General features: G+C 73.1%; 161 protein-coding genes, 2 tRNA genes and 1 riboswitch (1 of these 164 cut by a window edge). Of the genes, 90 read left to right on the top strand and 73 right to left on the bottom strand.

Annotated elements, in window-relative coordinates; translation table 11 throughout:
* Positions 1-197: 197 nt before the first annotated feature.
* Both ACFXGN_RS11985 and ACFXGN_RS11980 read right to left on the bottom strand, forming a co-directional pair.
* Complete coding sequence (locus tag ACFXGN_RS11985) at positions 198-656, bottom strand: ATP-binding protein (RefSeq protein ID WP_384856815.1); 459 nt, start codon at positions 654-656, stop codon at positions 198-200.
* A 301-nt stretch (positions 657-957) separates the two neighbouring features.
* On the bottom strand, positions 958-1,905 hold the full coding sequence (locus tag ACFXGN_RS11980) for a hypothetical protein (protein WP_384856811.1): 948 nt from the start codon (positions 1,903-1,905) through the stop codon (positions 958-960).
* Between the two features lie 29 nt (positions 1,906-1,934).
* On the opposite strand from ACFXGN_RS11980, the gene dapE reads away from it, so the two are divergent.
* A complete protein-coding gene (gene dapE, locus ACFXGN_RS11975; RefSeq protein ID WP_384856808.1) occupies positions 1,935-3,029 on the top strand; it encodes a succinyl-diaminopimelate desuccinylase in 1,095 nt (364 codons plus the stop codon).
* Positions 3,030-3,134: 105 nt separating this feature from the next.
* Entirely contained in the window at positions 3,135-3,884 is a 750-nt protein-coding gene (locus tag ACFXGN_RS11970; RefSeq protein WP_384856805.1) for a TIGR00730 family Rossman fold protein, read from the top strand.
* Positions 3,885-3,993: 109 nt separating this feature from the next.
* Here ACFXGN_RS11970 and ACFXGN_RS11965 read toward each other — a convergent pair whose 3' ends face one another.
* Both ACFXGN_RS11965 and folP read right to left on the bottom strand, forming a co-directional pair.
* A complete protein-coding gene (locus ACFXGN_RS11965; RefSeq protein ID WP_384856802.1) occupies positions 3,994-6,297 on the bottom strand; it encodes a M9 family metallopeptidase in 2,304 nt (767 codons plus the stop codon).
* Positions 6,298-7,962: 1,665 nt separating this feature from the next.
* Entirely contained in the window at positions 7,963-8,823 is an 861-nt protein-coding gene (folP, locus tag ACFXGN_RS11960; RefSeq protein ID WP_384856800.1) for a dihydropteroate synthase, read from the bottom strand.
* A gap of 102 nt (positions 8,824-8,925) precedes the next feature.
* On the opposite strand from folP, the gene ACFXGN_RS11955 reads away from it, so the two are divergent.
* Together ACFXGN_RS11955 and ACFXGN_RS11950 are read left to right on the top strand one after the other, a co-directional pair.
* The gene (locus tag ACFXGN_RS11955; RefSeq protein WP_384856797.1) at positions 8,926-9,270 is read left to right on the top strand and encodes a hypothetical protein; all 345 of its coding nucleotides are present in this window, start codon (positions 8,926-8,928) and stop codon (positions 9,268-9,270) included.
* Positions 9,267-9,854 carry a DNA-3-methyladenine glycosylase I gene (locus tag ACFXGN_RS11950; RefSeq protein WP_384856795.1) on the top strand — a complete coding sequence of 196 codons (588 nt, stop codon included), beginning with the start codon at positions 9,267-9,269 and terminating at the stop codon, positions 9,852-9,854. The genes ACFXGN_RS11955 and ACFXGN_RS11950 overlap by 4 nt, the downstream gene beginning before the upstream one ends.
* A 104-nt stretch (positions 9,855-9,958) precedes the next feature.
* Here the strand turns inward: ACFXGN_RS11950 and ACFXGN_RS11945 are convergent, their stop codons facing one another.
* A complete protein-coding gene (locus ACFXGN_RS11945; protein ID WP_384856792.1) occupies positions 9,959-10,762 on the bottom strand; it encodes an enoyl-CoA hydratase/isomerase family protein in 804 nt (267 codons plus the stop codon).
* A gap of 319 nt (positions 10,763-11,081) precedes the next feature.
* Here ACFXGN_RS11945 and ACFXGN_RS11940 point away from each other — a divergent pair, with 319 nt between their 5' ends.
* Positions 11,082-11,249 (top strand): DUF3117 domain-containing protein, encoded by a 168-nt coding sequence (locus ACFXGN_RS11940; RefSeq protein ID WP_069086806.1) that lies wholly within the window; start codon positions 11,082-11,084, stop codon positions 11,247-11,249.
* A 120-nt stretch (positions 11,250-11,369) separates the two neighbouring features.
* Here ACFXGN_RS11940 and ACFXGN_RS11935 read toward each other — a convergent pair whose 3' ends face one another.
* A complete protein-coding gene (locus ACFXGN_RS11935) occupies positions 11,370-12,035 on the bottom strand; it encodes an O-methyltransferase (protein ID WP_384856789.1) in 666 nt (221 codons plus the stop codon).
* 142 nt (positions 12,036-12,177) lie between these two features.
* Between ACFXGN_RS11935 and sigE the strand changes: the two genes are divergently transcribed.
* From sigE to ACFXGN_RS11910, 5 genes are all read left to right on the top strand, one after another.
* Positions 12,178-12,936, top strand: coding sequence for an RNA polymerase sigma factor SigE (sigE, locus tag ACFXGN_RS11930; protein WP_351795674.1), 759 nt, complete (start codon positions 12,178-12,180; stop codon positions 12,934-12,936).
* A complete protein-coding gene (locus tag ACFXGN_RS11925) occupies positions 12,933-13,874 on the top strand; it encodes a zf-HC2 domain-containing protein (protein ID WP_384856786.1) in 942 nt (313 codons plus the stop codon). Before sigE ends, ACFXGN_RS11925 begins: the two co-directional genes overlap by 4 nt.
* Before the next feature lie 76 nt (positions 13,875-13,950).
* Positions 13,951-15,795: a trypsin-like peptidase domain-containing protein gene (locus ACFXGN_RS11920; protein ID WP_384856783.1), complete on the top strand. Its 1,845-nt coding sequence runs from the start codon at positions 13,951-13,953 to the stop codon at positions 15,793-15,795.
* 91 nt (positions 15,796-15,886) lie between these two features.
* The gene (locus tag ACFXGN_RS11915) at positions 15,887-16,360 is read left to right on the top strand and encodes a sec-independent translocase (RefSeq protein ID WP_384856781.1); all 474 of its coding nucleotides are present in this window, start codon (positions 15,887-15,889) and stop codon (positions 16,358-16,360) included.
* Positions 16,361-16,434: 74 nt separating this feature from the next.
* Positions 16,435-17,061: a hypothetical protein gene (locus ACFXGN_RS11910; protein WP_384856779.1), complete on the top strand. Its 627-nt coding sequence runs from the start codon at positions 16,435-16,437 to the stop codon at positions 17,059-17,061.
* 140 nt (positions 17,062-17,201) lie between these two features.
* Here the strand turns inward: ACFXGN_RS11910 and ACFXGN_RS11905 are convergent, their stop codons facing one another.
* From ACFXGN_RS11905 to ACFXGN_RS11895, 3 genes are read right to left on the bottom strand one after another with little or no spacing between them, the layout of a single operon-like run.
* Positions 17,202-18,335 (bottom strand): Mrp/NBP35 family ATP-binding protein, encoded by a 1,134-nt coding sequence (locus ACFXGN_RS11905; RefSeq protein WP_384856777.1) that lies wholly within the window; start codon positions 18,333-18,335, stop codon positions 17,202-17,204.
* Between the two features lie 44 nt (positions 18,336-18,379).
* Positions 18,380-18,937, bottom strand: a complete 558-nt coding sequence (locus tag ACFXGN_RS11900) for a DUF1003 domain-containing protein (protein WP_384856775.1) — start codon at positions 18,935-18,937, stop codon at positions 18,380-18,382.
* Positions 18,927-20,210 (bottom strand): magnesium transporter MgtE N-terminal domain-containing protein, encoded by a 1,284-nt coding sequence (locus ACFXGN_RS11895; RefSeq protein ID WP_384856773.1) that lies wholly within the window; start codon positions 20,208-20,210, stop codon positions 18,927-18,929. The genes ACFXGN_RS11900 and ACFXGN_RS11895 overlap by 11 nt, the downstream gene beginning before the upstream one ends.
* A gap of 273 nt (positions 20,211-20,483) precedes the next feature.
* On the opposite strand from ACFXGN_RS11895, the gene ACFXGN_RS11890 reads away from it, so the two are divergent.
* Positions 20,484-21,242, top strand: coding sequence for a hypothetical protein (locus ACFXGN_RS11890; protein ID WP_384856771.1), 759 nt, complete (start codon positions 20,484-20,486; stop codon positions 21,240-21,242).
* A gap of 22 nt (positions 21,243-21,264) precedes the next feature.
* Here the strand turns inward: ACFXGN_RS11890 and ACFXGN_RS11885 are convergent, their stop codons facing one another.
* On the bottom strand, positions 21,265-21,771 hold the full coding sequence (locus ACFXGN_RS11885) for a hypothetical protein (RefSeq protein WP_384856769.1): 507 nt from the start codon (positions 21,769-21,771) through the stop codon (positions 21,265-21,267).
* Positions 21,772-21,902: 131 nt separating this feature from the next.
* The gene (locus ACFXGN_RS11880) at positions 21,903-23,030 is read right to left on the bottom strand and encodes a magnesium and cobalt transport protein CorA (RefSeq protein WP_384856766.1); all 1,128 of its coding nucleotides are present in this window, start codon (positions 23,028-23,030) and stop codon (positions 21,903-21,905) included.
* A gap of 423 nt (positions 23,031-23,453) precedes the next feature.
* Here ACFXGN_RS11880 and ACFXGN_RS11875 point away from each other — a divergent pair, with 423 nt between their 5' ends.
* On the top strand, positions 23,454-24,038 hold the full coding sequence (locus tag ACFXGN_RS11875) for a suppressor of fused domain protein (protein ID WP_384856764.1): 585 nt from the start codon (positions 23,454-23,456) through the stop codon (positions 24,036-24,038).
* Between the two features lie 174 nt (positions 24,039-24,212).
* Here ACFXGN_RS11875 and ACFXGN_RS11870 read toward each other — a convergent pair whose 3' ends face one another.
* Complete coding sequence (locus tag ACFXGN_RS11870) at positions 24,213-25,454, bottom strand: MFS transporter (protein WP_384856761.1); 1,242 nt, start codon at positions 25,452-25,454, stop codon at positions 24,213-24,215.
* A gap of 198 nt (positions 25,455-25,652) precedes the next feature.
* On the opposite strand from ACFXGN_RS11870, the gene ACFXGN_RS11865 reads away from it, so the two are divergent.
* The 3 genes from ACFXGN_RS11865 to ACFXGN_RS11855 all read left to right on the top strand — a co-directional run bounded on the left by ACFXGN_RS11865 (position 25,653) and on the right by ACFXGN_RS11855 (position 28,738).
* On the top strand, positions 25,653-26,291 hold the full coding sequence (locus ACFXGN_RS11865) for a DUF6758 family protein (protein ID WP_384856758.1): 639 nt from the start codon (positions 25,653-25,655) through the stop codon (positions 26,289-26,291).
* 189 nt (positions 26,292-26,480) lie between these two features.
* The gene (locus ACFXGN_RS11860) at positions 26,481-27,344 is read left to right on the top strand and encodes a PHP domain-containing protein (protein ID WP_384856755.1); all 864 of its coding nucleotides are present in this window, start codon (positions 26,481-26,483) and stop codon (positions 27,342-27,344) included.
* A gap of 788 nt (positions 27,345-28,132) precedes the next feature.
* The gene (locus tag ACFXGN_RS11855; protein ID WP_366440164.1) at positions 28,133-28,738 is read left to right on the top strand and encodes a MarC family protein; all 606 of its coding nucleotides are present in this window, start codon (positions 28,133-28,135) and stop codon (positions 28,736-28,738) included.
* A 212-nt stretch (positions 28,739-28,950) separates the two neighbouring features.
* On the opposite strand, the gene ACFXGN_RS11850 is transcribed toward ACFXGN_RS11855, so the two are convergent.
* Positions 28,951-29,103, bottom strand: coding sequence for a hypothetical protein (locus ACFXGN_RS11850; protein ID WP_086823662.1), 153 nt, complete (start codon positions 29,101-29,103; stop codon positions 28,951-28,953).
* A gap of 350 nt (positions 29,104-29,453) precedes the next feature.
* Here ACFXGN_RS11850 and ACFXGN_RS11845 point away from each other — a divergent pair, with 350 nt between their 5' ends.
* Positions 29,454-30,287 carry an NYN domain-containing protein gene (locus tag ACFXGN_RS11845; protein WP_384856859.1) on the top strand — a complete coding sequence of 278 codons (834 nt, stop codon included), beginning with the start codon at positions 29,454-29,456 and terminating at the stop codon, positions 30,285-30,287.
* Positions 30,288-30,318: 31 nt separating this feature from the next.
* On the opposite strand, the gene ACFXGN_RS11840 is transcribed toward ACFXGN_RS11845, so the two are convergent.
* Positions 30,319-31,206: an alpha/beta fold hydrolase gene (locus tag ACFXGN_RS11840; RefSeq protein ID WP_384856751.1), complete on the bottom strand. Its 888-nt coding sequence runs from the start codon at positions 31,204-31,206 to the stop codon at positions 30,319-30,321.
* A gap of 813 nt (positions 31,207-32,019) precedes the next feature.
* Positions 32,020-34,659 carry a DEAD/DEAH box helicase gene (locus ACFXGN_RS11835; RefSeq protein WP_384856749.1) on the bottom strand — a complete coding sequence of 880 codons (2,640 nt, stop codon included), beginning with the start codon at positions 34,657-34,659 and terminating at the stop codon, positions 32,020-32,022.
* Positions 34,660-35,143: 484 nt separating this feature from the next.
* Between ACFXGN_RS11835 and ACFXGN_RS11830 the strand changes: the two genes are divergently transcribed.
* Entirely contained in the window at positions 35,144-35,866 is a 723-nt protein-coding gene (locus ACFXGN_RS11830; protein WP_366440167.1) for a ferritin-like fold-containing protein, read from the top strand.
* A 34-nt stretch (positions 35,867-35,900) separates the two neighbouring features.
* Here ACFXGN_RS11830 and ACFXGN_RS11825 read toward each other — a convergent pair whose 3' ends face one another.
* The 4 genes from ACFXGN_RS11825 to ACFXGN_RS11810 all read right to left on the bottom strand — a co-directional run bounded on the left by ACFXGN_RS11825 (position 35,901) and on the right by ACFXGN_RS11810 (position 37,925).
* Positions 35,901-36,170, bottom strand: coding sequence for a hypothetical protein (locus ACFXGN_RS11825; protein WP_384856746.1), 270 nt, complete (start codon positions 36,168-36,170; stop codon positions 35,901-35,903).
* Positions 36,171-36,522: 352 nt separating this feature from the next.
* Positions 36,523-36,750 carry a DUF3107 domain-containing protein gene (locus ACFXGN_RS11820; protein WP_351795725.1) on the bottom strand — a complete coding sequence of 76 codons (228 nt, stop codon included), beginning with the start codon at positions 36,748-36,750 and terminating at the stop codon, positions 36,523-36,525.
* Between the two features lie 127 nt (positions 36,751-36,877).
* Positions 36,878-37,537 (bottom strand): TetR/AcrR family transcriptional regulator, encoded by a 660-nt coding sequence (locus tag ACFXGN_RS11815; protein WP_366440169.1) that lies wholly within the window; start codon positions 37,535-37,537, stop codon positions 36,878-36,880.
* 145 nt (positions 37,538-37,682) lie between these two features.
* Complete coding sequence (locus ACFXGN_RS11810) at positions 37,683-37,925, bottom strand: hypothetical protein (protein WP_384856742.1); 243 nt, start codon at positions 37,923-37,925, stop codon at positions 37,683-37,685.
* A 162-nt stretch (positions 37,926-38,087) separates the two neighbouring features.
* Between ACFXGN_RS11810 and ACFXGN_RS11805 the strand changes: the two genes are divergently transcribed.
* From ACFXGN_RS11805 to moeZ, 12 genes are all read left to right on the top strand, one after another.
* Positions 38,088-39,056: an alpha/beta fold hydrolase gene (locus ACFXGN_RS11805; RefSeq protein ID WP_384856739.1), complete on the top strand. Its 969-nt coding sequence runs from the start codon at positions 38,088-38,090 to the stop codon at positions 39,054-39,056.
* Between the two features lie 8 nt (positions 39,057-39,064).
* A complete protein-coding gene (locus ACFXGN_RS11800) occupies positions 39,065-40,432 on the top strand; it encodes a DUF3152 domain-containing protein (protein ID WP_384856736.1) in 1,368 nt (455 codons plus the stop codon).
* 101 nt (positions 40,433-40,533) lie between these two features.
* On the top strand, positions 40,534-40,629 hold the full coding sequence (locus ACFXGN_RS11795; protein WP_351795738.1) for an Ms4533A family Cys-rich leader peptide: 96 nt from the start codon (positions 40,534-40,536) through the stop codon (positions 40,627-40,629).
* Between the two features lie 189 nt (positions 40,630-40,818).
* Entirely contained in the window at positions 40,819-42,549 is a 1,731-nt protein-coding gene (locus ACFXGN_RS11790) for an ABC transporter substrate-binding protein (RefSeq protein WP_384856733.1), read from the top strand.
* A gap of 26 nt (positions 42,550-42,575) precedes the next feature.
* Complete coding sequence (locus ACFXGN_RS11785) at positions 42,576-43,523, top strand: ABC transporter permease (protein WP_384856730.1); 948 nt, start codon at positions 42,576-42,578, stop codon at positions 43,521-43,523.
* Positions 43,520-44,509: an ABC transporter permease gene (locus ACFXGN_RS11780; protein ID WP_384856728.1), complete on the top strand. Its 990-nt coding sequence runs from the start codon at positions 43,520-43,522 to the stop codon at positions 44,507-44,509. Before ACFXGN_RS11785 ends, ACFXGN_RS11780 begins: the two co-directional genes overlap by 4 nt.
* Positions 44,506-46,236: a dipeptide ABC transporter ATP-binding protein gene (locus ACFXGN_RS11775; protein ID WP_384856726.1), complete on the top strand. Its 1,731-nt coding sequence runs from the start codon at positions 44,506-44,508 to the stop codon at positions 46,234-46,236. Before ACFXGN_RS11780 ends, ACFXGN_RS11775 begins: the two co-directional genes overlap by 4 nt.
* Before the next feature lie 190 nt (positions 46,237-46,426).
* Positions 46,427-48,235, top strand: coding sequence for a glycosyltransferase (locus ACFXGN_RS11770; RefSeq protein ID WP_384856723.1), 1,809 nt, complete (start codon positions 46,427-46,429; stop codon positions 48,233-48,235).
* A gap of 937 nt (positions 48,236-49,172) precedes the next feature.
* Positions 49,173-50,354 carry a hypothetical protein gene (locus ACFXGN_RS11765; RefSeq protein WP_384856721.1) on the top strand — a complete coding sequence of 394 codons (1,182 nt, stop codon included), beginning with the start codon at positions 49,173-49,175 and terminating at the stop codon, positions 50,352-50,354.
* Between the two features lie 178 nt (positions 50,355-50,532).
* The gene (locus ACFXGN_RS11760) at positions 50,533-51,504 is read left to right on the top strand and encodes an NAD-dependent epimerase/dehydratase family protein (RefSeq protein WP_384856718.1); all 972 of its coding nucleotides are present in this window, start codon (positions 50,533-50,535) and stop codon (positions 51,502-51,504) included.
* Positions 51,492-52,229, top strand: a complete 738-nt coding sequence (locus tag ACFXGN_RS11755) for a spherulation-specific family 4 protein (RefSeq protein WP_384856715.1) — start codon at positions 51,492-51,494, stop codon at positions 52,227-52,229. The genes ACFXGN_RS11760 and ACFXGN_RS11755 overlap by 13 nt, the downstream gene beginning before the upstream one ends.
* A 63-nt stretch (positions 52,230-52,292) precedes the next feature.
* The gene (gene moeZ, locus ACFXGN_RS11750) at positions 52,293-53,471 is read left to right on the top strand and encodes an adenylyltransferase/sulfurtransferase MoeZ (RefSeq protein ID WP_384856713.1); all 1,179 of its coding nucleotides are present in this window, start codon (positions 52,293-52,295) and stop codon (positions 53,469-53,471) included.
* A gap of 178 nt (positions 53,472-53,649) precedes the next feature.
* Here the strand turns inward: moeZ and ACFXGN_RS11745 are convergent, their stop codons facing one another.
* Positions 53,650-55,227, bottom strand: a complete 1,578-nt coding sequence (locus ACFXGN_RS11745; RefSeq protein WP_384856710.1) for an alpha/beta hydrolase — start codon at positions 55,225-55,227, stop codon at positions 53,650-53,652.
* Positions 55,228-55,577: 350 nt separating this feature from the next.
* On the bottom strand, positions 55,578-58,223 hold the full coding sequence (locus ACFXGN_RS11740; protein ID WP_384856707.1) for a YbhN family protein: 2,646 nt from the start codon (positions 58,221-58,223) through the stop codon (positions 55,578-55,580).
* Between the two features lie 180 nt (positions 58,224-58,403).
* Here ACFXGN_RS11740 and ACFXGN_RS11735 point away from each other — a divergent pair, with 180 nt between their 5' ends.
* The 6 genes from ACFXGN_RS11735 (at position 58,404) to nudC (ending at position 71,265) form a co-directional block, all read left to right on the top strand.
* The gene (locus ACFXGN_RS11735) at positions 58,404-58,769 is read left to right on the top strand and encodes an MGMT family protein (RefSeq protein WP_366440184.1); all 366 of its coding nucleotides are present in this window, start codon (positions 58,404-58,406) and stop codon (positions 58,767-58,769) included.
* Between the two features lie 473 nt (positions 58,770-59,242).
* Positions 59,243-63,184, top strand: coding sequence for a UvrD-helicase domain-containing protein (locus ACFXGN_RS11730; protein ID WP_384856703.1), 3,942 nt, complete (start codon positions 59,243-59,245; stop codon positions 63,182-63,184).
* A gap of 219 nt (positions 63,185-63,403) precedes the next feature.
* Complete coding sequence (locus ACFXGN_RS11725) at positions 63,404-64,216, top strand: hypothetical protein (protein ID WP_384856701.1); 813 nt, start codon at positions 63,404-63,406, stop codon at positions 64,214-64,216.
* 833 nt (positions 64,217-65,049) lie between these two features.
* Positions 65,050-68,853, top strand: a complete 3,804-nt coding sequence (locus ACFXGN_RS11720; protein WP_384856698.1) for a UvrD-helicase domain-containing protein — start codon at positions 65,050-65,052, stop codon at positions 68,851-68,853.
* A 10-nt stretch (positions 68,854-68,863) separates the two neighbouring features.
* Positions 68,864-70,282: a dipeptidase gene (locus ACFXGN_RS11715; protein WP_384856695.1), complete on the top strand. Its 1,419-nt coding sequence runs from the start codon at positions 68,864-68,866 to the stop codon at positions 70,280-70,282.
* A 35-nt stretch (positions 70,283-70,317) separates the two neighbouring features.
* Positions 70,318-71,265 carry an NAD(+) diphosphatase gene (gene nudC, locus ACFXGN_RS11710; RefSeq protein ID WP_384856692.1) on the top strand — a complete coding sequence of 316 codons (948 nt, stop codon included), beginning with the start codon at positions 70,318-70,320 and terminating at the stop codon, positions 71,263-71,265.
* A 279-nt stretch (positions 71,266-71,544) separates the two neighbouring features.
* On the opposite strand, the gene ACFXGN_RS11705 is transcribed toward nudC, so the two are convergent.
* Positions 71,545-71,799 carry a glutaredoxin domain-containing protein gene (locus ACFXGN_RS11705; RefSeq protein ID WP_384856689.1) on the bottom strand — a complete coding sequence of 85 codons (255 nt, stop codon included), beginning with the start codon at positions 71,797-71,799 and terminating at the stop codon, positions 71,545-71,547.
* Between the two features lie 147 nt (positions 71,800-71,946).
* Between ACFXGN_RS11705 and ACFXGN_RS11700 the strand changes: the two genes are divergently transcribed.
* From ACFXGN_RS11700 to ACFXGN_RS11680, 5 genes are all read left to right on the top strand, one after another.
* The gene (locus tag ACFXGN_RS11700) at positions 71,947-74,121 is read left to right on the top strand and encodes an ATP-dependent DNA helicase UvrD2 (RefSeq protein WP_384856686.1); all 2,175 of its coding nucleotides are present in this window, start codon (positions 71,947-71,949) and stop codon (positions 74,119-74,121) included.
* 173 nt (positions 74,122-74,294) lie between these two features.
* Positions 74,295-74,639, top strand: coding sequence for a hypothetical protein (locus ACFXGN_RS11695; RefSeq protein WP_384856683.1), 345 nt, complete (start codon positions 74,295-74,297; stop codon positions 74,637-74,639).
* Between the two features lie 172 nt (positions 74,640-74,811).
* Positions 74,812-75,180, top strand: coding sequence for a WhiB family transcriptional regulator (locus ACFXGN_RS11690; protein WP_384856680.1), 369 nt, complete (start codon positions 74,812-74,814; stop codon positions 75,178-75,180).
* Positions 75,177-75,500 (top strand): hypothetical protein, encoded by a 324-nt coding sequence (locus ACFXGN_RS11685; protein ID WP_384856678.1) that lies wholly within the window; start codon positions 75,177-75,179, stop codon positions 75,498-75,500. The genes ACFXGN_RS11690 and ACFXGN_RS11685 overlap by 4 nt, the downstream gene beginning before the upstream one ends.
* A 156-nt stretch (positions 75,501-75,656) precedes the next feature.
* Positions 75,657-75,839 (top strand): hypothetical protein, encoded by a 183-nt coding sequence (locus tag ACFXGN_RS11680; RefSeq protein ID WP_384856676.1) that lies wholly within the window; start codon positions 75,657-75,659, stop codon positions 75,837-75,839.
* A 182-nt stretch (positions 75,840-76,021) separates the two neighbouring features.
* On the opposite strand, the gene ACFXGN_RS11675 is transcribed toward ACFXGN_RS11680, so the two are convergent.
* Positions 76,022-77,386: an ABC1 kinase family protein gene (locus tag ACFXGN_RS11675; RefSeq protein ID WP_384856673.1), complete on the bottom strand. Its 1,365-nt coding sequence runs from the start codon at positions 77,384-77,386 to the stop codon at positions 76,022-76,024.
* Between the two features lie 41 nt (positions 77,387-77,427).
* Positions 77,428-78,855 carry a ThiF family adenylyltransferase gene (locus ACFXGN_RS11670; RefSeq protein ID WP_384856670.1) on the bottom strand — a complete coding sequence of 476 codons (1,428 nt, stop codon included), beginning with the start codon at positions 78,853-78,855 and terminating at the stop codon, positions 77,428-77,430.
* 266 nt (positions 78,856-79,121) lie between these two features.
* Here ACFXGN_RS11670 and ACFXGN_RS11665 point away from each other — a divergent pair, with 266 nt between their 5' ends.
* The 4 genes from ACFXGN_RS11665 (at position 79,122) to ACFXGN_RS11650 (ending at position 82,952) form a co-directional block, all read left to right on the top strand.
* The gene (locus ACFXGN_RS11665; protein ID WP_384856667.1) at positions 79,122-79,697 is read left to right on the top strand and encodes a M48 family metallopeptidase; all 576 of its coding nucleotides are present in this window, start codon (positions 79,122-79,124) and stop codon (positions 79,695-79,697) included.
* Between the two features lie 129 nt (positions 79,698-79,826).
* Positions 79,827-81,485, top strand: a complete 1,659-nt coding sequence (locus ACFXGN_RS11660; RefSeq protein WP_384856665.1) for a TerD family protein — start codon at positions 79,827-79,829, stop codon at positions 81,483-81,485.
* A gap of 14 nt (positions 81,486-81,499) precedes the next feature.
* Positions 81,500-82,180 (top strand): AIM24 family protein, encoded by a 681-nt coding sequence (locus ACFXGN_RS11655; protein ID WP_384856662.1) that lies wholly within the window; start codon positions 81,500-81,502, stop codon positions 82,178-82,180.
* A 16-nt stretch (positions 82,181-82,196) separates the two neighbouring features.
* Positions 82,197-82,952: an AIM24 family protein gene (locus ACFXGN_RS11650; protein WP_384856659.1), complete on the top strand. Its 756-nt coding sequence runs from the start codon at positions 82,197-82,199 to the stop codon at positions 82,950-82,952.
* Positions 82,953-83,025: 73 nt separating this feature from the next.
* Here the strand turns inward: ACFXGN_RS11650 and ACFXGN_RS11645 are convergent, their stop codons facing one another.
* Positions 83,026-83,550 (bottom strand): NUDIX hydrolase, encoded by a 525-nt coding sequence (locus ACFXGN_RS11645; protein WP_384856656.1) that lies wholly within the window; start codon positions 83,548-83,550, stop codon positions 83,026-83,028.
* On the bottom strand, positions 83,547-85,031 hold the full coding sequence (locus ACFXGN_RS11640) for a zinc-dependent metalloprotease (RefSeq protein ID WP_384856653.1): 1,485 nt from the start codon (positions 85,029-85,031) through the stop codon (positions 83,547-83,549). The genes ACFXGN_RS11645 and ACFXGN_RS11640 overlap by 4 nt, the downstream gene beginning before the upstream one ends.
* 213 nt (positions 85,032-85,244) lie before the next feature.
* On the opposite strand from ACFXGN_RS11640, the gene ACFXGN_RS11635 reads away from it, so the two are divergent.
* From ACFXGN_RS11635 to ACFXGN_RS11620, 4 genes are all read left to right on the top strand, one after another.
* Complete coding sequence (locus ACFXGN_RS11635; protein ID WP_351781685.1) at positions 85,245-86,354, top strand: SDR family oxidoreductase; 1,110 nt, start codon at positions 85,245-85,247, stop codon at positions 86,352-86,354.
* A gap of 483 nt (positions 86,355-86,837) precedes the next feature.
* Positions 86,838-87,299: a molybdenum cofactor biosynthesis protein MoaE gene (locus ACFXGN_RS11630; RefSeq protein WP_384856651.1), complete on the top strand. Its 462-nt coding sequence runs from the start codon at positions 86,838-86,840 to the stop codon at positions 87,297-87,299.
* Positions 87,300-87,556: 257 nt separating this feature from the next.
* Entirely contained in the window at positions 87,557-87,691 is a 135-nt protein-coding gene (locus tag ACFXGN_RS11625; protein WP_384856862.1) for a hypothetical protein, read from the top strand.
* A gap of 65 nt (positions 87,692-87,756) precedes the next feature.
* Complete coding sequence (locus tag ACFXGN_RS11620; RefSeq protein ID WP_384856648.1) at positions 87,757-88,845, top strand: PDZ domain-containing protein; 1,089 nt, start codon at positions 87,757-87,759, stop codon at positions 88,843-88,845.
* 224 nt (positions 88,846-89,069) lie between these two features.
* On the opposite strand, the gene ACFXGN_RS11615 is transcribed toward ACFXGN_RS11620, so the two are convergent.
* Positions 89,070-89,621 (bottom strand): PPA1309 family protein, encoded by a 552-nt coding sequence (locus ACFXGN_RS11615; RefSeq protein WP_366440205.1) that lies wholly within the window; start codon positions 89,619-89,621, stop codon positions 89,070-89,072.
* Between the two features lie 136 nt (positions 89,622-89,757).
* Here ACFXGN_RS11615 and ACFXGN_RS11610 point away from each other — a divergent pair, with 136 nt between their 5' ends.
* From ACFXGN_RS11610 to ACFXGN_RS11595, 4 genes are all read left to right on the top strand, one after another.
* Positions 89,758-92,658 (top strand): UPF0182 family protein, encoded by a 2,901-nt coding sequence (locus ACFXGN_RS11610; protein WP_384856856.1) that lies wholly within the window; start codon positions 89,758-89,760, stop codon positions 92,656-92,658.
* 45 nt (positions 92,659-92,703) lie between these two features.
* A tRNA-Met gene (locus ACFXGN_RS11605) sits at positions 92,704-92,777 on the top strand.
* Between the two features lie 201 nt (positions 92,778-92,978).
* On the top strand, positions 92,979-94,934 hold the full coding sequence (locus ACFXGN_RS11600) for a sel1 repeat family protein (protein WP_384856645.1): 1,956 nt from the start codon (positions 92,979-92,981) through the stop codon (positions 94,932-94,934).
* A gap of 68 nt (positions 94,935-95,002) precedes the next feature.
* Positions 95,003-95,076, top strand: a tRNA-Met gene (locus ACFXGN_RS11595).
* 162 nt (positions 95,077-95,238) lie between these two features.
* On the opposite strand, the gene ACFXGN_RS11590 is transcribed toward ACFXGN_RS11595, so the two are convergent.
* On the bottom strand, positions 95,239-95,658 hold the full coding sequence (locus tag ACFXGN_RS11590) for a Fur family transcriptional regulator (protein ID WP_351781696.1): 420 nt from the start codon (positions 95,656-95,658) through the stop codon (positions 95,239-95,241).
* Between the two features lie 151 nt (positions 95,659-95,809).
* Here ACFXGN_RS11590 and ACFXGN_RS11585 point away from each other — a divergent pair, with 151 nt between their 5' ends.
* On the top strand, positions 95,810-97,279 hold the full coding sequence (locus ACFXGN_RS11585) for a catalase (protein ID WP_384856642.1): 1,470 nt from the start codon (positions 95,810-95,812) through the stop codon (positions 97,277-97,279).
* A 166-nt stretch (positions 97,280-97,445) separates the two neighbouring features.
* Here ACFXGN_RS11585 and ACFXGN_RS11580 read toward each other — a convergent pair whose 3' ends face one another.
* Both ACFXGN_RS11580 and hisN read right to left on the bottom strand, forming a co-directional pair.
* A complete protein-coding gene (locus ACFXGN_RS11580; RefSeq protein WP_384856639.1) occupies positions 97,446-97,835 on the bottom strand; it encodes a cyclic nucleotide-binding/CBS domain-containing protein in 390 nt (129 codons plus the stop codon).
* 480 nt (positions 97,836-98,315) lie between these two features.
* Positions 98,316-99,125, bottom strand: a complete 810-nt coding sequence (hisN, locus tag ACFXGN_RS11575) for a histidinol-phosphatase (protein WP_384856637.1) — start codon at positions 99,123-99,125, stop codon at positions 98,316-98,318.
* Positions 99,126-99,273: 148 nt separating this feature from the next.
* Here hisN and ACFXGN_RS11570 point away from each other — a divergent pair, with 148 nt between their 5' ends.
* Positions 99,274-99,912, top strand: coding sequence for a TetR/AcrR family transcriptional regulator (locus ACFXGN_RS11570; protein ID WP_384856634.1), 639 nt, complete (start codon positions 99,274-99,276; stop codon positions 99,910-99,912).
* Here the strand turns inward: ACFXGN_RS11570 and ACFXGN_RS11565 are convergent.
* The 4 genes from ACFXGN_RS11565 to ACFXGN_RS11550 form a co-directional block, all read right to left on the bottom strand.
* Positions 99,804-100,127 (bottom strand): multidrug efflux SMR transporter, encoded by a 324-nt coding sequence (locus tag ACFXGN_RS11565; RefSeq protein WP_351781706.1) that lies wholly within the window; start codon positions 100,125-100,127, stop codon positions 99,804-99,806. The genes ACFXGN_RS11570 and ACFXGN_RS11565 overlap by 109 nt on opposite strands.
* Before the next feature lie 92 nt (positions 100,128-100,219).
* Positions 100,220-101,233 (bottom strand): ribosome small subunit-dependent GTPase A, encoded by a 1,014-nt coding sequence (gene rsgA / locus ACFXGN_RS11560; RefSeq protein ID WP_384856630.1) that lies wholly within the window; start codon positions 101,231-101,233, stop codon positions 100,220-100,222.
* 3 nt (positions 101,234-101,236) lie between these two features.
* A complete protein-coding gene (aroA, locus tag ACFXGN_RS11555; RefSeq protein ID WP_384856628.1) occupies positions 101,237-102,568 on the bottom strand; it encodes a 3-phosphoshikimate 1-carboxyvinyltransferase in 1,332 nt (443 codons plus the stop codon).
* Between the two features lie 20 nt (positions 102,569-102,588).
* Positions 102,589-103,272: a M50 family metallopeptidase gene (locus ACFXGN_RS11550; RefSeq protein WP_384856626.1), complete on the bottom strand. Its 684-nt coding sequence runs from the start codon at positions 103,270-103,272 to the stop codon at positions 102,589-102,591.
* Positions 103,273-103,320: 48 nt separating this feature from the next.
* On the opposite strand from ACFXGN_RS11550, the gene ACFXGN_RS11545 reads away from it, so the two are divergent.
* From ACFXGN_RS11545 to def, 8 genes are all read left to right on the top strand, one after another.
* Complete coding sequence (locus ACFXGN_RS11545; RefSeq protein ID WP_384856623.1) at positions 103,321-104,175, top strand: SOS response-associated peptidase; 855 nt, start codon at positions 103,321-103,323, stop codon at positions 104,173-104,175.
* A gap of 448 nt (positions 104,176-104,623) precedes the next feature.
* Entirely contained in the window at positions 104,624-105,256 is a 633-nt protein-coding gene (locus ACFXGN_RS11540) for an alpha/beta family hydrolase (RefSeq protein WP_384856853.1), read from the top strand.
* A gap of 244 nt (positions 105,257-105,500) precedes the next feature.
* On the top strand, positions 105,501-106,157 hold the full coding sequence (locus ACFXGN_RS11535; protein WP_351782287.1) for a sigma-70 family RNA polymerase sigma factor: 657 nt from the start codon (positions 105,501-105,503) through the stop codon (positions 106,155-106,157).
* Positions 106,154-106,471: a mycothiol system anti-sigma-R factor gene (gene rsrA, locus ACFXGN_RS11530; RefSeq protein WP_384856620.1), complete on the top strand. Its 318-nt coding sequence runs from the start codon at positions 106,154-106,156 to the stop codon at positions 106,469-106,471. Before ACFXGN_RS11535 ends, rsrA begins: the two co-directional genes overlap by 4 nt.
* A 255-nt stretch (positions 106,472-106,726) precedes the next feature.
* Positions 106,727-108,097, top strand: coding sequence for an HD-GYP domain-containing protein (locus ACFXGN_RS11525; protein WP_384856850.1), 1,371 nt, complete (start codon positions 106,727-106,729; stop codon positions 108,095-108,097).
* The gene (locus tag ACFXGN_RS11520) at positions 108,094-109,389 is read left to right on the top strand and encodes an HD-GYP domain-containing protein (RefSeq protein ID WP_384856618.1); all 1,296 of its coding nucleotides are present in this window, start codon (positions 108,094-108,096) and stop codon (positions 109,387-109,389) included. The genes ACFXGN_RS11525 and ACFXGN_RS11520 overlap by 4 nt, the downstream gene beginning before the upstream one ends.
* A 79-nt stretch (positions 109,390-109,468) precedes the next feature.
* Entirely contained in the window at positions 109,469-110,449 is a 981-nt protein-coding gene (locus ACFXGN_RS11515; protein WP_384856616.1) for a tetratricopeptide repeat protein, read from the top strand.
* A 67-nt stretch (positions 110,450-110,516) separates the two neighbouring features.
* The gene (gene def / locus ACFXGN_RS11510; protein ID WP_384856615.1) at positions 110,517-111,152 is read left to right on the top strand and encodes a peptide deformylase; all 636 of its coding nucleotides are present in this window, start codon (positions 110,517-110,519) and stop codon (positions 111,150-111,152) included.
* A gap of 78 nt (positions 111,153-111,230) precedes the next feature.
* Here def and ACFXGN_RS11505 read toward each other — a convergent pair whose 3' ends face one another.
* Positions 111,231-111,737 (bottom strand): ATP-binding protein, encoded by a 507-nt coding sequence (locus ACFXGN_RS11505; RefSeq protein WP_384856847.1) that lies wholly within the window; start codon positions 111,735-111,737, stop codon positions 111,231-111,233.
* Positions 111,738-111,888: 151 nt separating this feature from the next.
* On the opposite strand from ACFXGN_RS11505, the gene ACFXGN_RS11500 reads away from it, so the two are divergent.
* On the top strand, positions 111,889-112,434 hold the full coding sequence (locus ACFXGN_RS11500; RefSeq protein ID WP_384856612.1) for a GntR family transcriptional regulator: 546 nt from the start codon (positions 111,889-111,891) through the stop codon (positions 112,432-112,434).
* On the top strand, positions 112,431-113,198 hold the full coding sequence (locus ACFXGN_RS11495; RefSeq protein ID WP_384856611.1) for a GntR family transcriptional regulator: 768 nt from the start codon (positions 112,431-112,433) through the stop codon (positions 113,196-113,198). The genes ACFXGN_RS11500 and ACFXGN_RS11495 overlap by 4 nt, the downstream gene beginning before the upstream one ends.
* Positions 113,199-113,267: 69 nt before the next feature.
* Here the strand turns inward: ACFXGN_RS11495 and ACFXGN_RS11490 are convergent, their stop codons facing one another.
* The 19 genes from ACFXGN_RS11490 to ACFXGN_RS11400 all read right to left on the bottom strand — a co-directional run bounded on the left by ACFXGN_RS11490 (position 113,268) and on the right by ACFXGN_RS11400 (position 134,411).
* The gene (locus tag ACFXGN_RS11490; protein ID WP_384856609.1) at positions 113,268-114,284 is read right to left on the bottom strand and encodes a ribonucleotide-diphosphate reductase subunit beta; all 1,017 of its coding nucleotides are present in this window, start codon (positions 114,282-114,284) and stop codon (positions 113,268-113,270) included.
* Positions 114,284-116,659 (bottom strand): ribonucleoside-diphosphate reductase subunit alpha, encoded by a 2,376-nt coding sequence (locus ACFXGN_RS11485; RefSeq protein ID WP_384856606.1) that lies wholly within the window; start codon positions 116,657-116,659, stop codon positions 114,284-114,286. Before ACFXGN_RS11485 ends, ACFXGN_RS11490 begins: the two co-directional genes overlap by 1 nt.
* 131 nt (positions 116,660-116,790) lie before the next feature.
* Positions 116,791-116,928, bottom strand: a riboswitch (cobalamin riboswitch).
* Between the two features lie 48 nt (positions 116,929-116,976).
* On the bottom strand, positions 116,977-117,477 hold the full coding sequence (locus ACFXGN_RS11480) for a GNAT family N-acetyltransferase (protein ID WP_384856604.1): 501 nt from the start codon (positions 117,475-117,477) through the stop codon (positions 116,977-116,979).
* 155 nt (positions 117,478-117,632) lie between these two features.
* A complete protein-coding gene (mctP, locus tag ACFXGN_RS11475; RefSeq protein ID WP_384856601.1) occupies positions 117,633-119,255 on the bottom strand; it encodes a monocarboxylate uptake permease MctP in 1,623 nt (540 codons plus the stop codon).
* Complete coding sequence (locus ACFXGN_RS11470) at positions 119,252-119,506, bottom strand: DUF3311 domain-containing protein (RefSeq protein ID WP_384856598.1); 255 nt, start codon at positions 119,504-119,506, stop codon at positions 119,252-119,254. The genes mctP and ACFXGN_RS11470 overlap by 4 nt, the downstream gene beginning before the upstream one ends.
* Before the next feature lie 160 nt (positions 119,507-119,666).
* The gene (locus ACFXGN_RS11465; protein WP_384856595.1) at positions 119,667-120,650 is read right to left on the bottom strand and encodes a LuxR C-terminal-related transcriptional regulator; all 984 of its coding nucleotides are present in this window, start codon (positions 120,648-120,650) and stop codon (positions 119,667-119,669) included.
* 89 nt (positions 120,651-120,739) lie between these two features.
* On the bottom strand, positions 120,740-122,734 hold the full coding sequence (locus ACFXGN_RS11460) for a hypothetical protein (RefSeq protein WP_384856593.1): 1,995 nt from the start codon (positions 122,732-122,734) through the stop codon (positions 120,740-120,742).
* Complete coding sequence (locus ACFXGN_RS11455; RefSeq protein ID WP_384856590.1) at positions 122,724-123,689, bottom strand: aldo/keto reductase; 966 nt, start codon at positions 123,687-123,689, stop codon at positions 122,724-122,726. Before ACFXGN_RS11455 ends, ACFXGN_RS11460 begins: the two co-directional genes overlap by 11 nt.
* A 17-nt stretch (positions 123,690-123,706) precedes the next feature.
* Positions 123,707-124,687, bottom strand: coding sequence for an endonuclease/exonuclease/phosphatase family protein (locus tag ACFXGN_RS11450; protein ID WP_384856587.1), 981 nt, complete (start codon positions 124,685-124,687; stop codon positions 123,707-123,709).
* Positions 124,684-125,817 carry an endonuclease/exonuclease/phosphatase family protein gene (locus ACFXGN_RS11445; RefSeq protein WP_384856584.1) on the bottom strand — a complete coding sequence of 378 codons (1,134 nt, stop codon included), beginning with the start codon at positions 125,815-125,817 and terminating at the stop codon, positions 124,684-124,686. Before ACFXGN_RS11445 ends, ACFXGN_RS11450 begins: the two co-directional genes overlap by 4 nt.
* Complete coding sequence (locus ACFXGN_RS11440) at positions 125,810-126,853, bottom strand: glycosyltransferase family 2 protein (protein ID WP_384856582.1); 1,044 nt, start codon at positions 126,851-126,853, stop codon at positions 125,810-125,812. Before ACFXGN_RS11440 ends, ACFXGN_RS11445 begins: the two co-directional genes overlap by 8 nt.
* 10 nt (positions 126,854-126,863) lie before the next feature.
* Entirely contained in the window at positions 126,864-127,910 is a 1,047-nt protein-coding gene (locus tag ACFXGN_RS11435; RefSeq protein WP_384856580.1) for an NAD-dependent epimerase/dehydratase family protein, read from the bottom strand.
* On the bottom strand, positions 127,904-129,334 hold the full coding sequence (locus ACFXGN_RS11430; protein WP_384856577.1) for an aspartate aminotransferase family protein: 1,431 nt from the start codon (positions 129,332-129,334) through the stop codon (positions 127,904-127,906). The genes ACFXGN_RS11435 and ACFXGN_RS11430 overlap by 7 nt, the downstream gene beginning before the upstream one ends.
* Before the next feature lie 17 nt (positions 129,335-129,351).
* Positions 129,352-130,344 carry a lysylphosphatidylglycerol synthase domain-containing protein gene (locus ACFXGN_RS11425; protein WP_384856574.1) on the bottom strand — a complete coding sequence of 331 codons (993 nt, stop codon included), beginning with the start codon at positions 130,342-130,344 and terminating at the stop codon, positions 129,352-129,354.
* Positions 130,341-131,303, bottom strand: a complete 963-nt coding sequence (locus tag ACFXGN_RS11420) for a UbiA prenyltransferase family protein (RefSeq protein ID WP_384856572.1) — start codon at positions 131,301-131,303, stop codon at positions 130,341-130,343. The genes ACFXGN_RS11425 and ACFXGN_RS11420 overlap by 4 nt, the downstream gene beginning before the upstream one ends.
* Before the next feature lie 43 nt (positions 131,304-131,346).
* Positions 131,347-132,384, bottom strand: coding sequence for a glycosyltransferase family 2 protein (locus tag ACFXGN_RS11415; protein ID WP_384856569.1), 1,038 nt, complete (start codon positions 132,382-132,384; stop codon positions 131,347-131,349).
* A 166-nt stretch (positions 132,385-132,550) separates the two neighbouring features.
* Entirely contained in the window at positions 132,551-132,829 is a 279-nt protein-coding gene (locus ACFXGN_RS11410) for a hypothetical protein (protein ID WP_384856566.1), read from the bottom strand.
* A gap of 26 nt (positions 132,830-132,855) precedes the next feature.
* A complete protein-coding gene (locus ACFXGN_RS11405; RefSeq protein WP_384856564.1) occupies positions 132,856-133,059 on the bottom strand; it encodes a hypothetical protein in 204 nt (67 codons plus the stop codon).
* 587 nt (positions 133,060-133,646) lie between these two features.
* The gene (locus ACFXGN_RS11400) at positions 133,647-134,411 is read right to left on the bottom strand and encodes a GntR family transcriptional regulator (RefSeq protein ID WP_384856844.1); all 765 of its coding nucleotides are present in this window, start codon (positions 134,409-134,411) and stop codon (positions 133,647-133,649) included.
* A gap of 285 nt (positions 134,412-134,696) precedes the next feature.
* On the opposite strand from ACFXGN_RS11400, the gene ACFXGN_RS11395 reads away from it, so the two are divergent.
* The 4 genes from ACFXGN_RS11395 (at position 134,697) to ACFXGN_RS11380 (ending at position 139,549) form a co-directional block, all read left to right on the top strand.
* A complete protein-coding gene (locus ACFXGN_RS11395) occupies positions 134,697-135,992 on the top strand; it encodes an extracellular solute-binding protein (RefSeq protein ID WP_384856561.1) in 1,296 nt (431 codons plus the stop codon).
* A gap of 137 nt (positions 135,993-136,129) precedes the next feature.
* A complete protein-coding gene (locus ACFXGN_RS11390; RefSeq protein ID WP_384856559.1) occupies positions 136,130-137,152 on the top strand; it encodes a carbohydrate ABC transporter permease in 1,023 nt (340 codons plus the stop codon).
* Complete coding sequence (locus ACFXGN_RS11385) at positions 137,149-138,015, top strand: carbohydrate ABC transporter permease (protein ID WP_384856558.1); 867 nt, start codon at positions 137,149-137,151, stop codon at positions 138,013-138,015. Before ACFXGN_RS11390 ends, ACFXGN_RS11385 begins: the two co-directional genes overlap by 4 nt.
* Before the next feature lie 7 nt (positions 138,016-138,022).
* Entirely contained in the window at positions 138,023-139,549 is a 1,527-nt protein-coding gene (locus ACFXGN_RS11380; RefSeq protein ID WP_384856555.1) for a glycoside hydrolase family 3 protein, read from the top strand.
* Between the two features lie 96 nt (positions 139,550-139,645).
* On the opposite strand, the gene nagB is transcribed toward ACFXGN_RS11380, so the two are convergent.
* The gene (gene nagB, locus ACFXGN_RS11375) at positions 139,646-140,431 is read right to left on the bottom strand and encodes a glucosamine-6-phosphate deaminase (RefSeq protein WP_384856553.1); all 786 of its coding nucleotides are present in this window, start codon (positions 140,429-140,431) and stop codon (positions 139,646-139,648) included.
* A 655-nt stretch (positions 140,432-141,086) separates the two neighbouring features.
* Between nagB and ACFXGN_RS11370 the strand changes: the two genes are divergently transcribed.
* The gene (locus ACFXGN_RS11370) at positions 141,087-142,553 is read left to right on the top strand and encodes a sensor histidine kinase (protein WP_384856550.1); all 1,467 of its coding nucleotides are present in this window, start codon (positions 141,087-141,089) and stop codon (positions 142,551-142,553) included.
* A gap of 218 nt (positions 142,554-142,771) precedes the next feature.
* Here ACFXGN_RS11370 and ACFXGN_RS11365 read toward each other — a convergent pair whose 3' ends face one another.
* Both ACFXGN_RS11365 and ACFXGN_RS11360 read right to left on the bottom strand, forming a co-directional pair.
* Positions 142,772-143,029 carry a WhiB family transcriptional regulator gene (locus tag ACFXGN_RS11365; RefSeq protein WP_003953983.1) on the bottom strand — a complete coding sequence of 86 codons (258 nt, stop codon included), beginning with the start codon at positions 143,027-143,029 and terminating at the stop codon, positions 142,772-142,774.
* Between the two features lie 318 nt (positions 143,030-143,347).
* Positions 143,348-144,316, bottom strand: a complete 969-nt coding sequence (locus ACFXGN_RS11360) for a diacylglycerol/lipid kinase family protein (RefSeq protein ID WP_384856547.1) — start codon at positions 144,314-144,316, stop codon at positions 143,348-143,350.
* A 107-nt stretch (positions 144,317-144,423) separates the two neighbouring features.
* Here ACFXGN_RS11360 and ACFXGN_RS11355 point away from each other — a divergent pair, with 107 nt between their 5' ends.
* A complete protein-coding gene (locus ACFXGN_RS11355; RefSeq protein WP_384856544.1) occupies positions 144,424-144,840 on the top strand; it encodes a hypothetical protein in 417 nt (138 codons plus the stop codon).
* 161 nt (positions 144,841-145,001) lie between these two features.
* On the opposite strand, the gene ACFXGN_RS11350 is transcribed toward ACFXGN_RS11355, so the two are convergent.
* The 3 genes from ACFXGN_RS11350 to ACFXGN_RS11340 all read right to left on the bottom strand — a co-directional run bounded on the left by ACFXGN_RS11350 (position 145,002) and on the right by ACFXGN_RS11340 (position 147,208).
* The gene (locus tag ACFXGN_RS11350) at positions 145,002-146,021 is read right to left on the bottom strand and encodes an RNA polymerase sigma factor SigF (protein WP_384856541.1); all 1,020 of its coding nucleotides are present in this window, start codon (positions 146,019-146,021) and stop codon (positions 145,002-145,004) included.
* Positions 146,018-146,431, bottom strand: coding sequence for an anti-sigma regulatory factor (locus ACFXGN_RS11345; protein ID WP_384856538.1), 414 nt, complete (start codon positions 146,429-146,431; stop codon positions 146,018-146,020). The genes ACFXGN_RS11350 and ACFXGN_RS11345 overlap by 4 nt, the downstream gene beginning before the upstream one ends.
* Before the next feature lie 516 nt (positions 146,432-146,947).
* Positions 146,948-147,208 carry a UBP-type zinc finger domain-containing protein gene (locus ACFXGN_RS11340; RefSeq protein ID WP_351781774.1) on the bottom strand — a complete coding sequence of 87 codons (261 nt, stop codon included), beginning with the start codon at positions 147,206-147,208 and terminating at the stop codon, positions 146,948-146,950.
* Positions 147,209-147,247: 39 nt separating this feature from the next.
* On the opposite strand from ACFXGN_RS11340, the gene ACFXGN_RS11335 reads away from it, so the two are divergent.
* Positions 147,248-148,843 carry a Na+/H+ antiporter gene (locus ACFXGN_RS11335; protein ID WP_384856535.1) on the top strand — a complete coding sequence of 532 codons (1,596 nt, stop codon included), beginning with the start codon at positions 147,248-147,250 and terminating at the stop codon, positions 148,841-148,843.
* A gap of 9 nt (positions 148,844-148,852) precedes the next feature.
* Here ACFXGN_RS11335 and ACFXGN_RS11330 read toward each other — a convergent pair whose 3' ends face one another.
* Together ACFXGN_RS11330 and ACFXGN_RS11325 are read right to left on the bottom strand one after the other, a co-directional pair.
* Positions 148,853-149,782 (bottom strand): 1-aminocyclopropane-1-carboxylate deaminase/D-cysteine desulfhydrase, encoded by a 930-nt coding sequence (locus ACFXGN_RS11330; RefSeq protein WP_384856533.1) that lies wholly within the window; start codon positions 149,780-149,782, stop codon positions 148,853-148,855.
* A gap of 166 nt (positions 149,783-149,948) precedes the next feature.
* Positions 149,949-150,539, bottom strand: a complete 591-nt coding sequence (locus ACFXGN_RS11325) for an N-acetylmuramoyl-L-alanine amidase (protein ID WP_384856530.1) — start codon at positions 150,537-150,539, stop codon at positions 149,949-149,951.
* A gap of 271 nt (positions 150,540-150,810) precedes the next feature.
* Between ACFXGN_RS11325 and ACFXGN_RS11320 the strand changes: the two genes are divergently transcribed.
* Both ACFXGN_RS11320 and ACFXGN_RS11315 read left to right on the top strand, forming a co-directional pair.
* Positions 150,811-152,223: a family 2B encapsulin nanocompartment shell protein gene (locus tag ACFXGN_RS11320; protein ID WP_384856528.1), complete on the top strand. Its 1,413-nt coding sequence runs from the start codon at positions 150,811-150,813 to the stop codon at positions 152,221-152,223.
* Positions 152,224-152,326: 103 nt separating this feature from the next.
* Positions 152,327-153,370: a family 2 encapsulin nanocompartment cargo protein polyprenyl transferase gene (locus ACFXGN_RS11315; protein ID WP_384856525.1), complete on the top strand. Its 1,044-nt coding sequence runs from the start codon at positions 152,327-152,329 to the stop codon at positions 153,368-153,370.
* A 42-nt stretch (positions 153,371-153,412) separates the two neighbouring features.
* Here the strand turns inward: ACFXGN_RS11315 and ACFXGN_RS11310 are convergent, their stop codons facing one another.
* Complete coding sequence (locus tag ACFXGN_RS11310; protein ID WP_384856524.1) at positions 153,413-153,988, bottom strand: TetR/AcrR family transcriptional regulator; 576 nt, start codon at positions 153,986-153,988, stop codon at positions 153,413-153,415.
* Between the two features lie 166 nt (positions 153,989-154,154).
* Between ACFXGN_RS11310 and ACFXGN_RS11305 the strand changes: the two genes are divergently transcribed.
* A complete protein-coding gene (locus tag ACFXGN_RS11305; protein ID WP_384856521.1) occupies positions 154,155-154,736 on the top strand; it encodes a dihydrofolate reductase family protein in 582 nt (193 codons plus the stop codon).
* 131 nt (positions 154,737-154,867) lie between these two features.
* Positions 154,868-155,296: a DUF6304 family protein gene (locus ACFXGN_RS11300; RefSeq protein ID WP_384856518.1), complete on the top strand. Its 429-nt coding sequence runs from the start codon at positions 154,868-154,870 to the stop codon at positions 155,294-155,296.
* A gap of 244 nt (positions 155,297-155,540) precedes the next feature.
* Here ACFXGN_RS11300 and snpA read toward each other — a convergent pair whose 3' ends face one another.
* Positions 155,541-156,185 carry a snapalysin gene (gene snpA / locus ACFXGN_RS11295; protein WP_384856516.1) on the bottom strand — a complete coding sequence of 215 codons (645 nt, stop codon included), beginning with the start codon at positions 156,183-156,185 and terminating at the stop codon, positions 155,541-155,543.
* A gap of 186 nt (positions 156,186-156,371) precedes the next feature.
* On the opposite strand from snpA, the gene ACFXGN_RS11290 reads away from it, so the two are divergent.
* The gene (locus ACFXGN_RS11290; RefSeq protein ID WP_384856514.1) at positions 156,372-157,340 is read left to right on the top strand and encodes a LysR family transcriptional regulator; all 969 of its coding nucleotides are present in this window, start codon (positions 156,372-156,374) and stop codon (positions 157,338-157,340) included.
* A complete protein-coding gene (locus ACFXGN_RS11285; protein ID WP_384856511.1) occupies positions 157,337-157,807 on the top strand; it encodes a GNAT family N-acetyltransferase in 471 nt (156 codons plus the stop codon). Before ACFXGN_RS11290 ends, ACFXGN_RS11285 begins: the two co-directional genes overlap by 4 nt.
* Positions 157,808-158,053: 246 nt before the next feature.
* Here ACFXGN_RS11285 and sodN read toward each other — a convergent pair whose 3' ends face one another.
* Positions 158,054-158,449 carry a superoxide dismutase, Ni gene (gene sodN, locus ACFXGN_RS11280; protein WP_384856509.1) on the bottom strand — a complete coding sequence of 132 codons (396 nt, stop codon included), beginning with the start codon at positions 158,447-158,449 and terminating at the stop codon, positions 158,054-158,056.
* Positions 158,450-158,611: 162 nt separating this feature from the next.
* Here sodN and sodX point away from each other — a divergent pair, with 162 nt between their 5' ends.
* On the top strand, positions 158,612-159,046 hold the full coding sequence (gene sodX, locus ACFXGN_RS11275) for a nickel-type superoxide dismutase maturation protease (RefSeq protein WP_384856506.1): 435 nt from the start codon (positions 158,612-158,614) through the stop codon (positions 159,044-159,046).
* Here the strand turns inward: sodX and ACFXGN_RS11270 are convergent.
* Positions 158,950-159,579 (bottom strand): CGNR zinc finger domain-containing protein, encoded by a 630-nt coding sequence (locus tag ACFXGN_RS11270; RefSeq protein ID WP_384856503.1) that lies wholly within the window; start codon positions 159,577-159,579, stop codon positions 158,950-158,952. The two genes, sodX and ACFXGN_RS11270, sit on opposite strands and share 97 nt — an antisense overlap.
* A 94-nt stretch (positions 159,580-159,673) precedes the next feature.
* On the opposite strand from ACFXGN_RS11270, the gene ACFXGN_RS11265 reads away from it, so the two are divergent.
* Entirely contained in the window at positions 159,674-160,423 is a 750-nt protein-coding gene (locus ACFXGN_RS11265) for a class I SAM-dependent methyltransferase (RefSeq protein WP_384856500.1), read from the top strand.
* 165 nt (positions 160,424-160,588) lie between these two features.
* On the opposite strand, the gene ACFXGN_RS11260 is transcribed toward ACFXGN_RS11265, so the two are convergent.
* Genes ACFXGN_RS11260 through ACFXGN_RS11250 form a run of 3 tightly spaced genes read right to left on the bottom strand, consistent with a single transcriptional unit; the run spans position 160,589 to position 163,301 of the window.
* Positions 160,589-161,356 (bottom strand): amino acid ABC transporter ATP-binding protein, encoded by a 768-nt coding sequence (locus tag ACFXGN_RS11260; RefSeq protein ID WP_384856497.1) that lies wholly within the window; start codon positions 161,354-161,356, stop codon positions 160,589-160,591.
* Positions 161,353-162,300 carry an amino acid ABC transporter permease gene (locus ACFXGN_RS11255; RefSeq protein WP_384856494.1) on the bottom strand — a complete coding sequence of 316 codons (948 nt, stop codon included), beginning with the start codon at positions 162,298-162,300 and terminating at the stop codon, positions 161,353-161,355. Before ACFXGN_RS11255 ends, ACFXGN_RS11260 begins: the two co-directional genes overlap by 4 nt.
* Before the next feature lie 29 nt (positions 162,301-162,329).
* The gene (locus tag ACFXGN_RS11250; protein ID WP_384856492.1) at positions 162,330-163,301 is read right to left on the bottom strand and encodes an ABC transporter substrate-binding protein; all 972 of its coding nucleotides are present in this window, start codon (positions 163,299-163,301) and stop codon (positions 162,330-162,332) included.
* 538 nt (positions 163,302-163,839) lie between these two features.
* On the opposite strand from ACFXGN_RS11250, the gene ACFXGN_RS11245 reads away from it, so the two are divergent.
* From ACFXGN_RS11245 to ACFXGN_RS11235, 3 genes are all read left to right on the top strand, one after another.
* The gene (locus ACFXGN_RS11245; protein WP_384856489.1) at positions 163,840-165,051 is read left to right on the top strand and encodes an NADP-dependent malic enzyme; all 1,212 of its coding nucleotides are present in this window, start codon (positions 163,840-163,842) and stop codon (positions 165,049-165,051) included.
* A gap of 556 nt (positions 165,052-165,607) precedes the next feature.
* Positions 165,608-166,573, top strand: coding sequence for a zinc-binding dehydrogenase (locus ACFXGN_RS11240; RefSeq protein WP_384856486.1), 966 nt, complete (start codon positions 165,608-165,610; stop codon positions 166,571-166,573).
* A 79-nt stretch (positions 166,574-166,652) separates the two neighbouring features.
* Positions 166,653-168,104 (top strand): cellulase family glycosylhydrolase, encoded by a 1,452-nt coding sequence (locus ACFXGN_RS11235; protein WP_384856483.1) that lies wholly within the window; start codon positions 166,653-166,655, stop codon positions 168,102-168,104.
* 10 nt (positions 168,105-168,114) lie between these two features.
* Here the strand turns inward: ACFXGN_RS11235 and ACFXGN_RS11230 are convergent, their stop codons facing one another.
* Entirely contained in the window at positions 168,115-169,014 is a 900-nt protein-coding gene (locus tag ACFXGN_RS11230; protein ID WP_384856480.1) for a helix-turn-helix transcriptional regulator, read from the bottom strand.
* A 1-nt stretch (position 169,015) separates the two neighbouring features.
* The gene (locus ACFXGN_RS11225; protein ID WP_384856477.1) at positions 169,016-169,891 is read right to left on the bottom strand and encodes a DUF4097 domain-containing protein; all 876 of its coding nucleotides are present in this window, start codon (positions 169,889-169,891) and stop codon (positions 169,016-169,018) included.
* 149 nt (positions 169,892-170,040) lie between these two features.
* Between ACFXGN_RS11225 and ACFXGN_RS11220 the strand changes: the two genes are divergently transcribed.
* The gene (locus ACFXGN_RS11220; protein WP_384856475.1) at positions 170,041-170,856 is read left to right on the top strand and encodes a hypothetical protein; all 816 of its coding nucleotides are present in this window, start codon (positions 170,041-170,043) and stop codon (positions 170,854-170,856) included.
* Between the two features lie 330 nt (positions 170,857-171,186).
* Here the strand turns inward: ACFXGN_RS11220 and ACFXGN_RS11215 are convergent, their stop codons facing one another.
* Positions 171,187-171,372: a DUF6104 family protein gene (locus ACFXGN_RS11215; RefSeq protein ID WP_030207192.1), complete on the bottom strand. Its 186-nt coding sequence runs from the start codon at positions 171,370-171,372 to the stop codon at positions 171,187-171,189.
* 94 nt (positions 171,373-171,466) lie between these two features.
* Between ACFXGN_RS11215 and ACFXGN_RS11210 the strand changes: the two genes are divergently transcribed.
* The 7 genes from ACFXGN_RS11210 (at position 171,467) to fxsT (ending at position 183,736) form a co-directional block, all read left to right on the top strand.
* Positions 171,467-172,114, top strand: coding sequence for a CU044_2847 family protein (locus tag ACFXGN_RS11210; RefSeq protein WP_384856472.1), 648 nt, complete (start codon positions 171,467-171,469; stop codon positions 172,112-172,114).
* Entirely contained in the window at positions 172,111-174,156 is a 2,046-nt protein-coding gene (locus tag ACFXGN_RS11205; protein ID WP_384856469.1) for a trypsin-like peptidase domain-containing protein, read from the top strand. Before ACFXGN_RS11210 ends, ACFXGN_RS11205 begins: the two co-directional genes overlap by 4 nt.
* Positions 174,157-174,277: 121 nt before the next feature.
* On the top strand, positions 174,278-175,294 hold the full coding sequence (locus ACFXGN_RS11200; RefSeq protein ID WP_384856467.1) for an AAA family ATPase: 1,017 nt from the start codon (positions 174,278-174,280) through the stop codon (positions 175,292-175,294).
* Positions 175,295-175,301: 7 nt separating this feature from the next.
* Positions 175,302-178,478, top strand: a complete 3,177-nt coding sequence (locus ACFXGN_RS11195; RefSeq protein WP_384856464.1) for an SAV_2336 N-terminal domain-related protein — start codon at positions 175,302-175,304, stop codon at positions 178,476-178,478.
* Positions 178,479-178,592: 114 nt separating this feature from the next.
* Positions 178,593-178,802, top strand: a complete 210-nt coding sequence (locus tag ACFXGN_RS11190; RefSeq protein WP_384856461.1) for a hypothetical protein — start codon at positions 178,593-178,595, stop codon at positions 178,800-178,802.
* A gap of 576 nt (positions 178,803-179,378) precedes the next feature.
* The gene (locus ACFXGN_RS11185; protein ID WP_384856458.1) at positions 179,379-180,659 is read left to right on the top strand and encodes an HEXXH motif domain-containing protein; all 1,281 of its coding nucleotides are present in this window, start codon (positions 179,379-179,381) and stop codon (positions 180,657-180,659) included.
* A gap of 59 nt (positions 180,660-180,718) precedes the next feature.
* Positions 180,719-183,736 carry an FxSxx-COOH system tetratricopeptide repeat protein gene (fxsT, locus tag ACFXGN_RS11180; protein WP_384856455.1) on the top strand — a complete coding sequence of 1,006 codons (3,018 nt, stop codon included), beginning with the start codon at positions 180,719-180,721 and terminating at the stop codon, positions 183,734-183,736.
* Between the two features lie 90 nt (positions 183,737-183,826).
* On the opposite strand, the gene ACFXGN_RS11175 is transcribed toward fxsT, so the two are convergent.
* A protein-coding gene (locus ACFXGN_RS11175) for a multifunctional oxoglutarate decarboxylase/oxoglutarate dehydrogenase thiamine pyrophosphate-binding subunit/dihydrolipoyllysine-residue succinyltransferase subunit (RefSeq protein WP_384856453.1) crosses the window boundary here: on the bottom strand, positions 183,827-185,439 show its 3' portion. 2,185 nt of this gene lie beyond the right edge of the window; the window shows 1,613 of its 3,798 coding nt (coding positions 2,186-3,798); the start codon falls outside the window, past its right edge — the gene reads right to left on this strand; its stop codon occupies positions 183,827-183,829.

Below are 185,439 nucleotides of genomic sequence, written 5' to 3'. Positions count from 1 at the left end.
GCGGCGCCGGTCCCCCCTTCCGCCCGCGCCCGGGGCCCCCGGCCTCCCCCCGGCCCCGGCCCGGGGGGGGGGCGGGGCCCCCCCCCCCCCCCCCGCCCCCCCCCCCCTGTCCGGGTGCGGTCCGCGCCGTCGTCGGCCGCGGCGCGGGCGCCCCCGGTGGTCCGGCCGGTGGTTCAGCCGGTCGTGGGGCCGGTGGTTCAGCCGATCGGGAGGCCGCCGAGGGTCTGGCCGGTGGGCAGGTTGCCGAGGCCGCCGCCCAGCGCGCCGCCGGTCGGGCCCTCGGCGCTCTCCGCCGCGGCGCCCGCCGTCTTGCCGATGACCTCGCCCGCGCTGCCCGCGGTGTCGCCCGCGACCTTCTGGGCGACCGGGGTGGCGGTGCGGCCCGCCGTGCCGACGGCCTTGCCCGCGGCGGGGACGGCGGTGCCGACGGCCTGGGAACCGGCGGCGCCGACGACGCCGGTCGCGGTCTGCGCGGCGGTGTCCACGGCGGTACCGGCCCCGGCGGTGTCCAGGGCGGTGAGGCCGCCGAGCGCGCCGGTCGGCGAGAGGTTCTGGTCCAGGGCGCTCGCGGAGCCGGCCGCACCGACCACGGGGGCCGCTCCGGCCGCGATCAGGAGGGCGACGCGGGCGATCCGGCGGGTCATGGGGAGGGACATGGTGCTCCTTCGACGAAGTGCGAGGTGGTGTTCGGTCGCACTGACAACCGGCTCTGGGGCGGGTGAGGTTGCGGAGGTCGAAGGTAAAGAATTGGCAATGCGTCGTATTGTCGGGTGGGGAGGAAAACGGACGAACACGTCATTGCGCAGCCAGTTGGCGAACCGTCACTTCCCTTGTGCCCCAAGGGAATCGGACGGCCGGGGCGCACGCTGTGAAAAGCGGCTCGGAGACGTGGTGAATTTCTTCCGGCCCACCCCGCGTCCATGCCGCGCCCGAGTGAACCACCGTACGGATGACCGGTTAGGGAGCGAGCCGTACGCGGACCGATTCCCCGTCCGTGGCAAGCGCCCCGGACACCTTCGACCAGCCGCCGCGGGCCTCGCCCGCGCGCCACGAACGGTCCCCGAAGGTCACCTCGGTGATGCGCAGCGTCTCCGCCCGCGCCACCGCCCACTGCGCCAGCTCCCAGCCGCGCCGCTCGTCCTCCCCGGCACCCGGCGCCGCCCCCGCGCCCCGCGCCGCGCGCACCGGCACCAGCAGGACCGGCGGCCCGGCCGCCGACCGGCCCGCGCCGGGACCGCCCGTCACCGCCTCCGGCGCCGCGCCCTTCCCGAACGCCCGCACCAGCTCCGCCCGCACCCGCTCCGGATCGCCCGGCACCCCGTCCGGGTCGCCCGTCGTACAGGACAGGGCGGCGGGGGAGCGGCCGGTCAGCGCCGCCGCGAGCAGCGCCGCGTCCGGCTCGTGCTTCGCGTACGCCTGCGGGAACCCGCTCTTCTGCACCTTCTGCGCCGCCACCGTCAGCGGCAGCCGCGAATACCCCGGGACCTTCTCCAGGCCCGCGTAGAACCTCTCCGACGCGTACACCGGGTCCAGGACCTGCGCGGGCGTCCCCCAGCCCATCGAAGGCCGCTGCTGGAAGAGCCCGAGCGAGTCCCGGTCGCCGTGCTCGATGTTCCGCAGCGCCGACTCCTGGAGCGCCGTCGCCAGCGCGATCGTCACCGCCCGCTCCGGCAGCCCCCGGCCGGTGCCGACGGCCGCGATCGTCGCCGCGTTCGACGCCTGGTCCGGGGTGAACGTGTAGCGGTTGTCCCCGCTGCCGACGCTGCACCGGGGCGTCCCTCTGCTCCCCGTCACCTGGTGGAAGGCCACGTAGGAGGCGAGGCCGAGGAGCGCGGCGAGGGCAGCCGCCGAGCGGGCGAGACGGCTGCGACGGGCGGGGCGGATGGGGTCGGACACGGGGCCCACCGTACTGGAGGCCGCGTTAGGGTCGGCACATGGCAGACATCACCGCGCACGGCGGCATCCTCGACCTGTCCCAGGACGGAGCCGCGCTCACCGCGGCCCTCGTCGACTTCCCGTCCGTCAGCGGGACCGAGCAGCCGCTCGCGGACGCGATCGAGCGGGCCCTGCGCACCCTGCCGCACCTCACGGTGGACCGGTACGGCAACAACGTCGTCGCCCGTACGCGCCTCGGCCGCTCCGAGCGCGTCGTCCTCGCCGGTCACATCGACACCGTGCCGATCGCGGACAACGTGCCCTCGCGCCTCGACGGGGACGGCGTCCTGTGGGGCTGCGGCACCACCGACATGAAGTCCGGGGTCGCCGTCCAGCTGCGGATCGCCGCCACCGTCCCCGCGCCCAACCGCGACCTCACGTTCGTCTTCTACGACAACGAGGAGGTCGCCGCCGACCTCAACGGCCTCGGGAAGATCGCCGCCGCCCACCCCGAGTGGCTGGAGGGCGACTTCGCGGTCCTCCTCGAACCCTCCGACGCCCAGGTCGAGGGCGGCTGCCAGGGGACCCTGCGGGTGATCCTGCACACGGCGGGCGAGCGCGCCCACTCCGCCCGCTCCTGGATGGGCTCCAACGCCATCCACACCGCCGCCCCGATCCTCGCCCGCCTCGCCTCGTACGAGCCGCGCAAGCCCGTCATCGACGGTCTGGAGTACCACGAGGGCCTCAACGCGGTGGCGATCGAGGGCGGTGTCGCCACCAACGTCATCCCCGACGCCTGCACGGTGACGGTCAACTACCGGTACGCCCCGGACCGCTCCCCGGCCGAGGCCCTGGCGCACGTCCGGGAGGTCTTCGCCGACTGCGACATCGCCGACCTGGTCGTGGACGACGAGAGCCCCGGCGCGCTGCCGGGCCTCTCCCACCCGGCGGCCGAGGCGTTCATGAAGGCCGTCGGCGGCAGCGCGCAGCCCAAGTTCGGCTGGACCGACGTGTCCCGTTTCAGCGCCCTGGGCGTGCCCGCGGTCAACTACGGCCCCGGCGATCCCATCTACGCGCACAAGCGGGACGAGCACGTCGTCGTGGACCGGATCCACCACTGCGAGGCACGGCTCCGCGACTGGCTGACCGCCTGACTTCCGTAATTTCGCGTTTCGTCACCTCTGTGGTCCTACGCTGACCGGACCAGAAGATCAGCCGGCGGCCGGAAGCGGGCCGCCGATCGGCGGAGGGAGCAGGCCATGGGCATTCCCGAGGGAATGGCGAAGCCCGAGGAGCAGCGACTCGGACCGGTGCTGAGGCGGCGGGAGCAGGTCCAGCCGGGCACCACGGACCAGCGGCTGCTCGACACCGAGGGCGACTCCGAGTGGGTGCACACCGACCCCTGGCGGGTCATGCGCATCCAGTCGGAGTTCGTCGAGGGCTTCGGGGCACTGGCCGAACTGCCGAGCGCCATCAGCGTCTTCGGCTCGGCCCGTACGAAGCAGGACTCGCCGGAGTACGAGTCGGGCGTCCGGATCGGCCGGGCGCTCGTCGAGGCCGGTTTCGCGGTCATCACCGGCGGCGGTCCGGGCGCCATGGAGGCGGCCAACAAGGGGGCCAGGGAGGCCAAGGGCGTCTCGGTCGGCCTCGGCATCGAGCTGCCCTTCGAGCAGGGGCTCAACCAGCACGTCGACATCGGCGTGAACTTCCGCTACTTCTTCGTCCGCAAGACGATGTTCGTGAAGTACGCGCAGGGCTTCGTGGTCCTGCCCGGCGGCCTCGGCACCCTCGACGAGCTGTTCGAGGCGCTGACCCTGGTCCAGACCCGCAAGGTCACCCGCTTCCCGATCGTCCTCTTCGGCACGGAGTACTGGAAGGGGCTCGTCGACTGGCTGCGCGACACGGTCGTCGCGGGCGGCAAGGCGTCCGAGCGGGACCTGCTCCTCTTCCACGTCACGGACGACGTGGACGAGGCGGTCAGGCTGGTGACGAAGGAGGTCGGCCGCTAGCCGGGCCGCCCCGGGGCGAGGAACGCGGGCCGCCCCGCCCCCGTGTCGTACGGGGGCGGGGCGGCCTTTCCACGGGCAGGGTCGGGCCGGACGGCGGCCCGGTGCCGGGTCAGTACTGGACGGAGACGCTCGCCCCCGCGAAGTTCTGCTTGGCGTGCAGGCTGATGTAGACGTAGCCGGTGGGCGGGTTGTTCACCGTCAGGGTCTCGGTGTTGCCGGTCTGCACCGAGCGGCTGGTGTACGAGCCGGTGGTGGCCCAGCTCGACGCGTTGTAGTAGAGGTCGGCGTCACCGGTGCCACCGGCGGTGGTGATCGTCAGCTGCCGGGTCCCGGCCGGGACGTACAGGTAGTGGTAGGAGTAGTTGGCGATCGTCGCGGACAGGTTGCCGCGCGAGCAGTTCTGGTCCAGCTGGCGCGGGTCGGCGCCGGTGCACTCGGGCAGCGACGGGCCGGGGCCCGGGTCCGGGACGGTGGCGCAGGCACCGGCGGCGCAGCTCGTCAGCCAGGCGTCGAAGTCGGCGTCGTAGCGGGTGCCGATGGTGGTCTTCAGGAGGGTGCGGGCACCGTTCCAGTCGCCGGTGCGGTACTTGGCGAGCACGGCGTCCACGTCGGCGCGGTGCTTCTCCATCATGTAGCGGACGGCGAGGTAGCCCCAGCGGTAGGTGCGCTCGGTGTTGGTGTTCTCGTAGGTGGTGTCGAAGAGGGTGCTCAGGGAGTAGGTGTGGCGCCCGGCGGCGGCGGTGGCCGCGTCGTAGGGGAGCTTGCGGTAGGAGTAGGAGACGTACTCGGCGAAGCCCTCGATCCACCAGATGGTCGGGGTGGACACGCCCGCGGTGAAGTCGCCGTACATGTTGAAGCGGCCGTCGAGGTAGTGCGTGTACTCGTGGTTCAGGTTCCACACCTGGAAGTCGGGCCGCACGCGGGTGTCCTCGTAGGCGAGGAACCGGGGCTGGTTGCCCGGGGTGGCCGGGTTGCCCTCCAAATACATGCCGCCGTTGTCGGTGTCGATGCCGTAGATGGCGGCGGCGAACACCTGGTAGTCGAAGCTGGTGTCGAAGACCACGACCTCGATGGTGGTGTTGAGGTCGTCGGCGACGGGACCCCGGTCACGGGCCACGGCGTGGAAGAACGCGTCCTGCTTCTGGAGGCTGTCGCAGGCCGACGCGAGGTTGTCGGCGGTCACCTGCTGGGCCAGCACCTTGATGGAGGGGCTACAGGTGTGACTGACCGTCAGGATGCCCGCGCGCAGCCGGGCGACGGAGTCGGCGGTGCCGTAGTCGGCGGCGTGCGTGGGGTCGTACGCCTCGACCATCTCGGCGACGGCGGCCCACAGGTAGGCGGCGGTGCCGCTCGGGGCGCTCTGGTCCGCGAGCTGGCGCATCAGCGGCTTGAGCTTGGGCAGGAGGGCCGGGTACTGGAGGAAACGGCCCAGCTCCCGGGCGCCGTTGTACGGCAGGTAGCCGTAACCGCCGGTGAAGAGCGCCTTGTTGCGCGAGACGAAGGAGTACAGGTCGTCGAGCAGGCTCGGGTCGGCCTGGACGGCGGCGAGGAAGCCGTTGGTCTGGTGGCCGCGGAAGAGCACGGTGAAGACGTTGTTGACGGCGCCGGGCATTCCCGCCACGGAGTTGTAGGTGCCCGCGTCGTAGGCGTTCAGGAGCCGCTTCACGACCGGCAGGTAGCGGACGTTCTCCTGGGCGCTGTCGATCAGGATGACGGTCTCGCCGAGGGTTCCCGCGTTGGCGGTGGTGACGTCCTTGGAGCGGGCGTTGCCGAAGAAGCCGTCGAGACCGCCTCGGATCGCGGTCTGCAGGGTCGTGCCGTAGGAGCCGACGTCCGCCGAGTGGTACCACTGGACGTAGTAACCGGCGCGCAGGAACAGCACCAGCTGGTAGGTGGAGGTGCTGTTGTCGCCGGGGTAGGCGACGGCGTTGTCGCGGAGCGCGTTGGCGACGGTCGTCATCTGCGCCTCGCGGAAGGCGCCGTAGGCGTCGCCGCCGGTGAGGTTGAACAGCTCGTTGACGCAGCCGGGTTCGGCGGACTTGATCTGCTGCACCAGGGCGCTGCCGGTGCGGCTGGTGAAGTCGCTGACGTTGCAGGCGGCGGCGGTCAGGGACCGGGAGGCGGAGAGCCGGGCGGTGGCGGCGGGGCTGGCCGGCGGGAGGTACGGGGTCCTCTCGGCGGCGTCGACGGACCCGGTCGTCCGGTCGGCCTCACGGGTCTCCGGGGCGAGGTCGGGCGCGGGCCGCGGGGCGGACCGCTCCGCGTTCTGCGCCGTGGGGGCGGGAGTGGGGGCGGGGCTCGGGGTGGCGGCCTGGCTGAGCGGCGCGAGCAGTCCGAGCGCCAGACAGGACGTGACGGTGGCGGTCAGGAGCCGTACGCGGTACGGCAGTCCCGATATCCGGGCGGATTTCACCTAGGCCTCCAGGCCTTGTGCCGGCCGCGTGGGTGGCGCGGCCGGAACACAGTGGGGGATTGATTGATGATGCTCCGTCAAAGTGGGGCGGAACGTGGGTACAATTTCACACGTCACATGGCTGTGGGAAGGGTGCGGACAGAACCCACGGCGCCGCCCGCGCCCCGACGGGGGTGGCGAGAAAGCACCGCCCGGGCCCCCTCCCTGATGGGGCCGGGTGAGAGCCCCCGGCGCGACCCGAAGGAAAAGATGAGCAAAGAACCCCCGAACACCGAAAGACCTTTGGGTGATGGAGCCTTGACGGAGCTTCAGGTCACGAGGCGGGGGTGCGATGGGGCTGCGGGCCGGGGCCCGGGCTGAGCCCGACACGGCGCCCGGTCGCGCCCGTCGGCGTCCGGGCCGTGGCCGGGGGCGCGCTCATGGGGCAGGGCCGGGGCCTTGCCCGCCGGGCGTACGGGCACGGCGGGGCCCGGGGCGTACGGGCGTGGGCGGGAGATGCCGGAACCGGTTGCGGCGCCCCGCCGGGGGAGCCGCACCTCCTCAAGGGTCGGGTGTGCCTGGCCGCGTGGGCTGCGGCCGTCCCCGGCCAGCACTACTTCGTGCCTCCCCAGGGGGTGTGTCCGATCGCGTGGATCGCCGACTTCCCTGGCAGGTGCTGCCCGGACCTCCTCAGAGACTGTGTGCCGACCATGTGGACCACCGACGCCCCCGATAGGCGCTCCCCGCGCCTCCTCAGGGGCTGTGCGTCCGATCGTGTGGGCCGCCGACGCCCCTGGCTGGCGTCGCCCGGACCTCCTCAGGGGTCGTGCGCCCGACCAGGTGGGGAGTCGACGTCCCCGGCTGGCGCTGCCCGCGTCCCTTCAGGGATCGCGTGTCCGGCCGCGTGGGCCGTCGCCGCCACCGCCCGGACCTCCTCAGGGATTGTGTGCCCGACCACGCGGACTGCCGACGCCCCTGGCTGGCACTGCCCGCTCCCCTCGGGGGACCGCGTACCCGGCCGTGTGGAACACCGACGTCCCCGTCGGGCGCCGCCTGGACTTGCTCAGGGGGCGCGTGCCTGGCCGCGTGGGCTGCCGACGTCCACGGCTTGTACTGCCCGCGCCTCTTGAGGGGTCGTGCGCCCTGCCTCGTGGGCTGCCGCCGCCCTGGCGGGTGCTGCCCGGACTCCCTCAGTGGTCGTGCGCCGACCAAGTGGGCCGCCGACGTCCTGGCAGGCGCTGCCCGTACCTTCTCGGGGTCCGTGCCGCCTGGGCGCGTGGGCCTTCAGCGGGCCCAGTAGGCGCCGCCCGTACCCCTTGAGGGGGCTGTGTGCCCGACCAAGTGGGCCGCCGACGTCCCCGGTGGGCGCTGCACGCGCCTCCTGAGGGGCGTGTGTCCGACCACGTGGGCCGCCGACGCCCCTGGCAGGCGCTGCCCGCGCGCCCTCAGGGACCGCGCGCCCTCAGGGACCGCGCGCCCTCAGGGACCGCGCGCCCTCAGGGACCGCGCGCCCTCAGGGACCGCGCGCCTGACCACGTGGGCCTGCCGACGCCCCGGCAGGCGCCGCCCGGACCCGCGCCACGGGCCGCCCGGATCCCGCCGGGTGCCAGCCGTGCGCCCTGTCACGGATCGCCCGTACCCGTCAGGCGGCGCGCGTTCCGCCGGGTCGGGCGGTGTCCGTCCTCGCTACGCCAGGCCCCGGCGGGCCACCGACGGGGGGCGGTGGCCCGCGATCGAGGCCACCATGTCGAGGACCTGCCTCGTCTCCGCCACCTCGTGGACCCGGTACACCTGGGCGCCCAGCCACGCCGAGACGGCGGTGGTCGCCAGGGTCCCCAGGAGCCGTTCCTTCACCGGCCGGTCCAGCGTCTCCCCGACGAAGTCCTTGTTCGACAGGGACACCAGCACCGGCCACCCCGTCGCCGTCATCTCCCCCAGCCGCCGGGTCGCCTCCAGACTGTGCCGGGTGTTCTTCCCGAAGTCGTGACCCGGATCGATCATGATCGCGTCCCGGCGCACGCCCAGCGCTGCCGCGCGCTCCGCCAGGCCCACCGTGACGCGCAGGACGTCGGCCATCACGTCCTCGTACGCCACCCGGTGCGGTCGCGTCCTCGGCTCCGCGCCCCCCGCGTGCGTGCACACCAGGCCCGCGCCGTACTTCGCGGCGACCTCGGCGAGGCCCGGGTCCACCCCGCCCCACGCGTCGTTCAGGACGTCCGCCCCCGCCTCGCAGACCGCCTCGCCGACCTCCGCCCGCCAGGTGTCCACGCTGATGACCACATCGGGATGGCGGCGCCGGACCTCGGCGACGAAACCGACCGTGCGCCGCGCCTCCTCCTCGGCCGTCACCTCCTCGCCGGGGCCCGCCTTCACCCCGCCGATGTCGACGATCGCCGCGCCCTCGGCCACGGCCCGCTCGACCCGCGCGAGCGCGGGCTCGTCCCGGAAGGTCGCGCCCTGGTCGTAGAAGGAGTCCGGGGTCCGGTTCACGATCGCCATGATCACCGGCTCGTGCGGCCCGAATTCACGCCGTCCCAAGCGCAGCATCCCTTTTGTCCTCCCTCGTGTCCGTTCGCCTGCGACCCTAGCCGTCGGTGGCACGTGGCACGATCGGCACGGGACGTTTTCCACTCCGGGGAGAGGCGCGCAGTGTTCTGGTTTCTGCTCATCACGATGGTCGTGGTCGTGGCCGCGGTGACCCTCGCCGTGATCGGCGGCGGCGACAGCGAGGTGCTGCCCGAGGTGGCGCCCGAGCAGCTCGTCGACCCGCTCCCGGTCAGCCGCCCGGTCGACCGCGCCGACGTCGAGGCGCTCCGCCTCCCCGTCGGGCTGCGGGGCTATCGCATGGCGGACGTGGACGACATCCTCGTCCGTCTCGGCGCCGAGCTGGCCGAGCGGGACGCCCGGATCGCCGAGCTGGAGGAGTCGCTCACCGGCGCCTCCGCCGAGCGCCCCGGTGGCGCCGAGGGCGCCGGGGAAGAGGGGCCCGCGTGAGCGCCTCCGGGGCGGTGCCCGGTCCCGACGGGCGGCTCCGCTGCCCCTGGGGCCTGTCGGCCGAGGACTACCTGGCGTACCACGACGAGGAATGGGGCCGCCCGGTCCACGGCGACGACGCGCTCTTCGAGCGGCTCTGCCTGGAGGCGTTCCAGTCGGGTCTCTCGTGGATCACGATCCTGCGCCGCCGGGAGGGCTTCCGCACCGCCTTCGAGGGCTTCCGGATCGCCTCCGTCGCGGCCTTCGGGGACGCGGACCGCGAGCGGCTGCTCCAGGACGAGGGCATCATCCGCAACCGCGCCAAGATCGACGCGACCCTCGCCAACGCCCGGCTGCTCGCGGGCTGGTCCCCGGGCGAGCTGGACGGTCTGATCTGGTCGTACGCCCCCGATCCCGCGGACCGCCCGGCCCCGCGCACGGTCGCCGACGTCCCGGCGGTCACGGACGAGTCGACGGCCCTGTCGAAGGCGCTCAAGAAGCGCGGCGTGCGGTTCGTCGGCCCCACGACGGCCTACGCGCTGATGCAGGCGTGCGGGCTCGTCGACGACCATGTGACGGACTGCGTGGCCCGCGGCGGGAAGTGACCCCCTGGAGGAAGTGACCCCGGGGCGGAACGGACCCCGGGGCGGAACGGACCCCGGGCCACCCGAGTCCGCCCGGTCGCGGTGGCCCGGTGGCCCGGTCGCGGTCAGCGGCCCAGGTACGTCGGCTTCTCCTTGGCCACGAAGGCGCGGACCGCGATCGTGTGGTCGGCCGAGGCCCCGGCCAGGCTCTGCAGTTCCTCCTCCTTCTCCAGCGTCTCGGCGAGCGAGTGGGCCGCGCCGAAGGCCAGGGACTCCTTCAGGGCCGCGTACGCCACCGTCGGGCCCTGTGCCAGTCGCCGGGCCACCTTCCCCGCCTCGGCGGCGAGGTCGGCGGCCGGGACGAGCCGGTTCGCGATGCCCAGCTCGTACGCCTCGGAGGCGCTGATCGAGCGGGGGAAGAACAGCAGGTCGGCCGCCCGGCTCGGGCCGATCAGCCGGGGCAGCGTCCAGGAGACGCCCGAGTCGGCGGTGAGCGCGACCCCGGCGAACGCGGTGTTGAACGAGGCGGTCTCCGCGACCACCCGGAAGTCCGCCGCGAGGGCGAAGCCGAAACCGGCCCCGGCCGCGACCCCGTTCACCGCCGCCACCACCGGCTTCCGCATCCCCGCGAGGGCCCGGGTGATCGGGTTGTAGTGCTCGCGGACCGTGCTCATGGTCTCCCGCGTGCCGTTCTCCGCGTCCGCCGCGAGCAGGCCCACGTGCTCCTTCAGGTCCTGGCCCACACAGAACGCCCGGTCACCGGCCGCGGTCAGCAGCACCGCCCGTACGGCGGTGTCGGCGGCGGCCGTCTCCACCGCCTCCCGGAGGGCGGTCTTCGCCGCCACGTTCATGGCGTTCATGGCCTCGGGACGGTTGAGCGTGATGGTGGCGAGTCCGTCGCCCACCTCGTACAGCACCGTGTCGCCCATCGGTATCCCTTCGCCTCATCGCGTCGTCGACCCGCCCAGCATGGCGGACATCACCCGCACCGCCCATGTGAGCTGCGTCAATCCGACGGGCTTCCGGAGGCCCGCAGCCGGAAGCCGAGCGGCGGAGTATCGCAGGCCGAGCGCCGAATTATGGGGTTTTGCGAGCGCGCGTTGCGCAAGCGATGCCGATGGATGTTGGTCATCGGGTGCTGCCATGCGGGATAATGACCTGGAAGCAATGTGTTCGAAGCCGGAGACGTGCTCCAGGTCATGGAGCTGCCCGGCCGACGATGAGCTGGTTTCAGGAAGGGGAACGAGCATGGCGGCCATGAAGCCGCGGACGGGTGACGGCCCGCTCGAGGTGACCAAGGAGGGGCGGGGCATTGTCATGCGCGTTCCGCTCGAAGGCGGCGGCCGGCTCGTCGTCGAGCTGACCCCGGACGAGGCAGGGGCGCTGGGCGACGCCCTGAAGAAGGTCGTCGGCTGACCCGGTTCTCCACGATCCTCACCGCTGCCCCGGTACGGCCCCGCCGTCCCGGGGCAGCGGCGTACCGGCACCCCGGAGCGCCGTGCGCGGGCACCGCCGCCGCACCCCGCGCGGGCGGGGTCAGCCCCGGCGGACCGCGCAGAGCAGACCGTCGCCCACCGGCAGCAGCGAGGGGATGAGCTCCGGGCTCTCCCGGACCGCGCGCAGCAGCTCCCGCACCCGCTGGACCTCCGGCGGCTGCGCCGACGAGTCGACCGTGCGGCCCTCCGCGAAGACGCCCTCGAAGCAGACGAGGCCGCCGGGCCGCAGCAGGCGCAACGATTCAGCGAGGTAGTCCAGGTACTCCAGCCGGTCCCCGTCGCAGAACACGAGGTCGTACCCGCCGTCCGCGAGCCGGGGCAGGACGTCCAGGGCCCGGCCGGGGATGAACCGGGCCCGGTTCCCCGCGAAGCCCGCCGCCCGGAACGCCGTCTTGGCCAGCTGCTGCCGCTCCGGCTGGAGGTCCACCGTCGTCAGGACCCCGTCGGGACGCATCCCGAGGAGCAGATAGATCCCGGACACGCCCGTGCCCGTGCCGATCTCCGCCACCGCCTTCGCGTCCGCCGTCGCGGCCAGCAGGCGCAGCGCGCCGCCGGTACCGGGGGACACCGAGGGCAGCCCTGCCTCCCTGGCCCGCTCCCGGGCCCAGCGCAGAGCGTCGTTCTCGGCGACAAAGGCGTCGGCGAACGACCAGCTCGTCTGCCGGTTGGCGGTAATGGCCCTCTCCTGTCCCCGTAGTTGACGCAACGGTGACTGTATCCGCTGTCAGCGGGAACCCGCAGATGGGACCGGGCGTTCACCAGGGGAAGGACGCGACAGGAGACAGCCGGGCGACCCGGCTCCAAATTCGCGTAAAGATTCTTATCCGGAGCTAACGGGCGAGGTGGCTATGGTAGGGGCTCCACTGGACACCACCAGAGCCGACAGGGGAGGTGCGGCTGCGCCTGTGGATCGGGGAGGAGTGCTTCGGCGTCTTCTCAGGTCGGCGGGTGAGCCGAAATCCGTGACCGACACCGCTGACCGTTTCCGCACGACCGACTCCGCTCCCACCACCGCGACCTTCGCATCGGATGCGGAATCGCCGGCGTGGACCCCTCCCACCTGGGAGGAGATCGTCAGCACGCACAGCGGCCGGGTCTACCGGCTGGCCTACCGCCTGACCGGCAACCAGCACGACGCCGAGGACCTCACCCAGGAGGTCTTCGTCCGCGTCTTCCGCTCGCTGTCGACCTACACCCCGGGCACCTTCGAGGGCTGGCTGCACCGCATCACCACCAACCTCTTCCTCGACATGGTCCGCCGCAAGCAGCGCATCCGCTTCGACGCGCTCGCCGACGACGCCGCCGAGCGGCTCCCCAGCCGCGAGCCCTCCCCGCAGCAGGTGTTCAACGACACGCACTTCGACGCCGACGTGCAGCAGGCCCTCGACACCCTGGCGCCCGAGTTCCGCGCCGCGGTGGTCCTCTGCGACATCGAGGGACTGTCGTACGAGGAGATCGCCGCCACCCTCGGTGTGAAGCTCGGCACCGTCCGCAGCCGGATCCACCGCGGCCGCTCCCACCTGCGCAAGGCCCTCAAGCACCGTTCGCCCGAGGCGCGGGCGGAGCGTGCCCTGGCCTCCGTCGGATGGGAGGCGGGGACAGCGTGAGCGGTAGCCCTTCCTCGTCTCCGACCCCTGCCGAACACCACCTCGGAGACCGGCTGGCCGCGCTCGTCGACGGCGAGCTCGGCCACGACGCCCGCGAGCGGGTCCTCGCCCACCTGGCGACCTGCGCCCGCTGCAAGGCCGAGGCCGACGCGCAGCGCACCCTCAAGAACGTCTTCGCCTCCGCCGCGCCCCCACCGCTCTCCGAAGGCTTCCTCGCCCGCCTCCAGGGGTTGCCCGGGGGTCCTGGCGGCTCCGGAGGACCCCGGGGACCCCTCGAAGAACTCCTCGACGCCGGGGGAGTGAGGTCCGACGGCTTCGCCACCGCCGCGGTCGTCACCCCCGCCACCCCGCACGCCCCGCACCCCGGCTTCCGCATCCACGCGGTCGCCGACCGCGCGCCCGGTCCCGCCGGGCGCGGTCGCAGGTTCGCCTTCGTGGCGGCCAGCGCGGTCTCCTTCGCGGCCATCGCCCTCGGCGGGACCCTGCCCCTGGACGCCTCGGTGAGCGCGAGCGCGCGCGGCGGCCAGGGCACCGGCAGCTCGGTCACCCCGCTGCGCACCGGCACCGCGGCACCCGGCACGGGCACGCCCGCCACCCGGGGCACCCGCTCCGGGGAGCGGTCCGGCGCCCAGTCCGTCCTGGCGGGACAGACCACCACGGGTGTCCCGTCCGCCCCGGTGACGCCCCTCTCGGCGGTGCGGGGGCCGGTCGCGGCGACCGGTCAGGGCACGGTCCCGGCGGGCGCCGTCCCGCCGGACGCGGTCCGTTCCCCCGCCACCCCGCTGCTCTCCGTCCGCCTCCAGAACCAGTCCCCGCAGTCCTTCCTGGCCCTGTCGCCGTTCATACGCCCGACGGGTCCGGCCCTCCAACTGGCCTTCGCTCCCGGGCCCAGTCCGGTGGCGAGCCCGACGACCGGGCCGCTCGGCTCCCACCGCTGACCCGCGACCTGGTTGAATCCAGGGACACGGGCGCCCGACCCAGGGGCGCGGACGGGCCAGCGGTTGCGGGGAGAGCATGAACGACGGGAAACCGAACTGGTGGAGCCGGCCTTCGGAGGCGCCGGAGGCGGCGCGGATACCCACGCCGCCGCCGGCCGAGGACGGCGACGGTGACTTTCCGCTGCCCGCACCCCGGCCGCACAACGGCCCGGACGTGACGGACCCGGTGGACCGGAAGGACCCGGCGGCCGTCGTGGAGACCGCCTCCGTGACGGGCCCCCCGGACCCCTCACCGGCCCCCACCACCGGACCGTACGAGCCCGAGGCCGTCGCCGGACCGTACGAGCCCGAGCCCGTCACCGAGCCGTACGGGACCGAGCCCGTCACCGGGGCGTCCGAGGCCGAGCCCGGAGCGCTCGCCGGGTCCTACGGGACCGAGGCCCTCGCCGGGCCGTCCGGCGGACCCGCGCCCGCGCCCGTCCTCCTGACCAAGGGCGAGCCCGTCGGTCCGGCCGCCCCCGTGGACACGGCTCCCGTGGACGCGGCTCCCGGCGGCGCCCCCGCCCCCCTGCACGCCCCCGACGAGTACCGGACGCCCCCCTACGGGGAGCCGGGGCCGTGGGCGCCCGCGCCGCCCGTGCAGCACCCGGCGGCGCCCGTACCGCCCCAGCAGGCCCCCGTACCGCCCCTCGTACCGCCGCACCCCCACGCCCAGCCGCACCCGCCGGGTGCGGGGGCGCCCTGGGTGCAGTACGACCCCTGGGGGGCCGGTGGGGCCGGACTCCCGCCCGCGCCCGCGAAGAAGTCGCGCAAGGGCCTCGCCCTCGCCGGGGCGCTCGCCTTCGCGCTCGTCACCGGGATCATCGGCGGCGGCATCGGCGCCTACGTCGAGCGCAACGGCGGACTCACCACCGTCGAACTGCCGCAGGCGGAGGCCGGAGAGACCGGCCGGGCCCCCGAGAGCGTCGCCGGGATCGCCGCCAGCGCCCTGCCCGGCGTGGTCACCCTGCACGTCAAGGGCGGCGGGTCGTCCGGCACCGGCACCGGCTTCGTCCTCGACACCAAGGGCCACATCCTCACCAACAACCACGTCGTCGACGCCGCCGAGTCCTCGAAGGACATCACGGTGACGTTCTCCAGCGGCGAGACCGCCCGCGCCCGGCTCATCGGCAAGGACACCGGCTACGACCTGGCCGTCGTCCAGGTCACCGGCGTCTCGGGGCTCAAGCCGCTGCCGCTCGGCAACTCCGACGACGTCCGGGTCGGCGACCCCGTCGTCGCCATCGGCGCGCCCTTCGACCTGTCCAACACGGTCACCTCCGGCATCATCAGCGCCAAGGAACGGCCGATCACCGCGGGCGGCGAGAAGGGCGACGGCAGCGACATCAGCTACGTCGACGCCCTCCAGACCGACGCCCCCATCAACCCCGGCAACTCCGGCGGCCCGCTCCTCGACTCCAAGGCACGGGTCGTCGGCATCAACAGCGCCATCCGGGCCGCGGGCGGCTCCGGGGAGGGCGAGGGCGCCGGGGCCAGCCAGCCCGGCTCCATCGGCCTCGGCTTCGCCATACCGATCAACCAGGGCAAGCGGGTCGCCGAGGAACTGATCAACACCGGCAAGGCCACCCACCCCGTCATCGGCGTCAGCCTCGACATGCAGTTCAACGGCGACGGCGCCCGCGTCGGCGAGAAGGGCAAGGACGGCACCGCGTCCGTCACGCCCGACGGCCCGGCGGCCAGGGCCGGACTCCGGCCCGGGGACGTCATCACCAAGGTCGACGGCCAGCGCGTGCACAACGGCGAGGAGCTGATCGTGAAGATCCGCGCCCACCGCCCGGGCGACCGGCTGGCGCTCACCCTGAACCGCGACGGCAAAGAGCTGACAAAGACGTTGACCCTCGGATCCTCGCAGGGCGGCTGAGCGCCATCCGGCGGACACCGGGAGGTACCCGTCCGGCAGTTTCGGCGGGTACCGTGGACCGGGCCCCGGACCGGCGTGAAGGAGCTACTAGGTGTTCAGCGACATAGGCGCACTCGAACTGGTGACGCTCGTGGTCCTCGCCGTGCTCGTCTTCGGGCCGGACAAGCTCCCGAAGATGATCCAGGACGTCTCGCGCTTCGTCCGGAAGATCCGTGAGTTCTCGGACGGTGCGAAGGAGGACATCCGCAGCGAGCTGGGGCCGGACTTCAAGGACTTCGAGTTCGAGGACCTCAACCCCAAGACGTTCCTCCGCAAGCAGATGGAGCAGAACGAGGACCTGAGGGAGCTCAAGGAACTCCGCGGCAGCTTCGACCTCCGCAAGGAGATGAACGAGGTCGCCGACGCGGTCCACGGCCGCGAGCCGCAGCCGACCGCCGTGAACGGCGCTCCGGTGAACGGCTCCGGCGGCGCGGGGACCGCCCCCGGCGGCACCCCGGACCTCCTCAAGAAGCGGGACGAGCCGGACACCCGCGAGCGCCCTCCGTACGACTCCGACGCGACCTGACGACGGGCCGTCACCGGTCCGGCGCCTCCCGGTGGCTATCCTCCCTCTGTCGATCGAACGAGGAGGCGGCCGAGATGGAGACCACGAGTCGGGTGGAGGGCGTGCCCACGGCCCGGCGGACCGCCGAGGGCTATCTGCGCGCGCCCTTCGCCTGGTACGGGCTGGACGAGGCCTTCACCGGGCCCCGCTGGCTGATGCAGGTGGGCACGGCGGCGGACGGCAGCGTGCAGCACGGTTCGACCGGCCACGGTGACGCGCCGTCGATAAAGTCCGACGCGAGCGGCACGGAGAAGGAGCGGTTCGCGGTCGTCGTCACCGTCGCCGCCAGCCCGGTCCGCCGCACCGGGGACGGCACCGGCGTCCTCGACGCCACCACGGTCTCCTCGGCCGCCTGGCTGGCGGGCAGCGGGCTGCTCGTCCACACCTGGCCCGCCTCGCTCGACCACATGACCCGGGACAACTGGCTGGACCAGCAGACCGAGACCGCGTTCGAACTGGCCGACGACCTCGAAGGACCGGACTGGTCGTCGCTCTCGCTGCCGGTGGACGGGGTGCCGGTGACCTTCCACTACCGCGAGACCGAGTCCGGCTGGGTCCTCGCCGGGTCCGCCGACGGCGTCCACATCGGGGCGTACGGGCGGGGCATGAGCGCGTACGGGCTCGGCTTCTCGCAGATCGAGGACCTCGACGCGTACGCCTGACCGGGCGCGGCCGGGAGCACGGGCGAGCGGATCCGCCCACCCCGGCCCGCCCACCCCGGCCCGTCCGCTCCGGTCCGGCCGCGCGCATCCGGTACGACGAAGGGCGCCCCCCACCGGGGGGCGCCCTTCCGGGTGACGCGTCAGAACTTGTTGCGCGGGGTGATGCCCAGGCTCATGCCGGAGAGCCCGCGCTGGCGCCCGCCGAGCTTGCCCGCGATGGCGCGCAGGGCCGCGCCCGCCGGGGATTCCGGGGCGGACAGGACGACCGGCCGGCCGTCGTCGCCGCCCTCCCGGAGCCGTACGTCGATCGGGATCGAGCCCAGCAGCGGGACCGTCGCGCCGGTGGTCTTCGTCAGCCCGTCCGCGACCCGCTGGCCGCCGCCGGTGCCGAACACGTCGACCATCTCGTCGCAGTGCGGACACGGCAGACCCGCCATGTTCTCGACCACGCCGACGATCTTCTGGTGGGTCTGGACGGCGATCGAACCGGCGCGCTCGGCGACCTCCGCCGCCGCCTGCTGCGGGGTGGTGACGACGAGGATCTCCGCGTTCGGCACGAGCTGCGCGACCGAGATCGCGATGTCGCCGGTGCCCGGGGGCAGGTCGAGCAGGAGGACGTCCAGGTCACCCCAGTACACGTCCGCGAGGAACTGCTGGAGCGCCCGGTGCAGCATCGGCCCGCGCCACACCACGGGCGCGTTGCCCGGGGTGAACATGCCGATGGAGATGACCTTCACGCCGTTCGCCGACGGAGGCATGATCATGTTCTCGACCTGGGTCGGACGGCCGTCCGCGCCCAGCATCCGGGGCACGCTGTGGCCGTAGATGTCGGCGTCGACGACACCGACCTTCAGTCCGTCGGCGGCCATCGCCGCGGCCAGGTTCACGGTGACCGACGACTTGCCGACACCGCCCTTGCCGGAGGCCACCGCGTACACCCGGGTCAGCGAACCCGGTTTCGCGAAGGGCACCTCGCGCTCGGCGCTCGTGCCGCGCAGCGCCGCCGCCAGCTCCTTGCGCTGTTCGTCGCTCATCACGTCCAGCGAGACCTCGACGGCGGTGACACCCTCGACCCGGGAGACGGCATCCGTCACGCGCTGCGTGATGGTGTCGCGCATCGGGCAGCCGGAGACCGTCAGATAGACCGTCACGGCGACCTTGCCGTCCGGGCCGATCTCCACCGACTTGACCATGCCGAGCTCGGTGATCGGCTTGTTGATCTCAGGGTCGTTCACTGTCGCCAGCGCTTCGAGGACCGTGTCTTCCGTAGCCATACCGACGATGGTACGGCGCGGAACACCGGCCCATGAAAGCCCTGTCAACGGTCGGGTACGTCACTTCCCCGGTCCTCGCCGTACGGGAAGAGGTCCCGGCGCTCCTCCAGCTCCCGGACCAGGTCCTGGAGCTCCGAGCGGATCCAGTCGCGGGTCGCCACCTCGCCGAGGCCCATCCGCAGCGCCGCGATCTCCCGCGTCAGGTATTCGGTGTCCGCGATCGACCGCTCGTTCTGCTTCCGGTCCTGTTCGAGGTTGACCCGGTCCCGGTCGTCCTGCCGGTTCTGCGCGAGCAGGATCAGCGGCGCCGCGTACGAGGCCTGGAGGGACAGCGCGAGCGTCAGGAAGATGAACGGGTACTCGTCGAACTTGAGCGAGCTCGGCGCGAAGATGTTCCAGGCGACCCACACGATGATCGTGAGCGTCATCCAGACCAGGAACCTGCCCGTCCCCAGGAACCGGGCGATCCGCTCCGAGATCCGTCCGAAGGCCTCGGGGTCGTACTCCGGGAGCAGCCTGGCCCGCCGCTCGCGCGGCTGGTCGAGCCGGACGCGGGAGACCGGCCGGTCCCGGTCCCGGTCCTGGGTGCGCTCAGCGGCCATGCCCGGCCCCCTCCCCGTGGAACTCGGTCTCCCGCCAGTCCTCCGGCAGCAGATGGTCGAGGACGTCGTCGACGGTGACCGCGCCGAGCAGCGAACCGCTCTCGTCCACCACCGGCGCCGCGACCATGTTGTACGCGGCGAGATAGCTGGTGACGGCGGGCAGCGGGGTGTCCGGGCCGAGCGGCGGCAGATCGCTCTCCACGATCGAGCTGACGAGGGTGAACGGCGGGTCGCGCAGCAGCCGCTGGAAGTGGACCGTGCCCAGGTACTTGCCGGTCGGCGTCTCGTCCGGCGGCCGGCACACGTACACCTGGGCGGCGAGCGCGGGCGACAGGTCCTGCTGGCGGACCCGGGCCAGCGCGTCGGCGACCGTGGCGTCCGGCCGCAGCACGATCGGCTCCGTCGTCATCAGACCGCCCGCCGTGCGCTCCTCGTACGACATCAGGCGCCGTACGTCGGCCGCGTCGTCCGGCCGCATCAGGGTCAGCAGCCGCTCCTTGTCCTCCTCGGGCAGCTCCGACAGCAGGTCGGCCGCGTCGTCCGGGTCCATCGCCTCCAGGACGTCGGCCGCCCGCTCCTCCTTCAGCTTGCCGATGATCTCGACCTGGTCGTCCTCCGGCAGCTCCTCCAGGACGTCGGCGAGCCGGTCGTCGTCGAGCGCCGCCGCCACCTCCACCCGCCGCTTCGGGGACAGGTGGTGCAGCGCGTTGGCGACGTCGGCGGGCCGCAGCCGCTCGAAGGTGGCGACCAGGCTCTCGGCGCCCTGCCCGTTCTCCTCCAGGGAGAAGCCGGTGACGCCCGACCAGTCCACGGTCAGGGTCTCGGCCTTCCGGCGTAGTGCCCCGCCCTTGCCGCGCCGGACGAAGACCTTGTCGATCTCCCATTCGCGGCGGGCGGGCAGCTGCTGGACGGCGACGTCGAGGACGGTGACCTCCTCGCCCTCCTCTCCGCCGGGCCCCACGAGCCGCACCCGCCGGTCGAGGAGTTCACCGAGGACGAGCCGCTCGGTCGGCCGCTGTTCGAAGCGGCGCATGTTGACCACGCCGGTGGTGATGACCTGGCCGGACGCCACCCCGATGATCCGGGTCATCGGCACGAACACCCGGCGGCGGCTGAGCACCTCCACCACCATGCCGAGCAGCCGGGGCGGTCTGCGGCCGACCCGCAGCATGGCCACCAGGTCGCCGACCCGGCCGACCTGGTCGCCGACGGGGTCGAAGACGGGGACTCCCGCGAGGTGGGAGACGAAGATCCGGGGGGCGCCTGCCGCCATGCCACGCGCCTCCTCGGTGCCGCACGATTCGAGTCATTGCCGAGCTTTGCCTGATTCAGGCTAGCCCGTGCCGATCCACCCCGCCCCGGCAGCGCCTCCGGACGGCCCCCGCAGGGGCCGCCGTCCGGTCCGGGTACGCTGCGGACTGCCGTCCCCCACCGGCACGCCGACGTCCCCCCCGTCCGGTGTCCCCGAGCAGCACGGACGGCCGCCGCCCCGGTTCTCCCCGTACGGCCGCGGCCTGTGTCCCCCATGCCAGGAGAGGTAGCGCAGATGCCCTTTCGCGCCCCGTCGTCGCGTCTCCGCAGGGCCGTCGTGCCCCTGACGCTCTGCGCCGGTCTGACCGTGGGGATGACGGCCTGTGCCGCCGACCCCGACGAGGGGACCAACGGGGTCGGGAGGCTCTCCGCGACCGAGATCGAGGACAAGGCGCGGGACGCGGCGGACACCGCGAAGGCGGTCCGGCTGTCGGGCACCCTGGTCAGCAAGGGCGGCACGTTCAAGCTGAACATGCGGCTGCGGCAGGACGGCGCCGCCGGTTCCGTGACCACGAAGAACAGCACCTTCGAGCTGCTGCGGGTGGGCGACGCCCTCTTCCTGAAGGCGGCGGCGGACTTCTGGTCCCACGACGCCTCGGCCGACGGCTCCCCCTCGGATTCGGACTCCGAGGCGGCCGACAAGCTCGACGACAAGTTCGTGAAGGTGCCGCAGGGCGACCCCTCGTACAAGCAGCTGCGCGGCTTCACCGACATGGGGCCGCTCCTCGCCGGACTGACCGGGCTGCACGGCGAGAAGGTCAAGGGCGACCGGGACCAGATCGGCGGAATCCGTACGATCAAGGTGAAGGGCGGCGGGGACGGCGAGGGCGGCATCCTCGACGTGGCCCTGGACGGCGTCCCGTACCCGCTCAGGTTCGCCCGGGGCGGCGGAGCGGGCGTGGTGGTGCTCAGCGAGTGGGACAAGAGCTTCCCGCTGGCCGAGCCGTCCAAGGAGGAGACCCTCGACTACGGCAAGCAACTGCCCCGCACCTGAGGGGCCCTCCCGGCCGTGCGGGTCAGCGCTTGCGGCGCCGGAACAGCAGCTTCGGCAGGGCGGCGGGCGCGGGCTCGCGGGTGGTGGCGGGCGAGGGCAGGGGTACGGCGGCGAGGGAGCCGTCCGGCAGGTCCTCGTCCACCGCGTGCGGGTCGAGCCGCAGCACCCGGCACTCGCGCGCCCAGCGGGCGGTCATCGCCTCGCCGTCCGGCGCGTTGAGCCGCTTGCCCTTCAGCTCGGCCACGGCCGCGTCCCACTCGTCCGTACCGGGGGTGAGTTCGCGTACGGCGGCCGTCCAGGCGACGATCCGGCCGCCCTTGTCCTTGCTGCGGACCGTGACCACGGCCGTACCGCCGTCCGCCAGGTCAGGCAGGGGCTGCTCGCCGGGGCCGTCGCCGACGACGAGGGCGGCCCCGTCGTGCCAGACGTGCCAGAGCGCGCGGGCCGGGCCGGTGCCGCGCACCCACACCAGGCCGGACTTCTTGGTGGCCTCCTCGACGAGGGCGGACCCGAGCAGCTCTTCAGTCATGGCCCGAAGCCTAGGGGATGTCCGGCGGGCCGGGCCGGGCCCGATCGCCGGACACCTTCCGGGGGAGGAGCGGAGGGAGGAACGAAGGGAGGAGCGGAGGGACCGGCGGGGGAGGCGCGGGGCGGGGCGCCCTACAGCCAGCCGTTCCGCTTGAGGGTGCGGTGGATGGTGAAGCAGATCAGGACGATGCCGGTCAGCACCATCGGGTAGCCGTACTTCCAGTGCAGCTCGGGCATGTGGTCGAAGTTCATGCCGTACACGCCGCAGACCGCTGTGGGGACGGCGACGATCGCCGCCCACGAGGTGATCTTGCGCATGTCCTCGTTCTGCGCGACGGTCGCCTGCGCCAGGTTGGCCTGGAGGATCGAGTTGAGCAGTTCGTCGAAGCCGACGACCTGCTCCTGGACCCGGGCGAGGTGGTCGGCGACGTCCCGGAAGTACTTCTGGATGTCGGGGTCCACCAGCCGCATGGGCCGCTCGCTGAGCAGCTGCATGGGCCGCATGAGCGGGGTGACGGCCCGCTTGAACTCCAGGACCTCGCGCTTCAGCTGGTAGATCCGGCCGGTGTCCGTGCCGCGCGTGGAGCCCTTCGCGGCGGGCGAGAAGACATCGATCTCCAGCTGGTCGATGTCGAGTTCGACGGCGTCGGCGACCGCGATGTAACCGTCGACGACGTGGTCGGAGAGGGCGTGCAGGACGGCCGAGGGGCCCTTGACGAGCAGCTCCGGCTCGCCCTGGAGGCGGTGCCGCAGATTGCGCAGCGAGCCCTGGCCGCCGTGCCGGACGGTGATGACGAAGTCGGGGCCGGTGAAGCACATGACCTCGCCGGTCTCGACGACCTCGCTGGTCGCGGTCAGCTCGGCGTGCTCGACGTAGTGGATGGTCTTGAAGACGGTGAAGAGGGTGTCGTCGTACCGCTCCAGCTTGGGCCGCTGATGGGCGTGGACGGCGTCCTCGACGGCGAGCGGGTGCAGTCCGAACTCGGCGGCGATCCCGGCGAATTCGGCCTCCGTCGGCTCGTGGAGGCCGATCCAGGCGAAGCCGCCGCTCTCCCGCACCTGCTGCATCGCGCCGCGCGGGGTGAGGCACTCGCGGTCGTCGATCCGGCGTCCGTCGCGGTAGACGGCGCAGTCGACCACGGCACTGGAGGCGGAGTGGTCGCGGGTGGGGTCGTACGCGGTGTACGCGGTCGGGGTCTTGCGCAGCGGGTGCAGCAGGCTGGGACGGACGGCGGCGCGCAGGTCACGGATCATCGACATGGGCATACTCCTTCACGGAGGGCCGTCGGCGAGCACGGCACAGCCCGGAATGAGGACGTGGAGCTGTTGCGTCGTCCACAAAGCGGGCGGCACCGAAGGGACGCGGTGACGGCGTTCGCTACTGACAGGCAAAGGCGAAATGCTCTTCCGTCATGCGAGAAGCCGGAGAAGGAGATCCGTGCGGACCCGTGATCACCGGAGAGACGTGGGCACCTGGCTGGGGTGCGGGCCGGAAGAGCGGCTGGTACTACCCGATCGACTTCGGTCCATCGCAGCCCCACCTCCTCCGGCCGGTCCCTCGTGAGGGATGACGTGTGACGAGTAGCCGGGAGTTCGGGACTCCCGACCAGCGGCCAAGACTATCAGCCGACTGATGGTCAATCCCTTATTTTGCCCGTTCCATACGCGCTTTATGCTCAACCCATGGGAGAAGTTCTTGCTCTGGTCGAGGCCCGGTTGCGTACGGCCTTCGGGGAACCGGACGCGCGGGCCGCGGTGACGTTCCTCGGCACGGACCGGATCGAGGTGCTCCGCTTCATCGACGGCGATCTCGTGCGGTACGCGACCCTCGGCATGTCCGCCCAGCCGATGGCCGACCCCACCGCCACCCTCGCCGATCCGGTCGCGGGACCGCGCGCCGAACTGGTCCTCACCGTCCGGGGCGGGCTCGCCGACACCGACAAGGTGCTGCGCCCGCTGGCCGTGCTCGCCTCCACCCCGCAGGTGGAGGGGGTGGTCGCGGCCCCGGGCGCCTCGCTCGACGTGGGCGAGCCGCTCTGGCCGGGCGCCGCCTTCGGCTCGGTCCTCGTCGCGGAGTCCGGCGGCCTGGTGGCGGACCTGGAGCTCGACGGGCCGATGGACCCGGTGCGCTTCCTGCCCCTCCTCCCGATGACCGCGAACGAGGCCGCCTGGAAGCGGGTGCACGGGGCACAGGCCCTGGAGGAGCGCTGGCTGGCCCGGGGGACGGACCTGCGCGACCCGCTGCGGAGGTCCGTGGACCTGGACTGAGGGGCGGGGCGGTGGCGGGGCGGGGGGCTCCGTGGACCCGGCGGCCTGGCTGGTTCTCGCGGGGCCGAGTGGGCCCGCTGGTCGGAGCGGCCCTGTCAGCCCCGTCAGCCCCGTCAGTCCTGCGGGCCGCAGTGGTGCTATCCAGTCCCATCGATCCCGCCGGTCACGCCCGGCTCAGTTGGCGAAGACGCCCACGCCGTCCTCCGTGGCGTGCTTCGGCGCCTGCTCCGCCGCCTCGTGGGTGAGGGAGGCGCGCCGGACTCCGACGATCACGGCTCCGACGACCGCCGCCGCGCCCGCCACCAGGAACGGCACATGGATGTCGGTCCACTCCTCGATCTTCGGGGCGAAGTAGGGGGCCGCCGCCGCGGCGAACCAGCGGACGAAGTTGTAGCCCGCGCTCGCCACCGGGCGCGGGGCGTCCGAGACGCCGAGTGCCAGCTCGGTGAACACGGTGTTGTTGACGCCGATGAACGCGCCCGACAGGACCGTGCAGACGATCGCGGTGGTGTGGTCGCCGTATCCGAGCACCACCACGTCGGCGGCGAGCAGGACGAGCGAGCCGCCGAGCACCGTGAGCGAGCCGAGGCGCCGCTGGAGCCGGGGCGCGACCAGGACGGAGAAGACGGCGAGCAGCAGACCCCACGCGAAGAACACCGCGCCGGACTTGTACGGCGTCATGTCCAGGACGAACGGGGTGAAGGCGAGCACGGTGAAGAACGCGTAGTTGTAGAAGAAGGCCGCGGCAGCCACCGAGGCGAGCCCGCCGTGGCCGAGCGCCCGGACCGGGTCCAGCAGGGAGGTCCTGCGGGCGGGCTTCGGCTGTTCCCGGAGGAACACCGCGATGCACAGGAAGCCGATCGCCATCAGCGCCGCCGTGCCGAAGAACGGGTAGCGCCAGCTCGCGTCGCCGAGGACGGCGCCGAGGAGCGGGCCGCACGCCATGCCGAGGCCGAGCGCCGACTCGTAGAGCAGGATCGCCGTCGCGCTGCCGCCGGCCGCCGCGCCGACGATCACGGCGAGCGAGGTGGAGACGAAGAGCGCGTTGCCGAGGCCCCATCCCGCGCGGAAGCCGACCAGCTGGCCGACGGAGTCGGAGGTGCCCGCGAGGGCCGCGAAGACGACGACGAGCGCGAGCCCGGCGAGCAGGGTCCGGCGTCCCCCGATGCGGCTGGAGACGAAGCCGGTCACCAGCATCGCCACGGCGGTGATGAGGAAGTACGAGGTGAAGAGCAGCGACACCTGGCTGGGGCTCGCGTCGAGGCCCTTGGCGATCGACGGGAGGATCGGGTCGACGAGCCCGATCCCCATGAAGGCCACCACGGAGGCGCCCGCGGTGGCCCAGACGGCGGGTGGCTGGCGGAGTGTGCCGCCCGTCGTCGTGCCGGTGTCCGCCGTGTCGTCTTCTCCCCGCATGGCGGGACTCCTTCGCGTCGAGACGGTTGCGATGAACGCAGAATAAGTTAGAGAGTCTAATAAATGCAACCTACATCTACATAGGGAAGGGGCGGGGGAAGCCCCGGCGGAGACGCGGAGTGAACGCCACAGGCCGGACGGGTGATCGTCCGTGATCGTCCTTGACGCCGGGCCCCGGGGGTAGGACCGTTGGGCCCTATGAGGGGCGAACCCAGTTGTCCGAAGTGCGGTGGCCGGGTCAGGGCGCCCGGACTCTTCGCCGACTCCTGGCAGTGTGACGCGCACGGCTCGGTGCACCCGCTCCAGCCCGTCGTCCCGCCCAGCGTCGAGGCCCTCGGTGTCGTCGTGCACCGGTCCCACGTGCCGGTCTGGATGCCGTGGCCCCTGCCCGTCGGCTGGCTCTTCACCGGTGTCGCGTACGCGGGCGACGACCGCAGCGGCGGACGCGCGACCGCCGTCGCCTGCTCGGGCCCCGGCCCCCTCGGCGGCCTCGGCGAACTCCTCCTGATCGCCGAGGAGCTGGGCGTCGGCCTCGGCGCGCGGTACGCGGGCATCGACGGCCCCGATCCCGGCGCGGGCATGGCCATCGACAAGCCCCCGCAGACCAAGGTCCTCGCCGCGGGGCGCCCCACCCCGCTCTGGCACGTCACCGGCACCCCGCAGGACCGCGCGGTCTTCGCGGGGGAGGCCCGTGGGCTCTGGCTCTGGGCGATCGTCTGGCCCGAGCAGTCGGGACTCCTCATGTACGACGAACTGGTCCTGACCGACCTGCGCGACGCGGGCGCCGAGGTCGAACTGGTCCCCTGCGGCGCGCTCACCCCGAGACTGCTGGGCTGAGGCGCGGGGCCGAGCCCCGTCCGCCGGGGGCGGTACGTCCGCCGGAGACGGTACGTCCGGTGGGGGCGGTCCGTCCGGTGGGGTGACGGGCGCGGCGGAGACGGCCGTCACGTTCCGTACCCGGGTGTTCGAACGGGCCGTTATGCTGGAGCGTCCCTCGTCCGTGCCGAGTTCCGGGAGTTCCGCGTCGTGCGCATCGATCTGCACACCCACTCCACGGCCTCCGACGGTACGGACTCCCCGGCCGAACTGGTCCGGAACGCCGCCGCGGCGGGGCTCGACGTCGTCGCCCTCACCGACCACGACACCACCCGGGGCCACGCGGAGGCCATCGCCGCGCTGCCCGAGGGCCTCACCCTCGTCACCGGCGCCGAACTGTCCTGCCGGATCGACGGGATCAGCCTCCACCTGCTCGCGTACCTCTTCGACCCCGAGGAGCCCGCGCTGCTCGCGGAGCGCGAACTCGTCCGTGACGACCGCGTCCCGCGCGCCCGTGCCATGGTCGGCAGGCTCCAGGACCTCGGCGTCCCCGTGACCTGGGAGCAGGTCGCCCGGATCGCCGGGGACGGCTCGGTCGGCCGTCCGCACGTCGCCGAGGCCCTCGTCGAGCTCGGGGTCGTCCCCGACGTCTCCGGGGCCTTCACCTCTGACTGGCTCGCCGACGGCGGCCGGGCCCACGTCGGAAAGCACGAATTGGACCCGATCGACGCGATCCGCCTGGTCAAGGCGGCCGGCGGCGTCACCGTCTTCGCGCACCCGCTCGCCGTCAAGCGCGGTCAGGTGCTGCCCGAGTCCTCGATAGCGCGGCTCGCCGAGGCCGGTCTCGACGGCATCGAGGTCGACCACATGGACCACGACGAGGCGACCCGGGCGCGGCTGCGCGGCCTCGCCAAGGAGCTGGGGCTGCTGGCCACGGGCTCCAGCGACTACCACGGCAGCCGCAAGACCTGCCGTCTCGGCGAGTACACGACCGACCCCGAGATCTACGGGGAGATCACCCGCCGTGCCGCGGGCGCCTTCCCGGTCCCCGGCGCGGGGGGACCCGCCGCCTGACGGCTGCCGCCGTGCGGGACGGGGCCGGAGCGCCACGAACCCGACGCGATCGCCGGACGCCCTTTCGACGGGCGTCCTCGCGGAGCGCGCCGGACCCGTGGCGCGAGCGCCGGTCGCCCGTGCCCGTCGGACACCCCGGGCCATCGCGGGTCCTCACCCGAGGAGCTGCCCCCATACGAAGCCGGTCCCTGTCAGGGAAACCGGACCTTGTCAGGGGGCGACCCTCTCAGGGCGTCGGATCCCGTAGGGGGGTATCGGATCCCGTAAGGGGGTCAGGTCCCCGTAGGGGGGACGGAACCCGTAGGGGGATCAGATCCCGTAGGGGAAGTCGGAACCCGTAAGGGGACGTGAACCCCCTAGGGGAACGCGAGCCCGTAGGGGACCCGCCGTCCGCCGGGGCGATCGACCGGGAGCGACCGTGTGCCGCACTCGGCCCGACGATCCACCCGGTCCGAACGGTCCTGTCGGTCCACCCGGTCCGAAACGGTCCATCCGGTGCGAACGGCTCCGCCGGTCCTAGCGGTCCGAATGGTCCGAGCGGTCCGTCCGGTCCGTCCGGTCCGAGCGGTCCTGCCGGTCCGGTCCGCCCGGCTGATCCGACAGGCCCACCGGCCGCCCCGCCCGCCCGCGCAGCCCTTTCCCCCCCGCACTCTCTTCGTCCTGGTCCGCCCCCGTACGGCTCCGTGCCGTGCGCGGGGCGGCGCTCCACCTGCCCCGCCTCCGGAATTCTTTGTTCCGGTCCGCGGGGGTCAGACCCCACCGTTCGTCTCTCGCGCAAGGCAACCCACGTGTTCGACGTCGCCGTCTTCGGCTCGCTGTTCCTGACCCTCTTCGTGATCATGGATCCCCCCGGGATCACCCCGATCTTCCTCGCGCTCACCTCCGGCCGCCCGGCCAAGGTGCAGCGCCGGATGGCCTGGCAGGCCGTCGCCGTGGCCTTCGGCGTCATCACCGTCTTCGGCATCCTCGGCCAGCAGATCCTCGCCTATCTGCACGTCTCCGTCCCCGCCCTGATGATCGCGGGAGGCCTGCTGCTGCTCCTCATCGCCCTCGACCTGCTCACCGGCAAGACCGACGAGCCCAAGCAGACCAAGGACGTCAACGTCGCCCTGGTCCCGCTCGGGATGCCGCTGCTCGCCGGTCCCGGTGCGATCGTCTCGGTGATCCTCGCCGTGCAGAACGCCGACGGCGTGGCCTCGCAGGTCGCCGTCTGGACCGCCATCGCCGCCATGCACCTCGTGCTCTGGCTGGCCATGCGCTACTCGCTGCTGATCATCCGGGTCATCAAGGACGGCGGTGTGGTCCTGGTGACCCGGCTCGCGGGCATGATGCTCTCCGCCATCGCGGTCCAGCAGATCATCAACGGTGTCACCCAGGTCGTCCAGAGCTCCTGACCGCCCGGTGCGCGCCCGGTGCGCCCGTGCGCCGGATCGTCCGCGCGCCCGCGCATCCGGACACCGGCGCATCCGTACGTCAGGTGTGCCCGGTGTGCCCGCTCCGGCGGGCACCGGCCCCGGGCGGTCCGGACGCCACTGCGCCCCCGTGCGGATTCCGCTGTAGCGGAGTCCGCGCGGGGGCGCGGTGCGTGATGGTGGAACCCGGCCTGTTACGAGGCCGAGGTCTCGGCGGGGCGGATCCAGATGCGCTGGCCGATCGCTGCGGCCTGCTGCACGATCCGGTTGACGGAGGCGGCGTCCACGACGGTCCTGTCGACGGGCGTGCCGTCGATGTCGTCGAGTCGCAGGATTTCGAAGCGCACAGGCTTCTCCCTTCGTCCGAGTTGATCCTCCGTGCGGAGAACTGTCTTACATCCGTGTCCAACGAGATGCATCCTGCAAACATTCCCTACGCTAAGGAAAATTTTCGGATGCCTAACTACTACCTGAGGGGAGTGTGGCGGGAGGGACCGCCGGGGCGGAGAATGAGCCGCGTATGAACGACGCAGACACTGCCCGGACACCCGGCGCCACCGAAGCCCCCGGTACCACCCAGATCACCGGTACCACCGAGACCCCCGGCACCGCCGCAGTGGTCCCGGTCACCGGGACCGACGCCCGCCTGCAAGCCCTCGACGCCCGCCTGGACCACACCAACGACCTCCTCCGGCGGATGCTGGCCGAGGTCGCCAAGACCCCCTCCACCCACGCCATCTTCGTCGACGCCGGTTACGTCCATGCTGCGGCCGGATTGCTGGTGGCGGGCACCGAGGACCGCCGCTCCTTCGACCTCGACGCCGAGGGCCTCATCGACGCCTTCATCGACACGGCCCGCACGATCTTCGCCGACAGCCGACTGCTCCGCGTCTACTGGTACGACGGGGCCCGTCGCCGCATCCACACCCCCGGACAGCAGGCCATCGCGGAACTCCCCGACGTCAAGGTCCGCCTCGGCAACCTCAACGCCAACAACCAGCAGAAGGGCGTCGACTCCCTCATCCGCTCCGACCTGGAGTCCCTCGCCCGCCACCGGGCCATCAGCGACGCCGCTCTGGTCGGCGGCGACGAGGACCTCGTCTCCGCGGTCGAGGCCGCCCAGGGCTACGGCGCCCGCGTCCACCTCTGGGGCATCGAGGCGGCGGAGGGCCGCAACCAGGCCGAGGCCCTGCTCTGGGAGGTCGACAGCCAGCGCACCTTCGAGCTCGACTTCTGCGCCCCGTACGTCACCCGCCGTCCCGTCACCACGTACGAGAACGAGGGCGAGCCGCCGCCCTCCCGCGACGAGGTGCGTTTCATCGGCGCCCGGATCGCGGCCATCTGGCTCGGCGAACGCGGCCGTGACCAGCTCGCCGAGCTGGTGCCCGGTGCCCCCTATCTGCCGGGACCCGTCGACCAGGACCTGCTCGTCGAGGCGGAACGCCTGCTCAGCCGCTCCCTGCGCGGCCACGCCGCCCTCCGGCGCGCCCTGCGCGACGGCTTCTGGCAGCACCTCAAGACGCAGTTCTGACCCCCGGCCCCGGTTCTCCGGGGAGCGGGCCTCAGCGGGCGGTCCCGGCCGTCCGGGGCACCGCCGTCCGCTCCCAGAAGCCGGTGAGCCGGTCGGTCAGCTCGCGCGGGTGCGACACGTTGGGGGAGTGGCCCGCGCCCGCGACCACGGTGTGGTGCGCGCCGGTGCGGGCCGCCGCCACGGCGAGGTCCGCCGTCGGCCAGACCGTCTCGTCCGCGCCGTACGCCATGTGGAGCGGCAGCGGCAGTGCGGCGAGTTCCGCCGTGCCGTCCGTACGGCTGAGCAGCAGCCGTCCCGCACCGGAGAGCTGGGCGATCCGGGTGCGCGTCCAGCGGCGCCGCAGGAAGTCCGCGAGCTGCGGGGCGTCGTCGGTGTCCGGCTCCTCGCCCCGGCTGTCCAGCCAGCACATCGCCTGCCACACCCGCTCCTTCGGCAGCAGCGCGAGGGCGGCGCGCAGCACCCTGACCCGGACGCGCTGCGGCCGGGACACCCGGCCGGGGCCGGAGGAGAGCAGGGTCAGGGAACGGAAGGCGCCCGGCGCGAGCGAGGCCGCCGCACGGGCCACCAGACCCCCGAAGGAGTGCCCGAGCAGATGGACGGGGCCGTCGCCGAGCGCGACGGCCTGCGCCACCGCGTCCAGCGCCAGCGCCTTGCGCCGGTACGCGGCCCGGCCCCGGGGGCCCGGAGTCTCGTACTGGCCCCGCCCGTCCACGGCCACGGCCCGGTACCCTGCCTCGCCCAGCGGCCCCAGCAGGGCGAGGAAGTCCTCCTTGCTGCCGGTGTAGCCGGGCAGCAGCAGCACCGTGCCGCGCCGCTCACCGGCCGGCCCGGCGTCGAGGACGGCGAAGTCGCCGCGCGCGGTCACCAGGCGACGGACGCGGGTACGGGTCGGCAGCGCGAGGGACCGGGGCTTGCTCATGTCTGGACTGTAACCGGAGGAACGCGCACCGGGGCGGCCCGGACGGCCGGGGCGAACCCCGGGGCGGCCCATGCCGTCCGGGACCGGAGCGGCCCCCGTGGGCGGGCCTCTTGAGCGGCCCGTGCGCGTTGGGGCGTGGGATGGCCGACGTGGGCGGGTCGCGGGGTGGTCCGTGGCCGACCGGGCGGTGATGTACGCGGGGTCGGGGGAGGCCGCTGTCTGCCGGGTCCGTGTCCGGGACGGTTCACGCACCCACGCCCGAACGGGCCGCGCGTCAGCCGGGGCAGGGAGTGGCCGACGTACACGGGACCTGGGGGAGGCCCGCGCCTGCCGGATGTGCCGGATGTGCCGGATGCGTGGGGTCGGCGTGCGGCCCGGGGCTCGGGCGGCCCCCGAGGGGCCTGAGCGGCGCGGGTCGGCGAGGCCGGGGGTCTGGGTACGCGGGTCCCGGAAGGCCGCTCGGGCCGTGGCCCGGAGCGGTGGGTCTGGGCAGGGGGCCGGGACGGTCCACCCGAGTGGGCGGCGAGCGGTCCGTGTCGACCGGGGCACCCGGCGACGGTCCCTGTCCGCCGGACCCGGATGGTCCACCCGCCCGCGCGGGGGCCCGGGGCGGGTCGTGTCCCTCGGGGGAACCCGGAGGGGTTCCCGTGAGGGGGCCCTGACTCCGTTCGTGTGAGACGGGGGCTCGGGGGAGGCCGACCCTTGGGGCCCGTAGGGGCCGCGCGCACCTCAGGACCCGGAGGGGTTCCCCGTACGCGCCGAGGCCCGGCCCCCGGGAAAGGGGCCGGGCCTCGGCGACGGGATCGGGCGGGATCAGCTCTCGGTCGGAGCCGCCGCCGCCTTCTTCGTGGTGCGGCGACGCGGAGCCTTGGGGGCCTCCTCGGCGGCCGGGACCTCGACGGCCGTGTCCGCCGGAGCGGCGGCGGCCTTCTTCGTCGTACGGCGCCGGGCCGGGGTCTTCGGCTCGGAGGCGTCGGGCGCCTCGGCGGCCACCGCCGCCTTCTTCGTCGTACGGCGCCGGGGAGCCTTGGGGGCCTCCTCGGCGGCCTCGGCGGCCGGGACCTCGACGGCCGTGTCCGCCGGAGCAGCGACGGCCTTCTTCGTCGTACGGCGGCGGGGGGCCTTCTTCGGCTCCTCGACCGGGGCGGCCTCGACGGCAGGCGCCGGGGCGGCCTCCGCGACGGGTGCCGGAGCGGCCTCCGCGACGGGGGCGGCCGGAGCCGCCTTGACGGCCGGGACCGTCACGACGACCGCCTCGGCGGGCGCGGAACCGGCCGGCGAACCGGCGGCCTTGCGCACCACCCGGCGGCGGGCGGGCTTCTGCGGCTCCTCCGCCACGACCGGCGCGGGCTCCGGCTCGACGACCGGCTCCACGACGGGAGCGGCGGTCACCGGCGAACCGGCGGCCTTGCGGACGACCCGGCGGCGGCGCGGCGCGGGAACCTCCGCCGTGGCCGGAGCCTCGGCGACGGGCTCCGCCACCACGGGGGCGGCGGCGACCGGCTCGGCGACCGCGACGGCCGAAACGGCGGCCTCGGCCACCGGGGCGGCGGTCTTCTTCGTCGTACGGCGGCGGGGGGCCTTCTTCGGCTCCTCGGCCGCGGCGACGGGCGCCGGAGCGGCCTCGACGGCGGTGGCCACCGGGGCGGCCGGGGCCGCCTTCGCCGCGTGCAGCGCGGCGGCGGCGGACTCCACGGTCTGGAACGAACCGGTGTCCTCGGCCGGACGGACCACCCGGGGGCGGCGACGGCGGGGCGCCGGAGCCTGTCCCTGGGCCACCGGGGCCTGGGCGGCCGGAGCGGTCCTGACGGCCTCCGGACGGGCGGCGGTCTTCTTCACCGAACGGCGACGCGGGGCCTTCGGCTCCTCCGCCGGGGCCTTCGGCTCCTCGGCCGGGGTGGCGGCGACGGGCGCCGGAGCGGCCTCGACGGCGGTCGCCACCGGGGCGGCCTCCGTACGGGCGGCGGCCACCGGGGCGGCCGGGGCCGTCTCGGTCTGCCGGGCCACCGGCTGCGACGGCGTCACCGACAGGGAGTCGGGGGCGCCGACACGGGTGCGGCGGCGACGGCGCGGGGTGCGCGGACCGGCCTCGGTCTTCACCTCGTCCGCGACCGGAGCCGTCTCGGTGGTAGTGGCCACCGGGGCGTCGTCCAGCTCGCCGCCCCGGGTGCGCCGACGCTGGCGCGGGGTCCGGGTGCGCTCGGGACGCTCCTCGGTCCGCTCGGTGCGCTCGGTCTTCGGGCCGCGCCCACGGCGTCCGCCGGGCTCGCCCAGGTCCTCCAGCTCCTCCGCGCCCAGACCCGCGCGGGTCCGCTCGCCTCGGGGCAGGACGCCCTTGGTGCCCGCCGGGATGTCCAGCTCCTCGAACAGGTGCGGGGAGCTGGAGTACGTCTCGGCCGGCTCGTGGAAGTCGAGGCCGAGCGCCTTGTTGATGAGCTGCCAGCGCGGGATGTCGTCCCAGTCGACCAGCGTGACGGCGGTGCCCTTCGCCCCGGCGCGGCCGGTGCGGCCGACCCGGTGCAGGAAGGTCTTCTCGTCCTCGGGGGACTGGTAGTTGATGACGTGGGTGACGCCCTCGACGTCGATGCCGCGCGCGGCGACGTCGGTGCAGACGAGGACGTCCACCTTGCCGTTGCGGAAGGCGCGCAGCGCCTGCTCGCGGGCGCCCTGGCCGAGGTCGCCGTGGACCGCGCCGGAGGCGAAGCCGCGCCGCTCCAGCTGCTCGGCGATGTCGGCGGCCGTCCGCTTGGTGCGGCAGAAGATCATCGCGAGCCCGCGGCCGTTGGCCTGGAGGATGCGGGAGACCAGCTCCGGCTTGTCCATCGAGTGGGCGCGGTAGACGCGCTGCTTGATGTTGGCGACGGTCACGCCCTCGCCGTCGGTCGAGGTGGCGCGGATGTGCGTCGGCTGCGACATGTAGCGGCGGGCGAGACCGATGACCGCGCCCGGCATGGTGGCAGAGAACAGCATGGTCTGACGCTTCGGCGGAAGCATGTTCATGATCTTCTCGACGTCGGGCAGGAAGCCCAGGTCGAGCATCTCGTCGGCCTCGTCGAGGACGAGGACCTTGACGGCGGACAGGTCGAGCTTGCGCTGTCCCGCCAGGTCGAGGAGACGGCCCGGGGTGCCGACGACGACGTCGACGCCCTTCTGGAGCGCCTCGACCTGGGGCTCGTACGCCCGGCCGCCGTAGATGGCGAGCACGCGCACGTTCCGCACCTTGCCCGCGGTCAGGAGGTCGTTGGTGACCTGCTGGCACAGCTCGCGGGTGGGCACGACGACGAGCGCCTGCGGGGCGTCGGTGAGCTGCTCGGGCTGGGCCCGGCCCGCCTCGACGTCCATCGGGACGGTGACGCGCTCCAGGATGGGGAGGCCGAAACCGAGGGTCTTGCCCGTGCCGGTCTTGGCCTGGCCGATGACGTCGGTGCCGGTGAGGGCGACCGGGAGGGTCATCTCCTGGATGGGGAAGGGAGTGACGATACCGACGGCCTCCAGGGCCTCGGCCGTCTCGGGGAGGATTCCGAGTTCTCGGAAAGTCGTAGTCAGGGTGCTGCCTCTTCTGTGAGACGCGGCGCGAGGCGAACGAAGGGGGTCGTACCGTGCCGGGAACCGCCGACGCGATCCTGGGATCGCTGCCGGGTGGCACGGGACCACTGCCGTCGCTCGAGCGTCGTACCGCTGAGGGTGACCCTTCCGCGGGTCCGCCGGAAGGGCTGTCGGGCCGGAGCCGATCGGGCCACCGACCGGGCATCCTCATTCATGAGTCGGCCCACCGGATACGTCCGAACGTGCGAAAGCATGTCCGCATACTCAGCAGGCGCATTACCACTGTACCCCGGAATCGCGCATGTGTGTTGGGAGAAATGGCGATGAGGGCACGGTCACACTGAATGACCAGCGCCTTCCCCCGGTGCGCGAGCGGGTTATTGTGCGCTCCATGGAGACGCCTGACAACGCCACACCGACCGGGATCGCCGCCGAGAACTGGGCGACGGCCGCCGAGGAGCCGCAGTACCGCGCGGCCGTGATCGACCTCCTCGGTGCCCTCGCCTACGGAGAGCTCGCGGCCTTCGAGCGGCTCGCCGAGGACGCCAAGCTGGCGCCGACCCTCGCGGACAAGGCGGAGCTGGCGAAGATGGCCTCGGCCGAGTTCCACCACTTCGAGCGGTTGCGGGACCGGCTCGCCGCCGTCGACGCGGAGCCGACCTCGGCCATGGAGCCCTTCGCCAAGGCGCTGGACGACTTCCACCGTCAGACCGCTCCCTCGGACTGGCTGGAGGGTCTGGTCAAGGCCTATGTGGGCGACTCGATCGCCAGCGACTTCTACCGGGAGGTCGCCGCCCGGCTCGACTCCGACACGCGCGGGCTCGTCCTCGCCGTCCTCGACGACACCGGCCACGGCAACTTCGCCGTGGAGAAGGTCCGCGCCGCGATCGACGCCGACCCGCGCGTCGGCGGCAGGCTCGCGCTCTGGGCGCGCCGGTTGATGGGCGAGGCACTCTCGCAGGCCCAGCGGGTGGTGGCCGAGCGGGACGCGCTCTCCACGATGCTGGTCGGCGGGGTCGCGGACGGCTTCGACCTCGCGGAGGTGGGCCGGATGTTCTCCCGGATCACCGAGGCGCACACCAAGCGGATGGCCGCGCTGGGTCTGGCGGCCTGAGACCGCCGCTCCTCCGTGCGGTCGGCGGCGGCCGTCACACCGCCGCTGATCGCCGCAGCCGCCGTGAGGCGGGCCTGACGAGCAGTGAGATGAGCACCGCCGACACGGCCACGGCCCCGACGAGGGTGGCGAGGAAGTGGCCCGGCCCCAGGGCCCCGTGGGTGACGAGCGCCCCGAAGACACCGCCCAGCGTGCCGGTGAGAAGGACGGTCGCCCGGACGGGGAGACGGTCGGGCAGCCGGTGCGCGGCGGCCCAGGCCAGGGCGAAACCGAGCAGGGCGGAGCCGAGGGCTTCCAGGAACACGGCGGATCACCTCGCGGAGCGTGCGGGGCGGGTGGTGCGGTCGAAGGCCCTCCTACCCAGGGCGCGCGGAAAACAATCCTTCCGTACGTCCTGACGTGGACATACAGGCATACGAGAGACCGCCCGGCGGATCCTCAGCGGATCTCCGGTGGGTCTTCGATGGATCTCCGGCGGATCTTCGGTGGATCTTCGGCGGGCGCCGGTCCGGAGCCGTTCCCCAGCCCCCAGCCCCCAGCCCCCAGCCCCCAGCCCTTCGGCCGACGCCCCGCCCCTTCCCGGTCCGGACGCACGGAAGGCCCGGTGGACCAGGACGGTCCACCGGGCCTTCCGCGGAATTCCGGGCCCGAAGGGCTCAGAGCGTGCCGAAGCCCACGCGGCGCACGGCGGGCTCGCCGAGCTCCACGTACGCGATCTTCTCGGCCGGGACGAGGACCTTGCGGCCCTTCTCGTCCGAGAGGCTGAGCAGCTGCGCCTTGCCGGCCAGCGCGTCGGCGACGGCGCGCTCCACCTCCTCGGCGGACTGCCCGCTCTCCAGAACGATCTCCCGGGGTGCGTGCTGCACGCCGATCTTGACCTCCACGGCTATGTCCCTCCGAACGGTCAGCGTTGCGCGATTCTCCGCGCCGTACGCTGCACACATTAGCCCGGTGAGGGGACGTGCACGGTTCAGCCGCCGCACGCCAGGAGCGAACAGCGCGCGGGAACGCTCAGTGGCCCTCGGCGCTCAGCTGTCCGTCGACCGGGTGCAGCGGGAACCCGGCGATGCCGCGCCACGCCAGCGAGGTCAGCAGGCCGACCGCCTTGTCGCGGGGGATGGCGGACCCGCTCGACAGCCAGTAGCGGGCCACGACCTGGGAGACCCCGCCGAGGCCCACGGCGAGCAGCATCGACTCGTCCTTGGCGAGACCGGTGTCCTCGGCGATGACCTCGGAGATCGCCTCGGCGCACTGGAGGCTCACCCGGTCCACGCGCTCGCGCACGGCCGGTTCGTTCGTCAGATCGGACTCGAAGACCAGCCGGAAGGCGCCGCCCTCGTCCTCGACGTACGCGAAGTAGGCGTCCATCGTGGCGGCGACGCGCAGCTTGTTGTCGGTGGTGGAGGCGAGCGCGGTCCGCACCGCGAGGAGCAGCGACTCGCAGTGCTGGTCGAGCAGGGCGAGGTACAGCTCCAGCTTCCCCGGGAAGTGCTGGTAGAGCACCGGCTTGCTGACGCCCGCCCGCTCGGCGATGTCGTCCATGGCGGCCGAGTGGTATCCCTGGGCGACGAAGACCTCCTGGGCCGCGCCGAGGAGCTGGTTCCGTCGGGCACGTCGCGGCAGGCGCGTGCCCCGAGGGCGTGCTGCCTCTGTCTGCTCGATGGCGCTCACGCGGCCTCCCAAGAATCGATCCATGCGCGCTGTCGCCCGCGTGGCCATCGTACTTTTGGGTAACCCGGCTGTGCGCGGTGCGAACGCAGAATTTCACGGACCGGACGCCCAGGTCGACAGGCGATTCAAGTTTAAACCGAACAAATCAGCGGTAGTCGTCCTCGTCCAGGGCGACGACCCGGGCCTGTTCGGAGGAATCGGCCTCGTTCGCCGAATCCCGTTCGAGGTGGGTGACCGGCTCGTCCTCGCGCTGCCGCAGTTCCGCGTGCTGTTCGGCCGCGTCCGCCTCCGGGATCTCGTCGTCCAGCACGCTGCTCCCTTCCCGGGCCTCTTCGGCTTCTTCGGCTTCCTCGGCGAAAGTGTCGGGATCGCTCGGATCGACGGTCATGGGGTTCCTTCCGGCGGCGGGTCGCGGTCCTCTCCGAAGGCCCTCTCCTCCGAGCCTAGGAGCAGCCGCCTCCCACCGCACACGCACGGGTGACCGCACGGTTCCGTACGTGTGACCGCATCCACACACGCCCGCGCGTGATCGTCTCGTAATATTGCGGCCATGTCGTCGACCGAGCTGCCGGAAACCCGGACCGCCGCCGTGTCCTCCGCGTCGCGCGCGCCCCGTGCCGTACGGGTCGCCGACGGCGAGGAACTCCGCTCCGTACCGCTGCCCGGACTCACCCTCTCGGTGCGCGCCAGGCCCGGCGACGGGCCGGGGCGGGCGCCCGCGCTGTTCGTGCACGGTCTCGGCGGTTCCTCGCAGAACTGGTCCGCGCTGATGCCGCTGCTCTCGGACCTCCTCGACTCCGAGGCGGTCGACCTGCCCGGCTTCGGCGACTCCCCGCCGCCCGACAACGGCGACTACTCGGTCACCGGGCACGCCCGTGCCGTCGTCCGGCTCCTCGACTCCTCGGGCCGGGGCCCGGTCCACCTCGTCGGCAACTCGCTGGGCGGCGCGGTCGCCACCCGGGTCGCCGCCGCCCGGCCCGACCTGGTCCGCACCCTGACCCTCGTCTCGCCCGCCCTGCCCGAGCTGCGCGCCCAGCGGACCGCCTGGCCTACGGCCCTGCTCGCGGTGCCCGGCGTCGCCGGGTTCTTCGCGAGGCTCAGCCGGGACTGGACGCCGGAGCAGCGCGTCCGGGGCGTCCTCTCGCTCTGTTACGGGGACCCCGGCCGGGTCACCGACGAAGGCTTCCTGCACGCCGTGGAGGAGATGGAGCGGCGCCTCGAACTCCCTTATTTCTGGGACGCGATGGCCCGCTCCGCGCGCGGCATCGTGGACGCGTACACGCTCGGCGGGCAGCACGGACTGTGGCGGCAGGCCGAACGGGTCCTCGCGCCGACGCTGCTCGTCTACGGTGGACGCGACCAGCTCGTCTCGTACCGGACGGCCCGCCGGGCAGCCGCCGCCTTCAGCGGCTCGCGCCTGCTGACCCTTCCCGAGGCGGGTCACGTGGCGATGATGGAGTACCCCGAGACGGTCGCGCAGGCCGTCCGGGACCTGATCGCCGACAACGGCGGGAGCTGATCCGGGGCGTGGGACGACACAGCCGCAAGGGTGCCGCGCCGTCGGTGGCCGACACCGGGCAGCAGCCCGTGGCGGAACCGGCGCCGCCACGGCCCGGCACCCCGCAGGGCACCGGCCGCCGCCGCAGGCAGCCGGGCGAGCCCGGCACCCCCGCCCACGGGACTCCGCTGTACGGGTCGCCCGCGTACGGGTCCCCGGAGCACGGCACCCCCGCGCACGGCACCCCCGCGTACGGGTCCGCCGGGCCGGGCGCCCCCGCGCACGGCGCCCCTCCGCGCGGTCCCGCCGGGCCCGGTACTCCCGCCCACGGCACCCCCGTCCACCGCGTCCCCGCGTCGGCCGGTGCTCCCGGTCCCGGCGCTCCCGGTCCCGGGGCGTCCGCGCGCGGGGGCCATCCGCAGCACGACGAGGGCGGTCCGCGCCCCGGGGCGTACGGCCCGGGACCCGGGTCCGGCCGGGCCCGACGGGGCTCCGAGCAGGTCCCGTTCGTCCCCGGCCCGCGCCGCGAGAGCCTTCCCGAGGAGGAGCCGGAGGCGGAGCTCCCGGCCGCCCGGGGCGGACTCGGCCGCACCCTCACCGGAGTCGCCGCCGCCGCCGTCGCCACCGTCCTGGCCGTCGTCGTCGCCGGGCAGGTCACGGACCGGGAGACGACCGGGGCGGCCCCCCGCGCCGCCGAGGAGCCGGACGGGCGCGCCTCGGCCGACGGCCCGGCCTCCCGCTCCGACGACCGGGCCGCCCCGACGAGCCCCGCGCCGGTCGCCACCCCGCCGCCGCCCACCTACGAACAGCTGATGACCCGGCAGTACCCGATCGACCCCAAGCTGAAGGGCTCCGGCACCTTCAAGGCCGTGCCCGGCTTCCAGAAGGCCCCCGGCCCCGGACGGCTGATCCGCTACCGGATCGACGTCGAGGAGGGGCTCGGACTCGACACGGAACTCTTCGCCTCGGCCGTGCAGAAGACCCTCAACGACCCGCGCAGCTGGGCCGGACAGGGCGCCATGTCCTTCGAGCGGATCTCCAGCGGGGACCCCCGCTTCGTCATCACGCTCGCCAGCCCCGGCACCACCGGAGCCTGGTGCGCCAAGTCCGGTCTCGACACGACGGTCGACAACGTGTCCTGCGACTCGGCCTCCACCGACCGCGTGATGATCAACGCGTTCCGCTGGGCCCAGGGGTCGGCGACCTTCGGCCCCAAGGCGATGTACGCCTACCGGCAGATGCTCATCAACCACGAGGTCGGACACCGGCTCGGGCACGGCCACAAGGACTGTGCCACGCCCGGCGCCCTCGCCCCGGTGATGCAGCAGCAGACGAAGTCCCTGAACATCGGCGGAATCAAGTGCCTCCCCAACCCCTGGGTCCATCCCGGGAGTTGACATTCCGGCCGATGGATTCCGGCCCGTGGACGGGGGCGCGGAATCCCGGGATTTCCGATGCCGCATTGACATCGCTCGCGTGTTCGTTCATATTTCTCGGCATGTCGCACCGTCACGTCGTCTCCGAGCGCGCCGCCATTGAGCTGGCGCTCATCGGCGTGACCGGACACTCCGTCGCCGACGTTCTCTGTAGCTGACGCCCGCCCGAGCGCTCGTCGGCCCTTCTTTCCGTAATTTCCTACGCGAATGTGCCGCGCCCGGGTTCTTCCTTCCCGCAGGCGCGGCTTTCTCCTTTTCCCGGCGCATTTCCCGGGACGACTCCGCTCGCCGCTGCCCGCGTGGAATTCCCTTTTCCCGTTCGCAGTTCCCCGAGAGGTTCTCTTCCGATGCGTCGATCGTCCGTCATCTCGCGCCGCGTGGCAGCCGCCGCCGTCAGTCTCGTCCTGGCCTCGGGCGCCGTCGCCTGCGCGGGACCCGAGGGCACCGGCGCCAAGGACGGCACCCCCGGCAAGGACTCCGGAGCCCCGCGGAAGGGCGGCACGCTGACCGTCCTCAACAGCGAGCCCCAGACCGACTTCGACCCCGCCCGGCTCTACACCTCCGGCGGCGGCAACGTCCCCTCCCTCGTCTTCCGCACGCTCACCACCCGCAACCGCGAGGAGGGCGCCGCGGGCACTCAGGTCGTCCCCGACCTCGCCACCGACACCGGCCGCCCCAACAAGGACGCCACCGAGTGGACGTTCACGCTGAAGGAGGGCCTGAAGTTCGAGGACGGCACGCCCATCACCAGCGCCGACATCAAGCACGGCGTCGAGCGCTCCTTCGCCGCCGAACTCTCCGGCGGCGCCCCCTACCTGCGGGACTGGCTCATCGGCGGCGACACCTACCAGGGCCCGTACAAGGACAAGAAGGGCCTCGCCTCCGTCGCCACCCCCGACGCCCGGACCATCGTCTTCAAGCTGCGCAAGCCCGAGGGCGAGTTCCCCTTCGTCGCCACCCAGACCCAGTTCACCCCCGTCCCCAAGGCCAAGGACACCGGCGCGAAGTACGAGGAGCACCCGCTGTCCTCCGGCCCGTACAAGGTCGTGCGGAACGAGAACGACGGCGAGCGACTGGTCCTGGAGCGCAACGCGCACTGGGACCCGAAGACCGACGAGGAGCGCAAGGCCTACCCCGACCGGATCGACGTCCGCTCCGGTCTCGACGAGGCCGTCATCAACCAGCGCCTCGCCACCTCCACCGGCGCCGACTCCGCCGCCGTCACCACCGACACCAACCTCGGCCCGGCCGAACTCGCCCAGGTCGGCTCCGACAAGGCGCTCGCCGCCCGCGTCGGCACCGGTCACTTCGGCTACACCAACTACCTCGCCTTCAACCCGAAGGTGAAGCCCTTCGACAACCCGAAGGTGCGCCAGGCGATCTCGTACGCCGTCAACCGCACCAGCGTCGTCAACGCGGCGGGCGGCTCCGCGCTCGCCGAGGCCGCCACCACCTTCCTGCCCGAGCGGGAGTCCTTCGGGTACACGCCGTACGACCACTTCCCGGCCGGGAAGACCGGTGACCCGGAGAAGGCCAGGTCCCTGCTGAAGGAAGCCGGGTACCCCGACGGCCTCACGATCACCCTGCTGCACTCCACCGCCCAGAACCGTGCCACCAGCCCCGAGATCGCCACCGCCGTCCAGGAGGCGCTCGGTAAGGCGGGCATCAAGGTCGAGCTGGACGGCCAGGAGCCCAACTCCTTCAACGAGAAGCGCTGGAGCGTCAAGGACGCGCCCGGCTTCTTCCTCTCCCGCTGGGGCGCCGACTGGCCCGCGGGCGGCCCGTTCCTCGCGCCGATCTTCGACGGCCGCCAGATCGTCACCAACGGCTCCAACTACAACCACGCGCAGCTGAACGACCCGGCGGTCAACCAGGAGATCGACGAGATCAACAAGCTCACCGACCTCAAGGCCGCCGCCGTCCGCTGGGGCGCCCTCGACAAGAAGATCGGCGAGCAGGCGCTCGACGTGCCCCTCTTCCACCCCGTCTACAAGCGGCTCGTCGGCAAGAGCGTCAAGAACGTCGTCATCAGCGACTGGACCGGTGTCCTCGACGTCTCGCAGGTCGCGGTCAAGTGACTTCCCCGACCGGTACGACGGCGCCCGTGGCGGGCCTTCCCGCCACGGGCGCCGCCCGGCAGGTGTGGCGACGGCTCCGCACCCGTCCGGCAGCCCTCGTCTCCGCCGCCGTCCTCCTCCTGCTCGTCCTCCTCGCCCTCGCCGCCCCGCTGCTCGCCGCCCTCACCGGCCAGGACCCGAACACGTACCACGACGACCTCGTCGACTCGGCCCGCGGCGGCGTCCCGTACGGCGCCTTCGGCGGGGCGAGCGCCGACCACTGGCTCGGCGTCGAACCCGGCACCGGCCGCGACCTGTTCGTCCGGCTCCTGTACGGCGCCCGGATCTCCCTCCTCGTCGCCGTCGGCGCCACCGTCGTCCAGGTCCTCCTCGGACTCCTCGTCGGCCTCGCCGCCGGGCTCGGCAACCGCTGGGCCGACAGCGTCCTCGGCCGCGTCACCGACGTCCTCGTCGCCCTCCCGATGCTGGTCCTCGCCGTCGCCCTCACCGCCGTCGTCCCGCGCGGCTTCCCCCGCCCGCTGCTGCTGATCCTCGTCATCGGCTTCCTCGGCTGGGCCGGGACCTCCCGGATCGTGCGGGCCCAGACCCTCACCCTGCGCGGCCTCGACTTCGTCGCCGCCTCCCGGCTCGCGGGCTCCGGCCCCTGGCGGACCGCCCGCCGCGAACTCCTGCCCGCCCTCGCCGCCCCCGTCATCACCTACGCGGCGATCCTCGTCCCCACCAACATCGTCGTCGAGGCCTCGCTCTCCTTCCTCGGCGTGGGCGTCACCCCGCCCACCCCGTCCTGGGGGCAGATGCTGTCGAGCGCGCAGACCTGGTTCCGGGCCGACCCCGCCTACGTCCTGCTCCCCGCCGGACTGCTCTTCGTCACCGTGCTCGCCTTCACCGTCCTCGGCGACGCGGTCCGCACGGCCCTCGACCCGCGCGAGGCCGGCCGGCTGCGCGTGGGCACCCGTAAGGAGACCTCCCGATGACCCGCTTCGTCCTCAAGCGGCTCGCGGGTGCCGCGCTCGTCCTCCTGGCGCTCTCGGTCCTCGTGTACGCGCTCTTCTACCTGGCCCCGGGCGACCCCGCCCGGCTCGCCTGCGGGGAGCGTTGCAACCCCCAGCAGATAGCCCAGGTCCGCGAGCAACTCGGCCTGAACCAGAGCGTGTTCGCGCAGTACCTGCACTTCCTCCAGGGCGTGTTCACCGGCCGCGACTACTCGGCGGGCACCTCCGTCGTCCACTGCGACGCGCCCTGCCTCGGCCTCTCCTACCAGAGCGACCAGCAGGTCACCCGGATCATCCTGGACCGACTCCCCGCCACCGCCTCCCTCACCTTCGGCGCCATGACCGTCTGGCTCCTCGTCGGCGTCGGCACCGGACTGCTCTCCGCGCTCCGCCGGGGCGGACCCACCGAGCGCCTGCTGACCCTCGTCACCCTCGCGGGCACCGGCACCCCCGTCTTCATCCTGGGCCTCGTCCTCCTCATGGTGGTCTGCGCCCACCTCCAGTGGCTGCCCTTCCCCAGCTACGTACCGCTCGCCGAGGACCCCGAGCAGTGGGCCTGGAACATGCTGCTGCCCTGGCTCACCCTCGGCCTCTTCGAATCCGCCAAGTACGCCCGGCTCACCAGGAGTTCCACCCTGGAGACACTCGCCGAGGACCACATCAGGACCTTCCGCGCCTACGGGGTCGGGGAACGGTCCGTCGTCACCCGGCACGCCCTGCGCGGCGCCGTCCCGCCCGTGATCGCGGTCAGCGCCGTCGACTTCGGCTCGATGTTCGGCGGAGCCGTCCTCACCGAGTCCCTCTTCGGCATCCCCGGACTCGGCAAGACCCTCATCGACGGGGTCCGCTCCGTCGACCTGCCGGTGGTGGTGGGCGTCGTCCTGGTGACCGGCGTCTTCGTCGTCCTCGCCAACGTCCTCGCCGACGTGCTCTACGCCGCCGCCGACCGAAGGGTCGTCCTCACATGACACCGCCCGCCGAAGCCCCTGGGACACCGCTCCCCCCGCCCCGCGAGGACACCGCCGCCGCGACACCGCCCGCACGGGATCACGGCCCCGCCGCGCCGCCGCTCGTCGAAGTCCGCGACCTCACCGTCGAGTTCGCCCGCGACGGCGCACCCGTCCGGGCCGTCGACGGACTCTCCTTCACCCTGGAGGAGGGCCGCGCGCTCGCCCTCGTCGGCGAGTCCGGCAGCGGCAAGTCCACCGTCGCCGCCGCCCTCCTCGGACTCCACCGGGGCACCGGAGCCCGCATCGGCGGCACCGTACGCGTCGACGGCACCGACCCGGCCACCGCGGGCCCCGCCGCACTGCGACGGCTGCGCGGCGGCACCGCCGCCATGGTCTTCCAGGACCCGCTGTCCGCCCTCGACCCGTACTACGCCGTCGGCGACCAGATCGCCGAGGTCCACCGGACCCACTTCGGCGGCACCCGGCGCGCCGCCCGCGCCCGCGCCGTCCAGGTCCTCGACCGGGTCGGCATCCCCGACGCCGCCCGCCGCTCCCGCTCCCGCCCGCACGAGTTCAGCGGCGGGATGCGACAGCGCGCCCTGCTCGCGATGGCCCTCGCCTGCGCACCCCGGCTCCTCGTCGCCGACGAACCGACCACCGCCCTCGACGTCACCGTGCAGGCCCAGATCCTCGACCTGCTGCACGAACTGCGCCGCGAGACCGGCACCGCGCTGCTCCTCGTCACCCATGACGTCGGCGTGGCCGCCGAGAGCGTCGACGAGGTCCTCGTCATGCGCGACGGCCGCGCGATCGAACGCGGACCCGTCGCGACCGTCCTGGGCGCCCCGGCGGAGCCGTACACCCGACGGCTGCTCGCCGCCGTGCCCCGGCTCGACGGGCCGGTCAGGCCCGCCCCGGCCGAGGACGGCCCGCCGCTCCTCGAAGCACACGGCCTGCGCAGGGAGTTCGGGCGCGGCGGGAAGACCTTCACCGCCGTCGACGGGGTCTCCCTCACCGTCCGCGCCGGTGAGACCCTCGGCGTCGTGGGGGAGTCCGGCAGCGGCAAGACCACCCTGGGCCGGATGCTGGTACGGCTCCTCGACCCCACCGACGGCGAACTCCGCTACCGGGGAACGGAGATCGGCTCCCTCACCGACCGGGAACTGCGCCCCCACCGCCGCGAACTCCAGATGGTCTTCCAGGACCCCGTCTCCTCCCTCAACCCGCGCCGCACCGTCGGCGAGTCGATCGCCGACCCCCTGCGGGCGGCGGGGGAGCGCGACGGGACCCGGATCCGGACCCGGGTGCGGGAACTGCTCGACCGGGTGGGCCTCGACCCCGACCGGTACGGCGCCTACCCGCACGAGTTCAGCGGCGGACAGCGGCAGCGCGTCGGCATCGCCCGCGCCCTCGCCGCCGAACCCCGGCTGATCGTCTGCGACGAACCCGTCTCCGCGCTCGACGTCACCACCCAGGCCCAGGTCGTCGCGCTGCTCGCCGAACTCCAGGCCGAACTGGGCCTCGGGCTCGTCTTCATCGCCCACGACCTCGCCGTCGTCCGGCAGGTCAGCGACCGGGTCGCCGTCATGCACGAGGGCCGGATCGTCGAACAGGGCACGGTCGCCGAGGTGTACGGCGCGCCCCGGGACCCTTACACCCGGCGGCTCCTCGCGGCCGTCCCCTCGCTCGACCCGGTCCGCGCGGCGGAGCGCCGGGAGCTGCGCCGGGAGCCCGCCGCCGTCTGACCCTCCGTGTCCGCCCCGGCGCGTACCGCGACAGAACGCGACCGCGCGGCGAAAGTTACGTGCATTCACCCCTTCCGGTGGTGCGACGGACAACCGTCCGTCGCGCCACCGCTGTCTCCGCTTACGTTCGTCCCGCTGCGAGTCGCCCGACCGGAGGTGGCCGCCGTCAAGGGAGATCGGGGGTGCGCACGTGCGGATCGGACTGCTCACGGAGGGTGTCCACCCGAACGCGGCCGGTGGGTACGGACGCTGGTGCGAACGGCTCGTACGCGGCCTCGGGCAGCACCAGTTCGACCTGTACGCCCAGGGAGCCCCCGGCGGCGCGCGCCCGCTCCCGCCGAACGCCCGCCTCGTCCGCACCGCCCCCTCCGGCGGCCCCGGGACCGGCCCGGCGGCCGGGAACCTCCTCGAACGCACCGCGTTCGGCGCACGGGCCGCCCGGCGCGCGTACGGCCGCCGCGACCGGCACCGCTTCACCGAGGCCCTCCACCTGCTCGCCACCGGCCTGTGCGCGGAGGAGACCGGGGGCGCGCGGGACGGCGGGCACGCCGGGGGCGCGCGGTACGTCGGGGAAGCACGGTACGAGGGGTACGAGCGGTACGAGGGGGGCGCGCGGGACACCGGGGGCCCGCAGCCCGTCCGGGAGGCCGCCCCGGCGGCACGGCACCCCGGGGGAGAGGCGCCGGACGCCCCCGAACCCGCCTTCGCCGCCGGGCTGTACGCCCTCGCGGACCTCGCCCGCGAGCGCGGCGGACTCCCCGGCGCGCTCCGCTCCGACGACGCCGTCCGCGTCCTCGAAGCCGCCTGCCGCGCCCCCGGCGCACGCCGGGGCGCCGCCGCCGCGCTCCCCGACCACCTCGCCTTCGCCGAGCACCTCGCCCACGTCCTGCGGCCCCTCTCCTTCGACTGGTACGACGAGGACGCGCTGGGCGCCGCCGACCTCTGCCACGCCACCGCCGGAGGAACCACGGCGCTCCCCGGGCTCCTGGCCAAACGCTTCTTCGGGACGCCGCTGCTCGTCACCGAGTACGGCGTCCCCCTCCGCGCCCACTACCTCTCCACCGAGGGCGCGGGCCACTCCGCGCCCCTGCGCACCCTGCTCGCCGCCCTTCACGGCCGTCTCTCCGCCGAGGTCTACCGGCGGGCCGACCTCCTCACCCCGGGCAACGCCCACGCCCGCCGCTGGCAGGAGCGGTGCGGCGCCGACCGGGCCCGCGTCCGCACCGTCCACCCCGGGCTGCCCGCCGACCGCTTCGCCGAGACCGGCGAGAACGAGGAGAGCGGCGACCCCGCCACCCTGGTCTGGGTCGGCCGCGTCGAACCCGCCAAGAACCTCGTCGGGCTGCTGCACTCCTTCGCCGAGATCCGCTCCCGGCAGCCCGACGCCCGGCTGCGGATCGTCTCCGTGCCCGTACGGGACCCCGGTTCCGCCGCCCACCTCGCGCACTGCCGGGGGCTCGCGGACCGGCTCTTCCCCGACGAGGCGCCCGGCGCGCACGCCGTCGGCGAGAGCCCGGTCTCCTTCGCGGAACTCGGCGGCCCCGAGGCGCCCACCCTGGAGGACACCTACGCCTCGGGCGCGGTCGTCGTCCTGTCCAGCGTCGTCGAAGGCTTCCCCGCCGCACTCGTCGAGGCCATGTTCTGCGCCCGCGCCACCGTCTCCACGGACGTCGGCGCCGTCGTCGAGATCATCGGCGGCACGGGTCTCGTCGTCCCGCCGCGCAATCCACGGGCGTTCGCCGACGCCTGCCTGGCGCTCCTCCGCGACCCCGACCGCCGCCACCGGCTCGGCGCCGCCGCCCGCGCCCGCGCGCTCGAACTCTTCACCGTCGAACAGAACCTGGCCGCGTTCCGCGGCATCTACCTCGAACTCCTCTCCCGCGCGCCGGTCCGCCGCCCCCGGGACGGTGTGCTCTTCGCCCACCCCGCCGAGGCGCACGTACCGGGCAGCTGGACGCACCGGACCGTGACCGTGGGGACAGGAGCCCCCGATGCCTGAAGGAGGCACCCCCATGCGCGGCTCCGCCGCCCCCACGAGCCCCGGAGCCTGGAACGCCCGCTCCGAGGCCCTCCTCGGCACCCCGGCCCCGCCCCACGGCGCCCCGACTCACAGCGCCCCGACTCACAGCGCCGGGACCCACGACGTCGGGACCCGCGACCGCCGTGGCGCCGAGGGCCCCCTGGACGCCCTCCCGCCCGGGATAGCCCCGCCCCCGGCACGGACCACCCCGCCCCCGGCACGGACGGCCTTACCCCCGGCGCGGACCACCCCGCCCTCAGGACACCGCCCGCCCGCCCCGACGCACCCGTACGAGCCTCCCGCGCATCCGGCGACCACGCCCGAGCACCCGCCCGCGCCCGCCCGGCCGACCGGTGCCACCCCCGCGCACCCGGCCGAGGACCGGTCCGGGCCTGGCCTCCGGCCTGGGCCGACCGCCGTTGCGGACCCGACCGCACCCGCGCACCCGGCCGCCGCCGCGACCCCGACCGCACCCGCGCCCCCGGCCGTCGTCGCGCGCTGGGCCGATGCCGCGCCCGCGCTCCCCGGAGGTTCGTCCGCGCGGGGCCCCTGGCCCGAACCGACCGGCTCCCCCCGTCCGGCCGATACCGGGTCCCCGTACCCCGCCGAGGGCCGGTCCTGGCCTGGCCTCCGGCCTGGGCCGACCGCCGCCGAGCCTCCGGCCGCTGCCGCGCCCCCGACCACACCCGCGCCCCCGGCCACACCCGCGTACCCGGCCGCCGCCGTCCCCGCGCCCCCGGCCGACAGTTCGCGCGCGCCGGGTCACCGACCCGCGACGGCCCCGCCCGCGCACTCGGCCGACATCCCGCCCTCGCCCCCGCCTCCCACCGACGTCCCGTCTGCGCCCGGTCACCGGCCCGGCCCGGCCGTCCGCCCCGACCCGGCCCCGTCCGGGCGTCCCGCCGCCGTCGATCCCGTGCCCGCCGTCGCTCCTCCGTCCGCCGACGAGTCTCCGTCCGCCGACGGGCCCCCGTCCGCGCCCGGTCACCGGCCCGACGCGGACGGGTCCGCCCGGCCCTCCGACGTACCGCCCGCGCGTCCCGCGACACCGGCGCCCGCCCGCCCCCGGCAGGGCCCCGCCGATCCCGTCAAGGTGCTGCTGCACCGGCAGCGGGAGCTCTGCGCGCGGGCCGTCGACCCCCTGGAGATCGCCGCCGGACTCGAAGCGCAGGGCTTCACCGACCGCACCGCCGCCCGGTTCCGGCACCGTGACGTGTTCGCCCTCGCCGAAGAGCTGTACGCACGCGTGCCCCGGAGCGACGAACCGCCCGCACCCCCCGCGCCCGAGCCTCCCCGCCCCGACGCCTGGCTTCTCCGGGCCCTCGCGCCCGGCGCAGCCGCCGCCCTCACCTGCACCGGCCTCGCCCTCACCGACGGCCCCGCCCGCACCGCGACCGGCGCCGCCGGAGCCCTGCTGCTCGCCGGAGCCCTCCTCCTCGCCGCCCGGCGCGGCCCCTTCCGCGCCCCCGAAGGCCACACCGTCCCCGCCGCCCGCCTCTGGACCCTCTGGCTCCTCGCGTACGCGGTCGGCGGCGACGGCCTCCTCACCGCGACCCTCAGCGGCGGACCCGACGGCCCCTGGGACCTCAGCACCGGCCCCCTCCTGGGACTCGCCCTCGCCGTCGTCCCCGCCGCCTGGTGCGCCCGCCTCTTCGCGGACCGGGCCCGCCGCCGCGTCACCCGCAGCCGGGGCCTCGCCGACTTCGCCGCGGGCATCCGCCCGCTGCTCGTCGGCACCCTGACCCTCCCGCTCCTCGCCCTCACCGCCCTCCTCACCCTCACCGGCTTCAGCCCCGGCGCCCTCGCCCTCGGCGCGCTCCTGCTGTTCGCCCGGCTCCTCACCGTGCACGGCCACCCCGGGACGGCCGCCGCCGCCCTCGCCGCCGCCTGCGCCGCCGAGGCCCTCGCCCTCACGAGCGTCCTCGCCTCCCGCCTCCCCCTCCCCGGCTTCGACGCCCTCGCCACCCCGGTGCGCACCGCCGTCGACGCCTGGGGCCCCGGGGCCGTACCCACCCTCGTCTGCGGCGCCGCCGCGCTCGGCCTGCTGGCCCACGCGACCGGCTCCCTCGTCCGGGCCTCGGCCCACGCCACCCGATGACCACCCCACGGAAGGCCCGGCGACCACGGCGACCACCACCCCGCACCACCACCCCCCGCCCCCGCGGAGCCGACGCCGCGGGCGCACCCCGGCACCCCTCTCACCACCCCGCAAGGAGAACGAAGACCATGACCCCTCAATCCCCAGCACCGGCCGGTCGGCACGAAGGGGCCGCACGATGAGGGTGCTACTGCTCGGAGCCAACGGCTTCATCGGCCGCTTCGTCGCCGACCGGCTGCTCGCCGACCCGGCCGTGCACCTCACCGCGCTCGGCCGGGGCGACGACGCCGACGTGCGTTTCGACCTCGCCTCGGGCAGCCCCGGCGCGCTGACCCGCTTCTTCGACGCCGTCCACCCCGGAGTCGTCGTCAACTGCGCGGGCGCCACCCGAGGCGGCGCCCGCGACCTGACCCGGCACAACACCGTCGCCGTCGCCACCATCTGCGAGGCCCTGCGCCGCAGCGGCTGCGGCGCCCGGCTCGTCCAGGTCGGCTGCGCCTCGGAGTACGGCCCCAGCCAGCCGGGCTCCTCGACCGCCGAGGACGCCGTACCGCGCCCCGGCGGCCCCTACGGGGTGTCCAAGCTGGCGGCGACCGAACTCGTCCTCGGCTCCGGGCTCGACGCCGTGGTCCTGCGGGTGTTCTCCCCGGTCGGACCGGGGACGCCCGCCGGTTCCCCGCTCGGACGGCTCGCCGAGGCGATGCGCCGGGCCATGCAGGCGGGCGACGGCGAGCTGAAGCTCAGCGGTCTCGGGGTCCAGCGGGACTTCGTGGACGTCCGCGACGTCGCCAGGGCCGTCCACGCCGCCTCGCTCTCCGCCGCGCAGGGCGTCGTCAACATCGGCACCGGCCGCGCGGTCCGGCTCCGGGACGCCGCCGGGGTCCTCACCCGGGTCGCGGGCTACTCCGGCAACCTGCACGAACTGGACGCCCCGCACGGCGTCCCGCAGCGCCCGATGATCGGCGCCCCCCGCACCGAGGGGACCATCGCCGACCAACTGGCCTCCGCGCCCTACCCGTACCCCGACGGCTGCGGCCCCTGGCAGCAGGCCGACGTGCGGACCGCCCGGGACCGGCTCGGCTGGCGGCCCCGGATCAACCTGGAGGAGTCGCTCGCCGACATCTGGATGGAGGCGGCGTGCCGCATCTGACGGCCACCGGAGCCGTCCAGGCGCTGGGGGTGGGCGTGCCCGGCTACGCCCACCCCCTGCTCGCCCCCGTCGAATGGGGCGAGCTGACCCGCCCGGGGACCCCGCTGCACTGGGCGGTGCTCAACGTCGCGGACGGGCCGGGCAGCCGTCCGGACCCGCACTGCCTGGCCGCGGCGGGACGGTCGCGCAACGCCGGGGTCAGGGTCCTCGGGCACCTGGACGCCGCGTACGGCTCCCGGCGCTTCGGGGAACTGGTCTCGGACGCCCAACGCTTCCTCGACTGGTACCGGGTGGACGGCTTCTACCTGGACCGCTGCCCCTCCGGCCGACCGGACCTGGGCGGGGTGCGGCGGCTCACGGAGACCCTGCGGGCGCTCCTCGGGGGCGCCTCGCACCTCGTCCTCGGGCACGGCACCCACCCGCACCCGGGGTACGCGGAGGCGGCCGACCAACTGGTGACCTTCTCCGGCGCCTGGGCGGACTACCGCTGGTCGCAGGTGGCGGAGTGGACGGCGGAGTACACGGAGGCCACGTTCGTCCACTTCGTGCACGGCATCCCCCGCACCCACCTGGAGGAGGCGCTGCGGATCGCCCGCTGGCAGGGCGCCGGGACCATCTTCTTCACGGACCGGACGGGGCCCCCGGGACAATCCGTCCCATTCCACTCGCTGCCCGGCTACTGGGACGAAATCGTCTCGCGGATCGGACCGGGTGTCTCGGAATGAGAAGGGGCGTGGCAGTGTTACGGGGAGAACAACCGTACTGACATACCGACAACCGGAGCCCCCGTGTCGCTGCCACCCCTGGTCGAGCCGGCTGCCGAGCTCACCGTAGACGAGGTCCGCAGGTACTCCCGCCACCTGATCATCCCGGACGTCGGGATGGACGGGCAGAAGCGGCTGAAGAACGCCAAGGTGCTGTGTGTCGGCGCCGGTGGGCTCGGCTCCCCGGCGCTGATGTACCTGGCCGCCGCCGGCGTGGGCACGCTCGGCATCGTGGAGTTCGACGAGGTCGACGAGTCGAACCTCCAGCGCCAGATCATCCACAGCCAGGCCGACATCGGCCGCTCCAAGGCGGCGTCGGCGCGCGACAGCGTGCTCGGCATCAACCCGTACGTGAAGGTGGTCCTGCACGAGGAGCGGCTGGAAGCCGACAACGTGATGGACATCTTCGGTCAGTACGACCTGATCGTCGACGGCACGGACAACTTCGCCACCCGCTACCTGGTGAACGACGCCTGCGTGCTGCTGAACAAGCCGTACGTCTGGGGCTCGATCTACCGCTTCGACGGCCAGGCGTCCGTCTTCTGGTCCGAGCACGGCCCCTGCTACCGCTGCCTCTACCCGGAGCCCCCGCCGCCGGGCATGGTCCCGTCCTGCTCCGAGGGCGGTGTCCTGGGCGTGCTCTGCGCGTCCATCGGCTCCATCCAGGTCAACGAGGCCATCAAGCTCCTCGCGGGCATCGGCGAGCCCCTCCTCGGCCGTCTGATGATCTACGACGCCCTGGAGATGCAGTACCGCCAGGTGAAGGTCCGCAAGGACCCCGGCTGCGCGGTCTGCGGCGAGAACCCGACCGTCACCGAGCTGATCGACTACGAGGCCTTCTGCGGCGTCGTGTCCGAGGAGGCCCAGGAGGCGGCGCTCGGCTCCACGATCACTCCGAAGCAGCTCAAGGAGTGGATCGACGACGGCGAGAACATCGACATCATCGACGTCCGCGAGCCGAACGAGTACGAGATCGTCTCGATCCCGGGCGCGCGTCTGATCCCGAAGAACGAGTTCCTGATGGGCACCGCCCTCCAGGACCTCCCGCAGGACAAGCGGATCGTCCTGCACTGCAAGACGGGTGTCCGCAGTGCGGAAGTCCTCGCCGTGCTCAAGGCCGCGGGCTTCGCGGACGCCGTGCACGTGGGCGGCGGCGTGATCGGCTGGGTCCACCAGATCGAGCCCGGGAAGCCGGTCTACTAGACCGCGCCCCGGGAGCCGGTCCACCGGCCGGTCCCGCGAAGGGCCCGGACCTCTCCGTGAGGTCCGGGCCCTCCGTCGTCCCCGCGCCGCGCGGGACGGCCCGCCACGAGGAGCGATCCCGTGTCGCGGGGGGACGGCCCGCTACGAGCAATCCCGTGTCGTCGCGCGGGACGGCCCGCTACGACGAGCAGACCGTGTCGGCCGCGGGGACCTTGCCGTCGAGGAGGTAGGCGTCGACCGCCTTCTTCACGCACGCGCTGCCGCTGTTGTAGGCGCCGTGCCCCTCGCCCTCGTACGTCAGTTCCACGCCCACGCCCGGTCCCAGCGCCTTCACCATCGACCGGGCCCCCTCGTACGGCGTCGCCGGGTCACCGGTGTTGCCGACGACCAGGATCGGCGCGGAGCCCGGCGCCGACACGTCCGGGTGCTCCCACGTCCCGGCCACCGGCCACGAGGAGCAGCTCGCCAGGGCCCAGCCCATGAAGTCGCCGAAGACCGGCGACGCCTCGCGGAACTGCGGCAGCCGCTCCTTGGCCTGGCCGAGGGTGTAACGCTCCTTGTAGTCCACGCAGTTGATGGCGGCGTTCGCGGCCTGGATGTTGCTGTACGAGCCGTTCTCGCCGCGCCCGTTCATCGAGTCCGACAGGGCCAGCAGCAGGGCCCCGTCGCCGCCGTCCGCCGCGTCGAGCCCCTGCTCCAGATAGGGCCAGAACTCCTTCGAGTACAGGGACTGCGCGATGCCGTTGGTGGCCTGGGTCTGGGTCAGCTCGCGGTCCCCGATGCCGCGGATCGGCTTCTTGTCGAGGGACGCCAGGAGGTCCGTCACGAAGGACTCGACCTCGGCGACGGACGTACCGGGCAGGGTGCACTTGTCGCCGCGGTCCACACAGTCCTGGGCGAAGTTGTCCAGGGCGAGCTGGAAGCCCTTCGCCTGTCCGAGGGCGCCCGCCTCCACGCCCGCGTCCGGGTCGACGACGGCGTCGAAGACCGCCCGGCCCACGTTCGACGGGAACAGCCGGGCGTAGACGCCGCCGAGTTCGGTGCCGTACGAGATGCCGAAGTAGTGGAGCTTGGCGTCCCCGAGGACCTGCCGCATCAGGTCCATGTCCCGGGCCGCGTTCTCGGTGCCGACGTGCGGCAGGGCCGGGCCCGAGTCCTTCTGGCAGCCGTCCGCGTACTTCTTCTGCGCGTCCGCGAGGGTCTGCTCCTCCGCTGCGTCGTCGGGGGTGAAGTCGAGGGCGTAGTACGCGTCCAGCTCCTTGTCGGTCGCGCATTCGACCGGGTCGCTGCGGCCGACCCCGCGCGGGTCGAAGGAGACCAGGTCGTAGCGCCCGCGCAGGGTCTCGTAGTCCTTGGCGAAGGAGGGCAGCCCGGTGATGCCGGAGCCGCCGGGCCCGCCGAAGTTGAAGACGAGCGAACCGATCCGCCGGTCCTTGTCCCGGGCGCGGGCCCGGATGAGGGCCAGTTCGATCGTCCGACCCTCCGGCGCCGACCAGTCGAGCGGGGTCTGGAGGAAGGAGCACTCCCAGGCGGTGCTCCCGGGCAGCGGAGAGGGCGCGGTTCCGCCGCCCTCGGCGGCCGACGGCGCCGGGCAGGGGTTCCAGGACAGCTTCTGCGAGGTCAGCGCGGACAGTCCGCCGCTGCCGGCCGGATTCGACGGTCCCGCCGCGTTGTCCCCGCCGTCCGAGCAGCCGGTGGCGAGCAGCACGGTGGTGGCGGTGAGCAGGGCGGCGCGCTGGGCGGCGGAGATCGGCATGGGTCCATGGTGGGCCGCCGCCCCCGGACCCGCTCGGGACGGAGGTCCAAGTGGGCGAGGGCGGCGCCGGGGCCCGGCCGGGTGACGCCCGCCCGGCGGTCGGAACCGGTCCGGGTGGTGCCGGGGGTCGGACCGGTCCGGGCGGCGTCCGGGGTGGACACCGGCCCGGGCGGCGTCTGGAGGTGGGCACCGGTCCGGAGGATCAGGCGGTGGGGACCGGTCCGGGTGGGTGTCCAGGGGTGGGGACCGGTCCGGGCGGTGCCGGGGGGTCGGACCGGCCCGGGCGGCGTCTGGAGGTGGGCACCGGTCCGGAGGATCAGGCGGTGGGGACCGGTCCGGGCGGCGTCCGGCTACAGCGCCTCGCGCTTGGTCAGCCAGTTGAAGCAGATCCACCCCGGGAGCACCGGGAGCCAGAGCGTCAGCAGGCGGTACAGCAGCACCGCCGGGGTTGCCACCTCGATCGGCAGGCCCACGGCCACCAGACCGAGGGTGAGCGCGCCCTCGACCGCGCCGATGCCGCCGGGGGTCGGCGCCGCCGAGCCCAGCGCGTTGCCCGCGAGGAAGACGACCGCCACGCTCGCGTAGCTGACCGTCGCCGTCCCGTGCCCGAACGCCCGGATCGAGGCGTCCAGACAGAACACGAAGGTGGCGGTGAGGAGCAGCATCCCGCCGATGCCGGTGAGCAGCTTCATCGGCCGCTGGAGCACGTCCAGCATCCGTGGCACGACGCCCGCGAACAGCGACCGCAGCCGGGTCGAGACGAACTTGCGCATGAACGGGATGGCCGTCACCACCAGGACGAGCACCGCGACCGTCAGAAGACCGGCGATGACCGTCCGCGAGGGGGTGAACGACTGCGACTTCTCCGTCCCCGTCAGATAGCCGAAGGAGAGCAGGAGCAGGATGTGCGCGCCCAGGCCGAAGAGCTGCGAGGCGCCGACACTGGCGACCGCGAGCCCCGGGCGGACCCCCGCCCGCTGGAGGAAACGCGTGTTCAGGGCGACCCCGCCGACCGCCGCCGGAGCGACGATCTTCACGAACGAACCGGCGACCTGCGCCACCACCGTCCGCCGGAACCCGACCCGCTCCGGCACGAAGCCGAGCAGGCTCATCGCCGCCGCCACATAGCTGAGCGCGGAGAACAGCACCGCGGCGGCCACCCACCGCCAGTCGGCCTCGCTGATCGTCGACAGCGGCGTCCGGGCGATCTGGGAGAGCAGGAAGTACGCGGCGACCGCGCCCGCGATCAGACTGAGCAGCGTCTTCGGCTTGATGCGTTCGAGCCGTACGGGTTCCACCGGGGCCTGCGGGCGGATCAGCAGCACCTGCTGCCGGATCTGGGCGAGCAGGTCCTCCTCGCGAGCCTCGTCCAGCGCGGTGTCCAGGGCCCGCTTCTCGGCCTTCTTGTCCGCCTTCTTCTCGGCCTTGGTCTCCGCCTGCACGGTGGTCCCGGTCGTCGTGGCCTCCGCCGCGTGGACCTTGGCCAGCTCCCGCTCGTGCTTGGCCGCCTCCGAGGCGGCGAGCACGGCCTCCCGTTCGCGGGCCGACCGCTCCCGGGCCAGCTTCCGCAGGGTCGCGCGCGTGGCGCGGCTCAGCGCGATCGGCTGGAGCAGCGGCAGACAGTCGGCGACGGTGTCCGGGCCGAGCACCTCGACGGCGGCGGCGACCGCCCGGCCCGCCCCGACCCGCAGCCCGAGGGTGGTGAGCAGCTGCGCGATGTCCATCCGCAGGACCAGATCGCCCGCGGCGATCTCGCCGCCGCGCAGATCGGTGAGGATCACCCGGCCGGCACGGTCCACCAGGATCGCGTCCCCGGTGAGCCTGCGGTGGGCGATCCGGCGCGACTGGAGCGCCCGCACCTGCCGGAAGGTGCTGTGGACCAGGTCGTCGGTGATCTCGTCGTCGTCGAGCGAGTCCAGGCTGCGCCCGCCGGTGTGCTCGTACACGAGCATCACGGCGTCCGGACCCAGCTCCGAGGTGGCGATCAGCTTCGGCGCGTTCGCCCCGGCGGCGATGGCCGCGTACGCGAGGAGCGCCTCCTGCTCCAGGGCCTGGCGCAGCGAGACGATCGAGCGGCGGGTGGTGATCGTGCGCAGGCTGATCCGCTGCCACGCGCGGTAGAAGAAGCCGTGCGCCTGCTGTTCCCGGTCGACGACGGTGACGTCGAGCGGGGGGCCGTCCTCCAGGGTCACGATGTAGCGGCGGCCCCGGTCGCCGTTGTCGGCGGAGTCGGTCGTCCCTTCGGAGCGCAGCGCCGTCACGGGCCGGAAGCCGACCCGGCGCAGCCCCGCGAGGAGGGTCTGTCCGGTGGGCCGGACGTTGGGGGAGCCGACCGCGTAGAGCGTGCCGTACGCCACGGTCCAGCCGATCAGGACGGTCAGGATGATGGAGAGGGCGGTGGTGTACCCGGCCACCAGCATGGTGAAGGCGTCGAGCAGCAGCACCGCCCAGAGCAGGACCCGCCAGCGGGGTCTGCGGGCCATGCCGACGGCGGTCATGTACGCGATGACCGGCGCCAGGTAGTTGTGCACCGGGTCGGTGAGTCCGCCGCCGGACTGCGGCTGGGTCAGCGCGTCCTGGATGGTGCCGGGCGCCGACTGGGCGACCCACAGATCGGTGGCGAGGGTCACGCCGTGCGCGAGGACGGCGGCGAGGACGCCGTCCGCGATCCGCAGCCCGTCCCGTTTGATGAGCCGTTCGATGGCGAAGGCGACGGGGACGAGCAGGACGGCGATGGAGGAGACCAGACCGGCGATCTTGACGAAGACGTCGGGCGCGCCGACGGCTCCCTTGTTGATGTCCTCCTCGAGACCGGAGGTCGTCGCGTGGGCGAACGCGGCGACGGCGATGACGAGCCCGATCGCGAGCAGACCGGCCAGCAGCCGCATCAGGTCGGAGGGCCGGTGGACGCGGGCGGCGAGCAGCGGCTCGTCGCCGGAGACCCGCTCGGACACGTCGGACCGGTCCTCCTCCGGAGGCTGAGTCTCCTGGCCCATCACCCTGTCCGTCTCTGCATGTGCGTCGTGTCGGCCTTGTTCATCCGCGCGTACGCGTTCGTGCACTCGTTCGTGTACTTGTCGCTCTTGATCTCGTATCACCAGTCACCGCCCGCACGATGGTGGCATGAAGAGCCGCTGCGCGGAGGCATCAGGGCCATGTCGGTGGGGTGAGGCAGGATGGGGCGGATGAGCATGGAGGAACCCGTGGGGGAGACCGGAGAACTGCCCGAGTACGCGGAACGGGTGCTCGACGTCGCCGACGGCATCCCGCCCGGCCGGGTGATGACCTACGGGGACGTCGCCGAATGGCTGGGCGAGGGCGGGCCCCGGCAGGTCGGCCGGGTCATGGCCCTGTACGGCGGGACGGCCCCCTGGTGGCGGGTGGTCCGCGCGGACGGCACCCTGCTCCCCGGGCACGAACTGCGGGCCCTCGGCCACTACCGCGAGGAGGGCACCCCGCTGCGCGGGGCGGGCCCGGCGGCCGAGGGGCACGTGCCGAGGATCGACATGCGGCGGGCCCGCTGGGACGGAACTCACACCTGAGCACCCCGGCCGGGCGCCCGCACGGCGCCCCGGCCACGGCGTCGGCACCCCGGACCACGGACCGCACCTCGTCGGCGGCCCGTTTCGCGTACCGTCGAGGTTCGCGTCCTCCGGGACGACGCCCGTGCCCGCCGGGGCGGTCCGCGCGTCCGCCGGGGTGGGCCGTACGTCTGTCAGGGCGGGCCGCGTGCCCGCCGGGGCGGTCCGCGCGTCCGCCGCGGCGGGCCGTGCGTCCGTCACGGTGGTCGACGCGTCCGTCACGGTGGTCCGTACGTCCACCGGGGCGGGCCGTGGGCCCGTCGTCGTGGTCCGTACGTCCTCCCGGGCGGTCGGCACGTCCTCCGGGACGGCCTCCGCGGCTGCCGGGACGGTCCGTCCGTCCCCCGGGGCGGCGGGCCGGTGGACGCGACGGCCGACCGGGGCGGACGACCGCCTCACCCGCACCACCACTCCCACCAGGACCGGCGACCCACGTGAGTACCTCCTCGACCACCCGGCGCGTACCGCCGTACCAGGGACAGCCGTACCCGGGGCCGGGACGGCAGCGGACCCCGGGCGCGTACCGACTGGTGCGCACCACGCCGGCTCCGAAGGATCCCCCTCAGCTGGACGCAGCCCAGCGCGAAGTGGTTGACCACACCGCCGGACCGCTCCTCGTCCTCGCCGGGCCCGGCACCGGCAAGACGACCACGCTGGTCGAGGCCGTCGCCGCCCGGGTGGAGGGCGGCGCCGACCCCGAACGCCTCCTCGTCCTCACCTTCAGCCGCAAGGCCGCCGTCGAACTCCGCGACCGCATGGCCGCCCGGCTCGGCGGCCGACGCCCGCCGCAGGCCACCACCTTCCACTCGTACTGCTACGCCCTGATCCGCGCCCACCAGGACGCCGAACTCTTCGCCGAACCGCTCCGGCTGCTCTCGGGACCCGAGCAGGACCTCGCGGTGCGCGAGCTGCTCGCCGGGCACATCGACCTGGAGAGGGCCGGACTCGGCAGCATCCGCTGGCCCGACGAACTCCGCGCCTGCCTCACCACCCGGGGCTTCGCCGACGAGGTCCGGGCGGTCCTCGCCCGCTCCCGCGAACTGGGCCTCGGGCCCGACGCCCTCGGCCGCTTCGCCGAGCGCGTCGGCCGCCCCGACTGGAAGGCCGCCGCCGGGTTCCTCGCCGAGTACCTCGACGTCCTCGACCTCCAGGGCGTCCTCGACTACACGGAGCTGGTGCACCGGGCCGTCCTGCTCGCCGGGACCGTCGCACTGCCCGCGTACGACGCCGTGTACGTCGACGAGTACCAGGACACCGACCCGGCCCAGGTCCGGCTGCTGCACGCGCTCGCGGGCGCCGGGCGCCGGACGGTCGTCGCCTTCGGCGACCCGGACCAGTCGATCTACGCCTTCCGGGGCGCCGACGTGAACGGCATCCTGGACTTCCCCGAGTCCTTCGGCGCCGGTGGTCCGGAGGGCGTCCGCGTCCTGCGCACCGCGCGCCGCTCCGGGGCCGCCCTGCTCGGCGCCACCCGGCAGCTCGCCCAGCGGATGCCGCTGCACCGGCTCCCCGCCGACAAGGTCCGCGCCCACCGGGACCTCGCGCCGGTCCGGGACGGCGGCCGGGCGGAGGCGTACACCTACCCCACGGCGTCGGCCGAGGCCGAGAACATCGCCGACCTGCTGCGCCGCGCCCATCTGGAGGACGGCGTTCCCTGGCAGGACATGGCCGTCCTCACCCGCGCCGCCGCCGCCCTCCCGTCCCTGCGCCGCGCGCTGACCTCGGCGGGCGTCCCCGTCGAGACGGACGCGGCGGACACCCCCCTCCGCCACGAACCGGCCGTCGCCCCCCTGCTCCTCGCCCTGCGCGCGGTGGCGACGTCGGACCCCACGGGCTCCCGGCCGGGCCCCGGAGAAGCCCCCGTGAGCCCGGACCCTGAGGGCGCCACGGGCTCCGCCGGGGCCGAGGGCGGCGGTACGGGCTCCGCCACGGGGCCGGACTCTTCCGGCACCGAAGACGGCGGTACGGGCTCCGCCGGGCGCCCGGGTTCCCCCGGCGACGCGGTTCCTCCCGGCGCCGAGCGGGACGGCGACGGTACGGCCACGGGTACGGCCACCGGAACGGTCGGCCCGGCGGCCACCGGGGCAGCCGGAGACACCACGGGGTCCGGCACGGCCGGTTCCGACACCACGGGATCCGGCACGGCCGGTTCCGACACCACCGGGTCCGGCACGGCCGGTTCCGACACCATCAGCTCCGATACGGCCGGTTCCGACGGCCCGGCATCCCCCGGGGCCCCGGGAGGCCCGGTCCTCGACGGCGGTCCCGCCGGACCGGACGGCGGCCCGGTCCCCGGCGGAAGTGTGGATTCCGATGCCGGTCGGGTCCCGGACGCCGGAACACCGGCCGCCTCCGCCGGGACCGTCCCGCCGGGCGGCCCCGGCGTGCCCGACGACACCGCTGGGCCGGACGACACCGCCGTGCCCGACGACATCACCGGGCCGGGCCACCCCGTCGCACCCGGCGGCGCCCCCGGGCCCGGCGACACGGGCGGTACCGCCGGGTGGCTCCCCGTCGAGACCGCGCTCGAACTGCTCGCCTCGCCGCTCGCCGGAGTGGACCCCGCCGACCTCCGGCGGCTCGGGCGGGCCCTCAGGGACGAGGAGCGGGCCGCGGGGAACAAGGTTCCGCCGCCCTCCGACGTCCTGCTCGCCCGAGCCCTCGCCGAGCCCGAGCGGCTCGTCGCGCACGACCCCTCCTACGCGCGGGGCGCCCAGCGCCTCGGCGACCTGCTGCGCCGCGCCCGTACCCTCCTGGACGGCGGCGGCACCGCCGAGGAGGCCCTGTGGGTGCTGTGGAACAACACCCCCTGGCCCGGCCGCCTGGAACGCGCCGCCCTCCGCGGCGGACCCGCGGGCCGCAACGCCGACCGCGACCTCGACGCCGTCTGCGCCCTCTTCGAGACCGCCGCCCGCGCCGAGGAGCGCGTCGGCGGCCGGGGCGTCCTCAACTTCCTCGAAGAGCTCGACGCCCAGGACATCGCCGCCGACACCCTCACCCGCCGCCACACCCGCCCCGACGCCGTCCGGCTGATGACCGCCCACCGGTCCAAGGGCCTCGAATGGCACCTGGTGGTCGTCGCCGGGGTCCAGGAGGGCCTCTGGCCCGACCTGCGCCGCAGGGGCTCCCTCCTGGAGGCCGACCGCATCGGCCGCGACGGACTCGCCGAACCCCTCACCCCCGGCGCCCTCCTCGCCGAGGAACGCCGTCTCTTCTACGTCGCCGCCACGCGCGCGCGCGACCGGCTCGTCGTCACCGCCGTGAAGGCCGCCGCCGAGGACGGCGACCAGCCCTCCCGGTTCCTCACCGAGCTGGGCGCCGAACCCAAGGACGTCCCCGGCCGCCCCCGCCGCCCCCTCGCCGTCTCCGCCCTCGTCGCCGAACTGCGCGCCACCACCGTCGACCCGGCGGCCTCGCCCGCGCTCCGCGACGCCGCCGCCGCCCGGCTCGCGGAGCTGGCCGCGCTCACCGACGACGACGGCCAGCCCCTGGTCCCGGCCGCCCACCCGGACCGCTGGTGGGGCCTGACCGAGCAGACCCGCGCCCCGGCCCCGCTGCGCGACCGCGACCAGCCGGTGGCCCTGTCACCCAGCTCCCTGGAGAACCTGGTCACCACCTGTTCCCTCCAGTGGTTCCTGGGCCGCGAGGTGAAGGCCGACGCCCCCGCCACGGCCGCCCAGGGCTTCGGCAACGTCGTCCACGTCCTCGCCGACGAGGTGGCCTCCGGCCGCACCCCCGCCGACCTCGACGTCCTCATGGCCCGCCTGGACTCCGTCTGGGACGCCCTAGCCTTCGACGCGCCCTGGAAGTCGGCGCAGGAGAAGGCCCACGCGCGCGCGGCCCTCGAACGCTTCCTGAGCTGGCACGTCATGGACCGGGGCGGCCGTACCCCCGCCGCCTCCGAGCACGGCTTCGACGTGACCCTGGCGGCGGGGGAGTACGAGGTCCGCATCCGCGGCTCCATGGACCGCGTCGAGACCGACGAGCAGGGCCGCGCGTACGTCGTCGACTTCAAGACCGGCAAGTCCGCCCCGACCCGCGACGAGGTCGCCCACCACCCACAGCTCGCCGTCTACCAGCTCGCCGTCCGCGAGGGCGCGCTCGACGGGGTCCTCGACGGGCGGCGGCCCGCACCGGGCGGCGCCGAACTCGTCCAGCTGCGCCAGGGCGCCCCGAAGAAGGAGGGCGGCGACGCCCTGCCGAAGGTCCAGGCACAGGAGCCGCTCGCCGGGGAGTGGGTCGGCGACCTCCTCGCCCACGCGGCGGGCCGGGTCCTCGACGAACGCTTCACGCCCACCACCGGACAGCACTGCGCGACCTGCTCCTTCCGGGCCTCGTGCAGCGCCCGCCCGGAGGGCCGCCAGGTCGTCGACTGACCCGGGCGGGCTTCCCGTACGGTACGACCGGCCTCGCCGGGCACCTCGTACGGGTACGACCGGCCCGCCGTGCGGCCGTGCCGCCGCCGGACGACGGGCGGGGCCCGCCCGCGTCCGTCGTCCGGGCCCGCGTCCGTCGCCCGGGCATCCGGGTCGCGGGCCCGGACGCCCCGGGAGACCCTGGTGGACAGTGCTCGGGGAAACCGCGAGGAGGCTCGCATGGCGTCCCACCGAAAGCTCCGCGCCGCCGCCGTCGTCTGCGCCGTCGCCGTCCTGACGGGTCCCGCACCCGTGGCGGCCTGGGCGGCGACGGGCGGCGCACCGGCCGCCGCACCGACGGCGGTGGCCCCGTCGCCCGACCCGTTCGCGGGGCTCACCGCCGACCAGATCGGCGACCGGGCGGTCACCGCGACGCAGTCGGCGACCTCGCTGCGGATGACCGGCCGGCTCGTCACCGGCGGTCAGCCGCTCGACATCGACTTCGCCGTCGACGACCACGACGAGTGCACCGGCACGATGAGGGTCGGGGGAGGCACCGCCGAACTCCGCAAGCTCGACGGGATCACCTATCTGAAGGGCGACGGGGCCTTCTGGCGCACCTCCATGACCTCGCAGGGGATGCCACCGGCCCAGATCGACGCCACGATCGAACTGGTCAAGGGCCGCTGGCTGAAGATCACCCCCGGTCAGCAGGGCAGCGCCGACCTCGGCGGGGTCTGCGACCTGAAGGGGCTCCTCGCGGACCTCGGCAAGGGCGGGGCGGAACGCCAGGGCCTGACCCGGGGGCCCGACGCCGTGGTCGGCGGCACCCCCGTCGCCACCCTGGTGAAGAAGAACCCGGGCGGGGGGACCACCACCGTCTCCGTGTCCCGCGAGGGCCGGCCGTACATCCTGAAGACGGTGAAGACGGGCGGCGCGGAGCCCGGCACGCTGGTGCTCTCCGCCTACGACCAGCCCGTGAAGGTGGTCGTCCCGCCCGCCTCCGAGACCGTGGACCTGGCGAAACTGGGCCAGGGCGGCACCTCAGCCTGACCCCGCCCCGAGGGAGCCGAGCGGGCCGGAGCCGGGCGGGTCGGACCCGGGCCGGTCGGACCCGATCCTGGCGGCCCCGGTCAGGGTGGACCGGGCGGACCGGACCTGGACCAGGAGGCTGCCCGCGCGGCTCCGGCCTGGCTCGGCCCGCCCGTCCTGGCCCGGTGGCCCGGCCCGTTCAGGTCCGCCGCCGACATCCGCACCGCACCGGTCCGAGCCGGGTCCTGTGAGGCCGCGCCCGGCCCCGCCGCTACGGCCCTGGGCCCGCCCTCGGGCCGTCCCGTCCTGCCCCGGACCGGAGGCTGCCCGCGCGGCTCCGGCCCGGCTCGGTCCGGCGGCCCCGGCCTGGCTCGGCCCGCCCACCCTGGCCCGGTGGCCCGGCCCGTCCAGGTCCGCCGCCGACATCCGTACCGGTCCGAGTCGGGTCCTGAGGTCCCGGGCCCGCCCCGCCCCGCCCCGGACCGGGCCCGGGTCAGCCCCGGTCCTGGGCGACACCTGACACCCCCACCGCGCCGAGCGGCGGACCGGAGCCAGTCCGACCCCGGTCCGCGCCCGCCCGCCGGGGCGCCGGGGTGCCGGACGCCACCCAGCACATCGCCCCTCGCTCCCGTACCGGCGCGGGAGCCCGGGAAGCGGCAACCGCCCGCCGAGTCCGGCGGGCGGTTCCGCGCGGAGGCGCCGAGGGCCCCGCAGCCGCCCCGGGCGCAGGCGTACCAGCAGCCGCACATCCCGCCCCGGAGCCCCCGCCCGACGCCCACCCCGAAGCCCCCGGTCCGACCGGCCGCGTCCCCGCCCGCCCCGCGTTGTCCGAGGTCCGCGTTAGCCTCTTTGGGGTGACCTCACGCATCACCGATCCCGAGCAGCTCAAGGAGCTCCTCGGCATCCCCTTCACGCCGGAGCAGACGGCCTGCATCACCGCGCCGCTCGCCCCGCAGGTCGTCGTGGCCGGAGCGGGCTCGGGCAAGACGACGGTGATGGCCGCCCGGGTGGTCTGGCTGGTCGGGACCGGGCAGGTCGCCCCCGAGCAGGTCCTCGGCCTCACCTTCACCAACAAGGCGGCGGGCGAGCTGGCCGAGCGCGTCCGCACCGCCCTCGTCCGCGCGGGCGTCACGGGCCCCGACACCCTCCCGGCCCCCGGCCCGCCACCGGGACCGACCAGCCTCACCGGATCCATCAGTCCCACCGGCCCCACGGGCCCTGGCGCACCCGCCAGTCCCACCGGCCCCGGCGCACCCGCCAGCCCCGCCAGCCCCGCCAGCCCCACCGGCCCCACCGGCCCCGGCTGGCCCCCCGCACCCCCCCTCGACCCCGACGCCGTCCCCGGCGAGCCCCGCATCTCCACGTACCACGCGTTCGCCGGACAGCTCCTCACCGACCACGGCCTCCGCATCGGGCTCGAACCCACCTCCCGGCTCCTCGCCGACGCCACCCGCTACCAGCTCGCCGCGCGCGTGCTGCGCGAGGCGCCCGGCCCCTACCCGGCGCTCACCCGGTCGTTCCCCACCCTCGTCACCGACCTCCTCGCCCTCGACGCGGAGCTGGCCGAGCACCTCGTACCGCCGGAACGACTGAGGACGTACGACTCCGAGCTGCTCACCGCCCTCGCCGACGCCCGGCTCAGCAACGCCGAGCTGCGCAAGGTCCCCGACGCCGCCGCCGCCCGCCGGGAACTCCTCGGCCTCGTCGTCCGCTACCGCGCCGCCAAGCGCTCCCGCGACCTCCTCGACTTCGGCGACCAGATCGCCCGCTCCGCCGAGCTGGCCACCACCCGCCCCGAGGTCGGCGAGATCCTCCGCGCGGAGTTCCGGGTCGTGCTCCTCGACGAGTACCAGGACACCTCCGTCGCCCAGCGGCTGCTGCTCTCCGGACTCTTCGGCCAGGGACCCTCCGGCGGCCCCACCGGGCACGCGGTGACCGCGGTCGGCGACCCCTGCCAGGCCATCTACGGCTGGCGCGGCGCCTCCGTCGCCAACCTCGACGACTTCCCCGAGCACTTCCCGCACCGCGACGGCAGCCCCGCCGACCGCTACTCGCTCTCCGAGAACCGGCGCAGCGGCGGCCGGCTCCTCGACCTCGCCAACGGCCTCGCCGCCCCCCTGCGCGCGATGCACGCGGGCGTGGAGGCGCTGCGGCCCGCGCCCGGCGCCGAGCGGGACGGCACCGTACGGGTGGCCCTGCTGTCCACCCACGCCGAGGAGATCGACTGGCTCGCCGACTCCCTCGCCCACCTCGTCCGCACCGGCCGGGAGCCCGGCGAGATCGCCGTCCTGTGCCGGACCGCCACCGACTTCCCCGCGATCCACGCGGCCCTCGTCGCCCGTGACGTGCCCGTGGAGGTCGTCGGGCTCTCCGGACTACTCCACCTGCCCGAGATCGCCGACCTCGTCGCCGTCTGCGAGGTCCTCCAGGACCCGGGGGCCAACGCCTCCCTGGTCCGGCTCCTCACCGGCCCCCGCTGGCGCATCGGCCCCCGGGACCTCGCCCTCCTCGGCCGCCGCGCCCGTCTCCTCGTACACCGGGGCGGCGAAGGGCCGGACCCCGAGCAGCGGCTCGCCGCGGCCGTCGAGGGCGTCGACCCGGCCGAGGTCGTGTCCCTCGCCGACGCGCTCGACACCTTCCTGGACTCCGGCGGCGCGGCCGACGACGGGCTGGCGTTCTCCGCCGAGGCCCGGGTCCGCTTCGCGCACCTCGCCGCCGAGCTGCGCTCCCTGCGCGGCTCCCTCGCCGACCCCCTGATGGACGTGCTGCACCGGGTGCTCGGCACGACCGGCCTGGAGGTCGAGCTGTCCGCCTCGCCGCACGCGCTGGCCGCCCGCCGCCGCGAGACCCTCGGGCACTTCCTCGACGTCGCCGCCGGTTTCGCCTCGCTCGACGGGGAGGCGAGCCTCCTCGCCTTCCTCGGCTTCCTGCGGACCGCCGCCCAGTACGAGAAGGGCCTCGACAACGCGCTGCCCGGCGGAGAGAACACCGTGAAGGTCCTCACCGCCCACAAGTCCAAGGGTCTGGAGTGGGACGTCGTCGCCGTCCCCGGTCTGGTCACCGGCCAGTTCCCGAGCGCCCGCGCCCGCGAGTCGTGGACCTCCCAGCCGCAGGTCCTCCCGCACGCCCTGCGCGGCGACGCGCCCACCCTGCCCGGCATCGGAAGCTGGGACGCCAAGGCGCTGACCGCGTTCAAGAACGAGATGCGGGAGCACCAGCACACCGAGGAACTGCGCCTCGGCTACGTCACCTTCACCCGCCCCCGCTCCCTCCTGCTCGGCTCGGGCCACTGGTGGGGCCCTTCGCAGAAGAAGCCCCGGGGCCCCTCGGACTTCCTGACCGCCCTGTACGAGCACTGCCTGGCGGGCCACGGCGAGATCGAGGAATGGGCGGCCGAGCCGGAGCCGGACACGGAGAACCCGACGCTGGCGGACGCGGACCGTGACCGGGCCTGGCCGCTGCCGCTGGACGAGGAGTCGTTCCGGCGCCGCCGGGCCGCGGCGGACCTGGTCCGCGACCGGCTGCGCACCCGCGCCCGGGGAACCGGGACTCCCGGCCTCCCGGCCGCCGCCCCCGTCGCCCTCGGCGTTCCCGCCGCCCCCGGCGATCCCGTACGGGACGAGCCCGCCGCCCGGCCGGACGGCCCCCAGGGGCACGAGGACCCCGTCTGGGCGGACGAGCCGCTCTGGGACGAGGAGCCCGCCGGGGAGGAGGACGAGGAGACCCTCCCCGAGGACGCCCACGCGGACGCGGTACCCGCCCCCAGGGACCCGGCCCCGCAGACCGGACCGCCGACCGGACCGCCGACCGGACCGCCCACCGGGCCGCCGCCCCCGGAGCCGTACGCCGCACCCCGGCCCCCGGAGCCGTACGCCGGGGACGCCCCCGACGCGCCCCCCGGGCTCACCCCCGAGGACGCCCGGACCGTCGCCTCCTGGGACCGCGACCTCACCGCCCTCACCACCGAGCTGCGCCGCGCCCGCGCCACCACCCGGGACGTCGTGCTCCCCGCGTACCTCTCCGCCTCCCAGGTGCTGCGGCTCGCCGCCGACCCCGACGGCTTCGCCCAGGAGCTGGCCCGGCCCATGCCCACCGCGCCGCAGCCCGCCGCCCGCCGGGGCACCCGTTTCCACGCCTGGGTCGAGTCCCGGTTCGAGGAGCTGCCGCTGCCGTTCCTCGGCCCCGAGGACCTGCCCGGCGGGGAGGACTTCGCGGGCGAGCCCGAGATCCTCGACGAACGGGACCTCGACGAACTCAAGGAGGCCTTCGCCCGCACCCCGTACGCCCACCGCACCCCCCACCGCGTCGAGGTCCCCGTCCACCTCACGCTCGGCGGCCGGGTCGTCCGGGGCCGGATCGACGCCGTCTACCGGGACCCCGACTCCGGCGCGTACGAGATCGTCGACTGGAAGACCAGCAGACACCGCACCGCCGACCCCCTCCAGCTCGCGCTCTACCGGCTGGCCTGGGCCGAACAGCACGGCCTCGCGCCCGAGGACGTGGCCGCCGCCTTCGTGTACGTGCGCACCGGCGAGGTCGCCCGGCCCGCCCGGCTGCCCGGCCGCGCCGAACTGGAGGCGCTGCTGCTCGGCACGGCACCCCCGGACGGCGCCGACGAGACCCTCCTGAGGAGCGGGGCACCCCCCGGCGCCGGATAGGCTCGGGGGTATGAGCGAGACCCCGGACAGCGCCGTCCACGCCGTACGCACGTACATCGAGCAGCACCGTGCCGCCTTCCTCGACGACCTCGCCGAGTGGCTGCGCATCCCCTCGGTGTCCGCCCAGCCGGACCGGGCCGGGGACGTACGGCGCAGCGCCGAATGGCTCGCCGCCGCCCTCACGGAGACCGGCTTCACCACCACCGAGATCTGGGAGACCGACGGGGCGCCCGCCGTCTTCGCCGAATGGCCCTCCGACGACCCGGACGCGCCGACCGTCCTGGTCTACGGCCACCACGACGTGCAGCCCGCCGCCCGCGAGGACGGCTGGCGGACGGACCCCTTCGAGCCGACCGTGATCGACGGCCGGATGTACGCGCGCGGTGCGGCCGACGACAAGGGGCAGGTGTTCTTCCACACCCTCGGCGTCCGCGCCCACCTCGCCGCCACCGGCCGCACGGCCCCCGCCGTCCACCTCAAGCTGCTCGTCGAGGGCGAGGAGGAGTCCGGCTCCCCGCACTTCCGCGCCCTGGTCGAGGCCCACGCCGAGCGGCTCGCCGCCGACGCCGTGATCGTCTCCGACACCGGCATGTGGTCCGAGACCACCCCCACCGTCTGCACCGGAATGCGCGGTGTCGCCGACTGCGAGATCGAGCTGTACGGCCCCGACCAGGACATTCACTCCGGTTCCTTCGGCGGCGCCGTCCCCAACCCGGCCACCGTCGCGGGCCGGATCGTCGCCGCCCTCCACGACGCCGAGGAGCGCGTGGCGATCCCCGGCTTCTACGAGGGCGTGACGGAGCTCACCGAGGCCGAGCGCGCCCTCGTCGCCGAGCTGCCCTTCGACGAGGCGGCCTGGCTGCGCACGGCGAAGTCGCACGGCACCCTCGGCGAGGCGGGCTTCACCACCCTGGAGCGGGTCTGGGCCCGCCCCACCGCCGAGGTCAACGGCATCGGCGGCGGCTACCAGGGCCCCGGCGGCAAGACGATCGTCCCCGCCTCCGCCCAGCTCAAGCTGTCGTTCCGGCTGGTCTCGGGACAGGACCCGGACAAGATCGAACTGGCCGTACGGGACTGGCTCGCCGGACTCGTCCCCGAGGGCATCCGGTACGGGATCGTCTTCGGCGCCCCGACCCGCCCCTGTCTGACCCCGCTCGGCCACCCGGCGCTCAAGGCGGTCGCCGGGGCGATGAGCCGCGCCTTCGACGGCGCCAAGGTCCGCTACACCCGCGAGGGCGGATCGGGACCGGCCGCCGACCTCCAGGACGTCCTGGGGGCGCCCGTCCTCTTCCTCGGCATCTCCGTCCCGTCCGACGGCTGGCACGCCCCCGACGAGAAGATCGAGATCGGTCTCCTCATGAAGGGCGTCGAGACGACCGCGCACCTGTGGGGCGACCTGCCCGCCGCCCTCCGCACCGCCGCGCGCTGAACCCACACACCGATCCGGGGGAGTTGGAAGCACCTGTGAGCCCTTTGAAGAACGTGCCGCCGGACCGCCCGATCTCGCTCACCGCCCCGAGCGGCATCGACCGCTCCGCCCACCACCGCCTCGACGAGGCGTGGCTCGCGGCCGCCTGGAGCCACCCCACCACCCGTGTCTTCGTGGTCTCCGGGGGGCAGGTGCTCATCGACGACCTGCCCGACGGCACCACCGGACTCGTCATGACCCCGGCGTTCGAGGCGCCGGTCACCGAGACCCACCGCTACTTCCTGGGCACGGACCCCGACGGCGTCTCCTACTTCGCGCTCCAGAAGGACTCCCTGCCGGGCCGCATGGACCAGTCCGCCCGCCCCGCCGGGCTGCGCGAGGCGGGGCTGCTGCTCTCGGACCGCGAGGCGGGCCTGATGGTGCACGCCGTGGCCCTGGAGAACTGGCAGCGCCTGCACCGCTTCTGCTCGCGCTGCGGCGAGCGGACCGTGATCGCCGCCGCCGGGCACATCCGCCGCTGCCAGGCCTGCGGGGCCGAGCACTACCCGCGTACCGACCCCGCGGTGATAATGCTGGTCACCGACGACCAGGACCGGGCGCTCCTGGGCCGTCAGGTCCACTGGCCGGAGGGCCGTTTCTCGACCCTGGCCGGTTTCGTCGAGCCGGGCGAGTCCATCGAGCAGTCGGTGGCCCGCGAGGTCTTCGAGGAGGCGGGCGTCACGGTCGGCGAGGTCGAGTACATCGCCAGCCAGCCCTGGCCGTTCCCCTCCAGCCTGATGCTCGGCTTCTTCGCCCGCGCCTCCTCCGCGGAGATCACCGTGGACGGCGAGGAGATCCACGAGGCCCGCTGGTTCTCCCGCGAGGACCTGACGGCGGGCTTCGAGTCCGGCGAGGTGCTGCCCCCGTACGGCATCTCGATCGCCTCCCGCCTGATCGAACGCTGGTACGGCAAACCACTCCCGAAGCCGGGCGACCTGGCCTGAACCACCATCCGGGGGCGGGCGGACGTTACGGGGAGGCCCCGTCCGTACGGGGGCCCCGGGGGCGTATGTGGAGCCCCCGGGCGTGCGAGGAGCCCGGCCCCCGGAGCGTGCGGGGCGGCCCCGGATCTCCGCGCGTGCTCCGGTTCCGGCTCCGGACGCGGAAGAACCCCCGGCCGGTGGCTCGCGCCCCGGCCGGGGGTCCTTCGTGCGTCCCGCGCCGGTCAACCCGAGGGGACGGCGGCGACCCCGCCGGGACCACGCGTCCCGAGGAGGGAGGCGTCAGACGGCGAGGGCCTGCTTCACCTGGGCCAGGCTCGGGTTCGTCATGACCGACTCAGCACCAGAGGAGGCGACCACCAGCAGCGTGGGGACGGTCTGGTTGCCGCCGTTGGCCTTCTCGACGAACGCCGCCGAATCGGGGTCCTGCTCGATGTTGATCTCGGTGTACGCGATGCCCTCGCGCTCCATCTGGCTCTTCAGCCGACGGCAGTAGCCGCACCACGTGGTGCTGTACATCGTCACGGTGCCCTGCATGGCGAGGCGCTCCTCTTGGTTCGCTGACGGGTGCCAGAAGAAGAACGTACGCCGTGTCCGTCCCATTCCCGGCATTCGTATGACCGGCGGTGCCGCCCTGTGGACAAGTCTCCGCGGCCCGCTCGCCGGACCTGGCAGCATTGGAGGGTGACAGCAGCAACGCACTCCACTCTGTTCCCGCAGGTCCCGGAGACGGCCGACGCGGTGCTCGACGGGCTCGACCCGGAGCAGCGCGAGGTCGCCCTGGCCCTGACCGGCCCGGTGTGCGTGCTGGCGGGAGCCGGCACGGGCAAGACGCGGGCGCTCACCCACCGCATCGCCTACGGGGTGCGCTCGGGCAGACTCCAGCCCGCCAGCGTGCTGGCCGTCACGTTCACCAACCGTGCCGCGGGCGAGATGCGCGGACGGCTCCGGCAGCTCGGCGCGGGCGGCGTCCAGGCCCGCACCTTCCACTCCGCGGCCCTCCGCCAGCTCCAGTTCTTCTGGCCGAAAGCGGTCGGTGGCGAACTGCCCCGGCTCCTTGAGCGGAAGATCCAGCTGGTCGCCGACGCGGCGGCCCGCTGCCGCGTCCGCCTGGACCGCAACGAGCTGCGGGACGTCACCGCGGAGATCGAGTGGGCCAAGGTCACCCAGACCGTCCCCGCCGACTATCCCGCCGTCGTCGCCAAGGCCCTCAGGGACGCCCCCCGCGATCCGGCCGAGATCGGCCAGATCTACGCGCTGTACGAGCAGCTGAAGCGCGACCGCTCGGTGATCGACTTCGAGGACGTGCTGCTGCTCACCGTCGGCATCCTCCAGGACCGGCACGACATCGCGGACCAGATCCGGAGCCAGTACCAGCACTTCGTGGTGGACGAGTACCAGGACGTCTCCCCGCTCCAGCAGCGGCTGCTCGACCTGTGGCTCGGAGAGCGGGACAACCTCTGCGTGGTCGGCGACGCCAGCCAGACGATCTACTCCTTCACCGGCGCCACCCCCGACCACCTGCTGAACTTCCGCACCCGCCACCCCGGCGCCACCGTCGTCAAGCTCGTCCGCGACTACCGCTCCACCCCGCAGGTCGTCCACCTCGCCAACGGACTCCTGAGCCAGGCCCGGGGCCGGGCCGCCGAGCACCGGCTCGAACTGATCTCACAGCGCGACCAGGGCCCCGAGCCGGTCTACACGGAGTACGCCGACGAGCCGACCGAGGCCGAGGGCACCGCCCGGCGCGTCCGGGACCTCATCGCCGCCGGGGTCCCGGCGGGCGAGATCGCCGTCCTCTACCGGATCAACGCCCAGTCCGAGGTGTACGAGCAGGCCCTCGCCGACGCCGGGGTGCCCTACCAGCTGCGCGGCGCCGAGCGCTTCTTCGAGCGCCAGGAGGTACGGGAGGCGGGCGTCGCCCTGCGCGGCGCGGCCCGCGCGGGCGGGAACGACTCCCTCCTCGACGACGCCGAGGACCTGCCCGCGCAGGTCAGGGCCGTACTGTCCACCAAGGGCTGGCACAGTCGGCCGCCCGCGGGCTCCGGCGCCGTCCGCGACCGCTGGGAGTCCCTCGCCGCCCTCGTCCGGCTCGCCGAGGACTTCGCCCGCGCCCGGCCGGGCGCCACCCTCTCGGACCTGGTCGCCGAGCTCGACGAGCGGGCCGCCGCCCAGCACGCCCCGACCGTCCAGGGGGTGACGCTCGCCTCGCTGCACGCGGCCAAGGGCCTCGAATGGGACGCGGTCTTCCTGGTCGGCCTCACCGAGGGAATGCTCCCCATCACCTACGCGAAGACCGACGAGCAGATCGAGGAGGAGCGGCGCCTGCTGTACGTCGGCGTCACCCGCGCCCGGACCCATCTGACGCTCTCCTGGGCGCTCTCCCGCTCCCCGGGCGGCCGGGCCTCCCGGCGGCCCAGCCGCTTCCTCAAGGGGCTGCGGCCCGGCTCCGGCTCCCTCGGCACCGTCACGTCCGGCGGCTCCGGCTCCTTCGAGCGGGGCACCGCCGTCCGGCGCGTGCCGCGCGGCCCGGTCCTGTGCCGGGTCTGCGGGGTGACCCTCACCGAGGCGGGCGCCATGAAGCTGCTGCGGTGCGAGGACTGCCCCTCGGACATGGACGAGGGCCTCTACGAGCGGCTCCGGGACTGGCGCTCCGAGCAGGCCAGGGAACTCGGCCAGCCCGCCTATTGCGTGTTCACCGACAAGACGCTGATGGCCATCGCCGAGCGGGTCCCCGCCACCGACGGTGAGCTCTCGGTGATCTCCGGTGTCGGCACCCGCAAGCTGCACCGCTTCGGCGTTGATGTCCTGGCCATCTGCGCAGGTGAGGAGGGTGGGGCGGGTACCGACGAGGGCTGAGGAAAACTCGTCGGAAAAATAGTTTGCGCCTGCCCCGTCAGGCCCCATAGGTTCTTAACCACGGAAACAGCGGCTTCTTCGAAGCCCTGTCTTCGTGGTGTACTTGTCCAAATAAACATGAGGGCCCGGCTCGCACCCGAGTCCTCCGAGACGCCGAGAGGAGGCGAATTGCAGTGATCAGCTTCATCGACCAGACCAGCACCGCCGGCTTTGTCAGCACGGCCAAAATGACCGATCGCTCGGTCGCCTCCGCCTGCACGCTCGGCTTCTCCGTCTCGGCTCTCATCGGCACCGGTCTGCCCGTCGCCGCCCTCCCTGTCACCGGTCTGTCCGGTCTGGGTGTGGCTGCCTCTCGGGCCCTGCGGGATGAGCGACCGACCAAGGCACTGGAAGCAGAAGCAGCGGGCGAGGCCACGGCCTATGACTTTGCGGCGACCAGTGCCGGAAACCAGCAGTTGACGCACCACCACACCATGTGGGCCTTCCGTGGGCTCGAACCCTGGAGCGATCCAGTCTGATCCATGATCAGACCGGCGCCTTCAGGGCCGCGGAACCCCACCCGGGATCCGCGGCCCTTCTGTTTGTCCCCGAACGGGGACGACGCCACGAAGACGCCTCGGGACAGCACCGCCCGGTACCAGCCGAAACCCCGGCCAACAGGCCGGAATGACCAGACGAGGAAAGAACACCGTGCAACTCGAAGCGCACGCCCCGTCCGTACCGCCTTCCGAAACGATCCCCCAGACCGGCCTCACGGAGGACCACGCTTTGACCCCCCTCACCGCGCTCACCGCGCTCGACGACGCCATCGAGAACCTCGGCGTCCCCGTCCCGTGTCGCGCCTACGACCCCGAGGTGTTCTTCGCGGAGTCCCCGGCCGACGTCGAGTACGCCAAGTCCCTCTGCCGGACCTGCCCGCTCGTCGCCGCCTGCCTGGCCGGTGCCAAGGAGCGCCGCGAGCCCTGGGGCGTCTGGGGTGGCGAACTGTTCGTCCAGGGCGTGGTCGTCGCCCGCAAGCGGCCCCGTGGCCGTCCGCGCAAGAACCCGGTCGCGGCATGAACGCCACCGGAACCATCGACCGTCCCCTCACGCACGATCCTCAGAAGCAGGCCCCGATGACCTCTTCCACCAGCGAGCCCGCCGGCTCCGCGACCCCAGCCTTCTCTCCCTCCGCCGCGCCCGTCGCGCGTCAGAACAGGACCCGTGAAATGCAACTCATCCCAGAAGCCCTGGCTCGTGCTCATATGCATGAGCGACACCGCGAGGCCGACGCGCAACGTCAGGCCGTGCGGCTGATCGCCGCCCGGCGTATGCAGCGTCGTGCGGAGCGCGTCTCGCTCCGTGCCCGCCGCGCGCTGGCCATGGCCGTCATGCACTGAGGCCGCCTCCCGGAGCGCCCCGCCCCACGGCGGCCTCCGGACGCGCCCAGCGATCCCGCGCCCCTCGGGGGCGCCCCACGGGGGCCGGTCCGAACGGACCGGCCCCCGCGGTGCGTTGCCGGACCGGTCGCCCTCCACCGGGTTATCGTCACCAGGGTGAACGACGTCCCCACCCCCGAGGACCCCCTCGTCTGCTCGCGCTGCGGCAGGAGCACCGACACCCTGCCGCTGACCTGGACCTGTTCGGTGGAGAACGGCCGACGCGCCTACTGCTGCGAGGACTGCGCCCGCGCCAACATCCGGGCCATCGAGGGCCGCCTCGACTCCACCTGGTGGTGAGCCCCGGACCGGTCCCGGGACACCGGGACCACACAGCCGCGCGCGTCAGCGCGTCCCGGTCCCCCGCGCCGGGGCCGCCGTAGAAGCAGCAGCAGAAGAACGGTCCCGGAAGAGAGCCGCCCCGCCCCACCGGAGCACCGGCCGGGCGATGACCCGGGCGGGACGGTCGTGGGCGGGTGCTCTCAGGACGGCGGCTTCTCTCCGGTGGCGGGGGTGACGAAGCCCGGGAGCCACTCCTCCAGCTCGTCCCGCAGGCGGACCGTCGCGCCGAGCTGGCACAACACCCCGATGGTGCTCAGCGTCACCCGGTGTATCAGCAGGTACGACGGCGGCAGGTTCAACCGCTTGCCCAACTGGTGGGCGGGGGAGCGGGGGTCGGCGATCCGGGCCGCCTGGGCCCGCATCCAGCCCCGGGTGAAGCGGAAGGACTCCGCCTCCGCCGGTTCGATGATCGGCAACAGGTACTCCAGAACCGCGTCCGGATCGAGCGCCACGGACTCCTTGACGAAGCCCTCCGCCCGCAGCGACGCGTAGACGCCCTCCGCCTCGCCCGCGAGCGTCAGCCGCAGACAGCGCCCGATCGTCTCCGGCAGCCCGCCCGGCAGCCGGTCCACCGTGCCGAAGTCCAGCACGCCGAGCCGCCAGCCCGCGGGGCCCGCGTCCTCGTCGTCACCCGGCAGCAGCCGGAAGTTCCCCGGGTGCGGATCGGCGTGCAGCAGCCCCGTGCGCGCCGGGCCCGAGAAGAGGAAACGGGCCAGGAGCTGCCCCGCCCGGTCCCGCTGCTCCGGCGTGCCGTCCGCGATCACCTCCGCGAGCGGGACGCCCTCCATCCACTCGGTCACCAGGACCTGCTCCACCCGGTGCACCACCGCGGGCACCCGCACATCGGGATCGTCCGCGAACTCCTCCGCGTGCCTCTGCTGCGCCGCCGCCTCCAGCCCGTAGTCCAGCTCCTCGGACACCCGGTCCCGCATCTCGGAGATCAGCGGCTTGATGTCCATGCCGGGGATCAGCGGGCCCAGCAGCCGGGCGAACCGGCTCAGCTGCGTCAGGTCCGAGAGCAGGGCCTCTCCGGCGCCCGGGTACTGCACCTTGACCGCGACCTCGCGCCCGTCGTGCCAGACCGCCCGGTGCACCTGCCCGATGGAGGCGGCGGCCGCGGGCTTGTCCTCGAACTCCAGGAACAGCTCCCGCCAGCCCTCGCCGAGCCGCTCCTCCAGGACCGTGTGCACCGTCCGCGTCGGCATCGGCGGCGCCGCGTCCTGAAGCTTCGTCAGCGCCGCCCGATAGGGTCCGGCGACCTCCTCGGGGAGGGCCGACTCGAAGACGGAGAGCGCCTGCCCGAACTTCATGGCCCCTCCCTTCAGCTCGCCCAGGACCTTGAACAACTGCTCGGCCGTGCGCTGCTGGAGCTCGCGGGCGACCAGCTCGGCCGATCTCCCGCCGATCCGCTTGCCCAGACCCCAGGTGGCCCGGCCCGCGAAGCCGAGCGGCAACGCGGCCAACTTGGCGGTCCGGGTGACCGCCTTCCGGGGAAGATCAGACATACGCCCCTCCAAAACCCAGACTGCCGTGCCGCGCAGGGCCGTTACCCCGCCATTGTGTCCTGCGTCCCTCCGGCCGACGAGGTGCGCTCCCCTTCCGTCACCCGCGCCGCCCCGCAGGGGCAGGCCGGATGCGGCCTCAGCCGCTCCGCCCGCCACTCCAGCAACGGCAGTGTCGTCTCCCAGCGGGTGCCCGTGCTCGCCGGGAGGTCCCCGTCCAGGAACGCGAGCGCGTGCGCGGCGGCCAGTCCCGCCACCGCCGTCGCCAGCCCCAGATCGCAGGCGGGCAGCGGCTGCGGGGCGCCCGAGCGCCACTGGACGAGCAGCCGGGGCCAGTCCGGTTCCCCGTCCGTCCGGCCCTCCTGGAGACAACGCGCGCAGGCGGTGCCGCCCGGCAGTACGAGCGGCCCGACCGCGCCCGTCGCCTCCAGGACCCCCGCGTAGAGATGAGGGGTGCCGGTGGCGATCAAGGGACCGGCGGCGACCGGATCGGGGACGTACGCCCCGAGTCCGTCCCTCGGTGTCACCACGACGAGTGAGAGCCCGGCCCCGTCGACCCCCTCACCCGGTCCACGTCCCCGCCCCGCTCCACCACGGCCACGCCCTGAGCCACCGCCGCGCCCCTGGCCACCGCCACCTCCCCGGCGGTGGCCGCACTCCTGGCCACTGCCACTGCCACCGCCACTGCCCCTCCCAGGTCCCAGGCCATCGCCAGGCACCGGGCCACCGCCGGACCCCAGGCCATCGCCAGGCACCGGGTCACCGCCGGACCCCCGGCCCCCTCCGCGCGCCGTGCCACCGTCCGGACCCGGGACCACCGGTCCTGGCCCGTCGCTCCCGGTCCTGCCACCCGGGCCGCCCCGCAGCCCCGGCCTTCTGCGCCACCGGCCGACCGAGCGCCGGGCCGCCGTCGCCCGCCGCTCGCCCACCGACTCGTCCGGCAGCCCGCCGGGGGAGGTCTCCCAGGGCTCGACCCGGCCCGAGTCCAGCACCTCGACCGTGCCCACGCCCGCCGCCGACAGCAGGGCCGCCACCGTCGTCCCCACCCGCCCCGCGCCCCTGACCTGGACGCGCAGCGCCCGCCGGGCCGCGAGGACCCGCACGGCCCGGCCCGGCTCGGGATGGACCACGGACAACGAGGCCAGATCGGCGCGGAGCGGGTCGAGGGCGGTGTCCCCGGGCCCGGCCGCCGGTCCGGGCCTGCCGGGCCTGCCGTGCGCCGCGTCGGCGAGCAGCCCGGCCGACCGCAGCCGCCCGAGGAGCGCGTCGAGGTGCCCGTCCGGCAGGCCCCGTGCCCGCGCCTCGGCCCGCAGCAGCTCCACGCCCCGGGTGCCGTCGAGGAGCCCGAGCACCGCCGCCGTCTCCGGGGCGACCGGATCGAGCACCACCGCGTGTGCCGGGGTGACGCCGAACTGGACGCGGCGCAGCCCCCGCCAGGCCCGCCGCAGCGCCGGTTTCACCATCGGATGCATTTCCCGCCCCCGCCCTCGTTCCGTACCCGCTTATTTCATGATCGACATCGGTTCTTTCGCCGTCCGGACCGAGAATGCCCCGCCGCCGCGAACGGCGTGGAAAGTTGTCCACAGGCAAGGGGGATTAGTCATTCGAATGCGCCCGGTGTCGGTCTCCGGAACAGCCCGGGTCGGTTCCGGAGGCCGACCCCGACCCGACCCCGACTCGACCCGGAACCACCCCTGAGACGGGACTTCCCCCGTCGGTAGCGGGTAACGTCGAGACCGTGCCCGCCGACCCACAGCGCAGCGTGACCGACGAACCGCACCGAGGTGCGGGGCCGAGCGCGGTCGAGGTCCGCAGAAGCGCGCGCCGCAGGAGAACCGTCTCGGCCTACCGCGAGGGCGACCGGACCGTGGTGCTCATCCCGGCCCGGATGTCCGAGGCGGAAGAGCGCCGCTGGGTCGGTGTGATGCTGGACAAGCTCGCCGCCCGGGAGAACCGGGGCGTCCTCGGGGACCGTGAGCTGACCGAGCGGGCGGGGCACCTCTCGGAGCAGTACCTCGAAGGCCGGGCCCGCCCCGGCTCGGTGCGCTGGGTCACCAACCAGAACAGCCGCTGGGGCTCCTGCACCCCCGCCGAGGGCAGCATCCGGCTCTCCCATCGACTCCGGGGAATGCCCGAGTACGTCGTCGACTACGTCCTCCTGCACGAGCTGGCCCATCTGCTCGTCCCCGGGCACGGACCGGAGTTCTGGCGGCTCCTGGACGCCTATCCGCGCACCGAGCGGGCCCGCGGCTACCTGGAGGGCGTGGCCGCCTCCGACCGCCTCCCGCACCCGCCGACCGCGCACGAGGAATGAGCTTCGGGGCTGTTCCCGGGCTGTTTCCCGATTCCGTACCGAAATCCAACCGCCCTGTCTCGATGTCGTACCCAGCGGTTAGCCTGGCGCGAGCACACAGCCATTCGGGATGGGGGACGGTCGTAACGCATGGCCAGGGAATTCCAACGCGGCCACAAGGCCAAGATCAGTGATCTGACCGCGGGGACGGATCTGTACGTCGGCGTCCAGATCTCGGCACCCGGACTGACCTTCGACATCAGCTGCTTCGGGCTCGACGCCGAGGAGCGGCTCTCCGACGACCGGTACTTCGTCTTCTTCAACCAGCCGAAGACGCCCGAGGAGTCCGTCCAGCTGCTGGGCGCCCAGGCAGGTGACACCGAGTCCTTCCGCGTCACGCTCGACCGCGTCCCCGCGCACGTCCACAAGCTGTCCTTCACCGCGACCGTCGACGGCGCGGGCCAGATGTCCCAGATCGGCCCCGGCCACCTGCGGATCGTGGCGGGCGGCGAGGAGGTCGCGCGGTACGCGTTCACCGGCTCGGAGTTCTCCACCGAGCGCGCGGTGATGCTGGGCGACTTCTACCTCAAGGACGTGTGGCGCTTCGCCGCCGTGGGCCAGGGCTTCGACGGCGGTCTGGACGCGCTCCTGCGCAACTTCGGCGGCGAGGTCGCCGAGGAGGAGCCCGCCGCCGAACCGCGGCAGTCCCCGCCCCCCGGCTTCGCCCCGCCGCCGGGCGCCGCCGCGCCCCCCGCCTTCGCACCGCCACCCGGGCCCGCTCCCGCGCCCCCGGCGCCCGCCCCCGGGTTCGGCGCTCCCGCCGCGCCGCCCGCTCCCGCGCCCCCGGCTCCCGCGCCGCCGGTCCACACGGCGCCCACGATGGTGGCCCCGCTGGTGCCCGCCCCCGTCCCGCCGCCCGGCCCGGCCCCCGCCCCCTACGGGCAGCCGCCGGGACCTCCCCCGTACGGCCAGCTCCCCGGGCAGCCCCCGGGCGGGCACTCCGGCCAGTTCCCGGGACAGCAGCCGCCCGGCCCCTACGGTCCGCCGCAGGGCCAGCCCCCCTACGGGCAAGCCGCCCCCGCCCCGTACGGGCAGAGCCCGGCGCACGGGCAGCAGCCCGGCGTCCCGCAGGGCGTCCCGGCCGGTGGCGCGGGCCTCGCCGCCGCGCTCGCGCCGTACAAGGAGACCGCCACCGGCGCCCGCTGGACCCCGCAGAACCAGCAGCTCATGCGGGTCGACCTCGGCTCGGGCGGCTCTCCCGTCCTCGCCCGCCAGGGCTCCATGGTCATGTACCAGGGCAAGGTCGACTTCGGCTACAAGGGCGCGGGCTTCGCGGGCCGGATCGTCGGCAACGCCACGGGCCAGGAGATGCAGCTCATGCGCTGCACCGGCCGGGGCCAGGTCTTCCTCGCGGAGGAGGGCTCCCACCTGCACCCCATCGAGCTCCAGGGCGACGCCATCTGCGTCTCCGCAGAGAACGTCCTCGCGTTCGACGAGTCCCTCCAGTACGAGGTGCGGCGCGTCGAAGGCCACGGCATCCCCGGCGGCGCCCTCTTCACCATGCAGTTCCAGGGCACCGGCACCGTCGTCGTGAAGACCCACGGCACCCCCGTCGTGCTGCCCGTCACCCCGACCACCTTCGTCGACAGCAACGCCGTCGTCGCCTGGTCGGCCGCCTCCCAGGTCATCCTCTCCAGCCAGGTGCGGCTGCGCCGCAACGCCTACCCCGGCCACAGCGGCGAGACCGTGAACCTCCAGTTCCGGGGAGCCCCCGGCAACTTCGTCGTCGTCCAGCCCTACGAGGTCTGAGGGAGCCCGAAGACATGAACCAGCAACTCGCGGGCTACGCCCCGACCCCCGTCGTGGCCCGGATGGAGAACCACGGCCACGCCATGCTCAAGGTCGCCATGGCCTCCGGCCAGGACCTCTACGCCAGGACCGGCTCGATGATCGCCTACGAGGGCTTCATCACCTACGAGCCCAACCCGCCCGCCGTCCGCCAGATCGCACAGCAGTGGATCACCGGCGAGAGCACCCCGGTCATGAAGTGCTCCGGCGACGGACTGCTCTACCTCGCCGACTACGGCGCCGACGTCGTCGTGGTCAACCTCCAGAACGACTCCCTCTCCGTCAACGGCACCAACGTGCTCGCCTTCGACGCCCACCTCCAGTGGGGCGTCGAGCGGGTCAAGGGACTCGCCAAGATCGCGGGCCAGGGCCTGTTCAACGTGACGGTCACCGGCACCGGCTGGGTCGCCCTGACCTCCCGGGGCACCCCGGTCGTCGTCGACTGCGGAAGCGGCGAGGACGAGACGTACGTCGATCCCGACGCGCTCGTCGCCTGGTCGCCGTCGCTCAAGGTCAAGGGCAAGCGCAGCTTCAAGGCCTCCTCGCTCATCGGGCGGGGCAGCGGCGAGGCCTACCAGATGGCCTTCTCGGGCCAGGGAATCGTCGTCGTACAGCCGAGCGAGGACAGCACCGACCGCCTGCGGGCCCGGGGCTGAGGGAAGCGAGAACACCATGCAGAGCCCGCTCTTCCACCACGCCGAACAGCAGAGCCAGGAGCGGTACGTCGTCCAGAACCCGCAGCTCCTGCGGGTCAGCCTCACCGGACAGGACGACGTCCTCGCCCGCAAGGGCGCCATGGTCGCGTACCAGGGACTGATCGACTTCGACGGCGAGTACCGGACCACGAACCAGCGGCAGTCCCACGCCAGGACCGGCGAGGGCCTCGACCTCATGCGCTGCTCCGGCCAGGGCACGGTCTACTTCGCCAACCTCGCCCAGCACGTGCACGTCGTCGAGGTCGAACAGGAGGGCCTGACCGTCGACAGCGCCTATGTGCTCGCGCTCGACTCCACCCTCCACACCGAGGTCATCGCCGTCGACAGCCAGTACGGCGTCTCGGGCACCGGCAAGTACCAGCTCAACATCTCGGGCCGGGGCAGGGTCGCCCTGATGACCTCGGGCCAGCCCCTGATGATGCACGTCACCCCCGACAAGTACGTCAGCGCCGACGCGGACGCGATCGTCGCCTGGTCCACCGGACTGCGCGTCCAGATGCAGGCGCAGACGCACAGCTCCAGCGTCCGCCGCAGACGCGGCGACACCGGCGAGGGCTGGGAGCTCAGCTTCCTCGGCCAGGGCTTCGCACTGGTCCAGCCCAGCGAGGTCATGCCCCCGCAGCACCTGGCCGTGGGCCAGGGCATCGCCGCCCAGTACGGCGCCGGACAGCACGGTTCCCACGCCCAGAACCAGAACAACGCCTGGAACTGACCGCCCCGGAGACACCGGGGCCCGGGGGCGGTCACCACGGCGACCGCCCCCGGGCCCCTCTCACCCGCCCGGCCTACGGAAGCCGGGCCAGCGTCCCTTCGAGCAGCCGCACCACCGAGGTGTCCGCCACCTCCGCCACCTCGTCGTACGCGAACCAGCGCAGGTCCAGCGACTCCTCGCTGATCCGCTCCGCCGCACCCGCCGGGGCCAGCGCCGCGTACTGCACGTCCAGATGCCAGTGGCAGGGCGCCGGGATCGGATGCCGGTCGAGCCGCACCGGACCGCCCGGCAGCAGCGTCAGACCGTCGATCCCCGACTCCTCGGCGCCCTCCCGCAGGGCCACCGCCTCCATCGACAGGTCACCGGGCTCGCAGTGGCCGCCCATCTGCAGCCACAGACCCAGCTTCTTGTGCAGCGTCAGCAGCACCCGCCGACGCGAGGGATCGACCACCAGCGCGCTGCCGGTCAGATGACCCGCCCCGCACGGCTTGTACATGCCGTCCGGGTGCTCCGCCAGATGCCCCAGATACAGCTCGCGCAGCTCGGGCTGGCCCTCGTACTCCTTGAGCACCTGGACCGCGTCGTCGTACAGGCTCACTTCGCGCCGTCGCCCTTGCCCTCGTCGCCTTCGCTGTCACCGGAGGGACCGCCGTCGCCGGAACGGCCCCCGTCGCCGGAACGACCCTCGGCCGCCTCGCCCAGCATCTTGTCCAGCTCGGAGAAGTCCAGGTGCTCGCGGTGCACGAACCCGTCCGGGTCGTCCAGGTCCGTGGCCGTCGGCAGCATGTCCGGGTGCTCCCACAGCGCGTCCCGGCCGTCCACCCCGCGCGCGTCGGTCAGCGACGCCCACAGGCGCGCCGCGTCCCGCAGCCGCCTCGGCCGCAGCTCCAGACCGATCAGCGTCGCGAAGGTCTGCTCGGCGGGACCGCCCGAGGCCCGGCGCCTGCGCAGCGTCTCGCGCAGCGCGTCCGCCGAGGTCAGCCGCGACTTGGCGGCCTCGTGGACCACCGCGTCCACCCAGCCCTCGACGAGCGCCAGCGCCGTCTCCAGACGGGCCAGGGCCGCCTTCTGCTCCGGGGTGTCCTCCGGCTGGAACATGCCCTGCTGGAGCGCCTCCTGCAACTGCTCGGGATGCGTCGGGTCGAGCTGGCCCACCGCCTCCTCCAGCTTCGAGGTGTCGACCTTGATCCCCCGCGCGTACCCCTCGACCGCGCCGAACAGGTGCGCCCGGAGCCACGGCACGTGCGCGAAGAGCCGCTGGTGGGCGGCCTCGCGCAGCGCCAGGTAGAGCCGCACCTCGTCGGACGGCACGCCCAGGTCCTTGCCGAAGGCCTCGATGTTCAGCGGGAGCAGCGCGGCGCGCCCGGCCGGGCCCAGCGGCAGACCGACGTCGGTCGAGCCGACGACCTCACCGGCCAGCGCGCCGACGGCCTGCCCGATCTGCTGGCCGAACATGGCGCCGCCCATCGAGCGCATCATGCCGATCAGCGGGCCCGCCATGGCCTGCATCTCCTCCGGCAGGACGTCGCCCATCGCGGCGCCGACCCGCTCGGCGACCGGGTCCACGAGCTGCTGCCAGGCGGGCAGGGTCGCCTCGACCCACTCCGCGCGGCTCCACGCCACCGCCGTGCCCGCCCCGGAGGGCAGCGGGGTGACCTGGTCGAGCCAGAGGTCGGCGAGGCGCACGGCCTCCTCGACGGCGGACTTCTCGGCCGGTCCCACACTGGCGTCCTTGACGCCGTCGGGCGTGCCCTGGGCGACCACCTGGCGGGCGATCTGCTTGGCCATGTCCCAGTTCACGGGACCGCCCTCGTAGCTGAGCATCTGCCCGAGCTGCTGGAAAGCGGCACCGAGGTCGTTGGGGTTCAGGGAGCCGAACATCGCCGCGAAGGGGTTGTCCGCGCCGCCGGGCCCGCCCATGCCCGGCGGTCCGCCGAAGCCGAACGGGTTCGCGCCGAACGGGTTGCCGCCCTGGCCTCCGGACCCCTGGCCACCTCCGGCGGGGTCCTTCTTCTTGCCCTCGTCGCCGTTCTCCGGCTCCTCCGGCGGAAGGCCGAATCCGAATGGGGTGTCACTCACGGGTTTCCTCGGCTCGTAGGGCCGCCGGCCTCCTGCCGACGGCGACTGCCCGACCGGGGCCCGTCTGAGGGGCCCCGCACACCACCAGCGTAGACATCCGAGCCGGATTCGGGCTCGGTGCTCCGCCGGGACGTGCCCTGCGGCAGGATGGACGCCACCTGGTCCGTACGCGTCATGCCCGTACGTACTGAAGACAACCGCTGGAGACGCCCGGTGAGTTCCCCAGATCCACAGGTTCGCGGAGCGCGAAACCCCTCAACCCGGTCCGCCGTGCGCGGCCCCGTCGTCGCGGTCACCGGCGCCGCGTCCGGCATCGGTGATCTGCTGATCAGACGGCTGGTCGCGTCCGACGAGGTCAGGAAGGTCGTCGCCGTCGACGAGCGGCGGGGCGAGGTCGCCGAGGCGCACTGGCACGTCCTCGACGTACGCGATCCGGCCATCGCGGAGAAGCTGCGCGGCGCGGACGTCGTCGTGCACCTCGCCGTCGACCTCGACCTGGAGACCGACTCCGCCGCCCGGACGGCCTACAACGTGCGCGGTACGCAGACCGTGCTGACCGCAGCCGCCGCCGCGGGCGTCCACCGGGTCGTCCTGTGCACCTCCGCGATGGTCTACGGAGCCCTGCCCGACAACGACATCCCGCTCTCCGAGGACGCCGAGCTCCGGGCGACGGCGGAGGCCACCGGCGTGGGCGACCTCCTGGAGATCGAGCGGCTGGGCCGCCGCGCGCCCCGCGCGCACCCCGGGCTCAACGTCACCGTGGTCCGCCCGGCCGTCCTCGTCGGCGGTACGGACACGGCGCTGACCCGCTACTTCGAGTCGCCCCGGCTGCTCGTCGTCGCCGGGTCCCGGCCGACCTGGCAGTTCTGCCACGTCGAGGACCTGGTGAGCGCCCTGGAGTACGCGGCCCTGGAGAAGGTCGACGGCGAGCTGGCGGTCGGCTGCGAGGGCTGGCTGGAGCAGGAGGAGGTCGAGGAGCTGTCCGGCATCCGGCGCATGGAGCTGCCCTCGGCGGTCGCGCTCGGCGCGGCGGCCCGGCTCCACCGGATCGGCCTCACCCCGTCCCCGGCGGGCGACCTCGCCTACACCATGCACCCGTGGGTGGTGAGCGTCGGACGGCTCCACGACGCCGGATGGCGTCCGAAGTGGACGAACGAGGAGGTCCTCGCCGCGCTCCTCGCGGAGGCGGCGGGCCGCCACACGGTCGCGGGCCGCCGTCTCGGCCGCAAGGACGCCACGGCGGCGGGCGCGGCCGGTGCGACGGTGGCCCTGCTCGGCACGGCGGCCCTGGTCCGCCAGATGCGGAAGCGGCGCGGGATCTGACCGGGGCCGTACCCGGTCCGGCCGGGGACGGCCGTACGCGCACGCGTGGCGCCCATTCCCGGGGACGGCAGATCATCCTGTCTCCGCTTCCGGCCGTACGCGCACGGCCGAGACGGCGTACGACGGTGTCGGGCCCGGCGACACCGCTTCCGGCCGTACGCGCACGCGTGAGGCCCTTTCGGCGGCCGGTGGCGGCCCGGGACCCGTACCGGGGCGGACGCGCCCGGAGGGGCCGTCCAGGTCCGGCGGAGGACCGGCCCGCCCCCGCCCTTCGCTCCCATCCCTCGTCCCTCGCCACCGCCCCGGGTCCGCCGTCCGGACACGGCCCCGCCGACCCGCGTACGCCCGCGCGTGCCCCGGTCCGGACCGTCCCGTACGGTCCGGTGGCCCGTCGCGATCTGTAGGACCCTCCGAGACGGGCCGCCGACCGCAGGTCGATACCGCTAATTCCGGGATGTCGGACCGGTGCGGCACGATGGGCGCATGGGACCGAAGCATGACCACCCCGGCGAGCTGGCCGCCGCCGACCCGATCAAGCTCCTCGCGATCCGGGAGACCCCGCTCTCCGTGGACGAGGTCTTCCGGGCGGTCGGTGACGACGCCGCCGGTGGTACGACGCTCTTCGTCGGCACCGTCCGCGACCACGACGGCGGCACGGACGTCGACGGGCTGGGGTACTCCTGCCACCCGAGCGCCGAGGCGGAGCTGCGGCGCGTCGCGGAGAAGGTGGCCGCCAACCATCCGGTGCGGGCGCTGGCCGCCGTCCACCGGGTGGGCGAGCTGCGCGTCGGTGACATCGCGGTCGTCGTCGCGGTGTCCTGCCCGCACCGGGCCGAGGCCTTCGAGGCCTGCCGCAGACTCATCGACGACCTCAAGCACGAAGTGCCGATCTGGAAGCACCAGACGTTCTCGGACGGTACGGAGGAGTGGGTCGGGGCCTGCTGAGACCCGTCCGGCGGCTGCCCCGCCGGACCCCGGACGGGCAAGCCGACGCGCCGACACGACGTAGCCGAACGCCCGATTTGCGTAACCGGCCCCCACGCGCGAGCGTTGACCCCACAGATGACACAGTCTGCTGATCAACTCACTGGGGATGGGAGGTCGGGATGGCAGCGCTGGCCTGGTTGCTTATTCCGCTTTTCGCAGTCGTCGGCGCGGCGATATGGGGAAGCTGGGCTTCGAGGAACAAGACCATAGGTGACGTGGCCGAACTCGCCGGTTACGCCCGCTTCCGGGACGCGATGGAACGCGCCCACGCCACGACCTCCGAGGCCCCCCGGCCGGAGCGCGAACCGGCCGCGACGGCCGCCCCCGCCCCCACCTCCGCCCCGGGCTGACACGGGCCCTCCGTACGGCCCCGCCCCACAGGTGCGCCCACAGACGAGTCCCGTACTGTCGTTCCATGCCACGCCGCACCGCGACGATGCTCGCCTCCACCCTGGTCCTGATCTGTCTGCTCATCGCGGGCGTTCTGATCCCGGTGCCGTACGCGGAGATGAGCCCGGGCCCCACGGTCAACACCCTCGGTGACGCCAGGGGAGAGCCCGTCCTGAAGATCTCGGGACACAAGACCTACCCGACCGACGGTCACCTCAACATGACGACGGTCCGGGTCACCAGCGCGGACTACCGGATGAACGCCGTCGAGGCCGTCTACGGCTGGCTCGCCCACGACAACGTGGTGGTGCCGCACGACACCCTCTACCCGGACGGCAAGACCGAGGAGCAGTCGACCCAGGAGAACGCCGAGGAGTTCAGCCAGTCCCAGGAGAGCGCCAAGGTGGCCGCCCTGAAGGAACTGGACATCCCGGTGGTCTCGCGGGTCGTCGTCGGCGCCGTGGTCAAGGGGTCGCCCTCCGAGGGCAAGCTGCACGCCGGTGACGTGATCAGGGCCGTCGACGGGGTGCCGATCGTGAAGCAGGCCGATGTGGCCCGGGAGGTCGTCAAGCGGAAGCCCGGCCAGGACGTCGAGTTCACGATCGTCCCGGTGAAGGAGGCGGCTGCCGCGGAGAAGGCGCGCAAGGAGCCGACCGTCACCCGGAAGGTGGTCATCAGGACCACCACGTCGGAGGAGGGCGACCGGGCCGTCGTCGGCATCCAGGCGGGCACCGACCACGTCTTCCCGTTCACCGTCGACATCAACCTCGCCGATGTCGGCGGGCCCAGCGCGGGTCTGATGTTCGCCCTCGGGATCGTCGACAAGCTGACCCCGGAGAGCCTCACCGGCGGCCGGTTCATCGCCGGGACCGGCACCATCGACGACGACGGCAAGGTCGGCCCGATCGGCGGCATCGACATGAAGCTTGTGGGGGCGCGCGCCGCGGGCGCCCAGTACTTCCTCACCCCGGCCGACAACTGCGAGTCCGCGGCGGCCGACACGCCCGACGGTCTGACCCTCATCAAGGTCGACACCATCGACGACGCGAGGAAGTCGCTGGAGAAGCTCAGGGACGGCGACGCGAAGGCCCTGCCGAGCTGCTCGAAGGGCTGACGGAAAAGGGCTGACGGAAGAGGACCGGGACCGCGTCCGTCGCCCGTGATCCGCCCCCCCCCGCGATCCGTCGCCCGTGATCACGGCGTGATACCTGCGGGGAAAGGGTCTACGGCGCGGGCCCCGGGGGAGGGGTTCCCGTGGAGGGGCTCATGGGGAGGGGCTCATGGGGAGGGGCTCCCGGCCGGGTCGGCCGGGAGTCCCTCCCTCGCGATGGTCCCCGGTCAGGACTCGAAGGTCGCCGTCAGTGCCTCGGCGAGGCCCGGCACCAGGTCGGGGCCGGTGAGGACCTCGGTCGCGCTGTCCTTCTCGCGGAGCCGGATCGCCGCCTCGCGGGCGCCGCTCCGCAGCACCGCGACCGTCATCCGCACCTCCTGCCGGTCGGGGTGGCCGGCCACCCACTTGGCGAGCTGCTTCTCGTTCAGGCCCTGGGGGACCTGGGCCTCCGCCGACGGCGGCAGCATCAGCCGCTCCACCGTCATGGCGCAGCCCACCACACCGGCGGGCCAGGCGATCGTGCCCAGGAACTCGTCGAGGGGCTTTCCGCGCGGCAGCTTGTCCTGCTCGATCGGGGTGTAGGCGGTGGCGTCGGCGCCCAGCCCCAGCTGGGAGGCGAGCGCGGGTTCCTTGGCGCGCAGCCGCGCGGTGTCGACAAGGGCGAAGAGACGGGCGGGCTGGTCCCAGCCGAGGCCCGCCGCGTACTCGTCGATCTCGAGGACCGCGCGGGTGAGGGGGCTCGCTGCCATGGCCGGGCCGGAGGGGGAAAGGTTGGACATGACCAATATCCTGCCTCCTCCACCCCGGAACACGGGAACTAGGTAAAGCCTCAGTAAGTTGCATCAGTGGGCTCTACGATCGCGGGGCCTGCTTTTCAGACGCATCAACATCGAGGGGCGCACGTTGGCTTTCCAGATGCCGGACCGGGGCGGTAGGCCGTCCGGGCCGAGGATGAGAGTCGGCCGGCCGTCCCGGCGGGCCCGCACCCTGCTCATGACTCTCGGGGTGCTGGCCGTCCTGGCCATGGCGTTCGTGATGTTCGCCGGGTTCTGGACGGACTGGCTCTGGTACCGCTCGGTCGAGTACTCGTCCGTGTTCACCACCATGCTGTGGACCAAGATCGGCCTGTTCGCGGTCTTCGGGCTGCTGATGGGCCTCGCCGTCGGGCTGAACATCTGGCTGGCGTACCGGCTGAGGCCGCCGCTCAGCGCGATGTCGCTGGAGCAGCAGAGCCTCGACCGGTACCGGATGGGTCTCGCCCCGTTCAAGAAGTGGGTGCTGCTCGCGGTCACCGCCCTGGTGGCGCTGATCGCCGGTGCCTCCGCCTCGGGCCAGTGGCGTGCCTGGCTCATGTGGGTCAACGGCGAGCGCTTCGGCCAGAAGGACCCGCAGTTCGGGCTCGACGTGGCGTTCTACGCCTTCGACCTGCCCTGGTACCGCTTCCTGCTGTCCGTCGGCTTCGCCGCCGCCGTCCTGTCGCTGATCGCCGCCGCGGTCACGCACTACCTGTACGGCGGACTGCGGATCACCAGTCCGGGCGCGCGGGCCACCGCCGCCGCCACCGGACACCTCTCGGTGCTGCTCGGCGTCTTCGTGTCGCTGAAGGCCGTGGCGTACTGGCTCGACCGGTACGGCCTCGCGGTGAAGTCCAGCGACTTCAAGGCCACCGGCAACTGGACGGGTCTGCGGTTCGTCGACGCCAACGCGTACCTGCCCGCGAAGACCATCCTGTTCTGCATCGCCGTGATCTGCGCCCTGCTGTTCTTCGCGACGCTCTGGCGCCGCACCTGGCAGCTGCCGGTCATCGGCTTCGGCCTGATGGTGCTCTCGGCGGTGCTGATCGGCGGGCTGTACCCGGCGATCGTGCAGAAGTTCCAGGTCCAGCCGAACGAGCAGGCCAAGGAATCGCCGTACATCCAGAAGAACATCGACGCGACCCGGCAGGCGTACGCGATCGACGGGACGAAGCTGGAGAACTACTCGGGCAAGTCGACGGTCAAGGCCAAGGACCGGCTGCGGGCGAACGCCGACACGGCGGCCAGCTACCGCGTCCTCGACCCGAACATCGTCTCGCCGACGTTCCAGCAGCTGGAGCAGAAGCGGAAGTACTACCAGTTCCCGACAACCCTGGACGTGGACCGCTACCAGGGCAAGGACACCGTCGTCGGTCTCCGCGAGCTCAACATCAAGGGCATCCCGAAGCGGAACTGGATCAACGACCACTTCACCTACACCCACGGCTACGGCGCGATCATGGCCTCGGGCACGCAGACGGACGCCAACGGCTCCCCCGTCTTCACCGAGTCCGGACTGCCGACGACCGGCAACCTCGGCACGTACCAGCAGCGGATCTACTACGGCGAGAAGACCGACCAGTACTCGATCGTGGGCGGCCCGCAGAAGGAGCTGGACTACGAGGAGAACGGCGAGAAGACCACCAGCTACAAGGAGAAGAGCGGCGTCAGCCTCTCCAGCACCTTCAACCGCGCCGCGTACGCGGTGGCCTTCAGCGAGCCGCAGATCCTCTACTCCGGGGCCATCGGCGACGGCTCGCGGATCCTCTACAACCGCACGCCCAAGGAGCGCGTCGAGGCGGTCGCGCCGTGGCTGACCATCGACGGCGACGCCTACCCGGCGGTCGTCAACGGCAAGATCCAGTGGATCGTCGACGCCTACACGACCAGCAACGGCTACCCGTACGCCTCGCGGACCACGCTCGGCGACACCACCGCCGACTCGCTGACCGTCGGCAACCAGCAGCGGGCCGTGGTCGCCCAGCAGAACCAGGTCAACTACATCCGCAACTCGGTGAAGGCCACCGTCGACGCCTATGACGGCACGGTGAGCCTCTACCAGTGGGACACCCAGGACCCGGTCCTCAAGACCTGGATGAAGGCCTTCCCCGACACGGTCAAGGCGAAGTCGGAGATCGGCACCGACCTGATGCAGCACCTGCGGTACCCGCAGGACATGTTCAAGGTCCAGCGCGAACTGCTGACCCGCTACCACGTCACCGACCCGGCGCAGTTCTACAGCGGCTCGGACGCCTGGCAGGTGCCGGACGACCCGACCAACAAGGACGGCAACGCGGTCCCGCCGTACTACCTGAGCATGAAGATGCCCGGGGACACGACGCAGCGGTTCTCGCTGACGACCACGTTCACGCCGAACGGACGGCCCAACCTCGGTGCCTTCATGGCGGTCGACGCCGACGCCACGAGCAAGGAGTACGGCCGGCTGAGGCTGCTCAGGGTCACCGAGGACGTGCCGGGTCCGGCGCAGGTGCAGAGCAAGCTGAACGGTCTGCCGTCGGTGGCCACCTTCGTCCGGGACATGAAGGGCGCCGACTCCGACATCCAGTACGGCAACCTGCTCACCGTCCCGCTCGACGGCGGATTCCTCTACGTGGAACCGGTGTACGCGCAGGGCCGCAACGCGCTCTACCCGCTCCTGAAGAAGGTCGCGGTGTCGTACGTGGACGCGGACCAGCCGGCGGGTGACACGACCAAGGACACCACGGTGTTCGAGGACAACCTCACCAAGGCGCTCAACGCGGTCTTCGGGGTGGAGGCGCCCACCACACCGCCCACCACGCCCACGACCCCGCCGGGCACCACCAACCCGCCGCCCGCCACCGGCGACGCCGCGCTGAAGCAGGCCATCGCCGACGCGCAGAGGGCCTACGACGCGGGCGAGGCGGCCCTGCAGAAGCAGGACTGGACCGCGTACGGCAAGGCCCAGGACGATCTGCAGGCCGCGCTCCAGCGGGCCGCGGAGGCCGGGGCCAGCCTCAAGACGACCGGATCGGGCGGCTGACCTGAGGTTTTCCATCCCGCGTCCGTGATACTGTGGTTTCACCGACGCGGGGTGGAGCAGCTCGGTAGCTCGCTGGGCTCATAACCCAGAGGTCGCAGGTTCAAATCCTGTCCCCGCTACTCAGAGGACGAGGGCCCGGATCCATATGGATCCGGGCCCTCGTCGTGTGTCGAGACGCGAAGGGGCGTGAAGGGCGGCAGGGAAGGGCGAGTTGGTGTGAGTCGTGTTTGACTTGTCTCTCTGTGGGCATGTCGACAAAACGCTGAGTGACCTCACTGGCTGCGGTATACCAGGTGTGCTCGGGTGCGGGTGGTGCGACGATGGTATTTATGGGGGACAGGGCAACTCTGTTGGAGACAGGGCGGTTTGTGCAGCGGCACGCGAGGAACGCCGCAGACGAGATCATCGAGGCAGCGAGGGCCGTCGATGCGATCCTCGACACCGCCACCCCGGCCGATGCCGACACCGAGAACGAGACCGAGACCGAGGCCCGTCACCGACGCGCCGCCGAGAACGGCGACGTCCCCGCGATGAGCGCCCTCGGCGCCCTGCTCCTGCGCCGCGGCGACCTCGACGGCGCCGAGCCCCATCTGCGCGGCGCGACCTCCGAGGGCGACCGGGCCGCCGCCAACAACCTCGGTGTCCTGCTGCACCAGCGCGGATACGCCGAGGAGGCCGCCGGCTGGTGGCGGGTGGCCGCCGTCGCGGGCTCCGCACCCGCCGCCCACGCGCTCGGCCGCCACCACCGCGAGCGCGGCGACGAACCCGCCGCCGAGTACTGGCTCCGCCAGGCCGCCGAGCAGGGCCACGCCCTCGGCGCGTACGCCCTCGCCGACCTCCTGGAGCACCGCAGCGACGTCGGCGCCGAGCGCTGGCTGCGCGCCGCCGCCGAACAGGGCCACCGCGAGGCCGCCTACCGGCTCGCCCTCGCCCTGGAGCGCCGCGCCACCGAGACCACCCGGGGCCCGCACGATACCGGCACCCGGCTCAGGGTGCCCGCCGCCGCCATCGCCCCCGGCGCCACCGCGCCCGGCCCCGCCCTGCCCGCCACCGGCGAGCCCGCGGGCGGACCCACCGAGGCCGAGCAGTGGTTCCGGCAGGCCGCCGCGCGCGGCCACCGCAGGGCCGCGCTCCACCTCGGCGCGCTCCTGGAACACCGGGGCGAGCTGAAGGAGGCCGGCCGCTGGTACCTCAGCTCCGCCAAGGAGGGCGAGGCCAGGGCCGCCTGCGCGCTCGGCTTCCTCCTCCGCGACGCGGGCGACGAGGAGAGCGCCGCCGTGTGGTGGCTGCGCGCCGCCCAGGACGGCGACGGCAACGCGGCCAACGCCCTCGGCGCGCTGCACGCGGCCCGGGGCGAGCAGCAGACCGCCGAGCGCTGGTACCGCGCCGCCATGGACGCGGGAGACGTCAACGGCGCCTACAACCTCGGGCTGCTCTGCGCCGCCCAGGACCGCATCCCGCAGGCCGAGCAGTGGTACCGCAGGGCCGCGTACGCGGGCCACCGCGAGGCCGCCAACGCCCTCGCCGTACTCCTCCTCCAGGCGGGCGACGCCAACGGGGCGGAGCCCTGGTTCTCCAAGGCGGCCGAGGCGGGCAGCGTGGACGCCGCCTTCAACCTGGGCATCCTGCACGCGGGCCGGGACGACGACCGCACCGCCCTCGTCTGGTACGAGCGGGCCGCCGCCGCCGGACACACCGAAGCCGCCCTCCAGGTCGGCATCGCCGCCCTCAGGGACGGCGACGAGCGGACCGCCGAGCGGCACCTGCGGTGCGCGGCGGGCGGCGGCAGCGCCGAGGCCGCCTTCCGGCTGGCCTCGGTCCTCGACGCCCGCAGGCCCGAGCCCGGCCCCGCCGTGCTCGGCGCGCCCCAGGACGAGAAGAGCGAGTGCGAGGAGTGGTACGAGCGGGCCGCCGAGCAGGGCCACCGGCGCGCCCAGGTGCGGGTCGGGATGCTCGCCGCCGGGCGCGGTGACCTCGCCGAGGCCGCCCGCTGGTACCGCGAGGCCGCCGAGGCGGGCAGCCGCAACGGCGCCTTCAACCTCGGACTGCTCCTCGCCCGCGAGGGCAGCGAGCGCGAGGCCGCCCTCTGGTGGACCAGGGCGGCCCGAGCCGGTCACGGCCGGGCCGCGCTCCGCCTGGCGCTGCTCGCGGCCCGCCGGGGCGAGCTGACCGAGGGGCGCCACTGGTGCGCCCGCGCGGTGGAGCTGGGCCCGGCGGAGGTCGCCGAGCGGGCGGCCCGGCTGAGCGAGGCGCTCCATCAGGAGCTCACGGCGTGACGGCCGGGTGCCCCTCGGCAATGGATTTGCGCTGGTCGCGGGCCGTCCCGTAGAGTCGGGTCTACCGACGCGGGGTGGAGCAGCTCGGTAGCTCGCTGGGCTCATAACCCAGAGGTCGCAGGTTCAAATCCTGTCCCCGCTACTCAGTAGCAGCGAAGGCCCGGATCCAGTCACTGGATCCGGGCCTTCGTCGTGTTCCGGCGCGTCCCGGTGTCTTCCGGGACGGGCTCCGACGGGTGCGGGCGGGCGCGTACGCGGAAGGCCCCCGCCGTGGCGGGGGCCTTCCAGGGGGACGCGGGCCGGGTCAGGCCGTGGTCGCGCAGCTCGGGCAGATGCCCCGGTAGGTGACCTCGACGTTCGAGATCGTGAAGCCGAAGCGCTCGGTGGCGGGCAGGTCCGCCAGCGGGTCGCCGCCCGGGTGGACGTCGCGGATCGCGCCGCAGCGGGCGCAGACCAGGTGCTGGTGGGGCCGGTGCGCGTTGGGGTCGTAGCGCTTGGCGCGGCCGTCGGTCGCCACCTCGATGACCTCGCCGAGGGAGACCATCTCGCCCAGCGTGTTGTAGACGGTCGCGCGCGAGATCTCGGGCAGTCGCGTCACCGCGCGCGCGTGGACCTCGTCGGCGGTCAGGTGTACGTGGTCCCCGTCGAGCACTTCGGCCACGACGCGCCGCTGCGCGGTCATCCGCCAGCCGCGTCCGCGCAGTCGTTCCAACAGGTCACTCATGAGGGCCAGCCTAACAGTCGGGGGGTTCCACTCCGAACAGGTGTGACTTTGGAAGTTCACTTGACTTAGACAATGTCCATTGTAGGATCGGGAACGGCAACGGCCGAGGTCCCCCTTCCGGGACCGGGCCGGAGGACAGGACACGCAGGACATGACGTCGGAGGCGCACGTGACGCAGGGACCGCTCACCACGGAGGCCGGCGCGCCGGTCGCCGACAACCAGAACAGCGAGACGGCGGGCGTCGGCGGGCCGGTCCTCGTCCAGGACCAGCTCCTCATGGAGAAGCTCGCCCACTTCAACCGCGAGCGCATCCCGGAGCGGGTCGTCCACGCGCGCGGGGCGGGCGCCTACGGCACCTTCACGCTCACCCGTGACGTCTCGCGGTGGACGCGCGCGGCGTTCCTCTCCGAGGTCGGCAAGGAGACCGAGACCTTCCTGCGCTTCTCCACCGTCGCGGGCAACCTCGGCGCCGCCGACGCCGTGCGCGACCCGCGCGGCTGGGCGCTGAAGTTCTACACCGAGGAGGGTAACTACGACCTCGTCGGCAACAACACCCCGGTGTTCTTCATCAAGGACGCCATCAAGTTCCCCGACTTCATCCACACCCAGAAGCGCGACCCGTACACCGGCTCGCAGGAGGCGGACAACGTCTGGGACTTCTGGGGCCTCTCCCCGGAGTCGACCCACCAGGTCACCTGGCTGTTCGGCGACCGGGGCATCCCCGCCTCGTACCGTCATATGAACGGCTACGGCTCGCACACGTTCCAGTGGAACAACGAGTCCGGCGAGGTCTTCTGGGTGAAGTACCACTTCAAGACCGACCAGGGCATCAAGAACCTCACCCAGGACGAGGCGAACCGCCTCGCGGGCGAGGACCCCGACTCGCACCAGCGCGACCTGCGCGAGTCCATCGAGCGCGGCGACTTCCCCACCTGGACCGTGCAGGTCCAGATCATGCCCGCGGCCGACGCGGCGGACTACCGCTTCAACCCGTTCGACCTCACCAAGGTGTGGCCGCACGAGGACTACCCGCCGATCGAGATCGGCAGGCTGGAGCTGAACCGCAACCCGGAGAACGTCTTCGCCGAGGTGGAGCAGTCCATCTTCAGCCCGGCGCACTTCGTGCCCGGCATCGGCCCGTCCCCGGACAAGATGCTCCAGGGCCGCCTCTTCGCCTACGGCGACGCCCACCGCTACCGCGTCGGCATCAACGCCGACCACCTGCCGGTGAACCGCCCGCACGCCACCGAGGCGCGCACCCACTCCCGTGACGGCTTCCTCTACGACGGCCGCCACAAGGGCGCGAAGAACTACGAGCCGAACAGCTTCGGCGGTCCCTTCCAGACCGACCGGCCGCTCTGGCGGTCGGCCGCCGTCTCCGGCGTCACCGGCGACCACGCCGCCCCCTCGCACGCCGAGGACGACGACTTCGTACAGGCGGGCAACCTCTACCGTCTGATGCCGGAGGACGAGAAGGGCCGTCTCGTGGCGAACCTGGCGGGCTTCATCGCCAAGGTCTCCCGGGACGACATCGTCGAGCGTGCCGTCGACAACTTCCGCAAGGCGGACGGCGACTTCGGCAAGCGGCTCGACACCGCGGTCCAGGCCCTGCGCGGCTGAGAGCGCCTGCCGTCGAGGAAGCGGACCGGACTCCGTCAGGGGTCCGGTCCGCTTCCGCGTGTCCGCGCGCCTTCGCACCGGACCGGGTGCGGGCGCGCCCGCGCGCGGCTCAGTTGCGGCGCCCGGTCAGGGCGTCGCTCCCGAGCCCCGTGCGCGTCCGCGCGGCTCAGCCCGCGACGCTGTGCACCGGGGCCCAGCAGCGGATGATGTCGCGCACGGAGACCATGCCGACGGGTCCCCGGTCGTCGAGGACGACGAGGTGGCGGAAGCCGCCGTGGGTCATCGCCCCGGCCGCCTCCACCAGCGTCCAGCAGGGCGCGGCGAAGACGACCTCGTGGGTGGTGTGGGAGCCCGCGGTCTCCAGGTCGGGGTCCTGGTCCCGGGCCAGGGAGCGGAGGATGTCGCGCTCGGTGAGGATGCCGAGGCCGCCCTCGTCGGCGTCGAGGACGACGGCGGCGCCGACGCGTCGCGCCGCCATCAGCCGGGCGGCCTGCCGGAGGGTGTGGGCGGGGCCGATGGTGAGGACCACGGTGCTCATGGCGTCACGGACGAGCATGGGCGGAGCCACCTCCTTGGTGCGGCCCGCGAGGAGAGGCCCGGCGCCGGAGGCGCCCGACGGGAACCGCACAAGTTCACAAGCGGGGGACCCTCAGAGTCGCACCGGGGGAGAAAGCCGACAAGGGGGCACGCGCGGCACCACCGGGGGCACCTGTGGCGCCGTGCGCGCCGGGCGTACGGACGTCCTCCGCGCGCCCCGCGCGGGGGACCCGTGTGCGGACCGTCCAGGCGTACGGGGGAGGCCCGCGCCCCCGTCGCGGGCCCGTCCGGAGGGGCTTCCGGAGGGACCCGAACCGCCCCCCCGGAGAGGCGCGGTCGGCCCGTGATACGGCCCCGGTCAGGCGCTGTCCCGCCCCGAGATACGGGCCGGAGAGGTGCCGCCCCGCCCCGCGATACAGGTCCCGAGAAGGCCTCGCCCCGCGATACGGATCCCGCGAGGTGGCCCCCGTCGGTGAGGTGCCGTGTGTCCTCACCGGTCTCAGTCCGTCGCGGGCTCCTGGTTCAAGTAGCTCAGCAGTTCGCCGTGGAGCAGGCCGTTCGAGGCCGCCGCGTTGCCGCTGTGGGGGCCGTGCCGGCCGTCGAGGCCGGTGTACGTGCCGCCCGCCTCCTGTACCACGACCGCCACCGCCGCCATGTCCCACAGCGACAGCTCCGGCTCCGCGCAGATGTCCACCGAGCCCTCCGCGACCATCATGTACGGCCAGAAGTCGCCGTACGCCCGGGTCCGCCAGCACGCGCGCGTGAGGTCGAGGAAACCGTCGAGGCGGCCCTGCTCCTCCCAGCCGTTCAGCGAGGAGTAGGCGAAGGAGGCGTCCGCCAGGGACTCGACCTTCGACACCCCGATCCGGCTCGCCGACGACAGGCTCCGCCCGGTGTACGCGCCGAGGCCCTTCGCCGCCCACCAGCGGCGGCCCAGGGCCGGGGCGGACACGAGGCCCACCACCGGCTGGAACCCGGTCTCCCCGGCCTCCATCAGCGCGATCAGGGTCGCCCAGACCGGCACCCCGCGCACATAGTTCTTCGTCCCGTCGATCGGGTCGATCACCCAGCGGCGCGGGCCCGTGCCCTCCACGCCGTACTCCTCGCCCAGGATCGCGTCGCGCGGCCTGGCCCGCTGGAGCTGACCCCGGATCAGCTCCTCGGCCGCCTTGTCGGCCTCGCTCACCGGGGTCATGTCCGGCTTCGTCTCCACCCGCAGGTCGAGCGCCTGGAAGCGGTCCATGGTGGCCGCGTCGGCGGCATCGGCGAGGACGTGGGCGAGACGCAGGTCATCGTGGTAGTCGGCCATGTCCGGCACTCTATCGCCGTGCGCCCGGCGCCCGGCGAACCGTCCACGGCCGCCCCGCGACCCCTTGACAGCGCCCGCCCGGCTGCCGACGCTGGGGCGCGGAGCCGCGTACGGAGACGTACGGGAACGTTCGGTCCGGGAGGCGAGGATGCCGACTGCCCGCGAGGCCCTGCTCGACGCGGCGCTCGACGCGCTCGCGCACCGGCCCTGGTCCACCGTGCGGATGGCCGATCTGGCCGCCGCCGCCAGGGTCTCCCGGCAGACCCTCTACAACGAGTTCGGCAGCAAGGAGGGCCTCGCCCGCGCGCTCGTCCGACGGGAGGCCGACGCCTACCTCGCGGGTGTCCGACGGCTCCTCGCCGCCCCCGCGCCGCCGGGGCGGAACCTGGTGGACCTCGCCGAGTGGATCGTGACCCGGGCCGCCGCACGGCCGGTCCTGCGGGCCCTGCTCACCGGCGCCTGGAGCGAGCGGTTCCCCGCGCCCCGTCCGGCGAGACCGGGTGCCCGTCAGGCGGCGGCCCCCGCCCAGCGGCGGGCCGACGAGGGACCGCCCGCCCCCGGCGAACTGGTGGCGGCGGCCGTGGCCCGCGCGGGCCAGGAGCGGGCGGCGGGCTGTGAACTGGCCGTCCGGCTCGCGCTCAGCCATGTCGTCGCGCCGGAACCGCCCGGCGCGGACGGTCAGTGGGTGGAGCCGGACAGCTGGAGCCCGATCACCCCGAGGATGACCAGCGTGATCGAGACGATCTTGAGCGTGGAGACCAGGTCGCCGAGGAACACCATGCCGTAGATCGCCGTACCGGCCGCCCCGATCCCGGTCCACACCGCGTACGCCGGACCCACGTCGAGCTTGCGCAGCGCCACGGTCAGCAGTCCGAAGCTGCCGAGCGCGAACGCGGCGAAGGCGACCGTCGGCCACAGCCGGGTGAATCCGTGCGAGAGCTTCAGACAGACCGCGAACCCGGTCTCCAGGATGCCCGCCACCACCACAAGCAGCCACGCCATCGTCAGTGCCTCCCACGCCGTCGGTGACTGCTTCGTCGCACTTGGTGCGATTATGCACTTACCGATCGCGGCAGCACGTAAACATGGACGGGTCAGTCGCCCTCGCGTCGCTCCCGCGTCGAGAGCAGCCGCCGCAGCGACACCAGCCGCGCCGGATCGGCGTGCCCCTCCGCCACCCACGCGTCGAGGGCGCAGTCCGGTTCGTCGTGGCTGCACGCGCGCGGACAGTTCTCCGTGCCCGGTACGAGGTCGGGGAAGGCGAGGATCACCCGGGACGGGTCGACGTGGTGCAGCCCGAAGGAACGCACGCCCGGGGTGTCGATGACCCAGCCGCCCTCCTTGTCGTCCAGCGGCAGCGCGAGCGCGGAGGTGGTCGTGTGGCGGCCCCGGCCCGTGACCGCGTTGACCACGCCCGTGGTCCGCCGCCGGTCGGGCGGCACCAGCGCGTTGACCAGCGTCGTCTTGCCGACGCCCGAGTGCCCCACGAAGGCCGTCGTCCGGCCCTTGAGGTGCTCGTGGACCCGCTCGGCGGCGACCCCGTCCACGAACTCGTCGCGGGTGGTCACCACATACGGCACGCCCAGCGCCCCGTACATGTCCAGGAGCGTGTCCGGCGCCGCCAGGTCCGACTTGGTGAGGACCAGCAGCGGGCTGAGACCACCGTCGTACGCGGCGACCAGACAGCGGTCGATCAGCCGGGGGCGCGGCTCGGGATCGGCGAGCGCGGTGACGATCGCCAACTGGTCGGCGTTGGCGACGACCACCCGCTCGTACGGGTCGTCGTCGTCGGCCGTACGGCGCAGCACCGAGCTGCGCTCGCCGATCCGCACGATCCGGGCGAGGGTGTCCTTCTCGCCGGAGAGATCACCGACCAGCGAGACCCGGTCGCCGACGACGGCCGCCTTGCGGCCCAGCTCACGGGCCTTCATCGCGGTGATCGGCCGGTCGTCCACGAGACAGGTCAGCCGCCCCCGGTCGACGGTGAGGACCATGCCCTCGACGGCGTCCTCGTGCTTCGGGCGGATCGTCGTACGGGGCCGGGTGCCCTTGCGGTTGGGCCGCTGGCGGATGTCGTCCTCGTCGGTGTTCTTGCCGTAGCGCCGCATGGCTCAGACCCCGAGCATTTCGGTCCACATCCCCGGGAAGTCCGGCAAGGTCTTCGCCGTCGTCGCCACGTCCTCGATCTCCACGCCCTCGACCGCGAGCCCGATGACCGCGCCCGCCGTCGCCATGCGGTGGTCGTGGTACGTGCGGAAGACACCGCCGTGCAGCGGGCGCGGGCGGATGTGGAGACCGTCCTCGGTCTCGGTCACGTCGCCGCCCAGCTCGTTGATCTCCTTGGTGAGCGCCGCGAGCCGGTCCGTCTCGTGCAGCCGAAGGTGGGCCACGCCCCGCAGGACCGAAGGGGAGTCCGCGAGGGCCGCGACCGCCGCGATGCCGGGCGTCAGCTCGCCGACCTCGCCCAGGTCCACGTCGATGCCGTGGATCCGGCCCGTGCCGGTGAACGTGAGCCCCGCGTCGGTCAGCTCGCAGGAGCCGCCCATCGCGGTGAAGATCTCCCGCAGCGTGTCGCCGGGCTGGGTGGTCCGCGCGGGCCAGTCAGGGACCGTCACCCGGCCGCCGGTGATCAGGGCCGCCGCCAGGAACGGCTGCGCGTTCGACAGGTCCGGCTCGACGACCAGGTCCCGGCCGCGCAGCGCGGACGGCGTCACCCGCCACACGTCCGGCTCGCCGCCGTGCTCCGGCTCGTCGACCATCGCGCCGACCGCGCGGAGCATGTCCACCGTCATCCGGATGTGCGGCATCGACGGCAGCCGGGTGCCCACGTGCCGCACCTCGACGCCCTGGTTGAAGCGGGGGGCGGAGAGCAGCAGGGCGCTCACGAACTGGGAGGACGACGAGGCGTCGATCTCGACCGTACCGCCGTCCAGACCGCCGGAGCCGTGCACCGTCAGCGGCAGGGCGCCCCGGCCCCCGTCGTCGACGCGGGCGCCGAGCACGCGCAGCGCGTCGATCACCCCGTGCAGCGGGCGCTCGTGGGAGCGGGGGTCGCCGTCGAAGCGGACCGGGCCGTCGGCGAGCGCCGCGACCGGGGGCAGGAAGCGCATCACCGTGCCGGCGTTGCCGACGTCGACGGAGGCCGGGCCGCGCAGCGGGCCGGGCACGATCCGCCAGGCCTCGCCGGTGCCGTCCGGGCCCACGCCCTCCTCGATGCCGACGCCGAGGGTGCGCAGCGCCTCGGCCATCAGCAGGGTGTCGCGGGAGCGCAGCGGGCGGCGCAGCCAGCCGGGCTCGGCGGCCAGCGCGGCGAGGACCAGCGCGCGGTTGGTGACCGACTTGGAGCCGGGCACGGTGACGGTCGCGTCGACGGCGCCGCGCGCGTACGGGGCGGGCCAGAGGTCGGTGGGCGGGTCGGTGTGCGCGGGGGTCACTGCGGTCATGAGCTCACTGTACGGGGGTGTCAGAGGCCCAGGAGCCAGCGCCCGCCGCCGATCAGGGCGGAGATCGCGACCACGTGGAAGAAGAGGAGCCACACCCCGGCGGGCACGTGGGTGAGCCGGGCGAGCTGGTCCGCGTCCGAGTCGGGCGCGCCGCCGTGCCGCCGCTTCGCCTGGAGCTCGAAGGCCGGGCGGACACCGCCGATCAGCAGGAACCACACCACCGCGCAGGCGAACGCCGACCGGACCTCGGGGGAGCCGAGCCAGGAGACGAGGAGGAAGGCGCCGCCGGTGAGGAGGACGGTGAGGACGCCGTACGCGTTGCGGACCATCACGAGGAGGGCCAGCAGCAGCGCCGTCGCGCTCCACAGCAGCAGCGTCACCCGGTGGGTGCCGATCAGGGCGGCGCCGCCGAGGCCGAGCAGGGGGGCCGCCGGATAGCCCGCGGCCAGGGTCAGGACCACGCCGAGTCCGGTCGGGCGGCCCCGGGTCACGGTCAGTCCGCTGGTGTCCGAGTGCAGCCGGATCGCTTCGAGGCGGCGGCCGGTGGCCAGGGCGACGAGCCCGTGGCCGCCCTCGTGGGCGATGGTGATCGCGTTGCGCGCGGGCAGCCAGAGACCGCGGATCACGGTGACGGCGAGGGCGGCGACACCGGTGACGATCACCAGCCATTCGACCGGGGCGGCCTGGGTACGGAAGGGGTCCATGGTGCGGGCCGCTCCTCTGGGGTCGTGGATCGTGGCAGTGTGGCACGTATGTGCGGAAGGTATGCGGCCGGTCGGCGGCCCGAGGACCTCGTCGACGTGTTCGGCATCGAGCTGGGCGTCCCCCCGGCGCGGACGGCACCGGGGACTCCGGGGAGGGCGCCGGAGGAGACCCTGGCCCCCGACTGGAACGTGGCCCCCACCAAGGAGGTCTGGGCCGTTCTGGAACGTCCTCTGAAAGACGCGGGACAGCCGCGTCCGGTTCGCCAGCTGCGCGTACTGAAGTGGGGCCTGGTGCCGTCCTGGGCGAAGTCCCCGGAGGGCGCGGCCCGGATGATCAACGCGCGCGCGGAGACCGTCGAGGAGAAGCCGTCCTTCAAACGGGCGTTCGCCGCCCGTCGCTGCATCCTGCCCGCCGACGGCTACTACGAATGGGTGACCGGGGCGGACGAGCGGGACCTGGAGGTCGAGGGGAGGCGGAAGCGTCCCCGGAAGCAGCCGTACTTCGTGACCCCCTCGGACGGGTCGGTCTTCGCGATGGCGGGGATATACGAGTTCTGGCGCGACCCGACGCTCCCCGCCGGGCATCCCGCCGCGTGGTGGGCGACCTGCTCGGTGATCACCACGGAGGCGGAGACCGGCCCGCTGGGGGTCGCCCCCGCCGAGGGCCCGCACTCGCTCGCCGACATCCACCCCCGGATGCCGCTGATGCTCACCGAGGACCGGTGGGACGCCTGGCTGGACCCGGCGCGCACCCACCCGGAGGAGCTGCGCGGACTGCTGACCCCGCCGCCGGAGGGCCTGATGCGTGCCTATCCGGTGTCCACCGCCGTCAGCAACGTCCGTAACAACGGCCCGGAACTTCTGACGGAACTGGAGGGCCCGGAGGAGGCCACGCTGTTCTGAGCGGCCGGGGAATCCGGACGGTCGGGGCGGGGCCGTAGGGGGGAGGGGCGACCGGGAGCCAGGCCGTGGGATCCGGGAGCCCTGCCCGTACGGCGGGTGGCCCGGGGCCGTCTCCCCGGGCCTGTACGGCGGGGGTCCGGGAGTCCGGCCCGGCCCGTGCGGCAGGCTCCGGGCGCCCGGACAGGCCCGTACGCCGTGGGATCCGGGAGCCTGCCCGTACGTGGCCTGGGTCGCCCCCCCCGGGCCCGTACGGCGGGGTGGTCCGGAGCCCCGGCCCGTACGGCGGGTGGTCCGGGGCCCCTGGGCCCGTACGGCGGGTGGTCCGGGCCCCCGGCCCGTACGGCCCGTGCTCCTGGGTCGCGTCCGGAGTCGCCGTCGCGCGCACCGGTGTCCTCGGCCGTCCGCGCGGCAGGATGGGCCCGTGAGCACCGAAGACGCCCCCCGGGGCATGACACGGACCGAGACGGTTCCCACCGACGCCGGGGACGCCCGCGTCACCTGGTACGAGGGGGCCGACCCGTGGGCGGTCCTCGCCCTCGGCCACGGCGCGGGCGGCGGGATCGGGGCCCGTGACCTGGCGGCCCTCGCGGCGGCGCTGCCCGGCGGGGGCGTGAGCGTCGCCCTCGTCGAGCAGCCCTGGCGGGTCGCGGGCAAGAAGGTCGCCCCCGCCCCGAAGACCCTCGACACCGGCTGGCGCGGCCTCTGGCCCGCCCTCGCCCGGCCCGGCCTCCCCGTGGTCGCGGGCGGCCGGAGCGCCGGTGCCCGGGTCGCCTGCCGCACCGGCCGCGAGCTGGGCGCCCGCGCCGTCCTCGCGCTCGCCTTCCCGCTCCACCCACCGGGCCGGCCCGAACGGTCCCGCGCCGGTGAACTCCTCGGCACCGGCCTGCCGACGCTCGTCGTCCAGGGCGGCAACGACCCCTTCGGACGGCCCGCCGAGTTCCCGGACGGCCCCCACCGGCTCCTGGAGATCCCGTACGGGGACCACGGCTTCGCCCTGCCCAAGAAGGCCCCCCTCGGGCAGGAGGAGGCCATGGCACTGCTCGTGACCGGAATCACCGAGTGGATCTCCGCGTCGCGCTGACGCCCGGGGAATGCCGGACCGGGGGCCGCTGTTGTTCGGGGCGTCGGTGTGAGAACGAAGACCAGAGGGAGTCCGTCGCATGGGTTCGACCATCTGCCCGGAGCGTGCGAAGGCCGCTGACCTCGACTGGACAGTGCTGACCTCGCCCAAGAGCGGCCCGATTCGGGCGGCGGGCGGAGCGGTTCCTCGTCTATCCTCCGAAACGAGCGGGTCCGCCCTCGGACTCGCCGTCGCGCTGGAGGAGGTGGGTCCGGTCACCGGTACCGACACAGGGACCGAGGAAGGCCCCGAGGAGACGACCGCGGAGCGCAACGCGCGCTTCGAGCGGGACGCCCTCGGCTACCTGGACCAGATGTACTCCGCCGCACTGCGCATGACGCGCAACCCGGCGGACGCCGAGGACCTGGTGCAGGAGACCTACGCCAAGGCGTACGGCTCCTTCCACCAGTTCCGCGAGGGGACCAACCTCAAGGCGTGGCTCTACCGCATCCTCACCAACACCTTCATCAACTCGTACCGCAAGAAGCAGCGCGAGCCCCAGCGCAGCGCCGCCGAGGAGATCGAGGACTGGCAGCTCGCCCGCGCCGAGTCGCACATGTCGACCGGGCTGCGCTCCGCCGAGTCCCAGGCGCTCGACCACCTTCCCGACTCCGACGTGAAGTCGGCCCTCCAGGCGATCCCCGAGGAGTTCCGCATCGCGGTCTATCTCGCGGACGTCGAGGGCTTTGCGTACAAGGAGATCGCGGACATCATGGGGACTCCCATCGGTACGGTGATGTCCCGACTGCACCGGGGCCGCCGCCAGTTGCGCGGAATGCTGGAGGACTACGCCCGCGACCGCGGGCTCGTCCCCGCCGGCGCCGGGGAGTCGTCGCACGATCTGAAAGGCTCGGGCTCATGAGCTGCGGAGATCCGCACGAGACGGATTGCTCGGAAGTCCTCGACCATCTCTACGAGTTCCTCGACCACGAGATGCCCGACAGTGACTGCACCAAGTTCGAGGTGCACTTCGAGGAGTGCTCCCCCTGCCTGGAGAAGTACGGCCTCGAACAGGCGGTGAAGAAGCTCGTCAAGCGCTGCTGCGGCAGCGACGACGTCCCCACCGACCTGCGGGCCAAGGTGATGGGCCGGATCGACCTCATCCGCTCCGGCCACCTGGTCCCCGAGCAGGAGATCGCGCCGATCGTCCCCACGACTCCGGCCGCACAGGAGTAGCACCCCGCACACCCGCACCGACCGAGGGCCGCCGTGACACGATCACGGCGGCCTCCTCCGTACACGGGCCTCCTCCGTACACGGGCCACCTCCGTGCGGCGGCCACCTCCGTACACCGGCCCTCTCCGTGCGGCGGCCTTCTCCGTACACCGGCCACCTCCTCCGTACATCCGCTTGTATCACCCGATGGTGCGAATCCTCGCCGCAGGCCCGCCACGGGCCGCCCCGATCGCTACCGTGACGGGGATGATCGGCGTGAAGGCCATTCCACGAGCGGCCCGCGTGTACATCGGCTGCGCCCTGCTCGGTGCCGGGGCCTGCGTCCTGCCCGCACTCCGCCCCGGCGCCACCACCCCCTGGGGCACCGTCGCGCTCCTCGCCGCCCTGTACGCGCTCTGCGAACTCCCCGCCCGCTGTCGGGTCCTCGGCCGCGGCGTCGACGGCTCGCCGCCCCTGGGCGCCGGCTCCTTCTTCCCCGTCCTCCTCGCCGCCGCGCTCCTCCTGCCGCCCGCCGCCGCCGCGCTCACCACCCTGCCCGGGAGCCTCCTCGCCCGCGTCGACGAACCCCCCGCCGCCCCCCGCCGCGTCTGGCGGGCCGCCGCCACCAGCCTCGCCGTCTACGCCGCCGCCCACACCGCTGACGCCCTGAGCTGCGGAAACGCCCTCGGAGGGGTGTACCGGGCCCCCGACCTCCCCTACGCGCTGCTGCCCGCGACCGCCGCCTCGCTCAGCTTCTGCCTGGTCCTCACCGCCCTCGACGGCGGCATCCGCGCCACCGCCGACGGCCTCACCGCCCGCGCCGCCTGGCGCGGACTCCTCGGCCGGGCCCTGGCCCCGCACACCGTCCACGGCCTCGCCGGACTCATGATGGCCGTCCTCTGGCGCAGCTCGTACGGGCCCGTCGCCGCGCTCTTCGTCCTGCTGCCCATGTACATCTCCTGCTGGGTCTTCACCCAGTACCACCGCGAACGCGCCGCCCACCAGGCCACCATCCGCGCCCTCGTCCAGGCCGTCGACATCAAGGACCGCTACACCCGGGGCCACAGCGAACGCGTCGGCCACGCCTCCTTCCTCATCGCCCGCGAACTCGGCATGTCCGAGGACCGCCTCGACACCGTCCGCTTCGCGGGCATCCTCCACGACGTCGGCAAGCTCGGCGTGCCCACCCGGGTGCTCCGCAAGGACGGCCCGCTCACCCCCGAGGAACGCCGGATCATCGAACTCCACCCCGAGTACGGCCACGAGATGGTCCGGGGCATCGGCTTCCTCGGCGAGGCGCGCGCCGCGATCCTCCACCACCACGAACGCATGGACGGCAACGGCTACCCCTACGGGCTGCGCGGCGAGGAGATCCCCGAGTACGCCCGGGTCGTCGCCGTCGCGGACTCCTTCGACGCCATGACCTCCACCCGCTCCTACAGCCGCGCCCGGCCCGTGCCCACCGCCGTCGCCGAACTCGAACGCTGCGCCGGGACCCAGTTCGACCCCCGGATGGTCGCCGCCCTCGTCCGCGCCCTCGACCGCTACGGCTGGCAGCCCGCCGTCACCTCCGACGAGACCGCCCCCGAGGGGAACGTGCCACCCCCGCGCGACCCCGTCACCCCCCGCCCCAAGGAGCGCGCGTGAGACGCCCGCCCCGCCCGCGCCCCGGCGCCGTCACCCTCGGCGCCGTCCACGGCGCCGCCCTCCTCCTCGGCCTCGCCGGACTCGCCTCCACCCTCTGGTACGGCGTCGACGAACCCCACAACGCCCTCGCCTTCGGAGCCCTCGTCACCCTCGGCGAACTCGTCCGCTGGGGCGCCGCCCCCACCCCGCCCGACGAGCCCGAGGAACGGGAACCCGCGCCGCTGGCCGCCGCGGGCGCCCTCGCCTACGCCCTGCTCGGCGCGAGCGCCGGGACCGAGACCACCCACGACGTCCTCCAGATCGTCGCCGTCGTCACCGCCGCCGGTCTCGCCGGGATCGTCCCCCACGTCGCCCTGGGCCGGGACCCCCGCCCCGACCACCTCGCCCGCCGCGTCCTCACCGTCGGCTTCGCCGCCCTCTGCTTCCAGCCCCTCTACAACACGGGGACCGCCGTCACCCACCTCGGGCAGGGCCCCCGGTACGCCCTCTTCCTCCTCCTGCTGCTCGTCCTCACCGCCCTCTGCGACGCCGTGCTCGCCGCGCTCCTGCTCCGCGCCCGTACGGGATTCCCGTACGGGCCCCTCCTCCGCGACGAACTGCGCGCCCTCCTCGGCATCGGCTCCGCCGTCTGCGCCACCGGCGCCGTCATGGCGCTCGGCGTGGCCGCCGCCGGACTCTGGGCGCTGCCCGTGCTCGCCGTACCGCCGCTGCTCACCCAGGTCTCCTTCCAGCGGTACGCGGCGGTCCGTACCGTCAACCGGCAGACCATCGCCTCGCTGGCCCGCGCCACCGAGATCGCCGGCTGCACCCCGCCCGGCCACGCCCACCGGGTCGCCGCCCTCAGCGCGGCCGTCGGACGAGAGCTGGGGCTCTCCGGCACCGAGCTGACCGTCCTGGAGCACGCCGCCCTCATGCACGACATCGGACAGCTCTCCCTGATCGACCCGGTCGCGGGCGGCGCCACCGCGCTCCTGCCCGCCGAGGAACAGCGCCGGATCGCCCTCCTCGGCGGTGAGGTCGTCCGCAGGACCGGGGTCCCCGGGGCCGTCGCCGTCGTCGTGGAACGGCAGGCCGACCCGTACCGCGAGCAGCCGCTGCCCGCCCGGATCGTGCGCGCGGTGAACGCCTACGACGACCTCGCGGGCGACGGGCCCGCGACCGCCGCCCTCGACGCCCTGGAACGGCTCAGACTCGGCACCGCCCGCGACTACCACCCGGATGTCGTCGAATGCCTGGCCAGGGTCCTGGCCCGGGGCGGAGCGGCTGGGGTGACCTCGGTCGTCCCTGGGTAACCCATGGGTAATGAGCGCGCGTCCGACCGGGCATGGTTGGATGCGAACAAGAGGGTGAAGCGACCGGCAGGCGGGAATCGTGAAGATCTTCGGGAAGGTACGGCATCGGCCCTCCGCCTCATGGCGGCAGGCCACCGACCGCGCGTTCACGCTGATCGGCGACGGCCGGTACGAGGACGCGGGAGCGCTGCTCACCCGCGCGGCGGATCTGGAGCCCTGGCTCTCCGAGTCCTGGTTCAACCTGGCGCTGCTGCACAAGTTCCGGCACGACTGGGAGCAGGCGCGGGCCGCCGGGCTCCGCGCGGTCGCCCTCCTCGACAAGGAGAGCGGCGCCCCGGACTGGTGGAACGTGGGGATCGCGGCGACCGCGCTCCAGGACTGGCCGCTGGCCCGCCGCGCCTGGCAGGCGTACGGGCTGAAGGTGCCGGGCGCCGCCGCGGGCACCGGGGAGCCCGCCGGGATGGAGCTGGGCAGCGCCGCCGTCCGGCTCTCGCCGGAGGGCGAGGCGGAGGTCGTGTGGGGCCGCAGGCTCGACCCGGCCCGGATCGAGGTCCTGTCCATCCCGCTGCCGTCGTCCGGGCGCCGCTGGGGCGAGGTCGTCCTGCACGACGGGGTGCCGCACGGCGAGCGGACCACCGTCGCGGGCCCCTCCTATCCGGTCTTCGACGAGATCGAGCTGTGGGCGCCGTCGCCCGTGCCCACCTGGGTGGTGCTCCTGGAGGCGGCCACCGAGGCCGACCGGGACGCCCTGGAGCTGCTGGCCGCGGAGGCGGGCTTCGCCGCCGAGGACTGGTCGTCCTCGGTGCGGCTGCTCTGCCGCGCCTGCTCGGAGTCGACGATGCCGAGCGCCGAGGGCGAGGGCGAGCACTCCGACCCGCACGACCACAGCGAGCCGGGGCACCCCGGGCCGCTGGGCCACCGCTCGCCGGGCGAGCTGTGGGTGCCGGAGCGCGAGTGCGGCATCGCGGCCCCGCCGGGCCTGGTGCGGGGACTCCTCGACGGCTGGGCCGCGGACAGTCCCGACAGCCGTGAATGGCGGGATCTCGAAGAGGTCTGCTGAGCGTCCGCCGCCGGGCCCGTAGGCTGTCCTCCGACGGAATCGGGTTTTCAGAAGGGCGCGGCCGGACATGGCGCAGCAGGAGACGGACGAGCAGACGCTGATCAACGACGGCTACGTCGTGGACACGGAGGACTGCGAGGCGCGTGAGCTCGCCCACCGCGAGCGCGGCACGGCCCGCCCGATCACGGTGGTCGGGAACCCGGTGCTGCACAAGGAGTGCAAGGACGTCACCGAGTTCGACGACTCGCTGGCCGCGCTGATCGACGACATGTTCGCCAGCCAGAAGGCCGCCGAGGGCGTGGGCCTGGCCGCGAACCAGATCGGCGTGGACCTCAAGGTCTTCGTCTACGACTGCCCCGACGACGAGGGCGTCCGGCACACCGGCGTCGTGATCAACCCGGTCCTCCAGGAGCTCCCGGCGGAGCTGCGCGTCCTGGACGAGTCCAACGAGGGCTGCCTCTCGGTCCCGACCGCCTACGCGGAGCTGGCCCGCCCGGACCACGCGGAGGTCCACGGCCAGGACGCCCAGGGCAACCCGATCAAGGTCCGGGGCACCGGCTACTTCGCCCGCTGCCTCCAGCACGAGACGGACCACCTGTACGGCTACCTGTACATCGACCGCCTCTCCAAGCGCGACCGCAAGGACGCCCTCCGCCAGATGGAAGAGGGCACCCCGCGCTACGAGACGGTCCCGAACGCCTGATCTCCTCGCGGTACGTGAAAGGGGCCCCGCACTCTTCGGAGGGCGGGGCCCTTTCACGTACCAGGACGGCCCGCGCCGTCAGCGCGGTTCCTGGACGACGTGGCCCCGGAACTCGCCCCGGCCCGTGAGGTCGGCCGCAGCGTCGGCAAGTCCCGGGACCTCGGAGATTTCTGGGCTCTCGCCGGGACGGGCATCGAGTGCCGGAGCGACCTTGAAGCTGCTCCAGACGGTCTTGCCGACGACATGCTCGTCCACACCGAAGTCATCGGCCAGGGCCGTCACCAGACGAAGCCCCCGACCACCGCAGTCGTCCGTTTCCGCCCGCATGACCCGTGGATGCCCTCCACCGCTGTCGCGCACTTCGACGCGGATCGTCAGCTCGTCCCTCACCAGTCTCAGGGAGAACTCACGCCCGGCCGGGACACCGTGTGTCAGAGCATTCGTAGCGAGTTCGGAGACGCAGAGATGGATCTCGTCCCGACGATCAGTGACTCCCCACTGCGCCAGAGCCTCAAGCGCGAAGGCTCTCGCCGCCGGGACGGAACTGCGCGCACGAGGGAAACGCCGTTGCCATGACAGAGCCATGGTGACCACCGCCTTGATCCTGGGCTGTACGATCAACAAAACCTTATCGCTATTCGCGAAAAGCAGCAAGGTGGATGAGGTGGACTTCCGGGGCACATCACTTAACGTGTAAAGCAGTAAGGTCGAACAGGTAGTCGCACAGGAGGACGTCATGCGTACGAGGACCTGGGTCAGCACCTCCCTGCCGTACCTGACGCCGCAGGACGGCGAGGGGCGTTCCGATGCCTGGGCCGCGGAGGCTGCCGCCCGGGGCGGCGTCGGGAGTCAGCGCATCGTCCACGCCGGTGAGGTGCCCGCCCCGGAGGCCGTCGCCGCGCTACTCGGTGTGGCTGACGGAGCGCCGGTCGTCGTGCGACGCAGGGTCATCGAACTCGACGGACACCCCTGCGAGTTGACCGACACCTACTACCCCGCGGACATCGCGCGCGGCACCGGGCTCGCCGAGACGCGCAAGATCCGGGGAGGCGCCGTCGCGCTGCTCGCCGCACTCGGGCACACCGGTGTGCGCGTGCGCGAGGACGTGACCGCGCGGATGCCGGACGCCGACGAGCGGGAAGCGCTGCGCATGGGACGCGACGAGCCGGTCATCAACCTGGCGAGAGTGACGTACGACAGCCGGGACAGGCCCGTCCAGGCCGACATGATGACCATGCCCGCGCACCGGCAGCGACTCCGCTACGAGACCACGATCGGATGACCGTGCCCGACATTGAAGACCGGCGCTCGCTGCACCAGCGGATCGCCGCCGACCTGCGCGACGAGATCATGAGCGGAGACCTCGCACCCGGAGCCAAGCTGCCGTCCACCGTGCACCTCAAGGCCCGGTTCGACGCGTCCAACGCCACCGTGCAGAAGGCGCTGCAGCTCCTCAAGGACGAACAACTGGTCGTCGGCCGCGCCGGGGCGGCGGTCACCGTCAGGGAACACCGCCAGCGGACCGTACGCCCTTCCGCCTTCATGGCCCCGGTCGCCGCCGGGGAACCGTACCGATGGCTCACCGAAGCGGCGCTGCTCGGCGCACGTCCGCAGAGCACCCTGCTGGAGGTGGCCGAGGCGAGGCCGCCCGCCGACGTCTCCGCAGTCCTGGGCCTGGAGAACGGCGGAACGGCACTGCTGCGCCGCCAGGTGCTCTCGATCGACGACGAGCCCGCCGAACTCGTCATGTCCTATTACCCCTTGGACATCGCCCGCTCCACGCCTCTCATGGAGAAGCGCAAGATCAAGGGCGGCACCCCGACACTTCTCGCCGGTCTGGGTTTCCCGCCCCGGCTCAGCGTCGACCGGGTATCGGCGCGCGTCCCCACCCAGGATCAGTACCAGGCCTTGAAGCTGCCGAGCGACCTCCCCGTGCTCCGAACGCTCCGTGTCGTCTACAGCGACGACGAACGCCCCATCGAGGCCACCGTCATGGTCAAAGCTGGGCACCTCTACGAACTGCAGTACGCGTTCACACCGGAGTGACGCGACGGTACGCGAAAGGCCCCGCGCTCTTCGGAGTGCGGGGCCCTTTCACGTATCTCGAGGACCGGGCTAGAAGTCCTCGTCCAGGTCCACCGAGCCCTCGACCGCGACCTGGTAGGCGGACGGGCGGCGTTCGAAGAAGTTGGTGAGTTCCTGGACGCCCTGGAGTTCCATGAAGGCGAACGGGTTCTCGGAGCCGTAGACCGGGGGGAAGCCCAGGCGCTGGAGGCGCTGGTCGGCGACGCACTGGAGGTACTCGCGCATCGACTCGGTGTTCATGCCGGGCAGGCCCTCGCCGCACAGGTCGCGGCCGAACTGCAGCTCCGCCTCGACGGCCTCCCTCAGCATGTCCGTGACCTGCTGCTGGAGCGCGTCGTCGAAGAGCTCCGGCTCCTCCTTGCGGACGGTGTCCACGACCTCGAAGGCGAAGTTCATGTGCATCGTCTCGTCGCGGAACACCCAGTTGGTGCCGGTGGCCAGGCCGTGCAGCAGACCGCGGGACCGGAACCAGTACACGTACGCGAAGGCGCCGTAGAAGAACAGGCCCTCGATGCACGCGGCGAAGCAGATCAGGTTCAGCAGGAAGCGGCGGCGGTCGGCGGCCGTCTCCAGCCGGTCGATCTTCTCGACCGAGTCCATCCACTTGAAGCAGAACTGAGCCTTCTCGCGGATGGAGGGGATCTCTTCCACCGCGTCGAAGGCCGCCGCGCGGTCCGCCGGGTCGGGCAGGTACGTGTCCAGGAGGGTCAGGTAGAACTGGACGTGCACGGCCTCCTCGAAGAGCTGGCGCGAGAGGTAGAGCCGCGCCTCGGGGGAGTTGATGTGCTTGTACAGCGTCAGGACCAGGTTGTTCGACACGATCGAGTCGCCGGTCGCGAAGAAGGCGACCAGACGGCCGATCATGTGCTGCTCACCGGGGGTGAGCTTGGCGAGGTCGGCGACGTCCGAGTGGAGGTCGACCTCCTCGACGGTCCAGGTGTTCTTGATCGCGTCCCGGTAGCGCTCGTAGAAGTCGGGGTAGCGCATCGGGCGGAGGGTCAGCTCGAAGCCCGGGTCGAGGAGGTTCTTCTGTTCGTCGGTGCTCATCACTGGCAGGCCTCGCAGGACTCGGGGTTTTCCAGGGAGCAGGCGACCGCGTCGGGGTCGGCGGCCTGCTGGACGGGGATGGTGGCCGGGGCGGCGGCCGACGCCTGGGCGGCGCGGGCGATCCGGGTCGCCGGGCGCGAACGCAGGTAGTACGTGGTCTTCAGACCCTGCTTCCAGGCGTACGCGTACATCGACGACAGCTTGCCGATGGTGGGCGTCTCCAGGAACAGGTTCAGCGACTGCGACTGGTCCAGGAACGGGGTCCGGGCGGCGGCCATGTCGATCAGACCGCGCTGCGGGATCTCCCAGGCGGTGCGGTACAGCTCGCGCACCTCGGCCGGGACCCAGGTGAAGTCGGCGATCGAGCCGTTGGAGTCGCGCAGCGCCTCACGGGTCTGCGCGTCCCACACGCCGAGCTTCTTCAGCTCGGTGACCAGGTACGAGTTGACCTGGAGGAACTCGCCGGACAGCGTCTCGCGCTTGAACAGGTTGGAGACCTGCGGCTCGATGCACTCGTAGACACCGGCGATCGACGCGATGGTCGCGGTCGGCGCGATGGCGAGGAGGAGGCTGTTGCGCATCCCGGTGGCGGCGATCCGCGCGCGCAGCGCCGTCCAGCGCTCCGGCCAGTTCAGCTCCACGTCGTAGTGGTCCGGGTGCAGCACGCCCCGGGCGGTACGGGTGGCCTCCCAGGCGGGGACCGGACCGTTGCGCTCGGCGAGGTCGGCGGACGCCTCGTACGCGGCGAGCATGATCCGCTCGGCGATCCGGGTGGAGAGCGCGCGGGCCTCGGGGGAGTCGAACGGCAGCTTCAGCTGGAAGAAGACGTCCTGGAGGCCCATCGCGCCCAGGCCCACCGGCCGCCAGCGGGCGTTGGAGCGGCCCGCCTGCTCGGTCGGGTAGAAGTTGATGTCGACGACCCGGTCGAGGAAGGTGACGGCCGTGCGGACGGTGGCGTCCAGCCGCTCCCAGTCGATGCCGCCGTCGGCGACGAACGAGCCGAGGTTGACCGAGCCGAGGTTGCAGACGGCGGTCTCGCCGTCGTCGGTGACCTCCAGGATCTCCGTGCAGAGGTTGGAGGAGTGGACGGTGTGACCGGGCAGGGCGGTCTGGTTGGCCGTCCGGTTCGAGGCGTCCTTGAAGGTCATCCAGCCGTTGCCGGTCTGGGCCAGGGTCCGCATCATCCGGCCGTACAGGTCACGGGCGGGCATGGTCTTGCGGGCCAGGCCCGCCGCCTCGGCCTTGCGGTAGGCGGCGTCGAACTCCTCGCCCCACAGGTCGACCAGCTCGGGCACGTCCGCCGGGGAGAACAGCGACCACTCGGCGTCCGCGTTGACCCGGCGCATGAACTCGTCCGGGATCCAGTGCGCCAGGTTCAGGTTGTGGGTGCGGCGCTGGTCCTCGCCGGTGTTGTCGCGGAGCTCCAGGAACTCCTCGATGTCGGCGTGCCAGGTCTCCAGGTAGACGGCGGCGGCGCCCTTGCGGCGACCGCCCTGGTTCACGGCGGCGACGGAGGCGTCGAGGGTCTTCAGGAACGGCACGATGCCGTTGGAGTGCCCGTTGGTGCCGCGGATCAGCGAGCCCCGGGCGCGGATGCGGGAGTACGAGAGGCCGATGCCACCCGCGTGCTTGGAGAGCCGCGCCACCTGGTGGTAGCGGTCGTAGATGGAGTCCAGCTCGTCCTGGGGGGAGTCCAGGAGGTAGCAGGAGGACATCTGCGGGTGGCGGGTGCCGGAGTTGAAGAGCGTCGGGGAGGACGGCAGGTAGTCGAGGCGGCTCATCAGACCGTAGAGGGCCGCGACCTCGTCGAGGGCGCGGGAGCCGTCGTCCTCGGCGAGACCGCAGGCCACGCGCAGCATGAAGTGCTGGGGGGTCTCGATCACCTTGCGGGTGATCGGGTGGCGCAGCAGGTAGCGCGAGTAGAGGGTCCGCAGGCCGAAGTAGCCGAAGCGGTCGTCGCCCGCCGGGTCGATCGTCGCGTCGAGCCGGTCGGCGTGGGCGGCGACGAGGTCGGCGGTGCGGTCGGCGATCAGGCCCTCGCGGTGGCCGACGGCCACGGACGCGGAGAAGGCGACGGAACCCTGGGAGGCGGCCTCGTCGGCGATGGTGATCGTCAGGAGCCGGGCGGCGAGCCGGGAGTACGCGGGGTCCTCGGCGATCAGCCCGGCAGCCGCCTCGGTGGCCAGCTCGCGCAGCTCCGCCTCGTCCGCGGCGGCGCTGCGACCGCGGAGCGCGGCGGCGGCGACCTTGCCGGGGTCGGTGTCGGGGAGGTCGGCGGTGAGGGCGGTCAGGGTCCGCAGCAGTACGGTCCCGGGGGCGTCGCTCTCGATCGCGGAAGCCTCGGCGGACGCCGGATGGGCGGGCGCGATGGTCACGTGGGGGCTCTCCCTCGCTCGGCTCGGGGCCGCGGCGGGAAGGCGGGCGGACGGCTTTCCGGGCAGGCCGGAGGCGCCGCGTCCACCGGCCCATTCCGCGAGGCCCGGACGTCTGTGGCACCCGGAACGGACGGACCGGGCGCACTGCCGGCAGGTCTTCGGACTCACGTCGTGCGGACGTCGTATCCGTACGAAGCACACCGTTGCGGGACAGTTCCGGATTCGCGCCGGATTCCCCTGCGTCGACAGCGAGCACGAGCATACATGTGGGGGGCGCCGCTTGCGGCACCCCCCACATGTTGTGTCGCGCCGTGGCCTCAGAACTCCAGGGCGTAGGTGCGCAGGAGGTGGTCGGAGACCGGCGCCCAGTCCCGTTCGGGGGTGCGGACGAAGCCCATCCGTTCGTAGATCCGGTGGGCGGAGACCATGAGGTCGGCCGTGGAGAGCACCAGCCGGACGCATCCGGGGAGGGCCCGCGCCCGGTCGGCGCAGGCCCGGACGAGGGCCTCGCCGACGCCCCTGCCCCGGGCGTCCGGGGCGACCACGAGCATCCGGAACTCGGCCTCGCCCGCGACGGCGATGTCCGCCCAGGGGGTGCCGCCGGGGGCGAAGGTCACTCCGCCGACGATCCGGCCGTCGGCGTCGACGGCGACGAGGACCTCGGCCTCGCGGGCCCGCCGGGCGGTGTCGCGGAGCACGTCCAGATAGAAGTCGTCCTCGCCGTGCAGCAGCAGCCCGTCGTTCAGATAGGTCAGCCCGGTGAGGTCGCCGAGCTCCGCGTGTTCCTCGGGCCGTACCGCCCTGATCGTGAAGTCCATGGAGGCAGTGTGCCTCCCCGGGGGCACGGGGGAGGGGCCCGGGTTCCCTCGCGGGAGTCCCGGGCCCCTCGGGCGCGGCGGCGGGTCGGTGGCCTCCGGTCGATGGCTTCCGGTCAGTTGCTTCCGGTCGATGGCCTCCGGTCAATGGTTTCCGGTCAGTGGCCTCCGGCGCCGACCGGCGGGAGGTCCTTGACGCCGCGGTCGCCCGCGTCGGCCGTGTAGTCGCCCGGGGAGGTCTCGTCGACGCCGTCGGGGGCCTTGAGGGCCTTGAGGACGAAGGTGAGGACCACGGTCACGAGGAGGTTGAGGACGAAGGCGGTGAGGCCGATGTAGCCGATCTCGCCGATGCCGGGTATCTCCGCGGAGGAGCCGCCGAAGTGCTTCTGGGTGGGGCTGGCGACGCCGTACGCGGCGACCGTGCCGTAGACCATGCCGACGGCCCAGCCCCCGAGCAGGGCCCAGCGGTGGAACCAGCGGGTGAACAGGCCGCCGACCAGGGCCGGGAAGGTCTGCAGGATCCAGATGCCGCCGAGCAGCTGGAAGTTGATCGCGACCGTCTTGTCCATGGTGAGGACGAAGGCGAGGGCGCCGACCTTGACCAGGAGGGAGACCAGCTTGGAGATCTTGGTCTCCTGGGCGGGGGTCGCGTCCGGTCTGATGAAGTCCTTGTAGATGTTGCGGGTGAAGAGGTTGGCGGCGGCGATGGACATGATCGCGGCCGGGACGAGCGCGCCGATGCCGATGGCGGCGAACGCGACGCCCGCGAACCAGTCGGGGAACATCGTCTCGAAGAGCTGCGGGATGGCGAGCTGGCCGTTCTTCACCTGGATGCCCGCGGCGATGGCCATGAAGCCGAGCAGCGCGAGCAGGCCCAGCATCAGCGAGTACAGCGGCAGGATGGTGGTGTTGCGGCGGATGACCTCGCGGCTCTTCGACGACAGCGTCGCCGTGATGGAGTGCGGGTACATGAAGAGCGCGAGCGCCGAGCCGAGCGCGAGCGTCGCGTACGTCCACTGGCCCGCCTCGCCGGGCACCAGCGTGCCGCGCGGCTTGTCGGTGGCCGGGTTGGTCTGCGCGTACGCCTCGCCCGCCCTGGCGAAGATCTCGTCGAAGCCGCCCAGCTTGATCGGGATGTAGATGATCGCCACCGCGATGACGAGGTAGATCAGGGTGTCCTTGACGAAGGCGATCAGCGCGGGGGCGCGCAGCCCGGAGGAGTAGGTGTACGCGGCGAGGACGCCGAAGGCGATGAGCAGCGGCAGGTCCTTGACGAACCAGTGGGTGGTCTCGCCGCCGCCGAGGCCCATCACGTCCAGGACGGCCTGGATGCCGACGAGCTGGAGCGCGATGTACGGCATGGTGGCGAGGATGCCGGTGACCGCCACCGCCAGGGAGAGCCCCTTGGAACCGAAGCGTCCGCGCACGAAGTCCGAGGTGGTGACGTACCCGTGCTTGTGCGAGACCGACCAGAGGCGCGGCAGGAAGGTGAAGATCAGCGGGTAGACCAGGATCGTGTACGGGACGGCGAAGAAACCGGCCGCGCCCGCCGCGTAGATGGCCGCCGGGACGGCGACGAAGGTGTACGCGGTGTAGAGGTCGCCGCCCAGCAGGAACCAGGTGACCCAGGTGCCGAACGAGCGCCCGCCCAGGCCCCATTCGTCGAGGCTGTTCTCGTCCTCGGCCTTGCGCCAGCGCGCGGCGAGGAAGCCCATGACCGTGACGGCCACGAAGAAGAAGATGAAGACGGCGAGCGCGACGCCGTTCACGCCGTCCTTCATCGCGCGTCACCCCCCTTGCGGGCGCGCTGGTCGTTCTGCCACAGCTTGTACGCGATCATGGTGAGCGCGGTCGAGACGATCACCCAGAGCATCTGGTACCAGTAGAAGAACGGGATGCCCCCGAGCAGGGGTTCGGTCTTCGCGTAGGACCCCACCCAGAGCATCGCCACGAACGGCGCGATCAGGCAGAGCGCGATCACCACCCGCAGGGGGGTGATGGTCGGTTGTTTCCCTTGTGTCTCTTCCGGCATGGCGATTCCGTCCCCTCGCTGATCACCTCGACAAGTGCTGGGGAAATCTAGGGGACGCCTCCGGCCCCACGGAACCCCTGTCCGTATAACGGAAGGGACTCCGTGGCGGCCGGGTGCGGTGGCCCCCGGGCCGGGCAAGGGCCGTCACGGGGGCCGGGGTTCAGAGCCAGCCCTCCTTGCTGGCGCGGACGCCCGCCTCGAAACGGCTGCGGGCGCCGAGCCGGTTCATCAGGTCGGAACTCATCCGGCGCACGGTCCGCAGCGACACCCCGAGGCGCCGGGCGGCGATGTCGTCCGTGCAGCCGATCCCCAGCAGCATGAGCAGCTCCCGCTCCTGCGGGGAGAGCGCGTGCTCGTCGCGGCGGGGGGCCTCGCCGAAGGGGGTGCCCGCCTCCCACAACCGGTCGAAGAGCACCACGAGCGCGTGCACCAGACCGGGACTGCGGACCTCCAGGGCGCCCGCGCGGCCGTCCTGGGGGTCGACCGGGACGAGCGCCGCCTCACGGTCCACGATCACCATGAGCATCGGGACCACGGGCACGGTCCGCGCCTCGCCGCCCAGGTCGCAGTACCAGCGGACGTACTCGGCGGTGGGCGGGTCGTTGCGGAAGCTCTCCTGGTAGATCGACCGGATCTTCACCCCGCGTTCCAGGGCGAGCTGGTCGAGCGGCTGGCTCGCGTCCATGGTGTCGGGGAGCTGGGCCCCGCCGGGCAGCAGCGAGAGGCATTCGGTACGGGCGTTCGCGGCGAGGTCCTCCAGGCGGTCGCGGACCTGGTCGAGGCCGGTGATGCGGTCCACGAGGTCGTGCCGGGCGCCGGTCTCGGTGTGGTCGGTGTACGAGGCGAGGATGCCCGCCACGGCCCGCCCGGCCTGTTCCACCTGGCGTCTGCGCCTGCTCAGTTCGGCCTCGGCGCGGGAGAGCAGGAAGGAGAAGCCGATGTCGGGGTTGAAGGGTTCGACCTCGCCGGAGCAGTCGTCCATCAGGACGAGCTTGAGGTCCGCGAGGCAGGCGAGCGCCTCGCGGACCTGGGGTTCGGGGCGGTCCAGATGGGCCGCCATCTCTGTCACGTCGAAGTCCGGTCGCTCCAGGAGCAGGCGATAGACGTCCTCCGTCGACTCCTGTATTCCGAGCGCCTCCAGCATTCTTGTCTCCCCCTCGTCACGGTCCGTCGCGCGATCGGTCGTCTTAGTGATCGCGGTCGTCGATGCTAAGCGGGGGAGGGGTTCTAGGTCTAGACCAATAAGGGGGAAGTCAGGGTTGCCGGACCCGGTACGCGTGGCTTCCCCACGGACCATCGCCCGGACAGCGCGTCGAGGACCGCGGCCATGGCGAAACCCGAGACCAGCAGCGCCAGTTCCACCTGCGGGCCGACCCCGACCGCGAGCACCGCCAGCGCCCCCGCCGCCGCCGCCACCGGACCCGCCCGTTCCGGACCGCCCGCCGCCGACGCCACCGAACGGTCCAGCGACACACAGAAGGCGAACCCGCCCACCACGAGCGGAACCCACCCCGTCACCGCGCCCGTCCCCGCCGGACCCTCCTGCCACAGGAGCGCCAGCGCACCCGCCGGGGCGACCGAGGCCAGCACCGCCACCGGCACCGCGCGGGCGGCGGCACCGACCGATCCGAACGCGGCGAGCACCCCGAAGGCCGCGAGCGCCGCCGCCGGGACCGCGTACGGAAGCAGCCAGTACACCCCGTCCACCAGATCGTGGTCCACCACACCCGAACCACCGACCAGTACCGGCCCGTCGCCGAGCGCCGACCGCAGCGCCGACACCGTCGCCGCGCCCGCCGCCGTCATCGGCTCCCCGGCCGGGACCACCACCACGAGCGCCGTACCGCCACGGCGCCACTCCCCGGCCGACGGCGCCGCCGCCAGCAGCACCCCCGGCACCCGGGCCGCCCGCTCGGCCACCGCCGCCGCGTCCCCGCCCTCCGGGACCAGCACCTCCAAGGGGTTGAGCACCCCCGACGGCACCCCGGCCGCCACGAGCCGGTCCAGCCCGTCCCGCGCCGGACCAGCGGCCACCAGGGAACGCGCCTCCGGATTGCCCACCCGCAGCTGCGCGGCGGCCCCCGCGAACAGGAAGAGCAGGACCAGCCCGACCGCACCGGCGGCGAACGCCCTCCACCGGACGGCCACCGGGCCCGCGCCCGGCGCGACACCCATGGCAGAGGACCTCACGGCCGGGGACCCCACGGGCACCGCACTCCACGGCCGCCCCGGGGCCGCACCCCGCGCCGGGGCCCCGCGCCCCATCGACGCGAGCACCGGCGCCAGCGTCAGCGTCACCGCCGTGCCCACCACCCACACCGCCAGGCCCCCGAGCCCCACCGACCGCAGAAAACCGGCCGGGAAGAGGACGAGCACCCCACAGGCCGCCGCGCCCGCGGCACCCGCCACCACCGCCGACCGGGCGGCGGCCGGACCCGTGGGCCGCGCCCACCGGTGCACCGAGAGCACCAGCGCCGTCACCGGCACCAGATACACCACGACAAAACTGACCTCGGTGAACCCGGCCGCCGCCTCCACCAGGAGCAGCGCCCCCACCGACGTCACCGCCGCGAGCAGCAGCGGCGCCAGGACCCCCAGCGGCGAACGGAACACCAGGAACAACAGCAGGAGCAACCCCACCGCGCACCCCGCCTTCACCACCAGGGCCACCGGCCCCGGCCCCACGAGCGCGCTGTCGTGCTGGAGCGGCAGGACGCCCGTCACCTCGACCCCGGCCTCCGGCAGCGCCGCCCGCAGCCCCGCCCGCAGCGCCACCGCCGTCTCCTCGACGACGGCGAGCCCCGCCAGGTCCGGCTTCCCGGCCCCCGGATACACCAGCGCGTACACGGTCCGGCCGTCCGCCCCGAGGAAACCCGCGTCACCGGTGGACGCGAACGAGACCGTCCGCGCCCCCCGGCCCGCCGCCCGCTCCACGGCGGCCCCGAACCTCACGGCCGCCCCGGAGGCGCGCACGTCCACGCCCCCGGGCCAGCTCGCGACGGCCACCAGCGGGGCGACGGCCGCCCCGTTCCCGTACCGCTCCTGGACCGCCTGGTTCGCCCGGTGCCCCGGTCCGCCCGACGCCGTGAACGACTGGTCGAGCCGGCCGAGCCCGGCCACCGCCGTCGCCCCGCCGAGCAGCAGCACCAGCAGCCACACCACCCCGAAGGACACCCGGTGGCGCGCCGCGAACTCCTGCACCGACACGGCACCCCGCTCAGTCGACATCGTCGAGCCGCTTCCTCAGCTCCGCGTCGAGCCGCAGCCCCACCGCACCCAGCGACTCGTCCAGCTGGGCCGTCGAACTCGCCCCGATCACCGGCAGGACCGGCAGCTCACCGCCCGCCGCCCAGGCGAGCACCACCTGGTTGGCGGTCACGCCCAGCTCCGCCGCGACCTCCGCGAGCACCTTCAGCCGCCGCTCCGAGCCCGCGTGCCGGTACTGCTCCGGCACCTCCTTGCCCGGATCGGTGTACGCCCCCGTCAACTGGACCGTGTACGCCGTGAACGTCAGCTCCGGACGCGTCCCCAGATAGTCGAGCAGCTCCTCCGACGCGTGCGGGTTCACCCCGAACTCCGCCCCCGGACGAGGCCGCAGATACGTGTACCGCTGCTGCACCGCCGCGTAGTCGGGCACCTCCGCCGCCACCGCCGCGCCCCGCGACGCCTCGATCCGCCAGGCCGCGAAGTTGGAACAGCCCGCCCGCCCGATCTTCCCGGAGTCCTCCAGCTCGCCGAAGGCTCCCATGGTCTCCGCGACCGGGGTCGCCCGGTCGTCGATGTGCGCGTAGTACAGGTCGACGCGGTCCGTACCCAGGTTCCGCAGGCTCTCCTCGACCTGGCGCCGCAGCACCGGGGCCGACAGGCCCTCCGCGCACTCCGGCCAGGCCGAACCCGGCGGGTCCGGCAGCGCGCCCACCTTGGTGGCGATCACCATCTCGTCCCGTACGCCCCGGCTGCGCAGCCAGCGCCCGATGACCAGCTCGCTCTCCGCGCCCGTGGCGCCCGGCTCCCAGAAGGCATAGGTGTTGGCGGTGTCGATGAAGGTGCCGCCCGCCTCGTGGAAGCGGTCCAGCACCGCGAAGGCCGTGGCCTCGTCGATCCGGGTGCCGAACGGCAGGGTGCCCAGGCACAGGGTGCTCACGCGCGGACCCTCGGGCCCGCCCAGATTCGTGTACTCCATCGCTCGTCCTCTTCTCGTCAGGACCGGGGGAAGCCCACGGTCAGTTCCTGGACCAGGTGGTCCGACAGTCCCTCCGCGTCCCGGAAGCGGTACGCGCCCACCCGGGCTCCGCCGCCGGTGAACGCCCAGTCGATCCGCCAGAGCCGCAGCCGGGACCGGGCGTTCCAGCTGGCCGGGAGGACCGAACGGCAGGCGCCGATCGCGTCGCGCAGCGAGCGGGGCATCCTGCGGATGTCCCCGATGGCCGCGCTGGTGTTGAAGTCCCCGGTCACCAGGACCGGGTGCGGGTTGCCCCGCAGATCGCCGACGAGCGCCGCGTACTCCCGGTCGCGGGCGGCGGACCGGCGCCGCATGTCCCGGAGGAAGGCCGGACGCAGCGGGTTCATCACGGTCAACTGCACGGGGATGTGCACGTTGTACGTGGACAGCGTGCCCTCCCCGACCCGCAGGTCCACCCGGAGCGAGCAGGCGCCGACCGGCACGGGCGGCCCGGCGGCCGGGAACCGGGACAGAGTCACCGCGTTGTTCCCCACGGCCAGATGATGACCGGGGAACGCGGCCCGCAGCTGCTCCTCGTCGTCGATGTCCCAGACCTCGCCGCCCTCGAAGCCGTTCAGATACTCCTGGAGGACGTAGACGTCCGCCGACAGCGAGCGCAGGAAGCGGTAGAAACGGTCGGGATCGCCGCCCTGGTTCCAGTGCTGAGTGTTCCACGACACCAGCCGGAACCCGTCCACGGAGCCCCGACGGGGCCCGAGGGCACGCCAGTTGATCCCGTTCTGCGACCAGCCCGCGAGCAGGCATCCGGCGGCGAGCAGGGCCGCCGGGCCACTGCCCGCCGGGACGGCGACGGCGAGCAGTGCCAGCGGCACGGCGGCGAACACCACCGGCGGCAGCAGCGAGACCGCGAGCCACGGCCACCACCGCCCGTTCAGCGCCAGGTGCAGGGCGAGGAACACCGCCCAGCCTGCCGCGCAGTACGCCGGCACGTCCCTCACCCGTTCCCCGGCAGCGCGACCCACAGATCCTGCACCGCGTGGTCCGACAGCTTCTCCGGCGGATTGAACTCGTACCGCTCGGCCCTCGCCCCGTTCCCGGTGAACGCCCAGTCGGTCCGCCAGAAGGGCTTCCAACCGCCCTCCTCCCAGCTCGTGGGGTACGGGTCGGTGCTCACCCCCGCCGCGTCGTCGAGGCGCTCCCGCAGCGGGTCGAGGTCCGACATCGCCGCCGTCGCGTTGAAGTCGCCCGCCACCACCACCGGGTTGCGGTTGGCCGCGAGGTCCGCCTCCAGCGCCTCGTACTGGGCCCGGCGCGGCTCGAACCGTTCGCGCATGTGCCGGTAGAACGCGGCCGACAGCAGACCGTCCGGCATACTGTTCCACACCGGCATGTGCACGTTGTAGAACGACACCGTGCGGCCCCTGACCAGCAGGTCCGTCCGCAGCACCTTGGACTCGCGGTACACCCGGTCCCACTCGGCGTCCGGCGGCAGATCACGCGCCGGGCCCACGGCGGGCCGCCCCACCACCGGGAAGCGGGAGAGCGTCACCAGCTCGCCCCGGACCACGACCTGGTAGCCGGGGAACTCCCGGCGCAGCCGGTCCAGGTCGTCGATCGGCAGCCGGCCCTTCCGGTCGGCGGTCACGTGCTGGTACTCGTGCAGCAGGTACACGTCCGCGTCCTTCCCCTTCAGGAAGGCGTAGAAGTGGTCCTGGGTGCCGAGGAGCTGGTTCCACGAGTTGGTGTTCCAGGCGAAGACCCGCACGGAGTCCGGGCCCGGTCCCCGCTGGTCCCGCCACAGCGCCGCCGGGTCGAACCCGGACTGCCCGAAGCCCACGAGGAGCGCGAGGGCGGCGGCGGCCAGGCTCCGCCACCGGGCGGCGCCCCGGGCGAGCGGCGAGAGGAGCGCGAGCCCCAGGGGGATCAGCGCGAAGGCGGCGGGCGGCACGATGCCCACCAGGTGCCCGAGCCAGATCCGGCCGTCCGCCGCCCACTCCACGAGCAGCAGCACCAGCCAGGCGAGGGCCGCGCCCAGGACCAGCCGGTTCCGGCGGCGGAACCGGGGCCGGGGCGCCGCCGCCGGAGCCGTGGGCTCCCGTACGGCCTCCGGTGCGAGCAGGTCAGCCACGGGAGGCTCCCGTGGCCGCCCGAGCCAGGTCGGGGCGCGGCTGGGGGTCGTACAGGTGCCGGAACCGCTTCGAGCACAGCCACTGGACCCCGGCGACCCCGATGGCCGCGAACACCGTCAGGTTCACCAGGAAGTTGACCGCCACGAAGTAGCAGAGGAACAGCCGCCCCCGGTGCCGCCGCACCTCCCGGTACATGTCCAGGTCGCCCCAGACACCGAGGACGAACAGGGCCAGGGGCAGCAGGGCCCACCAGGCCCCCCACAGGAAGGGCGCGGCGAGCGCGGCGACCGTCAGGGGCGCGGCCAGGCTGGCGCCCGCGCGGGGACCGGTGACGAAGCCGCCCTGGAGGTGGCGTCTGCCGAGGATGAGCGGCACGGCGAGCCGGGCACGGGCGAAGACCTTGCGCAGCACGATCCGGACGGTGTCGTCGTGGTCGTGCCGTCCGACCACCTCCAGGGAGCTGAGCACCGTGTACCGCTCCGAGATCCGCCGCCCGTAGTCCTGGTCCTCGGTGTGCCGGAGGGCCGGGTTGAACGGTCCCACCTCGTCGAAGACCTGCCGGGGGATGGCCAGGATCGCGGTGTGGACGGTGTCGATGACGCCCTCGGACTTGAGGAGCAGGTAGTACTGCTGGAGCGAGCGGTACTCCTCGATCAGGCTGTCGCGGATCAGCGGCTCCGGCTCGTAGGTGCCGCAGATCGCCCCGTACCCCTGGCCGGAGCCGAGGAGCGCGACGGACTTGGCGACCGCGTCGGGGTGCATCGCGACGTCGGAGTCGAGGAAGACGAGGATCTCGCCCGTGGACAGTCCGGCGCCGAGGTTGCGGGCGACGGCGACCCCGCTGTTGACGCCGGTGGAGACGACCCGGGCGCCCGCCGCGGCGGCCACGGCGGCGGAGTCGTCGGTGGAGCAGTCGTCGACGACGATGACCTCGACGTTCGGGTACGTCTGCTGGAGGGCCGCCTCGACGCACAGGCCGATCGACCGGCCGTAGTTGTAGTTGGGGACGATGACGGAGACCAGGGGGAGGGACATGGGGGTTCTCCTAGAAGAGGACCTTGGCGAGGGAGAGGGCTCCCTGCCGCCACGGTTCGACACTGGTGACGCCCTCGCCCTTCTTCGCGGGGCGGGCGGTGCGCTGGTGTTCGCGCCACCAGGCGTAGGTGCGCAGGATCGCGTCCCGGTTGGAGTGCGCGGGCCGGAAACCGAGGGCGTCCCTCGCCTTGTCGGTGGAGACGAAGCTGTCGTCGAGGAGCTTGTGGAGCAGCCGCCCGTAGACCGGGGAGAGGCCGGAGCGCTGGAGCAGGCTGAGGGCGGCGAGCGCGGGCTTCGCGGGCAGCGAGCGGATCTTCTTGCCGTGCCCGGCGGCGTCCAGGACGGCCTGGAAGTCCTCGCGGATCGTGCCGAACGAGGTGGCGCCCAGGTTGAACGTGTCGTCGGCGCGCTCGGCCGGTGCGTCCATCGCGGTCACGACGGCGTCGACCAGGTCGGCCACGTCGAACATCTGGGTGCGGACGTCCCCCCGGCCGAGGACGGGGAAGTTCCGGCCCTCCTCCGCCCACTCGAAGAGCATGGCGAACAGGCCCATGCGGCCGGGTCCGAGGAAGGTCTTGGGACGCAGGATCGGCAGGCACATGTCCCGGCCCCGGAACCGCTCGGCGACCTCCTCGGCCTCCGCCTTGGCCGCGCTGTACGTGTCGACGGGCTCACGCGGGTACTCCTCCGGCGTCGGCACCACCTTCGGCAGGCCGTAGACGGCGGTCGAGGAGATGTGCACCACCCGGGGCACGGCGTTCGCCTCGGCGGCGGTCAGCACCGCCTCCGTCCCGCCGACGATCACCGAGCGGATCGTGTCGGCCGGATAGCTGGGCAGGGCCGCCGCGCAGTGCACCACCACGTCCGTGTCGGCCGTGATCCGCTTCATCGTGACGGCGTCCCGGACGTCCGAGACGGTGTGCGTCAGGTTCTCGTGCTCCGTCCGCGGGGCCCGCAGGTCCACGCAGTGCACCTGCCGCCCGTCGGCGAGGAGCCGGTCGATCAGGGTCGAACCCAACATGCCGGCACCGCCGGTCACCACCACGCGGTCTACCACAGCGACGACACCTTCTCCTTGACGAAACGGGTGAGCAGCCGGGGCAGACCCTGCGCGAGGGTCTTGTCGAGGCAGTCGAGGAAGAACTCGATCTCCTCCGGCTCGGCGACCAGCGACGGGGCCACCATCAGCGGGTTGTCGCCGTTGAGCGTGTAGTACGTGTAGATGCCGTGGTCCCGGTACATGGCGTTGACCACGGAGGAGGTGACGAGCTTGGTGCGGAAGCGCGGGTCCTTCGCCATCGGGCTCGGCACCAGCTTGGTGAGCAGCTCCAGGACCTTGGGGCCCTTGTGCAGGAAGACGCCGTGCAGCGCGCCGTGGCCGCGGACCTCCGCCACCACGTCCGGGTACTCCTTGGCGATCCGCTCCAGACCGGGGGCGAGGATCCGTTCGATGGCCCGCGCACGGGCCGGATAGTCGTCCTCGACGGCGATGTTGACCGCCTCGATCGCGGTGACGGCCTCCTCGCCGAAGCCGTAGTAGGTGGTGGACGTCGACTGGAGCAGCGCGTCGGTGAGGTTGTCGTACGCCTTGCGGAAGATCGGCTCGCGGGCCACGAAGGCGGAGATGGAGGACTTGCCGCCGCCGAAGGACTTCGAGGTGGTGAGGATGTCGGGGATCAGTCCCTCGTACCGCATGAAGTGGAACAGGCTGCCGGTCTTGCCCCAGCCGGTGTAGATCTCGTCGAAGAGGAGCACGATGTCCTCGGCCGTGCACAGCTCCCGCAGCCCGCGCAGGAACTCCTCCGAGCACTCGTTCATCGTGGACGCCGACAGCGGCTCGATGAGGAGGGCGTAGACGTCCGACTCGCCCTTCTCCGTACGGAGTGCGGCGACCAGCTTCCGGACCGACTCCAGGTCCCCGTACCGGAAGATCCCCACTCCGGGGATGCCGGGGAACTGGAACGTCGACTGGTTCTGGCCGGTCAGACTGCCCGAGCCGAGCAGCTTGCCGTGGAAGGAGATGTCGGCCCGCAGCACCTGGGAGCGCCGTCCGCCGTGGTACTTGTACGCCAGCTTGACCGCGCCCTCGACCGCCTCCGCACCGGAGTTGGGGAAGAACGACATGGTGAGGTCGCCGGGCAGCAGCTCCGCCAGGTTGTGGCCGAGGGCCGCGATGTACGGCGAGAAGTACGTCTTGTGGACCTCCATGCCGCGGCGCTCCTGGAAGCGCTGACGGGCGGCGAGGATCCGGGGGTGGTTGTGGCCGTGGTTGAGGACCCCGACGCCACCGGTGAAGTCGAGGACGCGGCGGCCGTCGCGCTGGGTGATCCAGACGCCCTCGGCGCTCTCGGCCAGCTCCTGGCCGAAGCCGAAGGAGGTCATCAGGGAGACCTGGCTCTTGTTGACGTGGTCCTTGTACAGGCCGTGGACCTGCTTGGTCGTCAGCGACTCGCAGTCGTCGACGGAGTACAGCTCGGGCATCGGAAGAGTCCTTCGGGTCAGGGAGCGGACGGAGACGTACGCGACCGGCGGGGCAGGGTGAGCAGGAGCGCGGAGCCCCCGACGAGGACCTCGCTCAGCGTGCAGACCACCCGGCTGGCGACCGCGACGGCGGTCGCCTCCTGCCAGGGCAGTACGGAGGTCAGGGCGAGCAGCAGCAGGGCCTCGCGGGCGCCCCAGCCGTCCGGCAGCACCACCACGAGGCTCGCGGCGGCCGTGGCCAGGGCGAAGCCGCCCACGCAGACCGGCAGGGCGGTCAGCGGCGGGGCGCCGAGCATCACGGCGAGCGCCCACAGGTGCAGCCCGCCCGCCAGCCAGGAGGCGGTGGCGCAGGCCATGGCCCGCCGCATCCCCCGGTCGCTGGCCCGCGCGGTGGGCGCGGGCCGCCGGGCCAGCCGGGCGGCGGCCGTCGCCAGCCGGTGCAGCAGCGCCGGGCGTACGGCCCAGGCGACGGTGACCGCGCCGGGCAGCACCAGCCACCAGGCTTCCGCGCCGATCGTCCAGGGCGCCGCGACCGGGCCGATGGCGAGACCGGTGAGGACGGCGACGATCAGGTTCAGCAGGAACACGGCGAGCACGACCGGTGCGGGCACCCCCGCCGCGCCGCCCATCCGCAGTTGGGCGAGGACGCCCCACACCGCGCCGGGCACGTACTTGCCCAGGTAGGAGGTGAAGTAGATACGGGTCGCGGTCCGGCCCGGCACGGGAGGGCCCAGATCGGCGAGGAGGGTGCGCCAGGTGGCCAGGGAGCACAGGACGGCCAGGGCGTTCGCGGCGAGCGCCGCGAGCAGATAGGGGACGGAGCCGGGCCGCAGTACGAGAGCGGCGAGTTCACCGGCCCGGCCGTACAGGGCGAAGCCGATGCCGGTGACGACGGCGAGGGGGAAGAGGACGGGCAGGGCCCGGCGGAGGGGGCCGCGCCGGGCGGGGGCGGCGGGCCCGGGGTCCGGGGCGGGTCCGACGGCGGTGTCCGTCGTGGTGGGCACCGTCATGAGCTGAAGTGGCACAGTACCCACGCACCGGCGAGCAGGGCCGACCAGAGCAGGGCGTTGAAGACGGTCATCCGGTCGCCGAACAGGGCCCGGGAGGGGTTTCCGCCGCCCGAGTCGACCATCAGGAGCTGGAGGTAGCGGGCGAGTCCGAAGAGCGCGAACGGGGCGGTGGCCACCGCGACGAGCGGGCCGTGCGGGCCGAAGACGGTGCTGCCCTGCACGTGCAGGACGTAGCTGACCGCCGTGAGGACCGCGGCGAAGGCGAGCAGCTGGTCGAGGAAGCCGAGGGTGTAGCCGCGCAGCGCGGGCCGGTGCAGCACCCCGCCGACCGCCATCTCGTGGCGCCGCTTGCCCAGGATCAGGAGCAGGCAGAGCGAGAAGACGCAGAGGGCCAGCCAGTTCGGCACCGGGTTGCCCGAGGCCAGGCAGCCCTGCGCGAGCCGCAGCACGAAACCGGCCGCGACGATGAAGACGTCGAGCAGCGGGACGTGCTTGAGCCCCTTGCTGTAGGCGGCGTTCAGCGCCACGTACGCGGCCACCGGCCACCAGTCGACGAGCGCGGCGGTGCCGCTCAGGACGGTCAGGCCGACCGTCGCCGCGAGCAGCGCGGCGAGCACGGCGGCGAAGACGACGGCGGTCCCGACCCCGACCCGTCCGGCGGCGATCGGGCGGTGCCGCTTCTCCGGGTGCCGCCGGTCGCGGTCCCGGTCGCCGATGTCGTTGATCAGGTAGATCAGGGCGGAGGCGAGCGTGAAGACGGCGACGGCCGCGGCGGCCCCGCCGAACGCCCCCGCGTCGAGGCGGGGCGCGCCGAGCAGCCCGAGGGGGACGACGACCAGGTTCTTCGTCCACTGCCCGGGGCGGACGAGCGCGGTGAGATCGGTGAGGAGGTGGGGGGGCCGGGCGGCCGGTGGGCGGGCCGTCGGCGCCTTGCTGCCGGTGAGCATGGGCGTGGCCATGAAGGGACTCCTGTGGGGAGGGGCGTAGGAAGATCGACGTGGGTCATCCGGAGGTCGTGGGGGAGGAGGCGGTGGTCCTGGGGTGGTCCCGGCGGCGGCGCAGGCTGGGCCCGAAGTCCGGCTCGGTGAGCCAGCGCACGGTGCCCCGGGCGGCACCGAGGACGATCGCCTGGTGCAGCACGAAGTGGACGGCGGTGAAGTACAGGAGGAAGCCGGGGCCCCGGGTCCGCAGCGCGAACCGGCTCAGCCCCGGGTCGGCGCAGGCGAAGAGCAGCGCGCAGAGCACCGGGACGAGCAGTAGCCAGGGGGTCAGCAGGCCGAGGAGGAGGGTGGGGAGGGTGAGCGCGGCGGCGAGGACGCCGAGCGGGCGGTTGGCGGTGAGGCCGCCCTCCCGCATCTGGCCGAGCGCGGCGATCAGCAGCTGGGAGCGCCGGTACTGCTCGGAGAGCATCGCCCCGAGCCGGTCGACGTCGTCGTGACGGCCGCGGATCGCGCCGGTCATGAGGATGCGGTGGGTACGGACGAGACGGCCGCTGTACTCGACGTCCTCGGAGTCCCGCAGGTTCTCGTCGAAGGGGCCGGTCGCCTCGAAGACGTCCTTGCGGATCGCGCCGAGGGCGAAGAAGGCGGTGCGGACCTCTCCGGCCGCGCGGTGCCGCCAGAAGTGGGCGTGCAGGGCGTGGTAGCGCTCCACGGGGCCGTCGTCGAAGAGCGGCTCGGGGTCGAGCACGCCGTGGACGCAGCCGAGACCGGGGTCGTCCCGGAGCAGGTCGGCCGCGTTCGCCAGGGCCTCGGGGTGGAGCGCGGTGTCGGAGTCGAGGAAGAAGAGGATCTCGCCCCGGGCGGCGGCGGCCCCGAGGTTGCGGGCGGCGGACACCCCCCGGTTGTGGGGGTTGGCGATCAGGACGACGTCGAACTCGCGGGCGATGTCACGGGACCGGTCGCTGCTGGCGTCGTCGACGACGATGACGTCGAGCGGGGTGTGGGTCTGCTCGAAGACTGAGGTCAGACAGGCGTGGAGGGTCTTCTCGTAGTTGTAGTTGGGGATGATCACGGACACGCTGGGCCGGGCCCTGGGCATGGGGTTCCTTGGAGGGAGGGCGGAGCGGCTTCGGACGGGGGCTTCGCGGGGTGGGGCTCCTCCGCGTGTGGGGGGCGGGGTTTTCGCGCGGAGGCGGGGTCCTTCGCGGGGCGGTGGGGGCCCGGGCCCGGTGGGGGCCTTCGCGCGGGAGGGCCTTCAAGGGCCTTCAGAGGAGCCGGAAGTCCGCGATGCGGTGGCGGATGAGCGCGGGGCATTGGCTGAGGAGCAGCCGGCAGAGCCGTAACGCGTGACCGACGGCCTCGATCTCGTCGGGGGCCCCGATGTAGAGGGCGAGCCGGACCGTGTGGTCGAGGACCAGGGCCCGCGCGGAGTCGAAGTGGTCCTGCGGGCGGGCGACGCGGTGCAGCGTCTCGACGAGCGCGGTGGCGGACGGGGCGGGTGGGGGGCAGCTGTCCGGTGCGGGTTCGTCGTCCGGCGGTCTCATCGAGACGCCGATCAGGTAGATGACGATCAGCCCCAGGAGAATCCGTTGTCGCCGTCGGCGGTCGTCGTCATGGCCGCGACCGTGCCGTGCCCGGCTGAGACGGTGCTTCCGGAGGCCGTGGCCGGGGCGGCGAGGGCGACGGTCAGCGCGACCGAGGCGGGCACCAGCAGGGCGAGTACGGTACGGAAGGAGACGCGGGCGAGAGCGGCGAAGCGGGCGGTGCTGGGCATGGCGGAACTGCCTTCCTGGCGGGGCGGGGACGGGGCTGTCGGGGAGCGCCTCCCTGTGCCGCTCCCGGTTCCGCCGGGCGGCTTCGACGTGTCCAAGATTGGCCCGTCCGGGTGGCCCTGTCACCGGAGAGCGGCTGGCACCAACCGCGTGGCCGTTTGGCGCCAGCCCCCGCGCACGGCGGACGGGCGCCGCTGACCAGCGCCTTCACCGGGCCGGTCACGTTGCTGCCAGGCGGAAGGTGCCGGGCGGGTGCCAGGCGGGTGCCGGACCGGGGCGGCTCCGCGACGCTCTCCTGATGGCTCCGGACCGCTCCCGGCGGGTTTTGGGCTGGTTCTGTACTGGTTCCGGATCGTTCTGGACCGACTTCAGGCCGTCCTGGACCGCTCCGGACCGGCTCCGGGCCCGACGCGCTACGGCCGGGGGCCGCGTACACACCCCGCTCCCTCCGGGAACCCGCTCCTTCCGGGAACCCGCTCCCTCCGGGAGACGCGGAACGGCCGCACCCGGTGGGGTGCGGCCGTTCGCGGGGCGGTGCGGGCCCGGCCCGGGGGAGGGCCCGGCCGTCGGCCCGGTCCTCTCCCGGGGCTCAGTCGGTCGGCCGCTTCAGACGCGCCACGAACTTGTACCGGTCGCCGCGGTAGACGGACCGGACCCACTCCACCGGCTCGCCCTGGGCGTCCACCGAGTGGCGGGAGAGCATCAGCATCGGCAGGCCGACGTCCGTGCCGAGCAGCCCGGCCTCGCGCGGGGTGGCGAGGGAGGTCTCGATGGTTTCCTCGGCCTCCGCGAGGCGCACGTCGTACACCTCGGCGAGGGCGGTGTACAACGAGGTGTACTTCACAAGGGAGCGGCGCAGGGCGGGGAACCGCTTCGCGGAGAGATGGGTGGTTTCGATCGCCATCGGCTCGCCGCTCGCGAGCCGCAGCCGCTCGATGCGGAGCACCCGTCCGCCGGCCGTGATGTCGAGCAGTCCCGCGAGGGTGTCGTCGGCGGTGACGTAACCGATGTCGAGGAGCTGCGAGGTCGGTTCGAGGCCCTGGGCGCGCATGTCCTCCGTGTAGGAGGTGAGTTGCAGGGCCTGGGAGACCTTGGGCTTGGCGACGAAGGTGCCCTTGCCCTGGATGCGCTCCAGGCGGCCCTCGACGACCAGCTCCTGGAGGGCCTGGCGCACGGTGGTGCGCGAGGTGTCGAACTCGGCGGCCAGCGTACGCTCGGGGGGGACCGGGGTGCCGGGCGGCAGGGTCTCCGTCATGTCGAGCAAATGCCGCTTCAGTCGGTAGTACTTGGGCACGCGCGCGGTACGGACCGGTGTCCCGTTCTCCGTCTCCGTGCTGCCCGCGTCCGTGGCCATGGCCTGCCTTCCCGACTCCTGTGCTGCTGCCGTCACCGGCTCCTCCGTCTGTCGCGGCTCACATGGTGGCACGGACCGGTCACGGGTCGTCGCCCTCCCTCAGGTGTCGGTCCGATAACGGACGCGACTGCCCTTCTTATACACCCTTGACACCCCTAAAGGTCTAGGCCAAGCTCCGGGTACTGGTCTAAACCATTAAAGACCAGGTCCCAGCCCCACGAGCACTATCCGACGTATGTCTTCGCGCGGTGGGCAGGGGTTGCAGGCATCCCTGAGGAGGGTGGCGTGAAGCGCAAGCTCATCGCGGCGATCGGCGTCGCAGGCATGATGGTCTCCATTGCTGCGTGTGGTGGTTCCGACAGCGACACCAAGGGCGGCACCAAGCCGTCCGCCGGTGGCGACAAGACCCTGACCGTCTGGGTGATGGACGGCTCCGCGCCGGACACCTGGATGGCCGAGGTCAACAAGGCCTTCGAGGCCAAGCACCCTGGCGTCAAGGTCAAGGTCGAGAAGCAGATCTGGAACGGCATCCAGGAGAAGGTCACCACCGCCCTCTCCGAGGACACCCCGCCGGACGTCCTGGAGCTCGGCAACACGCAGACCGCGGGCTACGCGGTCACCAGCGGTCTCGCCGACCTGTCGGGTGACAAGGCCAAGCTCGGCTACGACACCTGGAACAAGGGCATGGTGGCGTCCAACGAGCTGGACGGCAAGCTCTACTCCGCTCCGTGGTACGCGGCCAACCGCGTCGTCGTCTACGACAAGGCCGCCTTCGCGAAGGCCAAGGTCACGCCGCCGAAGACCCGCGCCGAGTGGGTCGAGGGCCTGAAGAAGCTCAAGGCGTCCGACCCCAAGTCGCAGGCGATCTACCTGCCGGGTCAGTCCTGGTACGTCCTCGCCGGCCTCATCTGGGACGAGGGCAGCGACCTGGCGGTCAAGGACGGCGACAAGTGGAAGGGCAACCTGTCCTCCCCCGAGGCCGCCAACGCCATGAACTTCTACAAGGAGCTGGCGTCCTACTCGACCGCTCCGAAGGACAAGGACGAGGCGACCCCGCAGCAGTCCACCGACATCATCCCCAAGGGTGGCGTGGCGTCCTGGATCGGTCTCGGCTGGGAGGCCGGCGGCGCGATCGACGCCATGAAGAAGGCCGGCAAGACCGCCGACTTCGGTTACTTCCCGATCCCGGGCAAGACGGCCGACAAGCCCGGCTCCGTCTTCCTCGGTGGCTCGAACCTCGCCGTCGCCGAGCGCTCCAAGAACAAGGAGCTCGCGAAGGAGTGGCTGGCGCTCGCCGCCGGCAAGGAGTTCATGACGAAGTACGCCGCCGCCACCTCGGGCGCGCTGCTTCCGAACAGCGACGCCGCGCAGTTCAAGCCGGCCGCCGGTTCCTTCGCCGAGGCCATGGCCGCCTCCTCCGCCTCCGGCAAGGTCACCCCGGTCACCCCGGGCTGGGCCAACGTCGAGACCGCCCCGAACCCGATCAAGGACTACATGACCAAGGTCCTGAAGGGCGAGGACGCCAAGAAGGCCGGCGAGGCCGCCGACAAGGTCATCAACGAGCGCATCAACCAGCAGTAACCCGTAGCCCGGTGGTGCGGCCGGTACCGCACCGGCCGCACCACCGGCGCTTTGCAGTGATGCAGTGACCAGCGGCCCGCTCCCCCGGGCCGTGGCTCGGTGGGCGCGGGAGCCCCAGAACCGCGAGGAATAAGACCATGACCGTGGACTCCCAGGGGACGGCGACCGCCGGTCCTCAGGACGCGCCCGGGAGGGCGGCAGGGAAGTCTCAGACTCCGCCACCCCCTTCCGGCCCGAAGGAAGTCCTTCAGCCTTCGCGTGGCAGACGTTCCCTGCCCAGCGGGGTGCTGCCGTACCTGCTCGTCGCGCCCGCCCTGTTGTCGATGGCGGTGCTGCTGCTCTACCCGCTGATCCGCAATGTGATCCTCTCCTTCCAGCAGTTGAACCGGAAGGAATTCATCACCCGCGAGACGGTCTGGATCGGCTTCGACAACTACACCGAACTCCTCGGTGACTCCGAGTTCTGGGGCGTCGCGCTTCGAAGCGTCGTCTTCACGGCCATCAACGTCCTCCTGATCATGGCGATCGGCACGGGCCTGGGCCTGCTCCTGAACCGCCTCGGCAAGAAGATGCGACTGGTCCTCTCGCTGGCCCTGATGTTCGCCTGGGCCATGCCGATCGTCGCCTCCGTGACCGTCTTCCGGTGGCTCTTCGACGAGCAGTTCGGTGTCGTCAACTGGCTCATGCGCACGCTCGGCTTCTCCGGCTACGAGCAGCACAACTGGTTCGAGACCGGCTTCGACGCCCTCGTCATCATCCTGATCCTGCTGGTCTGGGGATCGGTCCCGTTCGTCGCGCTCAACATGTACGCGGGCCTGACCACCATCGGCTCCGAGCTGTACGAGGCCGCGAAGATGGACGGCGCCAGCGGCTGGCGCACCTTCTGGGCCGTGGTCTTCCCGAACCTGAAGTCCTTCTTCATGATCACCACGTTCCTGGAGATCATCTGGATCTTCAAGGCGTTCGCCCAGGTGTACGCCATGAACCAGGGCGGCCCCGACCGGGGCTCCGAGACCCTCCCGGTCTACGCCTACATCGAGGGCGTCGGACAGTTCCACTACGGCGTCGCCGCCGCCATCTCCATCCTGACGATCGTGATGCTCATCGCGGTCATGTCCTTCTACTTCCGCCTGATCCTGAAGGAGGAGGAGGAGCTGTGAGCACCACCACCCAGACTCCGCAGAAGCTGCGCACCAGGAAGCCGGTCACGGTCGGCGCGGTCGCGAAGAACCTCAGCGCCCTCGTGATCGCGGTGGTGTTCGTCTTCCCGGTCTACTGGATGTTCTCGTCCTCGCTGAAGCCGCAGCACGAGATCATGACCAAGGACCCCGTCTTCGTCTTCACGCCGACGCTGGAGAACTACACGACGGCGACCGGTGTCGACCTCTTCTGGACGTACGTCACCAACAGCCTCATGGTCACCGTCGGTGCCGTGCTGCTGGCCCTGCTCGTCGCCCTGGCCGCGAGCTTCGCGATAGCCCGCCTCAAGTTCAAGGGGCGCAAGGGCATCGTCCTCATCGTGATGATGGCGCAGATGGCCCCCTGGGAGGTCATGGTCATCGCGATGTACATGATCTCGCGTGAGAACGACATGCTGAACAGCATCCCGATGCTCACGCTCATCTACTTCGTGATGGTCCTCCCCTTCACGATCTGGACCCTGCGCGGCTTCATCGCCGCCGTCCCGGTCGAACTGGAGGAGGCGGCCCAGATCGACGGCTGCACCCGGGGCCAGGCGTTCCGCAAGGTGATCTTCCCCCTGCTCGCCCCCGGCCTGATGTCGACCTCGCTCTTCGGCTTCATCACCGCCTGGAACGAGTTCGCGATGATCCTCATGCTGAACAAGGACAAGGAGTCGCAGACCCTGACGCTCTGGCTGACCCAGTTCCAGACCGCGTTCGGCAGCGACTGGGGCGCCACCATGGCCGCCTCGACGCTCTTCGCACTGCCCGTGCTCATCGTCTTCCTCTTCCTCCAGCGCAAGGCCGTCGGCGGCATGACCGCCGGCGCGGTGAAGGGATAACGGCTCCATGACCACACTCGTACACGGCACCGACACCCTGACCCGTGACGCGCTCACGGTGCTCCAGCCCGGTTTCGTCGGCACCACCGCCCCCGACTGGCTGCTCCGCCGCATCGGCGAGGGACTGTCCTCCGTCGGCCTCTTCGGCCGGAACGTCGTCAGCCCCGAGCAGCTCGCCGCGCTCACCGCCCAGCTGCGGGCCGAGCGGGACGACGTCCTCGTCGCCATCGACGAGGAGGGCGGCGACGTCACGCGCCTGGAGGTCAAGCAGGGCTCCTCCTTCCCCGGCAACTACGCGCTGGGCAGCGTGGACGACGTCGAGCTGACCCGGGCCGTGGCCCGTGAGCTCGGCAGCAGGCTCGCCCGGTGCGGCATCGACCTGAACTGGGCGCCCTCCGCCGACGTCAACTCCAACGCCGAGAACCCGGTCATCGGCGTCCGGTCCTTCGGGCCGGACCCGGACCTGGTCGCCCGGCACACCGTGGCGTACGTCGACGGCCTCCAGGGCGTCGGGGTCGCGGCCTGCACCAAGCACTTCCCCGGGCACGGCGACACCAACGTCGACTCGCACGACGCGCTGCCCCGGATCGACGTGGACCTCGCCACCCTGCACGCCCGTGAGCTGGTGCCCTTCCGCGCGGCCATCGCCGCGGACACCAAAGCGGTCATGAGCGCGCACATCCTGCTCTCCGTGCTCGACCCGCACCGTCCGGCCACCCTGAGCCCGCAGATCCTCACCGGTCTGCTCCGCCAGGAGCTGGGCTACGAGGGCCTGATCGTCACCGACGGCATGGAGATGCAGGCCGTCGCGGCGACCTACGGCATCGAGCGCGGCTCCGTCCTCGCCATCGCCGCGGGCGCCGACGCCATCTGCGTCGGCGGCGGCCTGTGCGACGAGGGGACCGTACTGCAGCTGCGCGACGCGCTGGTGAACGCGGTACGGACCGGTGAACTGCCCGAGGAGCGGCTGGCCGACGCCGCGGCGCGCGTGCGCGCCCTGGCGGCCTGGACCCAGTCCCACCGGGCCAGGGGGGCCGGATCGGCGTCGGGCGCGGCAGTGCAGGAGGGGACCGCGCCCGCCGCCGACATCGGACTCGTCGCCGCCCGCCGGGCCCTGAAGGTGACCCGGGGGAAGCAGCCCCACACCCCGCTGACCAGCGCCCCCTACGTGGCCGCCTTCACCCCCGTCGCGAACTTCGCGGTGGGCGACGAGACGCCCTGGGGCATCGCGGCGGAGCTGGACCGGCTGCTGCCCGGCACGGAGACCGGCTCGTACGCCGACGACTCCTCCGTGGACGACGTCCTCGCCGCCGCGGGGGAGCGGCGGGTCGTGGCGGTCGTCCGTGACGTCCACCGCCACCCGTGGATGGGCCAGGCCCTGGACGCGCTCGTCGCGGCCCGCCCCGACACCGTCGTGGTGGAGATGGGTCTGAACGAGGCGGAGCCCCGCGGGGCCCTGCACATCGCCACCCACGGCGCGGCCCGGGTCTGCGGTCGCGCGGCCGCGGAGGCCGTCGCCGGAACCGGCGCCTGACAGCCCGCTCCGGCGGTACGCGAAGGGCCCGGCACCGAGAGGTGCCGGGCCCTTCGCCGTGACCGGGAGGCTCGTCGCCGCCGGGTCACGGGCGGCTCAGATGCCCTGCCAGGCGGGCTTGTTGGCGAAGGCGTGGCGGAAGTAGTCCGCGAGCTTCAGCTTGGAGGCCGCGGCCTCGTCCACCACGACCGTGGCGTGCGGGTGGAGCTGGAGCGCGGAGGCGGGCACGAGCGCCGCCACGGGCCCCTCGACGGTCTGCGCCACGGCCTCGGCCTTGCCCTCGCCGGTGGCCAGCAGCACCAGGTGGCGGGCCTCCAGGATGGTGCCGATGCCCTGGGTGATGACGTGGTGCGGCACCTGCTCGATGTCGTTGTCGAAGAAGCGGGCGTTGTCCACGCGGGTCTGCTCGGTGAGCGTCTTGATCCGGGTGCGGGAGGCGAGCGAGGAGCACGGCTCGTTGAAGCCGATGTGCCCGTCGGTGCCGATGCCGAGGATCTGGAGGTCCACCCCACCGGCCTCGGTCAGCGCCCGGTCGTAGGCCTCGCAGGCGGCCAGGACGTCCTCGGCGGAGCCGTCGGGGCCCATGAAGGCATCCTCGGAGAGCCCGAGCGGCTCGACGACCTGGCGCAGCACCGTGGAGCGGTACGACTCGGGGTGGCCCGAGGGCAGCCCGACGTACTCGTCCAGCTGGGCGATCCGGGCCCGGGAGGCGTCGACCGAACCGGCCCGGACCAGGGCGGTCAGGGCGTCGTAGATGGGCAGCGGAGTCGAGCCCGTGGCCACGCCGAGCAGCGCGTCGGGCTTGCGGCGCAGGAGGCCGGCGATGCCGTCCGCGATGAGTTCCCCGCCCGCCTTGGCGTCCTTGACGATGACAACTTCCACGCTGTGCCTGCCGATCTGGTGAGGGGCTGGTGAGGGACCGTGTGGTATAGACCAATCTAAGGACAAATCTAGCAGAGGAGGGGCCTTCCCCTCGTGCCGTTCCGCCCCCCGGACGCCCCCGCCGTCCATCGTCGGCCGCGCCGCTCCCCCCGGCCACTCGAACCCCGGGGGCCGCACGGGAGGCGCCCGTGGGGGCGGCTGCGGGGGAGGAGGCCCCTGGTGGCCCTCGCCGGGCCGGAGGGGGCGCGGTCGGGGCCCTGCGGCCTCTCCGGGGCCCGTGGTACGGGGCCGAGCCCTCCCGCCGGGGCCCGCCCGCCCGCTCGCCGGCCCCGGAAACACCCGCGGGCCGCGGCGCCCGACGGGACCCTCAGCCCGTCCGGCACCGCAGCCCGGAGTTTGCTCCGGCCGGGGGTGTGCGGTCCCTCGGCCGTCGTGGGAGGTCTCGGCGCAGTCAGGGCAGAGAGCGCCGGGTACCTCGTTCCATCCCCCTGTGCGGGGAGGATGGAGGCTCTGATGCGTTCATTGTGGACTAGACCATTCTTGTCTGTCCATCCACAGGAGCGCGGTCTTTCCCGGCCCATCCTCCAGTACGGGGCCCGGGAGATCCAGGTTCACCGCCCGTTTGCTCCACGGGTACGCTCGCACCGTGCCCTCCATGAACGACCTCGTGCGCCAGCACACCGCCCTGAGCGACTCCGACCTCGAGTGGCTCCACCTGCTGGTGTCGGAGTGGCAGCTGCTCTCCGACCTCTCCTTCGCCGACCTCGTCCTGTGGGTGCCCACCCTCGACGGTACGCGGTACGTCTCCGTCGCCCAGATGCGGCCGAACACCGGCCCCACCTCCTATCAGGACGACATGGTCGGCCATCTGGTGCCGCGCGGCCGTCGCCCGCTCCTCGACGCCGCCCTCGACGAGGGCCGGATCGTCCGCGAGGGTGACCCGGAGTGGCGCGAGGAGGTGCCCGTGAGGGTCGAGTCCATCCCCGTGCGCAGGGAGGGCCGGGTCCTCGGCGTCATCGCCCGCAACACCAATCTGCTCACCGTCCGCACCCCCTCCCGGCTGGAGCTGACCTACCTCCAGTCGGCCTCCGACCTCGCGCAGATGATCGCCGCCGGGACCTTCCCCTTCCCCGGCGAACAGGTCGACATGGACTCCTCGCCCCGGGCGGGCGACGGACTCGTCCGCATGGACGCCGAGGGCATCGTCCAGTACGCCTCGCCCAACGCCCTCTCCGCCTACCACCGGCTCGGCCTCGCCGCCGACCTGGTCGGCCAGCACCTCGGCCAGATCACGGCCGAACTGGCCCCGTCCCGGGGGCCGGTGGACGAGGCGCTGGTCACGCTCGCCTCCGGGTACGCGCCGCGCGAGTTCGAGGCCGAGGGCAACGGCGGGGTGATCCAGCTGCGGGCCATCCCGCTCAAGCCCAAGGGCACCCGGATCGGTTCGCTGGTCCTGCTCCGGGACGTCACCGAACTGCGCCGCCGCGAGCGCGAGTTGATCACCAAGGACGCCACCATCCGGGAGATCCACCACCGGGTGAAGAACAACCTCCAGACGGTGGCGGCCCTGTTGCGCCTCCAGTCCCGCCGGATGGACTCGGCCCAGGGCCGCGAGGCCCTCGACGAGGCCGTGCGGCGCGTCGGTTCGATCGCGATCGTCCATGAGACGCTGTCTCAGAACCTGGATGAGCGCGTCGAGTTCGACGAGATCGCCGACCGGGTGATCGCGATGGTCGCCGAGATCTCCCCGGGCCCGATCAGCTGCCGGCGGAACGGCCGTTTCGGCATTCTCGACGCCGAGGTGGCGACCCCGCTCTCCATGGTCCTCACCGAGATCCTGCAGAACGCCCTGGAGCACGCGTTCGCGCCCGGTGACGAGGGCGCCGTCGAAGTCACCGCCGTACGCGGCGAGTCCAGGGCCGACGCCCGGCTTCTGATCACCGTCCAGGACGACGGTCGGGGACTGCCCGAGGGATTCGACCCCAAGCGCGCCGGAAATCTCGGACTGCAGATCGTACGAACCCTGGTGGAAGGGGAGTTGGGCGGTTCCTTCGACATGCTGCCGGGTTCCGGACGCGGCACGAAGGTCGTTCTCGACATTCCCGTGCGCACGCAGAAGTGAGACGGTCGCTCAAGTGACCGCCCGTGACGGAGAGTTCTGTCACGGGCGGTGAAGTTCTGGTCACCGAAAGCCGGTCGGTGAAAAGCAGCGAGCCCCGGACCGAATTCACTTCGGTCCGGGGCTCGAATGCTGTTGGGTTTAATGCTGCGCGCTGCGGCTCGAGTGCGGTGAATGCATACGCGATGTATGCGCCGCTCGCCTCAGGCTGTCGGTGGGCGTCAGGCGCTGGCGTTACGCGCCCGGTTGCGAGCGGCACGGCGCTTCATCGCGCGGCGCTCGTCCTCGCTGAGGCCACCCCAGACGCCGGAGTCCTGGCCGGACTCGAGCGCCCACTGCAGGCACTGCTCCATGACGGGGCAGCGGCGGCAGACGGCCTTGGCTTCCTCGATCTGCAGCAGCGCAGGACCGGTGTTGCCGATGGGGAAGAACAGCTCCGGGTCTTCCTCACGACAAACGGCGTTGTGACGCCAGTCCATGGCTGCTACCTCTCTTGGTATTACGTGCGGGTTGCTTGTGAATGTGAACGCTTTCACGAATCCCCCCGCAAGGGAAGGGCCGACTGCCAGGTGAACTGGTGTGGTCCTAAGACTTGAGGAGGGGTTCTGGCTCTCAGTGGAGGCTGGTGTTGCGGGCCGTCCCGATCGCCAAGAAGAGACTCGCAAACCTCGGCAGCGGATACAACCCCTTCTGGAAAGTTTTTTTTGATTCCTCGGTGTCGGCTAGGTCACAGCCGTACTTCTAAGGGGTGGATGCGCGCCTAAACGTTCGAGTGAAAGGACTTTGGGCCCTTCCACTCACACAATCACACGCAGTGCATGGCGTACGCCTGTGAACGTCACGCTTGTACGCAGTCCCAGGTGGTCTCCGTCCATCTGGAGAGGGAGCGGGACCTTCGAATGCAAGGTGAAGTCGGTGAGGTCGTGCAGCGTCACGGCGTGCTTGCCGCGAGGGCCCCGTTCCGGGGTCGAAGTGAGCAGCTGGGTGGCGTACCGGGCCACCGCCGGAGTGGACAGACGGCGCAGTCCGAGCACGTCGAGCGCGGTTTCGAAGGAAGCCTCCGGGGACGCGTACACCGGACGATTGCCCAGGTAGGTCCAGGGGGAGGTGTTGCAGATTATGGAGAGGACCAGATCCTCGACCGGTTCCGCGCCGGGGCGTTCCAGGGTGATCGTGCCGTGCCTGCGGTTCGGTTCCTCCAGGAACTGCCGCACCACCTGGCGGATGTAGAGCGCGTGCGTCGATCTCTTTCCGCGTTCCCGCTGCTGTTCGACCCGGCCGATGACGCTCGCGTCGAATCCGAGACCGGCGCAGAAGGTGAACCAGCGGGAGGGGACGGACTCGTCGTCCGTGCCGGGCGTTCCCGAGGCGAGCCCGAGGCTCACCGTCCGTGCCCGTCGCTCACGCAGCGCGTCCAGCAGGGCGCCGGTCGCCTCCACGGCGTCGTTAGGCAGTCCGAGGGCGCGGGCGAAGACGTTCGTCGAGCCGCCGGGGACGACCGCGAGGCTCGGGAGCCGGTCCGGATCGGGCCCGCCGTGCAGCAGTCCGTTGACGACCTCGTTCACCGTGCCGTCGCCGCCGAGCGCCACCACGAGGTCGATGTTCCCGGAGTCGGCGGCCCGTCTGCCCAGGTCGCGCGCGTGTCCCCGGTACTCGGTGGTGATCGCCTCCAGCTTCATCTCGCTGGCGAGCGCGTGGATGAGTACGTCACGGGTGCGGGCACTGGTGGTGGTGGCTGCCGGATTGACCACGAGAAGTGCGCGCATGAGCGCCAGGGTACCTACCCGGCGGTACCGGTCCCAGCCCGGCCCGATCCGTGGACGCCCTCGCCCGGTCTCCGCGGCCCGGCGGCGGCCCCGCTACCCTGCCCTGTATGAGCAGCACGGAACAGACCCACCGACCTCCCCGCGTCACCGCCGCCGCGGCCGTGGCGGGCGCCGAGGGCGTCGGGCTCGTCGGCGGGGGCGTCTTCCTGCTGGCACACGCCCTGACCTCGGACTCCGGCGACCTGCCCGGCGGCATCGTGGGCGCCCTGACCGTCGTCGCGCTCGGCCTGATCCCGCTCGTCGCGGCCCGTGGGCTGTGGCTGCTCCGGTCCTGGAGCCGGGGCCCGGCCGTGATCACCCAGCTCCTCGCCCTGCCGGTCGCCTGGCAGATGCTCCAGACCCCGGGAGTGATCCCGGCCGGGATCGTGGTCGCCGCCCTGGCCGTCACCGGTCTGGTCCTCCTGGTGAGCCGGTCCACCACCGCGTCGCTCGGCATCCGCCGCCCCGGCCAGGACGCCGCGTAGCTCTCCGGCGGCGAGGCCGACGGGCCCGGGGTCCGGCACCGGGGCACCCACCCGGCGGATCCGGCGCACCCGGCGGACTGTCGGGCCCGGCGCGCCGCTCGGACCCGACGGATCCGGCCATCGGCGCGCGGCCCCGCCGGTGAGCGTGGGCCGCCCCCGTCCTACTCCTCCACCAGAAGCTTCTCCCGCAGTTGTGCCAGGGTCCGCGCGAGCAGCCGGGAGACGTGCATCTGGGAGATGCCCACCTCCTGCGCGATCTGCGACTGGGTCATGTTCCCGAAGAAGCGCAGCAGCAGGATCCGCTTCTCCCGAGGGGGCAGGTCCTCCAGGAGCGGTTTCAGGGACTCCCGGTACTCGACCCCCTCCAGGGCCTCGTCCTCCGAACCGAGCGTGTCCGCGACCGCGGGCGACTCGTCGTCCGTGTCGGGCACGTCCAGGGAGAGCGTCGAGTAGGCGTTCGCCGACTCCAGGCCCTCCAGGACCTCCTCCTCCGAGATCCCCAGCCGCTCCGCCAGCTCGTGCACGGTCGGCGAGCGGCCGTGCTGCTGGGAGAGCTCCGCGGTCGCCGTGGTCAGCGAGAGCCGCAGCTCCTGGAGGCGGCGCGGCACCCGGACCGCCCAGCCCTTGTCACGGAAGTGCCGCTTGATCTCCCCGACGACCGTCGGGGTCGCGTACGTGGAGAACTCGACACCGCGCTCCGGGTCGAACCGGTCGACCGACTTGATCAGGCCGATCGTGGCCACTTGTGTCAGGTCGTCCAGCGGCTCGCCCCGGTTGCGGAAGCGCCGGGCCAGGTGCTCCACCAGCGGCAGGTGCATCCGGACCAGCCGGTTGCGCAGCTCCGCCTTCTCGGGGGAGCCCTCCGGCAGCTCGCGCAGGGTGACGAAGAGGGCGCGGGCGCCGCTCCGGTCGTGCCGGTCCCGGGCGGCGGGGGCTTCGGAGCCGTCGGCGTCGTCGCCCTCCTCGGCGTCGTCACCGTCCTCCGTCTTCTCCGCCGGGGTGCCCGTCTCCCGCGCCGGTTCCGCGTCCGCGGGGGCCCGCGGGACCTCGGGGACGCCCGGTGTCTCGGGAACCTCGTGGTGCTGCTCGTGCTCGCTCATCTGGTCCGCCCGCTCCGTAGCGACCTCATGCGGCCGCGCCTGCTGCTCAGGGATGCCGGCCGTCGCGTCCCCGCTCCTCACGCCGGGCCTGGCCCCGCGCCGCGCTGTTTGTAGAGGCTGATCGAGACCGTGCGGTCCTCCGCCACGGTCGACTCCACCTTCCCGGCCAGTGCCGAGAGCACCGTCCAGGCGAAGGTGTCCCGTTCGGGCGCGCGGCCGTCCGTCGTCGGGGCGGAGACCGTCACGTCGAGGGCGTCGTCGACCAGCCGGAAGACACAGCTGAGGACGGACCCCGGCACGGCCTGCTGGAGCAGGATGGCGCAGGCCTCGTCGACCGCGATCCGCAAGTCCTCGATCTCGTCGAGGGTGAAGTCCAAGCGCGCCGCGAGACCGGCCGTGGCCGTACGCAGCACGGACAGATAGGCACCGGCAGCGGGCAGCCGGACTTCCACGAAGTCCTGGGTCCCGGGTTCGCCTGTGATCTGGGACACCCTCACCTCCAAGGTGGCACAAGCTCATTCGGGGTCCGGGGAAAGGGCCCCCGAACCGGGCGGTACGCAGGGGCTGCGCAGTCCGCCGTGACGCTATCGCGATCCGTCCCGCCGTGTCGCCGTGAGCCCCGCCTCCCCCCGTGGCCGGTCATCACCCATGGTAGGCCCATGGGTGCGGACGGTGGGCGGAGGCCTGTGGAAAACCGGAAACGGGCGACCGGCGGAGGGGTGACGTACCCAGCCCGGAGCCGGGCGAACCTTCGGACGGCGGAATCACCGGAGGCCGTACGACCACGTTCCCGGGCCGTACGGCCCCGATCACGCCGGAACGACCGGCCCGGCGGGCTTCCCTTCCGGGCCCACCGACCGGCTTCCTGGACCGGCCCCGGGCCCCCGGGCGGTTCTCGAACCGGTCCCGACCCGGGAGCGACCGGACCGGCCGCGGGGGTCTCGGCCGGGTGGACGGGAGGGGCGGCCCGCCCGGTCCTCGCCGCCCGGCGCGGGTCCGCCCGGCCCTCAGACGATCGCGCTGTCGACGAAGCACCAGCGCCAGGACTCGCCCGGCTCGAAGGTCCGCATCACCGGGTGTCCGGTCGCGCCGAAGTGTCCCGTCGCGTGCCGCCCCACGGAGGAGTCGCAGCAGCCGACGTGCCCGCAGCTCAGGCAGAGCCGCAGCTGCACCGGATGCGTCCCGGCGGCCAGGCACTCGGGGCAGGTGGCGGCCAGCGGCGCCGGTTCGGGGCGCGGCATTTCGGCAACGTGCGGGCACTCGCTCATGATGGCCAGGTTACGTTGCGGCACGGGACAGGGGCGGGCATGGACGCATTGCAGCTGGTGGCACTGGTGGCGGCGAGCGCCGCGGTCGCGGGGTTCGCCCGCAGGACCCCGGTGCCCGCGCCGCTGCTCCTGGTCGCGGTCGGCCTCGCCGCCTCGTACGTCCCGGGGGTGCCCGACTACACCCTCGATCCGCACATCGTGCTGCCGCTGATCCTGCCCCCGCTCCTCTACACCGCCGCCGTCGACTCCTCGTACCTCGATCTGCGGGCCAACATCCGGCCCGTCGCGCTGCTCTCCGTCGGGTACGTGCTGTTCGCCACGGTGGCCGTGGGCTGGCTCGCGTACGTCCTCGTCCCCGGCCTGCCGCTGACCGCCGCCCTCGTGCTGGGCGCGGTGGTCGCCCCGCCGGACGCGGTCGCCGCCACCGCCATCGCCCGCAAGCTCGGCCTGCCCAACCGCATCACCACGATCCTCCAGGGCGAGTCCCTGGTGAACGACGCCACCGCCATCACCGCGTACAAGGTCGCCCTCGCGGCGGCCGTCGGCGAGGGCGTGAGCTGGGCCGGCGGTCTCGGCGAGTTCGCCCTCGCGGCCCTCGGCGGCATCGGCGTCGGCCTGGTCCTCATGCTCCCGATCCACTGGCTGCGCCGGAGCCTGGGCGACTCCCTCCTCCAGAACACCCTCTCCCTCCTCACCCCCTTCGTCGCCTACGCGGCGGCCGAGGAGGTCGGCGCCTCCGGGGTCCTCGCCGTCGTCGTGGTCGGCCTCTTCCTGGGCCACCGCGCCTGGCAGGTCGACTTCGCGACCCGGCTCCAGGAGGAGGCGGTCTGGAAGATGGTCGCCTTCGTCCTGGAGTCCGCCGTCTTCGCGCTGATCGGCCTCCAGCTGCCGTACGTCGTCCAGAGCCTCGGGCAGTACGGCGTCGGCGAGGCGGCGGGATACGCGGCGGGGGTCTTCGTCGCGGTGGTCCTCGTCCGCTTCGTCTGGGTCTACCCGGCGACCTTCCTGCCCCGGCTCTCGGCCCGCGTCCGGGAACGCGAGCCGGGGGTGGACTGGCGGGCTCCGCTCGTCGTCGGCTGGGCCGGTATGCGCGGGGTGGTCTCCCTCGCCATCGCCTTCTCCATCCCGGTCGCCGTGGCCGGGGAGGAGTTCCCGGCCCGCAACCTCGTCCTCTTCCTCACCTTCACCACCGTCATCGGCACGCTCGTGGTGCAGGGCCTCACCCTGCCGCCCCTCATCCGCCTCCTGAAGCTGCCGGGCCGGGACCGGTACGCGGAGACCCTCGCGGAGGCACAGGCCCAGAGCGAGGCCTCGCAGGCAGCCGAGGAACGCCTCGACGCGCTCCTCGCCGACGAGCGCAACGCCCTGCCGCAGCCCCTCGCCGACCGGCTGCGGACCGTCCTCGAACGGCGCCGCAACGCGGTCTGGGAACGGCTCGGCGCCGTCAACGCCGTCACCGGGGAGACCGTGGACGACACCTACCGGCGGCTCTCGCGGGAGATGATCGACGCCGAGCGCGAAGTATTCGTACAACTGCGCGATGCGCGCCGGATCGACGACGAGATGATGCGCACCCTGCTCCGCAGGCTCGATCTGGAGGAGGCCGCCGCCTACCGCGAGGAACTCGACGACTGAGGGCCGGGTTCAGCCCCCGCCGGGACCCGCCGGGCCCCCGCCCCGCCGGTCCGGCGCGCCCGTCACCACCGCCGCGAGCCGGGTGCCCGCCGGGAACGCGCCCTCCTCCGCGAGGACCGTCAGGCCGTACAGCATTTTGGCCACATACAGCCGCTCGATGGCGAGTCCATGCCGTTCCTCGAAGTCACGTGCGAACGCTTCGAGGGCGGGGGACACGCGCGCGTACCCCCCGCCGTGGAACCGCTCGTCCAGCGTCCAGTCGCCGCGCGGCCCGCCGAACGCCGCCTCCTGGAGCGCGCGGACCTCCCCGCCCAGGAAGCCGCCCTTGAGGACCGGGACGCCGAGGGCCCGCTGCCCGGTGCGGAGCCCGGCCGCGAGACCCGCGAGGGTGCCGCCCGTGCCACAGGCCACCGCGACCGTGTCGGCCGCCCCGGCGAGCTCCCGGCCCAGCTCCGCGCACCCCCGGACCGCGAGCGCGTTGCTGCCGCCCTCCGGCACCACGTACGCGCCCCCGGGGGCCCGCTCCAGGAGCCCCGCGAGGACCACCGGGTCGTTCTTCGCGCGGTACGTGGCCCGGTCCACGAACTCCAGCCGCATCCCGTCCGCCGCGCACCGCGCGAGCGAGGGGTTGAGCGGGCGCCCGGCCAGCTCGTCGCCGCGCACGATCCCGACCGTGGGGAAGCCGAGCAGCCGCCCGGCGGCGGCCGTCGCCCGCAGATGGTTGGAGTACGCGCCGCCGAAGGTCAGCACCGGCCGCCCGCCCGCCGCGACCAGGTTGAGCGCGAGCTTGCGCCACTTGTTGCCCGGCAGGTCGGGGTGGATGAGGTCCTCCCGCTTGAGCAGCAGGGTGAGCCCGCGCCGGGTGAAGCGCCCGTCCGCCACCGGCTCCAGGGGCGAGGGGAGCCGGGGCCGCAGACGGGAGAGGTCGAGCGCGTTCACCGGGCCATTGTCCCGGCCCACGCGCGCGCGTGCCGAACCGGGCCGCCCGGGTACGCGTGCGGGCGGGCCGATCGGGACGCTTCCCCACCCGGGTCCACTGCCGGGTCCACGTCCGGGAGGCCCTGCGCACGGGTGCGCGCGGAAGCCAGGGCCCCCCTGGTGCGGCTCAGCGCAGCACGTCGGCGACGCGCTCCCGCATCGAGGCCATCGTGAACCCCTTCGGGTCGATCTTCCCCGGCTGCCACTCCAGGTGCCCGATGACCGAGCGGTGCGACCAGCCGTGCACCCGGCACACTGCCGCTGCCGCCTTCGCGACGGCCTCCAGCTGGACCTTGGGCCACGGGTCCCTGCCGTCCCCGAGGTTCTCACACTCGAAGCCGTAGAAGTACTGGTTGCCGTCGGTAGTGGCGTCGTCGTCCGCCGGCAGCCCCTGTTCGGCGACGACCGCCCGGAGCACGTCGGCGTCACCGAGCCCCGCGTGGTTGGCCCGCCCGAACCCGACCAGATGGACCGTGCCGTCCTTGGCGATCACCCCGTGGCAGAGCGGCCCCGGCAGGGACTCGTAGCCGTCCCGGCAGATCCGGACGGTGTTCGCGGTGCCGCTGGTCACGGTGTGGTGGATCATCACGCCGTGCACCGGCCCCCAGGGGCCCTTGCTGTTGCGGTTGTGGGTGGACCAGTCGCCGACCTGGACGACCGTGAGGCCCTCGGCGCGCAGCGCTTCGAGGAACCTGCTCGCGGACATGGGTGCGGACATGACCGACTCCCTTCGGAGAACGGGTGGGCTTCCGGGATGACCGGAACTTCCGGAGTACCGGATTCCGTCAACTCGCCGCCAAGCGTTCGGACCGCGTGCGAACCGATCCGGACAGCCCCCGACGGGACGGCGGGGGCCCCGCTGTTCGGATGGAAATCGAGTGACATGCCCCGAAGATGATCGAACAGTCCCACCCGAACGTGTAATGGCGGCGGCACGCTCCGTGCTGAAAGGCTTCGTCTCGCAAGTCAGTCATACGAGAGGGAGTTCCATGTCCGTTGGTTCGGTTGGCGACGAGGTCCTCGCGGAGCAGGCGCCGCAGCAGAGTCTCGGCACCGCCGCCGCGCGGAACCTCGCCTCGACCACCAAGTCGGCGCCCCAGATGCAGGAGATCACCTCCCGGTGGCTGCTGCGGGCACTGCCGTGGGTCCAGGTGCAGGGCGGTACGTACCGGGTGAACCGCAGGCTCAGCTACTCCGTGGGCGACGGCCGCGTCACCTTCGTCCAGACCGGAGAGCGCGTCGCGGTCATCCCCGCCGAACTCGCCGAACTCCCCGCCCTGCGCGGATTCGAGGACGAGGAGGCGCTGGCCGAGCTGGCGTCCCGCTGCCGCCAGCGGGAGTACGCGTCGGGCGAGGTGATCGCCGTCGCGGGCCAGCCGGCCGACCGGGTCCACCTCCTCGCCCACGGCCGCGTCGAGCAGATCGGCGAGGGGCCGTACGGGGACGAGGCCGTCATCGGGGTCCTCGCCGACGGCGCCTACTTCGGCGACGACTCCCTCGTCGACCCGGACGCCGGGTGGGAGTGGACCGCCCGCGCCGCCACCGCCTGCACCGTCCTGGAGCTCACCCGGGACGACCTGCGGAACCTCGCGGACCGCGTCGGTCCCCTCGCCGCGCACCTCGCGTCCGTCGCGGACCGGCCCGAGCAGCGGACCAACACCTACGGCGAAGCCGCGATCGACCTCTCCGCGGGTCACGTCGGCGAGGCCGTCGTCCCGCACACCTTCGTCGACTACGAGGCCTCGCCCCGCGAGTACGAGCTGAGCGTCGCCCAGACCGTCCTGAAGGTCCACAGCCGCGTCGCCGACCTCTACAACCAGCCGATGAACCAGACCGAGCACCAGCTGCGGCTCACGGTCGAGGCGCTCCGCGAGCGCCAGGAGCACGAGCTGGTCAACCACCGGGAGTTCGGCCTCCTCGCCAACTGCGACTACGAGCAGCGCATCCAGCCGCACGCGGGCGCTCCCACCCCCGACGACATGGACGAGCTGCTCTCCCGGCGCCGGGGCTCCAAGCTGTTCCTCGCGCACCCCCGGGCCATCGCCGCCTTCGGCCGCGAGCTCAACAAGCGCGGTCTGGTGCCCGAGACGATCGACCTCGACGGCAACCGCATCCCGACCTGGCGCGGTGTCCCGATCTACCCGTGCGACAAGATCCCGGTCTCGGACGCCCGTACGACCTCGATCATCTGTATGCGTACCGGCGAGGCCGACCAGGGCGTGATCGGTCTGCACCAGACCGGTCTGCCGGACGAGATCGAGCCCGGCCTCTCCGTCCGCTTCATGGGCATGGACGAGCAGGCGATCATCTCGTACCTGGTCACCGCCTACTACTCGGCGGCCGTCCTCGTCCCGGACGCGCTCGGCGTCCTGGAGAACGTCGAGGTCGGGCGCTGGGGCTGAGCCGACGGCGTCCGGCGGCGGGGGCCGAACCCTCCCGCCGCCGGGCGCCGGGCCCGCCGCCCGCAGCACCGCCCCGGAGGATACGAAGGAAGTGACCGTGACCATGGCCAGCGCGGATACCGTCACCGGCGGTCAGGGGGCCGTGCGGCTCCTGGACCGGACGCGGACCGCTGTCAATCCCTCATTGCGCTCGACCGTCGAGACCCTGCCCGGGTCCATGCGGCGGGTCGCGATGTACCACTTCGGCTGGGAGCACGCCGACGGAACACCGGCCGCGGAGCAGCCCGGCAAGGCCATCAGGCCCGCCCTGGTCCTCGCCGCGGCCCGCGCCCTCGGCGCCGAGGAGGGCCGGGCGGTGAAGGCCGCCGCCGCCGTCGAACTGGCGCACAACTTCACGCTGCTCCACGACGACATCGTCGACGAGGACGTGACCCGCAGGCACCGCCCCACCGCCTGGACCGTCTTCGGCGTCCCCGACGCGCTGATCGCCGGTGACGCGATGAACGCGCTCGCGCTGCGGCTGCTCGTCGAGGACCCGCACCCCGCCTCGGCCGCCGCCGCCGCCCGGCTCGCCGCCTGCGTCATCGAGCTCTGCGCCGGACAACAGGCGGACTGCGCCCTCGAACGGCGCGCTCCGGGCGAGGTCACCCTCGACGAGGTCCTGGCGATGGCCACGGCCAAGACGGGCGCCCTCCTCGGCGCCTCCTGTGCCATCGGCGCGCTCTACGCGGGCGCGGGCGAGGAGGAGGTCGCGGCGCTCGACGCCTTCGGCCGGGAGGCCGGTCTCGCCTTCCAGCTGATCGACGACCTCATCGGCATCTGGGGCGACCCCGACCGTACGGGGAAGCCCGCGGGGGCCGATCTGGCGGCCCACAAGAAGTCGCTGCCCGTGGTGGCCGCGCTCACCTCGGGCACCCCGGCGGGGGAGGAGCTGGCGGAGATCTACGCCCGCCCGGTCCTGGACGAGGAGGCGGTACGGGCGGCGGCGGACGCCGTGGAGCGGGCCGGTGGGCGTGACTGGGCGCAGGCCCAGGCCGCCGAGCGGATGGGCCGGGCCGTCGAGTACCTGGCGCGGGCGGTCCCGGACCCGGAGGCCGCCGGTGATCTGCTGGCCCTGGCGGAGTTCGTCACCCGCCGCACCCGCTGAGCACCCGCCGGGCCCGCTGTCGCACTCCGCGGGTCCCGGGGCTCAGGACTCCGGGACCAGCCGGGCGACGACGGTCCCGATCAGCTCGTCGAGGTCCTGGTCGCCGTGCAGGTCCGGGACGGTGAAGTGGTCGAACAGCAGCCCCGTGAGGGCGAAGTAGAGCAGCCGGACCGTGTCCGCGTCGCCGGGCATCCCCGCGTCGAGGTGGATGCGGATGTTCAGATCCAGGTCGGAGCGGAGCACCTGGGTGAGCTGGGTGCGCAGCTCCGGCCGCCGTACGGACTCCAGGCGCAGCTCGAAGAGGCCGAGATAGCAGGTGCGTTCGGCGGAGAGCCGCCGGGCCATCCAGCGCATCAGCTCGCCGACCAGCTCCTTGCCGGGGGCGGGGAGCAGCGCGGCGTCGATCGCGCCCGGCGGCGGGGCCAGCCGTACGAAGATCCGGTCGGCGACCTGGGAGAGCAACTGGTCCCGGTCGTCGAAGTAGTTGGACGAGGTGCCCGTGGGGACCCCCGCTCGGGCGTCGACCGCCCGGAAGGTCAGCCCACGGGCACCTTCGTCCGCCAGCACCTCGATCGCGGCGTCGAGCAGGGTCGTACGCCGTTCGGGGTTCCTCGCCATGCCTGCGTACTCCTCTGAGCGAAAAGGGACTTGGGAAGGGAGTCCCGAGAAAAGAGTCCCGGGAAAGGGGTCCCGGGAAATGAGCCTTGCGCAACCACTACAGATGAAGCACTATAACTGTCGTGGTTGCGGACGCGGCCATGCTCCCCCGAGGAAGAGGACCGGTTTGCGCAAGCTCACCTACTACATCGCCTGCACCATCGACGGCTTCATCGGTGACCCCGAGGGCGATGCCACGTCCATGTTCAAGTACGTGGACCCCGCGTACATGGGTTTCATGAGCGCCGAATACCCCGAGACCATCCCCACGCAGGGCCGGGAGGCCTTCGGGATCGACGCCGACGGCAAGCACTTCGACACCGTCGTCCAGGGGATGCGGTCGTACCAGCTCGCTCTCGACATCGGCGTCACCAGCCCGTACAACCACCTGCGCGAGCTCGTCGCCACCCGCTCGCTGGCCGAGTCGCCCCACCCGAACGTGGAACTGATCGCCGACGACCTCGTCGGCCGCATCCGCGAACTCAAGGCGGAGGACAGCCCCCTGGGCATCTACCTCTGCGGCGGCTCCGTCATCGCCGGGCAGCTCATCGAGGAGATCGACGAGCTGGTCATCAAGACCTACCCCCAGGTCTACGGCACCGGAACGCCCATGTTCGGCGCGGGCTTCGAGCCCCGCGACTTCGCACTCGGCGAAGTGCGGACCTTCGACAACGGCGTGCTCGTCCGCACGTACACCAGGAAGCGCTGACCCCGGCGCGCGAGGGGGGCGCGGAAGCGACGTCCCCGCACGTGACCGGCACAAACGCCGAGACCGGGAGAAGTCCGGCCACCAGGCGGCCGGACGCGCGCCGGAGCCGGTCATACCGCTACAGTCCGCGCATGTCATCGGAGTCGTCGGAATCGACGGAAATCTGGACCGGTTGGTACCGGGACCGCAGCGGCGCGGAAGCGATCGTCATCACGGCCGACGGGCGGCGGGTCGCCACCCGGATCAGGGGAGTCGAGTACAAGGGCGAGGGCTTCGCCTCGCTCACCGCACCGGACGAGGGTGACCGCCCCCTCACCGGCTGCGTCCTGGAGTGGGACCTGCCCCTCCCCGTAGCACTGGACGGCACCACCCAACCCGCCACGCTGAGCTGCCTCCTGACGCTCGGCGAGCGCGCGGACCTCAGCCTGACCCTGCACTACGGCGGAACGGCCTTCGAGTCATGCGTCGCCGGGGGCGACTTCGAGGGGGCGCTCGGCCGGGTCCGCAGCCAGCTCCCGCCGGGCGCGGACTTCACCCGGAGGCTGCTGCAAGCGGCCTGACGTCCGTCCCGGTGGCCGTACGACCGCGTCTCCGCACGTGTCCGGTCGACGGCTGCCGGGCCCGTACGACCGCGTCCGCGTGGGTGCGGGGCCGACGGAGGTGAGGTCACCCGCGAACGACGACGGCGGCGGCGCCCCGGGGAGGAGGCGCCGCCGCTTCGTACCGATTGCCCGGTACCGTCCGCTCAGGCCCTGTCAGGCCCTGTCAGGCTCTGTCAGACCTTGTCGGCTCTGGTCAGTTCTGTCAGTTCTTGAAGGCGGAAGCGAGCCCGTAGCGCCACAGCTGGTCGACGCGGGCGCGCTCCGTCGCGTTCGGCTGGGCGTTCTGGCAGGACGTGCCGGGGCCGCCGCCCGACATCAGCTCGCTGCACGGGCCGCTGTAGCGGTCCGGCAGCCCGAGGACGTGCCCGGTCTCGTGGGCCGTCACACGGGTCGAGTTGTACTGCTGGTTCTGCCGGTAGTCCAGGAAGATGTAGCCGTTGCCGTGGCCGTCGGTGCTCGCGTACGAACCACGGGAGTCGTTGCCCTCGTAGTACGTGAAGTCCGGGTTGCCGCCCTCGACGAGACGGACGTTCACCACCGAGCTGTTCCATATCTGGGTCGAGCGCGCGATCTGGGTGCGGAAGCTCGGCGCGTTGGCGGCGCTGTAGACGACGGTGACGGCCGCCGCGCCGGGAGTGGCGGCGCGCTTCTCGGCCACCGACTTCACGACGGCGTCGAAGAACGCCTGGTTGGCCTTGGCCTCGGCGGCCGAACCGGCGTACGCGACGACGGCCCTGTCCACCTTCGCGGTGTCCGCGGCGGACGCCGGGGCCGCGCCGAGGGTGGCGGCGAGACCGAGACCGAGGGTGGCGGTCAGGAGGGAGGTGAGGACCTTGGGGCGACTCATGGGGGGCTCCTCGTGTTGGGGTCGGGAGCGAGTGTGGAGCGCGCCGGGCGCCGCGCGGATGATGTCAACCGCTGATAGCCCCACCACATCACCTGTACAACTCCTCCTCAACTACCTTGAAATCCAAGGTGATTGAGCGGTTCCGGGTATCTGGTGCGACTCAGGGAGCCGCCCTACGCTCGGGGCATGGAGCTGGAGGTGAGACACCTGCGCGCGCTCTGCGCCATCGCGGACACGGGCAGCCTGCACAAGGCGGCCCGGCAACTGGGCATGACACAGCCCTCGTTGACCACCCAGCTGCGCCGCATCGAGAACTCCCTGGGCGCCGAACTCTTCTCCCGGGGCCGGACCGGCTGCCGCCCCACCCCCCTCGGCCGCTCCCTGCTCAGCCGGGCCCGCCCCCTCGTCGCCGACATGGCCGAACTCGTCGCCGAGACCCGCGCTGCGGCGGCCCGAGCCGAAGGGCCGGGGCTGCGCGTCGGCTCCACCGCCAGCCGGGCGCTCCCAGGCTGGCTCCGCAGACTCCGCCAGCGGCTGCCGGGCACCGACGTCGGCCTCCGGATGGACGTCTCCGCGAACGCGCTGCTGCGCACGGTCGCCGCGGGCGGGCTCGACGTGGCGTTCGTGCACGAGGTGGAGGGCAGCCCGTTACGGGTCCCCGAGGGCATCGAGGGGCGGGTGCTGGTCGACCGGGAACCCCAGTTCATCTCCATGGCCCGGCACCACCCGGCCGCCGCCGGGCCCGTCGTGGACCTCACCGACCTGGCCACCGACCACTGGATGGTCGACCCGACCGTGGACGGCGAATGGGACGGCCTGCGCAGGGTCCTGGGCGCGGCGGGCATCGATCCGCCGCTGCTGCACGGCGACTACCACACGGCCGCGTCGATGGTCGTCCTCGGCGAGGCCGTCGCCCCCTGCCAGCCCACCTCGGGCCCCCGCGAGGACATGGCCATCCGACCCCTGCGCGGCGACCCGCTGGCGGTCCGCCTGGTGCTGTACGCGCGCCCGGGGGCACCGCTGGACACCCTGTACGGGGAACTCGCCTCCGCCTACCGGGAGGTGGCGCTGCGCGCGGCCCCGTACCGGGACTGGCTCCGCAGACAGGGGACGGCGGCGGGCGGCTGGGCGGGACCGTGCATGATGACGGCATGATCGAACACTCACCGGCACCGGTACGGCACGCCCGCCCGGAGGACCTGGCGCGGGTCGTGGAACTCGTACGGGAGCACACGGCGTTCGAACGGGCGGCGCCCCCGCCGCCGGACCTCGCGGACCGTCTGAGGGGCCTCCTCTTCGCCACCCCGGCCCCGCGCCTCGGCTGTCTGGTGGCGACCGTCGGGGACGCGGTGGTGGGCTACGCGACCTGCGCTCCGGAGATCTCGACCTGGGACGGCGCGGAGTACCTCCACATGGACTGCCTCTACCTCACGGAGGCCGCCCGGGGCCACGGCCTGGGCCGCTCCCTGATGGCGGCGGTCGCCACGGAGGCCACCCGCCGGGGCCTGACGGAGATCCAGTGGCAGACCCCGCCCTGGAACGAGAACGCGATCCGCTTCTACGAAGCCCTGGGAGCGACACCGAGGGAGAAACGCCGCTACACCTGGCACCCGGAAGCCTGACGCCCCGCCTGCCGGAGGCCCCTGGTACGTACGTGCCAGGGTTCCCGCCGACCGCCGGGGGCGACGCGGGGGCTGAAGCGGTCGTGACCCGTGACGGGCCGACCGCCGACCGCGCACCCGGCCACGGCGCCGCCCGCCGGAAACGACCGCACCCGGCCCGTCAGGACGCCGTCTTCGGCGGCCCGCGGACCGGGTGCGGGGTGGAGACGCCGTGGTCGGAGGGACCGCGGGTCGGAAGGCCGAGGATCAGGCCTTCTTGGTCTCCCAGAAGATGCGGTCGATCTCGGCGATGAGTTCCAGCGCCTTCTCGCCCGTCTTCGGGTCCGTCGACGCCTTCGCGGCCGAGAGGGCCTTCAGGGTGTCGTTGACCAGCTGGTTGAGCTGCGGGTACTTCTCGAAGTGCGGGGGCTTGAAGTAGTCGCTCCAGAGCACCGAGACGTGGTGCTTGGCGAGCTCCGCGCGCTGCTCCTTGATGACCGTGGCGCGGGCCCGGAAGTGCGGGTCCTCGTTCGCCAGGAACTTCTCCTGGACAGCCTTGACCGACTCGGCCTCGATGCGGGCCTGGGCCGGGTCGTACACGCCGCACGGGAGGTCGCAGTGGGCGCTGACCTTCACCTTGGGGGCAAACAGGCGGGAGAGCATTGAGCCGTCCTTCCTCGTGATCGTCTTCTCAGGTGGGACATTACTCGGTGAGAAGGGCGTTTTCGCGGGCGCCCCCTGGGGCTTAGGTCAAAAGTCCAGGGTCATCATCGGACTCGTGTACGAGCGGACGAGCCGTCGTACGAGCGGACCGGGAGGTGCCGGATGAGGGATGAGGGGCGGCGGAGGGGCGTCGACGCGGGGCCGCCGTTCGGGGTCGCCGAGGTGACCGGGGTGTCGATGGTGCCCGCGCTGCTCCACGGCGACCGGCTGCTGGTGCGCTACGGCGGGCGGCTGCGGCCCGGCCGTGTGGCCGTGCTGCGCCATCCGCTCCAGCAGGACCTGCTCATCGTGAAGCGGCTGGTCGAGCGGCGGGACGGCGGCTGGTGGGTGCTGGGGGACAACCCGGCCGCCGAGGGGGACAGCCGGGTCTTCGGAGCCGTACCGCCCGAGCTGGTCCTCGGGCGGGTCCTGGCGCGGTACCGGCCGGTGACGCCGGGGCGTCAGCGGTCGGCGGGGGTGACGCTCTCCTGGCTGTTCTCGGCGCTGCGGCCCGTACGGTCGGGCCGGTCGGCCTCCAGGCGCTTGCGGGCCCGGTAGGCGGCCACGTTGGCGCGGGTCGCGCAGCGGTCCGAGCAGTAGCGGCGGGAACGGTTGGTGGAGGTGTCCAGGTAGGCGTTGCGGCAGGGCGCCGCCTGGCAGAGGCCGAAGCGGTCCGGGCCGAACTCGGTGAGGTGGAAGGCGAGGCCCATCGCCGAGATCGCCGCGTACCCCGTGGTCGCGTTCGAGGAGTGGTCGGCGAGGTGCATGTGCCACCGGGGGTGGCCCTCCTCGTCGAGGGTCTCGTGCCCGGAGATCTGCGGGCTGACCGGGAATTCCAGGAGCAGGGAGTTCAGCAGGTCCACCGCCCCCGTGTGGTCGCCCTCGTCGGCCATGGTGAAGACCGCCCGCAGCCGGGCCCGCACGGTGCGGAAGCGGGGCAGGTCGGCCTCGGTGACCCGGCGGGCCATCTGACCGGCCGGGCCGAAGAGGTCCCTGAGCACCTCGACGGAGGTCAGCGTGTCCTTGCCACGGGCCGGCTCCTCGGTGTTGACCAGACGCACGGCGAAATCCGAGTAATGGGCCAGTTCCACTTGTAGTCCTTACTTCGGCGGGCTAGTGTCTCGACCGGAAGGGGTAACGGCTGTTTCCCCTTTGAGGGTATTACGAACGCGGGGAGGAACGACGATGACCGGAACCGACTGGGCGGCCTGGCAGCAGAGCTGGGACCGTCAGCAGGAGTGGTACATGCCGGACCGTGAGGAGCGGTTCCGCGTGATGCTCGACATGGTCGAGGCCCTCGTGGGACCGAAGCCCCGTGTCCTCGACCTCGCCTGCGGTACGGGAAGTATCACGGATCGGCTCCTCCAGAGGTTCCCGGAGGCGACCAGCACCGGTGTCGATCTCGATCCGGCCCTCCTCGCCATCGCCGAGGGGTACTTCGCGGACGATCCGCGCGTCACCTTCGTGACCGCCGACCTCAAGGACCCGGAGTGGGCCGGACGGCTGCCCCATGACTCGTACGACGCCGTCCTCACCGCCACCGCCCTGCACTGGCTCCACAGCGGGCCGCTGACCACCCTCTACGGGCAGCTCGCCGGGCTCGTCCGCGACGGCGGCGTCTTCATGAACGCCGACCACATGATCGACGAGGCCACTCCCCGCATCAACGCCGCCGAGCGCGCCCAGCGCCATGCCGTCATGGACCGCGCCAAGGCCGGAGGCGCCCTGGACTGGGCCGAATGGTGGGCCCTCGCCGCCGCGGACCCCGTCCTCGCCGGGCCCACCGCCCGCCGCTTCGAGATCTACGGCGAGCACGCCGACGGCGACATGCCCGCCCCGCGCTGGCACGCCGACACCCTCCGCGCCGCCGGTTTCGGCGAGGCCAGGGCCGTCTGGGCCTCGCCCTCCGACACGCTGCTCCTCGCGGTGAAGTAGCGCTGCGGGCCGAGCCGAAGGAGCGTCGCGGGCCGAGCTGAAGGAGAGCTGCGGGCCGGGCCGAAGGAGCGCTGCGGACACGCCGAAGGGGCGGTACGGACACGCCGAAGGGGCGGTACGGGAATCCCGTACCGCCCCTTCCGGCTTCTTCCGTCCCCCTGGCCCCTACAGCACCTTGGAGAGGAACGCCTTCGTCCGGTCGTGCTGCGGGTTGCCCAGGACGTCCCTCGGGTTGCCCGACTCGACCACCACGCCGCCGTCCATGAAGACCAGCGAGTCGCCGACCTCGCGGGCGAAGCCCATCTCATGGGTGACGACGATCATCGTCATGCCCGACTCCGCGAGGTCCCGCATGACGTCGAGGACGTCACCCACCAGCTCCGGGTCGAGCGCCGAGGTCGGCTCGTCGAAGAGCATCAGCTTCGGTTCCATCGCCAGCGCGCGGGCGATGGCCACGCGCTGCTGCTGGCCGCCCGAGAGCTGGGACGGGTAGCTGCCCGTCTTGTCCCGCAGGCCCACCCGGTCGAGCAGCCGCTCGGCGCGCTCCCGGGCCACCGCCTTCGACTCGCCCTTCACCTGGACGGGCGCCTCCATGACATTGGCCAGCGCCGTCATGTGCGGGAAGAGGTTGAAGCGCTGGAAGACCATGCCGATGTCCCGGCGCTGGAGGGCGACCTCGCCGTCCTTCAGCTCGTACAGCTTGTCGCCCTTCTGGCGGTAGCCGACCAGCTGCCCGTCGACCGACAGCCGCCCGCCGTCGACGCGCTCCAGGTGGTTGATGCAGCGCAGGAAGGTCGACTTGCCGGAGCCGGAGGGCCCGACCAGGCAGAAGACCTCGCCGTTGCGGACCTCCAGGTCGATGCCCCGGAGGATGTGGGCCGTGCCGTAGGACTTGTGGACGCCTTCGGCCTTGACCATGGGCTGACCGGTCATCCGGACACCGCCGATCGCTTGAAGGTGGTCAGGTTCGCCCTGATGCGCTGCCACGGGGTGGGCGGCAGGTTACGGATCGAACCGCGGGCGAAACGGCGCTCCAGGTAGTACTGGCCGACGCTGAACACGCTGGTCAGCGCGAGGTACCAGATCGAGGCGACGAACAGCATCTCCATCACGGCACCGGCCGTGTTGCCGATGTTCGAGGAGGCCCGCAGCAACTCGGTGTACTGCACGGCCGAGACCAGGGACGAGGTCTTCAACATGTTGATGAACTCGTTGCCCGTCGGCGGCACGATCACCCGCATGGCCTGCGGGAGCACGATCCGGCCCATGGTCTTCGTCCGGGACATGCCGAGCGCGTGCGCCGCCTCGGTCTGGCCCTCGTCGACCGACTGGATGCCCGCCCGGACGATCTCCGCCATGTAGGCGCCCTCGTTGAGCCCGAGGCCCAGCAGCGCCACCATGAACGGCGTCATGACGTCCACGGTCTCGTTCTTGTAGATCGGCCCCAGGTCGATGTACTGGAAGATCAGCGACAGGTTGAACCACACCAGCAGCTGGACGTAGACCGGGGTGCCGCGGAAGAACCAGATGTAGAGCCAGGCGACCGCGCCCGTCACGGGGTTCTTGGAGAGCCGCATCACCGCGAAGACGACACCCAGGACCAGACCGAGGGCCATGGCGGCGACGCTGATGACCACCGTGTTCCAGAGACCGCCGAGGACCGACGGGTCGAACACCTTGTCCCACACCGTGTCCCAGATGATGTCGCCCTGGGAGAAGGCGTAGACGAGCCAGCCGAGCAGCGCGACCACCACGACGGCGCTGACCCAGCGCCCGTAGTGCCGCACCGGGATGGCCTTGATCGCCTCGTACGGGGTGCCCGAGGCGCCGGAACCGGCCGGAGCCGCGGCCGGTTCCTTGCTGATCCTGTCAGTCATGACGACTGCCCTTCAGTGGAGCGGGGAGGTCACTTTCCGGCGTTGACGGTGGCCGACGCGACGGCGCTGCCCTCGACGTTCCACTTCTTCAGGACCTGGGCGTACGTGCCGTCCTTGATGATCGCGTCGAGCGCCTCCTTGACGGCGTCCCGCAGCTGGGTGTTCTCCTTCGAGACGCCGATGCCGAAGAGGCCGACGTCGCTCTGGCTGCCGACGACCTCGAAGTCGTTGCCGCCGCCCGAGGTCTTCGCGATGTACGCGGCGACCGGGTAGTCGTTCAGGTCGGCCACGGCGCCGCCGGCCTTGACGCGGGTCTGGGCCTCGGCGTCGCTGTCGAAGGCCTGGATCGTCAGCTTCTTGTCGCCGCACTTCGTGGCCTGGGCCTTGAAGGTGTCCTCGTAGATCGTGCCGCGCTGGACGGCGACGGTCTTGCCGCAGAGACCGTCGAGCGAGTTGACGCCCTCCGGGTTGCCCTTCTTGACCAGCAGGGAGACGCCGGAGCTGAAGTAGTCGACGAAGTCGATGCCCTTGCCGATCTTCTTGCCGTTGTCGTCCAGGCCCTCCTGCCGCTTCTTGTTGTCCGTCATCGAGGACATGATCAGCTGCTGGCGGCCGGAGTAGATCGAGGTGATCAGACCGTCGAAGGTGCCCGAGGTGAACCGGAGCTCGACGCCCAGCTGCTTGCTCAGGGCCTGCGCGATGTCGGGGTCGACACCGACGATCTTCCCGCCCTCGGTGAACTCCATCGGCGCGTACGAGGCGTCCGTGCCGACCTTGATGACACCGGACTTCTGGATGTCGGCGGGGAGCTTGGAGAAGAGCGGCGCGGTGTTCGCGGACGCGGAGCCGCCGCCCTTCGTCGGAGTGGTGGTCCCACCGCTGTCGGTCTGGTCGCCGCAGGCGGTCAGCAGGACGGAGCCGGCGACCGCGAGGGCGGCGACCGCGGCAAGACGGGACGTGCGGGTCTTGGCGGTCGTACAGCGCGTGGTGCGTGCGGTCATGATCGGGTTCCTCCGGCGTATGAGGGAGTTGCCAGGGAGGTCACGTACACGTCTTCGATGGTCGTGACCCCGTGTGATTAGGGCATCTTGCCATTCGGACCAGCTCAAACAGACGGCCACGGATGTCAAAATCGGGTAACGGGTGGCCTTCTGACGCCGATGGCCGTGTGCCGCAAGGCCGGACCATCTCCGGTCCGCCTCCCGCGCCGCCGGAGGATTTCTCGCCCATCTCGCCATACGGACGACGGGAAGGCCGCCAATCATCCCCGGGGCTCATCTATCGGGACATCGTGTGACGTGTCGCTCTCCGTCCGCGTCCGGACGCGCTCGGTATGAGTCATGTCACCGAGGAGTTATGGACTCGTCCACGGTGCTGTCCGTCCGGTAAGAAGGATCCTTACACCCCTCATCCGGGGCTCAGGGCGCGTTGTGCGGCGCGCCCGAGCGGCTGCCAGACACGGCGGCCGCGGTGCCTCCCCACCCCTCCTCAACCGGGAGTGGCCACCCTCAAATGAAAAGACCGTAAGGGGTCAACCCAATGGCAGCGGAGATCGTCAATCCTCGCAATGACAGCGGTACGGAAGGGGCTCCCGAAGAGCTCTTCGATCCTGTCTTCGCCCTCCACCGGGGCGGCAAGATGGCCATCCAGGCCACCGTTCCCCTCCGGGACAAGGACGACCTGTCCCTCGCGTACACGCCCGGCGTCGCCAAGGTGTGCACCGCGATCGCCGAGCAGCCCGACCTGGTCAACGACTACACCTGGAAGTCCCAGGTCGTCGCCGTGGTGACCGACGGGACCGCGGTGCTCGGCCTCGGTGACATCGGCCCGGAGGCATCCCTCCCGGTCATGGAGGGGAAGGCCATCCTCTTCAAGCAGTTCGGCGGAGTGGACGCGGTCCCGATCGCCCTCGCGACCACCGACACCGACGAGATCGTCGAGACCGTCGTCCGGCTCGCCCCGTCCTTCGGCGGCGTCAACCTGGAGGACATCTCGGCGCCGCGGTGCTTCGAGATCGAGCGCAAGCTCCAGGAGCGCCTCGACATCCCCGTCTTCCACGACGACCAGCACGGCACCGCCATCGTCACCCTCGCCGCTCTCCGCAACGCGGCGAAGCTGACCGGCCGGACCCTCGGTGACCTGCGCGCGGTCATCTCCGGCTCCGGTGCGGCGGGGATCGCCATCGCCAAGTTCCTCCGGGAGGCCGGTCTTGGTGACGTCGCCGTCGCCGACCGCAAGGGCATCGTCAGCCGCGACCGGGACGACCTCACGGACGTCAAGCGCGAGATCGCCGAACTGACGAACAAGGCGGGCATCAGCGGCTCCCTGGACGCCGCCCTGGCCGGTGCCGACGTCTTCATCGGCGTCTCCGGCGGTACGGTCCCCGAGGCGGCCGTCGCCTCCATGGCCCCGAACGCCTTCGTGTTCGCCATGGCCAACCCGAACCCCGAGGTCCACCCCGACGTCGCGCACAAGTACGCGGCCGTCGTGGCGACCGGTCGTTCGGACTACCCGAACCAGATCAACAACGTCCTCGCGTTCCCCGGCATCTTCGCGGGCGCGCTCCAGGTCCGGGCCTCCCGGATCACCGAGGGCATGAAGATCGCCGCGGCCAACGCGATCGCGGACGTGGTCGGTGACGGGCTCGCCGCCGACTACGTCATCCCGTCGCCGTTCGACGAGCGCGTCGCCCCGGCGGTCGCCGCCGCGGTCGCCGCCACCGCCCGCGCGGAGGGCGTCGCCCGCCGCTGACGCGCCACCCGGTGCCGTGTCCATGCGGGGACACGGCGCCCGTACACCGAGGGGCTTCGTTCCGGACCGGAACGGGGCCCCTTCGGCGCGCCCGGGGCCGGGCCGTACGGCATCCGGTGGGGCGGGTGGGATGGGTGGGATGAGTTGAGTTGGTGGGATCTGTGGGACCTGCGGGGCTGGTGGGGGTTGTGCGTGGTCGTGCGGGTGGAGGCCTTCGGTGCGCGGCGGTGGTGCTACGGGGTGCCGGGCGGGGGCCTTGGGGGAGGGGGAGGCTCGCGGGGTGCGGGGTGCGGGGTGCGGGGTGCGGGGTGCGGGTGCGGAGGCGCTCGGCGCTGGTGTCGGTGTCGGCGGTGGAGGAGGGTGCGGGTGTGGGCGTTCCGTGCCGGTGCGGTGCGGTGCGGTGCGGTGCGGTGCGGTGCGGTGAGTGCCGTGCGGTGCTCGCTCCGGGCCTCCGGCGGCGGCCGGGTGACGGGCGGACGGCGGCGACGCGCCGGGCGACATGGGTCACATCGGGGTGTGGTTCCCCGGCCGTCCACGGGCCCCTAGGGTCGGGCCCATGTTCGCTGCCTACGCCGCCAGAATCGACCGCGACCAGCCCCTGAACGGCCTCGAACTGGGCGAACGCCCCGAACCCGAGGCCCGGCCCGGCTGGACCACCGTCACCGTCAGGGCCGCCTCGCTCAACCACCACGACCTCTGGTCGCTGCGCGGGATCGGGCTCCCCGAGGAGAAGCTGCCGATGATCCTCGGCTGTGACGCCTCGGGCGTCGACGAGGACGGCAACGAGGTCGTCCTGCACTCCGTGATCGGACAGACCGGACACGGTGTCGGGCCCGACGAGCCCCGCTCCATCCTCACCGAGCGCTACCAGGGCACCTTCGCCGAGCGGGTGACCGTGCCCCGCTGGAACGTCCTGCCCAAGCCGAAGGAACTCTCCTTCGAGGAGGCCGCCTGTCTGCCCACCGCCTGGCTGACCGCGTACCGGATGCTCTTCACCAACGCGGGCGTACGGCCCGGTGACTCGGTGCTCGTGCAGGGCGCGGGCGGCGGGGTCGCCACCGCCGCCATCGTCCTGGGCAGGGCCGCGGGGCTGCGGGTCTTCGCCACCAGCCGCGACGAGGCCAAGCGCGAGCGGGCCGTGGCGCTCGGCGCGGTCGCGGCGTACGAGCCCGGCTCCCGGCTCCCGCACCGGGTGGACGCGGTCATCGAGACCGTCGGCGCCGCCACCTGGTCGCACTCGGTCAAATCGCTGCGTCCCGGCGGCACCCTCGTCATCTCGGGCGCCACCAGCGGCGACCGGCCCGCGCACGCCGAACTGACCCGGATCTTCTTCCTGGAACTGAAGGTCGTCGGCTCCACCATGGGCTCCAAGGACGAGCTGGAGGACCTGCTCTCCTTCTGCGCCGCCACCGGCGTCCGGCCCGTCGTCGACGAGGTCCTGCCCCTGGACCGGGCGCGGGAGGGCTTCGCGCGGATGGCCTCCGGCGAACTCTTCGGAAAGATCGTGCTGACGACCTCTTGATGACGCGTCAGGGCAACTGATGGGATCTCCGGCACGCGAAAGGTGAACATCGCTCACATCCCTGTGCCGGAGGTCTTCCTTGCTGCGAACCACCCTTGCCGCGACCGCCGTCGTCGCCGCGCTCCTCGTCCCGACGGCCGCCCACGCGACCCCGGACGGCGCGTCCCGGGCCACCCCCCGAACGGGGGCGGCGATCAGCCCCGCCCCGCCCGGGGCGGTGACCGGGGTCCGGGCGGACGGCCCCGCGATCCCCGCCCTCACCGACGCGTACGGCCGCACCCTCACCCTGCGGGGCTGGAACGTCGAGGACAAGGCCAACCGGGGCGACGCCGCCCTCTCCGCCATCACCGAACGCCACTTCCGCGACATGCGGTCCAAGGGCTTCAACTTCGCCCGCCTCCTCGTCTTCTGGGACGACCTGGAACCCCGCCCCGGCCAGTACAGCCAGGGCTATCTGAAGAAGATCGGCCGCATCCTCGACTGGGCCGCGAAGTACGACGTCAAGGTCCTCATCGACGCCCACCAGGACGTCTTCGGGCCCGCGTTCGGCCACCGGGGCGTGCCCGCCTGGGCGACCAGGACCGACGGACTGCCGTTCACCCCGAACCCGGACGACTGGTTCTCCGAGTACTTCCAGCCCGCCGTCCAGCGCGCCTTCACCCATCTCTACGAGGACGAGGACCTCCGGCGCGCCCAGGCCCGCATGTGGCGGCTGCTCGCCGACCGCTTCGGCGACCACCCGGCCGTCCTCGGCTACGACCTGATCAACGAACCGATGGGAGAGCTGAAGGAGGGCGAGGACCTCGCCACGGCCGCCCGCCGCATCGAACGCGACCAGCTCACCCCGATGTACAACCGGCTCGCGGACGCGGTCCGCACGGTCGACAGGTCCCGCTGGATCTTCGTCGAGCCGACCCCGATCGTCGGGGAGGGCGTGCCCACCGGGCTGGGCCGGATCGACGACCCGAAGATCGTCTACGCCCCGCACTTCTACAACACCGGCATGGAGGCGGGCGCCGACTACGACCCCGCCGCGCGCTGGATCGAGAGCTACGAACAGGCGGTCACCCGCTATCCGGAGGAGTACGAGGTCCCCGTGGTGGTGGGGGAGTGGGGGCCGCTCAACAACTCCCTCCCGAACATGAACCGCTTCTACCGGGACGCCATGGCCTCCCTCGGGCGCTACAGCTCCGGTTCGGCGGGCTATGTGTGGTGCTACGGCGGCGGCTACTGCGCGGTGGACGGCGCCGGAGCCTTCCGGACGAACAAGGAGCTGACGGCCGAGCCGTACGCGGAGGCCGTCGCGGGCACGGTCCGCTCCGCCGTCTACGACCCCGGGGCCGGGGTCTACCGCCTGGCCTACGACTCCGCCGGCCGACGCGGCTCCCGGGTCACCGAGCTGTCCCTGCCGCCCGGCGACTGGCGGGTGACGGCCCGGGGCGGTGCGCTGGTCCTCCGCACCGGCAAGGGCAGGGCCTGGGTCCTGGCCGCCCCGGGGGCCCGGGTGACCGTCACGGTCACCCGGGGCTGACCCCGTCCCCCTAGCTTCTCTCCGGTGACCGCAGCAGACCGGTGATCCCGACCGCCGCCGCCGACAGGCGGTCGCGGGTCTCGGTCAGCTGGTCCTGGCTCACCCCGTGGTCGCGTGCCGCGTCGCGGATCTCGTCGCGGAACCGGTCGAGGAGACGGTCCAGGTCACGGGCCGGGTCGCCCGAGCCCTCGGTGTCCCTGGCCCACTCGGGGGCCTCGCCGGGCGGAGCCGGGGTGTACACCGGCTCCTGGGGCGCGGCCTTCGGCGGGGTCGTGCCCGTCACCAGGCCGCCGAGCTGGGACGTGATGTCCGAGAGGCCCTCCCAGACGCCCTTGGGCCAGTCGCCCCGGGAGAAGCGGTCCTGCACCTCGTCCTGCACCTGCTGGGCGATCCGCTGGAACTCCTTCGCCTGGTGGCGGGCCGTCTTCGCCTCGGCGCGGGCCTGCCGGGCCTGCTCCTTCCACTCCTGTCCGACCCGGCGCAGCTCCTCCTTGGCCTCGGCGAACGAGGAGGACTCCGAGGTACGGGTCCGGCCCGCCTCCGCGCGCATCTCGCTGCGGATCCGGCCCGCCGCGCCGCGCACGTCGTCGCGCATCTCCGCCGCCAGCTCCGACACCGATTCGCGGATCTCCCGCTCCAGGTCGTCCAGTTCGGCGCCGCGCCCGGCCAGTTCGGCGCGGCCCGCGTCCGTGATCGAGTAGACCTTCCGGCCTCCTTCGCTGGCGTGGGTGACGAGGCCTTCGGCCTCCAGCTTGGCGAGTCTCGGGTAGACCGTGCCGGCCGAGGGCGCGTACAGCCCCTGGAAGCGCTCCTCCAGCAGGCGGATCACCTCGTAGCCGTGGCGCGGGGCCTCGTCGAGCAGCTTGAGCAGATACAGACGGAGGCGGCCGTGCGCGAAGACGGGCGGCATGTCAGAGCACCTTTCCGGACGCGGAGGGGGTGACGGAGGGGGAGGAACCGGTGTCCTCGTCCGGCTCCGGGCGGCGGAGCAGGGCGATGGAACCGGAGACGGTGGTCGCCTTGAGGGTGCCCCGGCCGGAACCGAGGGTGCCGGTGACGGTTCTGGTGCCCCACTGGCCGCCCACCCGCAGGCTCTCGAAGGCGTTGGACACGGAGCCGCTGGTGGTGCTGGCCTCCACCCGGGCGTCGGCCGGATGCGGAAGGCGGATGGCGACCTCGCCGGAGACGCTGGAGAGCTGGATGTCGGCGGGCGGGCCGTCCAGCTCGGCGGAGTCGAGATCGATGACCATGTCGCCGCTGACGGTCTCCGCCTTCACGGAGGCGCCCGCGCCCTCGATCACCGTCACGTCCCCGGTCACGGAGTTGATCCGCAGGGCGCCGGTGACCGACTGGGCCTCCAGGCTGCCCGAGACGCTCTCGGCGCGGACCGGGCCGGAGAGCCCGAGGAGGGTGGTGTCGCCGGTGACCCCCCGCACCTCCGTGCGCCCCTTGATGCCGGTCACGACGGCCTCGGCGCCGACCACGCCCACCTCGACGTCGACACCCGCGGGGACGGCGACGGAGACGACGGCCCGGCGCCGGAACTCCTTGCGGTCGAGCCATTTGAGGATGCTCTTCCACTGGAGGTCCTCGTAGCTCACGGTCAGCGTGGAGCCGTCCTGCGACACGATCAGCGGCGGTCCCTCGATCTCGCTGATCTCCACGCGGGCGGAACTCTCCTCGGTCCCCACCACGTTCACCGTGCCGTTGACGATGCGGACCCGCAGCCGGGTCACGGGCTCGGGCGGTGCCAGCTTCGTCGGCTCGGTGACGGACCACTCTGTCATGGTGCTGACCTCCCGTTTCGGCAACGCAACATATCGCGTCTCTCGCTAGACACGATATATCGCGGCCAAGTGAAGTCAACCCTGACTCTTCCCTGACAGGGTGGGGGCATTAGCTGCCGTACGCGGACAAACTGTCTTAGCGTGGGTCCATGAACGCGACATCCGGACCGAGCCCCGCCGGGGCGCTGCTGCTCTGCCGTGCCGACCCGTCAGCGGTCCGCCCACCGGCCCAGCTGCTCCGCGAACGGCTTCTCCTCGCCCCCGCGGGCGACGACTGGAGCGTCCTCGTGCCGGAGGGCGGGCCCTGGCTCCGGGACGGGGAGTCCGTCGAGCAGGTCGTCACCGGCTGGTCCACCGCCCTCGCCGTCTCCGCCGCCGCCTGGCCGGTGGTCGCGCTCTGGTGGGACCGGGACCGGGCCGGACTCACCCTCGCCGCCGGGTTCCGCCGCACGGTCGGCTACACCTGGCTCGCGGACGGCACCCCCGTGGGCGAGGACGAGGCCATGCGCACCTTCGCCGACCGGCTCTCCCTCGACCCCGTCCTGGACGTCCAGGCCCTGGAGCCGCTCACCGGGCCCGACCCGGACGCCGACGCCGCCAGCCGTCTCCTCGGGGTCGTCGCCGTCCTCGGACGCGTCGGACTCGCCCTGCCCACCGGACTCCTCCCCGGCGAGAGCGCCGACCGGCTCCGTTCCGTGGCCCTCGCCGGGGGCGCCGAGCAGCTCGAATGGCCCGGCTGGCGGGACGCCGTGCGCGCGGAACTGGACGCGGTGGAGGAGGGCCCCCTCGGCCCGTACTTGCGCGGTCCCCGGGCCCGTGCGCTGGCCGGGGCCCAACTCGCGGCGGGAGTGCCGCTGCTGTGCTGGGGCGTCGGCCGCCGCAGCGGTGGCTGGACGACGGCCGGGGCGCTGCTCGTGGCACACGGCGCGCTGGGGCTGCTCTACGACCGGCTGCGGGAGAACTGAACGGGGCCGGAACCGCACCCGCCGAGCCGCGCCACCATCGCCGGGGCGGTCCACGCGCATGGGGGGCCTGCGGCTGAGCAGGGCGTCGACCAGGTCCGTCAGCGGGCGGGTTCCACGTACACGGGGACCCGCCCCGGTGGTCCACGCAGACGGAGCCGTGTCGCGCCGTCCGCCCGGACCGGTCACGCCGCCGGTGCCGTGCCGCGCCGACCGCGGGAAGCCCCGGTGACGCCGGTGGGCGGGGACACGCCCACGCGTACCCCCGCCCACCGCCACGCTCACGCGTACCCCCGCCCACGCGCGCGCGTGGCGCCGCGCGCCCGGCGCTTCCTACTCCTCGTCGTCCTCGTCGTCGTCCAGACGGGCCAGCCAGGTCGCGAGGCGCTCGACCGGCACCTCGAAGTCGGGGTTGAGGTCGACGAAGGTCCGCAACTGCTCGGCGAGCCACTCGAAGGTGACCTCCTCCTCGCCTCGCCGCTTCTCCAGTTCCTCGATGCCACGGTCGGTGAAGTACATGCGATCAGGATAGGCGCCCGTCCCCCGTCCTCTGTCGCCTGTCAGTCCCACCGACTAGCCTTCTCCATCATCGTTTCGTGGAGCGGGGGCCGCTGTGACGGACGGAATCGCCAGGGTTCGGCTGGACGACGGCACACCGGTGTGGGCCAGGGTCCGTGACGTGCAGGAACTCGGCCGGGGCGGCGGGTTCCAGGACACCGGTGTCAGGGACCGGGTGGTCTCGATGACCGGCGGGCTCACGGACGTGGTGCGCGGGGTGGTCGGCTCGCTGCGCGCCGGGCTCGAACCCAGGGGCCCGGTGGAGGTCGCCGTCAGCTTCGGCATCGAACTGTCGGCCCAGTCGGGCAAGGTCATCGGGGTCCTCGCCGACGGCTCCGGAACGGCCTCCGTGAACGTCTCCCTGACCTGGACCGAACCGGGCCGCACCACCGACCTCCCCGCCCCGGACGCCGGAGCCCTTCCCCCGGGTGCCCCGTCCGCCGAAGCCCCCGGTGCCGGGGCCCTGGCACCCGTCCCCCCGCCCGTCCCCGTCCCCCCGGCACCCGTCCCCCCGCCCGCCGCCGTATCAGTACCCCCCGCCCCGCACATCCCGCCCGCGCGTGCCGCCGTCGTGCCGCCCGCGCCGACCGTGCCCCCGACGCCCGCCGCGCCCCCCGCCGAAGCGCCGCCCGCGCCCCCGGCCGGTTCCGGCGCCCCGGAGAGAACCCCCGAAGGGGGGCCGACGGAAGACGGCACCGCATGAGCCCCTTCGACGCTCTCGTGCGCCCCGCTCTCGTGCGCATCGCCGCTCCCGGCGGCGGGTATGACCCCGGCGGCGACCGGTACTGGGGCACCGGCTTCTTCATCGCCCCCGGCTGGGTGCTGACCTGCGCCCATGTCGTGGCCGAGGGAGGAAGCGCGGTGTGGAGGAGCGAACCGGCCGTCGGCATCACCTGGGAGGACGGCAAGACCACCCGGGAGACCGTCGGCACCGTCGCGCTCGCCCTGCCCCGCCCCGAGCACCCCGACGCCCCGCCGGACCGGTGGCCCTTCCCCGACCTCGCGCTCGTCCGCGTCCCCGGCACGCAGAAGGCCTCGTGCGTACGGCTCAGCGAGCGCCCGCCCGCGCTGCCCACCCCCGTCGGACTGCACGGCTGGTCCCGCGAGACCGGCGAACTCGGCGTCCGGCACGTCCACGGCACCCTGAACGGCAGCGACGGGAAGGCCCTCCTCACCGACTGGGTCATGCCCGTCGAGGGCTGCTCTGGCGGCCCCGTCCTCGACCACCGGCAGGGCGCCGTCATCGGGCTCAACAAGGGCCGGGGACCCGACGGGGGCGCCGTCGTCCCCATCACCGCCCTGCGCAGACTGCACGACCTGCCCGGCGGCGAAGCGGTGGGCGAGGCCCTGCGCGCCCACGACCGGCACCACCTCGCCCGCTACCGCTCGCTGGACGACCGGCCCGACTGGACCCGCGCCCAGCGGCTGCTGCCCGCCTCACCGGGCCTCACCCCCGGACAGCGCACCCACCTCTACGGACACTTCGCCGACCTCCCCGCACCCACCGCGCCCGGCGAGATCCTCGACCTCGTCGACCAGGTCAAGGCCTGGATCAGGGAGGACGACCTGCCGGACGCCCTGGAGCACGACCCCCGCACCTGGAGCGAGGGCGCCGGACTCCTGCGCGGACTCCGCGCCCCCCGCAGGGACGGCGTCACCGACCTCGAACCGGACGCGGTGCTCCTGTACGCGGCCCATGTCGTCCGGCACGTCGGCGGCCGGTACGGGCCCCGGGCCGACACCGCCGGACTCACCCGCTGGATCATCGACGAGTCGGGCGACGCGGGCCGGTTCCTGCGCCGCGAGATCGACGGGCTCGTCAGCCCCGGCCGCCCCGCCCCCCTGTCCGTACGCGAACCACGCGCGCGTGCCGACGTCCTCCTGGAGATCGACACCCCCCGCTACGACCGCCGTTACCCGTGGCGGGTCAAACTGCTGCTCGACGGGGAGACCGTCAGCCCCCTCCACTGCGACGACCGGGGCGTCGAGCGGGCCCGACTCAGGGAGACCCTGCGCGAACCCCTCGCGGACGCCCTGCGGCGCGGCGACAGCGGACCCCACCTGGCTGCCGTGGAGGCCGTGCTCCCCCGCGAACTCTTCGACGAACCCCTCGACACCTGGCGCCTCGAACCGCCCCCCGGCCCCGACGACGCCTGGACGACGACTCTCGGCCAGCGCCGGATCGTCGTCATCCGGGACGCCCGCAGACACACCAGGGAACCCGCCCCCGAATGGCGCGAGCGCTGGGAGGCCGGGGAGCGCGGCCCGCTGCACGCCGCCCCGCTGCGCGCCGAAGCGCCCGGCGCGGGCCCCGACGCGCACACCGCGCGCGTCCGCCGGGAGACCTGGGCGGAGACGTACGACCGGCTCAGGGACGCGGCGGGCGGCACCGTCCCCGTCTACTGCGGCCCGGTCGGCAGCGGCGACGGACTCATGGCGATGAACGCGGCGCTGGCCGCCGGCCACCCGCTCGCGCTCTGGCGGACCGGCGCCCACGACCACACCGACTGCGCAGAGTTCCACGAGCGCGCCGACCGGCTGCTCACCGACGCCGCCACCGCCTGGGGAGTGCGCGGCCCGGTCCGCTCCCTGCGCACCCGGGCGACCGACCGGGCGGCCGGACCCGAGGCACGCGCCGCGTACGCCTGGGCGGAGAGCATCGCCGTCCTGCTCGACCCGCCCGACCGGCCGCCGCACGGCGGCCGACTGGAAGCCCCGCCCCTGCTCGGGGAGGGGGAGCAGTGACGGGAGCGGCCACCGGGACCGGACGCCCGCGATCCGTCCTGAAGGCCCGTCGGCAGCCGCCGCCTCCGGGCGGTACGTTCGACGGGCCCGGCAACGACACCACAGCCAGGAGGAGTCCATCGTGAACGATTGGCGGATCTACCGTGGCGCCGGTCTTCCGCACGACGAGATCCAGCGGCTGCCCGCCCCGCCGCCCTGGCGCGACTTCTCGACGGGCGGCGCCGACGACACCCTGGCCGGTGCCGACCGGCGGCTCGGCGTCCGGCGCAGGCTCGTCCAGAACCACCACCCCCGGCCCGCCGAGACCGACGCCGTCAACGCCGCCCTCTATCTGCGCCGCCCCCTGCTCGTCACCGGCAACCCCGGCACCGGCAAGTCCACCCTCGCGCACGCCGTCGCCCACGAACTGCGCCTCGGCCGGGTCCTGCGCTGGCCGATCGTCAGCCGTACGACCCTCCAGGACGGCCTCTACCGGTACGACGCCATCGGCCGCCTCCAGGACGTCCAGCTGGAACGCGCCCAGACCGGGGCGCCCGGCCCCACGGCCGCCACCCCCGCGGGCATCGGCTCGTACATCAGGCTGGGGCCGCTCGGAACCGCGCTGCTCCCCTCCGAGCAGCCCCGGGTGCTGCTCATCGACGAACTCGACAAGAGCGACCTCGACCTGCCGAACGACCTCCTGAACGCCCTGGAGGAAGGCGAGTTCGCCATTCCCGAGCTGGAAAGGATCGCGAACCGCGAACCCGTCGTCGAGGTGCTCAGCGACGACGGCCGCACGGTCCCCGTCTTCGGAGGCCGGGTCCGCTGCACCACCTTCCCCTTCATTGTCCTCACCTCCAACGGCGAACGGGACTTCCCCGCCGCCCTGCTGCGCCGCTGCATCCGGCTGGAACTCGAACCGCCCGGCGAGGAACAGGTCGGCGCGATGATCGAGGCGCACCTGGGCGGCGACACCGCCACCGGAGAGGCGGAACGGGGACTCGTCCAGCGCTTCCTCAACCGGGAACCCGGCGAGGTGATCGCCACCGACCAGCTCCTCAACGCCCTCTACCTGACCCAGCACGCCTCCCGCGCGGAACGGGTCACCAGGGAACGCATCGCCGACATGCTCATGCAGCCACTCGACCAGCCGAGGTGACGGTCGTATGCTCCGGACCCAGCTGGAGGAGCTGACCCGCAGACTTCGGGCCGCCGGCCAGGACCCCACCGCCGAGGACATCGCCGACGCCGTCTGGCTGTCCCGGTGGCTGCCCGGCCCTCCCCCCGGGGAACCGGAGGGCCCGGCGGCCCCGGCCGACCGCGCGGACCGGGCCGGACAGGAGGACCGGGAGGACCGGGAGGACACCGAGCGCCCCGCCGCCCCGGAGGACCCGGCCGACCGCGACCGTCCGGGCACCCCCGGCGACGGCCCGCCGGGCGGGCCCACCGGCACCGCGACCGCCACGCCCGCCCCCGGGGACACGCCCGCCCGTGACTCCGTGGGCCTCCACATGGCCACCGGCGCCGGGATCGTCCCCCGGCCCGCCGGAGCACCCGAGCGCGGCGCGACCCTGCCCGTCCGCGCCCCCGGAGCCAACGCCCTCCCCGGACTCCTCGGCCTCCAGAAGGCCCTGCGCCCCCTGCGCGACTACACCCTCGCCCCGCACCGGCCCGGCGAAGGCACCCTCGACGAGGAGGCCACCGCCGAACGCAGCGCCGCCGCAGGCGTCCTCACCCCCGTCATGCGTCCCGCCGCGGGCCGCCGCCCCGACATCCAGCTCCTCATGGACACCGGCCCCGCCATGGTCGTCTGGAGCCGGATGGTCGAGGAACTCCGCCAGGCCTGCCAGCAGTCCGGCGCCTTCCGGGACGTCCAGGTCCACCGCCTCCACGACACCGGCGAGGGACCCCCGCTCGTCACCACCACCTCCGGCGCCGACGGCCGCCCCCGGCTGCGCCCCGTCGACCAGCTCCACGACCCCACCGGCCGCCGCCTCACCCTGGTCGTCAGCGACTGCGTCGGACCCCTCTGGCAGAGCGGCGCCGCCCAGCGCTTCCTCCGCCAGTGGCCCCGCCGCTCCCCGCTCGCCCTCGTCCAGCCCCTGCCGCCGCGGCTGTGGCCCCGCACCGCGCTCCCCGCCGAACCCGGCACCTTCCAGCGCTCCGCCGTCCCCGGCGGCCACCCCGCCTTCCGCTCCGACGACGAACCCTGGGGACCCCCCGTCCCCGGCCGCCGGGCCGTCCCCGTGCTCACCCCCACCCCCGAGGCCTTCGCCTCCTGGACCCGCCTCCACACCGGACACGGCGGTGACGCGGTACGCGGCTGGGCCGCCTGGCTCGGACCCGAGCGGACCGCGCCCCGCACCCCCGGAACGCCCCGCGCCCCCCGCGCCGACGACGAACTCCTGCGCGCCTTCCGGGCCGGTGCCTCGCCCGGGGCGCTCCGGCTCGCCGTCCACCTCGCCGCCGCCCCGCTGACCCTGCCCGTCATGCAGCTCGTGCAGCGCGCCATGCTCCCCGACACCGGACCCATGGAACTGGCCGAAGTGCTCCTCAGCGGCCTCCTGCGACGGCTCCCGGGCCCCACCCCGTACCCCTGCTTCAGCTATCCGCCCGGCATCCAGCAGCACCTCCTCGGCTCGCTCGACCCCAGCGCCGCCGCCCTCGTCCTCAAGCACTGCTCCGCCTACGTGGAGCGCAACTTCGGCCAGGGCATGAGGAACTTCCCCGCCCTCGCAGCCGCCCGCCTCTCGGGCACGGAGACCGAGCCGGGCCCCGGCGACGGCGGGACCGGGCGCGCCGGACTCCCCGAGGAGACCGACGAACCCCTGGGCCCCGAGGGCGCCGAGACCGAACTGTTCGCCCGCATCCCCGCCCGCGTCCTCCGCTTCTACCACCCCGACCTGGTCACCCCCGACCCGCTCACCGAGGCCCGCCGCCTCCTCGCCCAGGGCCGGGGCCAGTCCGACCCCGCCCTGCTCGCCGGGGCCCGCGAGCGCGCCGAGGCGGCCCTCCCCGCCGAACCCGTCGAGGCCCGCATCGTCCTCGCCCGCGCCCTGTACGCCGAGGCGGGCACCGCCGCCGCCCGCCGCACCGGCCGCCGCCCCGCCCTCCTCGGCCGGGCCGCCGAAACCCTCGTACGCGCCGGGGAACTCGCCCGTACCGGCGAGGAGGCGTGGGCCGAGGCCCGTCTCGAACTCGCCGTCGTCCACCACGCCCTGTGGCGCGACACCCACGACCCCGGCCACCTCGACGCGGCCCTCACCGCCCTCGCCGGGGACGTCGCGCACTGGCCCGAGACCACCCGCCACACCCTCCACCTGCGGCGCGGCCGACTGCTCCTCGCCCGGGGCGACGGCGAGGCCGCCGCCGGGGAACTCGACGCCGCCCTCACCCTCCGCGAGAGCGCCGCCGCCTTCCTCGACCTCGCCGACGCCCTGCACCTCGCCGGGGCCGACCACGGGCGCGTCCGCCTCGCGCTCGACCGCGCCGAACCCCTCCTCGGCGACGGCCACGCCCTGCGGCTGCGCCTCACCACCGCCCGCGCCCGCCTGTACGACACCGAGGGCGACGGGACCGCCGCCGACGAGGCGTACGAGGAGGCCACCCTCCTCGCCCCCGACGACAGCGCGCAGCGCGGCCCGCTCCTGCTCACCTGGGGCGGATCGCTGCTGCGGCGGGCGGCGGCCGACACCGGAACGGCCCCCGTCGACCGGGCCGAGGGCGTGCTGCGCGAAGCCCTCACCCGGCTCCCCTCGGGAGCGCCCGAACGGGCCAGGGCGAGGACCCTGATCGGCAGCGTCCTCGCGCTCCGCTTCCACCGCGCCGGATTCCTGCCCGACCTCTTCGAGAGCCGCCACCTCCTCGAACAGGCCCTCCGGGGCACCGAAGACCCCGGCGAGCGGGCCGAGGTCTGGCTCCAACTGGGCCGGGTACGACTGGAACTGGCGGAGGTGGCCTGGGACGGGGCGATCGGCGATGCCCTCGCCGCGTACCGCAACGCGGCGGAGGAGTCCCGCGCCGCCCACGGCGACGACCCGGGCACGGTCACCGGCGCCCGCGCCCGGCACGCCCTGGGCGCGACCCTCTGGCTGATGGGCCGCCCCGGCCGGGCCAGGAAGGAACTGCTGACGGCGGCCGAACAGTGGCGGCGGCTCACCGGACGGCTCGTGGAGGTCGAACGGGCGGACGTGGAACGGACCAGGGCCCTGCTCGCGGAGGTGGAGGGCCTCCACGACCGGCCGAACGCCCACCCCGCCGAGGGGGACCGGCGGGGCGTCGCGCCGCCCTGGTGGACCTGGAGCGACACCGCCGGACGAGCGTCCGACGGAACGGCTGGATGACGGGGGCGCGAATGAGCGCAGTTGAATCGAATGGGTTTCCGGTCTACCCGCGTCGGGAAGAACCGCTGCGCCGCTACGACCGTGGGGGACAGCGTCGGTGAGGAGGAGCCGGGAGTGTTCGAGCGTACGGAGTGGGCGATCGGTGCCGGCCGTCATGCCGACCGCCATGCCGACCGGTCTCCGCATCGGCCCGATCTCGCCGCCGTCGACCTGCGGACCCTGCGGGTCATGGACGACGCCGTTCTCGGCGCGGCGGTCGAGAGAATACTGCGCGACCCCTCGGATCTGGTCGTCTCCTGGCCGGAGGACGCCCTCGCCGACTGACGGCCGAGCGGCCCGCGCCGCCCGGCCGACCCCCGTCCACGCTCCGACCGACCGGCGGAATCCAGCCGACTCCACCACCCCGGGCCCGCCCCTCACCCCCCACCCCGCGCACGACCCCTCCGACACGGGGCCGACGCGCCCTGCCGGACGCGCGCTCTCAGGGCCCTGCCTCCTCGGGCAGCCGGACTCCGGGCCCCGCCCCGCACCCCGCTTCCCACAGGCGGTCCCCGCACCCTGCGTCGGACGCGCGCTCTCCGGGCCTTGCCGCGGCGGCCCGCGTTCCCGGCTCTGCCCCGGACAGTCGGACTCCGGTTCGCGCGCCGCGCCCCGTCTCCCACAGCCGTCCTCCGAAGCCTGTTCTCGGCCGCCGGGGGTCCGCCCGGCGGCTCCCGCGCCCCCCGGCGGACACGTGCTCTCCGGGCCCCGCCTCGGCGGCCCGCGTTCCCGGCCCGGCCCCGGGCAGCCGGGCTCCGGGCCCCGCCTCGGCGGCCCGCGATCCCGCCCCCGCCCCCGACAGCCGGACTCCGCCCCCCTCCCCCCGCAGCCGCCTCCCCCGGTCCGGTCCGGGGGGCGGGAGTGATCGCCGCGCCGCCGCGGCCCGCCGCCTTCGCCGCGCTGGCCGCCACCCGGCCCGGCCCGGCGGGGACGGCCTTCCTGCGGTCCGGGATGCACGCCCGCCGCCTGCTGCTGCTCAAGGCCCTGCTCGTGCGGGTGCGGCGGCACCGCGACCGGATCGCCCCCGAGACCCTGCGCGGCTTCGAAGCCGCCTGGAACCTCCTCGAACGGACCGAGCGCGGCGCCCCCGGCGTGGTCCGCGCCGTCCTCGACTACCCGACCACCGGCGCCTGGCTCGCCGCCGCCCTCACCGCGCCCCCCGGGCCCGCGCTCGACCGGCACCTGGCCCATCTCGAACCGCTCGCCGCCACCGCCGCCGTACGCGCCGGACGCCCCCTCGACCTGGTGCTGCGGGCCCCCGGCGGAGTGCTCCCCCTGCCCGGCGCCGGGAACGTCCTGGTGCCCCCCGGCCCGGTCCGGCTGATCTCGCGCTCCCAGGTCGTACGGGTCCACTCCGAGGCGGCCCCCGGCGCCCCGGCCGCGCTCCTCAGGCCCGTCGGCCCCCCTGGCGGAGCCGTGACCGGCAGCGGCCCCGGCTGGCGCGGTCTGCGCGAACTCGCCGGGGGAGCCGCCCGCCTGGACGACCTCGACCCGTACCGGGCGCCTCCCGGCGGCGTGGGCACCCCGGCCAGGATCGCCGCCGAACGCCCCGACATCGACCACTCCGCCTGGTCCGGGCACTGGCGGGCCGCCCGGGAGCTGCTGCGGCGGACCGACCCGGCGCGGGCGGTGGAGATCGGCCGGACGGTCGGCGCGCTCGTACCGCTGCTCCCGCAGGGGCCCCGGGCCGTCGGCGCCACCCTGAGCGTCGCCCCCGGGGCCGTCCTCATGACCCCGTCCGCCGGTGCCTTCGACATGGCGGAGACCCTGGTGCACGAGCTGCACCACAGCAAGCTGTCCACCCTCCACGAACTGGTCCCGCTCTACCGGCCCGGCCGCGCCGCCGTGCTCTACCGGGTCGGCTGGCGCGCCGACGAGCGCCCGGTCTCCGGGGTCTTCCAGGGGGCCTACGCCCATCTGGCACTGGCCGATCTGTGGCGCAGGGCCCGGGACGCCCCCCGGGTGCCGGGGGCCTGGAGCACCCGGGCCGCGCAGCAGTTCGACCATGTCCACGATCAGGTGGGCGAAGCACTGGCGATGCTGCTTGAATCCGATGAACTGACCAATGAGGGCCGGGAGTTCGCCCGACACATGCGGCAGCTCCATGCGAGCCTCGGCGCGAGTCCCGGGGCCCGTGGGTGACACTGTGCCCACGACACATGACACTGCGTTGCGCGCGAGCGGGACGGGAGACGTAACAGATGGCGGAACAGCGGTCGGGCGGGGGCCCGGAGGGCCACGGAGGCAGGATCAGCTTCGAACACGTCCTGGTGGTCTTCCCCGGATACCACCGGCCGTGGGCGGCCTGGATCAACCAGCGCCTGGACACCCACGGCGTACGCGCCACCCTCCAGCGCTGGGACCCGCCCCGCGAGGTCCCCCTGGAGGACTCGCTCGGGGACCTGCTGCTCGCCCGGGGCCAGGTCCTCCTCGTCCTCAACGACTGGTTCTTCGAGCTGGGCCCCCGGCCCGCGGGGGAGTGGAACGACGTCCTGCGCGGCTTCGTCGCCGCCCACGCCGACCGCTTCGCCGCCGTCAACCTCACCAACCGCCCGCTCCTCCCGGCCACCGCCGTCCTCGAACCGGTCAGCCTCTGGGGCGTCGGCGAGGAGGAGGCCGAAGCCCGCCTCCTCAGCAGGCTCGGCATCGAGCCCCGCCGAGGGGGCCGCCGCATCCCGCCCGGCGCCCTCGTCCGCTACCCCGACACCCCGCCCGAGATCTGGGGCGAGGTCCCCCGCCGCAACCCCCGCTTCACCGGCCGCGACGACCTCCTCACCGATCTCCAGGAACGGCTCATGGACGCCGAGCGCGGCAACGCCGCGTGCACCCTCCTCGGCATGTCCGGCATCGGCAAGACCCAGATCGCCGCCGAGTACGCCCACCGCTTCGGCCCCGACTACGACGCCGTCTGGTGGGTCAGCTCCGACGACCGCAACGTCCAGCGCGACCGCCTCGGCGAACTCGCCGTCGAACTCCGCCTCCCCGTCGGCAACGAACCCGGCGAACGCATCCGCGCCGTCCGCGAGGCCCTGCGCCGCGGCGACCCGCACGGACGCTGGCTCGTCGTCTTCGACGGCTGGGACGACACCGACGGCATCGACGTCATGCTCCCGCAGGGCCCCGGCCACGTCCTCATCACCTCCCGCAACCGGGGCTGGCGCGAGCACACCGACGTCCTGGAGATCCCCAGCTTCGACCGCGCCGAGTCCACCGGCTATCTGATGCGCCGCGCCCCGCAGCTCGACGCCGCCGAAGCCGACGAGGTCGCCGCCGAATTCGGAGACGTACCCCTGCCGCTCGTCCAGGCCGCCGCCTGGCTCGGCGAGTCCGGCATGGACGCGCCCGAGTACCTGCGCATGGTCCGCGAGGGACGCCTCTCCACCGTCGACGACCCCATGACGGGCGACGGAATGCCCAGCGCCTCCCTCACCTCCTGGTCGATACTGATCAACCGGCTCCGCCGCGCCCAGCCCCAGGCCATCGACATCCTCAGCCTGTGCGCCAGCTTCGCCCCCGGCCGCATCCCCCTCGGCATCGTCCGCGCCTACCCGCAGGCCCAACTGCCCGAGGACCTGCGCTGGATGGCCACCGACCTGCCCGCCTGGACCCGGGCCCTCGACACCCTCGTCAACTACTCGGTGCTCACCCGCGAGACCCGCGGCCCCATGACCACCGACGAGATCGGCCCGCACCAGGAGTCGATCCACATGCACCGGCTGGTGCACGACATCGTCGCCCGCCTCACCGACGGGGAGCACCGCGACGCCCACCGCAGGGCCGTCCGCGCCCTCCTCGCCGAGGCCGACCCCGGCAACCCCACCGACAGCAGGCAGTGGCCCCGCTACTCCGAACTCCTCCCGCACCTGGAACCGTCCGGAGCGCTCCGCTCCACCGACCCGCGCATCCAGGTCGCCGTCCTCAACTGCCTGCGCTTCTGCGACCGCAGCGGCGAGTACAAGGCGGGCATCCGGCTCGCGGGCCGCATCCGCGACGAGTGGACGGCCTTCATGGAGCCGCTCGCCCCGCACATGCAGGAACTCGCCACCCTCGAAGGCGACATCCTCCGCCGCTACGGGCGTTTCCGCGAGGCGTACGACCTCGACGTCGCCCAGCGCGAACGGCTGGCCGCCGCCGGGACCACCGACCGGCTCGGCGAACTGCAGACCAAGGTCTCCCTCGCGCGCGACCTGCGCTTCCTCGGCCAGTACAAGGAGTCGGAGAGGCTCCAGCGGGAGTCCCTCGCCGAGGCCCGGAGCCTGCTGGGCGAGACCCAGTTCCTCACCCTCGTCGCCCGCCACAACCTCGGCGTGGTCCTGCGGATGCTCGGCCGCTACCAGGAGGCGTACGAGCAGGACGCCGACACCCTCGCCCGCTGCGAGAGCGTCCTGCGCCCCCACCACGCCTCGACGCTCAACTCCAACAACGCCGTCGCCCAGGACCTGCGGCTGCTCGGCCGCTACCGGGAGGCCCTCGGCCGCCAGGAGGCCAACGTCCGGCTGCACGTCAAGATCCTCGGACCGCAGCACCTCCACACCCTGTACGCGCGCAGCCAACTGGCCCTCTGCCGCCGCAGGGAGGGCGGCCAGCAGGACATCGGCGCCATGATGGCCGGGGTCCTGGAACACCTGGAGCAGGCCTACGGCCGCGACCACTACGTGACGCTCTCCGCCGTCACCAACTACGCCAACTTCCTGCGCGAGCACGGCGACCTCGACCTCGCCAGAGAACTCATCACCGAGGCGGAGGCCGGCTACCGGGCCCTCCTCGGGCCCGCCCACCCCGTCTCCACCGGCGTCCTCGCCAACACCGCCCTGGTCATGCAGGCGTCGGGCGAGCGGGCCTCGGCCCTGACCATGCTGGAGTCCGCGCTCGCCGGACTCAGCGTCACGCTCGGCCCCGACCACCCCTGGGTGCTCGGCTGCGCCCTCAACGCCACCGCGGCCCGCAACTTCAACGGCAGGGTCGTCGAGGCCGCCGAGCTGAGCCGCGACACCCTGCGCAGGGCCCGGCGCGCCCTCGGCGGCGAGCACCCCCTGACGCTCTCCTGCCAGATCTCGCTCGCCACCGACCTGCGGGGGCTGCGCGAGACCGAGGAGGCCGGGAAGCTGGAGGAGGACGCCCTGCTCTCCCTCACCAGGACCCTCGGCGCCCAGCACCCGCACACCCTGTCCGCCCGCCAGCGCAACCGCCCCTACTGGGACTTCGAGGCCAACCTCTGAGCCCGTCGGGAGAACGCCGGAGGCCCGGCACCCCTCGGGGTACCGGGCCTCTTGCCGTTCCCGTGCGCGGACGCGTACGGGAACGGCCGGTCAGGCGTCGAAGACCTCGCTGACCAGCTGGGCCTGCTCCGCCTGGTGGCGCTTGGCCGAGCCGACCGCCGGGGAGGAGGAGTGCGGACGGGAGATCCGGCGCAGGCGCTCGCCCGCCGGGATGTCCGCGCCGACCGCCAGGTCGAGGTGGTCGATCAGGTTGAGCGCGATGAACGGCCAGGCACCCTGGTTCGCCGGCTCCTCCTGGGCCCAGATGTACTTCGCCGCGTTCGGGTACTTGGCGATCTCGGCCTGGAGCTCGGCCCCCGGCAGCGGGTACAGGCGCTCCAGCCGGATGATCGCGGTCTCCTTGTCGCCGCGCTTCTGGCGCTCGGCCTCCAGGTCGTAGTAGACCTTTCCGGCGCAGAAGACGACCTTGCGGACGTCGGCCGGGTCGACCGTGCTGTCGCCGATCACCGGGCGGAAGCCGCCGGTGGTGAACTCCTCCACCTTGGACGCCGCCGCCTTCAGACGCAGCATCGACTTCGGGGTGAAGACGATGAGCGGCTTGTGGTGCGGGTTGTGGACCTGCCAGCGCAGCAGGTGGAAGTAGTTCGACGGCAGCGTCGGCATGGCGACCGTCATGTTGTCCTGGGCGCACATCTGGAGGAAGCGCTCCGGGCGCGCGGACGAGTGGTCCGGGCCCTGGCCCTCGTAGCCGTGCGGCAGGAGCAGCGTGACGCCGGAGGTCTGGCCCCACTTCTGCTCGGCCGAGGAGATGAACTCGTCGACGACGGTCTGCGCGCCGTTGACGAAGTCACCGAACTGGGCCTCCCAGACGACCAGGGAGTCCGGACGGGCCAGCGAGTAGCCGTACTCGAAGCCCATCGCCGCGTACTCGCTGAGCAGCGAGTCGTAGACGTTGTAGTGGGCCTGGTCCTCGGTCAGGTAGAGCAGCGGGGTGAAGTCCTCGCCGGTCTCCTGGTCCACCAGGACCGCGTGGCGCTGGCCGAAGGTGCCGCGGCGCGTGTCCTGGCCGGAGAGCCGGACCGGGGTGCCCTCCATCAGCAGGGAGCCGATGGCGAGGGTCTCGCCGAAGCCCCAGTCGATGGTGCCGTCGTCGACGGAGGCGGTACGGCGCTGCATCTGCGGGAGCAGACGCGGGTGGACCGTGATCCGCTCCGGGATGTTGACCTGCGACTCGGCGATCCGCTTCACGACCTCCTGGGAGACCGCGGTGGTCACGGCGACCGGGAACTCGGCGCGCGCGTCCGGGACGTGCGTCGGGGACGGGGCGGCGGTGGCCTCGCGGACCTCCGCGAACACCTTCTCCAACTGGCCCTGGAAGTCCTGGAGCGACTGCTCCGCCTCTTCCAGGGTGATGTCGCCGCGACCGATGAGCGACTCGGTGTACAGCTTGCGCACCGAACGCTTCTTGTCGATCAGGTTGTACATCTGCGGGTTGGTGAACGAGGGGTTGTCGCCCTCGTTGTGACCGCGGCGGCGGTAGCAGATGAGGTCGATCACGACGTCCTTGTTGAACGTCTGACGGAACTCGAAGGCGAGCCGCGCGACGCGGACCACGGCCTCCGGGTCGTCGCCGTTCACATGGAAGATCGGCGCCTCGATCATGCGGGCCACGTCGGTCGCGTACATCGAGGAACGCGAGGACT

Source organism: Streptomyces sp. NPDC059247, assembly GCF_042754005.1.
In the GTDB taxonomy this organism is placed as follows: domain Bacteria; phylum Actinomycetota; class Actinomycetes; order Streptomycetales; family Streptomycetaceae; genus Streptomyces.
This window is presented reverse-complemented; position numbering and strand designations above follow the sequence as displayed.

Bases quoted from the DNA above. Each gene is read 5' to 3' on its own strand.
- ACFXGN_RS11985 (WP_384856815.1), bottom strand. From the start codon at position 656: ATGTCCCTCCCCATGACCCGCCGGATCGCCCGCGTCGCCCTCCTGATC.
- dapE (WP_384856808.1), top strand. From the start codon at position 1,935: ATGGCAGACATCACCGCGCACGGCGGCATCCTCGACCTGTCCCAGGAC.
- ACFXGN_RS11970 (WP_384856805.1), top strand. From the start codon at position 3,135: ATGGGCATTCCCGAGGGAATGGCGAAGCCCGAGGAGCAGCGACTCGGA.
- folP (WP_384856800.1), bottom strand. From the start codon at position 8,823: ATGCTGCGCTTGGGACGGCGTGAATTCGGGCCGCACGAGCCGGTGATC.
- ACFXGN_RS11945 (WP_384856792.1), bottom strand. From the start codon at position 10,762: ATGGGCGACACGGTGCTGTACGAGGTGGGCGACGGACTCGCCACCATC.
- ACFXGN_RS11940 (WP_069086806.1), top strand. From the start codon at position 11,082: ATGGCGGCCATGAAGCCGCGGACGGGTGACGGCCCGCTCGAGGTGACC.
- sigE (WP_351795674.1), top strand. From the start codon at position 12,178: ATGGTAGGGGCTCCACTGGACACCACCAGAGCCGACAGGGGAGGTGCG.
- ACFXGN_RS11920 (WP_384856783.1), top strand. From the start codon at position 13,951: ATGAACGACGGGAAACCGAACTGGTGGAGCCGGCCTTCGGAGGCGCCG.
- ACFXGN_RS11910 (WP_384856779.1), top strand. From the start codon at position 16,435: ATGGAGACCACGAGTCGGGTGGAGGGCGTGCCCACGGCCCGGCGGACC.
- ACFXGN_RS11905 (WP_384856777.1), bottom strand. From the start codon at position 18,335: ATGGCTACGGAAGACACGGTCCTCGAAGCGCTGGCGACAGTGAACGAC.
- ACFXGN_RS11900 (WP_384856775.1), bottom strand. From the start codon at position 18,937: ATGGCCGCTGAGCGCACCCAGGACCGGGACCGGGACCGGCCGGTCTCC.
- ACFXGN_RS11895 (WP_384856773.1), bottom strand. From the start codon at position 20,210: ATGGCGGCAGGCGCCCCCCGGATCTTCGTCTCCCACCTCGCGGGAGTC.
- ACFXGN_RS11890 (WP_384856771.1), top strand. From the start codon at position 20,484: ATGCCCTTTCGCGCCCCGTCGTCGCGTCTCCGCAGGGCCGTCGTGCCC.
- ACFXGN_RS11885 (WP_384856769.1), bottom strand. From the start codon at position 21,771: ATGACTGAAGAGCTGCTCGGGTCCGCCCTCGTCGAGGAGGCCACCAAG.
- ACFXGN_RS11880 (WP_384856766.1), bottom strand. From the start codon at position 23,030: ATGTCGATGATCCGTGACCTGCGCGCCGCCGTCCGTCCCAGCCTGCTG.
- ACFXGN_RS11875 (WP_384856764.1), top strand. From the start codon at position 23,454: ATGGGAGAAGTTCTTGCTCTGGTCGAGGCCCGGTTGCGTACGGCCTTC.
- ACFXGN_RS11870 (WP_384856761.1), bottom strand. From the start codon at position 25,454: ATGCGGGGAGAAGACGACACGGCGGACACCGGCACGACGACGGGCGGC.
- ACFXGN_RS11865 (WP_384856758.1), top strand. From the start codon at position 25,653: ATGAGGGGCGAACCCAGTTGTCCGAAGTGCGGTGGCCGGGTCAGGGCG.
- ACFXGN_RS11845 (WP_384856859.1), top strand. From the start codon at position 29,454: ATGCTGGCCGAGGTCGCCAAGACCCCCTCCACCCACGCCATCTTCGTC.
- ACFXGN_RS11840 (WP_384856751.1), bottom strand. From the start codon at position 31,206: ATGAGCAAGCCCCGGTCCCTCGCGCTGCCGACCCGTACCCGCGTCCGT.
- ACFXGN_RS11835 (WP_384856749.1), bottom strand. From the start codon at position 34,659: ATGACCCTCCCGGTCGCCCTCACCGGCACCGACGTCATCGGCCAGGCC.
- ACFXGN_RS11830 (WP_366440167.1), top strand. From the start codon at position 35,144: ATGGAGACGCCTGACAACGCCACACCGACCGGGATCGCCGCCGAGAAC.
- ACFXGN_RS11810 (WP_384856742.1), bottom strand. From the start codon at position 37,925: ATGACCGTCGATCCGAGCGATCCCGACACTTTCGCCGAGGAAGCCGAA.
- ACFXGN_RS11805 (WP_384856739.1), top strand. From the start codon at position 38,088: ATGTCGTCGACCGAGCTGCCGGAAACCCGGACCGCCGCCGTGTCCTCC.
- ACFXGN_RS11795 (WP_351795738.1), top strand. From the start codon at position 40,534: ATGTCGCACCGTCACGTCGTCTCCGAGCGCGCCGCCATTGAGCTGGCG.
- ACFXGN_RS11790 (WP_384856733.1), top strand. From the start codon at position 40,819: ATGCGTCGATCGTCCGTCATCTCGCGCCGCGTGGCAGCCGCCGCCGTC.
- ACFXGN_RS11780 (WP_384856728.1), top strand. From the start codon at position 43,520: ATGACCCGCTTCGTCCTCAAGCGGCTCGCGGGTGCCGCGCTCGTCCTC.
- ACFXGN_RS11775 (WP_384856726.1), top strand. From the start codon at position 44,506: ATGACACCGCCCGCCGAAGCCCCTGGGACACCGCTCCCCCCGCCCCGC.
- ACFXGN_RS11760 (WP_384856718.1), top strand. From the start codon at position 50,533: ATGAGGGTGCTACTGCTCGGAGCCAACGGCTTCATCGGCCGCTTCGTC.
- ACFXGN_RS11745 (WP_384856710.1), bottom strand. From the start codon at position 55,227: ATGCCGATCTCCGCCGCCCAGCGCGCCGCCCTGCTCACCGCCACCACC.
- ACFXGN_RS11740 (WP_384856707.1), bottom strand. From the start codon at position 58,223: ATGGGCCAGGAGACTCAGCCTCCGGAGGAGGACCGGTCCGACGTGTCC.
- ACFXGN_RS11735 (WP_366440184.1), top strand. From the start codon at position 58,404: ATGGGGCGGATGAGCATGGAGGAACCCGTGGGGGAGACCGGAGAACTG.
- ACFXGN_RS11725 (WP_384856701.1), top strand. From the start codon at position 63,404: ATGGCGTCCCACCGAAAGCTCCGCGCCGCCGCCGTCGTCTGCGCCGTC.
- ACFXGN_RS11715 (WP_384856695.1), top strand. From the start codon at position 68,864: ATGAGCGAGACCCCGGACAGCGCCGTCCACGCCGTACGCACGTACATC.
- ACFXGN_RS11705 (WP_384856689.1), bottom strand. From the start codon at position 71,799: ATGCAGGGCACCGTGACGATGTACAGCACCACGTGGTGCGGCTACTGC.
- ACFXGN_RS11685 (WP_384856678.1), top strand. From the start codon at position 75,177: ATGAACGCCACCGGAACCATCGACCGTCCCCTCACGCACGATCCTCAG.
- ACFXGN_RS11675 (WP_384856673.1), bottom strand. From the start codon at position 77,386: ATGTCTGATCTTCCCCGGAAGGCGGTCACCCGGACCGCCAAGTTGGCC.
- ACFXGN_RS11670 (WP_384856670.1), bottom strand. From the start codon at position 78,855: ATGCATCCGATGGTGAAACCGGCGCTGCGGCGGGCCTGGCGGGGGCTG.
- ACFXGN_RS11660 (WP_384856665.1), top strand. From the start codon at position 79,827: ATGGCCAGGGAATTCCAACGCGGCCACAAGGCCAAGATCAGTGATCTG.
- ACFXGN_RS11655 (WP_384856662.1), top strand. From the start codon at position 81,500: ATGAACCAGCAACTCGCGGGCTACGCCCCGACCCCCGTCGTGGCCCGG.
- ACFXGN_RS11650 (WP_384856659.1), top strand. From the start codon at position 82,197: ATGCAGAGCCCGCTCTTCCACCACGCCGAACAGCAGAGCCAGGAGCGG.
- ACFXGN_RS11630 (WP_384856651.1), top strand. From the start codon at position 86,838: ATGGGACCGAAGCATGACCACCCCGGCGAGCTGGCCGCCGCCGACCCG.
- ACFXGN_RS11620 (WP_384856648.1), top strand. From the start codon at position 87,757: ATGCCACGCCGCACCGCGACGATGCTCGCCTCCACCCTGGTCCTGATC.
- ACFXGN_RS11615 (WP_366440205.1), bottom strand. From the start codon at position 89,621: ATGTCCAACCTTTCCCCCTCCGGCCCGGCCATGGCAGCGAGCCCCCTC.
- ACFXGN_RS11610 (WP_384856856.1), top strand. From the start codon at position 89,758: ATGCCGGACCGGGGCGGTAGGCCGTCCGGGCCGAGGATGAGAGTCGGC.
- ACFXGN_RS11600 (WP_384856645.1), top strand. From the start codon at position 92,979: ATGGTATTTATGGGGGACAGGGCAACTCTGTTGGAGACAGGGCGGTTT.
- ACFXGN_RS11590 (WP_351781696.1), bottom strand. From the start codon at position 95,658: ATGAGTGACCTGTTGGAACGACTGCGCGGACGCGGCTGGCGGATGACC.
- ACFXGN_RS11585 (WP_384856642.1), top strand. From the start codon at position 95,810: ATGACGTCGGAGGCGCACGTGACGCAGGGACCGCTCACCACGGAGGCC.
- ACFXGN_RS11580 (WP_384856639.1), bottom strand. From the start codon at position 97,835: ATGCTCGTCCGTGACGCCATGAGCACCGTGGTCCTCACCATCGGCCCC.
- hisN (WP_384856637.1), bottom strand. From the start codon at position 99,125: ATGGCCGACTACCACGATGACCTGCGTCTCGCCCACGTCCTCGCCGAT.
- ACFXGN_RS11570 (WP_384856634.1), top strand. From the start codon at position 99,274: ATGCCGACTGCCCGCGAGGCCCTGCTCGACGCGGCGCTCGACGCGCTC.
- ACFXGN_RS11565 (WP_351781706.1), bottom strand. From the start codon at position 100,127: ATGGCGTGGCTGCTTGTGGTGGTGGCGGGCATCCTGGAGACCGGGTTC.
- rsgA (WP_384856630.1), bottom strand. From the start codon at position 101,233: ATGCGGCGCTACGGCAAGAACACCGACGAGGACGACATCCGCCAGCGG.
- aroA (WP_384856628.1), bottom strand. From the start codon at position 102,568: ATGACCGCAGTGACCCCCGCGCACACCGACCCGCCCACCGACCTCTGG.
- ACFXGN_RS11550 (WP_384856626.1), bottom strand. From the start codon at position 103,272: ATGGACCCCTTCCGTACCCAGGCCGCCCCGGTCGAATGGCTGGTGATC.
- ACFXGN_RS11545 (WP_384856623.1), top strand. From the start codon at position 103,321: ATGTGCGGAAGGTATGCGGCCGGTCGGCGGCCCGAGGACCTCGTCGAC.
- ACFXGN_RS11540 (WP_384856853.1), top strand. From the start codon at position 104,624: ATGACACGGACCGAGACGGTTCCCACCGACGCCGGGGACGCCCGCGTC.
- rsrA (WP_384856620.1), top strand. From the start codon at position 106,154: ATGAGCTGCGGAGATCCGCACGAGACGGATTGCTCGGAAGTCCTCGAC.
- def (WP_384856615.1), top strand. From the start codon at position 110,517: ATGGCGCAGCAGGAGACGGACGAGCAGACGCTGATCAACGACGGCTAC.
- ACFXGN_RS11505 (WP_384856847.1), bottom strand. From the start codon at position 111,737: ATGGCTCTGTCATGGCAACGGCGTTTCCCTCGTGCGCGCAGTTCCGTC.
- ACFXGN_RS11500 (WP_384856612.1), top strand. From the start codon at position 111,889: ATGCGTACGAGGACCTGGGTCAGCACCTCCCTGCCGTACCTGACGCCG.
- ACFXGN_RS11495 (WP_384856611.1), top strand. From the start codon at position 112,431: ATGACCGTGCCCGACATTGAAGACCGGCGCTCGCTGCACCAGCGGATC.
- ACFXGN_RS11490 (WP_384856609.1), bottom strand. From the start codon at position 114,284: ATGAGCACCGACGAACAGAAGAACCTCCTCGACCCGGGCTTCGAGCTG.
- ACFXGN_RS11480 (WP_384856604.1), bottom strand. From the start codon at position 117,477: ATGGACTTCACGATCAGGGCGGTACGGCCCGAGGAACACGCGGAGCTC.
- mctP (WP_384856601.1), bottom strand. From the start codon at position 119,255: ATGAAGGACGGCGTGAACGGCGTCGCGCTCGCCGTCTTCATCTTCTTC.
- ACFXGN_RS11470 (WP_384856598.1), bottom strand. From the start codon at position 119,506: ATGCCGGAAGAGACACAAGGGAAACAACCGACCATCACCCCCCTGCGG.
- ACFXGN_RS11465 (WP_384856595.1), bottom strand. From the start codon at position 120,650: ATGCTGGAGGCGCTCGGAATACAGGAGTCGACGGAGGACGTCTATCGC.
- ACFXGN_RS11460 (WP_384856593.1), bottom strand. From the start codon at position 122,734: ATGTCGACTGAGCGGGGTGCCGTGTCGGTGCAGGAGTTCGCGGCGCGC.
- ACFXGN_RS11455 (WP_384856590.1), bottom strand. From the start codon at position 123,689: ATGGAGTACACGAATCTGGGCGGGCCCGAGGGTCCGCGCGTGAGCACC.
- ACFXGN_RS11440 (WP_384856582.1), bottom strand. From the start codon at position 126,853: ATGTCCCTCCCCCTGGTCTCCGTCATCGTCCCCAACTACAACTACGGC.
- ACFXGN_RS11430 (WP_384856577.1), bottom strand. From the start codon at position 129,334: ATGCCCGAGCTGTACTCCGTCGACGACTGCGAGTCGCTGACGACCAAG.
- ACFXGN_RS11425 (WP_384856574.1), bottom strand. From the start codon at position 130,344: ATGACGGTGCCCACCACGACGGACACCGCCGTCGGACCCGCCCCGGAC.
- ACFXGN_RS11420 (WP_384856572.1), bottom strand. From the start codon at position 131,303: ATGGCCACGCCCATGCTCACCGGCAGCAAGGCGCCGACGGCCCGCCCA.
- ACFXGN_RS11415 (WP_384856569.1), bottom strand. From the start codon at position 132,384: ATGCCCAGGGCCCGGCCCAGCGTGTCCGTGATCATCCCCAACTACAAC.
- ACFXGN_RS11410 (WP_384856566.1), bottom strand. From the start codon at position 132,829: ATGAGACCGCCGGACGACGAACCCGCACCGGACAGCTGCCCCCCACCC.
- ACFXGN_RS11405 (WP_384856564.1), bottom strand. From the start codon at position 133,059: ATGCCCAGCACCGCCCGCTTCGCCGCTCTCGCCCGCGTCTCCTTCCGT.
- ACFXGN_RS11400 (WP_384856844.1), bottom strand. From the start codon at position 134,411: ATGGCCACGGACGCGGGCAGCACGGAGACGGAGAACGGGACACCGGTC.
- ACFXGN_RS11390 (WP_384856559.1), top strand. From the start codon at position 136,130: ATGACCGTGGACTCCCAGGGGACGGCGACCGCCGGTCCTCAGGACGCG.
- ACFXGN_RS11380 (WP_384856555.1), top strand. From the start codon at position 138,023: ATGACCACACTCGTACACGGCACCGACACCCTGACCCGTGACGCGCTC.
- ACFXGN_RS11370 (WP_384856550.1), top strand. From the start codon at position 141,087: ATGAACGACCTCGTGCGCCAGCACACCGCCCTGAGCGACTCCGACCTC.
- ACFXGN_RS11365 (WP_003953983.1), bottom strand. From the start codon at position 143,029: ATGGACTGGCGTCACAACGCCGTTTGTCGTGAGGAAGACCCGGAGCTG.
- ACFXGN_RS11360 (WP_384856547.1), bottom strand. From the start codon at position 144,316: ATGCGCGCACTTCTCGTGGTCAATCCGGCAGCCACCACCACCAGTGCC.
- ACFXGN_RS11355 (WP_384856544.1), top strand. From the start codon at position 144,424: ATGAGCAGCACGGAACAGACCCACCGACCTCCCCGCGTCACCGCCGCC.
- ACFXGN_RS11340 (WP_351781774.1), bottom strand. From the start codon at position 147,208: ATGAGCGAGTGCCCGCACGTTGCCGAAATGCCGCGCCCCGAACCGGCG.
- ACFXGN_RS11335 (WP_384856535.1), top strand. From the start codon at position 147,248: ATGGACGCATTGCAGCTGGTGGCACTGGTGGCGGCGAGCGCCGCGGTC.
- ACFXGN_RS11325 (WP_384856530.1), bottom strand. From the start codon at position 150,539: ATGTCCGCACCCATGTCCGCGAGCAGGTTCCTCGAAGCGCTGCGCGCC.
- ACFXGN_RS11320 (WP_384856528.1), top strand. From the start codon at position 150,811: ATGTCCGTTGGTTCGGTTGGCGACGAGGTCCTCGCGGAGCAGGCGCCG.
- ACFXGN_RS11315 (WP_384856525.1), top strand. From the start codon at position 152,327: ATGGCCAGCGCGGATACCGTCACCGGCGGTCAGGGGGCCGTGCGGCTC.
- ACFXGN_RS11310 (WP_384856524.1), bottom strand. From the start codon at position 153,988: ATGGCGAGGAACCCCGAACGGCGTACGACCCTGCTCGACGCCGCGATC.
- ACFXGN_RS11300 (WP_384856518.1), top strand. From the start codon at position 154,868: ATGTCATCGGAGTCGTCGGAATCGACGGAAATCTGGACCGGTTGGTAC.
- snpA (WP_384856516.1), bottom strand. From the start codon at position 156,185: ATGAGTCGCCCCAAGGTCCTCACCTCCCTCCTGACCGCCACCCTCGGT.
- ACFXGN_RS11290 (WP_384856514.1), top strand. From the start codon at position 156,372: ATGGAGCTGGAGGTGAGACACCTGCGCGCGCTCTGCGCCATCGCGGAC.
- ACFXGN_RS11285 (WP_384856511.1), top strand. From the start codon at position 157,337: ATGATCGAACACTCACCGGCACCGGTACGGCACGCCCGCCCGGAGGAC.
- sodN (WP_384856509.1), bottom strand. From the start codon at position 158,449: ATGCTCTCCCGCCTGTTTGCCCCCAAGGTGAAGGTCAGCGCCCACTGC.
- sodX (WP_384856506.1), top strand. From the start codon at position 158,612: ATGAGGGATGAGGGGCGGCGGAGGGGCGTCGACGCGGGGCCGCCGTTC.
- ACFXGN_RS11265 (WP_384856500.1), top strand. From the start codon at position 159,674: ATGACCGGAACCGACTGGGCGGCCTGGCAGCAGAGCTGGGACCGTCAG.
- ACFXGN_RS11260 (WP_384856497.1), bottom strand. From the start codon at position 161,356: ATGACCGGTCAGCCCATGGTCAAGGCCGAAGGCGTCCACAAGTCCTAC.
- ACFXGN_RS11255 (WP_384856494.1), bottom strand. From the start codon at position 162,300: ATGACTGACAGGATCAGCAAGGAACCGGCCGCGGCTCCGGCCGGTTCC.
- ACFXGN_RS11250 (WP_384856492.1), bottom strand. From the start codon at position 163,301: ATGACCGCACGCACCACGCGCTGTACGACCGCCAAGACCCGCACGTCC.
- ACFXGN_RS11245 (WP_384856489.1), top strand. From the start codon at position 163,840: ATGGCAGCGGAGATCGTCAATCCTCGCAATGACAGCGGTACGGAAGGG.
- ACFXGN_RS11240 (WP_384856486.1), top strand. From the start codon at position 165,608: ATGTTCGCTGCCTACGCCGCCAGAATCGACCGCGACCAGCCCCTGAAC.
- ACFXGN_RS11230 (WP_384856480.1), bottom strand. From the start codon at position 169,014: ATGCCGCCCGTCTTCGCGCACGGCCGCCTCCGTCTGTATCTGCTCAAG.
- ACFXGN_RS11225 (WP_384856477.1), bottom strand. From the start codon at position 169,891: ATGACAGAGTGGTCCGTCACCGAGCCGACGAAGCTGGCACCGCCCGAG.
- ACFXGN_RS11220 (WP_384856475.1), top strand. From the start codon at position 170,041: ATGAACGCGACATCCGGACCGAGCCCCGCCGGGGCGCTGCTGCTCTGC.
- ACFXGN_RS11215 (WP_030207192.1), bottom strand. From the start codon at position 171,372: ATGTACTTCACCGACCGTGGCATCGAGGAACTGGAGAAGCGGCGAGGC.
- ACFXGN_RS11205 (WP_384856469.1), top strand. From the start codon at position 172,111: ATGAGCCCCTTCGACGCTCTCGTGCGCCCCGCTCTCGTGCGCATCGCC.
- ACFXGN_RS11195 (WP_384856464.1), top strand. From the start codon at position 175,302: ATGCTCCGGACCCAGCTGGAGGAGCTGACCCGCAGACTTCGGGCCGCC.
- fxsT (WP_384856455.1), top strand. From the start codon at position 180,719: ATGGCGGAACAGCGGTCGGGCGGGGGCCCGGAGGGCCACGGAGGCAGG.